The following is a 226,756-nucleotide window of genomic DNA, read 5'->3' as shown; positions in this document are numbered from 1 at the left end:
CCGCGTCAGGCCGTTGATGACGGGCACGGTGGCGTTGGCCGCAAGCTCCAGCAGCGCATCGTGATTGAGGATGCGGATCATGATGGCGTCGACATAGCGCGACAGCACCCGCGCGGTGTCGGCGATGGTCTCGCCGCGTCCGAGCTGCATCTCGGCGCCGGTGAGCATGATCGCCTCGCCGCCGAGCTGGCGCATGCCGACGTCGAACGACACGCGGGTGCGGGTGGAGGGACGCTCGAAGATCATCGCCAGCGTCTTGCCTTCGAGCGGCCTGACCGGCTGCTGCGCCTTCTGCTTCGCCTTCATGGCCGAAGAGGCGGCGAGCATGCTCTTGAGCTCCGAGAGCGGCAGCTCGTTGATGTCCAGGAAGTGCTTTGGAGCTTTGTTGGGCGTCGTGCTCATCAGCTTGCCGCCCGCTTGGTCTGGCTGGAGGAGATCGCAGTGCAGGCGCGCTCGAGCCGGCCGACGCTGTCCTCGATCTCCGCTTCGCTGACGATCAGGGGCGGCAGGAAGCGCACGACATTGTCGCCGGCTCCGACGGTGAGCAGCTTTTCGGCGCGCAGCGCCGCAACGAGATCACCCGAAGGCACCACGGCTTTGATACCGATCAGGAGGCCCTCGCCGCGCACCTCGCTGACGACGTCGGGATGACGATCGATCACGGAGGCAAGCTTCTGCTTGAGCAGCAGCGACATCTTCTGCACGTGGTCGAAGAAGCCGGGCTTGAGCATGACGTCGAGCACGGCGTTGGCGGCCGAGATCGCGAGCGGATTGCCGCCGAAGGTCGAGCCGTGCGAGCCGGGCCCCATACCTGCGGCCGCATCCGCGGTCGCCAGCACGGCGCCGATCGGGAAGCCGCCGCCGAGCGCCTTGGCGAGCGACATCACGTCCGGTGTGACACCGGTGCGCTTGTAGGCAAAGAGCTCGCCGGTGCGGCCCATGCCGGTCTGCACCTCGTCGAAGGCGAGCAACAGGCCGCGCTCGTTGCAGAGTTCACGCAGCGCCTTCAGGAAGGCGTGAGGTGCAGCACGAACGCCACCCTCGCCCTGGATCGGCTCGATGAGAATGCCGGCGGTGTGCGGGCCGATCGCCTTTTTCACGGCGTCGAGGTCGCCATGCGGCACCTGATCGAAGCCGTCCATCGGCGGACCGAAGCCTTCGAGATATTTCGCAGACCCGGTGGCGGCGAGCGTTGCCAGCGTGCGGCCATGGAAGGCACCCTCGAAGGTGATCATGCGATAACGTTCCGGATGCCCCTTCGAGAAATGATGGTGGCGCACAAGCTTGATCACGCCTTCCAGCGCCTCGGCGCCGGAATTGCAGAAGAACACGAAGTCCGCAAAGCTCTCATTGCAAAGGCGGCTTGCGAGCTTCTCGCCATCAGGGCTCTGGAACAGGTTCGACATGTGCCAGAGCTTGGTCGCCTGCTCCTGCAATGCCTTTACCAGCGCGGGATGGACATGGCCGAGCGCATTCACCGCCACGCCCGAGGTGAAATCGAGATAGCGATCGCCGTTCGTCGCGATCAGCCAGCAGCCTTCGCCGCGCTCGAAACCGAGGTCGGCCCTGGCGAAAACGGGGAGCAAATGCGGCGCGGCGCTGTTGGTCATGACGTCACTTGAATGTTGCGGACGGTGTGAGGCACGCATTGCGCGACGCACCATTGACCGGCCCCGGAAAACGAAACGTGCCGCCTTTTAAGGGCGGCACGTGGCACTATCTTATGCTTGGCAAGACGGGTGTCAATGCCGCCCGGAAAGCCTCGCGAAACGCTAAATCCGTAGTCTTGCGGTGCCGTTTTTGCGGGTTTTTCACCACGGAACATGTGGAAGCGAGTCGGCGGACTCTTGCGCGGGAGTCACGCCATATTGTAGCGTTTAGACTGTCAGATACGACATCTCGTGCAGCAGTTCTGATCCCAAAAGTCCTCATGTACCGGCGTAAACGTTCGGGCGTCTTGAGCGCGCCCGGCGAGCCTTAAGGGATTCTGACGGCACGGGTTTTTCAAGGCTTAAGCATTCGCTGCGAAGGCCCCAGGATGGCAGGCGCGCAGCGAGGGAAGGGGTGCAATGACGGTTTTGACCTGGTCCGATGATCGCGTCGAGCAGCTGAAGAAGCTCTGGGAGGCCGGACTTTCGGCCAGCCAGATCGCGGCGGAGCTCGGCAATGTGACCCGCAATGCCGTGATCGGCAAGGTGCACCGGCTCGGCCTGTCCGGCCGCGCCAAGAGCCCTTCATCGGCAGCGCCGCGGCCGCGCAAGGCACGGCCCGCGCAGCACATGATGCGGGTGACCCGCCCCGTCGCACGCGGCAACACCGCGCTGGCGCAGGCCTTCGAGGTCGAGGTGGAAGCCGAGCCGGTTACCTACGACAACGTGGTGCCGATGAGCCAGCGGCTGTCGCTGCTGGAATTGAACGAGGCGACCTGCCACTGGCCGGTCGGCGATCCCTCGAGCCCGGATTTCTTCTTCTGCGGCGGCAAGGCGCTCTCCGGCCTGCCCTACTGTGCCCAGCACTCGCGCGTGGCCTATCAGCCCGCAGCGGACCGCCGGCGCGCGCCGGCGAAGCCAGGCACGCGGTGAGCTTGCGATTTCATTGATTGCCAGGACGGCAGCCGTCACACGATGACGGCTCCAATTATTCGGTGTCATCCCCGCGAAGGCGGGGATCCATAACCATAGGGCGCGGTGATTGCGCGAGATGGTTACTGCGAGCCCCCGCCAAACCACATCCTGTGGTTATGGATCCCGGGCTCGCGCTGCGCGCGCCCCGGGATGACGGCCGAGATTGTTGCCGCGGCTCGCTAGACCAGCTTACGTCTGCTCAGCCTTCGCGAAACGATCGTCCAGCGCGTAGCCGGCGCCGCGGACGGTTCGGATCGGATCCTGCTCGCGGCCGAGATTGAGCAGCTTGCGCAGGCGGCCGATATGGACGTCGACGGTGCGCTCGTCGATGTAGATGTCGCGGCCCCACACGCTGTCGAGCAGCTGCTCGCGCGAGAACACGCGGCCGGGATGCTCCAGGAAGAACTCCAGCAGGCGATATTCGGTCGGGCCGAGATCGATCGGCCGGCCCGATCGCGCCACGCGGCGCTTGTCGCGGTCGAGCTCGATATCGCCATAGGCGAGCACGGTGGCGAGGCGCTCGGGGCTCGCGCGCCTGAGCAGCCCCTTCACACGCGCGAGCAGCTCCGGCACCGAGAACGGCTTGACGATGTAATCATCGGCGCCGGTGGCAAGCCCGCGCACCCGCTCGCTCTCCTCGCCGCGCGCGGTGAGCATGATGATCGGCAGCTGCTTGGTCTCGGGGCGGGTCCGAAGCCGCCGGCACAGCTCGATGCCTGACAGGCCCGGCAGCATCCAGTCGAGCACAATCAGATCGGGAATGTGCTCCTTGAGGCGGGTGTCGGCGTCATCGCCGCGCATCACCGTCTCGACGTCATAGCCGTCGCCTTCGAGGTTGTAGCGGAGTAGCTCGGTGAGAGCTTCCTCGTCCTCAACCACCATAATGCGTGCGCCCATGTGGTCGTAGCTCCTTAAGTCGTCAGGTATTTGGCACCGTCGTGGCCGTGCGCGGCATAGGCGTCCAGCACCGACTTGACCTGCTGCTGCACGAGGTCGGTCATGTGTTCCAGGCCGCGGAACAGCTTGAGCGGATGGAAATCCGTCTCCAGCGCTGCGACGCGCTTGCCCATGTTCTTGGCGAGATCGCCGATGCGCTCGAGATCGGTCGCAACGCGCATCGCGCCGACGATCTCGCGCAGGTCGACGGCCATCGGCTGGCGGCGGGCGATGGTGAGCACCGCGCGCTCCTCGATGCGCTTCTGCAGCGCGTCGAGCTCGCCGTCGGTGGTGACGACGCGCTGGCCGAGCGCGACGTCGCGGCGGATCAGCGCGTCGACGGAATCGACGATCATGCGCTCGGCGATGCCGCCCATCTCGGCGACCAGGCGGGTGAGCTCCTGAAGGTCGCTGTCGAAGGCCTTTACGGTATGTTCAGAACCCATGTTCCGTCTCCTCAGCCGAACCGGCCGGTGATGTAATCCTGCGTGCGCCGATCGCTCGGCGACGTGAAGATCTTGCTGGTATCGTCGAACTCGATCAACTCGCCGAGATACATGAAGGCGGTCTTGTCGGAGACGCGCGCCGCCTGCTGCATGTTGTGGGTGACGATCGCGATCGTGTAGTTCTCGGACAATTCCTGGATCAGCTCCTCGACCTTGGCGGTCGAGATCGGGTCGAGCGCCGAGCAGGGCTCGTCGAACAGGATCACCTCGGGCCGCACCGCGACGGTGCGGGCGATGCAGAGGCGCTGCTGCTGGCCGCCGGAGAGCGACAGGCCGGAGGCATTGAGCTTGTCCTTGACCTCGTTCCACAGCGCGCCGCCGCGCAGCGCCTTCTCGACGCGGTCGTCCATCTCGGACTTCGAGATCTTCTCATAGAGACGAATGCCGAAGGCGATGTTCTCGTAGATCGTCATCGGGAATGGCGTCGGCTTCTGGAACACCATGCCGACGCGGGCGCGCAGCAGGTTGAGGTCCAGCTTGGGGTCGAGGATGTTGGTCTGGTCGAGCAGCAGCTGGCCGGTGGCCCGCTGGCCCGGATAGAGATCGTACATCCGGTTGAAGATGCGCAGCAGGGTCGACTTGCCGCAGCCCGACGGGCCGATGAACGCCGTGACACGATTGGTGCCGAGCGTCAGATTGATGTTCTTCAGCGCGTGGTGCTCACCGTAGTAGAAATTCAGGTTGCGTGCGGTGACCTTGGCCGGCGCCTCGGGCAGCGGCTGCGAGCCGGGATGAACGGTCGGCGCGCTGACGGAAACAGACATTTCACTCATTTTGCAGTCCTCTCGGCGCCAAGGATGCGCGCGCCAATGTTCAGGGCAAGCACGGTCAGGGTGATCAGCAGCGCGCCGCTCCAGGCGAGCTGCTTCCAGTAGGCGTAGGGGCTCTGCACGAAGTTGTTGATCGTGACCGGCAGGTTGGCCATCGTCTTGTTCAGGCTGAGGCTGAAGAATTGGTTCGACAGCGCGGTGAACAGCAGCGGCGCGGTCTCGCCGGCGACACGTGCGGTAGCGAGCAGCACGCCGGTGATGAGGCCGGAGCGCGCGGCACGATAGGCGATCCGCTTGATCACCAGCGAGCGCGGCAAGCCCAGTGCGCTGGCGGCTTCGCGCAGCGGATTCGGCACCAGCAGCAGCATGTCCTCGGTGGTGCGCACGACAACCGGGATCACGATGACGGCGAGCGCGAGGCTGCCCGCGATCGCCGAGAAGCCGCGCATCGGCACCACCACCGCGCCATAGATGAAGAGGCCGATGATGATCGAGGGCGCCGACAGGAGGATGTCGTTGATGAACCGGATCACCGAGGTCAGCTTATCGTTGCGGCCGTACTCGGCGAGATAGGTGCCGGCGAACAGCCCGAGCGGGGCGCCGATGCCGACGCCGAGCACGGTCATGATCAGCGAGCCGACGATGGCGTTGAGCAGGCCGCCCTCGGTCGAGCCGGGCGGCGGCGTGTTCTCGGTGAACACCTGCAGGTTGAGGCCGGACAGGCCGTTGTAGAGCAGCGTGATCAGGATCAGTGCGAGCCAGGTGACGCCGAAGGCGGCGGCGGCAATGCAGAGTCCGCGGATCACGATGTCCTTGCGGCGGCGGCGTGAATAGATCGGATTCATGTCACTTCCCCGCCTTCATTTCCAGACGCAGCAGCATCAGCCGCGCGGCCGCGAGCACGAAGAACGTCAGCACGAACAGCAGGAGGCCGAGCAGGATCAGGCCGGACTGGTGCAGTCCGTCGCTCTCGGCGAACTCGGATGCGATCGCCGCCGAGATCGTCGTGCCCGGCGCGAAGATCGACGAGGAGATCCGGAACGAGTTGCCGATGATGAAGGTCACCGCCATGGTCTCGCCGAGCGCGCGGCCCAGCGCCAGCATGACGCCGCCGATGATGCCGACGCGGGTGTAGGGGATCACGACGCTGCGGACGACCTCCCAGGTGGTGCAGCCGACGCCGTAGGCGGCTTCCTTCAGCACCGGCGGCACCGTCTTGAACACGTCGACCGAGATCGAGGTGATGAAGGGCAGCACCATGATGGCGAGGATCAGGGCGGCGTTGAACAGGCTGAGATAGGACGGGGGGCCTGCGAAGATCGCGCCCAGCACGGGAACGCCGTCGAACACCCTGATCATGAAGGGCTGGAAGGTGTTGGCCAGGAACGGGCCGAGCACGAAGAAGCCCCACATGCCGTAGATGATCGATGGGATTCCGGCGAGCAGCTCGACCGCCATGCCGATCGGGCGGCGCAGCCATTGCGGACAGAGCTCGGTGAGGAAGATCGCAATGCCGAGACCGACGGGAATGGCGATCAGCATCGCGATGAAGGAGGTGACGAGCGTGCCGTACATCGGCCCGAGCGCGCCGAGCACCGGCGGATCGGCGGAGGGCGCCCAGCGCTGCGTCCACAGGAAGGAGATGCCGTATTCCTTGATCGCCGGGAATGCACCCACGACCAGCGAGATGATGATGCCGCCGAGGATCAGCAGCACCGAGATCGCGGACAACCGCGTGATCCAGTAGAAGGTGACGTCGCCGAGCTTGAACGCGCTCAAAGCCTTGGCGCGATCATATGGACCGGCAGCATCAATCACATTGCTCTCGACAGCCATCTCAGCCACGCCGATCCCCTGTACCCGTGCTATTTACGCTTGTTGTTGGTGGCGCGCTCCGGATACGGCAGGAGGCCGATCCGGAGCGGAGATCTTACAGCATCCCGGAACCGCATCCGGGACAGATGGCGCCTTAGCTCTTGATCTCGGCAGCCCAGGTCTTCTCGATCTGCTGGACGACGCTGTCCGGCATCGGGATATAATCGAGCTCCTCAGCCATCTTGCCGCCATTCTTGAAGGCCCAGCGGAAGAACTTGATGGCTTCCTGCGAGGCCGCCTTGTCGGTGGCGGACTTGTGCATGAGGATGAAGGTCGCCGCCGTGATCGGCCAGGACTTGTCGCCGGGCTGATCGGTCAGGATGACGTAGTAGCCGGGCGCCTTTGACCAGTCAGCGTTGGAAGCGGCCGCCTGGAAGGCTTCGACGGTCGGCTGCACCGGCTTGCCGGCCTTGTTGATGAGACCGGTGTGGGTCAGCTTGTTCTGCTTGGCATAGGCATACTCGACATAGCCGATCGAGTTCTTGGTCTGGCTGATGTTGCCGGACACGCCCTCGTTGCCCTTGGCGCCGACGCCGACCGGCCACTCGACCGCGGTGCCCTCGCCGACCTTGCTCTTCCAGTCCGCGCTAGCCTTGGAGAGGTAGTTGGTGAAGTTGAAGGTGGTGCCCGAACCGTCCGAACGACGGACCACGGTGATGGCCTCCGAGGGCAGCTTCGCGTTCGGATTGAGCTTCTTGATCGCGGCATCGTCCCACTTGGTGATCTTACCGAGATAGATGTTGGCGAGGGTCTCGCCGTCGAACACCAGCTCGCCCGGCTTCACGCCCTCGAGGTTGACGACCGGGACGATGGCACCCATCACCATCGGCCACTGGACGAGGCCGTCCTTCTCGAGCTGCTCGGCCTTGAGCGGCGCGTCGCTGGCGCCGAAGGTCACGGTCTTGGCCTGGATCTGCTTGATGCCGCCGCCGGAGCCGATCGACTGATAGTTCAGACCGTTGCCGGTCTCCTTTTTGTAGGCGTCGGCCCACTTCGAATAGATCGGGAACGGGAACGTCGCGCCGGCACCGGTGATGTCGGCCGCAAAGGCTACCGTCGTCGATGCGGCGACCAAGCCGGCAGCGACCATGGTTTTGAGGAAATTCATGCTGGTCTCCATACAGGGGAGCGAAGCGCCATCCGCGCCCGATCGCGCTCCCCGCGCCGCCCCTTTAGGAGCGGTCGGCTGTGCTTTTACGAAGGTTTCATGACAGTTGGATGACGGACTCAGCAATTGAAATTGCTTGTATTTCCGATCAAGCCGGAGTCTTGGTCTGGGGAAAACAGGCGGTGAAGGTGGCACCCTGCCTGGGCACGCTTTCGATCAAAAGGCGGCCGCGATGACGGTTAAGAATATGTTTCACCAGCGATAACCCGAGCCCGGTGCCGCCTTGCGAGCGGCTGTCGCCGACGTCGACCCGGTAGAAGCGTTCGGTCAGCCGCGGCAGGTGCTCCGGCGCGATGCCCGGGCCGAAATCGCGGACCATGACCCGGATTTCCTGAGTTCCGTCAGCGGCAGCGCTCGAGGTCAGCGACACGATGACGCGCCCGCCGGAGGCGCCGTATTTGAGTGCGTTCTCGATCAGGTTCTCGAACAGGCGGAGCAGCTCCTCGCGGTCCCCCGCGATCATCACCGGCGGTTCCGGCAAGTGGATTTCCACCTCGACCTGACGCTCACGCGCCAGCGGCTCGAGCCCATCGGCGACCTGGCGGATGATCGGGACGAGATCGACCAGGGTGTCGGGCCGGACATGGGCCGACAGCTCGACCCGCGACAGCGACAAGAGGTCGTCGATCAGGCGCGCCATGCGGGTCGCCTGGTTGTGCATGATGCCGAGGAAGCGCTCGCGCGCCTTGGGATCGTCCTTGGCCTGGCCCTGGAGCGTATCGATGAAGCCCGACAGCGCCGCCAGCGGCGTGCGCAGCTCGTGGCTGGCATTGGCGACGAAGTCGGCGCGCATCTCCTCGACCCGGCGCAGCGGCGTCTGGTCGTGGAAGGTCATCAGCATGCATTTGTCGGCGCCGCCGAAGCTGGTCGGGACCGGTACCGGCGTGATGATCAGCTCCATCCAGCGATCGACCGGAACATGATCGAGGTAGGTCGCGCGCCGCGGCTCGGTGGTCGCGATGGCCTCGCGCAGCGCGGTGATGATCTCCGGCGAGCGCAGCGCGAACTGGGCGAGCTCGTTCTTGCGCAGCGCCGGCGCGAGCTGGGCGGCCGCGGCGTTGAGGTGGATGACGCGGCCGGCCCGGTCGAGCAGCACCGCCGGATCCGGCATGCCGGCGACCACCGCGGCCACCGCCGCGCTCTCGACCGGGTTGATGCGTCTGACGTCGTCGCGGGAGGTGGCGGGATCGTGCAGCCGCCACGGGATCAAGGCAGCCGCCGCGATGCAGAGGAACACGATTGCGGCGTGCAGCGCCGACAATTCGCCGAGCGAGACCACGACGGACAGCGCCAGCGCCGCGGCGATCAGGATGATGGTCGAGTGCCGCAGCCGGTCGGACCAGGGCTGGGCGGAGGGAGAAGAGGGGGCGTCGATCGCCATCGGGGCGGGCTTCTCCTGGGGACTGTCCTTAAGGACCTGACACCGGTCAGGCGCCGCTGTCGCTGCGCTCTCTCACATAGGCGGCTTCAGGCGCCGGGCCGGGGTCCAGCTTGAGCGCCGCCTGTTGCAAGCGCTTCGATCGGGCGCCGATGATAACTTCTCGAAACGTCAGCAAGATTACAGATAAGACGAAGGGAGACAGATAATAGAGGACGCGGAACAGGAGCATGCCGCCCAGCAGCTCCTCGCGGTCCATCTGCCAGAGGCCGACCAGCATGGCGGCGTCGAACACCCCCAGGCCTCCGGGCGAATGGCTGGCGAAGCCGAGCAGGGTCGCCGAGACGAAGATGACCGCGACCACCACGAAGCCGAGATTGGGCTCGTCGGGGACCAGCACATACATCGCCAGCGCGCAGAAGCCGAGATCGACGATGCCGATCGCGATCTGGAGCAGCGTCAGCGGGCCGCCCGGCAGCACCACGGTCCAGGGGCCGCGGCCGACCACCCGCGGCTGGCTCCAGACCCAGACCACGTAGCCGATCAGGCCTGCGATGATCATCAGCGCCAGCGTCCGGTTCAGCCAGGCCGGCAGCTGGTCGATCGAGGCTGCCGCCTCCGGATGGTAGGCGATGCCGAGGCCGAGCACCGCGGCATTGCCCAGCCAGAAGGTCAGGCCGGCGAGAAAGCAGATCTTTGCAACGTCGATCGCGTTCAGCCCATAGGCCGAATAGATGCGGTAGCGCACCGCCCCGCCGGTGAAGACGGAGGCACCGACATTGTGGCCGATCGAATAGCTGGTGAAGGCCGCGAGCGCGTTGATGCGATAGGGCACATGGGCATGGCCGATCGCGCGCGTGGCGAAGAGGTCGTAGAAGGTCAGCGTGAAATAGCCCGCAGTGACGAACAGCGCCGCCATCGCAATCTGGCTCGGTTCGGTGCTCTTGATCGCTTCGAGGACCTCGTTGAAATCGATGCCGCGCAGCATGTGGTAGAGCACGTAGCAAGCGATGCCGATGACCGCGATGCTGATCACAACGCCAAGCTTATGCAGGACTTGCTTCTGGCGCAGAAACGTCATCGCCCTGCGGATGGCTTCCAGCATCTAGACCTCGAACAACGCTTCAGCGGCCAGGGTGGCCGGCGGACAGGCGGACGCGCAGGCATTCAACGAATCCGCGCCGCCGGCGCCGGAATCGCGCATGCCCCCTGCCCCTCCACTAGCGCGTTTTTGGCCGAAGTGGAATTCGCCAATTCGAACAAAAACACGTGCCTTCAATATTTTAGGCAGGGTTGCGGCTCCCGGTGCAGGGTTTGGCGCTTTCGTCGGCAAGGCTTGGCGCGAATCTCCGGGCGATCCTGCGCAGGGGCCATGAAGTTTTGATGATTTCGGCCGCACAATGTTCCGTCACGCCTTAAGCTGACGTCAATCTATGGGGCCCGCCTGCCTGTTGAAAGAGGGCGACCGGAGCGGCCAGCTCCCGGTTTTCCGATGCGCCGAAAGGCCGCGGGGTCCAGATCGCACTCAAGGCGCGGTCAAATAGCCGCGTCGATAGGCGCCGGCCTGATCCTCGAAGATCGCCATGGCCGTGGTCATCCGCCTGAAGCCCAGGCGTTCGTAAAACCCTTCCTTGCCGGGCACGGCGTAGAGGATGATCTTGCGATGGCTGCGGCAACGCGCAAGCAGACGCTCGATCACGTCGCGACCGAGACCCCGCCCCTGACAGTCCGGGTGCACTGCGACATCACAGAGATAGGCGCAGTCGCGGCCATCGGCCAGCGCGCGTCCCGCCCCCACGATGCGGCCATTTTCCCTGGCGAAAGCCCGAAACATGCTGTTGCCGAATACGAGCGCGAGATCGGCCGGCGCCTTGTTCCCGAGCGGGGCGATACGATAGAGCTCGGACAGCTTGCCAGTCGATGCCGGCGAGATCGTCGGACCAGATAATCGACATCTCGCTCTCCTTCAGGCCGCAAGTTGTGGACGCACCGCTTCGATGCCGGCGATCCAGCCGCCAACGGAACGGCCGATCGCATCCGGATGATCCTCCTGCAGGTAATGTCGGCCGGGCCCGAGGCTGACGAGCGCGCAGTGCTGCAGCGAGGCCGCGAACGTCTCGGCAAATTCGGGGGCGACGACGGCTCCCGGCTCGCCCGCGAACAGCAGCTTCGGATAGGCGGACGCTTTCAGCGACGCATGAGCCGATTGCAGCGCTTGATAGACATCGGCGGGCTCGCCCGCGATCGGCAATTCACGCGGGAATGCAAGAACCGGACGGCGGCTGTCCGGCGTCGGAAAAGGCTCGCGATAAGACGCCATCTCCTCTTCGCTCAAACTGCGCATGATGCCAACAGGCAGCACGCGTTCGACGAAGGCATTCGCCTCCAGGATCATGGCCTCTCCTTCGCCTTCCGTCCTGAATTTCCGGAAAGTTTCGCGCGCAGCTTCCGTTTGGTGGAAATCCTGCCAGGTCGGCATCGGCCGGATGAACTCCATGAAGGCGAGGCCGCGCACGAACGTCGGCCGGCGCGCCGCGAGATGAAATGCCAGGGCCGTGCCCCAATCCTGCGCAACGAGATAGGCCGAATTGATGCCGAGATCTTCGATCAACGCGTCGAGATAGCGGACGTGGTCGAAGAAGCGATAGGCGATATCGGGTTTGCCGGACCGGCCGAAGCCAATGAGATCGGGCGCGATGCAATGCGCCACCGGCGCGACGAGCGGCAGGATGTTTCGCCAGATATGGGACGACGTCGGATTGCCGTGGAGAAAGAGCGCGACCGGCGCATCCTTCGCGCCCGTCTCGCGATAAGCCATCGTGCTTCCCAGCACGGCGGCGCTGCGGATCTGGATCTTGGCTTGCTGGCTCATGTCGGCTCCTTGAAGACAGTCTTGAATGCGATGGTCTTGAATCGCTCGAGCGCCTTGGGCGTGCGATCGACCTTCATGCGCAGGATCGCGCCCTGCCAGGACGCGAGCAGGAAGTCGGCAAGCTCCCCGGGCTCGAATTCGGAATCGATCTCGCCGCTTTCCTGCGCCTCGCGGATGCAGTCCGCGAAGGGCATGCGCCACTCGGCAAAGATTTCGGCGAGGCGCGTGCGCAGCACCTCGCTGCTGCCGGTCGCTTCCAAGCTGAGATCACCGATGAGGCAACCTCTTCCGTAGCCATCGGCTTCGAGCCGGCCGGTGATGATGTCGAGATAGCGTTTGAGCCGCGCCCGCGGTGTCAGTGAAGCGTCTTCAAGCGCCTCCGCGACCAATCCCTTCGTGATCTCGAAATATCGATTGAGCACCTCCGAAGCGAACGCTTCCTTGGAGTGAAAATGATTGGTGAAGGAGCCCTGCGGCGCGCCCGCCGCGGCGGTCACATCGCGCACGCTGGTACCGTGATAGCCGGTCCGGAACATGACCTTGAGGCCGGCGTCGAGGATGGCGTCTTTGAGCGAGTGCTTGGGCATAAACTGAATAATACGTACGTACGTATTATTGTCAAGCGCCTGTCTTTCTCCGACGCTTCATGACCATCGAGTGGAAGTAAGGGGATCGACCGCGGGCTTCAGCCTGCCCGCATGCTGCGCGCGACCACGCGATCGCGCAGCCACGCTCCGATGGTGCAGCCGACGAGGTAGCAGGCGAACATGATCAGGCCGAGGTCGAGCCAGTAGCCGAAGCGACCGGGGACCACATGGGCGAGAGCGATCGCGACCAGGGCGGCGGCAAGCACTGCGAGCCACCGCGCGGTCACCTTCGAGGTGCCGTTGCCGCGCTGGACCACCGAGATCCAGCCCATGCAGAAGCCCAGCAGCAGCGAGCCGATCAGCCAGCCCAGATGGAACGAGACGAGATAGGGCATCGTCACCTCACCAGAAATTCGATGCGGCGGTTCTGCGCCTTGCCTTCATCGGTGTCGTTGCCGGCGACCGGCTGCGTGCTGCCATGGCCGACCGCGGTGAAGCGGCTGGCGGGAAGGCCAGCCTTGATCAGATGGTCGATCACTGCCTGCGCGCGCTTTTCCGAAAGGGCCTGGTTGAAGGAGTCCTCGCCATCGGCGTCGGTATGTCCGGCGACCTCGATATTTGTGGTGGGACAGCGCAGCGCGGTCTCGATGAGGCGATCGAGGATGCCGGCCGAGTCAGGATCGATGTCCGCCCGCTTGTTCGCGAAGCGGATCTTGCCCTTGGTCAGAAGCTCCGAGAACAATTGCTGGCACACGGTGCCGTCGACCGGGCCAGCGGCGGGCTTCACCGTGATCTCCGGCTTGTACTGCCAGTTCTTCGGGAAGTCCTTGCCGAGACCCGCGCGGATCTCGTTCGCGGCGCCCTCGTAGAGCGCATCGCCCGAGAGCTTCACCTCGCGGTCGGAGACGACGAGCGTGCCGGTCGACAGCCGCGACAGCGCGCCGAGCGCGGCGATAACAGCCGTGCTGAAGGAGCCGGGTGCGCCGATGCTGGCCTTGAGATTGTCGACGACCTTTTCGGTGAAGAACTTTCGCGAGGCGCTGGTGGCGATCGCCGCGTGGACGTTGTTGTCCGGAACGTAGCCGGTCAGCGTCACCGTCGCGGCCACCGGATCCTTGTAGGCCTGGAAGATGTATGGCGGCGCCTTGATCTCGTTGGCCGCAATCGAAAAACCCTCAGGCAGGTTCTTCAGCGCAGCCGCGATCGCCTCACGGCCGCCGAGCTCACGCGCCATGCCCGACAGATTCACCTTGGTGTCCGTGATCGTGATCTTGCCGTCCTTCAGCTTGCCGATCTGATCCAGCAGCAGCATCGCGGCGGCTTCGAAGCGAGGTGGCGCCCCGCGCGCCAGCCCCATCTGGTCGGCAACCTCGACGCCGCCGACTTCCTTTCGGGCCGCCTCGGTCAGCCGGGCCTTCATGGACGGCAGCGGCGCGGAGCCCGACAGCGTCACCCGCACCACGTCGCGCTCGGCGTTCCAGACGAAGGGCTTGGCCTCGGGAACGAGGCGGGTCCGGTCATCGACCAGCCGCACGCCGGGGACGGTTTCGACCGCCATCACGGCGTCGCGGCGCCCCTCCTCGGAGAAGGCGTCCGCGGCCAGGCTGACGTCGCGGCCGTCGACCGTGATCCGGGTCTTGTCCAGAACGGTGTCCTTCAGCGCAGCCGAGCTGCGGGCCGACAGATCGGCCTCGACCGGTAAGGTATTATTCCAGGCCGCAAATCCCCACATGACGGCAAGGGGGATCAGCCCCGGCCACCATTTGCTGGCCCACGAGAAAAGCTTCTGCATTCGACGACCCGAACTCTGGAAACGGAGACAAAACAAACCCTTGGCAGGCTGTCAAACCGGAAATGCCCCTGTTCCCAAGGCCCGGGTGGGACAATTGGAATAACTTTTTCTTCAAGGGTTCTTCCGTAAGTTGAGGGTGGAATGCCAAAGTCCCCACCCGGTCATGAAACAACTGCGTAACAACGTCATCCGCGCCGGGCTGGGAGCACTCTATTTCAGCGGGGCCCACCACCTGTTGCGCCCGCTTTTGTCAGGCGTCGGCGCCATTTTCATGCTGCACCACGTGCGGCCGGCGCGCGAGGCCGCGTTCCAGCCGAACCGGCATCTCGAGGTCACCCCCGACTTCCTGCGCGCCACGCTGTGCCATTTGCGCTCGCGCGACATCGACATCGTCAGCATGGACGAGCTGCATGAGCGGCTGGTGCAGGGCCGGTTCGACCGCCGCTTCGCCGCCTTCACCCTCGACGACGGCTACCGCGACAATCTCGATTATGCTCTGCCGGTGCTGCGCGAATTTGACGCGCCGCTGGCGGTCTATGTCGCGAGCGATTTTGCCGACGGCACCGGGCGATTGTGGTGGACGGCGCTGGAGGCCGTGATCGCCAAGACCGAGCAGATCGAGGTGCAGATCGGCAATTCCGCCCTGCGGCTCGATGCGAGCACGCTAGCGGCGAAGCAGGCGGCGTTCGACCGCCTGCACGACTGGCTGCGTGCGCTGCCTGGCGAGCACGATCTTGCGCGCGAGATCGGGGCACTGTGCAGGACTTACGGCGTCGACATGGAAGCTTTGTGCCGCAGCCTCTGCCTGTCCTGGGCCGAGCTCAAGTCCTTTGCCGCCGATCCGCTGGTCACGATCGGCGCACACAGTGTCAGCCATTGCAACCTCGCCAAGCAGGCGGAAGACATCGCCGCGCAGGAGATGGCCGCAAGCCGCGCGCGGATCGAGCAGGCGCTGGAGCGCCCCGTGCTGCACCTCGCCTATCCCTATGGCGACCGCGACGCCGCGGGCGCGCGCGAATTCGCCCTTGCCGCGTCCGCCGGTTTCAAGACCGCGGTGACGACGCGGCCCGGCATGCTGTTCGCGGAGAACGCCGGCCAGATGACGGCGCTGCCCCGCGTCTCGCTCAACGGCAATTATCAGGACGCGCGGATCCTGCCGGTGCTGACCTCGGGCGCCGCGACCGCGATGTGGAACGGTTTCCGCCGCATCGCGGCGGCGTAGCTGCTGCATTCTCCGCAGTCGTCGAGGACAAGCGCGCCTTCCTTGACTCCCCTCCCCGCTCCGACCACAACCAGCGGCAACCAAGGGAGGAACGCATGTTCAACGATCTGTTCTCGCTCAAAGGCCGCGTCGCGCTGGTGACCGGCGGCTCGCGCGGCATCGGCAAGATGATCGCGGCGGGATTTCTCAGCGCCGGCGCGGCAAAGGTCTACATCACCGCGCGCAAGGCCGGACCATGCGAGGAGACCGCCAAGGAGCTCAGCGCGCAATATGACGGCGAATGCATCGCGCTGCCGATCGACATCTCGAGCATCGAAGGCTGCAACAGGCTCGCCGGCGAGATCATCAAGCTGGAGCCCAGGCTCGACATCCTGGTCAACAATGCGGGCGCGGCCTGGGGCGCCGAGTTCGACGAATTCCCGGAGAGCGGCTGGGACAAGGTGATGAACCTCAACGTCAAGGCGCCGTTTTTCCTGACCAAGGCGCTGGCCGGTCCGTTGCGTGCGGCGGCGAGCGCAGAGCGCCCGGCGAAAGTGATCAACATCGCCTCGATCGACGGCATCTTCGTCAATCCGATGGAGACCTATTCCTACGCCGCGAGCAAGGCCGGGCTGATCCATCTGACGAGGCGCATGGCGGTGAAGCTGATCCCCGACCATGTCGTGGTCACCGCGATCGCGCCGGGCCCGTTCAAATCCGACATGAACCGCGCCGCGCGCGACCACGGCGACGAGGTCGCAACGCGCGTGCCCGCGGGCCGCATCGGCACCGACGAGGACATGGCGGGCGCCGCGATCTATCTCGCCTCGCGCGCCGGCGATTACGTGGTCGGCGCGACCATCGCCGTCGATGGCGGCATTGTCTACGCGAATGCGGGGATCAAGGGTAGCGGCTGGGACAGCGATTGATCGGGGGGCCTCGAACGAAAAAGGTCGAAAACAACCCCATGCACAGTAGAAGGCACCTTGATCAATAAGGGATTTTTCGAGCGGCACGGGTGACGACAATTGCGGCCGACATGCGGTTGACACGTCGGGCAAAACACTTGTCGAGCTGGGCGCGCGTGCTCAAAATCCGTCGGCAGCGATGCAGGCACAGCGACGTCCGCTTTCCGCTCGAAAACGTGCATTGGCGGTACAGATGTGCGTGTCCGCTGAGGGCCAGAAGCGGACTTTGCCCCTGACCGATACGAGGAAGTAAACGATACTCGTGGCACGCCGAGCAGATATCAATTCGAGGCGTTTAAGAGATCGTGTAGACTTATGGCCTGCTGATCATTGAGCACAACCCGCGTCGAACCAACATAGGTTAGCTCGAAGCGTCCCCCTTCATTGTCGACGGATCGCACGCCGTCGAGCACCGCCAAAAGCCCGAACAGCGTTTGATGGACTGCTATCGCAATTACGCCATTGACGTTATCGGCGTCTCCCGCTCGCAGGCTTTTGTACCATTCCGAGCGCATGCGCTGTTCGCGTGGCACGTTTCTGCCCGGAGGGTTATTCAGGAGGGCTACTGTATCTTCTATTGCGGCATCCCCCACATAGCGCTTGATGGCTTCAACGAATTCCTGGCTGTTCATGACATCTCTTCATCCGCCGACTGGCTGCTGCTATATATCGGGTTGTGCTGATTGATCAACGCTCGCTCGCGAACACGACGTGGTCTCCTTCGGGGCACAAGCAGCGGTCAGGGCAAGCGCGGCGCAGCTTCCGTTCTGCCGCCGACACCCGACATCGTAACGGGTCAACTTTGCTCGGCTAAGGGCCAATAGCCGACGTTCACTCGCCGTCCGCTCCTCTCAGGGAGGCGTTTGTTCATGCGCCAGGAGGCTTCTGGCCTCCATGACTCACAAGAAACTCAGGAAATCCGAAATTCAGCAGCTCTGGATATGGTTGAAGATGTCCTTCATCTTTGAACCAATACAGTAGGAGAGCAAGCAGCCCGCAGATCGCTTCAAGTGTGTTCTGCTGATTGGCTCGCCAGAAGTTGGTGTCGCGCTCATGCTTGACCTTGTTGTGAGCGGTCCACCAGATGGGCGGTATCGGGTTGGCCGGGTCCCAGCTCAGCCACGGTTGAACTTTTCGCCTGTATCTCGGGATGTCGATCCCAATCTGGTGTAGACCGGCGAACCGCGCCGTGAGGATGGCCTGATAGTGGATGATGTTGCTGGCGTTCTGACCAGCAGCCTCTCGGTTACAGAGCATCTTCGCAATTACGTCGACTTCGCTACCGATCAACAACAGAAGTTTTGCATACTCGTTCGAAAATGCCGTACCGTTATCTGGGTGAAGTTCGACAAAGTCGATGGTGCGCAAAAAGTCCTTTTCAATAGACAGGAAGTAGTACCAACGGTCATCGCTCATTGCGTCACCACCTGCTCCGAACATCTTGCATTTTAGGCATGATGGGACCATGCCGGCAACTGGCCCGTCCACTCCCTCAGGGACACCGCACTGACCGAACGACCGAGTTTTCGCTCTGGGTCACAAGCGGCGGTAGACGCCAAACTGAATCGGCGTCCGGTCTGCCTCTGAGAGCCTACATGACACGTCTTCAAGCGAGCTCGGCTTAGGGCCAGAAGCGGAAGTCTGAGTTGCGCCGGATCAGCTCACATTGCGACTTCGAAACAGAGAAGCCGTGCCGAAACGCGCTCGGAGAAAATACCGCCGATAGCGGGCGCCGTACGAAAACCGCAGCCATCGTTCCCGCTGCTTTGCGATTGCCATTCCGTGACGGAAGTAGAGAGCGATGGTCGCGAGAATAGCGATAACGCCAATGATCCAGTGTCCAGACCAGAATAGCGCAATGCTAAAGAGCCAAACGACGAAACCCGCAGCCAGCCAAAGAAGCCAATAGCCAATATACGAGGGATAATCCGGCATCTTGTTTATCGGCATAATCCCCACCACTCCGTCACTGGACCAAGCTGCAATACCCACTAACTTAGCTCTAGCACGTCAAACGATATGCCCAAGAAATGGGTAGAGTTCCATACGTTGAACCGCGAACCACCTTACCGTTCGAGGTTGCGGCGCCAGCGGACGTTCAGGCCGATATGATGTAACCGCAAAGGAAGACAGACTCGACTTGGCCACGCGCTTTCCAATAGGCTTCTGCTTTCCAATTACAACTAGCGGGGAGCGAAATGACTGAAAGAATCGATGTCGAGGTTACCGGAAAATCGCAGTTTGAAGTCGCCTACGACATGGCGAGATACATTCTCATCAATATGGAAGGTCGTCAGGTGAAAAGCATAAAGCGGCAAGAGCTCTTGCATTTGGTAGCTGACTGCATCGAGACCTTGCGCGGCATCAAGGTCAAGCAGATTATCAGCTAAAGGCTTGCAATCGCGCGGCAACCGTCCACCCGTGGCTGACCTCCGCAGCGTCCTCTACGCCCCACAACGGAAGCCGCCAACGCCCAAGGGACCTTCGGCTCCGGGCCATATCCCGACCCATGCGCGCGCTGGCTTTCCGCTATTTTATGTTGAACCGCAGTACTGTAGCGGCGATCTCGAAACGAGGTTCGCGATGACCTCCAGGTCCTCGATCAGGCGGCTCGGCGCCCCGCTCGTCGCTTTTTTTCTGACCATCTGGCCGGCGGTTGCGCCGGTAGGTGCTGTTGAGGACGCCAGAAAGGTTGGCGTGGTGTCCTTTGGACTGTACGGCGATCAAGGCGTGTTTAGATCCGAGGCGATCGGTGCGGCTCGGGTCGTGGCCAGCCGTTTCGAGACTGGCCCGATTATCGTGGAGTACAATTCCAAGAATGGCGGAAGTGCAACAATCGAAGCTCTGACCAAGTCGTTGCAGACGGCAGCCAACCGCTTGGACGCAGAGAAAGGTGTTCTCTTTTTGATTCTCACCTCGCATGGCTCTCCTGATGGCCTTGCAATCAAGGCGGGGCGGCTCACAGAAACGCTCACGCCATCTCGGCTCCGCGACATGCTCGCGAAGACAGGTGTGCGACACAAGGTGGTGGTCATCTCGGCTTGTTATTCTGGGATTTTTATCCCGCGTCTGGCAAACCCCGATGTGCTGGTCATCACCGCGGCCGATGCCAAGCATCCATCGTTCGGCTGCCAGGACAAGGCCAAGTGGACTTATTTTGGCGACGCTTTTTTCAATCGCGCGCTCCGGAATGCCATTAGCCTGAAGGAGGCGTTTCTCGGTGCGCGCTCACTCGTCCGGAAGCGAGAATTGCGGGGACATTTCGAGCCGTCGAATCCGCTCATGGCGGGCGGCGCAAACGTGCTGCCGTTGCTTGTCGCACGCCCATGAACTACCGGCTGCGAACGCAGAGGCTAGTGCTTGCGGAGGCATCGCCGTTCTGGTCTCCTCCGATAAGCAGGCTGTTTGGCGATCCGCTTAGACTTCGCATTCGGGCCATTAAGCGACATTGCCAAGTCGAGGCTATCAAATTGAACCGCGGGCGTAGGGCGGCGTCGCAGGTCGCGCGGCGCGCTGACATGTGTTAAGCTTTTTCTGGCCGGTTAAGCATCGGGAGAGGATTGTGACGCGACGCGAGTTCATCGCACTCGTCAACAGCGCGGCGGCAAATCCGACCGCTCGGCGCGCGTGCAGAGCGCCCGCCAGAACGTGTCCTCTATTTCACATACTCGGCCGGCTATCGGCACGATGTCATACCACTTTCCGAAGCAATCCTGACGCAGCTTGGAAGGATTTCCGGTGCCTTCGAAGTCATTGCAACGGAAGACTTGTCTGAATTTTCGACCGGAAACCTCGAGCGGTACGCCGCTGTGATGTTCTACACAAGCGGTGAAATTCCGATGAGCGGCGCCCAAAAGATAGCACTTCTCAACTTTGTGCGCTCGGGCCGTGGCTTTCTCGGCGTTCACTCGGCCACGGACACATTCTACACTTGGCCAGACTATCTCGATCTGATCGGCGGCTACTTCAACGGTCATCCCTGGCATCAGAGTGTGACCATCGAGGTGGCTGATGTTGCAGATCCACTGGTGGCGTTTCTGGGGAATTCGTTGCAGTTGAACGATGAAATCTACCAGATCAGCGACTTCGACTATCGTGGATCACGCGTGCTCCTGCGCCTCGACCAGAGTTCGGTGGACCTCAATAAGGCCGGTGTGCATCAACGCTTCTATGGTTGGCCGCTCGCCAAGAAACGATTTTACGGTGGCGGGCGAGTATTCTATTCGGCGCTTGGCCACGAGGCGTCGGTCTGGCAGGATCCGCGCTGCCAGAAAATCCTTACTAACGCTATCCTCTGGTCTACGGGAAGGTCGGCCTAGTGCAACCGGATTGCTATGCCGCTTCTGCCTTTCCTACAGGCAAATATTGTGGCGGCTATCGACAATGCCGCTCGCCTGGATCGAGACTGGCTGTCGCCCGGCATGCCTTATTCTCGGAAGTATCCGACGGTGCAAAGAACTGAAAGGCAAGAACATAGGCCACTGCCCGCTCAATGCTGGTTATCACTTCGGGTTTGGGCCCAAAATCGGCGGTCGACACCGTTGCGAGCCCCTTCCGGTCTACTCTCGACAGCCGCGCTTGGGTGAGCATCAGGCTAGGCAGCCTCGGGCCATTCGCGTCGATGAAGCCGCGGTTCGGCTAGGTCCGGTTTCCCTCTGATGCCCGACCTGCCAACAAATATTTGGAAATAATCGGCAAGGGCCATGGGCCGACGCAGTCCATTTGAGCAACGAGCCTTTATGCCAATAAATAAACTTCGCCTCTGAAGACAATCAGATGAAAGAATGATGCGCGTTGGGACAGTGCGACTGTCGGATTACATCGCTTGCACCAATGGAGGTTTGAGCATTCACTCAACGACGATGTGAAGCTACCGCAAATCGTTTTCGAATATGCCTGAGCTTTCACAGGATGAAGTGATGAACAGCCGCCTCGGCGTGTGGCGTGTGCGATGGTTAGTGAACAGGAGAGGCATGCGCAGTCAGGTCCACCTAACTGATGTGGCATGACCCAAACGCGCAGCCTCATGCGCGCCATCCTGCACTGTCGAAGGTCAACAAGCGGGAGGAGAACAATGAGCACCTGGCTTAGTGAGCGAGAACAGCGTCTTGTCGCGGGCGCGGAGGTGGCATCGGCGGCACTGCCGATTCCAACCCAGATTGTTTCCAACGGCGAGTATCTCCCGCCCCCGCAGAGCGCTACGCAAAAGAAGGTCGAGGCTCGGATCAACGAGCTCGCCGACGTGAACGGCAAACACCTCGGCTTGAGCCGCAGGCAGTTCCTGCACACGAGCTGCGGCATGGCGGCAGCGTTCCTCGCCATGAACGACATCTACGGCAATGTCTTCCAGGTTGCGTCCGCCGAAGCCCGCGAACCAGAGCTGATGCTGGCCCGGGCGCAAAGCCTCGCCGACCAGTTCATCTTCGACGTCCAGACCCATTTCGTGCGCGACGACTTCGACCACAAGGAGCTCTTGGGCCTAGGCGAGTTCGCAAGCCAGCACTGGAACCCGAAGATGAAGGACGAAGGCGTCTCCTCCCTCGCTCGCTACAAGTTCCAGAACTACGTGAAAGAGATCTACTACGATAGCGATACCAACATGGCGCTCCTGAGCGGCGCGCCGTTCGACGACCCGAGCTGGTGGCTCCTGTCCAACGAGCAGATCGTCAAGGCGCGCGAGCTGATCAACGACTTCGCCGGCTCGCGGCGCCTCTTGGCGCACAGCGTCATCACCCCGAAACAACCCGGGTGGATGGACGAGGTCGATAAGGCCATCGCAGTCTATAAGCCCGATTCCTGGAAGTCTTACACGATCGGCGACCCGCTGGCGCCCTCCAAATTCCCATGGCGGCTCGACGACGAACAGCTGATGTATCCGTTCTACGAGAAAGCGGTGAAGGCGGGCATCAACACGCTGTGCGTCCACAAGGGGCTGCTGCCGCCCGACTACGAGAAGTCTTTTGCCGGGGTGTGGGAATACGCAACGGCCTGGGACATCGGAAAAGCCGCCAAGGATTGGCCACAGATGAACTTCGTGATCTACCACTCGGCGCTACGACCTTTCCTTGAGCTGCCGGACAAGGCATGGGCAGAGTTCGAGCAGACGGGCCGCATCCAATGGGCTACCGATCTCGCGGAAATCCCGCAGAAGTTCGGCGTCACCAACGTCTATGCCGAGCTTGGCACTTCTTTTGCCAACTCGGCGGTGGCGCATCCGAAGTTCTGCGCCGCGCTGGTCGGCACGCTGATCAAGGGCATGGGCGTCGACCACGTGATGTGGGGCACCGACTCGGTCTGGTACGGCTCACCGCAGTGGCAGATCGAGGCGCTGCGCCGGCTCGAAATTCCGGAGGACATGCAAAAGAAGTACGCCTTTGCGCCGCTCGGCGACGCCAATAGCGCCACCAAGCAGCAGATCTTCGCCGGCAACGCAACCAGGTTCTACAAGATCAAGCTGAAGGCGGCCGACAACACCGGGATGCCTGCCTATTCCGAGGACCGCCTCGCGGCGCTCAAGAACGAGTACACACAGGCGGCGAAGCAACCCTCGAACTTGCGTTACGGCTACGTGCGCGCCGCGTAAGCGAACGGCACCAGCGGAGCGTCGCCCGCTCCGCTGGTGCCGAGGACGCGCGTCTAGGGGATAACAGAGATACCGATCGGCAAATCCAACTTCGGCTTTGGGTCACAATCCGACGTTCTCGCAGCTTTCGGGTACGTCCGCTCCATTTTCCGAAACCGGACGTCATCCCACTCCGAACCCTCGCCGGACCCCTTCCTGCGGCTATGGCTCCCGGACCTGCGCAAAGGCCTGGCAACGCGATGCGTTGCCAGGCCTTTGCTTGTCCGGAACGACAATGAGTGTGGAGCTGCGTCGTAGCCTTACGATTCGATCTTCACGTATTCGAAATCGCCGGGCTTGTTGTCGATGCCGACCTTGGGCGGCGAGATCCAGGAGGCGAACTGGCCGATCTCGGTGACGGGCTGCATCAGGGAGGTGATGAAGTCGCCGTCGCTGGCCGACGGCAGCCACTCGTCCTTGCGCTTGGCCCAGGTGGCGTCGTCGATCAGGATGCCGTCGGGCGTGGCGTGCACGTCCTTGAACTCGCCGATGTGGCGGTGGAAGGCGACATTGGGCAGCGTCAGCTTGAAGTCGTAGCCCGCGGTCGAGATCACCTTGTTCCAGCGCAGCATGCCCTTGACGCAATCCTGGCTGTAATCGTCGCGCAAGCGCATGTTGAGCGCGGTCAGCGCGGGCTCGTCCACCAGCTTGATCTCGCCGTTGATCAGCTTGAGCACCGGATAGGTCGAGTTCTTGAGCTGGTGATCGTCGTCGATCTGGGTCTCGTGATAGCGGCCCTTGATGCCGGCGTTGAAGGCGTTGGCCGCGTTGGTCGAGACTTCCGAGCCGAACAGATCGAGCGAGAGCGTGTAGTGCAGGTTGAGCTTCTTCTGGATGGTCGGAAGATCGATCACGCCGAGCGCGCGGACTTTCGCGATGTCGGTGGGATCGGTGATGCCGGCCGCCCTCATCGCCTCGCAGGTGCGCTGCACGACGCGGGTGATGCCGGTCTCGCCGACGAACATGTGGTGCGCTTCCTCGGTCAGCATGAAACGGCAGGTGCGCGACAGGGGATCGAAGCCGGACTGCGCGAGCGAGTGCAGCTGCATCTTGCCGTCGCGGTCGGTGAAATAGGTGAACATGAAGAAGGACAGCCAGTCCGGCGTCGCCTCGTTGAAGGCGCCCAGCATGCGCGGCGCGTCGGCGTCGCCGGAGCGGCGGCGCAGCAAATCATCCGCTTCCTCGCGGCCGTCGCGGCCGAAATATTTCTGCAGCAGATAGACCATCGCCCAGAGGTGACGGCCTTCCTCGACATTGACCTGGAACAGATTGCGCATGTCGTAGAGCGAGGGCGCGGTCTTGCCGAGATGGCGCTGCTGCTCGACCGAGGCCGGCTCGGTGTCGCCCTGGATCACGATCAGGCGGCGCAGCATGGCGCGATGCTCGCCCGGGACTTCCTGCCACGCCGGCTCGCCATAATGCTCGCCGAACGGCACGACGCGATTTTCTTCCTGGGGCGCAAGCAGGATGCCCCAGCGATATTCGGGCATGCGGACGTAGTCGAACTTGGCCCAGCCGCGCGGATCGACGGAATAGGCGGTGCGCAAGTAGACCAGCGATTCCTGGAAGCCGTCCGGCCCCATGTCGCTCCACCAGTCCATGTAGCCGGGATGCCAGCCCTCCAGCGCTTTCAGCACCTGGCGATCTTCGGCGAGGTTGACGTTGTTCGGAATCTTGGTCGAGTAGTCGACGTTCATGATGTTCATGTTCATGGCCGTGCTCCTTGTTTCTTGTCCCGGACGCTGCGCAACGCGAAGCGGTGCGCTGCTGAGCCGGGACCCGCTGTCTCGTCCTTCTGGGTCCCGGTTCTGCGTCGCATCACTTCGTGCTGCGCCGCGCCCGGGACACGATCGTCGTTACACCCGCGTCATATCGAATTTCGGTTTCTGGCCGCTGCCGTAGCGGCGCAGCGCGCCTTCCTCGCCGACCGCGTTCGGGCGCTGGAAGATCCAGTTCTGCCAGGCGGTGAGGCGCGCGAAGATCTTCGATTCCATCGTCTCGGGGCCGACGAAGCGCAGGCTCGCTTCCATGCCGGTGAGGCTGTCGGGCGAGAAGCTGGCGCGCTCCTCGAGGAATACGCGGACCTCATCGTCCCAGTCGATGTCGTCGAGCGCGAAGGTGACGAGGCCGAGCTCTTCGGCCTGCTCGGCGTCGAGGCTGGTGCCGAGCGTTGCTTCCGCGCGCTCCAGGTCGGACGGATCGGCCTGGAAGCGCGATTGCAGCCGGGTCAGGCCATGGCTCATCGGATACGGGCCGAAGTTCATGGCGGACAGCTCGATCGACGGCGGCGGGCGATTGTCGCCCTGGCGCGTGCCGATCAGCATGTAGGAGCGATCGGCGGCGAACACGAGCTCGGCGAGCGTGCCGGCAAAGCAGGAGCCGGGCTCGACCAGCGTCACCAGCGTGCGCGAGGTGACGTCGATGCGCTTGAGCACGCGCTTCCAGTAATGCCTGATCTCGTTAACCAGCCAATGCGCCTTGTTGGCTTCGAGGAAAGCATCGCAAGCCAGCACATGGGCGCGGTCGCCATGGCTCTTGAAGACGAGCATCGCGATCTCGAGCTCGTTGATGCGCAGATGCAGGATGGCATCGTCAAGCTCGCGCGCCACTTGCAGCGGCCAGAACGAGGCGCCTTGCGCCATCATGCCGTCGATGTCGGCGGGCGGCGCGGTCTCCGGCGCCTTGATCGAGATGGTGGCGATGCGGGCGGTGCGATCGATGTCGACGGTAACGAAGCCGTAGCGGAGGCTGTTTTGGTCGATCAGACGCCTAAGCGGCGTCAGCGCGATCCCTTTCCCGTTGCCCTTGCGCGTCGAGGCCGCCGCAAACTCCTTGGCGCGCTCGGCGATCCTGGCCTCGAGCTTGGAGTTCGGCGCGATCTCGTCGACGAGGCGCCATTGCACGGCGCGCTTGCCCTTGACACCTTCCTCGATGGTGCAGAAGACATCGGCGTGGTCGCGCCGCACCTTGCGCTTGTCGACGACGCGGGTGAGGCCGCCGGTGCCCGGCAGCACCGCGAGCAGCGGCACTTCGGGCAGCGCCACGGCAGACGAGCCGTCGTCGGCGAGGATGATGTGATCGGTGGCGAGCGCCAGCTCATAGCCGCCGCCGGCGGCGGAGCCGTTCACGACCGTGATGAAGCGCTGGCCGGAATTCTCCGACGAATCTTCCATGCCGTTGCGGGTCTCGTTGGTGAACTTGCAGAAGTTCACCTTGTGGGCATGGGTGGAGCCCGCGAGCATGCGGATGTTGGCGCCGGCGCAGAACACGCGGTTCTTGGCCGAGCGCAGCACCACGACCTTCACTTGCGGATGCTCGAAGCGCAGGCGCTGGATCGCGTCGGCGAGCTCAATGTCGACGCCGAGATCGTAGGAATTGAGCTTGAGCTGGTAGCCCTCAAACAGGCCGCCATTCTCGTCGACGTCCATGGTCAACGTCGCGACGTCGCCGTCGACCGCGAGCTTCCAATGCTTGTAGCGGGACGGTTCGGTCTGGAAATCGATGAATGTCGCGCCGCCTGCGAGGCGCCGATCTTCCCCGGCCATGAGCCACCCTTGAGCTTGCTTATGCGTTTTGGAGCGTTAGATGCACAATAGTGCATCTTATCAGGTAAGTCCAGCCCGAATCTCGGGATTACATGCACTTTGCTTCATCCAGACGCGCAGACGCCTCACGCGGCCTGAAGCCCTGGATCGTCGCGCAAGGCGGCCCTGGCGAACTGCGTGATGGCATCGAGGGTGGGCGACGGGGCCTCGCGATGCGGGGAATGCCCTGCGCCGGCAATGATTTTCAGGTCGACCGGGCAGTAACATTCCTCCTGGGCGATCTCGGCCTGGCGCAGGGTCCCATATTGATCAACGACGCCCTGCACGATCAGGACGGGCACGCGGATGTAGGCGAGGTATTCGGAAATATCCCAATCGCGGAATTTCGGATCGAGCCAGGCGCCGTTCCACCCCGCGAAGGCGTTGTCGACGTCCTTGTGCCAGCGCGCGAGCTTCGCCCTGAGATCCGTGGTCTCGAACGTCGTCTTGATCGCGGCAATCGACTTGATCGAGATGTCCTCGACGATGAAGTGCGGCGCGATCAGGACGAGGCCGTTGAGGCGATGATCCTGATGCGCCCCGGCATAGATGGTGGCGATCGAGGCGCCGTCGGAATGGCCGAGCAGGAGGCCACGCTTGAAGCCGATCATGTCGAGCAGCTTCGGCAGCACCTCCAGCGCCTCGCGATGCATGTAGTCGAGCGGCCGCGGCAGCGCGACCGGGCTGGACTGGCCGTAGCCAGCGCGCGAATAGGCGAAGATGCCCGCGCCGGTGGCCTGCTGCAGCTTCTCAGGGAAGTCGCCCCAGAGCCCGATGCAGCCGAGGCCTTCATGCAGCATGACGATGGTTGGGGCGTCGGCGGAAGGCGGCGCGAGCCATTTGTATTCGAGGCTGGCGCCGCCGATGCTGAGGAAGCCGGTGGGGGTGAGTTGCGTCATGGTCGAATTCCCATTCCTAGCCAATACCGAGATGCCCACCCTCCCCTGGAGGGGGAGGGTGAGCAAGCGAGTCCGCCGCCTGCACCATCAATGCGCCCCCTCCCGAAGCTTGAATCGCTGGATCTTGCCCGTCGCTGTCTTCGGCAGCGAGTCCACCACATCGATCCAGCGCGGATATTTCCAGGGGCCGATCTTCTGCTTGACGTGCTCCTTGAGCATCTCCTGCAAATCCGTCGTCTTGGCGCCCGGGCGCAGCACGACGAAGGCTTTGGGCTTTAGGAGTCCTTCCGGATCGGCCTCGGGCACGACGGCAGCTTCCAGCACCGCCGGATGCGTGATCAGCGCGCTCTCCACTTCGAACGGCGAGACCCAGATGCCGGAGACCTTGAACATGTCGTCGGCGCGACCGCAGAAGGTGTAGCGGCCATCCGCGTCACGGATGTATTTGTCGCCAGTGCGCGTCCATGGCCCCTCGAAGGTGCGGCGGCTCTTGTGGCGCTGGTTCCAGTAGCCCTCGCCGGCCGAGGGCGCATCGACCAGGAGTTCGCCGACCTCGCCGTCGGCGACGTCCTGCCCGGCCTCGTTGACGAGCCGCACCGCGTAACCGGGCACCGGCTTGCCGGACGAGCCGTATTTGATGTCGCCGGGCGCGTTCGAGAGAAAAATGTGCAGCAGCTCGGTCGAACCGACGCCATCGAGAATGTCGACACCGAAGCGTGCCTTCCAGCTGTGGCCGACGGATTCCGGAAGCGCCTCGCCGGCGGAAGTGCAGATGCGCAAGGCCTTGCCGCCGCGCTCGCTCTTCATGGTCTCGTCGTTGAGCATCGCCGCGAACAAGGTCGGCACGCCGTAGAAGATCGAGGGATTGTAGCGGTTCATCAGGTCGAACATGCGCGCCGGCGTCGGCCGCTCGCTGTTGAGGATCACGCTGGCGCCGACCGACATCGGGAAGGTCAGCGCATTGCCGAGGCCATAGGCGAAGAACAATTTCGCCGCGGAGAGACACACATCGCTCTCGCGAATGCCGAGCACCTGCTTGGCGTAGGTGTCGGCGGTCGCCTGCAAATTGGAATGAAGATGGCGCACGCCCTTCGGCATGCCCGTCGACCCCGACGAATAGAGCCAGAACGCCGGCTCGTCCGGATGCGTCGGGGCGGTGCTGAACTGGTCGCTCTCGCCGGCGAGCTCTTCGGCAAGCTGCTTGTGGCCGTTCTGCTTGGCGCCGGAGACCACGACATGCTCGAGATCCGGCATGCGGCCGACGACGTCTTTGATGACAGGATAGAGCGCTTCGGACACGAACAGCACGCGTGCGCGGCAGTCGGCGAGGATGTAGGCGTATTGGTCCGCGGTCAGCAGCGTGTTGAGCGGCACCGGCACGATGCCGGCGCGGATCGCGCCCAGGAACACGATCGGAAAATCGACCGTGTCCAGCATGATCATCGCCACGCGCTCCTCGCGGCGGACGCCGAGCCGGCGCAGCATGTTGGCGGCGCGCCGTGTCCGTTGCTGGAGCTCGCCGTAGGTGAGCCGCGAGACGGTGTCGTCGAAGGCGAGCTTGCCGCCCCTGCCCTCCTCAACATTACGGTCGAGCAGCCAGGTCACCGCGTTGTAGGATCCCTCGCTCACGGACATCTCCCCCGAATTTAGAATTATAATTCATAGAAAGACACCACGGCGGCTTGCTGTCAATGGCAGCAGGCACTATGTTTCATTAAAACGCGCCGCAGGACCCCTGTAAAGAAGGCTCATGACCGAAAGTCCCGACGCCGAATCCCGCTTCCTCGAACAGCTCGGCCAGCGTGTGCGCACCATGCGCGCGCTGCGCGGCATGTCGCGCAAGGTGCTCGCCAAGGTGTCAGGGATTTCGGAGCGCTACATCGCGCAGCTCGAGAGCGGCAAGGGCAATGTCTCGATCGTGCTGCTGCGCCGCGTCTCCGACGCGATGGGCGCCCATCTCGAAGATTTGCTGCCCAGCGCCGATCCGACCCCGGACTGGCAGATGTTCCGCGACCTCTTGCGCAAGGCGACCCCCAGCCAGATTGCGCAAGCAAAAGATCTGCTCACTGGGGGCAGCGCCTCCGCGCCCCGGCGCGCGCCATTCTGCGGCATCGCGCTGATCGGCCTGCGCGGCGCCGGCAAGTCGACACTTGGGCGGATGCTGGCGAAGAAGATCGGCTGGAGTTTTGTCGAGCTCAACAAGGAGGTCGAGCAGCAGAACGGGCTCTCGGTCGCCGAGATCATCGCGCTCTACGGCCAGGAAGGCTTTCGCCGCATGGAGCAGGCGGCGCTGCAACAGCTGCTCGCGCGCAACGAGCTGATGGTGCTGGCGACCGGCGGCGGCATCGTCTCGGAGCCTTTGACCTTCGACCAGGTCCTGAGCTCGTTCTACACGATCTGGCTGAAGGCCGAGCCCGAGGAGCACATGGCGCGCGTGCGCCGCCAGGGCGATCTGCGCCCGATGGCCGATGATCGCTCGGCGATGACGGAGCTGCGCAACATCCTGCTCAGCCGCGAGCCGTTGTATTCGCGCGCAACCGCGGTGGTGGATACCGCCGGGCTGTCGGTCGATGCAGCCGCCGCGCGGCTGATCGATGCCGTACGGCCGGTGCTGCAGAACGAAGCGCGCAGCTTCGGGCTGCGCAGCGTGGCGCTGTAGAGAATGAACGACACCACCACTGCAATCTCCATGTTCGAGCGGATCGGCGGCCGTGCCACGATCGACGCCCTCGTCGAGCGCTTCTACGACCGCATGGACTCGCTGCCGGAAGCGAGGATCATCCGCGCCATGCATGCGGACGACCTCGGCGAGATCAGGGACGTGCTGAAGCGCTATCTCACCGAATGGACCGGCGGCCCGCGGCTCTATACCCCCGAGAAAGGCCATCCGCGGCTGCGCCAGCGCCATTTCGGCTTTTCCATTGGAGATGCCGAGCGAGACGCGTGGATGCTCTGCATGCGCGGCGCGCTGGAGGAGACAGTGGCAGACGCGGCCGCACGCCAGGATCTCGACAAGGCGCTGTCCGGCCTCGCCGACTGGATGCGCAACCGGCCGTGACAGGGCGGTTGCGCTTCGGCGCAATTCGACGGCGTGCCACGCACCGGGTCATTTGAGTTCCGCGGCGATCGCCTGCTAAGCTCCAGGCATGACCGACACGCTCCCTGACACCATTCGCATGGAGCGCGAAGCGACGGAGCGTTAGCGCGTGATGGACGCACCTCCCGATGTCATCCGTCGACCCGCCTCGCCGCGCCTTGCGCGGCTGATCTCGAGTATTTCGTTCTACCGCGAGCGCGGCATCGGCTTGGCCGCCTTCCGCCACGCTGCGCCGCTTACACTGCCTCTGCTGGTGAATTTGGGAACGCCCTTCCGCATTGCGCTCGGACACCAACCGGACACCGCCGATGCGCGGCCGAGTTTCGCGGCGGGTCTCTTTCCTGGGCCGGTCGTGATCGAATCCGACGGGCGCGCCGAATGCATTCAGGTCGATTTCACCCCGCTCGGGGCGTATCGCTTCTTCGGAGGAGCCGTGCCCGATCTCACCGCGCGGATCGTCGGCCTCGACGACATTCTGGGATCACTCGGTAGGGACCTCCGCGCCAGGGTCACTGAGGCGGCCGGCTGGCAGCGACGATTCGAGATCGTGGAAGACTTCGTGCTTCGCCGCGCCGTACACGAGCCCTCCCCTGAGGTCGCTTTCGCGCTGGACACGCTCTGGCAAGGCGCGGGCGCGGTCAGGATCGCCGACATGGCCTCCGAGATCGGCTGGAGCCGCAAGCATCTCACGCGCCGCTTCCACCACGAGATCGGCGTTCCGCCAAAGGTGCTGGCCCAGATGCTGCGCTTTCATCGAGCTTGCGCCCTGGCCCGAACGAATCGCGCAGGCGGCTGGGCGGCCATCGCCGCGGAGGCCGGCTATGCCGACCAGGCACATCTTGCTCGCGATTTCCGGATGTTCAGCGGAGAGACGCCGACCAGATGGGCCGCCCGGCTCGATGCCGTCGATCTACGCCTGACGCGCGACGGCGGAGGCTAGCGCCGAAACAGCGCCAGCCTCGGGCAAGTCCCATTTGTTCAAGCCGGCCGCCGTGATCCGAACTAAGGTCGGCCTCTCAAAAGGACTTACGTTGGACGTCTCGCAACGAGCTTGGAGAGTGCCATGAACCAAAACGTTTACGAAGCGCCCCGCCTCTACCACACCATGCGCTGCAAGGATGCGGAGGCGATGATCGCCTGGCTGAAGAACGTTCTCGGCTTTGCCGAACGGGTGGTGTACCGAAAGGACGGCACGGTCGTTCACGCCGAACTGGCGTTCGGATCGTCGATCCTCATGCTGGGCGCGCATCGCGACGACGCCTACGCCAAACTGATTGGCGACATCGACGCCCGGCGGACGGACGCCGTCTATCTGGCTGTCGATGATCCCGACGCGCTCTATCAAAAGGTGAAAGCCGCCGGTGCGCAGATCGAGATGGAGCCCTACACGACCGATTATGGCAGCCGCGATTTCGCCGCACGCGATCCGGAGGGCGGGCTCTGGAGCTTCGGCACCTATTGGCCCAAGGTCGGCGAGCAGCCGCTCGCCGGATAGCGGGCGCTCGCGTCGGACAACCATCGGCCGCCGCTTGAGCCAGCCGCGTCCGCGCCGAGAATGCGAGCTGGCCGGCCGTTTCCCGGCTAGATCGACCAGTAATGCGGATGCGGGTACGGCCGCGAGCGGTCGCCCCAGTCGAACGCATCGCCATCGAACTCGCACGGGCCGCTGCTGAGCTCCTCCAGCGTCAGCTCGGTCTGGAAGGCCTGGCGCCTTGGATCGTATTTCAGCGCGCTCCACTGCAGCGGATAGTGGTGATGGGTGCCGAGCAGCCCGCCGGTCTTGATGACGGCGTAGGCGACCGTTCCGCTCATCTTGTCGAGCATCAGTCGCTCGATCGTGCCGAGCTTCGTGCCGTCGCGTCCGTAGACGGCGACGTGCTCCACGCGATCACTGGGAACCATGGTGTGGTTCATGGTGTCCTCCCTGTTCTCTTGTGTTCGCGACTATTATAGCACCCATTTCGAGGCGGCGGGAGCAGCTATAGAAGCTGCGAACGCACCGCCTCCGTGCCGTCCCGCAGCAACGGCAGGAAACGGTCGATCAGCTCCTGCGCCGGCACGCGGTCGACATGGGCGCCCATGTTGATGGCGGCGACGATGATGCCGTCGTAGCGGCGAACGGGGACCGAGATCGAGCGGAAATGCGGCTCGGCCTCGCGATCGACCAGGGCATAGCCCTGGGCGCGGTCGGCAGCAATGCGCGCGAGCAGCACCTTCGGGTCAGTCATCGTCTGCGGCGTCAAGGCCTCCCGCTTCATCGTCTTCAGACGCGCGGCGAGATCGGCGTCGTCGAGCTGGCCGAGCATGGCGCGGCCGACCGAGGTGCAGAAGGAAGGCAGGCGGTAGCCGATCTCGAGCCCGCCGGAGAACAGGCGTGTCGGGCTGCTGCGGGCGATGAACACGACCTCGTCGCCGTCGAGCACGGCCAGCGAGGAGATTTCATTCGCCGCCGTCGCAACGCGATCGAGCACCGGTTGCAGCACCGTGACGAGCTGGCTGGATCGCAAATAGGACGCAGCCAGCGTCAGCACGTGCGGCGTCAGCGAGAACAGCTTGCCGTCGCCGCTGACGAAACCGGCACGCTGCAGCGTGAACAGCATGCGCCGCGCCGTCGCACGCGGCAGAGCGGCAGCGCGGGCGAGATCGCTCAGCGTCATCGGGCCGGCATTGGTGCCGAAGCACTGCAGGAGGCGCAGCCCGCGGTCGAGGGCCTCGACGAAATCCGTCGCCCGCTCGTCAGTCTCGTTCCGTTTCAGCTTGGGCATGGGCTCGGATAGTCCTGCAAAATAGTGCTTGCTGCCGGTTAAAGGCATGTCATAATTCGCCCATTCGTTCAATAGGCGAACAAACCGCTTCTCCAGAAAAGGACGCGACCGCCATGATGAGCCAGGAGCAGAACGACCTGATCACCCGCACCGGGCCGAAGGAGCCCTGCGGCAAGCTGATGCGGAGCTACTGGCAGCCAGCGGCGCTGGTGGATGAGCTGGAGGGCGCGCGGCCGATCCGGCCCGTCAAATTGCTGGGCGAGAACCTGGTGCTGTTCCGCGACGAGACCGGGCGCTACGGCCTGATCGACCGCCACTGCGCCCATCGCGGCGCCGACCTCGCCTTCGGGCGGCTCGAGCATGGCGGCCTGCGCTGCGCCTTCCATGGCTGGCTGTTCGACGCCACCGGCCAGTGCATCGAGACGCCGGCCGAGCCGAAGGATTCGAAGCTCTGTCAGAACATCCGCCAGCGCTCCTATCCCGTGGTCGAGAAGAGCGGCATCCTCTGGGCTTATCTAGGCGAAGGCGCCCCGCCCGCATTCGCGGAGATCGACTGCTTTGTTGCACCCGGCACGCACACCTTTGCCTTCAAGGGCCACATGGCCTGCAACTGGCTGCAGGCGCTTGAAGTCGGCATCGATCCCGCCCACGCCTCCTATCTGCACCGCTTCTTCGAGGACGAGGACACCTCGACGGCTTACGGCAAGCAGTTCCGCGGCGCCTCCGCCGGCAGCGATCTGCCGATGACGAAAATCCTGCGTGAATACGATCGCCCGATCATCAATGTCGAGCACACCGAATACGGCCTGCGCCTGATCGCGCTGCGCGAGATCGACCAGGAGCGCACCCATGTGCGCGTCACCAACCAACTCTTTCCGCACGGCTTCGTCATCCCCATGAGCACGGAGATGACGATCACGCAATGGCACGTGCCGGTCGATGACGAGAACTGCTACTGGTATGCGATCTTCACGAGCTATTCGAACCCGGTCGACAAGCAGAAGATGCGCGACCAGCGGCTCGAGCTCTATGAGCTGCCCGACTACATCTCGCGCAAGAACCGCAGCAACGATTACGGCTTTGATCCGCACGAGCAGCAGACCGCGACCTATACCGGCATGGGCAACGACATCAACGTTCACGACCAGTGGGCGGTGGAATCGATGGGCGCGATCCAGGACCGCACCAAGGAGCATCTCGGACAATCAGACAAGGCGATCGTGCAATACCGCCGTCTGCTGCGGCAGGAGATCGAGAAGGTCCAGGGCGGCGAGAAGCCGTTGCTGTTTTTGGACGAAGCCAATGCGCGCAGCATTCAGGGCCCGGCGACGATGGACGGCATCGGACCGACGCGGGGTTGGGAGACCTATTGGATGGAAGTCGACGTCAAGCGCCGCCGCGGCGCGCCGTGGACCGCGCCGGTGCCAAAGGAGATCGCGGACAACGTGCACCGGTTGACGGCAGCGGAGTGAGGATGACGGCCTATCCTCGTCATTGCGAGCGCAGCGAAGCAATCCGGACTGTTACCGCCGATGAATTTCTGGATTGCTTCGTCGCAAGAGCTCCTCGCAATGACGGAGAATGTGGCGCATGCTTCGCGCCTCACGACTGAGGGAGTAGCAAAGTGACTTTCGTCGCGCACCATGCGCTGTGGTCGGATGAGCAGAGGGACGCAGCCCAGCGCATGCGCCGCATCGCCGAGGAGAAGAACCTCGAGGTCATCCGCCTCGCCTTCCCCGACCAGCACGGCATCTTGCGCGGAAAGACCATCGTCTCGTCCGAGGCGATCGCCTCGCTGGAGAGCGGCTGCTCCATCACCACCACCATGCTGGCCAAGGATACCTCGCACCGCACGGTATTCCCGGTGTTCACGGCAGGCGGCGGCTTCGGCATGAAGGAGATGGAGGGCGCGGCCGACGTTCTCATGGTCGCCGATCCCACCACGTTTCGCGTGCTGCCGTGGGCGCCCACCACGGGCTGGGTGCTGTGCGACCTCTATTTCAACGACGGCCGTCCCGTGCCGTTCGCGACGCGCGGGCTATACAAGCGCGTCCTCGACGAGCTCGGCGCGCGCGGCTACGATTTTGTGGCGGGGCTCGAAGTGGAATTCCACATCTTCAGGCTCGACGATCCGCACATGCGCGCGGAAGACGCAGGACAGCCCGGCACGCCGCCCTCGGTCAGCCTGCTCAGCCACGGCTATCAATATCTCACCGAGCAGCGCTTCGATCAGATGGAGCCGGTGCTGGAGATCTTGCGCCGCGACATCATTGCGCTGGGGCTGCCGTTGCGCTCGGTCGAGGTCGAGTTCGGGCCGAGCCAGTGCGAATTCACGTTCCAGCCGAAGAAGGGCCTCGAGCCCGCCGACAACATGGTGCTGTTCCGCAGCGCGGTGAAGCAGATCGCGCGCCGCCATGGCTATCACGCCACCTTCATGTGCCGACCGAAGCTGCCGAACGCGTTCGCGAGCGGCTGGCACCTGCACCAGTCAGTGGTCTCGCGCGCCAGCGGCGACAATTTGTTCATGGCGAAAGACGGCAGCGAACCGCTCAGCGCGTTCGGCAAGTCCTACCTCGCCGGCCTGCTCGATCACGCCCGCGCCTCGACATTGTTCACCACGCCCACCATCAACGGCTACAAGCGCTATCGCTCCTATTCGCTGGCGCCCGATCGCGCGATCTGGGGCCGCGACAATCGCGGCGTGATGATCCGCGTGCTCGGCGGCGCGGGTGATGTCGCCACGCGCCTGGAGAACCGCATTGGCGAGCCCGCGGCCAATCCCTATCTCTACATGGCCTCGCAGATTCTCTCCGGACTCGATGGCGTCAACCGCAAGCTCGATCCCGGCCCCTCAGCCGACGCGCCCTACGAGACCAAGGCGCCGCCATTGCCGAAAAGCTTGCGCGATGCGGTCTCTGCACTGAAGGACGATCCGTTCTTCCGCGAGAAGCTCGGGGCCGAATTCGTCGATTACTACACCCACATCAAAAACGCCGAGATCGATCGCTTCCTGTCGGAAGTGACCGACTGGGAGCATCGCGAATATTTCGAGATGTTTTGAGCAAGTCCGGTTCGACCCGGCACCGGCGCCTCACTTCAGCCGAATCGTGTCCACCCGACGGCACTGGACGCAATGAAAGACGTGCTCCGCAGGCAGCGTGACTATTCCAGGTAGTGTCGCCAGGAACTTCATTGGGCGCCCGCATTTTGAGCAGATGAGGATCGGCGGATCGTCTTCGCGATCGGAACTCATACAATAACCGGGTCTGAAGGCCGCTCGCACGTTACTGCCGCGCTGCGCACGCTTCATCTCGGGACAACTACCGGCCTCTATCGGAATCCGGTCCGGACTCGATCGGCGCGCTGCTTCACGCCCCCGTGAGGCGACTTCTTCCGGACTGTTCCGACGACATCGCGCCAGCCCCGGACGAAGCCATTTCCTCATCCGGCGAAAAACGCCGGAAAGGCAGGCGGCGTATAACGCTCTCCAATGATCAACAAAGGAGTTCGGTCATGTGGGGTCGACTTTTCAGCCTGATCTATCGCCTGTCCTGCCGGACCACCCTGATCGAGATCGGCGTGCACCGCCTCGCGCGTTGAGGCCCATGAAGCCCGCGGGAATTAGGTAAGATCGATTGACCAGATGACGGGGATTGCCATGCGCAAGCTGATCCTGATCGCGGCGATGTCGCTGCTCGCAAGCCAGGCCAATGCCGGAGGCTCGCGGAGCCTCAGCTTGGCGGCCAGCAATGCAAGCCAGCAGGCGGAACAGCCGGCCACCGCGACGCCAGTTCCGGCGCAGACGACTCAAGGCCCGCCAGCAACGAATGTGCCGACGGCGACCGCACCAGCTGCATCGACGGCGCCTGCCTCGACAGCTCCCGCCGCCACGACGTCCGCCCGGCCCGCAACGGCGTCGACGACCGAAACAGCCAAGCCGAAGCGCCGGCAGCCGTCCACCGAGGCGCGCGTGATCCGCGAGCTGCATCGGCATGGAATTTATTGGTGAGAGCTCACCGCTCTCTCCGCGTCATTGCGAGGAGCCCTTGCGACGAAGCAATCCAGACTGTTTCCTCGGAGATGGCCTGGATTGCTTCGCTGCGCTCGCAATGACGCCGACAGAGCGGAGCTCAAATTCCCAGATATTTGTGCTGCAGGTCCGGCGCGGCCATCAGCTCGTCGGAGGTGCCGCTCCACACCGTCTTGCCGCGCTCGATGATGTAATGGCGATCGCAGATGCGGGCGAGATGGTCGACGTTCTTGTCGACGACCAGGATCGACTGTCCGCGGCTCTTGAGCAGCGACAGGCAATTCCAGATCTCCTCGCGGATCAGCGGCGCGAGGCCTTCGGTCGCCTCGTCCAGGATCAGGAGTTTTGGATTCGTCATCAACGCGCGGCCGATTGCGAGCATCTGCTGCTCGCCGCCTGAGAGCTGGTTGCCCATGTTGGACGCACGCTCGGCAAGGCGCGGGAACAGCACGTAGATTGCGGCGAGCGTCCAGGGATTGTCGCTGTTGAAGCGATCGGCCGCGGCTGCGACGAGGTTTTCGCGCACGGTGAGATTCGGGAAGATCTGGCGGCCCTCGGGAACGAGACCGACGCCGAGCTTGGCAATCCTGTAGGAGGGAAGCTGCCGCACCTCCGCGCCCGCGAAGCGAATGGTGCCTGCGCGCGCCGGCGTCAGGCCCATGATGGAGCGGATGGTGGTGGTCTTGCCCATGCCGTTGCGGCCCATCAGCGAGACCATCTCGCCCGGCTTGATTGACAGCGACAGGCCGAACAGCACCTGGGATAGGCCGTAACAGGTCTCGATGCCGTCGACCTCGAGCAGCGTGTCAGCCATGATGCGTCACCACATGCTGATCGCCGAGATAAGCGCGCTTGACGTCCTCGTTGGCGCGGATCGCGGCCGGATCGCCGGAAGCGATGACGCGGCCATAGACCAGCACCGTGATGCGGTCGGCCAGCGCGAACACCGCCGGCATGTCGTGCTCGACCAGCACGATCGAGACCTCTTTCCGCAGCTCCTGAAGCAGTTTCACCATGCGCTGGGATTCGGTGACGCCGAGACCCGCCATCGGCTCGTCGAGCAGCAGCAATTTCGGCTTGCTCGCGAGCGCGACCGCCAGCTCGAGCTCACGACGCTCGCCATGGCTCAGCCTGGACACCACGACATCGGCACGATGCAACAGGCCGACGCGATCGAGCGCGGCGTGGGCGGCATCGCGCAAGCCCTTCTCCTTGCGCGCGTTGGCGAAGAAGCGGAACGAGGTGCCGGCATGCGCCTGCGCCGCCAGCGCGACATTGTCGGCGGCGGTGAAGTCGAGCAGCAGCGAGGTGATCTGGAACGAACGCGCGAGGCCCAGCGCGCAGCGGCGATAGGCCGGCAAGTCGGTGATATCGCGGCCCGCCAGCGAGACGCTGCCGGAATGCGGCGCGAGGTGCCCCGTGAGCTGGCTGATCAGCGTGGTCTTGCCGGCGCCGTTGGGGCCGATGATGGCGTGCAACTCGCCGGATGCGACGTCGAGCGAGACGTTGTCGGTCGCGATGATGCCGCCGAAGCGACGCACCAGCTTTTCGACGCGGAGCAAGGGTTCAGCCACGGCCAGCCCTCCCGAGCACGCCCATGATGCCGCCGCGGCCGAACAGCACGATGAGCAGCAGCAGCGGACCCATGATCAGCGCCCAATATTCGGTGATCTGGGACAGGAGCTCCTCCAGCAGCAGGAACACCACCGCTCCCATGACGGGACCGAACAGCGTGCCCATGCCGCCCAGGATCACCATCACCATGAGGTCGCCGGAACGGGTCCAGTACATCACGGCCGGGCTGACGAAATCGGTGTTGTTGGCGAGCAGCGCGCCGGCGAGGCCGCACATCGTGCCTGATATGACGAAGCAGACCAGCTGGTAGCGTTTGGCCGGAAAGCCGATCGCCTGCATGCGCTGCTCGTTGGAGCGCAGGCCCTGCACCACGAGGCCGAAGCGCGAATTGACGATGCGCCAGATCAGGAAGATGACGCCGAACAGGCAGGCGAGGCAGAGATAATAGAACTGCACGCGATTGCCGAGATTGATGAGGCCGGAGAAGTCGCTGCGATTGTAAATCGTGAGGCCGTCATCGCCGCCGTAACGCGCCAGCCCCGAGGCGACGTAATAGGCCATCTGGGCAAAGGCCAGCGTGATCATGATGAAGTAGACGCCGCGCGTGCGAAGCGAGAGCGCGCCGATCACGAGGGCATAGATCGCGGAGGCCGCGAGCGCGACCGGAAACTGGATGAAGCCGGAACCTATGCCTTCCTGCGCCAGCATGCCGACGGCGTAGCCGCCGATGCCGAGATAGGCGGCATGGCCGAAGCTCATCATGCCGCCGAAGCCCATGATGAGGTTGAGGCTCGCGGCCGCCAGCGCCAGGATAATGATGCGGGTGAACAGCGTCAGGATAAAGATGTTGCCGGACAGCTGCGAATAGAGCGGCAGCAGCACGAGGCCGGCCAGCATCAGGGCCGTGACGGCCTTGCTCACGCTCAGACTCTTCATCGACGATTGGCCGGAAACAGCCCCTCCGGCCGCACCACCAGCACGATCGCCATTAAGAGATAGATCAGCATGGAGGACAGCGCGGGTGCGGCGGTGGATGCGGCGGCGCCGCTCAGCACCTGCCGTAGTAGATTGGGCAGGAAGGCGCGGCCGAGCGTGTCGATCATGCCGACGAAGATCGCGGCGAGGAAAGCGCCGCGGATCGAGCCGATGCCGCCGATCACGATGATGACGAAAGCGAGGATCAGGATGTTCTCGCCCATTCCGATCTGCACGGTGAGGATCGGGGCCTGCATCAGCCCGGCAAGGCCGGCGAGCGCGGCGCCGAGCCCGAAGACCAGCGTGTAGAGCAGCTTGATGTTGATGCCGAGCGCGCCGATCATCTCGCGGTTGGATGCGCCGGCCCGGATCAGCATGCCGATGCGGGTGCGCATCACGCCGAGATAGAGCAGGAGCGCAACGAGCAGGGCCACCACGATGATGGCAAGGCGATAGGCGGGATAGTGAATGCCGGGAAGGATCGGCACCGGCACGGTGAGCCAGGCCGGCAGCGGCAGCGCCAGGCCCGCCGGGCCCCAGATCAGCCGCACGGCTTCATTGAAGAACAGGATCAGGCCGAAGGTCGCGAGCACATGGTCGAGATGGTCGCGGCCATAGAGATGCCGTAGCGCCGTCACCTCCAGCACGATGCCGAGCACGAGCGTGGCCCCGAGCGCCATCAGCGCGCCCAGCACGAAGCTGCCGGTCCAGGCCGCGAAGGTCGCGGCGAAATAGGCGCCCATCATATAGAGCGAGCCGTGCGCGAGGTTGACGAGATCCATGATCCCGAACACCAGCGTCAGGCCCGCCGCGAGGAGGAACAGCAGCAGGCCGAACTGCAACCCATTCAAGAATTGTTCGACGACGAGCAGCATCAAGACTCTTTCAGGCGCGCGCAGCGTCGCGCCGATGTTCGAACATAGTCGCCATCAGTGAAAGAGCTCCCCCTGCCTCTTCAAGGCCGAAAAATGGGTAATGGCAGTATCGTTCCGAGGCAAGAGCGATTCGACACCAGACATGCACTTTGTTGCATCTCGGCACATGCGGCCGAGACGCGCCTCGCAATGCAAAAAGGCTGCCGCGCGGCGTGAGGCAACCTGCCGCACCCAAATAACACCACCCTCTCACCGGCTGGCGGTGAGAGGGTGCGATCGTTCCGGGATCGAGCAGGGCTGCGGCTAAGGCGCGATGCGATCAGGATGAATCGTCATCGCACTTTTCCGGATCATGCTCTAGTGCGACGTCATCGGCCTGGGGAGCTCGTCCGGCTCGGCGAGAACAGAGTTGGCTGTCGAGGCCTCCAGGGCCGCCATCCGAAACAGATAGGCGAGCGTCGTTAGCCCGGTATCGTCGGCCATTTGCGCCAGCTCGAGCGCCATGTCGGACATGTAGCCGAGATTCTCGTCTTTGATTTGCGCCATGATCTGGCTGTCCCGCATCACGTTCGACATCTCAAGCGCTCTTTCGTTGCGCGGCAACATGACCGCAGAGGTTGGCACGGGCGACGGCATCGAGACGAGGGCCGTCCTGCTGCACGACCGAAGCCATGCCGATCCGGCGATGCAGGGCATCGCGCGTCTCCCGACGAATGTCGATGGTCGCCGCCATGGTCCATGCGTTCTCAACCAGAGCTGGCAGGCCAAGCGGCGTCACGACGAAGCCGGCCTCATGGAAGCGCGGCAACCACCAAGTCTCCATGATCGCGCTGACCTGCGCGATTCCCTGATCGAGGCAGAACTCCTGCACCGCGGCCATCAGTTGCAGATTGAGCGCGCCGTCGCGGCGATCGCGCACGACGAAGTAGCGCGACCATTCCCACACCAAGGGATCGGCGGGCCAGCCGCGAACCGCCGCCAGATGCGGAAACACCTCACTCATCATCGAGGGCTTGGTGGTCGGATAGAGCCGATGACCGCCCACGACGCGGCGGCCTTCCAGCGCCAGCAGATAGACGGTGTCCTCGTCGTCGTAGGAATCGATCTCGCGGCCATCCGGCCTGCGCAGCGTCTCCCAGCGCCGCTCCTCGACGAAGATGTCGTGACGCAGCCGGAAATGCTGCTCGATGACGTCTTCATAAAGGTGGCGATTTACCGCGGAAATTGCGTGAATCATGAAAGCCCCCATTCATCCTCAATGGAGGCAGACTCTGCTAAAAGACGCAGCTTCGGTATTGGGAAATTTCCCAGTAAGGCGGCTAAAGAGTGATGATCTTGTTCCGAATTGCCAGCGCGACCGCATGCGTACGGTTGACGGCGCCGAGCTTGCGCGCGGCAGTTGCAAGATGCTCTTCGGCGGTGCGCTGGGTGATGTGAAGGATCTCGCCGATTTCCCAGGCCGACTTCCCCTGCGAAGCCCAGGCGATTACCTCGCGCTCGCGCGGAGTGAGGCGCGTCGACGGATGCGGCATCGGCTCGAGCAGGCGGCGAATGTGGTCGAAGCCATACATCGCCATCAGGTGCAGCGCCGGCTTGCTGCGGGCGTTGAGGTCGAGATGGACACCGCCTAGCGAGACCGCGGCCTCGTAGCCGGTGAGCCCGTGGATTGGCACGATGAAGCCGCGCGACATGCGGAACTCGCTGGCGCGGTTCATCACCTCGGCCGCATTCGGCTCGAGTTCCGCATCATAGGGCGCTTCCGACCACTCGAACGGATTGACCGACTGCCGGCACAACCGCACCACGGGATCGAACCGATCGTAATTGTTCTCGGTGTAGAGGCTGAACCATCCCGCAGGCCAGCGCTTGGCGAGCACCATCTGCGCAAATTGCTGATCGGGATTGGGCAACCCCGTCACGATGATGGTTTCGAAGCCGAAGCGACCGAACGCCGCTTCGAGCGCATTCATGGCCTCTGGCACCTTGCGGTAGGTCTGCAGACCTTCAATGAAGTCGAGCGCCTCCCGGCCATAGTCTACGGCGGACATCGTACGTTTCCTGACCCTCGCCGCTTCCGTATAGCACGTATTCGCAGACCGCCTCAATTCGCTGTGGCCGTAGTTTCCCGGTGCTCTCCGCTCTGAAGATTTAACTACTTGTGGCAGAATTGACGCCACGATACACCTGAGAGCGTCCGAAGCGGGAAACCAACGATGGAAGACGAGGACATCGCCCTCAACAGCGTGCTCGGCCTGGAATTGAACCGCGTGTTTTTTGCTGTCCGTAAAACGGCGAACAAGCAGAAGATCATTGAGTTTGCGCGCGAGGTGCTGCAGAGCGAGCGCGCGGAGCTGGCCGAGAGCGTGTCGCCGGAAGGGCCGGCGAGCTAGAACGCCGTTGCAACAGACGACGCCGAAGCAACAGATCGCGCGACGACGCCATTCCATTTGAACGCGCGGATTTTAGTCGAGACACCCTGAAAGAGAATCTTGGCCTCTTCTCCTCCTGTTCAGAGGGTTGATGAAGCGGCCGCGCACGCGTGCCCCGGACGCAGCGCAGCGTCTCTTCGACGATGCGCTGCAGAGCCGGGGCCCATCCATCCACAACCTCCTCTCTGGCTTTCTGGGTCCCGGCTCTGCGCCGCAACGCCAAAAGCGTTGCAGCGCGTCCGGGACACAGGACTTGCCTCCGCTCACATCGAGCCACTTGGCGCTGGATGACATTGCGGCTCTCGTGAGATGATCGCTGCTACGATCGTTTTCCGGATGCCAGGGACATTTTCAAGGCCATGATGACGCTGCGCCAGGTCGAAGTGATCCGTGCCGTGATGGTGACGGGCACCATCGGCGGTGCGGCGAAGCTGCTCAACGTCTCGGCGCCGGGGATCAGCCGCCTCGTCAAATACACCGAGCGGTCGCTCGGCATCCGCTTCTTCCAGCGCCAGAACGGGCGCTACTTCCCGACGCCGGAAGCCGAGAACATCTTCGAGCAGATCAACGGCGTCTACAAGAAGGTCGACGACCTCTCCGAGATCATTTCCAAGATCGGTCGCGGCGGCCTGTCGGAATTGCGCATCGGCTCGGTGCCGAGCATCTCGCAGGTAATGGTGCCGCGTGCGATCGAGCGCGTCCGCCGCCGCTATCCCGATCTCGGCATCGACATCAACATCCTCAAGCTCGAGGAAGCCATCGACTACCTGATGCTCGGCCGCGGCGAGTGCGTGGCGATGAGCTATCGTCTCGAGCATTCCGGGCTCGACTTCATGCCGCTCGCCTCGGGCGAGCTCTATTGCATCGTGCCGCCCGGCCACGAGCTCTCCGGCCGCAAGCAGGTCTCTGCCGCCGAGATCACGCGCTATCCGCTGATCGGCATCGATCCCAACGACCCTTACGGCCGCATCATGGCCGAGATCTTCGCGCGCCATCGGCTCGACTACAACATCACCATCCGCGCGCGCTTCGGCACCACGGTCTGCGCACTAGTGAAGGCGGGGCTCGGCATCGCCATCATCGACCAGTTCACCGTCGCCCATGGCGGCTATCCCGGCATTGAGCTTTTGAAGATCGCCGAGCCGACGCGGTTCGACACCTACATCGCAGTCAAGCGCGGCACGCCGCTGTCGCTGCATGCCGAGTATTTCATCGAGGCCCTCCGCACCGAGATGCGCGCGGTCGAGCCGTCCCGCGGCAGTGGCAAGACCGCCCCGGCACGTGGGCGGAAGAAATAACATGATGTTAGGTTAGCCGGATAAAAGGGTAATTGTGTTAGGCGGGGGAAAGGCTATCGTCGCAGCTGGAATTGCACGGATGTCCCCGTTAATGGCCGGGGCCGGACGCTCCCTTTGAGACGATAGCGAACCATGTCGAAACGCGGATACGCCGCCAGCAAGAAGCTCCTGACCGGCCTGATCGGCGCGCCGATCGCGCATTCCGCGTCGCCCGCCATGCACGAGCGCGCCGCCGAGGCGCTCGGCCTGCGCGGCCATTACCAGCTCATCGAGGTCGCCGGCGCCGATGCGGCCGGGCTGCGCATGATGCTCGAGGGCGTCCGGCGGCTCGGCTTTGCCGGTGTCAATGTCACCTACCCCTACAAGGAAGCGGTGGTGCCGCTGCTCGACGCACTGGCGCCGGGCGCAGCCAGCATGGGCGCGGTCAACACCGTCGTCGTCAGGGATGGCCGGCTGATCGGCCACAACACCGACACCACGGGTTTCGCGCGGGCGGTGGCGCCGTTGCTGGCGCCCTCCGGCAACGCCGTCGCCGTGATCGGCGCCGGCGGCGTCGGCAAGGCGATCGCGTTTGCGCTGGCGAGCCGAGAGGTGGCCGACATCCGCATTTTCGACAGCGAGCCGGCGCGCGCCGAGAAACTGGCCGCCTTGCTCGCCTCGCGCGGCGCCCGCGTCGCCGCCAGCGTCGAGAACGCGCTCGACGGCGCGACCGGTCTCGTCAACGGCACGCCGGTCGGCATGCTTCCGAACCGTGACACGCCGGTGCCGGTGGGACTGCTCAGGGCGGACCTCTGGGTCGCCGACGCCGTCTATTCGCCGCTGATCACGCCGCTGCTGGCCGCAGCGCGAGAGAAGGGCGCCCGGATCATGACCGGCCGCGAGCTCGCGATCTACCAGGCCGCCGACGCCTTCGAACTGTTCACAGGCCTTGCCCCATCCACCGAGATCATGGGAGAGGCTTTCGACGCCGTGATGGCTGCGCGCGGCGCCGCCTATCAGGCAGCTTGAGGCGAAGCGGCCGGATACAAGGCCGCTTGCAGATTGAAACGGGAGGAGAGGACGATGAAATCAACGCTAGTGGTGGGCGCATTGCTCACGGTCATGACGGCAACGGGCGCCTTTGGCCAGGCGATCAAGCTCGCCAACGTCGCGGAACTCTCGGGCGGCGGCGCCACCGTCGGCACGAACTGGAAGAACGGCATCGACCTCGCGATCGAGGAGATCAACGCCAAGGGCGGCGTGCTCGGCCGCAAGCTCGAGGTCAGCCATGCCGACTCGCAGTCCAACCCCGGCGTGGCGCGCGCCCAGGTGCAGAAGGCGCTCGACGCCGAGCCCTATGTGCTGCTCGGACCCGGCTATTCCGGCTCGGTGAAGGTGACCGCGCCGCTCGCGGCAGAAGCCGGCATCGCGCAGATCATGGGCGGTGAAGCCGCCGAGCTGACGCAAGCCGGAAACAAGTTCCTGTTCCGCACCTCCTTCGGCCAGCAATCCTCGATGCCGAAGGTCGCAAAGTACATCCACGACGAGATGAAGGCGAAGACCGTCGCGGTGGTCTGGGTCAACAACGACTTCGGCCGCGGCGGGCGCGACGTGATGATCAAGGAGCTCGACCGGCTCGGCTCCAAGGTCGTCGCCGATCTCTCCACTGAGGCCGGCCAGGCCGACTTCGCTGCCGACGTCGGCAAGATCAAGGCCGCCAATCCCGATGCCGTGTTCGTCTACCTGAATGAGGAAGAGAGCGCGCGCATCCTGAAAGAGCTGAAGCGCCAGGGCGTCACTGCGCCGCTGATGGGCGAGACCACGCTGATCGGCCAGAAGGTGATCGAGCTCGCCGGCGATGCCGCCAACGGCGCGCGGGGCCATGTCGGCCTCACCACCGACGCACCGGTCGACCTGGTCAAGGCGTTCCGTGAGAAGTTCTCCAAGAAGTACAATTACGTCCCTGACCATAACGGCCTGAAAGGCTACCTCGCCGTCTACATGGTGAAGGCCACCACGGAAAAGATGGGCAAGGTCGATCCGAAGAAGTTCGCCGACACGCTGCACGGCCTCACCATCAAGGCCGCGGACGAGCCGGGCATCCTGATGGACGTCACCTTCAGCGACACCGGCGACATCGACCGCCAAAGCTTCCTGGTCGAGGTGGTCGAAGGCAAGCAGGTGGTGAAGCAGGTGCTGCCGAAAGTGAAGTGAGGCGTGGCCCTTCTCCCTCGCCCCGCTCTTTCCGGGGAGAGATCTTTCGTCTCCCTCTCCCCGCCCTTCGCGGGGAGAGGGCGGGGTGAGGGGCTGCTTCCGCGACGACGGTGACAATCGAGTTCGCGGAGACAGCCCCTCACCCCAACCCTCTCCCCGTAAGAACGGGGAGAGGGGAAGAAAGAGAACGGGGGGAGGGAGACGATGGAGCGGGGATAGGGACACGAGAGGGAACATGTCCAACCTATTCGATCTACTGGTCGCGGGGCTCGCCACCGGCGCCATCTACGCGCTGGTCGCGGTCGGCTTCACGCTGCTGTGGCAGACCTCGCAGACCATCAATTTCGCGCAAGGCGAGTTCGTGATGCTGCCGGCGTTCCTGATGCTGGCCGCGATGCATGTGGGCGCGCCGTTCTGGCTCGCGGTCATCCTCGGCATCCTCCTGTCGATGATCCTGCTCGGCCTCGCCTTCAAGCTGCTGCTGGTTGACCCGATGATGCGCCACGGCGTGCTACCGCTGGCGATCGCGACCATGGCGCTCGCGATCGGCATCAAGGAGGCCGTCAAGCAATTCTTCAGCGCCGAGGCTTCGCCCTTCCCCTCGATCGTGCCGACCGGCGACGTCTCCATCCTCGGTCATGCCGTGTCGCTGCAGAGCATCGGCGTGCTCGCGGTCGCCATCCTCGCCGTTCTCGGCCTGACCACGCTGCTGAACCGTACCTCGCTCGGCCACCAGATGCAGGCGGCGGCGCAGAATCCGACGGTGGCGCGCATCATCGGCGTGCCGGTCGAGCGCATGATCCTCTTGACCTTCCTGATCAACGCGTTCCTGGTGGCGCTGGCCTCGCTGCTGATCACGCCGATCTACCTCGCAAAATTCTCGTCCGGCGAGGTGCTGGGCCAGGCCGCCTTCATTGCCGCGATCGTCGGCGGCTTCAACCAGGTGCGCGGCGCGATCGCCGGCGGCCTGTTGATCGGCGTGCTCGATAATCTCGCGGCCGCCTATGTCTCGACGCAGTATCGCGCCGCCGTGCCGATGATGTTCCTGATCGCCGTCATCCTGTTCCGGCCGCAGGGCTTGCTCGGCCGTGCCGAGGAGCGCACCGTATGAGCGGCTTCGCCAGACCCCTGAAGATCGCGCTCGGCCTTGCCGTGATCGCCGCGCTGATCATCGTCCCCATGAACTTCAACCGCTACGGCCTGTTCATCCTGAGCCAATGGGCCGTGATGAGCATCGCGGCGATGGGGCTCAATCTCACGCTCGGCTATGCCGGCCAGGTCTCGCTGGCCCAAGGCGCCTTCGTCGGCATCGGCGCCTATGCCGCTGCGATCATGACCACACATGGCTGGCCGCTGCCGGCGGCGATCCTGGTAGCGATCGTCTTGAGCTTTGCGATCGGCTGGGTGCTCGGCTATCCCGCGCTGCGCGTGCAGCACCATTATCTCGCTTTCGTCACGCTGGCCTTCTCCACGCTGGCCTTCCTTCTGTTCCGCAACGAGAGCTGGCTGACCGGCGGCATCTACGGCATCTCCAACATTCCGCGTCCCCACATCTTCGGCATCGCGACCAACAAGCCGCTGCCGTTCTACTATGTCTGCCTCGGCTCGCTCGCGATCGTCTCGCTGGCGGTGTGGTGGCTGATCCGTTCGCCGTGGGGCCGTGCCTTCATGGCGTTACGGGAAAATCCGTTGCGCGCGCAATCGCTCGGCATCGATACGCGGCGCTACACGCTGATGGCGTTCGCGATCGGCTCGGCGCTCGGCGGCGTCGCCGGCGCGCTCTACGCGCCGCTGACGCAATATATCGATCCGGTGCCGTTCAACCTATCGCTGTCGCTCGACCTCCTGCTGATGGTGATCGTGGGCGGCGCCGGCTTCTATTTCGGTCCGTTCCTCGGCGCCATGATCGCGGTGCTGCTGCCGGAATGGCTGCGCTTCACGGAAGGCTATTATCTGATGCTCTACGCGGTCGCCGTGATGCTGCTGCTAATCTGGTCGCCGACCGGCATTCTCGGAATCCTCGATCGTTATCTCGCCGAACGCCGCACCAAGGCGGCGTCCGCGCTGCGCGCCGTCGCAAAGTCGCGCCTGGAGACGGTGCAATGAGTGCGGTTCTCGAAGTCACCGACATCAAGAAGAGCTTTGGCGGCATCCACGCTGTCAACGGCGTCTCGTTCGACGTACGCCAGGGCGAGATCCTCGGCCTGATCGGGCCGAACGGCTGCGGCAAGTCCACGCTGTTCAACTGCATCCTCGGCCAGCTCACGCCCACCGACGGCGAGGTCAAGCTCGATGGACAGGTCGTCACGGGCCTGCGCCCCTCCGAGCTCAACAAGCTCGGGGTCAGCCGCACCTTCCAGCTGTTGCAGGTGTTCCCGAAACTCTCGGTGCGCGAGAACCTGATCCTCGCCGGACAGGAGCACCAGGGCAACATGGCCTCGCGCCTGGTCGGCCGCTCCGATGCCGGGCTCACGGAGGCCGCCAACCAGATGATCGGCTTCTTCAAGCTCGACCATCTCGCCGACGAGCCAGCCGGTGGTCTCTCCTACGGTCAGCAGAAACTGCTCGATGCCGCGATGGCGTTCATGGGCGGTCCGCGCCTCGTGCTGCTCGATGAGCCAGCCGGTGGCGTCAACCCGTCGATGCTGGCGGACCTCAAGGAGCGCCTGGTCGCAATCAACCGCGAGAAGAACGCCACCTTCGTCGTGATCGAGCATAACATGGAGTTCGTGATGTCGCTGTGCTCGCGCGTGATGGTGATGGCGGAAGGCAAGGTGCTGGCGATGGGCCGGCCCGACGAGGTCCGCAAGAACCCCGCCGTGATCGAAGCCTATCTCGGACATTAGGAGCGAGCGATGAGCGACCCGATCCTCTCGGTCCACAATCTCGTCGGCGGCTACGGCAAGATGACGATCTTGAACGGCACGACGTTTGCCGTTCCTGCAGCCACGATCACGACGATCATCGGTCCGAACGGCGCCGGCAAGTCGACGGTTTTCAAGGCCATCTTCGGCCTGCTCAAGCTGCGCGAAGGCAAGATCAGCTTCGCGGGCCGCGACGTCACCAATCTGAGCCAGCGCGCGCTGCTCAACGCCGGCATCTGCTACGTGCCGCAGGGTCGCAACATCTTTCCCGAACTGTCGGTGCGCCACAATATCGAGCTCGGCGGCGTTGCTGCCGACAAGGGCCTCGACCTGCCCAAGCGGATCGAGGCGGCGCTCGACCTGTTTCCGGCGTTGCGGCGCAAGTCCGCGCAGCAGGCGTCGACGCTGTCAGGCGGCGAGCAGAAGCAGCTCGAGATCGCCCGCTCGCTGCTACTCGAGCCGAAGCTGGTGCTGGTCGACGAGCCCTCGATCGGCTTGTCACCGCTGATGGTGCAGCAGACCTTCGACATCCTCAAATCGTTGCGCGATCGCGGCGTCACCATCCTGATGATCGAGCAGAACGCGCGCTCGGCGCTGGAGATCTCCGACATCGGCATCGTGCTCGAGCTTGGCCAGACCCGCATGGTCGACGACGCCAGGCGCATCCTGAACGATCCGCGCATCGGGCAGCTCTTCCTCGGTGGCGCCATGGAGGAGAGTGTGGCATGAGCGCGAAGATGCGGATCGCCGTGGCCGGTGCCGGCCTGATCGGGCGTCGCCATATCGAGTTGATCGAGTCCTCCCGGGATTGCGTGCTCGCCGGCATCGCCGACCCTTCGCCCGCCGCGAAGGAATATGCCCTGGCGCACGGCGTGCCCTGCTATGCGGACCATCGTGCCCTGCTGGCAGAAGAGAAGCCCGACGGCCTCATCATTGCCTCGCCCAACACGCTGCATCTGCCGATGGCGCTCGACTGCGCCGAATCCGGCGTGCCGGCTTTGATCGAGAAGCCGGTGACCGAGACGGTTGCGACCGCGCAGCGCCTGTGCGCGGCGGTGAGACGCACCGGCGTGCCGATGCTGGTCGGCCACCACCGGCGGCACAATCCGATCATCAAGTCGGCCCGCGAGACGGTGGCGGGCGGCAAGCTCGGCCAGCTCACGGCCGTGGTCGGGCTGTGGCTCCTCAAGAAGCCCGACGATTATTTCGAGGTCGCCTGGCGGCGCGAAGCAGGCGGCGGGCCGCTGCTCATCAATCTCATCCACGACATCGACAATCTCCGCTTCATCTGCGGCGAGATCGTCGAGGTGCAGGCGCTGACCTCGAACAAGGCGCGCGGCTTCGCGGTCGAGGACACTGCCGCGCTGCTGCTGCGTTTCGCGAGTGGCGCGCTGGGAACGGTGACCGTGTCGGATGCGACGCCGGCGCCGTGGAGCTGGGAGCTCTCCTCGGGCGAGAACCCGGCCTATCCCAAGCAGGACCAGCCCTGCTACATCCTCTCGGGCACCGCGGGTTCGCTCTCCGTGCCCAACATGGAGCTGTGGTCATACGCCCAGCAGCCCGGCTGGTATGCCCCGCTGTCACGGACGACCATCGCGCCGCCCGCGTTCGATCCTCTGGTCGAGCAGCTCCGGCATTTCTGCGCCGTGATCGCCGGCCGCGAACAGCCGCTGATCTCGGTCGAGGACGCGATGGGAACGCTTGCCGTCGTCGAAGCCGTCAGCGAGGCCGCGCGCACGGGGCAAACGATCTCGCCGGGGCAGATCATGGAGCAGGCCGCATGAACCAGCGCTCGATCGCCACCGTCTCCCTCTCCGGCGCCCTTGACGAAAAACTCCGCGCCATTGCCGCCGCGGGATTCGATGCGGTGGAAATCTTCGAGAACGATCTGCTGTCGTTCGGCGCCGGCCCACGCGATATCGCGAAGATGTGCACGGACCTCAATCTCGAGATCTGTGCGTTCCAGCCGTTCCGCGATTTCGAGGGCATGCCGGAGCCGCAGCGCGCGCGCAACTTCGCCCGCGCGGAGCGGAAGTTCGATTTGATGCAGGAGCTCGGCACCGATCTCTTGCTGATCTGCTCCAACGTCTCGCCCGCCTCGCTCGGCGGCATCGACCGCGCTGCCGATGATTTTCGCGAGCTCGGCGAGCGCGCCGCCAAACGCGGCTTGCGCGTCGGCTATGAGGCGCTGGCCTGGGGCCGCCACGTCAACGATTATCGCGACGCCTGGGAGATCGTGCGGCGCGCCGATCATCCCGCGATCGGCGTCATCCTCGACAGCTTCCACGCGCTGGCACCGGGCTTTCCGACCCGCGCCATGGCCTCGATCCCCGGCGACAAGATCTTTCTGGTGCAGCTCGCCGACGCGCCGAGACTCGAGCTGGACATCCTGTCGTGGAGCCGGCACTTCCGCTCCTTCCCCGGCCAGGGCGACCTGCCGGTCGGCGAGTTCATGGCGGCGGTCGCGGCGACCGGCTATGCCGGGCCGCTGTCGCTGGAGATCTTCAACGACCAGTTCCGCGCCGGCTCGGCCGCACAGACTGCGGTCGACGGCCTGCGGTCGCTGATCCTGCTGGAGGACCAGCTCGCACCGGATTGGCCGAATTTCGTCGGTAAGGCGCTGGCCCCGAAGGCGACGAGCCGCGGCGCCGGCTTCATCGAGTTTGCCGTCAACGAGAGCAAGGCCGGCGAGCTTGCCCGTCTGTTCTCACAGATCGGCTTCCGCAAGAGCGGCCAGCACCGCAGCAAGGCGGTGGAGCGCTGGTCGCAGGGCAAGGTCGAGCTCGTCATCAATTGCGAGACCGACGGCTTTGCGCATTCGCACTATGTCACCCACGGGCCCGGCGTCTGCGCCATTGCGCTCGACGTCGACGATGCCGGCCGTGCCATGCGGCGTGCCGAGACGCTGAAGGCGCGCACCTTCTACCAGCCGGTCGGGCCGGGCGAACTCGAGATCCCCGCGATCCACGGCGTCGGCGGCAGCCTGCTCTATTTTCTCGACCAGGCCGGCAAGAACTGGGACACCGATTTCGAGCCTGTTGCAAGCGACGCCAGCGGCGATGCGCTGCTCGCGGTCGATCACATCGCGCAGTCGATGCCCTATGATGAGATGCTGTCCTGGCTCTTGTTCTACACCGGCATTCTCGACCTCAATCGGCTGCCGCAGATGGAGATTGCCGACCCCCGGGGCCTCGTGCAGAGCCAGGCCATCGTCAACGGCGACCAGAGCCTGCGCTTCGTGCTCAACGGCTCCTCCGCCAACCGCACCCTGCCGGCGCGCTTCATCTCCGAGTTCTTCGGCTCGGGCGTGCAGCATGTCGCTTTCGCGTGTCAGGACATTTTTGCGACGGTCGCTGCGATGCGACAGCGCGGCGCGGGCTTCCTGGACATCCCCGACAATTACTACGACGACATCGAAGCCAAATACGATCTTTCGCCCGAACTGATGGCGCAGCTGCGCGCCAACCACATCCTCTACGACCGCGAAGGCGACGGCGAGTTCTTCCAGGTCTACACCCACATCTTCGACGAGCGCTTCTTCTTCGAGATCGTCGAGCGCAGGAATTATCAGGGTTTTGGTGCGGCCAACGCCGGCATCAGGCTCGCAGCGCAAGCGCGCGAGGTGCGCCCCGCAAGCATGCCGCGGGTGTAGGCCCTTCTCCCTCGCGGGCTCTTCGCCTCTCCCCGCCTGCGGGGAGGCCGACGCGCCCCGGGCGATGCGAAGCATCGTCCCGAGCGCGGCGGGTGAGGGGGAGTCTCCGCGAGTCACATATCCGCTGGGACGACGGTCTCTCAACAGGTCATTGCGAGCGCAGCGAAGCAATCCAGAATCCCTCCGCGGAAAGACTCTGGATTGCTTCGCTGCGCTCGCAATGACGGTGTTGGGACTACCGAGGAATTCGAGCAACTCCGTCCTCGGGGAGAGAGCCCCTCACCCCACCCCTCTCCCCGTAAGAACGGGGAGAGGGAGAGGAGAGACCTCACTTCATCTTGCACTTGTCGTGGAAGCGATCCTGGTCGTTCTCGACGATGGTGGCGACGGTCTTCAGGGTGAGCTGGCCTTCGGAATCCTTGACCACGTCCTGCAGGTAGAAGTTCTGGATCGGAATGTGGTTGTTGCCGTACTTGAACGAGCCGCGCACCGATTTGAAGTTCACCTTCTCCATCTCGGCCTTCATCTCGTCCTTCTTGGAGGTGTCGCCCTTCACGGCGACGACGGCGCTGTTGATCAGGTTCGCGGCATCATAGGACTGCGCGCCGTAAAAGGTCGGGCGCAGGCCGGGGTGCTTCTTGCGGTAGTCGGCGACGAAGCGCTTGTTCTGCTCGTTGGGGAGGTCGTTGACCCATTGCTGCGCGCCGGGCACCCCGAGCGCGTTCTCCTTCTGGAGCGGCAGCGAGAGCTCGTCGATGGTGAAGGCGGTGTAGAGCGGCATCGTGCTCTTCAGTCCGGCCTGCGCATATTGGTTCAGGAACTGCACGCCCGCGGCACCCGGGTAGAACACGAAGATCGACTCGGCGCCGGAGGCACGCGCCTTGGAGAGCTCGGCGGAGAAGTCGAGCTGGCTCGGCCACACCGTGTATTCCTCACCCACGACTTGACCCTTGAAGGTGCTCTTGACGCCGGCCAGCATGTCCTTGCCGGCGGCGTAGTTCGGACCGATCAGGAACACCGACTTGACGCCCTTCTGGTTCATATAGGTGCCGACCGCCTGCGGCGTCTGGTCGTTCTGCCACGAGGTCGAGAACACGTAAGGCGAGCACAGCTCGCCCGCGAGCTGCGACGGACCGGCGTTGGCCGAGATCAGGAAGGTTTGCGAGTCCACCGCGGTCTTGAGCGAGGCCAGGAGCACGTTCGACCAGATGTAGCCGACGATGAAATCGACCTTGTCCGACTGCACCAGCTTCTCGGTCTTCTGCTTGCCGACGTCGGGCTTCTGCCCGTCATCCTCGTAGATCACCTCGACCGGCTTGCCAGCCATCTTGCGGCCGAGATGATCGAGCGCGAGCTCGAAGGAATTGCGCATGTCGTTGCCGATCGAGGCGGTCGGGCCACTGAAGGTCGAGACGAAGCCGATCTTGATGGTGTCGCCGGCGAATGCCTGATTTGCCAGCACCAGCGCCGCTGCGCCCGCCAGCCAAAATGCCGTCCTCATAACCACTCCCCTCCTTATTATCGGTCCCCGGAAGCGGGGTGATCGCCGCTCCAGGCCCGTCTCTATTGAACGCAAAATCTGTCGCGCCGCCAATCGCTCAGCGCTCGCCCTGCACCATATTTCGCCTCAATCTGCGATGGCAAGAAATATAATTCTACTCACTTGGACGGAGGCTGCGGCGCTTTTTCGCGCCGGATCGATGCATCCCGTCTATTCGCCCATTGATGACGGCTATTGGACCGCGGCGCCCAATCCGCACTTAAATGAAGGCGAGCAGCAGCGAGATTCGAGGGTTAAATCATGGCCGCAAATCCCCATCGCGTCGTCATCGTCGGTGCCGGCTTCGGCGGGCTGGAGGCGACTTACCGGCTTGCGGGCGCCCCCGTCGAGATCACGCTGATCGACCGCCGCAATCATCATCTGTTCCAGCCGCTGCTCTACCAGGTCGCGACCGCTTCGCTCGCAACCAGCGAGATCGCCTGGCCGATCCGTCATCTCATGCGCGACCGACGCGAGGTGACGACGCTGTTTGCCACCGTGAGCGGCATCGACACGGCTCGTCGCTGCGTGCTGATCGACGACGGCAGCGAAGTGCCCTACGACACGCTGGTGCTGGCCACCGGCGCGCGGCATGCCTATTTCGGCCACGATGAATGGGAGCAGTTCGCGCCCGGCCTGAAGACGCTGGAGGATGCGACCACCTTGCGCCGGCACATCCTCGTGGCGTTCGAGCGCGCCGAGCGCGAGACCGATCCGAAGCGGCGCGCGGCACGGCTGACCTTTGTGATCGTCGGCGCCGGCCCGACCGGCGTCGAGCTCGCCGGCACCATTGCCGAGATGGCGCATCACACCCTGCCCGGCGATTTCCGCAACATCGACACGCACAAGGCCCGCGTCGTGCTGATCGAGGCGGGCCCGCGCGTGCTCGCCGGCTTTCCCGACGAGCTCTCGGCCTACGCCCAGGCCTCGCTGGAAAAGATCGGCGTCGAGGTCGTGCTCGGGCAGGCCGTGACCGAGATCAACCGCGACGGCGTCGTGTTCGGCGGCAAGCTGCTCGAGGCGAAGACACGGATCTGGGCCGCCGGCGTGCGCGCCTCGCCCGCCGCCGAATGGCTGGGCGCAGCGCACGATCGCGCGGGGCGTGTGCTGGTCGAGGCCGACCTCACCATACCAGCCCATCCCGAGATCTTCGCAATCGGCGATACCGTCAGCATCAACGCCTGGGACGGCAAGCCGGTGCCCGGCATCGCGCCGGCCGCCAAGCAGCAGGGCCGCTATGTCGCCGAGACCATAAGAGCGCGCCTGCGCGGTGCTGCGACCGGCCCGTTCCGCTACAAGCACGCCGGCAGCCTTGCCCAGATCGGCAAGCGGCTCGCGGTGATCGATTTCGGCCGCGTCAAGCTGCGCGGCGCCATCGCCTGGTGGATCTGGGGCATCGCCCACATCTACTTCCTGATCGGCCTGCGCCACCGCCTCAGCGTCGCGCTGAGCTGGCTCTGGATCTACGCGCGAGACCAGCGCGCCGCGCGGTTGATCACGCAGGGATCGAGCAAGGTGGTGTAGGAGGCACTGACGCAGCGCGGCCCTCTTACCCTCCCCTGGAGGAAGAGGGTCGGCTCACATGGTGCGCAGCGAAATGTGAGACGGGGTGGGGTGACCAGTCTCTCCTCATCCAACAGTGCCCGAGCGGAGAGATCACCCCACCCCGCTCGCGCTGCGCGCGATCGACCCTCCCCCTCCAGGGGAGGGTGAAGGCAACCGAGCTCGCTGCAACAGCGTTCCCTACTTCACCAGCTCACACCCGCCCTCCGCCAGCGGGCGGAACGCATGGTCGGCCGGAATGGTCGAGACCAGCTTGTAATAGTCGTACGGATATTTCGACTCCTCCGGCTTCTTCACCTCGAACAGATACATCGGATGCACGACGCGACCGTCCTGGCGGATCGCGGTGTCGCCGAACAGCTTGTCCTTGCCCTTGAACTTCTTCATCTCGGGCACGACCTGCTTGGCATTGTCGCTGCCGGTGGCGGCGACGGCGTTGAGATAGGCGAGCGTGGAAGCATAGACGCCGGCCTGGTTGCCGCTCGGCATCTTGCCGTTCATGCCGGGCCGCGCGGCAAAACGCTTGGCGAACGCGCGGGTGTCGTCGTTCATGTCCCAGTAAAAGGCTTCCATGAGCTGGAGGCCCTGCGCGACCTTGATGCCCATGCCGTGGATGTCATTGATGAAGAGCAGGAAGGCGACGAGCTTCTGCCCGCTTTGCTGGATGCCGAACTCGGCGGCCTGCTTCACCGCGTTGATGGTGTCGCCGCCTGCATTGGCAAGTCCAATCACCTGCGCTTTGGAGCTCTGCGCCTGCAGCAGGAAGGAGGCGAAATCGGAGGTGCCGAGCGGATGCTTGGAGGAGCCCAGCACCTTGCCGCCATGTCCCTCGATGTATTTCTGCGCCTCCGCCTCGATGCCCTTGCCGAGCGCGTAATCGACCGTCAGGAAATACCAGTCCTTGCCGCCGCGCGACATCATCGCGGCTGCCGTGGTGTTGCCGGTCGCCCAGGCGTCGTTGACCCATTGGATGGTGTTGGGCGAGCACGCCTTGCCGGTCAGATCCGAGCTCGCCGTCGAGGACGCCAGGAAGGTCATGCGGCTGTCGCGCAGGAGCGCGTTGATCGAGAGCCCGACGGCCGAGTTCGGCACGTCCACGATGGCATCGACACCTTCGACGTCGAGCCATTTGCGCACGATGGCGTTGCCGACATCGGCCTTGTTCTGGTGATCGGCATAGACGATCTCGACCTTGATGCCCTTGCCGCCGCCGTTGAAATCCTCCGCCGCCATGCGCGCGGCTTCGACCGAGCCCATGCCGTTGGTGTCCTGGAAAATGCCGGAGATGTCGTTGAGCACGCGGAGGCGCACGACGTTGTCCGATATTTCCGCGCTCGCCGCGCCGGTCACCAGGCTCGCCGCCAGTGCGAGCGTCCACTTCAGAGCTTTCATGAATTCCCTCCCCTGTTTGGTCGATTGCCGGTCTTTGCCGGCGCGATTGGAAAGTCAGACCTGCCGCTCCGGCAGTCTCAGCACGAGGCCGTCGAGCTCGGGCGTGATCTTGATCTGGCAGGACAGACGGCTGCTCGGCCGCCGCTCGGCGGCGGTGCCATCGAGCAGCGCGTCCTCATCATCCGCCATCTCGGGCAGGCGTGTGAGCCAGCTCTCGTCGACATAGACATGGCAGGTCGCGCACATGGCGTTGCCGCCGCATTCGGCCAAAATGCCGTCGATGCCGTGACGGGTCGCGGCCTGCATGGCGCTCTCGCCGCCTGAAGTCTCGACGCGGTCGGGCCTGCCGTCGGCATGGATAAACATGATGGCGGGCATCGAGACTCCTCGTCAGGCGGGGGTGATGGTGACCGGCAGGCTGTCGAGCCCGCGCAGGGTGTTGTTGAAACGGCGCTTCGGCTCGCCGGTGATCTCGATCTTCGCGATGCGGCGCGCCAGCGCCGTCAGCATCACCTCGCCTTCGAGGCGGGCGACGAGCTGGCCGACGCACATGTGAATGCCGGAGCCGAAGCCGACATGGCCGGAGGTGCGGCGGGTGATGTCGTAGCGGCCGGGCTCGTCCCAGCGCCGCGGATCGCGGTTGGCGGCGGCGAGGAACATCAGCACCTTCTCGCCCTCGCCGATCTTCGCGCCGGACAGCTCGACCTCACGGGTGGTGGTGCGGAAGAAGGTCTGCACCGGGCTTTCGAAACGCACGGCCTCCTCGAAGGCGCCGCGTGCCAGCGTGAGATCCTCGCGCAGGCGCTGCCACTGGTCGGGGAAGCGCGCGAGGCAATAGACCGCAGCACCGATGCCGTTGACGGTGGTATCGAGACCGGCCGACAGCAGCGAGCGCACCAACAGCGGCGCCTCGCTCGCCGTGATGGCGCCTTCGTCGACTTGCGCATGAATGCAGGCGCCGAAGCCGCCGGGCGCGAGGTTCTCGCGCTGGCATTGCTCGGCGACATAGGCCTGGTGCGGCGCCGAGCGCTCGATCGCCTGCTGGCGCAGCTCGTTCGGCGGCCCGAACGCGTTGAACACGACGCTCGCATAGGGAATCAGATGCTCGCGGCCCTCCGGCTTCAGGCCGAGCGCATCGGGGAAAATCGACAGCGGATAAGCCTCGGCAAGGTCGGTGATCGCGTCGAAGCTGCGCTGCTCGAGCAGCGCGTCGACCCGTTCCTCCGCCGCCGCCGCAAAACGGTCGCGCACCTGCTTCATCACCGTCGGCGACAGCACCTTTGACAGAACGGCGCGGGTGCGGGTATGGGCGGGCGGATCGGCCTCCAGGATCAGGCTCGGCGGCCGCCACGGCGTTTCCTTCTTGAAGTCGGAAAGCCCAACGCCGCGGCTGGAGCAGAAGGTGGCGGGATCGTTCAGCACCGCGTGAACCTCGGCATAGCGCGTCACGCCATAGACGTTCCACTTGTCGAGATAGACCACGGGGCCAGCCTCCCGCAGCAGCTCATGCGCAGGATAGGGGTCGGCAAGAAAAGTCATGTCGAAGGGATCGACGTCGAGATGCGGGACGCCCGATCCCGCGGCGCCGGATGCGGTCATGGAAGATCTCCCACATTTTGATCTTGTGAAAGGGTGGCGCATGTCCTTAGGTCTTTGGGCCCGCAGCGAGTCAGAAACCCGATATGCCGCCGTCCTCGACCAGAGCCCGCCAGAAGCCTGCGCCCAATGATGCGGGACCGACGCTCGATCTCGACCGTTACGTCCCGGCGTTCATCACCTTCATCGCCAACAAGCTGTCGAACAGTGCGACCGCGTTCTATCAGCGCGAATTCGGTGTCAACGTCACCGAATGGCGAATCATGTCGCTGCTGGCGATCGAACCCGGCATTCCGGCCTCGCGCATCTGCCACGTCATCGGCTTCGACAAGGGCCCGGTGAGCAGGACCCTTGCTGGCCTGGAAAAGCGTGGGCTGGTGTCGATCCGCACGGACCCGAACGACGGCCGCACCCATTCGATCTCGCTGACCGCCAGGGGCCGCGCCACCCACGACAAGGTGATCGTCGCTGCGTTCGAACGCGAGCGGCGCCTGCTGTCCTGCCTCAGCAAGGACGAGCGCGAGGTGCTGATCGATCTCTTGCGCCGGCTGCACGAAAATCTCGGCGCGGTCACGGACAGCAGCCACAGTTGACCGGCCGCGTCGCGCGCGCATCGCACCGCCGCTGTTGGGCATGCGTCCGCGTTTGCCCGCGGGACCTCTCCTGCCAAGCATTGTTTCCTCCGAGAGCGGACGCGGCAGTTCCTCCACCGTCGTCCTTCTCCGAAACGGTTCGCACAGATTAGTTGCTTAGGCAACAAAATAATCGGCACGATATTGCGACAGTATCGCTGGCGTATCCCACTCGTCATTCCGGAGCGCGCGTAGCGCGAACCCGGAATCCGTCGTGCAACACCCCTACGGTGAAATGGATTCCGGGCTCGCGCCAAGAGGCGCGCCCCGGAATGACAGCGGAATGTGGCGTCGCTGACTCGGCCCTTACAACCCGATCCACTCCCCCGACGCATCATCGTTCAGCCGCGCCACCGCATCGGCGCGGCGCGTCAGCACGGCGCGCTGGTTGATGTAGCCCTTGTCAGTGATCTCGCCGCCGTCGACCGACGGCGGCTCGGCGAGCAGCAAGGCGCGGGTGGCGTGGGCGGAGGAGTTGGCGCTCTGCTGTTTCAGCCTCACCAGCCCCTGTGCGATTGCGCTGCGGACCTTGTCATGCGCCAGCACGTCGTTCACATCGGCCGTCTCGGGCAGCCCCGCGTGAGCGCGGCAGGCTGCGACGTTGGGAAACACGAGGAAACGCACCTCGTCGCCGCCGTGACCGGCGACGACGATGTCCTGCGCCAGCGGCGCCAGCGCGGCGATGCCGGCAACCCGCAATGTGCCGACGCTGACCCAGGTGCCGGAATTGAGCTTGAAGTCTTCGGCAACGCGGCCGTCGAAGAAGAGGCCACGCTCGGGCCGTGCGCTATCAGCAAGCTTCACGGCGTCGCCGATCAGGTAGAAGCCCTCCTCGTCGAACGCCTGCTTCGTCAGCTCCGGCGCCTTCCAATATCCGGGCGTGACGTTGGGGCCGCGCACCCGCACCTCCAGCTTGTCGCCGGAGGTGACGAGCTTCAGCTCGGCGCCGGGAATGGGCACGCCGATATTGCCGGAGCGCTCGGCGAGGAAATGACAGTCGGTGGCGAGCGGTGAGGTTTCCGTCGAGCCCCATGCCGAGACCATCGGCAGCGCGCGGCCGACCGTCTCGAGCGAGAGCTCTCCGAGAGCATCCCAGAGATTCTGCGGCAATGCGGCGCCGGCATAGAACGCGAATTTCACCTCGCCGAAGAAGCGGCGGCGCAATTCCTCGTCGCTTCGCAGTGCCGCGATCAGCATGTCGAAGCCGCGCGGCACGTTGAAATAGACCGTCGGCATCACGCTTCTGAGGTTGGCGAGCGAGGCCGCGAACAGGCCGGGCGCGGGCTTGCCGCCGTCGATGTAGAGCGCGCCGCCGTTGCGCAGCACCAGGTTAAAATTGTGGTTGGCGCCGAAGGTGTGGCTCCAGGGCAGCCAATCGAGAATGACGAGATCGCGGCTCTGTTCGAGGAAGGTCCAGGTCTGTGCCTTGGCCTGCTGGCTCGACGTCAGCATGCGCTGGGTGTTGATGACGGCTTTCGGTGTGCCCGTCGATCCCGAGGTGAACAGGAATTTTGCGATCGTGTCCGGCGTCACCGCGGCGAAGGCCTTTGCGACGTCGGGCGTCTCGGGCGTTGCCGCAATGGCGCGGAACGCGAGCGCGTCGTCATCGGCGTTGCCGCTGATGATCTGTGCGTTGTGCAGCGGCTTGATTGCGGCCAGCGCTGGTGCGAACGGCTGGAGCGCAGAGACGTAGATCGCGCCGGGGTTGAGAAGCGCAATCATGCTCTTGAGCTTGTCGAAGTCCTTCGACATCAGCGAATAGGCCGGCGAGATCGCCGCCGAGGGTACGCCGACATGCTGGGCGGCGAGCGCGAGCAGCGCATGATCGACGCTGTTGTCGGAGAGGATCGCCACGGGGCGATCCGCGCTGAGCCCTTGCGCCAGGATCCAGGACGCGGCGGCGCGCACCTTCCGCAGCGCCTGCGCATAGGTGACAGTGGTCCAGGGCATTTCGACATTGCCTCGCTCGGCGAGGAAGATCGCATCCGGCCTTTGCTGCGCCCATTGCTCCAGCCAATCGCCGGTGCAGCGCGCAAACTCGCCGAGCGGCTCGGGCGAGCGCAGAACGATGCTGCCGTCGGGCCGATGCTCTGCGACGGTCCTCGGCGTTGCGAACAGGCCCGCAACGTCACCATGTGAGGCGACTGTCATGTGTTTCCTCCTCCACCCCGGTTACAGGATCGGCCGCAGCCTCGTTCCGGGCTGCTTTGGCCATAATGTTGGGCGCGGCAATTGTTGTCGTCAACAACAATCTTTCGTTCCGCGGCCTGGGGCGCTAGGATCGCGCGCGACAGGAGACGCAGACGTGACCGCCACAGCCCGGGCCGACAGCCGCCAATCCCCACGCAAGCGCGCCGGCAACGGCGCGGCACCACGCGATGTCGCCGACGACGTCGGCCTCGACGCGTTGGTCGGCCACGCCGGCTATGCGGTGCGGCGCTTCCAGATCTGGATCTTTCAGGACTTCATCAAGACGCTCGGCGAGGTCGATATCAGGCCGACGCAATATTCGGTGCTGACCGTGATCGGCGCCAATCCGGGCCTGTCGCAGATGGCGGTGGCAAAACGCCTCGGCATCGAGCGCGCCCGACTGGTGCACCTGCTCGACAGCCTCGAAAAGCGTAAGCTGGTGAAGCGGATCAAGTCGAAGGAGGACCGGCGCTCGCATGCGCTGCACCTCACCGCGCAGGGCGAGACGGCGCTGACGAAATTCAAGCGGCTCGCAGCCGAGCACGAGCGGCACGTCGAGGCGAAGATCGGCAAGGAGAACCGGGCACACCTGCTCCGGATCCTCTCCGGCTTCACCTGATCTCGGCTGCCCATGATTTAGGCAGATAGGTCGCCGAAGCGACCGGCCGAGCGCCGGCCGAAATATCTCCCAAGCCACTGATCGCACGATAATATCCGGCACGGTCATCCTGCCCGGATTCTGTACACAATGGCACATCGCTTGCTTCACTCTGGGCGAAGACGAATTGCCGGAGTTTTGCCGCCATGGGGGCCGAGCAGCCTGAAACGATCGCCGCGATTGTGGCCGCGCACCGCGCGGGCACACTGACGCCGGCGGAGACGGTCGCGCGAACCTATCGGCGCATCCGCGAATACGACGATCCTGCCGTGTTCATCAGCCTGCGCGACGAGAAGGACGCGATCGCGGAGGCGGAGAAGCTCGCGGCCCGTGTGGATGCGGTAAGCCTGCCGCTTTACGGCGTGCCGGTCGCAGTGAAGGACAATATCGACGCGCTGGGATTTCCCACCAGCGCGGCCTGCCCGGCTTTCTCCTACACGCCCACGCACGACTCGACCGCCGTCGCGCGCCTGCGCGCGGCCGGGGCTATCATCATCGGCAAGACCAATCTCGACCAGTTCGCGACCGGCCTCGTCGGCGTCCGTTCGCCCTACGGCATCCCTAAGAATTCGATTCGCGAGGATCTCATTCCCGGGGGCTCCAGCTCGGGCTCGGCCACCGCGGTCGGCGCCGGCCTCGTACCGCTGTCGCTCGGCACGGACACGGCCGGCTCGGGCCGCGTGCCGGCGATGCTCAACAACATCGTCGGGCTGAAGCCGAGCCTCGGCATGATCTCGACCGCAGGCCTGGTACCGGCCTGCCGCACGCTCGACTGCATCTCGGTGTTCGCACTCACGGTGGACGATGCCGCGCTCGCCCTGTCGGTGGTCGCCGGCCCCGACCAGGCCGATCCATTCTCGCGCGACCGGCCGCTCGGCGCGATCACGCCGATGCCGGCAAACCTGCGCCTCGGCGTGCCGCGCAATGGTCAGCTGATCTTCTTCGGCGACAAGAAAGCGGAAGCCGCCTACAACGATGCGCTGAAGCGCTGGACCGCGCTTGGGGCGACGCTGGTCGAGTTCGACCTCGAGCCGTTCTACGAGACGGCGCGGCTGCTCTATGAGGGTCCCTGGGTCGCCGAGCGTTACCTCGTGATCAAGAACCTGCTGGCGTCCGCGCCTGATGCGATTCACCCTGTGACGCGGGAGATCACCGCGGGAGGTGCGCGGCTCACGGCGGCGGAAACGTTCTCGGCGCTCTATCGCCTGCAGGGCCTGCGCAAGATCGCCGAGCGAACATTCGCCAACATCGACGCGCTGGTGCTGCCGACCGCGCCGACCGTCTACACGACGGAGCAGGTGCTCGCCAACCCGATCGAGCTCAACAGCAGGCTCGGCACCTACACCAACTTCGTCAACCTGCTCGACCTCTGCGGTCTCGCCGTGCCGGCTTCGATGCGCAGCGACGGCATTCCATTCGGCATCACGCTGCTGGCACCCGCAGGGCGCGATGCGATGCTCGCCAGCATCGGCCGGGTGTTCCATGCCGATATCAAACTGACGCTCGGTGCAAAGGGCGTGGCGCAGGCCCCGCTCGCGCCACTGCCCGCAAGCAATGACGATGAAATCCCGCTTGCGGTGGTCGGCGCGCATCTCACTGGCATGGCGCTGAACGGGGAATTGACCGCGCTGAACGCGCGCCTGATCGAAGTCACCAGGACGGCCGCCGACTACAAGCTGTATGCGCTTCAGACCACGCCGCCGAAGCCGGGCATGCTGCGCGTCGAGGCCGGCACGGGCGCTTCGATCGAGCTGGAGATCTGGTCGTTGTCGTCGTCGGCCTTCGGCAAGTTCGTCAACGCGATCCCCGCGCCGATGGCGATCGGCACGATCACGCTCGCGGACGGGCGCAGCGTGAAGGGATTCCTCGTCGAGCCGGAGGTGCTGGCCGAAGCGCGCGATATCACCGCCTATGGCGGCTGGCGCGCGTATATGAAGGAAGCTGCGGCAAAGCAGGCCTCGTAGGGTGGAAGGTGCGCTCTTCGCGTGACGTGCCCACCATCACCATAAGGTGGGCACGCTTCGCTTTGCCCACCCTACAGCACCTAGCGCGTCGCCCTAAACCGACACCGCGTAGATTTCGTACTCCCCGCGCACCAGCTCGATATGCGCGCGCATGGCGGCGGCGGCGCCCTGTTTGTCGCCGCGCATGATGGCGACGACGACGCGGTCGTGTTCGGCCTGCGACTTGGCGAGGCGGCCGAGGTTGCGGAATTGGGCGCGGCGGAACGGCTGCACGCGGACGCGGGTCGCGAGCGTGATCTCGGCGATGTAGCCGTTCTGCGAACCGGCATAGATCGCGTTGTGAAAGCGCTCGTTGACCTCGTGGAAGCGCTCGGGATTGCCGGCATAGCTCAGCACCCGCAGCTCCTCATGGATGGCCTCCAGGCCATGACGCTCTGCCGCCGACATGCGTTCGGCGGCAAGGCCCGCGCACAAGGCCTCGAGCTCCGCCATCGCCTCGAACATGCCTTTCAGTCGCTCGATCGATGGCTGCGCCACCACGGCGCCGCGATGCGGCCGCGCCTCGACGAGGCCGCTCGCCACCAGCTGGCGCAATGCCTCGCGCACCGGCGTGCGCGAGACGTTGAAGCGCCTTGCGATGTCGGTCTCGTCCAGGGGCGAGCCCGGCGCCAGCGTTCCCCGCACGATCTCGTCGGCAAGCTGCAGTCGCAGCTCCTCGGCGCGCGTGACCTTCAGCAGCGACGGCGATGGACGGTCGACGCGCGGCACCACCGGCTCGGCCGGCAATGCGCCCTGCGGAAGATCATCAAGCGTCATACGGTCTCTTTCGGCTCGTCGATGATGCTGACATGAGCGGCGACGACGCGCCAGCCCTCCGGGAAACGTATCCACGTCTGCATCTGCCGGCCGACCTTGCCGGGGGCCGTATCGCGATAGAACAAGGTGGACGCCACCGCCGTGTCGCGGCCGTAAGCCGTGATCACGGTCTTGGCGGTGCGGCGGTTCAGCCCGACCGGCGAGCGCGCGGCGCGGAAGCCGGAGATCGCCTCGTAGCCATAGAGGTTCTCGCCGATGCCGTAGCGCAAGGTGCGCGGATCGTTGCGGAACAGCTCACCGAGCACGGCGACGTCGTTGCTGACGAGGGCCTGCTCGTAGCGCTCGAACGCGGCCTTGACTTCCGCGATCACGTCGGGGAGATCGATCTCCATCTTAGAATCCTCTCGGCGCGGGCGCCGCGACGGCGCCCATCTTCTCCAATGCGTGCGCAACGCGCAGCGCGATGTCCTCGCGCCAGGGCGCGCAAATGATCTGCACGCCGATCGGCAGCGGCTCCAGCGGCACCGGAACCGCGACCACCGGCAGGCCGATGAAGGAAATCGGCTGGGTGTGGATGCCGATATTGGCGCGCACCGGCAGCTCGACGCCGTCGAGATTGAAATTGACCTGGCCGAGCTTCGGCGCGGTGCAGGGCGTCGCTGGCGCCAGCAGCACGTCGACGGATCGAAAGATCTCGGCGAGCTGTGCGCGATACCAGCGGCGGAATTTTTGTGCGCGGTCGACCAGCGGCGCAGGGACCATGGCGCCCGCGATCAGCCGGTCGCGCACGGCCGGGTCGAAATCGCCAGGGCGCTTGCGTAGGCGATCGAGATGGAGCGAGGCGCCCTCCGTGGTGGTGATGACGTAAGCCGCCGCGCGGGCGCGCGATGCTTCGGGAACGTCGACCACCTGCGTTGCGCCCAGCGCCTTGGCGACGCGGCTGACGGCTTCGACCGCTTCCGGAAACACATTCTTCTGGAAGTGCCCGCCGGCAATCGCAACGCGCAGACCGGAAATGGACTCATCGAGCAGCGGCGTGACCGGCTCCAACCCGCGCGTGGTGCAGGCGCCGTCGTCTGCGTCCGGACCCTGCATCGCGTCATAGGCGAGCGCGAGGTCGGCGACGGAGCGCGCGAACGGGCCGAGATGGTCGAGGCTCGCCACGAACGGGAACGAACGCGCGCGTGACAGCCGGCCATAGGTCGGCTTCAGGCCGAAGATGCCGCAGAAGGACGACGGCACGCGGATCGAGCCATTGGTGTCGGAGCCGAGCGCGATCGGCACCAGCGCGCCGCCGACGGCGCTGCCCGAGCCGCCGGAGGAGCCGCCGCTCATCCGCGTGGTGTCGTGCGGATTGCGCGAGGGGCTGTCATGGATGTTCTCGCCCGTGAAATCGTAGGCGTATTCGCCCATGTTGAGCGCGCCGACGAGAACGGCACCGGCCGCTTCCATCCGCTCGATCAGCGTCGCGTCGCGCTTGGCGGGCGCGAGATCGCGGTTGATCTTCGAGCCGGCGCGCGTTGGCAGGCCCGCAACATCGAACAGGTTCTTGACGGCGAAGGGCACGCCGGCGAGCGGACCGACTTTCCTGCCTGCAGCGATGTCGGCATCGATCGCGCGCGCTTTGGCGCGGGCGCGTTCGGCGGTGACGTCGGTGAAGGAATTGAGGATGCGGTCATGCTGCTCGATGCGCGCGAGCACAGCTTCGGTGGCATCGAGCGCGGACATCTTGCGCCCCGCAACCGCACTCGCGATCTCGGAGGCCGTCATCTCTGGTTTGGCCGACATGGTTTCAGGCCGTGAAGATCGGCGCCGGCTCGGTCTCGTCCGGCAGCGCGAATTCGTCGACCATGCGGCCAAGCCGCAGCGAGACTTCGAGATTGGCGCGCACGGCAGGCCGCCAGGCCTCCTCGAGCGGCAGTGCCAGCGCCTTCGATACGGCGTCGATATAGTCGTCCAGGGGTTCGGCCATCACGCTCTCAAGCAATCAGTGCAGTCTTAGTGTGTCGGCAACGGCGGATGCGGGATCGCCGTCAGCAGCTCCTTGGTGTAGTCGTCCTTGGGATCGCCGAGCACCTGCTCGGAAGAACCTTCCTCGACGATCCGTCCCGTCCGCATCACAATGACACGATCGCACAACAAGCGCACCACATTCAAATCATGCGAGACGAACAGATAGCTCATACCTAGCCGCGCCTTGAGATCCTGAAGCAAATTGAGGACGACGGCCTGCACGGAGACGTCCAGCGCCGCGGTCGGCTCGTCCAGGATGACGAGCTTGGGATGCAGCGCGATCGCCCGGGCGATGCCGACGCGGGCCTTCTGGCCGCCGGACAATTGGTGCGGGAAGCGGTCGAGCAGATTGTGCGGCAGGCCGACCATGGTGGCCAGCTCTTCGCAGCGGGCGCGCAGCGCGTCGCGTCCCCTGACGTCGCCCAATTGCATGATCGGATCGGCGATCGCGCGCGCAGCGGTGAAGCGCGGGTTGAGGCTGTCGGTCGGATCCTGGAACACCATCTGGATGCGGCTGCGCTGCGGCAGCCGCGCGAACGCGGCGGGAGCAATGCTGCCGATGTCCTCGCCGTCGAACTGGATCAGGCCGGAGGTCTGGTCGAGGAGGCGCATCACCATCATCGACGTGGTCGACTTGCCGCAGCCGGACTCGCCGACCAGGCCGACGCTCTCGCCATGGCCAATCGCAAAGGAGATGCCGTCGACGGCGCGGAACACGTCCGGCTCCACCGGCGGCTTGCGGCCGAACAGTTTGCCGAGCACGGCGGTCGCACCCTGGCGGGGATATTCCTTGACGAGCTTGTCGACGAGCAGGAGGGGTTTTGATGTTTCGTCACCCCCGGGCTCGACCCGGGGGTCCATCGACCGAGAGAGGTCTTGCGAAGTTTGATGGATGGCCGGGTCAAGCCCGGCCATGACGGCTCTGCTTTCTTCCTCAGGCAGCAGATCGCGCAAGCTCACCCCAAGCCGCGGCGTCGCGCGCATCAGCTTCTTCGTATACGGGTGCTGCGGGTTCGCGAAGATGTCGGCGGCCGTGGCGGTCTCGACGACACGGCCCTTCTCCATCACGACGACGCGGTCGCAATAGGCGGCAGCGAGGCCAAGATCGTGCGTGATCAGGATGGTCGACATCGCGCGGCGTTTCGTCAGCTCGACGATCAGGTCCATCACGGCCTTCTGCGTGGTGACGTCCAATCCCGTCGTCGGCTCGTCGGCGATGAGGAGCTGCGGATTGCAGGCGAGCGCGAGCGCGATGACGACGCGCTGGCACATGCCGCCCGACAGCTCGAACGGATAGGCGTGGTAGCGCTCCCGCGGGCGCGCGATCTTGACCTGCTCCAGCGCCTCGATCGCCTTCTCGCCATGATCGGCAACCTGGGCCTGCTGCACATGGGTGCGCAGCACGTCCTCGATCTGGTCGCCGACTTTCCGGATCGGGTTGAGCGCGGCACGCGGATTCTGGAAGATCATCGAGACTTCGCGGCCGCGCAGATCGCGCATCTGGTCTTCGGTCGCCGCCTTGACGTCGATGCCGGAGAACATCACAGAGCCCTCGGCGATCTTGCCGGCGCGGTCGAGGATGCGCATCACCGCGTAGGATGTCACCGACTTGCCGGAGCCGGACTCGCCGACGATGGCGAGCGTCTCGCCCTTGGCCACGGAGATGTTGACGTGCTGCACAGCCTTGACGATGCCGCGGCGGGTGGTGAATTCGACCGTGAGGTCCTGGACCTCGAGCAGCGGCTGGGCGGTCATGCGGGCCTGCCGATCAAAAAGTGCGAAAACAACCCCATGCACAGTAGAACGAGGTTGGAATCGTTGAGGAATTTCAACCAAAAATTCACCATCACGTCCTCCGTTGCGGATCGACGATGTCGCGGAGGCCGTCGCCGAGGAGGTTGAAGCAGAACACGGCGATCATCAGGGCAAGGCCGGGGAAGAGCGCGATCCACCATTCGCCCGACACCATGAAGCCCGCGCCTTCAGCGACCATGATGCCCCATTCGGCGGTCGGCGGACGGACGCCGAGGCCGATGAAGGAGAGGCCGGCGGCGTTGAGGATGGCGTAGCCCATGGTCAGCGACATCTGCACGATCATGATCGGCATGATGTTGGGCAGGATGTGCACCAGCAGGATGCGGAATTCGCCGTTGCCTGAGAGACGCGCGGCCTGCACGAAGCCGGCATTGCGGCGGACATTGGCTTCGGCGCGCGCGACGCGGGCATAGAGCGGGAAGTTCACGATCGCAGTGGCCAGGATGATGTTCTGCACGGTGTTGCCAAGCGCGGCGACGATGCCCATCGCCAGCACGAACAGCGGAAAGGCCATGATGGTGTCGGCGATGCGGCCGACGACGCGATCGGTCCAGCCGCCGAAATAGCCGGCCGCAATGCCGGCAAGGCCGCCCATCAGGAACACCAGAGCAACCGACGCGATCGCGATGAAGAAGTCGAGGCGCGTGGCGACGATGACGCGGCTGAAGATGTCGCGGCCCAATTGGTCGGTGCCGAACCAGTGCGCCGCCGACGGCGGCTTCAGCGCAGCGGCCGTGTCGGAGGCGAGCGGATCATAGGGCACGACATAGGGGCCGAACAGCGCGGCGAACACGATGATCAGGAGCAGCGCAAAGGCAAAGCCCGTGACCTTGTTCTCGCTGAGGACGTAACGGGTCTGTTCAAGCACCGCGACGAGGCCTGACGTGCGGGCGGGCCCGACAGGTTCAACAGCAGGCGCAACGGAGCTCATTGTGTCACTCCTGAGCGTCATGACGTTGGGTGCCGAGCTGGGAGTTGGCTTCACCTCTCCCGCTTGCGGGAGAGGTCGGCGCGGAGCGCCGAGTGAGGGCTCTCTCCTCTCGGGGGTGCTCGACCGCGGAAAAAGCCCTCTCCCCAACCCTCCCCCGCAAGCGGGGGAGGGAGCGCACCGTTCGCGTGGCTTCGAATGCGATCATCTACCCCTCCAACCTGACGCGCGGATCGATCACACCGTACAAAATGTCGATCACGAGATTGAGCAGCACGTACATCACCGCCATGGTCAGCACGAAGCCCTGCACCGGCGCGAAGTCGGAGGAGATCAGCGCTTCCACCGCGTAGGAGCCGATACCCGGCCAGGCGAACACCTTCTCCACCAGCACGTTGGCGCCGAGCAGGAACGAGAACACCATGCTGAGCGTGGTGATGACAGGCAGCATCGCATTGCGAAACGCGTAAGTGACGATCACGGTCGCCGGCGACAGGCCGCTGGCGCGCGCGGTGCGAACGAATTCGGACGCGAGCACCGCGAGCATGGAGGCGCGGGTCATGCGCGCGATCGGCGCCAGCGAGAAGATCGCGAGCGTCGTTGCCGGGAGAATGAGCTGGCTCAGCGCCGAGCGGAACGCCTCGACATCGCGCGCGATCAGGGTGTCGATCAAATAGAAGCCTGTCACCGTTGGCGGCGCGCTGTAGAACACGTCGAGACGGCCGAGCGGCGCCGGCGACCAGCCCAGCCGGAAGTAGAAGACATAGACCAGCACGAGGCCGGTGAAGAACACCGGCAGCGAGACGCCGGCCGTGGTCGTCACCCGACAGAGATGGTCGATCCATGATCCCGGCCGCGTTGCCGCCAGCACGCCGAGCGGAATGGCGATCGCAATGGACACGAAGAGGCCGAGCAGCGTCAGCTCGGCCGAGGCCGGCAGGCGGTTGCGAATCTCGGTCGCGACCGGCTGGCCCGTCGTCAGCGAGTTGCCGAAATCGCCGTGCGCGAGATCGTTGGCATAGCGGAAGAACTGCTCGATCAACGGCTTGTCGAAGCCGAGCTTTTTCCGGATCTGCTCGACGGCTTCCTTGGTCGCGGCCGGGCCCGCGAAGTAAGCGGCGGGATCGCCCGGCAGCGCGCGCGTCAGCAGGAAGGTGACGATGACGACGCCGATCAGCGAGGGGATCGCGAACATCAGGCGCTTGCCGATCATGGTCAGCATGGGGTGCTCCTGCGCGTGTTGCGCACTCTGCGAGCCGCGCGCTCCGCTGCGTTCCCTGCCCCCTTGTGGGGGAGGGCTAGGGAGAGGGGTGGCCGCCCGAGAGGTCGGAGTTCGTGGCTACCCCCCTCCCTGCCCCTCCCCCACAAGGGGGGAGGGAATGAGAGAGTGGTGCTCACCTCACTCCAGCGCGGAAAGCTGGAAGACGCGGACGTGTTGCTCGCGCCACCCATGGCCCCTCACCCCTTCGCCATCGCGCGATAATCGAGCCTGCGGTGGAACCAGTATTGGTAGCCCGTGACGTTCTTCTGCATCGCGACGTTGACGAAGGGCTGATACAACGGGATGCGCGGGATGTCGGCGAAGGCGAGATCGACGAAGCCCTTCACGTCGGCATCGTAAGCGGCCTTGTCGCCGGTCGCTGCCGCCGTGCGCGCACCGTCGATGAACTTGTCCATCGCCGCCGACTTGTAGCTCATGGTGTTGAAGACGGAATTGTTGCCGTGATAGCACCAGTAGAAGAAATACTCGGGGTAATCGAGCCAGCCCGAGAACACGTTGGTGAAGAGCGGCATCTCCTTCTTGTTGAGTTCGGTGCGCCAGTTGGCGCCGGGCACCTTGTTGATGGTGGTCTTGATGCCGAGCTGGGCGAGGCTCTCCTGCACCAACACGCACAGCGGCTCGTTGACGCCGGCGAAGTTGAGGTCAAACGAGATCGTGGTCTCGAAGCCGCCTGCGTAACCGGCTTCTGTCAGCAGCGCCTTCGCCTTCTCCATGTCGGTGTTGTATTTGTGCGGCTGCGGCCAGGCGACTTCGGTCGCCTTGTCCTTTGCGCCGAACATGGGATTGCCAAGGCCGAACAGCACCGCGTCCATGATCTTCTGATACGGCAGCGCATAGGCGATGGCCTGCCGCACCTTGACGTTGTCGAACGGCGGCTTGGTCACGTTCATGCCGATATACTGGATGCCGTTGGAAAACGGCAGCGACACCACATTGAGCTTGCCGTTCGCCTTCATCTCCTGGAAATCCTTGAACGGCAGCTCATAGGAGATGTCGGCGTCGCCGCGCTCGAGCAGCGCCCGGCGGTTGCCGGCCTGCGGCACCATGCGCCAGATCACGCGCTTGATCTTGGGGAGCGGGCCGCCGACCCAATCCTCGTTCCGCTCCATGATGACTTCGGTGCCCGCGGTCCACTTCGTCACCTTGTAGGCGCCGGAGCCGGCGGTCTGCTGCTTGGTGTATTCGAGACCCCAGGGGTCTTTTTCGCTGGCGTTCTTCTTCACCAGCTCGGAATTGACGATGCAGGGCACGATGACGGCGAGATCGGGGATCGTCAGCTTGTCCTTCTTCAGGAAGTCGACGCGCACGGTGTGATCGTCTACCACGACGAACTGCTCGGCCTTTGTCAGCGAACCCGCGCTCATCTGGAAGGTCGGGAAGCCGCCGACGCTGACGGCGCGGTCGAGCGACCATTTCACGTCTTTCGCCGTGACCGGCGCGCCGTCGTGGAATTTGGCGTTCTTCTTCAGCTTGAAGGTGACCGACATGTCGTCGATCTTCATGTCGTCGGCGAGCTCGCCCTTGAACTTGTCGCGGTCGTAATAGGGCACCCCGCCGGGGCCGCTCTTCATCTCGTGGCTGATCAGGCGGTCGTAGCAATTCCAGGAGACCTCGTAGCCGGGCACGTTGGTGCCGACGCCATGGATGTCGAGATTGTTGGGGCCGCCCTCCGAGACGATCAGCAGCGTCTCCGAGCGGGCGTCGGCCTTGGCCGAGGAGATCACGGATGGCATGGCCGGAAGCGCCGCGCCAGCGGCCAACCCGGAAACGGATTTGAGGAAATCGCGGCGCTTCATGAAATCGCTCCAACATGAAAGTTTTTGGTTGGAACTGGATTCGCAAGGTTTGTGCCAAGGGTTAACGGAAGCTTGAACCGTGCGTAAATTATTGATTTATAATGATATTCACCCGAGTTCGGCTCACTAGGCAGTTCTCAGCGGCCTCTGTCGTTGCATACAAAGATGAGATTTTGATCATAAAATAAGCAGATGAAGCCGGGGGCCCAATTTACCGCCATGGCCGTCGACTCTCTTGCCGCGGGTCGCGGCCCTCGACAGGAGATCGGGTCTCGTGGGCTAAGCTCGTCATTGCGAGGAGCCCTTGCGACGAAGCAATCCAGAGTCTTTCCACGGAGACAATCTGGATTGCTTCGCTTCGCTCGCAATGACGGTGTTGACGGAGCGCTCAGCCGGGCCAGATCAACTCCTGCAGCTCGACCAGATCATCCACCCTCTCCTGCCAGCCCTCGATGCAGATGTGGCTGTTGAGGTCGCTGGCGCGGTGCAGCAGCATCAGGGCCATCAGGCGGCGCTTGATGGTGGCGTCCAGCCTTGCATAGCCAAAACCTTCGAGCAGGCTCGTCACCCGGCCCGGCCGGCCCGCCGCCATGAAGGCGCTAGGGCCGAGCAGATCGTAGTCGCGCCATCCCACGAGCACGTCGCCGAAATCGAACAGGCCTGCGAGCGACCATTGGCCGTCATCGCAGGCGAGCAGAAAATTCTCGGGGATGTATTCGCCGATCAGGATCACCGGCGGCGCGTCCATCGGGATCAGCTTTGCGGCATCGCGCAGGAGGTCGTCGAGGCCGGCGAGGAATTTCGGCGCGAGGCCGAGACGCTCGTGTCGCGCGCGGCAACCCTGCATCTGGGCCCGCATGAACACGTCCCAGCGCGGCTCGATGGACGCGAGCTCCCCTAGCGGAACGCGCTGCACGCAAGCGATGGTCTCGCCGATTTGGCGCAGCAGGCGCTCCTTCTGCGGCTCCGGCAGTGACGGCCAGACCTCCGAGCCGAGCGTGCCGGTAAGACGCGTCATGACGAGATAGAGCCAGCCGTCGCGCATCCCCTCCGCGACGATCTCGGGGATCGGCAGGTGCAGACGGCCGGCGAGCTGCGTCAGCGCGGCGCGCTCCGAGACGAATTGCGCTGCGAGCAGCGGCGGGAAGATTTTCAGGATCAGCTTGTCGCCGAGGCCGACCACGAGATTGGTGCCGGTCGCAAACACCTGCGGTGAGCCGGCATCGAGGCCATGGCCGCGTGCGATGTCGAGGGCGATCGGCAGCCATTGTGAGGGATCGGAGCGGAAGGCGCGGAAGCTTGCGGCGTCGGTGAAGACCGGTAGTTGTTGCGCTCGACCACTCGTCATCCGCGCGCTCTCATCGAAAGGAATTTGGCGAATTCGATGCAAACCACGCAGACGGTGCACCTCTCCCGCTTGCGGGGGAGGTCGGCGCGAAGCGCCGGGTGGGGGCTCTCTCCTCTCGGGGATTGTCCCGTTGTGGAGACACCCTCTCCCCGACCCTCCCCCGCAAGCGGGGGAGGGAGCGCACCACGATTGTGGCTGCAGCGAGATTGAATCGCGACATGCTGCTACCGCTCCGGGCTTGCCCGCTCGAACTGGCGCAGGAGCTTGTTGCCGCGCTCGACGGCGGAATCGAGTGCGGATTGCGCGCTCTTGCGGCCGGCGAAAGCCTGCTCGAGCTCGTCCTCGATCACGCCGCGGATCAGGACGAAGGAGCCGAGCCGGATGCCCTTGGAGTTCTCGGTCGGCGGATTGAGCGTGATCTGCTCGAACGAGATCGCCGAGCCCGGATTGCGCTCGTAGAAGCCTTGCGAGCGCGTCAGCTCGAAGGCGGCGCGGGTCACCGGCAGATAGCCCGTGTTCTGGTGCCAGGCGGCCTGCACGCCGGGCTGGGACAGATAGGCGAAGAACCGCGCCACGCCCTTGTATTCCTCGCGCGGACGGTCGCGCAGCACCCACAGCGTGGCGCCGCCGATGATCGAGTTCTGCGGCGCGCCCTTCACGTCGGGCCAATAGGGCATCATGCCATAGCCGATCTCGAACTTCGAATTGGCCTTGATGTCGGCGCGCGTCGCCGAGGAGCCGATGAAGATGCCGCACTCGCCCTTCTGGAAGCGCGGCTCGGCCGACTGGCCGCGGCCGCTGTAGTCGAACAGCCTGGTCTTCTGCCACTCGCTGAGCGCCGCGACGTGATGCACCAGCGTCGGATTGTTGATGGTCAATTCCGCATCCAGCCCGGCGAAGCCGTTCGCCCGGCTCGCCACCGCGAGGTTATGAAAGGCGGAGAAATTCTCGACATGGATCCAGGACGGCCAGGACGTGGTGAAACCGCAAGGCGCGCCGCGGTCGCGCAGTCGCTTGGCGGCCGCTCCCAGTTCCGGCCAGGTCTTCGGCGGCGCCTCCGGATCGAGGCCGGCGTCGCGGAACATGGTCTTGTTGTAATAGAGGATCGGCGTGGAAGAATTGAATGGGAAGGACAAGAGATTGCCTGATGCATCGGTGTAATAGCCGGAGACCGCGGGCAGATAATCGCTGAGCGAGAACGGCTCGGCCTGATCGCGCATCAGGCTGAACACCGGGTAGATCGCGCCCTTGGCCGCGGTCATGGTGGCGGTGGCGACCTCGTTGACCTGGACGATGGCGGGCTGGCTGCGCGAGCGGAAGGCGAAGATCGCGGCCGTCACCGTCTCGGTGTAATTGCCCTTGTAGACGGGCACGATGCGGTAGCCGGACTGCGAGGCGTTGAAGTCGGCTGCGAGCTTTTCCAGCTGCCTTCCGAGCTCGCCGGACATGGCGTGCCACAACGCGATCTCGGTGGCGGCCCGCGCAGGGGCGGCCAATGAGAGGGCCGCAAAGGCGGCGACGAGCTGCAAAAGGCGCAAGGCTGACCTCACGATGGCTCTTCCCAGAACGCACGGCGAAGGCCGGCCACCTTGCTTAAGGCGCGGCAATCGCGGTTTCAATCGGGAATGAACGCCGGCTGCGCCGCACAATCGGCTCGCCGGTGCGGGATGGCCTTCCGTTCACCATCTGATAGATTGCATTGAACCTTTTCCTTCCGCCATAGACTCCACCACTGAGGGGTTGAGTGTGCCAGTGTTGAGCCGTGCCGAACTCTCGCGGACTGGGGTGGTCTTCGTCGCGCTTCTGCTTGCCGCAGTCTCGTCGAGCATGCGCACGACGAGCGCGGTTGCGCGTGAATTTCGTGCCGCCGACACCCAGACCGAGGATTACCCGACCGTGCAGGCGCTGCGCTATATGGGCGCCCTGATCGCCGAGCGCACCGGCGGCCGGCACGAGATCAAGGTGTTCCACTCTCGCCAGCTCGGGGAGGAAAAGGAGACCATCGAGCAGACCCGGGCCGGTGCGATCGACCTCAACCGGACCAACGTGGCGCTGATCGGCAATTTCGTCCCGGCCATGAACGTGCTGGCGATGCCGTTCCTGTTCCGGTCCATCGAGCACATGCAGAAGGTGCTGGACGGGCCTGTCGGCAGCGAGATCCTCGACAGCTTCGAGCCCTACGGCTTCGTCGGGCTCGCTTTCTACGATTCGGGCGCGCGGTCGATCTACAACGGGGTCCGTCCGGTGAAGACCATCGCGGACCTCAAGGGATTGCGGATCCGGGTGCAGCAGTCGGAGTTGATGAGCCAGATGATGCGCGCACTCGGCGCCGAACCGGTCGAGCTGCCCTATGGGCAGGTGCTCACCGGGCTTGCCAACCATCTGATCGACGGCGCCGAAAACAACTGGCCATCCTTCGTGACCACGAACCATTACCAGCATGCCGGCCATTACACGCTCACCGAGCACACGATGAGCCCGGAGGTGCTGGTGATCTCGCTGAAGGCCTGGAAGAGCCTGTCGGCGGAGGAGCAGACGATCTTCAGGGAGGCCGCGCAGCGCTCCAGCCGGTTCATGCGCGAGAAGTGGCACGACCTCGAGGAACAGTCGCAGCGCAAGGCGCAGGAGGCCGGCGTGACCATCATCAGGGACATCGACCGCAAGCCGTTCGAGGAGGCGATGGCCGCAATCTACGCCAAGGCCGAGCGCGACCCCGCGGCGGCCGCGCTGATCGAACGGATTCGCAAGGTGGAGTGAGGCCTGTTGGCTGCGCTTGGACATAGCGAACACGCGGACAAGCCGCCCGGCCCGATCGGGCAGCTGCGCGCGCGCATCGTCGGCCTGCTGCGGGCGGTGCCGATCCGCTGGCGCATCCTGTCGATCGCCGCGCTGAACTCGGCCGTGGTCGTGGTGCTGGTGGCGATGATCTGGAACGGCGCGAAGGTGCTCGGCTCGGCCTGGGACGACGTGCGCCAGGTGCGCGAGTCCGACCGGATCCTGGCGCTGCTCGAAAGCGAGACCGGACGGCTGCAAAACCTGATCCACCGCTACATCAACCAGCCGAGCCCGGACCTGTTCGCCGAGATCCTGTTGCTGCGCGAGGCGGTGCTGGGCACGCTGACGGGCCGCGCCGCCAAGGACCCGATGCTGTCGGGCTCGGTGGAGGAGCTGGAACGCACCACCGACCGCTTCCTCAACGGCTTCGGCGAGCTGCGCAGCGTGCAGTCCACCATCGCCAGGACCTATGAGGAGCAGGTGCAGGGCCCCGCCAGGGACATGGCGGGCCTCTACTCCATCATCGAGGGCGCCACCGGCCATCGCGACGCGCTGATCTGGCCCTCGCTCGGCAAGTCCCGCGAGGCCTTCACCGCGATGCTGGTCGCGGCCAATTCCTACTATCTGTCGCAGTCGTCGGGCGCCGCCGACGACGCGCGCCGCCACACCGAGACGATCGAGAGGACCATCCCGGTCATGATCGATCTCGCCGACAACGACCTGCAGAAGATGGCCTTGCAGCGGCTCGCGGCCCGCACCGCCGCGCTGCGCGAGGGCTTTGCAAAACTCTCCGAGCAGCTTGCGAGCCGCACCGAGCTCCTGCGCAACACCATCGACGCCAGCCAGGCCGAGGCGATCGGCGCCATCGACGACCTGTCGACCAAGATGCGCCAGCGCGAGCAGAAGGCGCAGGAGACGTTCGACCGCACGCTGGCGGATATCTCACGCCGGGTGCTGTCGATCGCCGTGATCTTCCTCGGCATTATCCTCACCGCGGGCGTCTTGATCGCGCTGTCGATCCGCCTGCCGCTGCAGCAGATCATGACGGCGATGCGTGCGATCACGCTCGGTGACCTCGACCGCGAGGTACAGGGCACGAAAGCGCGGGACGAGGTCGGAGCCATGGCACGCGCGGTGGAGGTGTTCCGCGAGAACGCGATCGCCAAGCGCCGGACCGAGGACGAGCTGCGCGCGTCCAAGGAAAAGGCCGAGAGCGCTTTGCTCGAGCTCAACACCGCGCAGCAGAACCTGATCGACGCCGAGCGGCTGGCCGCGCTCGGCGGCCTCGTTGCCGGCGTCGCGCACGAGGTCAACAACCCGATCGGCATCAGCCTGACGGTTGCATCGAGCTTTGCCCGGCGCACCGAGATCTTCGAAGCCCAGCTCAAGGGCGACGGCGGCCTGCGCCGCTCGCAGCTGGAGGAGTTCGTGCAATCCTCGCGCGACGCCTCGCAGCAGCTCGTCGCCAACCTGACCCGCGCCGGCGAGCTGATCCAGTCGTTCAAGCAGGTCGCGGTCGACCGCTCCCATGCCGAACGGCGGCAGTTCTCCTTGAGCGAAGCCACCGACCAGATCATCGCCAGCCTCAAGCCCGTGCTGAAGCGCTCGCCGATCACGCTGGAGGTCGACGTACCCGAGGGGCTGCTGCTCGACGGCTATCCCGGCTCCTACGGCCAGATCCTGACCAACCTCTTCCTCAACGCCGCCAATCACGCCTTCGCCGACGGCCGCGCCGGCAGGATCGCGATCTCGGCGCGGCCGCGCGGGACCGAGGATATCGAGATCAGCTTCTCCGATGACGGGGCCGGCATGACCCCGGACGTGCAGCGCCAGGCCTTTGACCCTTTCTTTACCACCCGGCGCAATGAAGGCGGCACGGGACTTGGCCTTCATATCGTCTATAACCTCGTCACCCAGCAGCTCGGCGGCCGGATGATGCTGGAATCCAAGCTGGGACAAGGCACTACTTTTCGCATTATCATGCCCCGCGTCGCCAAGGGCGGCGCGCAAAGCACAGAAAGTGACGGATCTTCTCAATGGCCGAACAGGACGATGTCCTCCACCTGATCGACGATACCGGTACCGCGTCGGAGGATAGCAACGCCCGGAAATGGAAGATCGCCGTCATCGATGACGATCCGGCCGTGCATGACGGCACGCGTTTCGCGCTGTCGGACTACAGCCTGAACGGCCAGAGCCTGGAGATCCTGTCGGCCTATTCCGCGGCCGAAGGCCGCAAGCTGATGGCCGAGCATCGCGACATCGCCGCGGTGCTGCTCGACGTCATCATGGAGACCGACGTCGCCGGCCTCGAGCTGGTCGAGTTCATCCGCAACGAGATCCGCAACGAGACCGTGCGCATCATCCTGCGCACCGGGCAGCCCGGCCAGGCGCCGGAGCGGCGCGTGATCGTGCAGTACGACATCAACGACTACAAGGCCAAGACTGAGCTCACCGCCGACAAGCTGTTCACCTCGCTGACCGCGGCGCTGCGCTCGTATCAGCAGCTCGAGCGCATGGTGCAGACGCGGCGCGGGCTCGAGATCATCATCGACGCGGCGTCCACGCTGTACGACTTCAAGTCGATGCAGCGGCTCGCCGAGGGCGTCCTGACCCAGCTCGCTTCGCTCCTCAACGTCGACTGCGCCGGCATCCTGGTGCTGCGCGACAATGGCGGCAACGATCCCGAACTCTCCGTGCTCGCCGGCAGCGGCTGCTACAGCCGCTTCATCGGCACCACCTCGTCGAAGGCGCTCGACCCCGAGCTGCGCGAGATGGTGGAGGCCGCGTTCCAGCGCCGCAAGAACGAGTTCGCCGATCATCGCAGCGTGATCTATTTGCGCACCGGATCGGGCCGCGAGGTCGTGGTGCTGCTCCAGGCCGAGCGCGAGCTGTCGGAGACCGACCGTTCGCTGGTCGAGATCTTCTCCTCCAGGCTCTCGATCGCCTTCGACAACGTCATCCTCTATCAGCAGCTGCAGGACGCCAACACCCAGCTGGAGGACCGCGTCGCCCAGCGCACCCGCGCCCTGATGCAGGCCAACCGCCGCCTCTCGGCGCAATGGCTGCGGCTGCAGCGCGCCAACGGCTTCAAGAACGAGATCCTCGGCACCGTCGCGCACGACCTGAAGAACCCGCTCGGCGTCATTCTCGGCCGCACCGAGATGCTCAAGGAGCTGATCTCGACCGGCGCCTCGGAAAGCGGCGTGGTCGCCCAGGTCGACCACATCCGCGACGCCACCAAGCGCCTGACCACGATGGTCGATCACCTGATCTCGGACGCGATGGCGGATGCCTTCGACATCACCATCCGCCGCGAGCCGGTCGACGTCGCCGCACTGGTCAAGGAGGTCGCCGAGGCCAACCAGCCGCTCGCGGTCAACAAGCAGCAGGCGATCAAAGTCACCGCGCCGCCCAACGTCGTCACCATGTGCGACACCGATCGCATCCGCGAGGCGATCGACAATCTCATCAGCAACGCCATCAAATACTCGCCGATCGGGGGCAAGATCGACGTGGCCGTCGTCCACGAGGGCAGCGACACCATCGTCCGGGTCAGCGACGAGGGCGCCGGCCTGTCGCCGGAGGACCTCGGCCGCCTGTTCGGCCGGTTCCAGCGACTGTCGGCCAAACCGACAGCCGGGGAGAGCTCGACCGGACTTGGTCTCTCCATCGTCAAGCGTATCATCGACATGCACGGCGGCGAGGTGACCGCCGAGAGCGAGGGCCCCGGCAAGGGCTCGACCTTCACCATCACCCTGCCCGCGACTGAAATGCCGTGATGCAAAGCCCGTGATGCAAAGCCCATGACCCAAAGCCAGCACATCATGATCGTCGACGACGAGGCTCCGGCCCGGGAGATGGTCGGCGATTACCTCAAGATGCACGGCTTCACCGTGACGCTGTGCGACGGCGGCAAGTCCTTGCGCGCCGCGATCCAGGGCAGCATGCCCGATCTCGTCGTGCTCGACCTCAACATGCCCGAGGAAGACGGGCTCTCGATCATCCGCGACCTCAAGAGCCGCATCAACGTGCCGGTCATCATGCTGACGGCGACCGCAAGCCCGATCGACCGCGTCGTCGGCCTCGAGCTCGGCGCCGACGATTACGTGGCAAAGCCGTGCGAGCTGCGCGAGCTGATGGCGCGAATCCGCTCGGTGCTGCGGCGGAGCGGGCCGGCAAAGGCAGCGGACGCGCCGGCGGCGAAGTCGGACAAGGAGCAGCTGGTGCGCTTCGGCACCAAATGGCTCGACCTCGAAGCGCAGGCCTTGCGCGACGACGAGGGCAACGAGCATCCGCTGACCGCGTCCGAGTTCGGGCTGCTCAAGGTGTTCGCGGCCAATCCGAAGCGCGTACTGTCGCGCGAGCGCCTGCTCGAGCTTGCGAACGCCCGCGACGCCGAAGCCTTCGACCGCGCCGTCGATCTGCGCATCATGCGCATCCGCCGCAAGATCGAGCCCGACCCGGCCAAGCCCGCGGTGATCCGCACCATCCGCGGCGGCGGCTATCTGTTCTCGCCGCAGGGCGAGAAGGCGTAGCGGCTGCTACTGGCAACCGCCGCTGTCGTCCCGGGGCGCGCGTAGCGCTAGCCCGGGATCCATAACCCCAGGGAGGGGTTACGACGCCGAGCTGGTAACTCCGAATCTTCGCCAAACCGCATCCTGTGGTTATGGGTCCCGGGCTCGCTTCGCGCCCCGGGACGACGGCGGTGGGTGCGGCGCGACCAAACGCAAATCGCCGGGATTCGTTCCGCGGCGCCCCCGTCCGGCCCCGAACCGCCACCCCCGTATTTTCGGCACGTTGAAATTCCTCGGTTTTTTGCTCCGAATGTTTCATCGCGGCCGTTGTCACGAAACAATTTGGCGGCGCACGAAACCATTTTCCGCTTTTCGTGCAGACGTCCCGAAACGTTGGCTCATTAACACTTTGTCCCAAGGAAACGCCGCTCGGTTGCGGCGCTACGGGGAGCCAAGTCCATGCCGAACGTCATTGCCATCAACGCCCAAGCCAGCCAGAGCATCATTGCCGCTCAGGCGACCTCGGACGACATGCTCCTCGAAAGCATCGCGGCCGGCAACCGGACGGCCATGCACATCCTTTACTGCCGGCACAATGTGCGGGTTTACCGCTTCATCCTGCGCATCGTGCGCGACGCCACTACGGCGGAAGACCTGGTCAGCCAGGTGTTTCTGGACGTGTGGCGGACCGCCGGCCAGTTCCAGGGCCGCTCGCAGGTGTCCACCTGGCTGCTCTCGATCGCCCGCTTCAAGGCGCTGACCGCGATGCGCCAGCGCCGCTTCGAGGACATCGACCAGGAGGACGTGCGTCAGATCCCTGATGATTGCGACACGCCGGAGACCTCGCTCGACCGCAGCGACACCAGCGCCATTCTGCGCGCCTGCGTGCAGAAGCTGTCGCCGGCGCACCGCGAGATCATCAACCTCGTCTACTACCACGAGAAGTCGGTGGAGGAGGTCGGCCAGATCATCGGCATCCCCCAGAGCACGGTGAAGACGCGGATGTTCTACGCCCGCAAGCAACTCGCCGATTTGCTTAAGGGCGCCGGCGTCGACCGTTTCGCCGCGTAACCACAATGATTTCAAGGGGATAGGACCTCAATTTCGGCCTTCTCCCTGGACACGGAAGCGTTACCGCCTTTGAAACAATTGAAACAAACGACAACATCAGGCGGAAAAACTTCCCCTCTATAAAGCTCCCATACGGTTTCGTTAAACCTCCCAAGACCTCCAGCGACCCGGACGATGCCCCGTCCGGGTCGCTTCGTATTTAGGCCTGAGCAACCACCCGACCGCGCCGTCACGAAGGCGTGACGCGGCGTAACGACTGCCACAGCCGATCCGAACAGCCCTCGTGACCTCCCACACGAGTGCCTCATGCTCGACCTACTCTTCGCTCTCCTCGCCGGCCTCCTCACCATCGCCGCGCCCTGCACGTTGCCGATGTTGCCGATCCTGCTCGGCGCCTCGATCGGGCGCGCGGGGCATCTGCGGCCCGCGATGATCGCGCTCGGCTTCGTCGTTTCCTTCTCGGTGGTCGCGCTGGCGCTCGGCGCGATCACACGTGCCTTCGATTTCGATCCGAACGTGCTGCGCGAGGCGGCTGCGGTCCTGCTGCTCGGCTTCGGCTTGTTGATGTTGTGGCCGGCGCCGTTCGAATGGCTGTCGATCCGGATCAACGGCTGGCTCGATCTGGGCAACACTGGCGCCATGCAGCGCGACGGCGCGCTCGGTGGGCTGATCCTCGGCACCACCTTGGGACTGGTCTGGACGCCCTGCGCAGGGCCGGTGCTCGGCTCGATCCTGACGCTGGTTGCGACCTCCAGGAATCTCGGCTGGGCCAGCACGCTGCTGGTCGCCTATGCCATTGGTGCTGCGATCCCGATGCTGGCGATCGCCTATGGCGGACAGGCCGCGACGACGCGCGTGCGCAGCCTGGCCCGGATCTCGCCGCGGCTGCAGCAGGGCTTTGGCGTCGTCGTGATCGGCTTCGCGGTCGCCGCCTATTTCCAATACGACACGCTGATCGTGGCGTGGCTCACCGGCTTCTACCCCACCGGCCAGATCGGCCTGTGATCCCACGTCATCTTCACCGGAGGACGCTTTCCATGACTCTCAAACTGCTCGCAATGTCTGCTGCACTGATCGGCATCACCGTTACCGGCGCCGTCATCCCCGGCATCTGCGACGAGGCCGCACGCGCCGCGCCTATCGTCGCCGCCGCCGCGAACCAGCAGGCCGCGCCCGACTTCACCGGCATCACCAACTGGTTCAACTCGAAGCCGCTTCATATCGCCGATCTCCGCGGCAAGGTCGTGCTGGTCGATTTCTGGACCTATGGCTGCGTCAACTGCGTCAACACGCTGCCGCATGTCACCGGCCTCTACGCCAAGTACCGGGATCGGGGCCTCGTCGTGGTCGGCGTGCATACGCCGGAATTCCCGTTCGAGCGCTCGGCCGCCAACGTGCAGGCCGCGCTGAAGCGCCATGGCATCAGCTATCCGGTGGCGCAGGACAATGAGTCCAAGACCTGGAACGCCTATCGCAATCAATATTGGCCGGCGCAATACATCATCGACCAGAGCGGCAAGATCGTGTTCCAGCACGCCGGCGAAGGCAGCTATGACGAGATCGATCGCACCGTGGCCAAGCTGCTGAACGCGAGCAGCTGAGGCCACGCGGCCATCGCGCGGCTGGCTGCAATTGTCAGCCTTGTTGCTTGACTCCACGGAGCCGTCCGTGGAGTTTCGCAACCGACGCAATCAGCCGCCCGCAATGGACGCGACCATCAGCACCGACATCCGCCTTCGTGAAGGTTCCTCGATCGCGCAGCGGCTGGTCGTGGCCGGCTCTGCGGCCGCCGTTGCGCTCTGCTTCACGCCGGGACTGTTCACGCAGGACGTCCTGGAAATCACGATATCGGCGCTAGCGCTGCTGGTGGGAGCCGGGTTCGTCGTCGGCATCATGATGGCGCCGGCGGTGGTGTGGATCATCACGCCGGACGAGATCCTGATCGGCCAGCAGAGGCCGTTCGGAAAACTCCAGACGCGCCTGGTCGGCAAGGACGAGATCACGGCGCTGCAGGTCCCCGGCAGCAAGAGGGTGAAGGCCCGCTTCCAGCTCGTGTTCACGCTGGCCTCGGGCGAGCGCCTGGCCTCGCCGCCGATTCCCGACGTCACCCATGTCAGCGACACCGTGGCGTGGATCGCGGCGAATTTCGACGTTCCCAATGTCGAGGCGCCGAGCAACCCGCTCGATGCCAGCAATCCCGAGATGCATCTCGGCGAGCCGCTCGAGGCGTTTTCCGCACGGGACATCCGAATCGTCGCGCTGATCGCGGTGGCCTTGTCCGCAGCCCCCTATGCCTACAAGCTGTGGCGCGGCCTCTCACCCAGCCATGTCGATATCCTGCTGCTGCCGCTGGGCGCGATCGCCGCATTCGCCATCTATCGCTATGCGAACCTTGCGACCGGCGCGTTCTGGATCATCGGGGCGAACGATATTCGCGTCGAGCGCCTGTGGGGCGACGGTAGCCTGCGGGCCGACCACATCACCGGACCCGACGTGAAAACGATCACGGTCGAGCGGCGCGGCCGCTCCGAGGACGAGCATTGCATCGTGGTGATCCGGCTGCATTCGGGGCGGCGGTTTCGCAGCCCGCGCATCGGCTCGCGGGTCGAGGCCCGCGCCGTGGCGACGGAGATCGTGCGGCGGCTCCGCATCGCGGCGGAGAGCAACAAGATCTAGCTGGCATTCAGTGCCACTTATCGAGGTTGATCTTTCGGCGCACTCGGTCTGAGCCTCTCCCGCAAGCGGGGAGGGAGCGGACTTCCGTCATCAAGCCTCATTTGGCGCGCCTTAATTGATCGGCCCCACCGTGAATGGGCCGATGGCGATGACATGGCAGTCGCTGTCGCGCTTGGCGCAGTCGGCGAGCGCGGAGGTGACGGCGGTCTGCTCGTCAGCGGCCTTGAGACCGAGGCCGGGCCGGCCCGACGTGCCGACGGCGACGGCGTTCCAGCCCATGGGGTCGGTGAGCTTGCGTACGACCTCGCCACGCGCGTCGGCCACGATCGAGGCGTTGGAGGCGGCATTGAAGAAGCCGGTGATCCTGAACAAGGTCGGGATCGGCACGACGAAATTGTCGTCGATCGCGACGACCAGACAGGGCACGCCGGCGATCGCGCCACACGATTCCAATGAGCGCCGCGCGGCATCATCGGCGGACGAGGCTCCCAGCACCATGAAATATTGCCCGCCCGGGCTGAGCGCGACGGAGCGGGCTTTCGCCGCCGGCACGAACATGTTCTCGAGCCGGATCTTTTGCGGTTCGCGGACCAGAGGAAAATCCTTCGAGGCGAACGGCCGCTCGGTCATGGCATCATGGCGCACCCAGGGCTGCGGCGGCATCGGCGGCTTGCCGTGCGTGTAGACGACGTTGTTGCCGACGGCATAGAGCTCGCAGCGCCGCGGCGATTGCGCCGCATCAGCGCGCTTCTGACACTGCTCGACCGCCGTGTTGCGCGCGGCTTCTTCGGTCGGCTGGTTCAATGCCGAGCCGGTGAAGCCGCCGATATTGAGCGCGAAAGCCTTGTAGTCGCCGGCCGCGGAATAGTCGCCAGCCAGGAAGTTGCGGACGCGCTCGTTGATGAAGGGCACGCTGTCGGCAACAAGCTTGCCCGTCATCGGCGCGGCGGAGGGTGACGGCGCGGGCATCGGCGCCATCGCAGCGCCGGCATTCGGCGGAGTCATCGCCGCCTTTGCGGCCGGGGTGGACATTGGGCTCGGCGCCATGGGCGTCGCTGCCGGCATCGGGCTTGCCGCCGCTGCATTCGCAGTCGGCGCGGCGCTCGGGGCCGGGGCCGGCGCCGCGGCACTCGCGGCGTGCTTGAGCTTGGTGTTGTAGAGAAAGCCGGTGACCACGATGGCGACGATCGAGACGACGGCGACCGCCAGCGGCCACATCCACACCGGTGCCGAGGCCATCTTGGAAGCCGCGTTTTTCAGCTTCGGCTTGGCATAGCTGCCGTCCTCGCGCCGCATCGCCACCATGTAGGCGTGCACCGGCGTCGGGATGTTCTTGACCTCCTGCGCGCCGATATCGGCGAACTGCACCGACAGCTTGTTGGCGACCTGCTCATGCACCGCGCGGGAGATGCAGATGCCGCCGACCTCGGCAAGACCCTCCAGGCGCGCGGCGATGTTGACGCCGTCGCCCAGGAGATCGCCGTCGCGCTCGACGACGTCGCCGATGGTGATACCGATGCGAAACGACATCTGCCGGCTCGACGGATAGGCCATGTTGCGGGTCCGCAAGCTTTCCTGGATGTCAATCGCGCAGCGCACCGCATCCACCGCGCTCGGAAACTCCGCGAGCACGGCATCGCCCGCCGTGTTGAAGATGCGCCCACCGGCCTTGGCGATGAAATCGTCGACGACCTCGCGATAGGAGGCCAGACGCCGCAGCGTCTCCTCTTCGTCTTCCGCGACCAGCCTCGAATACCCGGCAATATCGGCTGCGAAAATCGCTGCGATCTTGCGTTTCATCTGCCGGCCCCCGGAACAATCCGCGAGCGCAGAATGCCGCCATCTCCGGCGCGGTGCAACAAAGTTTCAGCGCCCGCCACGGTCGGTGACGAGCGCTGAACCTGTTCAGGAATTCCTTTGCAGGAATGTCTTGTTCGAGCCCCGGAGCGGTGCCCCGGGGCTTAGTGCATAGCCGTGGAGCTGAGCTGGTGCTGGATGCTCTTGAAGTGATCGAGCCGCTCGATGGCCTGATCGAGCTCGGAGCCCTCATGCTCCTTCAGGTTCTCTTCCATCTCCGCGATGGTCTCGGCGAACTGGGCGCGGTCCAGCTCGGCCAGCGAGGTCGCGACGTCGGCGAGCACGGTCAGGCCTCTTTCGGAGACCTCAGCAAGGCCGCCAAGCACGATGATCTTCTCGTGGCGGCCGCCGGTGGTCACGGTGAGGATGCCCGGCCGGATCGCCGCCACGACCGGCGCATGCCCTGCCAGCACGCCGAAGTCACCCTCGACACCGGGAATGTCGACCTGGTCGACCTCGCCCGAGAAGGCGAGCTTTTCCGGTGAGACGAGATCGAAATGGAAGGTGGCCATGGTGTTTCCGCTTGCTTTGCCTGTCACCCGCGGGCTTGACCCGCGGGTCCATCCATCAAACTCTTTCGCGATGGATTGCCGGGTCAAGCCCGGCAATGACACCGAGAATTAGGCGGCTTCCGCCGCCAGCTTCTTGCCCTTCTCGACCGCCTCTTCGATGGTGCCGACCATATAGAAGGCAGCTTCCGGCAGGTGGTCGTACTTGCCTTCGACCAGGCCCTTGAAGCCCTTGATGGTGTCGGCGAGGTCAACGAACTTGCCCGGCGATCCCGTGAAGACTTCGGCGACGTGGAACGGCTGCGACAGGAAGCGCTCGATCTTGCGGGCGCGGGCCACCGTCAGCTTGTCCTCTTCCGACAGCTCGTCCATGCCGAGAATGGCGATGATGTCCTGCAGCGACTTGTAGCGCTGCAGCACCTGCTGGACCTGGCGGGCGACGGCGTAGTGCTCCTCGCCGACGACCAGCGGGGAGAGCATGCGCGAGGTCGAGTCGAGCGGGTCCACCGCCGGGTAGATGCCCTTTTCCGAGATCGCGCGCGACAGCACCGTGGTGGCGTCCAAGTGCGCGAACGAGGTGGCGGGCGCCGGGTCGGTCAAGTCGTCGGCCGGCACGTAGATGGCCTGCACCGAGGTGATCGAACCCTTCTGCGTGGTGGTGATGCGCTCCTGCAGCGCGCCCATGTCGGTGGCGAGCGTCGGCTGATAACCCACGGCCGAAGGAATACGACCCAAGAGCGCCGACACTTCCGAACCCGCTTGCGTGAAGCGGAAGATGTTGTCGACGAAGAACAACACGTCCTGACCCTGATCGCGGAAGTGCTCGGCGACGGTCAGACCGGTCAGGCCGACGCGGGCGCGGGCGCCCGGCGGCTCATTCATCTGGCCGAACACCAGCGCGCATTTCGACTTCACGCTCGGATCCGGATTCTTGGGATCGGCGTTGACCTTGGACTCGATGAACTCGTGATAGAGGTCGTTGCCCTCGCGGGTACGCTCGCCGACGCCGGCGAACACGGAGTAACCGCCGTGCGCCTTGGCAACGTTGTTGATCAGCTCCTGAATCAGCACGGTCTTGCCGACGCCGGCGCCGCCGAACAGGCCGATCTTGCCGCCCTTGGCGTAGGGCGCGAGGAGGTCGACGACCTTGATGCCGGTGACGAGAATTTCGGCTTCGGTCGACTGGTCGGTGTAGGTCGGCGCTTCCTGGTGGATGGCGCGGGTGCCCTCCGACTTGATCGGGCCGGCCTCGTCGATCGGCTCGCCGATGACGTTCATGATGCGGCCGAGCGTACCGTCACCCACGGGAACCGAGATCGGCTGACCGGTGTCGGTCACTTCCTGGCCGCGCACCAGACCTTCGGTGGCGTCCATCGCGATGGTGCGGACGGTCGATTCGCCGAGGTGCTGCGCGACTTCCAGAACCAGGCGGTTGTTGCCGTTCTTGGTCTCCAGCGAGTTGAGAATGGCCGGCAGGTGGCCTTCGAACTGCACGTCGACGACGGCGCCCATGACCTGGGTAACGCGACCGATCTGTGTGGCTGCTGTAGCCATTTACTGTCTCCTTCGATCCGAATTTCGTGTCCGGTCAGACTGCTTCTGCGCCGGAGATGATTTCGATGAGTTCCTTGGTGATCTGAGCCTGACGCGTGCGGTTGTAGACCAGCGTCTGCTTGCGGATCATTTCGCCGGCATTGCGGGTGGCGTTATCCATCGCCGACATCTGCGCGCCGTAGAACGAGGCGTTGTTCTCGAGCAGGGCGCGGAAGATCTGCACCGCGAGATTGCGCGGCAACAGACGCGTGAGGATCTCGTCCTCCTCCGGCTCGTATTCGTAAGAGGTCGCGCTGCCGTTCGCACTGCCTTCCTCGACGACCAGCGGAATGATCTGCTGGGCGGTCGGGACCTGTGCGATCACCGATTTGAATTTCGAGTAGAACAGCGTGCAGACGTCGAACTCGCCGGCGTCGAAACGCGCCAAAACCTTCTTGGCGATGTCCTCGGCGTTGACGAAGCCGAGCTGGCGGACGCTGCGCAGGTCGAGATGCTCGACGATCTGCTTGTCGAACTGGCGCCGGAGCTGCTCGTAACCCTTGCGGCCGACGCAGAAGAACTTCACTTCCTTGCCCTGCGCGATCAGCGCCAAAGCGCGCTCGCGGGCGAGACGCACGATCGAGGAGTTGAAGGCGCCGGAGAGGCCACGCTCGCCGGTGCAGACCAACAGCAGGTGAACCTGGTCGCGGCCCGTGCCGGCCAGCAGCACCGGTGCGCCGGGCGAGCCCGCCGCGGCGCCGGCGATGTTGGAGATCACCGCGCTCATCTTGTCGGCATAGGGACGCGCCGCTTCCGCGGCGGTCTGCGCGCGGCGCAGCTTGGAGGCGGCGACCATCTGCATGGCCTTGGTGATCTTTTGCGTCGCCTTGGTGGAGGCGATGCGGACGCGCATGTCTTTAAGTGACGCCATTCTTCGTCCCCAGCGATCAGCCTGCGGCTCGACCGCGACCCTATCCTTTCGTCATGCCCGGGCTTGTCCCGGGCATCCACGTCTTCACCTTCCACGCAGCAAGGCGTGGATGGCCGGGACTTCAGTTGCGAAGACGCGCTTCGCGCTTCAGCCCGGCCATGACGGCACTCTTAAGCGAAGCTCTTCGCGAAGCCTTCGACCACCGACTTCAGCTTGCCGGCGGTGTCGTCGGAGAGGTCGCGGCTGTCGCGGATCGCGTTGAGGATGTCGGCGTGCTTGCCGCGCAGCAGCGAGAGCAGGCCGTCCTCGAACGCGCGCACCTTGTTGAGCGGCAGCGGATCGAGATAGCCGTTGGTGCCGGCCCAGATCACGCAAACCTGCTCCTCCATCTTCAGCGGCGAGAATTGCGGCTGCTTCAACAGCTCGGTGAGGCGCGAACCGCGGTTGAGCAGGCGCTGGGTCGAGGCATCGAGGTCGGAGCCGAACTGCGCGAACGCCGCCATTTCGCGGTACTGCGCGAGCTCGCCCTTGATCTTGCCGGCGACCTTCTTGGTGGCCTTGGTCTGCGCCGAGGAGCCGACGCGCGACACCGACAGACCGACGTTCACAGCCGGACGGATGCCCTGGAAGAACAGGTCGGTTTCCAGGAAGATCTGGCCGTCGGTGATCGAGATGACGTTGGTCGGGATGTAGGCCGACACGTCGTTGGCCTGGGTTTCGATGACAGGCAGCGCCGTCAGCGAGCCCGAGCCCTGGTCCTTGTTCAGCTTCGCCGCGCGCTCGAGCAGGCGGGAGTGCAGATAGAACACGTCGCCCGGATAGGCTTCGCGGCCCGGCGGGCGGCGCAGCAGCAGCGACATCTGGCGGTAGGCGACGGCCTGCTTGGACAGGTCGTCATAGATGATGACCGCGTGCATGCCGTTGTCGCGGAAGTACTCGCCCATGGTGCAGCCGGTGAAGGGCGCGATGTACTGCATCGGCGCCGGATCGGAGGCGGTGGCGGCAACGACGATCGAATATTCGAGCGCGCCCTGCTCTTCCAGCACCTTCACGAACTGCGCGACGGTCGAACGCTTCTGGCCGACCGCGACGTAGACGCAGTACAGCTTGATGTTCTCGTCCGGCTGCGCGTTGAGCGGCTTCTGGTTCAGGATGGTGTCGAGCGCGATCGCGGTCTTGCCGGTCTGGCGGTCGCCGATGATCAGCTCGCGCTGGCCGCGGCCGATCGGGATCAGGGCGTCGATGGCCTTGAGGCCGGTCGCCATCGGCTCGCTCACCGACTTGCGCGGAATGATGCCAGGCGCCTTGACGTCGACGCGCATGCGCTTGTCGGCCTGGATCGGGCCCTTTCCGTCGATGGGATTGCCGAGCGCGTCGACGACGCGGCCGAGCAGGCCCTTGCCGACCGGCGCGTCCACGATGGCGCGGGTGCGCTTGACGGTCTGGCCTTCCTTGATCTCGCGGTCGGCGCCGAAAATAACGACACCGACGTTGTCGGTCTCGAGGTTCAGCGCCATGCCGCGGGTGCCGTTCTCGAACTCGACCATTTCACCGGCCTGGACGTTGTCCAGACCGTAGACGCGGGCGATACCGTCGCCGACGGACAGCACCTGTCCGACTTCGGAGACTTCAGCTTCCTGGCCGAAATTCTTGATCTGGTCCTTGAGGATCGCGGAAATTTCCGCGGCGCGGATGTCCATCAGCCTGCCTCTTTCATCGCGTGCTTGATCGAATTGAGTTTGGTGCGAAGCGAACCATCCACCATGCGGCTGCCCAGCTTGACGACAAGGCCACCGATGATCGAGGGATCAACCTTCACGTTCAGCGCGACATCCTTGCCGGTCACCGATTTGAGGGCGACCTTGAGGGCATCGAGATTCTTGTCCGAGAGCGCTTCCGCCACGGTGACGTCGGCGGTCGTCTCGCCCTTGAACTTGGCGACGAGCGCGCGGTAGGCGCGGATGACGTCGGCCACCGCGAACAGGCGGCGGTTGGCGGTCAGCACTTTCAGGAAGTTGGCGGCGATGCCGGTGATGCCGGCCTTGTCCAGCACGGCCGAGAGGGCCTTGGACTGGGCGTCGGCCGCGAACACCGGGCTGCGGACGAGGCGCTTCAGATCGGCGCTCTCGTTCAGCAGGGCATCGAATTTGTCGAGATCGGCTTTGACCGCGTCGACCACGTTCTGGTCGCGGGCCAGTTCAAACAAGGCCGTTGCATAACGGCCGGACACACCTGAAACGGACGTATCTTCTGCAGCCACAGACGCGCTCTTTTTGCTGTCAAACTCGCAAGGGAAAAACCGTCGCCACGAAGCGGCGCCTAGCGATCCAAGCCCTTGGAATTCAAGCGGGACTTCGATTTTCGACCAGCACGGGAGGTGCCGGGCTCGTTAAAATCGCGGCTTTGCTAACATAGCGGGCGCGCAGGTGCAACATGACGCCAAATTAAAGGCATGAGGTTCTGTCGCCAGTTCGTCGCAGCCTCGCGACATATCGCGCACGGAGGCGCAGCCGAGGCGGCCACCTGCTACCTCACGGAAATTGGCGCCGGCCCTGCCGCGGCACCCTCCATTGGTTCCTGCCCCCAGCGCATAGCGGCCATGAACACGGATCGCTGACGCGTGAATCCGTTCCCGCCAGTTCCACCCGCCGAATACTTATCGAATTCTAAATGCGCGGGGCGATGACTTCGCTTTACAGTAATCGAAAGTAGTCGTGAGGTTAATAAATCGTTAAAGGCGAAGATTACGGAACATCGGCTGAATATCGCGCGACGGTAACAAGATATTTCATGACGACACATACTGGATTTACTGCCCAATTCACGCCTCATTGGGAATCGAAACGCCAATCCGCTCACAAACTGATGGGGGCTCCACTTGCCACAAATGTGGCAATACTAGCTTAGGGACCATTAAATGCTGTCTTTGAAGACGCTGGGCTTTGTGACCCGGCCGCGTACGGCGATTGCTTTCGTCGCCGCAACTCTCCTCGTCGGTGGAACTGCCACCGAAGCTTCCGCCAAATCCCGGCATCACCGGCATCACCACCGCCACCAGGCCCAGACCGAGGCCAACGCGACCTCCGATTGGCGCAATGCCAATGCGTCGATGACGCCGACCTCCGGCACGGGCCGCAGCTTCTCCGGCATCGCGTCCTTTTACGGCAATGAGTCCGGCAGCAAGACCGCCTCGGGCCAGCGCTTCAACCAGAACGCCATGACCGCGGCGCACCGTTCGCTGCCGTTCGGCACCAAGCTGCGCGTCACCCATGGCGGCCAGAGCGTGGTCGTCACCATCAACGACCGCGGCCCGTTCATTCGCGGGCGTGTGCTCGACCTCTCCACCGGTGCCGCCCGCGCCATTGGCCTCACCAGTCGCGGCGTCGGCCGCGTCACCGCGGAAGTCATCTCCTAAGGCGTTTCGACGCGCCTTCCTTCACACGCGCAGTTTTCATCAGTTTGATGCGCGCGTGAAACGAGCCCGCGGTCTTGGGGGACCGCGGGCTTTTTGTTGTTTGCTGTCGTCATTGCGAGCGCAGCGCGTAGGGTGGGCAAAGCATCCGCCGGCGATCGCAGAGCGACGGCGGATGCGTGCCCACCAATTTCAGTGGTGGGCACGCTTGCGCCTTCGTTCTTCGAACGAAAACGCGCGCTTTGCCCACCCTACGAAATCTACGAAAGCTCGAGGATCACAAAAAGCTCTGCGGATCGACGTCCACTTCCAGCTTCAGGTTGCCTGTCGGCTTCGGACAGACCGCGAGCCAGTTGCGCAGATAGTCCGACAGATCGAAACCGCGCGCCGATTTCACCAGGATGCGAAAGCGGTAGCGGCCCTTGATGACGGCGAGCGGTGCTTCGGCGGGACCGAGCACGACGACGCGCTCGTCGCGCGGCGCTAGCGCGACAAGCTTGCGGCCGAAGCCTTCGGCGCCCGGGCGATCGCCGGCGGAGATGATCAGGCTGGCGAGCCGGCCGAACGGCGGATAGAGCGTCTTCTCGCGCAGCTCGATCTCGCTGTCGTAGAAGGCCTCGCGATCGCAGGCGATCAAGGCCCGCATCACGGGATGATCGGGCTGGTGGGTCTGGAGATAGCCGACGCCGCGGCCCTGCTCGCGGCCGGCGCGGCCGATCACCTGGTTGAGCAATTGCCAGGTGCGCTCGGCCGCGCGCGGGTCGCCGTTGGAAAGGCCGAGATCGGCATCGACCACGCCGACCAGATTGAGCCGCGGAAAGTTGTGACCCTTGGCCACGAGCTGCGTGCCGATGATGATGTCGACGCGGCCCTCCGCGATCTCGGCGAGCTCGCTTCGCATCGTCTCGATCGAGGTGATGAGATCGCTCGACAGCACCATGGTGCGGGCTTGCGGGAACAGCGTGGCCGCCTCCTCCTGCAGGCGCTCGACGCCGGGGCCGACCGCGACCAGCGATTCCTCGGCCGAACAGTTCGGGCAGATGTGCGGGCGCGGCATCGAGAAGCCGCAATGGTGACAGACCAGGCGCTGACGGAAACGATGATCGACCAGCCAGGCATCGCAGATGGTGCAGGCGAAGCGATGGCCGCAGGCACGGCACAGCGTCAGCGGCGCATAGCCGCGGCGATTGAGGAACAACAGCGCCTGCTCGCGCCGCTCGATCGCGGTCCTGATCTGCCCGGCAAGCCGCGGCGAGATGAAGCGGCCGCGCGCGGGCGGCTCGCGGCGCAGGTCGATGGCCTCGATATGCGGCATGTGCTGGCCGCCGAAGCGCGAGGGCAGCGCGATGCGCTGATAGCGGTTCTTGCGCGCATTGACCTCGGATTCCACCGACGGCGTCGCGGAGGCCAGCACGACCGGGATCTTTGCGATATGCCCGCGCACCACCGCCATGTCGCGGGCGTGGTAATGCACGCCGTCGTCCTGCTTGTAGGCCTGGTCGTGCTCTTCATCGACGACGATGAGGCCGAGATTGGCGTAAGGGAGAAACAGCGCCGAGCGCGCGCCGACCACGACCGGCGCTGAACCTTCGGAGATCGCGGCCCAATTGCGCGCGCGGGTGCGCGGGGTCAGCTCCGAATGCCACTCGATCGGCCGTACGCCAAAGCGCTGCGCAAAGCGGTCGAGGAACTGGCCGGTGAGCGCGATCTCCGGCATCAGGATCAGCGCCTGCTTGCCGCGACGGACCACCTCGGCGACGGCCTCGAAATAGACCTCGGTCTTACCCGAGCCGGTGACGCCGTCGAGCAGCGCGACGTGGAAGGTGCCGTTGGCCGCGAGCGCGCGCATGGTGTCGACGGCCGCGCGCTGCAGCGACGTGAAGTCCGGCCGGCCGAATTCCGGATCGGGCGCCGGCGGCGGAGGCGGCGGCGGCATCGGCTCCACCGTGAGCGTGCCTTCATCGACGAGGCCGTCGATCACGCCTGCGGAGACGCCGGCTTCCTTGGCCGCCTCGGACTTGCCGTGCAGCAGCCGGTCCGACAGCACCGCGATCACGCGGCTCCGCGCCGGCGTCAGACGCTTCGGAGGATCGCCGGTCAGGCGCACGCCGGCGCGCGCCCGCTCCGGGCCGAGATTTTCGCCCATGCGGAGGCACATGCGCAGCACCATGCCGCGCGGGCTCAGCGTGTAATTGGCGACCCAGTCCACCACCGAGCGCAGCTCCGGCTTGAGCGGCGGGATGTCGAGCTTCTCGCTGACCTCCTTGAGGCGGTTGTGTAGGCGCGGATCGGGATTGGCATTCTCGCCCCAGACCACGGCCAGCACCTCGCGCGGACCGAGCGGCACACCGACGAGGTCACCCGCCTTCAGCTCCATGCCGCGCGGCACCTTGTAGGAATAGGTCTGGTCGAGTGCGACCGGCACCAGCACGTCGACCATGCGGGTCGCGGTGGCGGGGGCGGTGCTGTTGCGCGGTGATTGGTCCATGAGCTTTGGAATCGGAACCTTGAGGCCTTGAGGCTAGCGCCGCGCGGCGGCCTTAGCGAACGATAAACGAGTGTGATGCGATATACTGTGCGGAATCACCACGTCCAGAGCGCATGAGCAAAGCGGCCGCCCCACAAATCGAGCTCGCCAGCGCCGATCCCTCGATCGCGCAGGAGATGGCGCGCTGGCTGGCGCATCTCGGCGCCGAGCGGCGGCTGTCGCCGAAGACGCTGGAGGCCTATGGCCGCGACTTGCGGCAGTGCCTGGACTTTCTCTGTGCGCATTGGGGCGAGCGCGTCACGCTCGAGCGATTCGCGGCGCTGGAGGCAACCGACGTGCGCGCCTTCATGGCGATGCGCCGCGCCGACGACATCGCCGGCCGCAGCCTGATGCGCGCGCTGGCGGGGCTGCGTTCGTTCGGTCGCTTCCTCGAACGCGAAGGCAAGGGCAAGGTCGGCGCGCTCTCGGCGATCCGCGCGCCCAAAGTTGCAAAGAGCCTGCCGAAGCCGCTGCCGATGGCATCGGCCAAACGTCTTGCCGACGCCGATGAGCGCGCCGGCGAGGAACGCGAGACCTGGATCCTGGCGCGCGATGCCGCGGTGATGGCGCTCTTGTACGGCTCAGGCCTGCGCATCTCCGAAGCCCTCTCCCTGAAGCGCCGCGAGGTGCCGCGGCCCGGCGAAGGCGACGTGCTGGTCGTGACCGGCAAGGGCAACAAGACCCGTATGGTGCCGGTGCTGCAGAACGTGCTCGCATTGATTCAAGAATACGTTGCGATCTGTCCGTATCCGCTGCCGGCGGAGAGGCCGATCTTCGTCGGCGCACGCGGCGGCCCCTTGAGCCCGCGCATCATCCAGCTCGCGATGGAGCGGCTGCGCGGCGCGCTGGGACTCCCCGACAGCGCCACGCCGCACGCGCTCCGGCATTCCTTCGCCACGCATCTGCTCTCGCGCGGCGGCGACTTGCGCGCCATCCAGGAATTGCTCGGCCATTCCTCGCTGTCGACGACGCAGGTCTACACCGGCATCGATTCCGAGCGATTGCTCGAAGTGTATGCGAGCGCGCATCCGCGGCGCTGAATTGCCGCTGAATTCTGACATGAAGCTGTCATAGCGCTCAGGCCTCTTGCGCAGGCCGCGCGGTTCGGTCAATCGTTGCGGAACCGAAGCGGAGGGGAATCATGAGCGCACATGAAAGCATGGAGCATGCCGAGCACGCCGAACACGCGTCCGGCTCGAACAAGAAGATCGCCCTTCTGATCGCCGTGCTGGCGCTGTTCCTTGCGATCTCGGAGACGCTCGGCAAGGGCGCTCAGACCGAATCGATCAGCAAGAACGTCGAAGCCGCCAATCTCTGGGCGTTCTTCCAGGCCAAGAGCATCCGCCGCACGGTGGTGGTGACCGCGGCGGAGCAGGGCAAGCTGACGCTGGCCGCCGCGGACGAGGCGCAGAAACCCGCCGTGCAGAAGCAGATCGAGGACTGGACCAAGACCGCGCAGCGCTACCGCTCCGAGCCTGAGACCGGCGAAGGCACCGAGCAGCTTGCAGAGAAGGCCAAGCACGCCGAGCACGCCCGCGACGAAGCGACCGCGAAGTACCATCATTTCGAGCTGGCCTCGGCCGCCTTCCAAATCGGCATCGTGCTGGCCTCGGCCACCATCATCACCGGCATGCTGGCGCTCGCCTATGTCAGCGGCGTGCTGACGATCGCCGGCCTGATCATGACCGCGCTCGGCCTGTGGTGGCCGCATCTGCTGCATTTGCATTGAGGGGCGGCGCCCAATCGCGTCAACGTCAATCCCGTCATCCTGAGGTGCGAGGCCTGCGATACAACGCATCGCGGGCGGAGCCTCGAAGGATGAACGGCCGAGCTGCAGCCCCGCGCGGATAGAGACGGGCCGTCGGCCTTCGAGGGCCGCTGAAGAAGCGCCACCTCAGGGTGACGGTGTGAGATGATTGTGCTGACGCTCAGCGCGCCTGGTGCACGCTCTTCCTGAAACGCTGGATCAGACGCAGCGTGCGGGAGGACCAGCCTTCGCCATCGCCGGCGATCAGCTCGCGGATGCGGCGCTTGATCGGGTCGACCAGCTCCGCGGCCTTGGCGCGGATTTTCAGCACCAGGGCGTAGATCCGCTCGAACCAGTGCATCTCCAGAAGCTTGGCGCGCGTGACGTCGAACACGAAGGCGGTGACGCCGACGCCGACGAGCTTCGCGAACACGATCGTGAAGACCGCGCTGGTCCAGTATTCGTGCGCGAGCAGCCACAGGCCGACCAGCTTGAGCGGAAACAGCGGGATGACGGGGACCGCGAACACGACCAGCGTCATGGCCGGCGACAGCGCATCGACGCGCTCCGTCAGCCATTGCTTGAAGCGCGCGAGCGGGATGGCCGCGACGACCTTGGCAACGATCGGCTCGAGATGGTCCCACAGCCAGGCTTCGATCAGGAAGACGATCGCAAGCAGGACCCAGACCGGTTGAAGAAGGCGGCGCAGCATGTGTTTCCCGCCCGGTTCGGCGCTGGGCGCTTCGCTACATATGGATGGCGCGCCTGCCGACCGCAAGCGCGGCTTCCTTGACGGCCTCCGAGCGGGTCGGATGGGCGTGGCAGGTGCGCGCGAGATCTTCCGCACTGCCGCCAAATTCCATGAGAACGCACGCTTCATGGATCATTTCGCCGGCTTCGCGGCCGATAATGTGCACGCCAAGCACGCGATCGGTCTTGGAATCAGCGAGAATTTTCACAAACCCGTCAGTGGTCTGGTTGACCTTGGAGCGGCCGTTGGCGGTGAACGGGAACTTTCCAACCGTATAAGCCACGCCCGCCTGCTTGAGTTCCTCCTCGGTCTTGCCGACGGAGGACACTTCCGGCGTGGTATACACGACGCCCGGGATCACGTCGTAATTCACGTGGCCGGCCTGGCCGGCGATGATCTCGGCGACCGCAACACCTTCGTCCTCGGCCTTGTGCGCCAGCATGGGCCCAGCGACGACGTCGCCGATGGCATAGACGCCCTTCAGGCTGGTGGCGAAATGCGGATCGATCTGCACCCGGCCGCGCGAATCCAGCGCGACGCCGGCTTCCTTGAGGCCGAGACCGTCGGTGTAGGGCGTGCGGCCGATGCAGACCAGCACGACGTCGGCCTCGATGGTCTCGGCGGCGCCGCCGGAAGCCGGTTCGATTTTCGCGAGCAATGCCTTGCTGTTCACCTCGACGCCGGTCACCTTCGAACCCAGCTTGAATGCAAATCCCTGCTTTTCAAGAATGCGCTGGAATTGCTTGGCGATCTCGCCGTCCATGCCGGGCAGGATGCGATCGAGGAATTCGACCACCATGACTTCGGATCCGAGCCGGCGCCATACCGAGCCGAGTTCGAGCCCGATCACGCCGGCGCCAATGACCAGCAATCTGCCTGGCACCTTCTCCAGCGACAGCGCGCCGGTCGAAGACACGATGCGCTTCTCGTCGATGTCGATGCCCTTGAGGCGCGCGATGTCGGAGCCGGTGGCGATCACGATGTTCTTGGTCTCGACCACCTGCGACTTGCCGTCGGCGGAGACCTCGACTTTGCCCGTGCCTAAGATCTTGCCGGTGCCCTTGAGCACGTCGATCTTGTTCTTCTTCATCAGGAACTCGACGCCCTTGACGTTGCCGTCGATGCCCTGCTGCTTGAAGTTCATCATCGCGGGCAGATCGAGCTTCGGCGCGGAAACGCTCACGCCCATCTTGGCGAAGGAATGGCCGGCTTCCTCGAACATCTCGGAGGCGTGCAGCAGCGCCTTCGACGGCATGCAGCCGACATTGAGGCAGGTGCCGCCGAGGGTTGCGTTCTTTTCGACCACGGCGACTTTCATGCCGAGCTGGCTCGCGCGCACCGCGCAGACATAACCGCCCGGTCCGGTGCCGATGACGACGAGATCGTAGGTAGCCATGAGAGAAAGTCCCGTAAGGTTAGGCGTGGTGAGGATGTGTCAGCGTCCGCGCGGCGCCTCAGCGTCCGCCGGACACATCGAGAATGGCTGAGGTGACGTAGGAGGCCTCGTCCGAGATCAGCCAGACGATGGCATTGGCGATTTCGTCGGCGGTGCCGACGCGCTTCATCGGCACCAGATGGGCCAGGCGATGGGCGCGGTCGGGCTCGCCGCCGGCGGCGTGGATCTCGGTGTCGATCAAGCCGGGACGGATTGCGGCGACGCGGATGCCCTCGCCCGCGACCTCATGGCCGAGGCCGACGGTGAAGGAATCGACCGCGCCCTTGGACGCGGCGTAGTCGACATAGGTGTTGGGCGCGCCGAGACGCGCTGCGACCGAGGACAGGTTGACGATGACGCCGCCCTTGCCGCCGTGCTTGGTCGACATCCGCTTCACCGCCTCGCGCGCGCAGAGGATCGAGCCGGTGACGTTGACCGCCATCACGCGATGGATGCGCTCGGCCGACATCTCGTCGACGCGCACGCCGCTCTTGCCGACGATGCCGCCATTGTTGACGAGCGCCCCCAGCGTGCCGAACTTGTCGGCTTCCTTGAACAGATTGAGGATGTCGCTTTCCTCGGCGACGTCGCATTTCACCGCGATGGCCTTGCCGTTGCTGGCCGCGATCTGCGCGACGACCTCGTCGGCGGCATCCTTATTGCTGGCATAGCCGACCACGACGCGAAAGCCGCGCGCGGCCGCCGCGAGCGCGGTCGCCCGCCCGATGCCGCGGCTGCCGCCGGTGATGACAACGACTTTATCCGTCACGCGCGCCTCCATGGTTCGACACGCGCCGTCGCGTCAGTCGCGACGGCGCTCGCAAGCATCAGCGATCAGAGATCGAGCACCAGGCGCGCCGGATCTTCCAGACTCTCCTTCACGCGGACCAGGAAGGTGACGGCTTCCTTGCCGTCGATCACGCGGTGATCGTAGGACAGCGCCAGATACATCATCGGTCGGACCTCGATCTTGCCGCCGACGACCATCGGCCGCTCCTGGATCTTGTGCATGCCCAAAATGCCGGACTGCGGCGCGTTCAGGATCGGGGTCGACATCAGCGAGCCGTAGATGCCGCCATTGGTGATGGTGAAGGTGCCGCCCTGCATCTCGTCGATCTTGAGCTGGCCGTCGCGGGCGCGGCGGCCGAAATCGGCGATGCTCTTCTCGATGTCGGAGATCGACTTGTGGTCGCAGTCGCGCACCACCGGCACGACCAGGCCCTTGTCGGTGCCGACGGCGACGCCGATGTGATAATAGTTCTTGTAGATCAGGTCGCTGCCGTCGATCTCGGCGTTGACGGCCGGGATGTCCTTCAGCGCCTGCACGACGGCCTTGGTGAAGAAGCCCATGAAGCCGAGCTTGGCGCCATGCTTCTTCTCGAACGCGTCCTTGTAGTGCGCACGCAGCGCCATGACGTTGGTCATGTCGACCTCGTTGAAGGTCGTCAGCATGGCCGCGGTGTTCTGCACGTCCTTGAGACGGCGCGCGATGGTCTGGCGCAGCCGGGTCATCTTGACGCGCTCTTCGCGGGCGGCGTCATCGGCCGGCGACGGCGCGCGGACCTGAACCGCGGCGGCGGGCTGGTTGACCGGGGTCGGCGCGGAGGCGGCGCGCTCGATCGCGGCCAGCATATCGCCCTTGGTGACGCGGCCGTCCTTGCCGGAGCCCGGAACGGTCGAGGCGTCGATGCCGGTCTCGGCCGAGAGCTTACGCACCGACGGCGCGAGCGGCGCGTCGGCCGGCGGCGCCTTCGCGGCAGCGGGAGCCGGCGCGGGAGCAGCGGCGGCAGCGGCAGGCGCAGCAGCCTTGGCCGGCGCGGCGGGCTTGGCGGCGCCGGCCCCGTCGGTGATCTGACCGAGCAGCGCGCCCACGGCAACGGTCGCACCATCGGCAGCGATGATCTCGCTCAGCGTGCCGGCGGAGGGCGCCGGGACTTCGATGGTGACCTTGTCGGTCTCGAGCTCCACCAAGGGCTCGTCGACGGCGACGGGATCGCCGGCCTTCTTGAACCAGCGGCCGATGGTGGCCTCGGTGACGGATTCGCCGAGCGTCGGCACACGAATTTCAGTCATGGTCTCTTCCTTAAGGGATCGCCAGATGCGGTCATGAATTCAGGTGTCATCGGCCGGCGAAAAGCAGGCCATCCAGCGAGCCGGGGCGTTTGCAATCACGCCGCGGCACCTGGATGCCCCGCTCCGGTGCGCCGGTTGCGCACGAGGCGGGGCATGACGCAGTTCAGAAAGTTCAGCTCAGTGCTTCGTCCAGGAACGCCTTCAGCTGAGCCTGATGCTTGGACATCAGACCCGTTGCGGTCGCGGCGGAAGCGGCGCGGCCGACATAACGCGGACGCCGGCTCGCGCCGTTCACCTGGTTCAGCACCCATTCCAGATAGGGCTCGATGAAGTGCCAGGCACCCATGTTGCGGGGCTCTTCCTGGCACCACACCATCTCGGCCTTCTTGAAGCGCGACAGCTCGGCCACCAGCGCCTTCAGCGGCACCGGATAGAGCTGCTCGACGCGCATCAGATAGATGTCGTCGATGCCGCGCTTCTCGCGCTCCTCGTAAAGATCGTAATAGACCTTGCCGGAGCACAGCACGATGCGGCGGATCTTCTCGTCGGGGACGAGCTTGATCGCCTCGTTCGGCAGCATCTGGGCGTCATCATAGAGGATGCGGTGGAAGGTCGTGCCCTTCGCCAGCTCTTCCAGACGCGACACCGCCCGCTTGTGACGCAGCAGCGACTTCGGCGTCATCATGATCAGCGGCTTGCGGATCTCGCGATGCAGCTGCCGCCGCAGCACGTGGAAGTAGTTCGCCGGCGTGGTCGGATAGACCACCTGCATGTTGTCTTCCGCGCACATCTGCAAGTAACGCTCGAGGCGCGCCGAGGAGTGCTCCGGACCCTGGCCCTCGTAGCCGTGCGGCAACAGGCAGACGAGGCCGGACATGCGCAGCCATTTGCGCTCGCCCGAGGAGATGAACTGGTCGAACACGACCTGCGCGCCGTTGGCGAAGTCGCCGAACTGGGCTTCCCACAGCGTCAGCGTGTTCGGCTCGGCGAGCGAATAGCCGTATTCGAAACCGAGCACGGCTTCTTCAGACAGCAGCGAGTTGATGACCTCGTAATGGCCCTGCTCGTGGCCGAGATGATTGAACGGCGTGTAGCGGCTCTCGTCCTCCTGATCGATCAGGACCGAATGGCGCTGCGAGAAGGTGCCGCGCTCCGAGTCCTGTCCGGACAGGCGGACGTGGTGGTTTTCGTTGAGCAGCGAGCAGAACGCCAGCGCCTCGCCGGTGGCCCAGTCGATGCCGTTGCCGCTCTCGATCGCCTTGGCGCGGTTATCGAGGAAACGCTGAATGGTGCGGTGAACGCGGAAGCCGTCCGGCACCTTGGTGATCTTGCGGCCGATGTCCTTCAGCGTGGCGATGTCGACGCCGGTGACACCGCGCCGCGCATCCTCTTCCTGGTCGGCGATCTTGAAGCCCGCCCACTTGCCGTCGAGCCAGTCGGCCTTGTTCGGCTTGTAGGATGTGCCGGCCTCGAACTCGGCATCGAGCCGGGCGCGCCAGTCCGCCTTCAGCTTGTCGACCTCGCCCTCGGTGACGACGCCTTCCGCGATCAAGCGCTTGGAGTAGAGGGTGAGGGTCGAGGGATGGGCCGCGATCCGCTTGTACATCACCGGCTGGGTGAAGGCCGGCTCATCGCCCTCATTGTGGCCGTAGCGGCGGTAGCACCACATGTCGATGACGACGGGCTTGTGGAACTTCTGCCGGAATTCGGTCGCGACCTTGGCCGCGAACACGACGGCTTCCGGATCGTCGCCGTTCACGTGGAAGATCGGCGCGTCGATCATCTTCGCCACATCCGACGGATACGGAGAGGAGCGCGAGTAACGCGGATAGGTGGTGAAGCCGATCTGGTTGTTGACGATGAAGTGCACGGAGCCGCCGGTGCGGTAGCCCTTCAGGTCGGACAGGCCGAAGCATTCCGCGACCACGCCCTGGCCGGCGAACGCGGCGTCGCCGTGCATCAGAAGCGGCATCACCGAGATGCGCATGTCCGGGGGATCGCCGTGCTGGTCCTGCTTGGCCCGGACCTTGCCGAGCACGACGGGATCGACGATCTCGAGATGCGAGGGGTTGGCGGTCAGCGACAGATGGATGCGGTTGCCGTCGAACTCGCGGTCCGAGGACGCGCCGAGGTGATACTTGACATCGCCGGAGCCTTCGACCGCGTCGGGATTGGCCGAACCGCCCTTGAATTCGTGGAACAGGGCGCGGTGCGCCTTGCCCATCACCTGGGTCAGCACGTTGAGGCGGCCGCGATGCGGCATGCCGAGCACGATCTCCTTCACGCCGAGATTGCCGCCGCGCTTGATGATCTGCTCGAGCGCGGGGATCAGGGATTCGCCGCCGTCGAGGCCGAAGCGCTTGGTGCCGGTGAACTTGGTGTCGCAGAACTTTTCGAAGCCTTCGGCTTCGATCAGCTTCTGCAGGATGGCCCTGCGGCCTTCGCGGGTGAACGAGATCTCCTTGTCGGGTCCCTCGATGCGCTCCTGGATCCAGGCCTTCTGCGCGGCGTTGCTGATGTGCATGAACTCGACGCCGAGCGTCTGGCAGTAGGTGCGCTCGCAGATCGCGGTGATCTCGCGCAGAGTGCCGTATTCGAGGCCGAGCACGTGATCGAGGAAGATCTTGCGGTCGAAATCCGCCTCGCTGAAGCCGTAGGTGCGCGGGTCGAGCTCTTCGCGGTTGCGCTGGGCTTCGATGCCGAGCGGATCGAGCTTGGCATGGAAGTGGCCGCGCATGCGGTAGGAGCGGATCAGCATCAGCGCGCGAACGGAGTCGCGCGTGGCCTGAAGCAGGTCGGCGGAGGAGATGTCGGCGCCTTTGGCCTGCGCCTTGGCGGCGATCTTGCTACCGACCGTCTTCTCGACTTCGGCCCAATTGCCGTCGAGGGCGGAGGTCAGGTCATCTTTCGGGGTCAGCGGCCAGTTGTCGCGCTCCCAGGACGGGCCTTCCGCGTTCTTGCTGATGTCAGCAGGTGCGTCGTTGAGGCTCTTGAAGAACTCCTGCCACTCGGTGTCGACCGAGGACGGGTCCTTCTGGTAGCGGGCGTAGATTTCGTCGATGTAGGTGGCGTTGGTGCCCTGCAAAAAGGATGACAGGGCAAAGGCTGCGTTCGCGTCCTGGCGAGACATACTTGAGTTCCTGGCGATTTCGGTTCGCGCATAACAAACGGCGCTGGCGCCGAGCTCCCCCGACAGGGCTCGACGCGACAGGCACCCTTTACCCTATTTGCTGCGAAACTTCGCCCGGAAAAGCACGAAGAAGTGAATTAACCTTTCAACTTTTCGGCAAGCGTATGGCCGAGGCGCGCGGGCGACGGCGACACTGTAATCCCAGCGGATTTCATCGCCTCAGTCTTGGAACCGGCGTCGCCCTTACCGCCCGAGATGATCGCGCCGGCATGACCCATGCGGCGGCCGGGAGGGGCTGTGACGCCGGCGATGAAGCCGACCATCGGCTTCTTGCGGCCGCGCTTGGCCTCGTCCTTGAGGAACTGAGCGGCGTCCTCCTCGGCGGAACCGCCGATCTCGCCGATCATGATGATCGATTCGGTCTTGGGGTCGGCGAGCAGCATCTCCAGCACGTCGATGAACTCGGTGCCCTTGACCGGATCGCCGCCGATGCCGACCGCGGTGGTCTGGCCGAGGCCTTCCTGGGAGGTCTGGAACACGGCTTCATAGGTCAGCGTGCCCGAGCGGGAGACGATGCCGACAGAGCCGGTCTTGAAGATGTTGGCGGGCATGATGCCGATCTTGCACTCGCCGGCGGTCATGACGCCCGGGCAGTTCGGCCCGATCAGGCGCGACTTGGAGCCGATCAGCGAGCGCTTGACGCGCACCATGTCGATCACAGGAATGCCCTCGGTGATGCAGACGATCAGCGGGATCTCGGCATCAATGGCTTCGCAGATCGCGTCCGCCGCGCCTGGCGGCGGCACGTAGATCACCGACGCATCGGCGCCGGTCTTCTCACGCGCCTCGCGCACGGTGTCGAACACCGGCAGGCCCAGATGCGTCGAGCCGCCTTTGCCCGGCGAGGTGCCGCCGACCATCTTGGTGCCGTAGGCAATCGCGGCCTCGGAATGGAACGTGCCGTTCTTGCCGGTGAAGCCCTGGCAGATGACCTTGGTGTTCTTGTCGATCAGGATGGACATGAGGTCTGCTTTCGCGAAACTAACAGAGTGAGAGGGTCAGTGGATGCGGCGGTAGACGCCGGTGAGCACGTCGGCCCAGCCTTCCGCGTCCGGCGAGAACTGGATCTTCATCGAGTAGGAATTGTCGTCGAGGATCTCGTAGACGTGGCGCGCATTGCCGCGGAGCGAGCCGCGCACCAGTGTCAGGGTCTTGCCGTCCCACCCGCCTGAGGCGGGCGAAGGCGGCGTGTAGCCGAGCGAGTCGTACCAGAACAATTTGTAGGTCCGGTCGTCGCGGTCGAAGGTGAAGATGCCGTGGGTGGCGAAGACCTGCTTGCCCTCGCGCATCTGGACCGAGTCCTGGATCAGATAGAACCCGTTGAGATCCATGCGCGCGACGACGCGCGAGGCGGCCGGCCCGCCCGCTGTCCAGCGCGACGGGAAGACCATCTCCTCACCATCCCATTCGCCGGCGAACGCGGCGAGGCGCGCGTGCTCGGGGAGCGGAGATGATGCGGCGAGATGGTCCTGGGCCATGGCGTCAGCCTCCCTTGACGGCCTTCACGATCTTCTGCGCGGCGTCGTCGAGATTGTCGGCGGGCACCACGTTCAGGCCGGATTCACGGATGATCTTCTTGCCGAGTTCGACGTTGGTGCCTTCGAGGCGGACCACCAGCGGCACGCTGAGGCCGACTTCACGAACCGCAGCCGTGACGCCCTCGGCGATCACGTCGCATTTCATGATGCCGCCGAAGATGTTGACCAGGATGCCCTTCACGTTGGGATCGGCGGTGATGATCTTGAAGGCGGCCGCGACCTTCTCCTTGCTGGCGCTGCCGCCGACGTCGAGGAAGTTCGCCGGCGCCATGCCGTAGAGCTTGATGATGTCCATCGTCGCCATGGCAAGGCCGGCGCCGTTGACCATGCAGCCGATATTGCCGTCGAGCGCGACGTAGTTGAGGTCGTATTTCGACGCCTCGATCTCCTTGGCGTCTTCCTCGGTCTCGTCGCGCAGCGCGAGCACCTCGGGGTGGCGGAACAGCGCGTTGTCGTCGAACGACACCTTGGCATCGAGCACGCGGAGCTGGCCCTGCTTGGTCACGACCAGCGGGTTGATCTCCAGCATCGACATGTCCTTGGCGACGAAGGCGGCGTAGAGCTGCGCGGTGAGCTTCTCGGCCTGCTTGGCAAGATCGCCGGAGAGGTTCAGCGCCTTCGCGACCGTGCGGCCGTGATGGCCCATGACGCCGGTGGCAGGATCGACGGAGAAGGTCACGATTTTCTCGGGCGTGTTGTGGGCGACGTCCTCGATGTTGACGCCGCCCTCCGTCGAGACGACGAAGGAGACGCGCGAGGTCTCGCGGTCGACCAGGATCGAGAGGTAGAATTCCTTGTCGATGTCCGAGCCGTCCTCGATGTAGAGGCGGTTGACCTGCTTGCCGGCGGGGCCGGTCTGCACGGTCACTAGGGTTGCGCCCAGCATCTGCTTGGCAAACTCGGAGACTTCAGCAGCCGACTTGGCTATGCGGACGCCGCCTTTGTCGCCGGCGCTAGCTTCCTTGAACTTGCCCTTGCCGCGCCCGCCGGCATGGATCTGGCTCTTCACCACCCAGACGGGGCCGGGCAGCGCCTTGGCGGCGGCTTCGGCGTCGGCAGCCTTGAGCACCGGGACGCCCTTGGAGATGGGCACGCCGAACTCGTTCAGCAGCGCTTTGGCCTGATATTCATGGATATTCATATGGTCGCTCCCTGAACCCGCGGGCGGTGACCCCATGGGCCCACCTCAGTCTTGTGGCTGGCATACCATATACCACAGGAACTGCAACCCGGATTCTTTGACTTCAGATCTCTGGACTAGGAACCCGCCCCCGGCAGCTGGTCCCGGAAGTGAAACCGCCGAAGACCGGTTTCGATCTTCGGCGGGGGTATTGCGCCTTTAGCGGCCGAGAAGATCGGGTGCGATCTTCTTGCAGGCATCGACCAGGCCCTGCACGGCACCGACCGACTTGTCGAAGGCTTCGCGGTCCTTGCCGGCGAGGTCGATCTCGACCACGCGCTCGACGCCCTTGGCGCCGATCACGACGGGCACGCCGACATACATGTCCTTCACGCTGTACTCGCCGTTGAGATAGGCGGCGCAGGGCAGCACGCGCTTCTTGTCCTTCAGATAGCTCTCGGCCATCGCGATCGCGGAGGCCGCCGGCGCATAGAAGGCCGAGCCGGTCTTGAGCAAATTGACGATCTCGGCGCCGCCGTTGCGGGTGCGGTCGACGATCTCGTCGAGGCGCGCCTGCGAGGTCCAGCCCATCTTGACGAGGTCGGGCAGCGGGATGCCGGCGACGGTGGAGTACTTCACCAGCGGCACCATGGTGTCACCGTGACCGCCGAGCACGAAGGCGGTGACGTCCTCAACGGAAACGTTGAACTCGTCGGCGAGGAAGTAGCGGAAGCGGGCCGAATCGAGCACGCCGGCCATGCCGACGACCTTCTTGTGCGGCAGGCCGGAAGCCTTCTGCAACGCCCAGACCATGGCGTCGAGCGGGTTGGTGATGCAGATGACGAAGGCGTCGGGGGCGTACTTTTTGATGCCGGCACCGACCTGCTCCATGACCTTGAGGTTGATGGAGAGGAGGTCGTCGCGGCTCATGCCGGGCTTGCGCGGCACGCCGGCGGTGACGATGCAGACTTTTGCATTGTCGAGCGCCTCATAGGAGTTCGCGCCGGTGTAATGGGCGTCGAAGCCGTCGACCGGCGAGGACTGCGCGATGTCGAGCGCCTTGCCCTGCGGCACGCCCTCGGCGATGTCGAACATCACGACGTCGCCCAGTTCTTTCAGGCCGATGAGGTGAGCCAGCGTTCCGCCGATCTGACCGGAGCCAATCAAAGCAATCTTGTCGCGCGCCATGTGAACCTGTCCTTTAGACACGTAAGGAGGGGAAAACTGAGAGGGGTGGTTATCCCTTTCGCCTCCCCCGTTCAAGTCGCCCAATGCCCAATTGTCGGGCTTGGCGCGGTAGCAGCCAGCATACCGAAGCCGTCATTCCGGGGCGCGACGAAGTCGCAAGCCCGGAATCCATAACCACCAGGGAGTATGGATTCCGGGCTCGCGCTCCGCGCGCCCCGGAATGACGGGCAAGGATAGGACTTAAGTCTCCACCAGCCCCTTGGTCGAGCCGCTGGCGGTGGAATCCTTTCGGCCGTGAGGCAGCGCCAGATAGGATTCCGAGCTCATTTCGATCAGGCGCGAGGCGGTCCGCTTGAACTCCATGGCCTCAACGCCGTCGGTCGCGAGGTAGAGCGAGATCGGGTTGGCGTCGGCCGAGGCCATCAGCTTTACGGCGTTGTCATAGAGCGTATCGATCAGAGTGATAAAGCGCTTGGCCGCGTTGCGCTGGGAGAGGTCCATCACTGGAATATGGTCGACCAGGATGGTGTGATAGTCGTGCGCCAGTCTGAGGTAATCGGATGCACCGAGCGGCTGCTCGCAGAGGTCGGCGAAGGAGAACCGCGCCACGCCATGGGCCGAGCACGGCACGTGCAGGATGCGGCCCTTGATCGAAATGTCGCGCGAGCGGCACTTGGCGCCGCCCGTCATCCGCTTCCAGGCGCGGTCGAGCGCGGCGTCCGCGTCGCCATCGGCCGGCGTCAGCCACATCGGCACGCCCTGCAGCTTCTCCAGGCGGAAGTCGGTGCGCGCATCGAGCCGCGCGACGTCCATGTGGTCGGTGATCTGCTTGATGAAGGGCAGGAACAGCGAGCGGTTAAGGCCGCCCTTGTAGAGATCGTCGGGCGCAACGTTGGAGGTCGCGACCACGACGGTGCCGAGCTCGAACAATTTTGCGAACAGGCGGCCCAGGATCATCGCGTCGGCGATGTCGGTGACGTGGAATTCGTCGAAGCAGAGCAGCCAGCTCTCCTCGAAGATCGCCGTGGCGGTCAGCGCGATGACGTCGCTATCGGCGATCTCGCCGCGCGCGATGCTCTGACGATAATCGTAGATGCGCTCGTGCACGTCGGCCATGAACTCGTGGAAATGCGCACGGCGCTTGTGCTCGACCGATGCGTGCTGGAAGAACAGATCCATCAGCATGGTCTTGCCGCGACCGACCTCGCCATGGATGTAGAGTCCGCGCGGCGCATCATCCTTGTCGCCAGAGCTGAACAGACGGCTGAGCAGGCCCTGCTTACGCTGCGGCTTGTAGGTCGCGAGCCGCTGGTCGAGCGCGGCATAGGCCTGGGCGACCTCGGCCTGCGCGGCATCGGGCTCGATTGCGCCTGACGCAATCTCGGCCTGATACGCTTCGCTGAAAGGGGAACTGGGGGTCGAGAGCATGGCTCTTTCCGCCAGAGACGGCGGAAAATTGCAAGCCGTGAATTGGGGTCAGAGGTATGCGCTTTCGTGTCCCGGACGCGCTGCAGCGCGCTTGCGCTGCTGCGCAGAGCCGGGACACATTGCTTCGTTCATCGCCAAATTTCGTTCATCGTGGGAAAGCTGGGCCCCGGCTCTGCGGCCGGGGCACGAGTTCCTCAAGCACACAGCTCGTAGGCGTCCTCGACCACGTACGGCCCACCGCCCGTCGATGCGCGTGAGGAGAACAGCACGAAGCGTTCGGCCATGAACGCCTTGCTCGGGAAATAGCCGCGCAGCGAGAGATAGTCGGCGACGTCGCGGTCGGAGGCGTCGTGCAGCCTCGCGAGCGTGACGTGCGGAATGTATTTGCGTCCTTCCGGGTCGAGGCCGATCCGCTGCATCATGCGCTCGAGCTCGGCCTGCAGCTCCATGAGCGGCTTGCTCGGCGCAATCGTGGCGACCACCGCGCGGGGCTTGCGGCCGCCGAAGCTGGTGAGCCCCTGCACCTTCACCTCGAACGGCTTGCGGTCGACGCGAAACAGCATCGATGCGATCTCGTTGGCGGAAGCGCCGTCGATATCGCCGATGAAGCGCAGGGTGACGTGATAATTTTCGGGATCGATCCAGCGGGCGCCGGGGAGGCCACCCCTCAAGTTGGAAAGCGACTGGCCGATCTCGGCCGGAATTTCCAGACCCGTGAACAAACGCGGCATCGTTTCGCACTCCCGATGCTTGGGTACGGTCCTCGAATAGCGAGAACCATATCCGAATTAGAGCCGGCGACGAATCACCGGTACCCCGATTCCTATCGCAGTTGTGTGACTCTGCGAAGCATGCCGCGCCTCACCCCGGTAAAACCCTGGGAATTCGGGCTAGCGTTGCCTGCTTTTCAACGCCGTTGCTCAGCGATCGTGCCAATGAATGCCTCCACCATGGGCATGATCCTGCCGACGATGATGTCGACGCCTGCAGCGGTTGGATGAATGCCGTCGGGCTGGTTGAGCTTGGCGTCGGCCGCGACGCCATCGAGGAAGAACGGATAGAGCGGCACGTCAAATGTCTTCGCCAAATCCGGATAAATCGAATTGAAGCGGGCGGCGTATTCGGCGCCGTAATTCGGCGGCGCCAGCATGCCGCAGAGCATGACTGGAATCTTTCGCGCCTTGAGCCGCTGGACGATGTCGGTCAGCGCGGCGCGCGTCACGTCGGGATCGATGCCGCGCAGCGCGTCGTTGGCGCCGAGCTCGACGATGACGCCGTCGGTTCCATCGGGCACCGACCAGTCGAGCCGGTCGCGGCCGCCCGAGGTGGTGTCGCCGGACACCCCGGCATTGGTCATGTCGACCTCTATGCCCTTGGCCTGCAAGGCTTTTTGAAGCTTTTGGGGGAATGCCTCCTGGGCCGGAAGGCCGAGGCCGGCGCTCAAGGAATCGCCTAGGACGACGAGCTTGACCGGTTTTGTCGCGCCCGCCCAAGCGGGGTCCGCCACCGTCATGACGGCGAGCATCAACACGGCTATGTGCATGAACAATCCGTAACGCCTCTCGACCCCGCGTGCGGACTTGCCATATGACCGGACCATGGACACTCGCATCGACCCCTCTTCGCTCGCCGCTACCGCCGCGGACACCATCGCCATTTCCAACGTCAACCTCTCATTGGGCACGGGCGCGGCACGCGTTCACATCCTCAAGGATATCAGCCTGCGGGTCGGCCGGAGCGAGACGATCGGCCTGATCGGCCCGTCAGGCTCGGGCAAATCCACGCTGCTGATGGTGATGGCGGGGCTGGAGCGTCCTGATAGCGGAGAGGTGGTGGTGAATGGCACGCCTTTCAATGCCCTCGACGAGGACGCGCTGGCGCGCTTCCGCGGCCGCCAGGTCGGCATCGTCTTCCAGTCCTTCCACCTGATCCCGACCATGACGGCGCTGGAGAACGTGGCGGTGCCGCTCGAGCTCGCCGGCAACCCCGATGCCGCCAAGCGCGCGGCAGAGGAGCTGCAATCGGTTGGGCTCGGCGACCGCCTGCATCATTATCCGACGCAGCTCTCCGGCGGCGAGCAGCAGCGCGTCGCGCTCGCCCGCGCGCTGGCGCCCGATCCCGCGATCCTCGTCGCCGACGAGCCGACCGGCAATCTCGACGAGACGACGGGTAAGCAGATCGTCGATCTCCTGTTCAGCAAGCACGCCGAGCGCGGCATGACCTTGGTGCTGGTGACGCACGATTCCTCGCTCGCGCATCGCTGCGACCGCGTCATCCGCCTGCGCTCCGGGCGCATCGACACGCAGTCCGCACCGGCATGAGCGCCGTGGCCGAATCGTTCGCGAAGCCGAACGCCGTCGCGCTGTCGCTGCGCTATGCCTTGCGCGAATTGCGTGGCGGCCTGCGCGGCTTCTACGTCTTCATCGCCTGCATCGCGCTCGGCGTGATGGCGATTGCGGGCGTCGGCTCGGTGTCCGCGAGCCTGAGCGACGGTCTCGCGCGCGAAGGCCGCACGCTGCTCGGCGGCGACGTCTCCTTCGTGCTGTTCCAGCGCGAGGCCAAGCCGGAAGAGGTCGCGTTCCTGCGCTCGCGCGGCACGGTCTCGACCGCCGCGACCTTGCGCGGCATGGCGCGCTCGGCTGACGGCAAGCTGGCGCTGGTCGAGATGAAGGCGGTCGATAACACCTATCCGATGCTGGGACAGCTGACGCTGGCGCCGCCCGTGCCGATGGCCGATTTGCTCGCGATGCGCGACGGCGCGTTCGGTGCCGCCGCCGATCCGACGCTGCTGGCGCGGCTTTCCCTCAAGACCGGCGACCGCGTCACGATCGGGGCCGCGACATTCCAGATCCGCTCCACCGTGGAGGCCGAGCCGGACAAGCTCGCCGGCGGCATCGGCTTCGGGCCGCGCTTTTTGATCAGCGAGGCGGCCTTGCGCGCCACCGGCCTGATCCAGCCCGGCAGCCTGGTGCGCTGGGTCTACCGGGTCAAGCTGCCGGAGGCTGCCAACAACGAGCGCGCCACCGAAGCCTTCATCGCGGATGCGCGGAGCGCCGCGCCGCAGGCCGGCTGGGAGATCCGCAGCCGCTCCAATGCCTCGCCGCAGCTCGAACGCAACATCAACCGCTTCACGCAATTCCTGACGCTGGTCGGGCTTGCTGCGCTACTGGTCGGCGGCGTCGGCGTCGCCAATGCCGTCAAGAGTCACATCGACCGCAAGCTCGAGGTGATCGCCGCCTTCAAGGCCGTCGGCGCCACCGGCCGGGACGTGTTCGGCATCTACCTGGCGCAAGTGGTCCTGCTGGCCGCAATCGGGTCCGTGATCGGCCTGGCGCTCGGCGCCGCGATGCCCTTTGCCATCGTTGGCCTGTTCGGCAAGCTGTTGCCGCTGCCGATGGTTCCGGCCGTGCATGCTGATGAGCTCGCGCTGTCTTTCGTCTACGGCCTCCTCACCGCGCTCGCCTTCGGCCTGCGGCCGCTTGGCCGCGTGCACGACGTGCCGGTGGCAGCCCTGTTCCGCGACACCATCAGCTCCGAATGGCACCGGCCGCGCGCGAGCTATCTCGTGTTCATGGCGATCGTGATCGCTCTTCTCATCGCGGTCGTGATCGGCCTGTCGTTCGACAGGCGCATCGCCGCGGTGTTCGTGGTTTCGTCGGTGGTCGTGTTCGCCTTGCTGCGCGGCATCGCCGCCCTGCTGATGGGAATCGCACGACGGCTGCCGCGGACGCGGCTGCCGATGCTGCGGCTTGCGATCGCCAACATCCACCGGCCGGGCGCGCTCACGCCGTCGGTCGTGCTGTCGCTGGGACTCGGGCTCGCCGTGCTCGTCACGATCACCCAGATCGACGGCAATCTGCGCCGGCAGTTCCTGGCCGCGCTTCCCGACCAGGCGCCGTCGTTCTTCTTCATCGACATTCCGAGCGCGCAGGCCGAGCAGTTCGACGCGTATTTGCGCCAGATCGCCCCTGGCGCCAGAATCGAGGACGTGCCGATGCTGCGCGGACGCATCGTCGCCGCGCGCGGGGTGCGCGCCGAGGAGCTCAAGCCGACCACGGATTCCGAATGGGTGCTGCAGAGCGACCGCGGCCTGACCTATACCGCTGAGCTGCCGAAGGGCTCCAAGGTGGTGGAGGGCGAATGGTGGCGTGCCGATTATTCCGGCCCGCCGCTGGTCTCCATGGAGAAGAAGATCGCCGACGGGCTCGGCCTCAAGCTCGGCGACGAGGTGGTGGTCAACGTGCTCGGCCGCGACATCCCGGCCAAGATCAGCAATTTACGCACGATCGACTGGCAGGGTCTCGGCATCAATTTCGTCCTGGTGTTCTCGCCCAACGCTTTCAAGGGCGCGCCCCATGCCCACATCGCGACACTGACGGAAGCGGGCGGAAAGGCGGCGGGCGACGGCAAGATCATCAAGGAGGTCGCCGACGCCTATCCGATGGTGACGAGCGTACGCGTGCGCGAGGTGATGGAGACGGTCGGCTCCGTGGTGACCAATCTGGCCCTGGCGATCCGCGGCGCCAGCGCCGTGACGCTGATCTCGGCGATTCTGGTGCTGGGCGGGGCGCTCGCCGCCGGCCACCGCCACCGGGTCTATGATGCGGTGATCCTGAAGACCCTGGGCGCGACGCGGCTGCGGCTGCTCGGCGCCTATGCCCTCGAATACCTGCTGATCGGCCTTGCCACCGCGGTGTTCGGGGTGATCGCGGGCAGCATAGCTGCCTGGATGATTGTGACGCGGCTGATGACGCTGAGCTTCGTCTGGCAGGCCGGCAGCGCCGCCGGCGTGGTCGCCGCCGCGCTGGTCGTCACCGTCGGGCTCGGGCTTGCCGGCACGCTGCTGGCATTGAACAAAAGGCCCGCCATGGTGTTGCGAAATTTGTGACAAAATGTAGCGGCGGATCGAGTCGGGCGGAATCACCCGGGTTTCGGCGATTAACCACGCTACCCGTCAGCTTCGCGTCAGGATTGCCGCCGAGGGCGACATTCAGCCGCGCGTGGAAGGTTGCGGCGAATGTGTTAGTTTCCCACATATCGGATGGGTTCGGAGTCCCGATTGTGAGCCAAAATTAAGTCGGCTGGCAGGGGTCTCCGAGATAGAATTTTGACGAACCGGCGGCATGGCGACCCTCATGCCGGACGGACCAACCAACGGGAATTCGACCATGTCGGACCTAGACCGTAACTACGCTTCTCCTTTCGGCAGGGCCGCCGGGCGTGTTGACGCCGCGACGGTCGATGCCGGCCTGCGCGCCTATATGCTGCGCATCTACAACTACATGACCATTGGCCTGGCCATCACCGGCCTGGCCGCGCTCGGCGTCTACATGGCCGCTGTGACCGACGTTCCGACGGCGGACGCCGTCCGCGTCGGCAAGCTGTTCCTGACGCCGTTCGGCTACGCCATGTTCGTCAGCCCCCTGAAGTGGCTGTTCATGCTGGCGCCGCTCGCGATGGTGTTCGTGATCTCGGCGGGTATCAACCGTCTGGCCCCCTCGACCGCCCAGATCCTGTTCTGGGTGTTCTCGGCGCTGATGGGCATCTCGCTGTCATCGATCTTCCTGGTGTTCACGCACACCTCGATCGTGCGGGTGTTCTTCATCACCGCGGCCACCTTCGGTGCGTTGAGCCTCTACGGCTACACCACCAAGCGTGACCTGACCGGGATGGGCTCGTTCCTGTTCATGGGCCTGATTGGCATCATTCTCGCCAGCCTGGTGAACCTGTTCCTGGCCAGCTCGATACTGCAGTTCATCGTGTCGGTGGTCGGCGTGCTGGTGTTCTCGGGCCTCACCGCCTGGGACACCCAGCGGCTGAAGAACGACTACATCTACGGCTATGCCTCGGCCGGCGGTGACATCGCAGAGCGTTCGGCCATCACCGGCGCACTGTCGCTGTACCTGAACTTCATCAACCTGTTCACGCTGCTGCTGCAGCTCCTCGGCCAGCGCGAGTAGGCGACAGGCCCGAGCGAACGACACGGACCCCGGCCGAAAGGCCGGGGTTTTTGTTTGGGGGTACGGCCTCTCCCCCGTCATTGCGAGGTGCCCTTGCGACGAAGCAGTCCAGAGTCCCTCCGCGGATGCATTTCTGGATTGCTTCGCTGCACCCGCAATGACCGGTGTGGAGGCAGCGCAGCCTCTTCCGGCCTCCGAGGGAACGCTCTAATCTTCCCCCATGTCCGAACCCGATATCAGGCCCACCATCGAGGCCGACCTCCCCGCCATCACCGCCATCTACCAGCAGGCCGTCCGCGAGGGCACGGCGACGTTCGAGCTGGAGCCGCCCGACCTTGCGGAAATGACGCGCCGCTATCGCGCGCTGATCGACGGCGGCTACCCCTATTTCCTCGCCATGCTGGACGGGCGCGTGGCCGGCTATGCCTATGCCGGCGCCTACCGGCCGCGGCCAGCCTATCGCTTCACGGTGGAGAACTCGATCTATCTCGATCCCTCTTTCCACCGCCGCGGCGTCGGCTCAAAGCTGCTGGAACGGCTGATCGTCGAATGCGAAGCGCGCGGCTTCCGCCAGATGATCGCGGTGATCGGCGATTCCGCCAATGCCGGATCGATCGGCGTGCACACGAGGTGCGGTTTCAAGATGATCGGCACGCATCCCAATGTCGGGCTGAAATTCGGCCGCTGGCTGGACACCGTGATGATGCAACGCGAGCTCGGCGAGGGCGCAAGCACTGTGCCGGGGAAGTAGCCGTCGTACCGTCATTCCGGGGCGATGCGCGGCATCGAACTCGGAATCTCGAGCCGCATCATACGCTCACAATCTCTGGATTCCGGGTTCGCGCTTAGCGCGCCCCGGAATGACGGCCGAAGGTCGTCACACCACCGCCAATTTCCGATCGATCACCAGCAGCACCCGCTCGAGCTCGTGGCCGCGGCGCAGGATCAGGCCGGTCGCCGAGATCACGCTGTACATGCCCTGTTTGCGCGCGAGGCGCGGGTCCTTCTCGATGCGATAGATCGGCACTTCAGAGGCGCGGCGATAGACCGAGAACACGGCGCGGTCCTTCAGGAAGTCAATGGCATAGTCGCGCCATTCGCCGTCGGCGACCATGCGGCCGTAGAGATTGAGAATCCGGTGCAGCTCAAGCCGGTTGAACGTCACCCGGTTCGGCGGCGCATACGCCGCGGCGGGGCGCGCCGCCGCGCGCTGCTCGCTCGGATCGGCATCCTCCGACGTCAGACTCATGGGAAGCGCCTCCTCATCGCACGGCTATGACCCGCGTCCGCGAAGACCGGAACCGCGTTCATGACAATTGCATGATTGCGCCAACCGTTCCGCATCGCAAGGGGGCTCAACCCATCGAATCGACAGCGCATCAGGGCACACGCCAGAGTGGAACTCTGTCGCGGCAAACCGTCACGGGATCGTTAGCAGGAATCATAGTATCGCCGCTTTTCCGCCAACCGCCTGCCGCCCTGCACTGCGAAAAGGGTGACGTGCGTTGACCCGGTCCTTTCGGTTCCGGATTCCTCAGCCCCCAGCCCCCCGGGGTCGAACAGGATCGGGTCTGTACGCGCGACAAGGAGGGCCAACGCAAGTTGGTCCTTTTTTGTTTGCGTCGGGATGTTTCCGGCGCGACCGACGCTCTCTCCCAAACATCCGCGGAAAGACTGTTTCCCCTCATCCTGAGGAGCGCGCTCTTCGCGCGCGTCTCGAAGGATGAAAGGCCGCCGGTGCGGGCCTTTCATGGTTCGAGACGGCGCTGACGCGCCTCCTCACCATGCGGAGTTAAATCGGGCCTGGAGATGAAGCGAAATTCGAATCAATGCAGCGACGTATACGCCGCACCTAACATCGGGCCTGGTCGCTCGCGGCTGCCGTCCTGGATGTAGACCACCGCGCCGTCGACGCCGTCGCGCGTGAGGTTCTCGATCGGCACCGTCCAGCTCTCCGGACGGCCGGTCCAGTCGCCGACCTTGAGCAGGTTGCGCACCACGTTGTGATAGGTGACCTGCTGTCCGCGGTTCTCGCCGCGGGTGATCGCGATCGGCACCGACTTGGCGATCGAGCAGATCCAGACCTCGCCGCGCGAGACCGTGGGCTCCTTGCTTGCTGCCACCGACACGTTGATCTGCTTGCCCGAGAGCGACATCGTCACCGGCACGCTCATCACGCCCGTGCCCTTGTCGGTCTTGCCGATCGCGTTCTCGATGCCGGCACGATCGCTACCGATGACATGCGTGGAGCCGTTGACCACGACCTGCGGCGTGTAGACCTCGCGGTCGCCGCGCATGCGCGAATAGGCACGCTGCCGTGCAGAGAAGCGCGAGTCCGCCAGCGTGTCCTTCCAGCCGAGATAATCCCAATAATCAATCGGCATGCTCAGCGCGATGACGGAGGGATCTTTGGAGAGATCACCGATGATCTGGTCGGCGGGCGGGCAGGAGGAGCAGCCCTGCGAGGTGAACAATTCGACGACGGCGCGGGGTTCAGCCTGGGCAGGACGAATGACGGCGATGATCGCACATATGCCGAGAGCTCCCGACCAGAGGGCACCGGACCAACGTGGAATCAGATGGGAAGCCGTCATTGTCGTCATGTCGAACGCCGCACACCGTTACTGTTGGAGGGAAATCTTATCGCCGGATGGTCACCGTAGTCTTACGGGGCGCGGTACATTCATCCATCCGGGCAACCGTCCAAAGGGAGGTTTTCCGCCGGGCGGGCCCATCTGAAGCGTACCGCAAACGCGCGAAGGCGGCCTTTGATAGGCCGCCTTCGTTAAGGCTTCTACTCACTTCGCAGTGAGCCATCGTTCACAAATCCGCGCTTACGCCGCGAGCTTGCGCAGCACGTAATGCAGGATGCCGCCGTTGCGGTAGTAGTCGAGTTCGTCCAGCGTATCGATGCGGCAGAGCAGCGAAACGCGCTGCAGCGAACCGTCGCCGGAGACGATCTCCGCGGTCAGCTTCTGGCGCGGCTTGAGGTCGCCGACGAGGCCGCGGATGGTCACCTTCTCGTCACCCTTCAGCCCCAGCGACTGCCAGGAGGTGCCTTCCTCGAAGGTCAGCGGCAGCACGCCCATGCCGACCAGGTTGGAGCGGTGGATGCGCTCGAAGCTCTGGCAGATCACGGCGCGCACGCCGAGCAGGCGCGTGCCCTTGGCGGCCCAGTCGCGCGAGGAGCCGTTGCCGTACTCGGCCCCGGCGAACACCACCAGCGGCACCTTCTCTTCCTGGTACTTCATCGCGGCGTCGTAGATCGACATCTGCTCGCCGTCGGGCCAGTGCTTGGTCAGGCCGCCCTCGGGGATGTTGCCGTCCGCGCCCTTCAGCATGAAGTTCTTGATGCGGATGTTGGCGAAGGTGCCGCGCATCATGACTTCATGGTTGCCGCGGCGCGTGCCGTACTGGTTGAAGTCGGCGGGGCGCACCTGGTGCTCGCTGAGATACTTGCCGGCGGGCGAGGTGAGCTTGATCGAGCCGGCCGGCGAGATGTGGTCGGTGGTGATCTTGTCGCCGAACATGGCGAGGATGCGCGCCTCGACGATGTCGGTGACCGGCTCCGGCTCCTTCTTCATGCCTTCGAAGTAGGGCGGGTTCTGCACATAGGTCGAAGACATGTTCCAGCGATAGGTCTCGCTCTCGACCGTCTTGATCTTGCGCCAGTTGGTGTCGCCCTTGAACACGTCGGCATACTTCTTCTTGAAGATCGACGCGGTCACGAACTTCTTCATGAAGGCGTTGATCTCCTTGGTCGTCGGCCAGATGTCCTTCAGGTACACCGGCTTGCCGTCCTTGCCCTCGCCGAGCGGCTCGGTGGCGAGGTTCTTGGTGACGCTGCCCGCGAGCGCGTAGGCGACGACCAGCGGCGGCGAGGCCAGGTAGTTCGCCTGCACGTCCGGCGAGACGCGGCCTTCGAAGTTGCGGTTGCCGGAGAGCACGGCGGCCGCGACGACGCCGTTGTCGTTGATCGCCTTCGAGATCTCCTCAGGCAGCGGACCGGAATTGCCGATGCAGGTGGTGCAGCCGAAGCCGACAAGGTTGAAGCCGACCTTGTCGAGATCGGGCTGCAGACCGGAATTGGCGAGATATTCCGCGACCACTTGGCTGCCCGGGGCGAGCGAGGTCTTCACCCACGGCTTGGCCTTGAGGCCCTTGGCAGCCGCATTGCGCGCGAGCAGGCCGGCGCCGATGAGAACGCTCGGGTTCGAGGTGTTGGTGCAGGAGGTGATCGCGGCGATCACGACGTCGCCATGGCCGATGTCGAAGTTCTTGCCTTCGACGGGGAAGCGCTTGGCCGGCTCCTCGGCCTTCTTGTATTCGCTGGCGAGCGCGAGCGAGAAACCGTCCGCGACGGTCGGCAGCGCGATGCGGCCTTCGGGACGCTTCGGGCCGGCCATCGACGGCACGACGTCGCCGAGGTCGAGCGTCAGCGTTTCCGTGAACACGGGGTCGGGCGACTTGGCGGTGCGGAACAGGCCCTGGGCCTTGGCATAGGCCTGCACCAGCGCGACGCGCGCCGCGGCGCGGCCGGAGGTCTTGAGATAATCGAGCGCGGCGGCATCGACCGGGAAGAAGCCGCAGGTCGCGCCGTATTCGGGCGCCATGTTGGCGATCGTCGCCTTGTCGGCGACCGAGAGGTGGTCGAGGCCGGGGCCGAAGAACTCGACGAACTTGCCGACGACGCCGAGCTTGCGCAGCATCTGCGTCACGGTCAGCACGAGGTCGGTCGCGGTGACGCCTTCCTTCAGCGCGCCCTTCAGCTTGAAGCCGACGACGTTGGGCAGCAGCATCGACAGCGGCTGGCCGAGCATGCAGGCTTCCGCCTCGATGCCGCCGACGCCCCAGCCGAGCACGGCAAGACCGTTGACCATGGTGGTGTGCGAGTCGGTGCCGACCAGCGAATCGGGATAGGCCACCTCGAAGGTGCCGGTCTTCTTGCCGACCGTCATCTTTTCCTTCTTGGTCCAGACGGTCTGGGCCAGATATTCGAGATTGACCTGGTGGCAGATGCCGGTGCCGGGCGGCACGACGGAGAAGTTCGAGAAGGCCTTCTGGCCCCACTTCAGGAACTCGTAGCGCTCCTGGTTCTGCTTGTATTCTTCGGTGACGTTCTTGCCGAAAGCCTTGTTGTCGCCGAAGAAGTTCACGATCACGGAATGGTCGATGACGAGATCGACGGGCACCAGCGGGTTGATCTTCTCGGGCTCGCCGCCGAGCTTCTGCATCGCGTTGCGCATCGCGGCGAGGTCGACCACTGCGGGCACGCCGGTGAAGTCCTGCATCAACACCCGCGCCGGGCGGAAGGCGATCTCATGCTCCAGCGACTTCTTGCGCAGCCATTTCGACACCGCGACGATGTCTTCCTTCTTGACCGAGCGGCCGTCCTCGTTGCGCAGCAGATTCTCGAGCAGGACCTTCATCGAATAGGGAAGTTTGGAAATTCCCTTCAGACCATTCTTCTCGGCGGTAGGCAGGCTGTAATAGACATAGGTCTTGGCGCCGACCTTGAGGGTCTTTTTGCATTTGAAGCTGTCGAGCGAGGTCATGTAGGAGATCCCAATTGTTAGTTATACCCGGCAGGGTATTTTAACACCGTCAGCGTATCAGGCTGGGCCGCTTGCAGGGGCAGGTTGAGTTGCTGCATCAAGTAGTTCCGGGCTTATAGAAGCTTTCTAACCGCGCCGCCACAGCCTCTGTCGTGCCGCAGCAATTCGCGAGCCAAAAATTCCCATGCGCTACCCCAAGATTTCCTGAGGCCCGGCTGTGAGCGGACTGAACCAAGGCGACATGCGGCTGTCAGGTCACGGGCTGAGATGCGTGCGGGGCGGCCGCGAGGTGTTCGCCGGGCTCGATTTCGCGGCCGGCTCGGGCGAGGCCGTCGCGGTCGTCGGCCGCAATGGATCGGGCAAGACCTCGCTGCTGCGGCTGATCGCAGGCCTGCTCGTTCCCGCCGACGGATCGATCACGCTGGAGGGGGGCCATAGTGAGCTGACCCTGCCGGAGCAGTGCCACTATCTCGGCCATCGCGATGCCCTGAAGCCGGCGCTGAGCGTGGCCGAAAATCTGACGTTTTGGGCTGATTTTCTCGGCGGGGAGCGTTTCGATGCGGCCGAGAGCCTCGCCAAGGTGGGGCTCGACCACGCCATCCATCTGCCCGCCGGATTCCTGTCCGCGGGACAGCGCCGCCGGCTCTCGTTGGCCCGGCTGCTGACCATCCGCCGCCCGGTCTGGCTCCTGGATGAGCCGACCAATGCGCTGGACGTGGCCGGTCAGGACATGTTCGCCGGCCTGATGCGTGAGCATCTGGCCGCCGGCGGCGTGATCGTCGCGGCGACGCATGCCCCACTCGGGATCGAATCGCGGGAGCTGCGGATCGGGGGTGTGGCGTGATTCCGATGCACCCTCAGCTTTCCGAGCGGCTAGGCCCTGCTCTCACCGTTCCCTCCCCCCTTGCGGGGGAGGGTCAGGGAGGGGGGTGCCACACGACGCGGCTTCTCGGCTCTGACGTTCGAGCAGCGGGTGCTCTGTTGCTGGAGGCTCGCGCCCAGCGGGCATCTCGCCCGGGGCTACCCCCCTCCCCTGCCCTCCCCCACAAGGGGGGAGGGAGTGCAGTGTGGCTGTGGCCGGCGGCGACTGTTTTCCCAACCGCTGGAAGCCCTCCATGACCGCCCTCGCCGCCCTCATCCGCCGCGACATTCGCATTGCGCTTCGCGTCGGCGGCGGGGCGCTGATCGGGGTCTTGTTCTTCCTGACCGTGGTGGTGCTGATGCCGTTCGCGGTCGGGCCGGATCTGGCGCTGCTGTCGCGGCTGGGCCCGGCCATTCTCTGGCTCGGCGCCCTGCTGGCGAGCCTGCTGACCCTCGACCGGCTGTTCATGGCTGACCATGAGGACGGCTCGCTCGACCTGATCACGATGAGCCGGACGCCGCTGGAACTCGCCTGCGCCGCCAAGGCGCTGGCGCATTGGCTCGCCGCCGGCCTGCCGCTGATTGTCGCAACCCCCGTGCTCGGACTATTGCTCAACCTCGATATGGTCGCCACGGCCGCGGTGGCGCTGACGCTGCTGGCGGGCACCCCGGCGCTGACCTTCACCGGCATGATCGGCGCGGCGCTGGCGGTGACACTGCATCGCGGCGGGCTGTTGATGGCGGTGCTGGTGCTGCCGCTGTCGATTCCCGTGCTGATTTTCGGCGTTGCGGCCTCGCAGGCGGTGATCGTCGGTCCGATGACCTTCGGCGCGCCATTCTCGATCCTGTGCGCGCTGTCCCTGGTCAGCCTCGTGATCGGCCCGTTCGCGGCCGCAGCGAGCCTGCGCCATGGTCTCGATTGAGACGGACTGGACCCGCCTTGACCCCGATCAACTTTCGCGACGGACTTTCGTGCTGATTGCCTGAGCGGCCCCCGGTGATTATCAGGATACCATGACGCTGATCGACCTCGCCAACCCCACGCGGTTCCTCGCGCTGACAGCGCGGGTGTTGCCGTGGCTGGCGGCCGCGACAATCATCCTGCTCACGATCGGTCTCTATCAAGCTGCGCTCGCGCCCGACGATTATCAGCAGGGCGCGACCGTCAAGATCATGTTCATCCACGTGCCCAATGCCTGGCTGTCGATGTTCGTGTGGGGCGTGATGAGCATCGCATCATTGGGCACACTGGTGTGGCGGCATCCGCTCGCCGACGTCGCCGCCAAGGCCGCAGCGCCGATCGGCGCCGCCTTCACCTTCCTCGCGCTGCTCACGGGCTCGCTCTGGGGGCGGCCGATGTGGGGCACCTATTGGGAATGGGACGCGCGGCTGACCTCGGTGCTGATCCTGTTCCTGATGTATCTCGGCCTGATGGCGCTGTGGCGCGCGGTCGACGATCCCTCGCGTGCGGCGCGCGCTGCCGCAGTGCTGACGCTGGTCGGCGCGATCAACCTGCCGATCATCAAGTTCTCGGTGGATTGGTGGAACACGCTGCACCAGCCCGCCTCGGTGATGCGCATGGGCGGCTCGGCGCTGGACAAGTCATTCCTGATTCCGCTGCTGGTGATGGCGGTCGCATTCACGCTGCTGTTCGTCACGCTGCACCTGGCCGCGATGCGCAACGAGATCTTGCGCCGCCGTGTCCGCTCGCTGCAGATGATGCAGGCCAGTCGCATCGCGTTTTCGAGCGAAGTGGCCGTCGGTTCGCGTGAAGACAACGCGTCAAAAGAAGCTGGGGCTGCATGACGATGTCGCTCGGTCCTTACGCCTCTTTCATCGTGACGTCTTACGCAGCTGCCGCCCTCGTGGTCGCCATCCTGATCGGCTGGGTCATGCTTGATCATCGCAGCCAGACACAGCGCCTGCGCGAGCTGGAGCAGCGCGGCATCACCCGCCGGTCGGGCCGCAGCGCGACGGATCCGCGATGAGCGATCAACCTGCCTCCGCTCCGCCGCAACGCCGCACCTTCCTGATGGTGCTGCCGCTGATCGCCTTCATCGCCCTTGCGCTTCTATTCTGGTTCCGGCTTGGCAGCGGCGATCCTTCGCGGATTCCCTCGGCGCTGATCGGCCGGCCCGCACCGCAGACCGTGCTGCCGCCGCTCCAGGGATTGCAGGACAACGGCACGCAGGTGCCGGGTCTCGATCCCGCCGCCTTCAGCGGCAAGGTCAGCCTCGTCAACGTCTGGGCGTCCTGGTGCGTGCCGTGCCACGACGAGGCGCCGCTCCTGACCGAGCTCGCCAAGGACAAGCGCTTCCAGCTGGTCGGCATCAACTACAAGGACGCCGCCGACAATGCGCGGCGCTTCCTCGGCCGCTACGGCAACCCGTTCGGCCACGTCGGCGTGGACGCCAACGGCCGCGCCTCGATCGAATGGGGCGTCTACGGCGTGCCGGAGACCTTTGTCGTCGGGCGCGAGGGCACCATCGTCTACAAGCTGGTCGGTCCGATCACGCCGCAAAATCTCAAGGCCGTGCTGATGCCGGAGCTGGAGAAGGCGCTGAAGGCAGGAAGCTGACCTGCTGCGCACGAGCCGCGCCACGGAGCGAATTCACGAAGCGCCGTCGCGACGATTGGTCGTGTCGGCGTGACCTGCGAGCAAGCCGGCGACGACATCCCAGCCCTTCCCGAACATATGGCCGACCTTGTGGCCGAAGGAATCGTCCGGGCGCAGCCGCGGCGATTCCAGAATGTGCGTCAAGTGGCGGTGATCGCCGGGAATGCTGCTGATCTCCGCGGCGACGGCGGCCTGGACTTCCGTCATGAGGTCATCCAGGCGCCGCGCCCAGCCCGAGCCTTTGAGCTCGATCTGAGCTCTCAGCGCCTGCTCGATCCGGTAGATCTCGCCAACGATCTCCTTGGCTCGCACCGGACGGTTGTTCCTGAGCGCAAAGAGCAAGAGGTGATGGTTCTCCTCGATCTGATCGAGCACCATCGACACCGCAATCGCAAAGGGGCCCGCCGCGATCCGCGCCGCAGCCCGGTCGTCGGCCGGAGCGATCGCGACGGACAGCAGCTCCCAGGGGATTTCCAGATGCTTTGCCAGGATCGTGAGCGCGAACGGCAGGGCATCGGCACGCTTGGCCCTCAGCGTGCTCAACTGGCCGAGGACCTTGTCGAGGCTGGCGCCCTCGAGCCGGGCGATCTTCGGTGCAAGCGCACGGCCGAAATCGTCGAGCTCCCGCTGCATGTCGAGGTAGCGCAGCATCTTCTTCAGGTCGTCGAACGTCGCATGCGAGCTGGTATAGGCCATCAGCCCATCGCGAATGCGGGCTGCGCCCTCGGCGGACCCCAGCTGGCCGTTGAGCGAGGTCAGGACCTTCTTCTGGAAGGCTTGGGCCATCTGCCGCGCCTCGGCCTGCTTGTCGGCAGAGATGACCTTGGTCGCATTGGCGATGTAGTCGGCAGCCATGCTGCGCAGCAATTGCTCCGTCACGAGGCTCCAGATCGGCGCGAGTGATCCACGGGCGATCTGCCCGCTATTGGCGCGCTCCGGAGCGCTGTCCACCAGGACCGGCTCGAGCGGCTCGAAGAAGTAGCGTGACGGATTTCCGACGCGATAGTGATTTTGGCCGGTGTTGCGAAACTCGGCACGCAGCGCCGCGATCAATGGCTCGGAATGCGGAATGTCCTCGCCGAGGAGATGCAGCCGCTCCAGCTCGGCAAGCAGGCGGCGCCGGACCTGCGGCGCGAGTTGCCGGAGATACTGAATCAGGTGTTCAGCGGTCTGGTCCTGTCTTGCGCTCACCACCGGGCCCTCCGGCGAGCCATCCTCTCTTCACAGGGAAAGGCTATCGTCCTCGACCTTTCAGCAAGGTAAAGCGCTGAATAATCTCAGCTCGCGGTTACGGAGCAATGAAGGAGCCGGTCCGGATTCGGCGCGCGATCCGACCGGCAGCGGCGCGAAGTGCACGTTAGCGTGAATAGGCGATGCCGGCAGATGCCGGCCCGGCACTATCCCTTGCTCACATCCCCCGCCTCGGCCTCGCTTCTCTCCAGCGAGACCGGCGCGAGATGATAGCGCTTGGTCAGCGGCATCTGGGCGATGGCGAAGATCATCGTGATCGGGGTGACGCCGAACACCTTGAAGTTCACCCAGAAATCCGTGCTCTGGGTGCGCCAGACGATCTCGTTCAGCACCGCCATGCCGGCGAAGAACAGCGCCCAGCGCAAGGTGAGGATGCGCCAGCCCTGCGGCGTCAGGTTGAACACCTGGTCGAACATCACGGCGATGAAGGAGCGGCCGAACAACAGGCCGCCACCGAGGATCGCGGCGAACAGGCCGTAGATGATGGTCGGCTTGACCTTGATGAAGGTCTCGTCGTGCAGCACCAGGGTCAGCGTGCCGAACACCAGCACGATCACGCCCGTGACGATCGCCATGATCGGGATGTGGCGCGTCACGATGTAAGAGGCGGCCATCGCGACCGCGATCGCGACCATGAAGGCGCCGGTCGCGGCGAACAGATTGAACTTCGCGTTGACGAAGAAGAACACGAGCAGCGGACCGAGCTCGGTCGCAAGCTTGAACAGCGGATGCGGCTGGGTCTTGTCCATTCTCTCTTCCGTCTCTCCCATCCTTCGAGACGACCGCTTCGCGGTCTCCTCAGGATGAGGACCTCATGTGTGGCACGACCTCATCCTGAGGAGCCGCGCAAGCGGCGTCTCGAAGGATGACGCTATTCGATTCCGGCGATGGCGCGGGCGAAGTCGCGCGCGGTGAAGGGCGCGAGATCGTCGACGCCTTCGCCGACGCCGATGAAGTGCACCGGCAGCTTGAATTTCTCCGCGAGCGCCACCAGGATGCCGCCGCGCGCGGTGCCATCGAGCTTGGTCATCACGAGGCCGGTGACCCCGGCGGTGCGATGGAAGGCCTCGACCTGCGACAGCGCATTCTGGCCAACGGTCGCATCCAACACCAGCAGCACGGCATGCGGCGCGGTGTCATCGACCTTGCGAATCACGCGCACGACCTTCTCGAGCTCGTTCATCAGCTCGGCCTTGTTCTGCAAGCGGCCGGCGGTGTCGATCAGCAGCACGTCGACATTCTGCTCCTTCGCCGCGGTGAGCGCGTTGAAGGCGAGGCTTGCGGAATCCGAGCCCTGCGCGCCTGCGATGACGGGCGTCTTCGTCCGCTCGCCCCAGACCTTGAGCTGCTCGATGGCGGCGGCGCGAAACGTGTCGCCGGCGGCCAGCATCACCTTGCGGCCTTCCGAGGCGAATTTCTGCGACAGCTTGCCGATCGTCGTGGTCTTGCCGGAGCCGTTGACGCCGACGACGAGAATGACGAACGGCTTCTTGGCCGCATCGATCACGAGCGGTTTTGCCACCGGCGACAGCACCTTCTCGACCTCGGTCGCGACGACGTCCTTGACCTCGTCCGCCGAGATCGCCTTGTCGTAACGTCCCGCGCCGACGGCATCGGCAATGCGCACCGCGACGGATGTGCCGAGGTCGGCGCGCAGCAGCACGTCCTCGATGTCGTCGAGCATGGCGCGGTCGAGCTTGCGCTTGGTGACGAGGTCGGCGACCGCGGTCCCAAGCGACGACGAGGTGCGCTTCAACCCGTTGGACAGGCGGCGCCACCAGCTCAGCTTCGGGGGATCTGACGTGGTATCGTTCATGGTGGCGTGTTAGCCGTTCCGGCCCGTAAACGAAAGCCTTGACCGAAAGTCCTGCAATTGCTCGATGTTCCCCAATTGACCGCCGATGAGATCCTGGCCCGCGTGCTCCATCGCGACGGCCTGATGCTGGTCATCGACAAGCCCGCCGGCCTGCCGGTGCATCGCGGCCCCAAGGGCGGCCCCAACCTGGAGGATTCCTTCGACGCGCTGCGTTTCGGCCTGCCGCGCCCGCCGGTGCTGGCCCACCGGCTGGACAAGGACACCTCGGGGTGCCTCGTGCTCGGCCGCCACCGCAAGGCGACGGCATCGCTGGGCCTCCTGTTCAAGCACGGCAAGATCGGCAAGATCTACTGGACCGTGGTCGAAGGCGGCCCTGCCGAAGATGAAGGCACCATCGACATGCCGCTCGGCCGGCTCAATGCCGAGCGCGGCTGGTGGCAGAAGCCCGATCCGGAAGGGCAGAAGGCGATCACGAACTGGAAAGTGTTGGGCCGGGGCGACGGTTTCGCCTGGCTTGCCATGGAACCGGTGACGGGGCGGACCCATCAATTGCGGGTGCACGCGGCCGCGAGCGGCTGGCCGATCTTCGGCGATAACATTTACGGCAACGGCCCGCGCTTTGGCGAGCCGCGCCTGCACCTGCATTCGCGCGAGATCGTGGTGCCGATCTCCCGGAACAAGGAGCCCGTCCGCGTGGTGGCGCCGGCCCCGCCGCATATGCATGAGAAGCTCCGGGCCTGCGGGTGGAATGGGGAGTAGGTGCCGCTGTTGTTCACCTCTCCCGCTTGCGGGAGAGGTCGGATCGCGAAGCGATCCGGGTGAGGGCTCTATCCTCTCGGGGGTCCTCGCTTGCGGAGACAACCCTCTCCCCACCCCTCCCCCGCGAGCGGGGGAGGGAGCACACCGACGCCGCGGCTGCATCTTGCGCAAGCCAGCCGCTCTCAAGCCCCATGGTTTACGAAACCTTCAGCGCTCGCCTCTAATGATATCGGTTGCTTAGAACAAGCTTCCGTAACCGCTCAGGACGAGCCGCGCGTGATGACCAAGGCCGGGCTATCGATCATCGACGAGGTTGAATCCGCACTTCGGATCGGCTCGCCGGAAAAGGGTGTGGCGACGGCCCGGCGCGTCACCGAGCTGTTCCTCTCCTCCGCCGGCAATTTCGACGACGAGCAGATCGCGCTGTTCGACGACGTGCTCGAGCGCCTGATCGGCACCATCGAGCTGCGCGCCATCGCCGATGTGGCAGCGCGCGTGGCGCTGGCCGAGATCAGCGCGCAACTGGCGCCGATCGCGCAGGCGCCGCCGTCGGTGATCCGCCGCCTCGCCAACAATGACGAGATCCGCATCGCCGGTCCCGTGCTGCAGGAATCCGCGCGCCTCGACGACGGCGAACTGGTGAAAATCGCATCGAGCAAGGGCGAGCCGCATCTGCTCGCCGTCGCCGGCCGCTGGTGGCTAAAGGAGATCGTCACGGACGCGCTGCTGGCGCGCCGCTATCCCAGCGTCAGCCGGCGGCTCGCCGCCAATCCGGGCGCGCGCGTCTCCGGTAAGGGATTTGCCATCATCGTCGGCCAGGCCGAAAGCGATCCGGAGCTCGCGGTCAGCGTCGGCGTCCGCGTTGATTTGCCCTCGGAGCTGCGCCGCCAATTGCTGCGCTCGGCGACCGATGCCGTGCGCACCCGCCTGTTGTCGCGCGCCCCGCCGCATCTGTTCGAGGAGATCCAGAGCGCGATCGCCGCCGTCGCCATCGGCGCCGAGCGCGAAATGTCCGGCGTCCGCGATTTCGAAGGTGCCAAGCGCGCCATTGCCGGCCTCAAAGCCACCGGCCAGCTCAACGAGGCGACGTTGCTCGGCTTCGCCAGACAGCGGCGCTATGAGGAGACCGTGGCCGCGCTGGCGGCGTTATCGGGGTCGACGATCGAGGTGATTCGTCCGCTGATGCAGAGCCTTCGCGAGGACGGCCTGCTGGTGCCCTGCAAGGCCGCGCAGCTCAGCTGGGAAACGACCATGGCCGTGCTCGAATGCCGTTTCGCGACAGGCGCGATGAAGCCGGCGGACATCGCGAGGGCACAGGGGCATTTTGCGAGAATGACGGCGGAGAACGCCAAGCGGACGCTGCGGTTCTGGCAGGTAAGGGCGCTGTAGGGCGCTTGCTGCTCATTACACATTCCGCTGTCATTGCCCGCGAAAGCGGGCAATCCAGTATTCCAGAGACGACGGAGATTGAACCGAGAAGCCGCGGCGTACTGGGTCGCCCGGTCGAGCCGGGCGACGACACCAATTATGTGGTCAGACGCTCGCCATCGCTGCCGGCTATCCTCAGCGACACCACGCTCCCGACCCGCTCGCCCGCAATCGCCACCGCCAGATAATGCTCCGTGCGGCCCTGCCCCTCGCTCTCGATCAGCACCTCGCGCGTTGCGCCGGTCTCGGCTTGCAGGCGCTGCCGCAAGGCCGCCTCCCCCGCAGCCCGCAGCCGCTTCGCACGCGCCTTGATCTCAGGCCCCGCCACCTGCGGCATCCGCGCAGCCGGCGTGCCGGGCCGCGGGGAATAGGGGAAGACGTGCAGGAAGGTCAGGCCGCATTGCTCGACGAGGTCGAGCGAGCGCGAGAACATCTCCTCGGTCTCGGTCGGGAAGCCCGCGATGATATCGGCGCCGAAGACGACATCAGGGCGCAGGCGGCGCACCTGCTCGCAGAACGCGATGGCGTCATTTCGCGAATGCCGCCGCTTCATGCGCTTCAGGATCATGTCGTCGCCTGACTGCAGCGACAAATGCAGATGCGGCATCAGCCGCGCATCCTCAGCGATGGCGTCGAGCAGGTCGTCATCCGCCTCGATCGAATCGATCGAGGAGATGCGCAGGCGCCTCAGGTCCGGCACATGCCGCAGGATCTGCTTGGTCAGCATGCCTAGCTTCGGCGCGCCGGGCAGGTCCGCACCATAGCTGGTGAGGTCGACGCCCGTCAGCACGACCTCGGCATGGCCGCGTTCGACCAGGGTGCGCACCTGATCGACCACCGCGCCCATCGGCACCGAGCGCGAATTGCCGCGGCCGAACGGGATGATGCAGAAGGTGCAGCGATGGTCACAGCCGTTCTGCACCTGCACGAACACACGCGGCAGGCCGCTCGCATAGCCATCGACGAGATGCGGCGCCATCTCCTTCACCGCCATGATGTCGCTGACGGCGATCTTCTCGCTGGCGCCGAGATCGAAAGCGTCGCGCGTGTCCCGCCATGCTTCGCCGCGCATCTTGTCGTCATTGCCGACGACGCGATCGACCTCGGCCATGTCGGCGAACATCGCAGCCTGCGTCTGCGCCGCGCAGCCGGTGACGACGATGCGCGCCTCGGGGCGCTCGCGCTTCAGCTTGCGGATCGACTGGCGCGCCTGAGCCACCGCCTCGTTCGTGACGGCGCAGCTGTTGATGACGATTGTGTCGTAAAGCCCCGCGGCTTCCGCCTTGCTGCGAATCACCTCGGCCTCGAAGGCGTTGAGGCGGCAGCCGAAGGTGACGATGTCGACGGCCATCAGGCGACCGGCGCGAACAGCGCCGGATCGAAGGTGCCCTCATATTCGAAGGTCGCCGTGCCCGTCATCAGCACGTGGTCATCGCGCTCGCGCCATTCGATGCCGAGCTTGCCGCCCGGCAACGTGATCTCGACCTTGCGCTCGGCGCGCTTCAGCCGCGCGGCGGCGACGGCCGTGGCGCAGGCCGCCGATCCGCACGCCTTGGTCAGGCCGGCACCGCGCTCCCAGGTGCGGATCGTGATGTGCTCGCGATCGACGATATGGGCCAGCGTGATATTGGCGCGCTCGGGGAAGATCGGATGGTTTTCCAGGAGCGGCCCGAAGCGGCCGAGATCGTAGGCCTCGACGTCCTCGACCCAGAACACCGCGTGCGGATTGCCCATGCTCACCACTGAGGGCGAATGCAGAATGGGATTGTCGATCGGCCCGATCTGCAATTCGATGTAGCGGGTATCGCGAAACTCTTCCGCCAGCGGAATGTCCTGCCAGCCGAATTTTGGCGCGCCCATATCCACTGTGTAGAGGTCGGGCGCTGGCCCCTGCCAGGCATTGAGCAGGCCGGCGGCCGTCTCGAAGGTCGCGGTGGTCTGCCCGGTCTTCTCGAAGATGCGGCGCACGACGCAGCGCATGCCGTTGCCGCAGGCGCCGGCCTCCGAGCCGTCATTATTGTAGATGCTGATGAAGGCTTCGGTGCCGTCGAGCCGCGGCCTCGAGAGCACCATGAGCTGGTCGTAAGCCACGCCGCCGTTCGCGGAGGCCACGGCGCGGGCGTCGTCCGGCGTGACCTTGGCCGTCGAATCGCGCAAGTCGACAACGACGATCTCGTTGCCGATGCCGTTCATCTTGGCAAATGCGTGGTTGGCCAGCGCGCTCATGAAAATTCCCGAATTTCGCCTGCCTTATATGGCGATCCTTGCCGGCTTGGCCAGTGATTTGCCGCCGCGGACCGGGACATGGGCCAAGGTGCCTGCCATGACGCATCTGTCATGGGACGAATTCGGCGCTCGCGTGTTAGAACGGCGCGGGACGCGCGGCCGGGTTAAGGCCTTGGTGGGTAAGGCCTTGATGAATTGAGGCCCTGACGAAGCGGGGGCCTCGGGGAGAATAAAATGAACACTTTTCGTCGTGTTGTGCTGGCCGCGCTGATCCCGGCTGCGGCCTTGTCGCATGGGCTGTCCAGCGCGCTGGCGCAGACGCCGAGCCCGGCGCCGGCGGCCTCCGCGAGCCCTTCGCCCGCGCCATCGACAGCACCCGCCCCGGCCGCAAGCGCCTCGCCGGCCCCCGCGGCGACGCCTTCACCCGCGGCCAGCGCTTCACCATCTCCCGCCCCGCCGGCCCCGCCCCCGGCGGCCGCCGCGACGCCGGCCCCGGTTCAGACCGCCGATCCCTTCGGCCTCGAGACCATTCTCGAGCCGAAGAAGGTCGTGATGGTCAAGGGCACTGCCAATTGGGACGCCGCCTTCGACACGCTGATCGACGCCTTCAAGGCGTTGAACACGTTCTTGGACAAGCAGGGCATCAAGCCGTCGGGCAATTCGATGATCGTCTACACCTCGACCGACGATACCGGCTTCACGTTCCTTGCCGAGATCCCGGTCGATCAGGACCCGAAGAACTTGTCCAAGGACATGAGCATCGGCAAGTCGCCTGAAGGCAAGGCGCTGAAATTCGTCCATCGCGGCTCCTACGACAACATGGACAACACCTATGAGGCGATCACCAACCACCTTGATGACAAGAGGCTGGAAGCCAAGGACACCTTTATCGAGGAGTACCTCACCGATCCCCTGAAGACGGCCGAGGACAAGCTTGTGATCAATGTTTTCGTGCCGCTGAAGTGAGACTGATGAAAAAGCCTGCCCTACTTGCCGCCGTCCTCGCCGCCACGCTGCTCACCGCGCCCGCGCGTGCCGAGGACTTTCCCTCCGCGATCTCGGTGAGCGGCGAAGCCTCGGTCTCCGCGGCGCCCGATCTCGCGCAAATCGATGCCGGCGTCGCCAGCGACGCCAAGACCGCGAAGGAAGCGTCCGATGCCAACAACGCCGCGATGGGCAAGGTGCTGCTGGCGCTGAAGGGCGCAGGGATCGCCGAGAAGGATTACCAGACCTCGCGGCTGTCGCTGCAGCCGCAATACAGCCAGAACAAATCCACCGGCGCCTCGCCCGTAACAGGCTTCCGCGCGAGCAACCGCGTCACCGTGAAGATCCGCGACGTGACCAAGGTGGCCAGCATCATCGACACGCTGGTCAGCGCCGGCGCCAACGACATCGGCAACATCTCGTTCGAGGTGACGCAGGCCTCGAAGCTGCTGGATGATGCGCGCGAGCAGGCCGTTGCCGATGCGCGCCGCAAGGCGGAGATTTATGCGAAGGCCGCCGGCGTGACACTGGGCGCGCCGCTCAGCGTCACCGAGGGCGGCGGCCCGGTGCCGCTGTTCAAGGGCCGCATGGCAGCGCCAATGGCCGCAGCCCCGCAGGCCGCGGTCGCCCCGGGCGAGGAGACGCTGACGGTGACGGTGAATGTGAGCTGGGCGATCAAGCAGGGGCAGTAGCCTCGTTCGTAGGAGGCCCATCGCCTAGGTTGCTGCATCCAATACGTCGCTAAGCGAGGCGACCGATCATGCGTTCGGCGGCAGTGGATCGCATTGTTGCCTGATCAGTCATTCACGCTGATATCTGTAAAAAGGAACCCCGCCGGCGTCTTGGTAAAGACGAAGATGAGCTCGCCACAGAAGATGAAGTAACTGTCGTTCTTATAATCATCGCGATCGTAGACGGCCTTGCCGCGCTGAATACATGCGCGATTTTTTGGCGTGAACGAGGTCCGATAGGTCTTGGCACCAAATTGCGCGGCGTCGCGAATTGCGTTGTCATTCATGAACGGCAATCTTGTCATAGCGGCGACGGCGGCGGAATCGTTTGCCTTCAGCGCCGCGCGAAACTTCTCGATGAAGCCATCGAATTCCTTCTGCAAGGCAGGAGAAGCGACGGCATTCTTCGCCTGGGCGACGGCTGGAGCAAGGTTCACGAGAGCGGTTGCAAGCACAATTCTCAGCAAAAATCGCACAGGTCGGCTCCATCCATCGATCAATCAAGGTCTTCCGACCGAAAGAAATCCATGGTGTTTTGTTGCGTCATGGGCTTTCTGGTTCAACGGCGCAGAGCCGCACGAACTTGTCACTATGGGAGCAAAGCGGACATTGCTTTCGTCGCATCACGCCGCCGGGTTTATGGGCACACGACCTAGATCTCCACCACCTGCCCCGGCATCATCGCCACGAACCGCTCATGCGGTATCTTCGCTGCGTCGAGCGCTTCGACCAGCGCTTTCGCCGGCGCGTCGATCGCTTCGTCCGTCAACTGGAACGTGAAGTGATGATGTCCGAGCGCTTGCTCGGCGCCGCAATCGGCCAGCGCCTTCACTGCGTCTTCCGGATTCATGTGCTGGTCGCGCATGAACCAGCGCGGCTCGTAGGCGCCGATGGGGAGGATGGCGAGGCGCAGCTTGCCGTGCTTCTCGGCGACGCGGCGGAAATGGCGGCCATCGCCGTAGCCGGAATCGCAGACCACGTAGATCTTCCCCGCCGGCGTCTCCAGGACAAAGCTCGCCCACAGCGCCTTGTTGCGGTCGAACAGGCCGCGCGCGGTCCAGTGCCTTGTCGGCACCAGATGCACGGCAACGCCTTCGCCGAGCTCGACGCGGTCGTGCCAGTCGAACGCTTCCACGTTGATCGTGGGATCCCAGCTGCGCATGGTGACGTCGTTGCCGAGCGGAGTGACGACGCGCGGGGCGAAATTCTTGGTGAGCCGCGACAGCGTCGCGATGTCGAGATGGTCGTAGTGGCCGTGCGAGACCAGCACGACATCGATCTTCGGCAGCTTCTCGAAGGCGATGCCTGGGTCGTTGTGCCGCTTCGGCCCGGCCCAGGCGACCGGCGAGACCCGCTCCGACCAGACCGGATCGACCAGGATGTTGAGGCCGCCGGCCTGGATCAGCCAGCTGGCGTGGCCGACGAAGGAGAGCCGCACCTTGTCGCCATCGACACGCGCCGGCGGGGTGTCGGCGTGCGGGCTGGGCGCCCAATCCGGCCAGGTCGCCCGCCGCCGCTTGCCGCTGAACTGCCAGCGCAGCACCTCGCGCAACGATTTCGGCGGCGACCCGTCCGGATCGAAGAAGGTCAGGCCGTCGAAATGGTCGGAGGCGGGACCGTCATAGGTTTTCATGCTGGACATCCAGACGGAGGGAACGCCGACCAGCGTCCCTGCTCCGGCGAAAAGTCCGAAAAGGCGGCGGCGGGTGATCGGCACGGCGGGCTTCTAGGGATGGTCGGAAGGGTAAGACATCACCGCCTATATGGGCGGGGGCTGGCGGAAAAGGAACCCGCGACTAAAAGGATCACCTTTTCAGAACCTTGCCTTACAGAGGGCGGGCCGACACCCTAACTTTCCTTGACTTTTGAGCGGGAGCGGCGTTTAACCCCGCCACTTTCTCGGAAAGGCTTTCTTTTCGACCCGCCGACCGGCCTCGAGGCCGGAGGTCAACGCCCGACAGCGCTGTGCGCCCTCGGGCGCAAAGGTGTTTGGACTTACTTCTCCCTCGCCCCGCTCTTGCGGGGAGAGGGTCGGGGTGAGGGGCTCTCTCCGCGCACGGTGCGCGTAGACGGTTCCGTACCCCCTCACCCGCCGCCCAAGAGGGCGGCGACCTCTCCCCGCAGGCGGGGAGAGGTAAACGAGGACAACGGCATTGTTCGACAATCTGTCGGAACGGCTTGGTGGCATTCTCGATCGTCTGACGGGGCGCGGCGCGCTGACCGAAAAGGACGTCGACGCCGCGATGCGCGAGGTGCGCCGCGCGCTGCTGGAGGCCGACGTCGCGCTCGAAGTGGTCCGCAGCTTCACCGAGCGCGTGCGCGAGCAGGCGATCGGGGCCACCGTCGTCAAGTCGGTCACCCCCGGCCAGATGGTGGTCAAGATCGTCCACGACGAGCTGGTCAACACGCTCGGCAGCGAAGGCCAGACCATCGACGTCAATGCCGTGCCGCCGGTGCCGATCATGATGGTCGGTCTGCAGGGCTCCGGTAAGACCACCACCACCGCCAAGCTCGCCCGCCGCCTGGTCCAGCGCGACAAGCGCAAGGTCTTGATGGCCTCGCTCGACGTTTATCGTCCGGCGGCGATGGAGCAGCTGGCCGTGCTCGGCCGCGACCTCGACATTCCGACGCTGCCGATCGTGGCGGGCCAGCAGCCGCCGCAGATCGCCAAGCGCGCGCTGGAAGCCGGCAAGCTCGGCGGCTACGACATCGTGCTGCTCGATACCGCCGGCCGCACCACGCTCGACGAAGAGATGATGGCGGAGGCGGCTGCGATCAAAGCCGCGGCCAATCCGCATGAAGTGCTGCTGGTTGCGGACTCGCTCACCGGCCAGGACGCGGTGAATCTGGCGCGCTCGTTCGATCAGCGCGTCGGCCTCACCGGCATCGTGCTCACACGCGTTGACGGCGACGGCCGCGGTGGCGCCGCGCTGTCGATGCGCGCCGTCACCGGCAAGCCGATCAAGCTGATCGGCACCGGCGAAAAGACCGATGCGCTGGAGGATTTCCACCCCGACCGTATCGCCGGCCGCATCCTCGGCATGGGCGACGTGGTTTCGCTGGTCGAGCGCGCCGCCGCCAATATCGATGCGGAGAAGGCCGCGCGCACCGCCGAGCGCATGCGCAAGGGTCAATTCGACCTCAACGACATGCGCGAGCAGTTGCTGCAGATGGCCAATATGGGCGGCATCAGCGGGCTGATGGGCATGATGCCCGGCATCTCCAAGATGAAGAACCAGATCGCCGCGGCCGGCATCGACGACAAGATCCTGAAGCGTCAGGTCGCGATCATCGATTCCATGACGCGCGAGGAGCGCCGTCATCCGGACCTCTTGAAAGCCAGCCGCAAGAAGCGCATCGCGGCCGGCAGCGGCCAGAGCGTCGAGCACGTCAACAAGCTCTTGAAGATGCACCGGAACATGGCCGACATGATGAAGGCCATGGGCTCGGGCAAGCGCGGCCCGTTCGCCGGCATCGCGCAGGCGATGGGCTTCGGTGGCGGCATGAAGATGCCCTCGCCGGAAGAGATGAAGGCGCTGCAGGAGAAGATGCAGAGCGGCGGCGGCCAAGGCCTGCCGAATCTGCCCAAGGATCTGCCGCCCGGTCTCCGCCAGGGCCTGCCGAACCTTCCGGGGCTCACCGGCCTCAGTGGAAAGCCGAACCTCCCAGGGCTCGGCGGCTTCCCCGGACTGGGGAAGAAAAAGTGAGTTCACTCGTCATTGCGAGCGAAGCGAAGCAATCCAGAGATGCTTCCGCAGAAGCAGTCTGGATTGCTTCGTCGCTTCGCTCCTCGCAATGACGAAAACAAATCAACCTTTGAATTAACAACTACTCAGGAGACCAACATGTCCGTCGTTATCCGCCTCGCCCGTGCAGGCACCAAGAAGCGTCCCGTCTATCACGTCGTCGTCGCCGACTCGCGCTTTCCGCGCGACGGCCGCTTCATCGAGCGTCTCGGCCATTTCAATCCGCTGCTGCCGAAGGACAACGAGACCCGTCTCAAGCTCGACATGGACAAGGTGAAGGCCTGGCTCGCCAAGGGCGCGCAGCCGTCCGACCGCGTCGCGCGTTTCCTCGATGCTGCCGGCGTCAAGAAGCGCGAAGCCCGCAACAATCCGCAGAAGGCCGTGCCGCGCAAGGAGCGCAAGGCGCAGGCCGAAGCCGCCGCCAAGGCGTAAGGCTGGATCATGTCGGCGCTGGTCTGCGTCGCGCGGATCGGCGCCGCGCATGGTGTGCGCGGTGCGGTCAAGCTGTGGACCTTCACCGAGGACCCCTTCGCCGTCCGCCGCTACGGGCCGCTGTCGACCAAGGACGGCAGGCGCCAGTTCGAGATCGCGCAAGTGCGCGAGGCTAGGGATCATCTGGTCGCGACATTCAAGGGTGTTGCGACCCGTGATGAGGCCGAGCGCCTCAACGGCATCGAGCTCTACGTCCCGCGCGACAAACTGCCCGCGACGGACGAGGACGAATATTACCACACCGATCTGATCGGGCTCGCCGCCGTCACAACGGACGGCGCTGCGCTCGGCCGCGTCGTCGCGATCCATAATTTCGGCGCCGGTGACATCATCGAGATCGCACCGCCCAAGGGTCCGACCATGCTGCTGCCGTTCTCCAACGCGGTGGTGCCGGAGGTCGATCTCAAAGGCGGCCGCGTCGTGATCGCGCCGCCGCAGGAGATCGAGGGCGAGGACGAGGCGTCATCGTGACGGCACGATAACAGCTCGCCAACCATCTCTGACCAGGGGGCTTGCGTTTGGCATCCGGCTGGTTCACGCTCCGGTTGCGCGCTCCCACCTGATGATCCCCTGACAACCGGAGATACCATGCTGCGCTGCTGTGTTCTGGCAACGATCAGCCTGCTCGTGTCCACGAGCGTCCTCCACGCGCAGACGCCGCCGAGCCCTCCGCCCGCAGCCGAGGCACCACCGGTCGAAGCTATGGAAGAGCCGCAGGTCGGCGACCACTGGACCTACGAGGTGCGCGACGAGATCACGGGCGATCTCAAATCGACGATGACCCATACCATCACCGACGTCTCGGCGACCGAGATCAGCATCAGGTTCGAGACCCTTGGCAAGCCCGGTTTCGGCTATCAGACCTACGACCGGTCCTGGAACGTCATCAATAACGGCGCGTGGCGCTTCACGCCAAACGACGGCACGGGTATCCGCATGCCGCTGGCGGTCGGCAAGTCCTGGACGTTCAAGTCCAGCGACTCCAGCACGGCCGGTGTCAGCCTGAAGCGCTCGGGCACCTCGAAGGTCACGGCCAGGGAGAACATCACCACCCGCGCCGGCACTTTCGAGGCCTACAAGATCGAGACGTCGATCGAGATGCGAAATACCAACGATGCCACCAGGAAATCCCGGGCTGAGCTGCAGGCCTGGTACGTGCCCGAAATCAACCATTGGGTGAAGCGCACGTATGTCAGTAGGTCGGATGGCAGGGTTCGCGAGCGGAGCGCGCTCGAAATGATCGAATACGGTCGCCGCTAACCTCGGACGCCAAGGCGCCGTGAACAACCGAAACTGCTGGGGAAAACGCTGATGTCTCGTTACGCGGCCGCGATGATCGCTTGTCTGCTTGCCGGCAACACCGTGGCATGGGCGGCAAACGATCCGCCGCCGGCCGCGGCTGCGGATACAAAGCCGGTCATGGCCATGGAGCAGCCGCTGCAAGGTGATTTCTGGACGTACGAGGTGCGGGACGAAATCAGCGGCAAGGTCAGCTCGATCCGCACGCATATGGTCACCGAGGTCGCGCCGAGCGAGATCAGCATCCGCACCACCATCGAAGGCAAGGATACCGAGATCCTGAGCGTCTACGATCGATCTTGGAATCTGAAGGACAACGGCGAGTGGAAGTATCAGCCGGGCGATGGCTCGGGCATTCATTCGCCGCTGAAGACCGGCGATAGCTGGAATATCTCCGCCGACGACGTCAACACCAGCAAGGGCTTCATCTGGAAACGCTCGGGCCGCTCGAGGGTCGTCGGCCAGGAGGCCATCACCACCCGCGCCGGCACGTTCGAGACGTACAGGATCGAAACGGCCCTCTCGAGACGCCCGACCAACGACCGGAGCCGCAAGCAGGACATCACGATCGTGACCTGGTACGCCCCTGCCATTGACCATTGGGTGAAGAAGACCTTTGTGTCGCGAGAGAACGGCCACCTGCGGATCAATAATGTTCTCGAAGTCGTGGCGTACGGCCGCAAAGGCTAGACTAGGCCCACGGGGCCTCGACCTGCCGGTCGCAATGGCCTAACCAGCGGTCATGACACCCCCCTCACCCTGGCGCGCGACGGTGCTGACGCTGTTCCCGGAGATGTTTCCCGGGCCGCTCGGCGTGAGCCTCGCCGGCCGGGCGCTCGCATCCGGGCTCTGGCAACTCGAGGCGCGGGACATCCGGGCCTCCGCCACTGACCGCCACCGCAGCGTCGACGACACGCCGGCCGGCGGCGGGCCGGGCATGGTGCTGCGGGCCGATGTTCTGGCCGCGGCCATCGATGCAACCGGGATCGGGCCTGAGCGGCCGCGCCTCCTGATGAGCCCCCGGGGTCGGCCATTGACCCAGACGCGCGTCACCGAGCTCGCCCGGGGGCCCGGCCCCCTGATCGTCTGCGGACGGTTCGAGGGGGTGGACCAGCGGGTGATCGACGGACGCGGCCTGGAGGAGGTCTCGATCGGCGATTACGTGCTGTCCGGGGGCGAAATCGCAGCCCTCGCCCTGATCGACGCCTGCGTCCGGCTGCTGCCGGGGGTGATGGGCAAGGAGGCCTCGGGAACCGAGGAGAGTTTTTCGGACGGCCTGCTGGAGTATCCCCAATACACCCGCCCGCAGCTGTTCGAGGGGGTTCCGATCCCGGCCATCCTCACCTCCGGCGACCACGCCAAGGTGGCGGCCTGGCGCCGGGCCGAATCCGAGGCCCTGACGGCCGCCCGTCGCCCGGATTTGTGGGAAAAGGCCGCGAATCGGGGGAGCGGCCAAAAAACGCCAAAAAACAAGACAGACGGGTGACAAACGCTCCGGCTTGCCTTATAGGAGCGGCCAAATCCGCAATGGCTGGATAGACGAATTCACGCAGCCCCCGTTTCTTAAAGGCTGGGCGCGCCGATGGAGATTTACCCATGAACCTGATCAAGCAGCTCGAGCAGGAGCAATTCGACAAGCTGTCCGCCGGCAAGGACATCCCGGAATTCGCCCCCGGCGACACCGTGATCGTCAACGTGAAGGTGGTCGAAGGCGACCGCACGCGCGTGCAGGCCTATGAGGGCGTCTGCATCGGCCGTTCCGGCGGTGGCCTCAACGAGAGCTTCACCGTGCGCAAGATCTCCTATGGCGAGGGCGTCGAGCGCGTGTTCCCGCTGCTCTCCCCGATGATCGACTCGATCAAGGTGGTGCGCCGCGGCAAGGTGCGTCGCGCCAAGCTGTATTACCTCCGCAACCTGCGCGGCAAGTCGGCCCGCATCGTCGAGAAGCAGGACCGCGCTGCTGCCGTCGGCGAGTAAGTTTTCGCCACCAGGCAAGTCTTTCGAAAGCGCGGGGCTCGGCTCCGCGCTTTTTTGTTTGGCCCTGCTGTCATTGCGAGGAGCCCTTGCGACGAAGCAATCCAGACTGTCTCCGCGGATGCATTCCTGGATTGCTTCGCTGCGCTCGCAATGACGGTACCGCTAGGCTCTCGCGCTTTAGCTTCCGCGTGCTATATAGCTCCTAGAATGTTTCCAGATCTGACCAGCTTCGCCCGCATCCAGCGCATCGTGATCGACGATCGCTCGCGGCTGCCTGGCCGGTTCTTCGGACGCTTCGCGACCTCGGCAACGTCAGAGCTTAGCCGCGCAGCCTGAAAGCTGCGCTGACGATTTTGTTGCCCGCGCGGCCTGCCGCGCTCATCGCTGACACACATTCTCCGGAGCTCAAGCTCATGTCCAAGCCGACCACCCTGTACGACAAGATCTGGAACGACCATCTGGTGCACGAAGCCGAGGACGGCACCTGCCTGATCTACATCGATCGCCACCTGGTGCACGAGGTGACCTCGCCGCAGGCGTTCGAAGGCCTGCGCGCCACGGGGCGCAAGGTCCACGCGCCCGAGAAGACGCTCGCCGTCGTCGATCACAACGTACCGACCACCGACCGCACCAAGCCGAATCCCGATCCTGAAAGCATCGAGCAGATCAAGGCGCTGGCCGAGAACGCCAGGGAATTCGGCATCGAATATTACAACGAGTTCGACAAGCGTCAGGGCATCGTCCATGTCATCGGCCCCGAGCAGGGTTTTACGCTGCCCGGCACCACCATCGTCTGCGGTGACAGCCACACCTCGACGCATGGCGCGTTCGGCGCGCTCGCCCACGGCATCGGCACCAGCGAGGTCGAGCACGTGCTGGCGACGCAGACGCTGATCCAGAAGAAGGCCAAGAACATGCGCGTCACCGTCGACGGCAAATTGCCCGACGGCGTGACGGGCAAGGACATCATCCTGGCCATCATCGGCGAGATCGGCACCGCGGGCGGCACCGGCTACGTGCTGGAATATGCGGGCGAAGCGATCCGCGCGCTCTCGATGGAAGGCCGTATGACGGTCTGCAACATGTCGATCGAAGGCGGCGCGCGCGCCGGCCTGGTTGCGCCCGACCAGAAGGCGTTCGACTTCCTGCGCGATCGTCCGAAAGCGCCGAAGGGCGCGGCCTGGGATGCGGCGATGCGCTACTGGGAGAAGCTGCGTTCCGACGAGGGCGCGCATTTCGACCACGAGCTGCGCCTCGATGCTGCAAAGCTGCCGCCGATCGTGACCTGGGGCACCTCGCCTGAAGACGTAATCTCGGTGACCGGTATCGTGCCCGACCCCGACAAGATCGAGGACGAGGCCAAGCGCATCTCCAAGCATCGCGCGCTGAAATATATGGGCCTGACCGCGGGGACCAAGATCACCGACATCAAGCTCGACCGCGTCTTCATCGGCTCCTGCACCAACGGCCGCATCGAGGATTTGCGCGCGGCAGCGAAGATCGCGGAAGGCAAAACCGTGTCGGCGAACGTCAACGCCATGGTCGTGCCGGGCTCCGGCATCGTGAAGGAGCAGGCGGAAGCCGAGGGCCTGGACAAGATCTTCATCAAGGCCGGTTTCGAATGGCGCGAGCCGGGCTGCTCGATGTGCCTTGCCATGAACCCGGACAAGCTGAAGCCGGAAGAGCGCTGCGCCTCGACCTCGAACCGCAATTTCGAGGGCCGCCAGGGCTTCAAGGGCCGTACCCATCTGGTGTCGCCGGCGATGGCGGCAGCGGCGGCGATCGCGGGTCACTTCGTCGACGTCAGGGACTGGCGCTAGGCCGGTTCCTGCAATTGTAGCGATCGCGGCAAAGCGTCGTTAATCGGCGGCGCCGACGATGTCCTCGCGACGGTTTCGCGAGGACACGTCATGGCCAACAAGCCGGAATATGTCGATCTCATCAGCGAGGCCACGCGCCAGCATCGGCGGCGCGCGCCGCCATTGCGCATCGTCGCCAAGCCGGAGGTCGAGGAGACCTCCAAGCTCAGCCGCTGGCCACCGGCGATGTTTCGGCAGTGGAAGCTCGAGAATCTGATGCGGTGGAAGGCTTCATCGTGGAAGCTGAAGGATTGGCTCTAACCAGTCTCGCCGTCATGCCCGGGCTCGTCCCGGGCATCCACGAATTCTCTGCGCAAGCCCCAAGGACGTGGATGGCCGGGACAAGCCCGGCCATGACGAATGCAGAGCCAGCAATTCACCCACATCACCAATAGTACCGGTACGGATAGTGCCAGCGGGGCCAGCGGCAGACGCGGCGCGGGCCGTCATAGGTCCAGATGATCCGGCAGCGGCGCGGATAGTGATAGTAGGGATAATAGCCGCCGACATAATAGCGACGGTGGAAGTGACGATAGCCGTAATGGGGGCGATAGCCCCAGTGGTGGTGATGGCCGCCGTAGTGACGGAAGCCGCCGTAGCGAAAGCCACCGCCGTGAAAGCCGCCGATATGCCCGCCGCCACTGCGGAAACCGCCGCCGTGAAAATGCCCGCCGCCACCATGTCCGCCGTGCCCGCCATGGCGAACCTGCGTGACGAGATCGTCGGTCGCGGCCTTCGTCACCGGCGACGCCGCCGGATTAATCAAGGTGAGCGCTTCAGCGCGACGCGCGCTGCCGGCAGACAGCATCAGCGCCGCGGCGGCCGCAAGCCCGAGCAGGCGCACCGGGCCAGCCCGACGATCCAATATCCTCAGCATGGAATCCTCCCTGAATCCGGACGGCAGAGCCGCGACGTCTCGGCCGCGCCATTGCCGTTCAATTGCGGTCGCTCCCGGGATTAAGTTGCGGACAGCGATGTGAACGCGCCATGAATGAACGACACGCGGCGCCGCGATGCGACGCCGTGCCACGACGAAAGGAATTTTTGCAGATGACTGTCTACGCCATTGCGCAATTGAAGATGACGGACCGCGCCGCCTATGACCGCTATCAGGCGCGGTTCTTCGACGTGTTCAGGAAGTTCAATGGCCGTCTGCTCGCCGCCGACGAACAGCCGCGCGTGCTCGAAGGCGCCTGGCCGCATGACAAGCTTGTCATGATGTCGTTCCCCGACGAGGCCGCATTCCTCGCCTTCTCGACCTCGCCCGATTACCAAGAGATCTCGCGCGATCGCAAGGCGGGTGCGCAGGCGACGGTGCTGCTGGTGAAGGGATTTACGCCAGCGGTCTAAGGCGGCGCCTTACCAGAAGGGCCCGTAGCTGAAGACGAAGGGTGCGGGCACGCCGTAGGGATAGGGACGGTAATGGACGGGCCGCGCGTAGTAGCGCGGATCACGGCGTACGGCAGGCCGCGCGATGTCATAGCGCGCGTGTCGTCGCACATCGAACACTGCGATCCCCGCCGACGCCTCTGGGATCGTCGCCCTTGGCGCGGCGGACGCGCGAGGCAGTCCGGCAGCAAGCGCGACGGCAATGGCTAATGCGATCCATCTCGCCATCACGACCCTACCGCGGAGCTCGCTGGCGCGGGCATCGACGGCGTCAGCCCCGCCGCCAGTAGCAGCTCACGCGCGGCACGATCACCGTGCCGCTCGGCCGGTACTCCTGCACATAGGTGGCGTTGCAGACGCGGACCGCGTCCGGGCCGGGATTGTAGCGGGGATAGACGCCGTCCGGGCTGTAATAGGGCGTGACGCGCAGGCGCGGCCGCTTGCGCGGCGGGGGGATATCGTCCGGCGAGACCAGTTGGGCCATCCGGATTCCGGAACTGGCGGTCTGCGCCTCGGCACCGACGCAAAACTGCGAAAACAACCCCATGCACAGTAGAGTCAGCGCTGTTTTCGCTCGCATTTTCCGCCCACCTGAGACGTCCCATTGACGGCCCCACGCTCCCCGTTTTGGCGGCGCCCGTCAACCTCGCCGCGTTTATAATGCGGGATGCATCGCCGCGGAACCCGCGGTATGAGGGTCTCATGTGGACGGAATTGAAAGCGCCCTCGCTCGCCGAGATGGAAGCGATGGCTCACGACGTGTTCGAGCGCCTGCCGGGGGAATTTCGCAAGCTTTGCGAGGGCGTCATCGTCCGCGTCGAGGACTTCCCGCCCGAGGAGGTCCTGGACGAGATGGACTGCGAGAGCGAGTTCGACCTGCTCGGCCTGTTCCAGGGCGTCGGCCTGCCCCAGCAGAGCTTTGGCGACGTGGCACGGCTGCCCAACATGGTCTGGCTCTACCGCCGCCCGATCCTGGACTATTGGGCCGAGCACGACGAAAGCCTCGGCCACATCGTCCGCCACGTCCTGATCCACGAGATCGGCCACCATTTTGGTCTTTCGGACGAGGATATGGCCGCGATCGAGGCTAAGGCGGAGTAATGGGCGCCGAGCGGGAGGTGCGCTCCCTCCCCCGCTTGCGGGGGAGGGTTGGGGAGAGGGTGTCTCCCCGATGGGACAATCCCCCAGAGGAAAGAGCCCTCACCCGCGCCTTCGGCGCGACCTCTCCCGCACGCGGGAGAGGTAAGGGCAGCCCTGCCCATTTCGGCCTAGGATTTCGGGCCCGATCGCGATAAATACGCCTTCCCTGAACCAGAAAGCGCAACCATGGACAAGTTCACCACGCTGGAAGGCGTCGCGGCGCCGCTGAAGATCATCAATGTCGACACCGACATGATCATTCCGAAGCAGTACCTCAAGACCATCAAGCGCACCGGCCTTGGCAAGGGGCTCTTCTCCGAGCAGCGCTACAAGGACGACGGCAGCGAGAATCCGGACTTCGTGCTCAACCAGCCCGCCTATCGCAATGCGAAGGTGCTTGTGGCCGGCGACAATTTCGGCTGCGGCTCGAGCCGCGAGCACGCGCCCTGGGCGCTGCTCGACTTCGGTATCCGCTGCGTGATCTCGACCTCGTTCGGCGACATCTTCTACAACAATTGCTTCAAGAACGGCATTCTGCCGATCCGCGTGTCGCAGGAAGACCTCGACAAGCTGTTCGACGACGCCGAGCGCGGCGCCAATGCGACGCTGACGATCGATCTGCCGAACCAGGAGATCCGCGGCCCCGACGGCGGCAAGGTCAAGTTTGAGATCGACCCGTTCCGCAAGCACTGCCTGATCAACGGCCTCGACGACATCGGCCTCACCATGGAGAAGAAGGCCTCGATCGACTCTTACGAGGACAAGCTCAAGCGCGAACGCGCCTGGGCCTGATCGCAAGTTTTGTTTGAGCCCCGGTGCCGCAAGCGCCGGGGCTTTTTCTTTGCCTCCCGTATAGCTGCACACATGCTGCCCGAGATCGTCACCTTCTGGCATGGCCCGATGGATACGCTGCGCCAGACCTGTCTGCGCTCGCAGCTGGCTGCCGGGCACAAGGTCACGGTCTACAGCTTTGATCCCATTCCCGGGCTGCCGGCCGGCGTCGCGAATGCCGAGGCCGAGGCGATCCTGCCGCATGCGTTCTCCGAACGCTTGCGCCCGCCGCAGCCGGACGGCAGCTGGCGCGACTGGACCATTCTGCAGTTCAGCGATTTCTTCCGCATGAAGCTGATGGCGAAGAATCTCGGCCTTTGGCTCGACGCCGACGTGCTGCTGCTCAAGCCCGTCGAGATCGATCCGGCAAAGCCATATTTCGCCTGGGAGCGGCCGCGCCAGCTCGGCAATTCCGTGCTCTATCTGCCGCCCGAGCACGGCATCGTGCGCGCGTTCGAAGAGCTGATGGAGCAGGAGGAGCTGACGCCGAACTGGCTGTCCGTGCGCCATCGCATTACTTTCATGATGCGGCGCCTGCGCGGCGGCTCGAACCGGCTCTCGGATATTCGCGTCGCGATCTACGGGCCCGCGGCACTCACTGCACTGGCGCGGCGCACCGGGGAGCTGCAGAACGCGTTGCCGAAGCAATCATTCTATGCGGTGCATGCCGAGCCAAAACTGTTCTTCGATCCCTCGAGCTATCTCGGCCTCGTCACCAACCCCGAGATCATCGGCCTGCACATCTCGCCCAAGGGACGTGGCGGCGAGAAGCCGATCCCCGGCAGCCTGTATGCGTGGGCGGCGGAGCGGTTTAGGTAGCTCTCCTTTACCTTGAACAATCACATAGCAGCGCAAGAGGTCGTCATGCCCGGGCTTGTCCCGGGCATCCACGTTCTTTGCACTGCGCAGCAAGGCGTGGATGGCCGGGTCAAGCCCGGCCATGACGACGTGGAAGGACTTGCGCTCTCCCTGCGATCAAATCGTGCCCGTCCCGGACACGCTGCAGCGCGTCCGGGACACGAGAGCCATGTCCTTACCGCTCTTCCTGTTTGATCCAGCGCAACGCACCCCTGCATCATTGTGCTTATCTCGCTCCAATTCCGCTCGTCCGAATGGAGCTTTCCATGAGCACCGCAACCAGGCCCTATCCCATTGTCCAGGATCTCATCGAGTTCTTCGCGAACTGGGTGAAGCACCGCCGCGAGATCAACGAGATGCGGCAGCTCGACCGCGCCGATTTCGACCGGATCGCCAATGATCTCAGGATCGCGCCCGACGATCTGGAGGAGCTGGTTCGTCACGGCCGCCACGCCGCCGACGAGCTGCCGAAGATGCTCGAGCAGCTCGGCATCAGCGCCGATGCGCTCGGCCGCGCGCAGCCGCTGCTGCTGCGCGACCTCGAGCGGGTCTGCTCGCTCTGCAATCACAAGGTACAGTGCGACCGCGACCTCGCTGACGGCACCGCCGCGGAGAACTATCACGGCTATTGCGCCAACGCCTCGACGCTGGAGACGCTCGAGCGTGCCGAACACGCGACGCGGTGAGGCGGCGCGGAAGATTTCGCCCACGGCGCTGCCTTGGATCTGGGCATGGTCTGCTGTACGGCTGATAGCGGCGATAGCAGATGTCTTCAGAGGTCAGCGCCGGGCCAAGGGCAGACGCACGCGTTGCCGCTACGATCATTGGTCGATCACTTCGCGGGCACTTCGCGAGCGGCAAAGATCTCGAATAGTATGATGTATGCAAGACCTGTTTGCGCGACGACAGGTCTCCGCAATTGTCCGCGCTTGATCTCGACGAGTGGCTCTGTTTGGATGGTTGTCCTTTCGGCAATTCGTATTTCGGATAATCATGGCAAATGAAATAGCTCGATACCGTCGTTCATTGGGTGTTCGTTCACAAGTAAGCATCGGGACCGTTCACCGCGCGGGAATCGGGAATCGGCTACTGGCAGCGTTGCCGCCGGCGGATCTCGCCTTGCTCACGCCCCACTTCCAAACGGTCTCGTTCGAACCCGATGCCGTCCTGGTGCGATCGGGCGATGAGCTCGACCCGGTCTATTTTCCCCACAGGGGCGCAATCGCCTTCATGCTCGATATGCCGGACGGGCAAACGGTCGCGACCACCTTGATGGGACGGGAAGGCGCTTTGGCCTCGTTCTCCGTGCTCGGCCCATCGCCTTCATCCGTGACCGCCATTGCCCGCATAGCCGGAACTGCATCGGTGATTTCCGCCGCCAAATTTCGCGCTGCCCATGCGCAAAGCGCAGCCATCAGGAACGTCGTGCAGGTCCACGCCCGCGCGGTGTTATTGCAGCTCCAGCACGTAGCCGCTTGCAACGCGCTGCACCGGGTGGATGGCCGCATGGCGCGATGGCTCCTGCAGCTTCACGACCGCGTGCCCGATGACCGGCTTCCGGTGACGCAGGAGGCGCTTGCGCAACTGCTTGGGGTGCGACGGACGACAGTAACTCTGACGATGAGCAAGCTACGCGAGGTCGGCGCGGTCCCGGCCGACCGGCGCGGGTTTCTAGAGATCGATCGGACGCGGCTCGAGAAGGTCGCATGCGATTGTTATGCGCTCATGCAGCGCACGATCGATCGTATGTATTGCGAGGAATTGGCCACAGCGTCCCCGGCTCCTGGCGAACAGAAGATTGCCGTTTGTCGCGGAAAAGCGGATATCGCTTTTTCGAGTTGACGCCTCAGCCCTTCCCCATCGCCGCGATCGCGTCCGCAATCGCGATGGTGCGCCGGGCCATGTCGGCGTGCAGGCGCTCCACCATCGCACCGTCCAGGCGGATCGCGCCGCGCGAGACGTTCTCCGGCAGTTCGAACGCGGCGATGATTTTTCGCGCGCGGGCGACTTCCTCTTCCGGCGGGGTGAAGATGGCGTTGCAGGCGTCGATCTGGGAAGGGTGGATCAGCGTCTTGCCGTCGAAGCCGAGGTCGCGGCCCTGCGCGCATTCGGTGGCGAATCCGTCGGAATTGGCGATGTCGCTGTAGGGGCCGTCGAGGATCTCGAGGCCGTGGGCGCGGCTCGCCAGGATGCAATGGGTGATCATCGGGATCATCGCGGCGCGGCCCGGTAGCATCCTGATCCGCGTCTCGCGCGAGATGTCGTTCGGGCCGAACACGAAGCCCGAGAGGCGGCGCGAGGGATCGCGCCCCGCCGCGGCCAGTTCCTCGGCGTGCAGCACGGCGCGCGCGGTCTCGATCATGGCCCAGACCTTCACGGTCGGCGCGGCGCCGAGCTCGGCCAGCTTGCGGCCGATGGCGTCGAGATCCTCGACGCTCGAGACTTTTGGAACCAGGATGCCGTCCGGTGAGGCCTTGGCGGCCATGGCGACGTCATCTGGCCACCAGGGCGTGTCGAGGCCGTTGGTCCGGATCAGGACCTCGCGCCTGCCAAAACCCTTTTCGGCGATCGCCGCCGCAATGCCGTCCCGCGCCGCCGCCTTGGCCTCAGGAGCAACGGAATCCTCGAGGTCGAGGATCAGGCCGTCGGCGGCGAGATTGCGCGCTTTTTCCAGCGCGCGCGGGTTGGACCCGGGCATGAACAGATGGCTGCGGCGCGGGCGGGTCATGCTGGCGTTCCTTCCTGGTCTATCGTCCCCCAGCCGATAGCATTTGGCCTGCCCATTCGAAAGGCTTGTCGGCTTTGGCGGTATGTGATTAGGCATGGGCCATGACGACATTCCCGAAGCACTTGCTGGAAGGCTACAAGGCCTTCGCCACCCAGCGGCTGCCGACCGAGCAGAACCGCTACCGCGAGCTCTCGGTCAAAGGGCAGTCGCCTGAGACTATGGTGATCGGCTGCTGCGACTCCCGGGTCTCCCCCGAGGTGATCTTCGACGCGGGGCCGGGCGAGCTCTTCGTCGTCCGCAACATCGCCAATCTGGTGCCGACTTATCAGCCTGACGAAGGCGCGCACGGCGTCTCGGCAGCGCTGGAGTTTGCGGTGACGGTGCTGAAGGTGAAGCACATCGTAGTGCTCGGCCACGCCCAATGCGGCGGCATCCGCGCCTTCATCGACAAGATCGAGCCGCTCACGCCCGGCGACTTCATCGGCCGCTGGATGCAGATGTTCATCAAGCCGGGCGAGGTGGTCGAGCAGCGCGAGCACGAGACCATGGCGCAATTCGTCGAGCGCATCGAGAAGGCCGCCGTGTTCCGCAGCCTGGAAAACCTGATGACCTTCCCGTTCGTCCGCAAAGCCGTGGAGAGCGGCCAGATGCAGACCCACGGCGCCTATTTCGGCGTGGCGGAGGGATCGCTGTTCGTGCTGGACAAGGCGGCCAAGGAATTCAGGAACGCGCGCGAGGGATAGCCCGCGGGCCGGTCGGCAGCGCGGCTTGTCCGCAAGGCGCGCGCGCTTGCTCACCTGACGAAATAGGGCATATCGGGGGACTGCAAATCGTGCGTGACGAATGGCGGACAGGCGCCTGGTTCGCTAGAGTGCCGTCCATTCGCCACTCGCCCTTTGCTGTTTCATGCTGATTCTTGCCATCGATACTGCGCTCGAAGCCTGCGCGGCCGCCGTTCTCGACACCGATGCCGGCGAGCTGCTCGCGCGGGAATCGCAGCTGATGAAGCGCGGCCATGCCGAGGCGCTGATGCCGATGATCGCGCGCGTGATGCAATCGGCCAGCCTCGCCTTCACCTCGCTCGATCGCATCGCCGTCACCGTCGGGCCCGGCAGCTTCACCGGCCTACGCGTCGGCATCTCGGCGGCGCGCGGCCTTGCGCTGGCGGCGAAACGGCCGGCGGTCGGGCTGACGACGCTGTCGGCCTATGCCGCTGGCGTCGTCGGCCAGAGCAGAACGGCGCCGGTGCTCTCCGCGATCGATGCGCGGCACGACCACGTCTATTTCCAGATCGTCGCCGGCGACGGCAGCCAGCTGGTGCGCCCCTGTGTCGCCTCCATCGATGCGGCGATCGCGGCCTCGCAATTCGGTGCGCCGCATCTGGTCGGCAATGCCGCCGGGATCCTCGCCGATCGCTGGCCGAAGGACGGACCGCAACCTGTCGCGGTCGACGCGCAGCCCGCGCCCGACATCAGTTGGGTCGCCTGGCTCGGCGCGGCGGCCAATCCCGACACTAATCCGGCGCGGCCGTTCTATCTGAAAGCGCCCGACGCCAAGCCGGCGGCCCAGACGCCGCTCGCAGCACAAGCCGCGACCTCATGATGGGATGGCTGTCGGAGTGGTGGCGCGGCGGCACCGCCGCCGTCGAGCCCGCGACCATGCGCGATGCCGCGCGCCTCGCGCAGCTGCACGGCGCCTCCTTCGCGCACGGCTGGGGCGAAAGCGAGTTCGAGCGCATGATGAGCGAGCGCAACACGCTGGTGCATCGCTTGCGGCTCGGCCGCAAGACGATCGGCTTTGCGGTGTCGCGAATCGGCGCGGACGAAGCGGAAATTCTCTCGATTGCGGTGGACGGGGCTTATCGTGGCCGCGGCCTCTCCCGCACGCTGCTGATGACCCATCTCGGCCACCTCGCCGGGCGCGGCGTGCGCACCATATTTCTGGAAGTGGAGGAGAACAACGAGCCGGCGCGGCGGCTTTACGATCGAGCCGGATTCGTGGTGGTCGGGCGCCGCGATCGCTACTATAAGCAGGCCAGCGGGGAACAATTGAACGCCCTTCTGATGCGACGTGACTTGTCGTAACATCGGTGGCAGAAAGCGCCCGCCAGGCAGACAACGCTATGACCATACTGAAACATTCTTCTGCATCCAAGGCGTCCGATATCGAGGCGCGCTGCGCCGCAACGGGCATGCGCATGACCGAGCAGCGCCGCGTCATCGCCCGCGTGCTGGCGGAAGCGATCGATCATCCCGACGTCGAGGAACTGTACCGGCGCTGCGTTGCGGTCGATGACAAGATCTCGATCTCGACGGTCTATCGCACCGTGAAACTGTTCGAGGACGCCGGCATCATCGAGCGCCACGATTTCCGCGAAGGCCGCGCGCGCTACGAACAGATGCGCGACAGCCACCACGACCACCTGATCAATCTGCGCGACGGCAAGGTGATCGAGTTCACCTCCGAGGAGATCGAGAAGCTGCAGGCCGAGATCGCCCGCAAGCTCGGCTATCGCCTGGTCGACCACCGGCTCGAGCTCTATTGCGTCCCGCTCGACGACGACAAGCCGACGAATTGAGGAACCTATCTTTCGTCGCCCTCTCTTCACCTCTCCCCGTTGGGGAGAGGTCGATTTGCTCCCGGCGATGCGAAGCATCGTCCGGTGCAAATCGGGTGAAGGGCCTCGGGTCCCACGAGAGAGCAGATCCCCTCACCCGGCGCTTCGCCATAGCCGAAGCTTTGCTTCGGCGTTTTTCAGAACGGCCGCCAAAGGCGGCCTACGCCTCTCCCTCCGGGAGAAGTGATACCGCCCGCATCGCGCCAGATCGTCTCAACCTCACCACACACTGAAATGCCCATCGACCTCATCATCTTCGATTGCGACGGCGTGCTCGTGGACAGCGAGGTGATCTCCTGTCGCGCGCATGCCGATGTGCTGACGCGGCACGGCTATCCGATCACCTCGGAGCAGGTGTTCGCGCGCTTCCTTGGCCGCTCGACAAAGCAGGCCAATCTGGAGATCGAGACCGAGCTCGGCCGCAAGCTGCCGGAGGCCTATCACGGCGATCTCCAGGACGATCTGTTTCGTTCGTTCGAAGCCGACCTCGAAGCGATCCGCGGCATCCACGATGTGCTCGATGTCGTCACGCAAGCCGTCTGCGTCGCCTCGAGCGGCTCGCATCAGCGCATGCGCGTGAGCCTCGGGCGCACCGGGCTGTACGAGCGCCTCGCGCCGAACATCTTCTCGGCCTCGCAGGTGAAGAACGGCAAGCCGGCGCCGGATCTGTTTCTGTTCGCGGCGAGCCAAATGGGCGTGCCGCCCGAGCACTGCGTCGTGATCGAGGACAGCCTGGCCGGCATCGCCGGCGCCCGGGCTGCCGGCATGACCGTATTCGGCTTTTACGGGGGCAGCCATTGCCGGGACGGCTATGCCGAGACGCTGCGCCAGGCCGGCGCCGACCTGCTCTTTGCCGACATGCATCAGCTGCCGGCGCTGGTCCGGCGGGTCGAGGCGGACGCCGTGGCGGGCTGATTGTTGCCCCGGACCGTCATTCCGGGGCACGCGCGACGCGCGTGAAGGGCGGAATCTCGCAGTAAAACCTCTGGATTCCGGGGTTCGAGACTGTGTCGCGCCCCGGAATGACAGGCGGAAATGGCTCCATTCGCTGGATTTTCGGCCCTCCAGCCTATATCTGAGGGCCGTCCTCCATCTCCATTTCGGGTTCCATGACGCCGCCGCGCAAGCTGCACATCAAATCATATGGCTGCCAGATGAACGTCTACGATGCCCAGCGCATGGTGGACACGCTGGCCCCGGAAGGATTCGTGGAGACGGCGAGCGCGGAGGATGCCGACCTCGTCATCCTCAACACCTGCCATATCCGCGAGAAGGCCTCGGAGAAGGTCTATTCCGAGCTCGGCCGCCTGCGCGTCGCCAAGGACGAGGCTGCGCGTGCAGGCCGCGCGATGAAAATCGCGGTGGCTGGCTGCGTGGCACAGGCCGAGGGCGAGGAGATCGTGCGCCGGGCACCTGTCGTCGACGTCGTGGTGGGCCCGCAGAGCTATCATCACCTGCCGGAGCTGTTGAAGCGCGCCGACGACCAAGGCCGCGCGATCGAGACCGAGTTTCCCGCCGCCGACAAGTTCGGCTTCCTGGCTCAGCCGAAGCCGGACGCGATCCGCGCGCGCGGCATTTCCGCCTTCGTCACGGTGCAGGAAGGCTGCGACAAGTTCTGCACCTTCTGCGTCGTGCCCTATACGCGCGGCGCCGAAGTCTCGCGCCCGGTGGCGAAGATCGTCGAGGACGTGAAGCGTCTCGCCGAGAACGGCGTGCGCGAGCTCACGCTGATCGGGCAGAACGTCAACGCCTATCATGGCGAGGGGCCGGACGGAAAAACCTGGCCGCTCGGCCGGCTGCTCGAACATCTGGCGACGATTCCGGGTATCGCGCGGCTGCGCTATTCGACCAGCCATCCGCGCGACGTCGACGAAAGCCTGATCGCGGCCCATCGCGATCTCGGTGCCCTGATGCCGTTCGTGCACCTGCCGGTGCAGTCGGGCTCGGACCGCATTTTGGCGGCCATGAACCGCAAACATACCGCCGATGATTACCGGCGGGTCATCGACCGTTTTCGTACCGCACGCCAAGACATTGCTTTTTCATCGGATTTCATCGTCGGCTTCCCCGGCGAGAGCGAGCAAGATTTTCTCGCCACCCTCGCGCTTGTCACGCAAATCGGCTACGCTGCGGCCTATTCGTTCAAATACTCCGCCCGGCCGGGAACGCCGGCTGCGGACATGCAGGAGACGGTGTCCCCCGCCGAGATGGACCAGCGATTGGAGCGGCTCCAGGAACTGATCGACAGCCAGCAATCGGCCTTCAACAAGGCCGCGATTGGCTCAACGGTCGACGTGCTGTTCGAGCGTCCGGCGCGCAAGGAGGGCCAGATCGTGGGCCGCACCGCCTACCTCCAGCCCGCCCATGTGATGGCCCCGCCCGACATCATCGGACGCATCCTGCCTGTTAGAATCGACAGCCTCGAGCGCTACAGTTTTCTCGGCGAGCTCGTGACGCAGCGCAAGACGCGCGAGCCCGCTTTATCGCAAGCCAGTGGAGCCTGAACCCTTGCCCAAAAGCGCATCGGATTCGTCTTCGTTCGCTCCCAGCCGCAAATTTGACCGCGACATGCAAGTTCCGCCCGAGACCCAGGTCGTCATCGACTTCGACGACAATCGCGCCGCTTCCGCGCTGGTCGGCCCGTACGGCCAGCACCTGGCGCAGATCGAGCGGCGGCTGGGGGTGGTGGTCGATTCCAAGGGCAACCACATCACGATCGGCGGCACCCGCGACGGCTGCGACGCCGCGCGCCGGGTGCTGGAGATGCTCTACACGCAGGCCGTCAAGGGGCAGGATCTCGACCAGGGCGAGGTGGAGGGCGCGATCCGCGCCGTGATCGCCCAGGGCTCGCTGTTCGAGTTCGACGCCAAATCGGCCAAGTCGACCTTCGACAGCATCAACCTGCGCAAGCGCCCGGTGCGGGCGCGCACCGCCGCGCAGGATTCCTACATCCGCGCGCTGAAGCGGCACGAGCTGGTGTTCGGCATCGGCCCGGCCGGCACCGGCAAGACCTGGCTCGCGGTCGCCCATGCGGCGCAGCTATTCGAGCGCAAGGAGGTCGACCGCATCATCCTGTCGCGTCCGGCGGTGGAAGCCGGCGAGCGGCTCGGCTTTTTGCCCGGCGATCTCCGCGAAAAGGTCGATCCTTATCTGCGGCCGATCTATGATGCGCTCTACGACCTCATGGATGCACGCATCGTGGAGCGCGCGCTGCAGACCGGCGAGATCGAGATCGCGCCGCTCGCCTTCATGCGCGGCCGCACGCTCACCAACGCCGCCATCATCCTGGACGAGGCCCAGAACACCACGTCGATGCAGATGAAGATGTTCCTGACGCGTCTCGGCGAGAACAGCCGCATGATCGTGACGGGCGATCCCTCGCAGATCGACCTGCCGAACGGCCAGACCTCGGGCCTGGCCGAGGCGACCCGCCTCCTGAACGGCGTCGAGGGCATCGCCCAGGTTCATTTCAAGGCGGAGGACGTGATCCGCCACGAGCTCGTGGCGCGGATCGTCGCTGCCTACGAAGGGCCGCCGCAGCGGCCGGCTACCGGTCAATCCTGACGAGGCAACACCGGACCAAGGAGGGCGCGAGCGCGGCGCCCCTCGTCCGAGACAACACAATGTCCCATTCCAACCGTCCCATGACCGAGGTCCTCGTCGTCGCCGATTGCTGGCAGCGCGAGCCCGATTCCGAAGCCGTGATCCAGCGCGCACTGGCGGCTGCCGCCGAGAACGTCGAGGAAGACGTTGCCGACGCGGAAGTGGCCGTGATGCTGACCGATGATGCCGGCATCCGCACGCTCAACAGCAACTGGCGCGGCATCGACAAGCCGACCAACGTGCTGTCGTTCCCCGCGCTCCAGCCGGAGGGCGCGTGGAAGGTAGGCGATGCGCCACGCATGCTCGGCGACATCGCGATCGCTTACGAGACCATGCGGCGCGAGGCGGACGAAGAACACAAGCCGTTCGACCATCATCTGAGCCACCTCGCCGTGCACGGCTTCCTGCACCTGATCGGCTACGACCACGAGAACGACGACGACGCCGAGGAGATGGAAGCGCTCGAAACGGAGATCCTCGCCCATCTCGGCATCCCCGATCCCTATGCCGACCGCCCGGGGACGCACTGAGATGCCGGATTCCGAGCCTATCCACGACAATCCCCGCACCACGGCCAATCTGCCGGCCGTGGTGACGCCGGGCGAGGTGCTGCGCCCGAGCGCGGAAAGCTGGCTGCTGCGCGCCATCCGCACGCTGTTCGGCTGGAAGGCAGGGTCGGTGCGCGACGACCTCCAGGTCGTGCTCGACGCCTCGACGCCCGACGACACCGGCTTCTCCGCGGTCGAGCGCACCATGCTGCGCAACATCCTCGGCTTGCACGAGCGCCGCATCGCCGACGTCATGGTGCATCGCGCCGACATCGTCGCGGTGAAGCGCGACATCCCGCTCGGGGAATTGATGGACCGCTTCGAGAGCGCCGGCCATTCCCGCCTCGTGGTCTTCAACGAAACGCTCGACGATCCCGTCGGCATCGTCCACATCCGCGACCTGCTCGCCTTCATGACCGCGCGCGCCCGCGTGTCGGAAGCCACCAAGACCAAGCGCAAGAAGCCGCTGCCGGCCGGGCTCGATTTGCGCGCGGTGGATCTCGCGCTGCCGCTTCACGAGGCGCACATCATCCGCAAGCTGCTCTACGTGCCGCCGTCGATGCGGGCGATCGACCTGCTCGCGCAGATGCAGGCCTCGCGCATCCATCTGGCGCTGGTGGTCGACGAATATGGCGGCAGCGACGGGCTGGTCTCGATCGAGGACATCGTCGAGCAGATCGTCGGCGAGATCGACGACGAGCACGACAGCGACGAGCCGCCCTCGATCGTGCGCCTGCCCGACAACGCCTTCATCGCCGACGCCCGCGCCAGCCTCGACGACGTCCGTTCGGTGATCGGCGAGGATTTCGTCACCGGCGAGGCCGGCGAGGAGGTGGAGACGCTGGGCGGCTATCTCGTCAGCTTCGTCGGGCGCCTGCCGGTGCGCGGCGAGGTGATCTCTGGCCCCGGCAATTACGAGGTCGAAGTGCTCGATGCCGATCCGCGCCGCGTCAAGCGGCTGCGTATCGCAACGCGGAAGGAACGCCCGGCGCCCCGCACCCAGCGCGAGAGCCGGCGGCGTGAAGCCACGCCGGAGAGCGGACAAGCGCCGGCCAGCGACACGCCGACATCGCCACCGCGCGACGGGGCCGCCTCGCAGTGAGCCCATCGCAGCGCCTTCGGCAAATTGCGCTTGCCATCATCCTCACCTGGGGATGGCAGCGCGCAATCGTCGCCATGGCCGCCGGAGCGCTGTCGGTGTTGGCGCTGGCGCCGTTCAACCTCTTTCCGGTGCTGTTCGTCACCTTCCCGGTGCTGGTCTGGCTGATCGACGGCGCCGGGGCCGGCCGCTACGGCGGCGTGCCCGGCGCCGCCTTGACCGGCTACTGGTTCGGGCTCGGCTATTTCGTGCCCGGCCTCTACTGGATCGGCTACGCCTTCTTCGTCGAGGCCGACACATTCGCCTGGCTGACGCCGTTCGCGGTGCTGGGCCTGCCGGCCTATCTCGCGATCTTCACGGCAATCGGCTTTGCGCTGGCGCGCCTGCTCTGGAGCAAGAACGCCACGCGTGTCCTGGCGCTCGCAGCGAGCCTCACCATTAGCGAATGGCTGCGCGGCCATGCGCTGACCGGCTTTCCCTGGAACACGTTCGGCTATGCGCTGTCCGAGCCATTGCCGCTGGCGCAGACGGCCTCGCTGGTCGGCCTGTGGGGCATGACGTTCCTGACCATTGCGATCTTCGCGAGCCCGGCGACGCTGATCGACCCCACGCCAGATCGGCGCCTGAAATGGCGGGTGCCGGCCGCGGCCGTCGCGGCCCTGCTTGTCATGAGCATCTTCGGCGCAATCCGCCTGTCGCTGCACCCGACCACGACCCTATCCGGCGCCAAGCTGCGCCTGATGCAGCCCAACCTGCAGCAGGACGCGAAATTCAACTACGCCGCCAAGCCGGAGGTAATGAAGAAGTACCTCGCGCTGTCGGACCGCGCCTCCGGTCCGCAATCGACCGGCGTGCGCGATGCCACCATCCTGATCTGGCCGGAATCCGCCTTCCCGTTCTTCCTGACCCGCGAAGCCGACGCGATGGCGCAAATCGCTGATCTCTTGCCGAAGGGCACGGTGCTGATCACGGGATCGGTCCGCGCGCCCGATGTGCCGCGGGGCACGCCGATCACGCGGGCCTACAACTCGATCTACGTGATCGATCACGACGGTAGCGTGCTCGCCGTGTACGACAAGCTGCATCTGGTCCCGTTCGGAGAATTTCTTCCCTATCAGTCGTTGATGGAGAAGCTCGGCTTCGAGCAACTGACGCGTGTGCGCGGCGGCTTCATTCCAGGCACCGTGCGGCATGCGCTGCCGGTCGCCGGCGCGCCGCCCGCACTGCCGCTGATCTGCTACGAGGCGATCTTTCCGGGCGAAGTGGCCGGACGCAACGAACGTCCGGGCTGGATCGTGAACCTCACCAATGACGGCTGGTTCGGCATCTCGACCGGTCCCTACCAGCACCTGGAGCAGTCGCGGATGCGCGCGGTCGAGCTCGGATTGCCGCTGGTCCGCTCGGCCAATACCGGCATCTCCGCAGTGATCGATCCGGTCGGCCGCACCACTGCGAGCCTCGGTCTCGGCCTCGAAGGCATTTTGGACGCGCGCCTGCCGGCCGCGATCCCACCGACCGTTTATGCACGGTTGGGTGATGCGCCCGCAGCCATGCTCGTCGCGGTGGCCGTGCTGTTGGCGGTCCGCCGACGAACAGGCAAACGCAAGCCCTGATCGCACCGCCGCCGCAGCGGCCGGGAATCCTTTGACAACCGTAGTCCCACGGTTGACAGACTGCACGCGGGCTCCCCATTCTGCATCGGCTGCAAAAGACAGTGGTACATTGCTAAATTTCTCCGCAATGTTTCCCAATAAGAGGGTTTGATTTTGACGATGCTGCACCCGAGGCATGCTGATCATTGCGCCGAAGGTGGTGTTTGGAGGGCTGAGGAAATGTCGAAAGCGCCCAACCCTGTTGACAAATATGTCGGCAGTCGCGTGCGCATGCGCCGCATCATGTTGGGCATGAGCCAGGAAAAGCTCGGCGAAGCTTTGGGCCTGACTTTCCAGCAGATTCAGAAGTACGAGAAGGGCACCAACCGGGTCGGCGCGAGCCGCATCCAGCAGATCGCGGAGATTCTGCAGGTGCCGGTATCCTTCCTGTTCGAGGGCGGCCCGAGCGGCGTGCCGGGACCGGAAGGCTTCAGCGAAGGCGCCTCGCCCTCTTACGTCTCGGACTTTCTCGCCACCTCCGAAGGGCTCGCTTTGACCAAGGCGTTCACGCGAATCACTGATTCGAAGATGCGCCGCTCGATCGTTGATCTCGTCGAGCAGATTGCGGCCCGCGAAGGTCCCGACAAGCGCTGAAGCTCATGTCCACCGCGATTTGAGACTGCATCAAATCTGGCCTATGTCGTCATTGACGACCGCGCTTTGATGCGCGTCCGCTTTGATGATGCGATTTAAAGGCACAGATGCGTCCATGACCGGCTCCAATTGGTTCGATTCGCAAACTATTCTCGATGGCATCCGCCGCTGGGTGGAGATCGAGACGCCGACGGAAGCACCTGAACAGGTCAACAAGCTGGTCTCCGTCGTCGCGGAGCAATACCGCGACCTGCCGGTCACGCTGGAACGCATCGCGGGCACGGACGGCTGCGGCGATCATCTCGTGGTGCGCACGAATTGGGGGCAGGATCAGCCGGGCATCCTGGTGCTGAGCCATCTCGATACCGTCCATCCCATCGGCTTCATCGAGCGCCTGCCGTTCAAGGTCGAAGGCGACGTCGCGTTCGGTCCGGGCATCTACGACATGAAGGGCGGCGCCTACATTGCCCACCACGCCTTCCGCGCGCTTTGCGCGACGGGCGATCGCTCCCCGCTCGGCATCACCCATCTGTTCACGTCCGACGAGGAGATCGGTAGCCCGACCTCGCGTGCGCTGATCGAGCAGGAAGGGCGCAGAGCCAAATATGTGCTGGTGACCGAGCCGGCGCGCGACGGCGGCAAGATCGTCACCGCACGCAAGGGCGTCGGACGCTTCCGGGTGTTCATCAAGGGCGTGCCCGCGCATGCCGGCTCGCGGCCCGAAGACGGCCGCAGCGCCGTCCGCGAACTCGGCAACGTCATCCTGGCGCTGGAAGGGATGAACGATCTGACGCGCGGCGTGACCGTCAATGTCGGCGTGGTGCGCGGCGGCACGCGCCCCAACGTCACGCCCGAGGATGCTTATGCGGAAGTCGATCTGCGCGTCGTGAGCCTCAAGGACGCAGACGAGTTCGTCGGCAAGATCCTCGGGCTGAGATCGAAGACGGACGGCGTCACCGTCGCTGTCACCGGCGAGCTCAACCGGCCGCCTTACGAGAAGAGCAATGCAGGCGCCTCGCTGTACGAGCATGCCAGGGCGCTCGCCAGCGAGATCGGCTTCGAGCTGATCGACACCCACACCGGCGGCGGCTCGGACGGCAATTTCACCGCCCCGCACACCGCGACCCTGGATGGGCTCGGCGTCGACGGCAAGGGTGCACACACCCATTATGAGCAGCTCTATGTCTCCTCGCTGGCGCCGCGCGCGCGGCTGCTCCATCGGCTTTATCAGACGCTGCGATGAGCGAACGTAAGTCGACCCCCGACCGCAACGACAGCGAGCGCGCCTTCTTCGGGCGCCGCAAGGGCCACAAGCTGAGGCAACACCAGGCCGGCTTGATCGAGCAGCTGCTGCCGCATCTTGCCCTCGACATCGACCGCGAGGCGCCGGCGGACGCCCGCGACATCTTCGATCCCGCAAGCAACGACGTCAGGCTCGAGATCGGCTTCGGCGGCGGCGAGCATCTTGCGGCCGAGGCGCAGAACTTTCCCGCCACCGGCTTCATCGGCTGCGAGCCTTATGTCAACGGGATGGCCAAGATCCTCGCGCAGATCGAGGCGGCCAACATCAGCAACATCCGCCTGTTCGCGGGCGATGCCGCCGAGCTGCTCGCTTGGCTGCCCAGGGAGTCGCTGTCGCGGATCGACCTGATCCATCCCGATCCCTGGCCGAAGCGGCGCCACTGGAAGCGGCGCTTTGTCCAGGACCGGACCATCGCGGCGATGGCGCGCGTGCTCAAGCCGAACGGCGAATTCCGCTTCGTCTGCGACATCGACGATTACTGCGCCTGGACCTTGTCGCATCTTGCGCGCTCGCCCGATTTCGTCTGGCTCGCCGAACGCGCCGACGATTTCCGGCAGCCATGGCCGGGCTACACCATGACGCGCTACGGCCGAAAGGCCGCGCGCGAAGGGCGCAAGGCGGCTTATCTGCGGTTTAGGCGGGTGTAGCTTTTTCGCACAATCCATCCGCATTCGTCATGCCCGGGCTTGTCCCGGGCATCCACGCACTTTCTTCCCGTGGCACGAAGAACGTGGATGGCCGGGACAAGCCCAGCCATGACGATGAGACCTGAACTTTGATTAGATCGTCTGCCGGTTGCGCCAGAAATTCACGACGCGTTCGGCGGTCGTCGGCATCAGGCGCGTGAAGTTGATGCGGGCGGTCTCGATGTCGGCATCGGCCGGCGTGCGGTTCGAGCCGTACCAGAGCAGGATCAGCGCGCGCACCGTGGGCCAGCCGAGGTTCAGCACGTGGCCGAGGATCAGCAGCGGATCGTAGCGGTCGCCGGCGATCAGGCGGTCGAGGACCTGGAGGCGAACGCCCGACATCGCCGAGAGCGCGGCGACCGATTCCTCGTATTTGTGCGCCTTGGCGAAACCGAGCAGCGCGCTCTCGCCGAGATGGCCCTCGCGATTCAAGGTCAGCACTGTGCGCTGTGCCGCGGAGAAATCGCGGCGCGGGCCCGGGGGCAGCGCAGCCTCCTCGATCGCCGCCATCGCGCGCTTGATCTCGGCCTGGCGTGCGGGATTGACCACGGTGGAGAGGCGGCGGCGGATGACGTCCAGCGTCCCGTCCAGCAGCTGCTTCAAGTGCTCGCCGGAAAGGTCGTTGCGCTGGCCGATCTTCAGCGTCAGCACGCCGTCCTGCGCCGCGCGCTTGATCATCTCGGAATAGCTGGCTGGCGAGAACATCGCACCGGCATTGGCGGCGGCACGGCGCACCACGTCGCGATCGCCGCGCTCGACCAACACGTCGGTAACGGCGGGAGACAAAGCGGGACGCTCCGTCATCGCCAGAAGATGGCCCTGGCCCTTTAGGCGCGCGATCTCGACCAGCGCCGCGTCGTCGAGCACGGGCGAGCGGCGCAGCACCGGGCCGGCCACCATGATCTCGTTCTCGCGCGCGAGCTGATTGACGAGGTGTGGCGGCGCATTATCGAGACGCGAGAAGCGCTCGGCCAGATCGACGCGCGATGCGAGCTCGGCATGCGGCACGAGATCGATCAGGAGATTGTCGAACAGATCGATCAACTCGGGGCGGAGCTTGTCCGCATCCCGGAAGAACAATTGGGAGATGGCACGCGCGATCTCGCCGCGGCGGCGCGGATCGCCGCGCTTGACGATATCGTCCAGTCCAGGAATGAGCGACGTGGCAACGGTCATGAAAACGCAACTCGAACGGGGCACGCCGCGGGTGCGCCCTTGGTCCAAGCCGCCCCACAATCGGGGAATCTAGGCCTGCTTGATGAAGGAAGCGTTGCGCAGGGTCCGCAGGACGCGCGCAAAAAGGCCCCGTTCCCGCTGCAATGGGCCTTGTCCAGGGGGTGGGAAAGCGCTATATCAGCGCCAATTCATCTTCTCATACGATCCGCGTAGTGAGAGTGGGCCCGCAAGGACCCGCTCTTTTTTATTACCTGAACGCGGCTTGGCGGGAGATGCCCCCGACGCGTCGTCGGGAAAGTTCCGAAGCGGGCGTTGAAATCGCAACCAAGCCTTAACCATCGAGCGCTCTGACCCTGGATATGACCGAACCGAACCCTGGTTCCACGGATGCCGAATTGCTGGCCGAGCCGCGGCTCGTGGTCGAGCCCGGCGTCGCGGCACGGGTGTCGGCGGTGGCCACTCCCGTGCTGCAGGGTATGGGCTACCGGCTGGTCCGGATCCGCATTTCCGGCGAAGCCGGCTGCACCGTGCAGATCATGGCCGAGCGGCCGGACGGCTCGATGCAGATCGAGGATTGCGAGGCGATCTCGCGGGCCCTGTCGCCCGTGCTCGACGTCGCCGATCCCATCGACCGCGCCTATCGCCTCGAGATCTCCTCGCCGGGAATTGACCGCCCGCTGGTCCGCCGCTCCGATTTCGAGCGCTATTCCGGGCATCTGGTGAAGATCGAGATGGCGGTCGCGCATGAGGGGCGGAAGCGCTTCCGCGGCACGCTCGGTGCGGTCGAGGGCGATCGCGTGCATCTGCATCGCGACGATGCCAAGGCTGGCGACGATGCCGACGTTCTCCTGACGATGGAGGATATCGGCGAGGCCCGGCTGGTTCTGACCGACGAGCTGATCGCCGAATCCATGCGCCGCGGCAAGGCCGAGGCGCGCGAGATGCGGCGCAATCTCGGTCTGGAGCCGCCGCAGGCACCGCACGCCAGGATCAGCGAGAAGACCACCAAGAACACCAAGCCGAAGAAGAAGCCGGCCCCGACCAACACGAAGAAACATCGCCTTGCCGCCGAACGCGCGCGGCGCGGCGAGATCGAGCCTGACCAAGGAGACTAGCCATGGCAGTCAGCGCCAACCGACTTGAATTGCTTCAGATCGCCGACGCCGTCGCACGCGAAAAGTCGATCGACCGCGGCATCGTCATCGCGGCGATGGAGGACGCCATCGCCAAGGCGGCGCGCGCCCGTTACGGCAGCGAGACTGACGTTCATGCCGAGATCGACCCGAAGAAGGGCGAGCTGCGGCTGTCGCGCCACATGCTGGTGGTCGACAAGGTCGAGAATCACTCCAACCAGATCTCGCTGGTGGACGCGCAGCGCGCCAATCCCGGCGCCCAGGTCGGTGACACCATCGCCGACACCCTGCCGCCGCTGGAATATGGCCGCATCGCCGCGCAATCGGCCAAGCAGGTGATCGTGCAGAAGGTGCGCGAGGCCGAACGCGACCGGCAGTACCAGGAATTCAAGGACCGCATCGGCGACATCGTCAACGGCGTCGTCAAGCGCGTCGAATATGGCAGCGTGATCGTCGATCTCGGCCGCGGCGAAGCCATCATCCGCCGCGACGAGATGCTGCCGCGCGAGGTGTTCCGCAACGGTGACCGCGTCCGCGCCTATATCTTCGACGTCCGCCGCGAAACGAGAGGCCCGCAGATCTTCCTCTCCCGCACCCATCCGCAGTTCATGGCGAAGCTGTTCGCGCAGGAAGTGCCGGAGATCTATGACGGCATCGTCGAGATCAAGGCGGTGGCCCGCGATCCGGGCTCGCGCGCGAAAATCGGCGTGATTTCCCGCGATTCCTCGGTCGATCCGGTCGGTGCTTGCGTCGGCATGCGCGGCTCGCGCGTGCAGGCCGTGGTGAACGAGCTGCAGGGCGAGAAGATCGACATCATTCCCTGGTCGCCTGACATCGCGACTTTCGTGGTCAACGCGCTGGCGCCGGCGGAAGTCTCCAAGGTCGTCATCGACGAGGACCGCGAGCGCATCGAGGTCGTGGTGCCCGACACCAACAACCAGCTCTCGCTGGCGATCGGCCGCCGCGGTCAGAACGTGCGCCTGGCCTCGCAGCTCACCGGCTGGGACATCGACATCCTGACCGAGCAGGAGGAATCGGAGCGCCGCCAGGCCGACTTCGAGAACTCCACCCGCGTCTTCATGGAATCGCTCAACGTCGATGAGGTGGTCGGTCAGCTCCTGGCGTCCGAAGGCTTCACCTCGGTCGAGGAGCTCGCGATGGTGGACGTCAAGGAGCTCGCCGGCATCGAGGGCTTCGACGAGGAGACCGCGCAGGAGCTGCAGAACCGCGCCCGCGAATATCTGGAGCAGCAGGAAGCCGAGCTCGAGGCGAGGCGCAAGGAGCTCGGCGTCGAGGACGCGCTCAAGGACGTGCCCGGCGTGACCTCGAAGATGCTGGTGAAGTTCGGCGAGAACGACATCAAGAGCGTCGAGGACCTCGCCGGCTGCGCCACCGACGATCTGGTCGGCTGGACCGAGCGCAAGGAAGGCAGCGAGCCGACCAAGCACGCCGGTGCGCTGGACGGCATCGACATCTCCCGTGACGACGCCGAAGCGATGATCATGCAGGCCCGCGTCAAGGCCGGCTGGATCACCGAGGCCGATCTCGCCAAGCCCGCCGAAGAGGCCGAGGCGACCGAAGATCAGCCGGCTTAAGGGCAAAGGAGAATGTCGCCCGGATGCTCGCAGATTCCGACCTCGAACTTGACCATGGGCCGCGGACCGAAAGGTCCGCGACCATGCGCATGTGCGCGGTCAGCCGCGAGGTCCGGCCGATCGACGAGCTGATCCGCTTCGTCGCATCGCCTGACGGACAAATAGTTCCCGATCTCAAGCGCAAGCTACCCGGACGCGGGATGTGGCTCACCGCCTCACGCAAGATGGTTGCGGAAGCGGTGCGGCGTCACCAATTTAGCAAAGCCTTCAAGCGCGAGCTGCGCATCCCTAAGACGCTTCCCACCGACATCGAGGCGCTCCTGGTCCGGAGCGTGACCGAAGCCCTTGGGATCGCCGCCAAGGCGGGCCAGGTCGTGGCCGGTTTCGGCAAGGTCGAGAGCGCCCTTCGGGAAGGAACGGTCGAGGTCCTGATCCATGCCAGCGACGGGGCCGCGGACGGAATCCGCAAATTGGACATGCTGGCGCGTCAGAATGCCGGGAATCGCGGTGCTAAGGCGCAGATTCCCGTCGTCACCGCTCTGAAATCGGTAGAATTGGATTTGGCACTGACCCGGTCAAATGTGATACATGCTGCCCTGCTCGCGGGCCCGGCGAGCAAGTCATTCCTGTCACGTAGCCAGATCCTGGTCCGATACCGGATGGCGGACGACAAGACTGTCGAAAAACCCGGCCAGGATTTCTGAGAGACACGACGACCCAATTGGATGGTGCGGCAACGCACAACACTGATAAATCAGGATTAGGACTGCTGAATGGTTGATACCAAGACCCCTGGCGACAAGAAGCTGAGCGTTCCGAGCAAGACGCTATCGCTCAAGCCGCGCGTCGAAACGGGCACCGTGCGCCAGAGCTTCAGCCATGGCCGCAGCAAGCAGGTCGTGGTCGAGAAGCGCGGCAAGCGCCGCATTGGCGACGGACCCGAGCCGCACGCGCCCGAGGTGACGGCAAAGCCCGCGCCGGCCGCACCCGCCGCGCCTTCGCGCCCGGCTCCGCCCCCGCCGCGCAACGCCGGTTCCGGCGTGGTGCTTCGTACCCTCACCGAGGACGAACGTTCGGCCCGCGCCAGTGCGCTGGCCGATGCCAAGCTGCGCGAAGTCGAGGAGCGTCGCCAGGCCGAGGAAGAGGCCCAGCGCCGCGCCGCCCGTGAGGCCGCCGAGCGCGCCGAGCGCGAAGCCGCCGAAGCGCGCCGCAAGGCCGAGGAAGAGCGGCATCGCCACGAGGACGAAGCCAAGCGCAAGGCCGAGACCGAGGCCAAGAAGCGTTTTGGCGAAGGCGAGCAGCCGGCCGCGCCGCGTCCCGCCGCCGCGGCACCGGCCGTGCCTGCGCCGCGCCAGGGCACCACGACGGCACGCCCGGGAACCACGACGGCGCGTCCTGCAACCACGACCGCGCAGCGTCCGGGTGGACCGGCTGGCCGCGGCCCCGCCGTTGCGGCCGAGCCTGACGACGACGAGGCGCCGCGCCAGATCCGTCGCGGACCCGGCGGCGCTGCGCGTCCTGCGGCAGCCCCAAAGACCACGCACAAGCCCGGCCCGCAGAAGGAGCGCGGCCGACTGACCGTCGTTACTGCGCTCAATGCCGACGAGGTGCGCGAGCGCTCGATCGCCTCGTTCCGTCGCCGCACCCAGCGCCTGAAGGGCCACGCCTCGAACGAGCCGAAGGAAAAGCTGGTCCGCGAGGTGACCATTCCGGAGGCGATCACCATCCAGGAACTCGCCAATCGCATGTCCGAGCGCGCGGTCGACGTCATCCGCATGCTGATGAAGCAGGGCGCGATGCACAAGATCACCGACGTGATCGACGCCGACACCGCGCAGCTGATCGCCGAAGAGCTCGGACACACGGTCAAGCGCGTCGCCGCGTCCGACGTCGAGGAAGGCCTGTTCGACACGGTCGACGATTCCACCGACACCGAGACGCGCTCGCCGGTCGTGACCGTGATGGGCCACGTCGACCACGGCAAGACCTCGCTGCTCGACGCGCTCCGTCATGCCAACGTGGTCTCCGGCGAAGCCGGCGGCATCACCCAGCACATCGGCGCCTATCAGGTGGTCTCGCCGGAAAGCGGCAAGAAGATCACCTTCATCGACACGCCCGGCCACGCCGCGTTCACCGCGATGCGCGCCCGCGGCGCCAAGGTCACCGACATCGTCGTGCTGGTGGTCGCGGCCGACGACGGCGTGATGCCGCAGACGGTCGAAGCCATCAACCACGCCAAGGCGGCGCGGGTGCCGATCATCGTTGCCATCAACAAGATCGACAAGCCCGACGCCAAGCCCGAGCGCGTGCGCACCGAGCTGCTCCAGCACGAGGTGCAGGTGGAGTCGTTCGGCGGCGACGTCGTCGACGTCGAGGTATCCGCCAAGAACAAGACCAATCTCGACAAGCTGCTCGAGATGATCGCGCTGCAGGCCGAAATCCTCGACCTGAAGACCAATTCGCAGCGTCCGGCCGAAGGCACGGTGATCGAGGCCAAGCTCGATCGCGGCCGTGGTCCGGTCGCGACCGTGCTGGTGCAGCGCGGCACGCTTCGCGTCGGCGACATCATCGTTGCCGGTGCCGAAATGGGCCGCGTCCGCGCGCTGATCTCCGATCAGGGCGAGACCGTGCAGGAGGCCGGCCCCTCGGTGCCGGTCGAAGTGCTCGGCTTCAACGGCCCGCCGGAGGCCGGCGATCGTCTCGCGGTGGTCGAGAACGAAGCCCGCGCCCGCCAGGTCACAAGCTATCGCGCGCACCAGAAGCGCGAGAACGCGGCAGCCTCGATCTCCGGCATGCGCGGCTCGCTCGAGCAGATGATGTCGCAATTGAAGACGGCGGGCCGCAAGGAATTTCCGCTGATCGTCAAGGCCGACGTGCAGGGTTCGCTCGAAGCCATCCTCGGCTCGCTGGAGAAGCTCGGCACCGACGAGGTCGCCGCCCGCATCCTGCATGCCGGCGTCGGCGGCATCTCGGAATCCGACGTGACGCTGGCCGAAGGCTTCAACGCCGCGATCATCGGCTTCTCGGTTCGCGCCAACAAGGAGGCCGCTGCGGCCGCCAAGCGCAACGGCATCGAGATCCGCTACTACAACATCATCTATGACCTCGTGGACGACGTGAAGAAGGCGATGAGCGGTCTGCTCGCGCCGACCTTGCGCGAAACCATGCTGGGCAATGCCGAGATCCTGGAGATCTTCAACATCTCCAAGGTCGGCAAGGTCGCCGGCTGCCGCGTCACCGACGGCACCGTGGAACGCGGCGCCAATGTGCGCCTGATCCGCGACAACGTCGTCGTGCACGAAGGCAAGCTGTCGACGCTGAAGCGCTTCAAGGACGAAGTGAAGGAAGTCCAGTCCGGCCAGGAATGCGGCATGGCCTTCGAGAACTACCACGACATGCGTGCCGGTGACGTGATCGAGTGTTATCGCGTGGAGACGATCCAGCGCTCCCTGTAAGTCCAAATCTTACCGAAGCGTTCGGATCTTTTTGAACTGAGATTGCGGGAGTGCGATGGCCGGATTTTTCCGGCCATCCACCCCTCTTCGTTTCAACAGGACAAATGACAATGCCCGTGTCGCAGGATGCGGGCATGACGAGGTGATTTTCGAAAATGCCACGGCATCATCAGAAGAAGAGTTCCGCGCCCGGCGGCTCGCAGCGTCAGCTGCGCGTCGGCGAGCAGGTTCGCCACGCGATGGCCGATATTCTGGCGCAAGGCAATGTGCATGATGCCGACCTCGAAGGTCACATCATCACCGTGCCGGAGGTGCGGATGTCGCCCGACCTGAAGCTCGCGACGGTCTACGTGATGCCGCTCGGTGGCCGCGACACCGAGATCGTGATCACCGCGCTCGAGCGCAACAAGAAGTTCTTGCGCGGCGAGGTCGCGCGGCGCGTTAACCTGAAATTTGCACCTGACATTCGCTTCCGCGTCGACGAACGATTCGACGAAGCGGAACGGATCGAGAAGCTTTTGCGAACACCTGCGGTGCAGAAGGACCTCGCACAGGACCTGGAACAGGATCCGCATTCGGATCGGGAAGAAGAGCAATGAATATGGACCCGGCTCACGGCACGATCGACGGCAACGACACCGATCAGCGCGACGTGCAGAACAACAATTTCGCGGAGAAGGGCGGCAATTCGCCGCCGCATCAGGAGCCGCGCCGCGTCAACAACGATCCGCGCGCCAAGCAGCAGAAGGGCAACCAGCCTCGCCGCGACCGCCGCGACGTCCATGGCTGGGTCGTGCTCGACAAGCCGATCGGCATGACCTCGACGCAGGCGGTCGCCGTGCTCAAGCGGCTGTTCAATGCCAAGCGCGCCGGACACGCCGGCACGCTGGATCCGCTCGCCTCCGGGGGCTTGCCGATCGCGCTCGGGGAAGCCACCAAGACCGTCCCCTTCGTGATGGACGGCCGCAAGCGCTACCGCTTCACGGTCTGCTGGGGCGAGGAGCGCGACACCGACGACATCGAGGGCCGGGTGACCGCGACCTCGGACCAGCGCCCGAGCCGGGAGGCGATCCTGGCCCTACTGCCCCGCTTCACCGGGGTGATCGAGCAGATCCCGCCGCGCTATTCGGCGATCAAGGTCCAGGGCGAGCGCGCCTATGACCTCGCCCGCGACGGGGAGGTCGTGGAACTGGCGCCCCGCCCGGTCGAGATCCACCATTTAACCCTTGTAGATCAACCAGATAACGACCGGGCCGTGTTCGAGGCCGAATGCGGCAAGGGCACCTATGTCCGGGCGCTCGCCCGCGATATGGGCCGGATTCTCGGCACTTACGGCCATATCTGCGCGCTGCGGCGGACCCTGGTCGGCCCATTTGGCGAAAACGACATGATTCCGCTGGATCAGTTGGAGGCTTTGTGCGATAGAGCCGCGTCCGGCGAGGGCAGCCTCGCCGACGCGCTTTTGCCCGTTGAGACCGCGCTGGACGACATCCCGGCACTGGCCGTCACTCGGGCTGATGCGGCAAGGCTCCATCGGGGCCAGGCCGTTTTGTTGCGCGGACGGGATGCGCCCACTTGTAGCGGCACAGTCTATGTCACGGTGGCAGGCCGTCTTTTGGCGCTTGCCGAAGTTGGCAATGGCGAAATCATCCCCAAGCGTGTGTTCAACCTGACCGGCCTGACTGCCAGCCCCGGTCGCAACGAGAGAAATTGACGATGTCGATTGCCGCAGAACGCAAAGCGGAAGTCATCAAGACGAATGCCACCAAGGCCGGCGACACCGGCTCGCCCGAGGTTCAGGTCGCGATCCTGTCGGAACGCATCAACAACCTCACCAACCATTTCAAGACCCACGTGAAGGACAACCATTCGCGTCGCGGCCTCTTGAAGCTGGTCTCGACCCGCCGCTCGCTCCTCGACTATCTCAAGAAGAAGGACGAGGCACGGTACAAGGCGCTGCTCGAGAAGCACAATATTCGTCGTTAAGCTCCTGCGCGCGCCACCGGCGCGCGTTTTCGCACGTGGTTTCGAACGAAAGCGCTTTCTTTAAAGGTTTTTGCTCGAGGCTGCGTGCGCGTCGGGTGTGAGTCGTTGAGGATTCGCATCCGGGCATGAAGAGCGAAGACCACGGTTCGGTGTTCGCATTCGTGCCGACTGACAGTCCAGCAGCAATCCGGCGGCTGGGCACAACGGGCAAGGCGCCCGTATGACCCGAAAGGATGGACGCCATCCGATATCCAAAAACCATGGCAGGATCGCAGGACGCTGATCATCCGCTCCGATCAGCGCCCCGCAATCTTGCGCATGGTTTTTGTTTTTGGAAGCGTCCCTTCTTTCGAGAACCCATGAAAGAAGACCTCTATGTTCAATAAGCATTCAGTCGAGATCGACTGGGGCGGACGCCCACTCAAGCTCGAAACCGGCAAGATCGCCCGCCAGGCCGACGGCGCCGTCGTCGCCACCTATGGCGAGACCGTGGTGCTCGCCACCGTCGTCGCGGCGAAGGCGCCGCGCGAAGGCGTCGACTTCCTGCCGCTGACCGTCGACTACCAGGAAAAGGCCTACGCTGCGGGCCGCATTCCCGGCGGCTATTTCAAGCGCGAGGGCCGTCCGACCGAGAAGGAGACGCTGGTCTCGCGCCTGATCGACCGTCCGATCCGCCCGCTGTTCGTCGACGGCTGGCGCAACGAGACCCAGGTGATCGTCACCGTGCTGTCGCACGACATGGAGAACGATCCCGACGTCGTGGCGATGGTCGCGGCCTCCGCCGCGCTGACGCTGTCCGGCGTGCCGTTCAAGGGCCCGATCGGCGCCGCCCGCGTCGGCTTTGCCAATGACGAGTTCATTCTCAACCCGACGCTGGACGAGATGGTCGACACCCAGCTCGATCTCGTCGTCGCCGGCACGGCCGACGCCGTGCTGATGGTGGAATCGGAAGCCAAGGAACTGAACGAAGACATCATGCTCGGCGCGGTGATGTTCGGTCACCGCCACTTCCAGCCTGTGATCAACGCGATCATCGAGCTCGCCGAGAAGGCCGCCAAGGAGCCGCGCGAAGTCACCGTGATCGACAATTCGGCGCTCGAGAAGGAAATGCTCGGCCTGATCGAGCAGGAGCTGCGCGCCGCCTACGCGATTCCGATCAAGCAGGAGCGTTATGCCGCCGTCGGCGCCGCCAAGGAAAAGGTGATGGCCCACTACTTCCCGGAGGGCCAGGAGCCGAAATACGACAAGCTCCGTGTCGCCGGCGTGTTCAAGGAGCTCGAGGCCAAGATCGTCCGCTGGAACATCCTCGACACCGGCAAGCGCATCGACGGCCGCGACAGCAAGACGGTGCGCAACATCGTCGCCGAAGTCGGCGTGCTGCCCCGCGCCCATGGCTCGGCGCTGTTCACCCGCGGCGAGACCCAGGCGATGGTCGTGACCACGCTCGGCACCGGCGAGGACGAGCAGTACATCGACGCGCTGTCGGGAACGTACAAGGAGACGTTCCTGCTGCACTACAACTTCCCGCCCTTCTCGGTCGGCGAGACCGGCCGCCTCGGCGGCACCAAGCGCCGCGAGATCGGCCATGGCAAGCTGGCCTGGCGCGCGATCCATCCGGTGCTGCCGCCGCACCATGAATTCCCCTACACCACGCGCGTGGTGTCGGAGATCACCGAGTCGAACGGCTCGTCCTCGATGGCTTCGGTTTGCGGCGCATCGCTGGCGCTGATGGATGCGGGCGTGCCGCTGAAGCGGCCGACCGCGGGCATCGCGATGGGCCTGATCCTCGAGGACAAGCGCTTCGCGGTTCTCTCCGACATCCTCGGTGACGAGGACCATCTCGGCGACATGGACTTCAAGGTCGCCGGTACCGAGCAGGGCATCACCTCGCTGCAGATGGATATCAAGATCGAGGGCATCACCGAAGAGATCATGCGCGTCGCCCTTGGCCAGGCCAAGGAAGGCCGCATCCACATCCTCGGCGAGATGGCCAAGGCCCTCACCGCCGCGCGCGCCGAGCTCGGCGAATACGCGCCGCGCATCGAGACCTTCAAGATCGCCACCGACAAGATCCGCGAAGTGATCGGCACCGGCGGCAAGGTGATCCGCGAGATCGTCGAGAAGACCGGCGCCAAGGTCAACATCGAGGACGACGGCACCGTGAAGGTCGCCTCCAGCGACGGCGAGGCAATGAAGGCGGCGATCAAGTGGATCAAGTCGATCGCGTCCGATCCGGAAGTCGGCCAGATCTATGACGGCACCGTCGTCAAGGTGATGGAGTTCGGCGCCTTCGTGAACTTCTTCGGCTCCAAGGACGGCCTCGTCCACATCAGCCAGCTTGCGGCGAACCGCGTGCAGAAGACCTCCGACGTCGTCAAGGAAGGCGACAAGGTCAAGGTCAAGCTGCTCGGCTTCGACGATCGCGGCAAGACCCGCCTGTCGATGAAGGTGGTCGACCAGACCACCGGCGAGGACCTCGAGGGCAAGGACAAGGCCGAGGGCGAGAAGGCGCCGCGCGAAGCGGCCGGCGAGTAAGGTCTCGCGATCAGCTAGAAATACGAAGGGCGGCCGAAAGGCCGCCCTTTTTGTTTGTGTCCGCTCCGGGGAGTGCTGCGCCCCCTCTCCCGCAAGCGGGAGAGGTGTCACGCTCACGCCGCGATATCGTAGCGGTCGAGGTTCATCACCTTGGTCCAGGCTTTGGCGAAGTCCTTGACGAACTTCTCCTTGGCGTCCGAGGTGGCGTAGACCTCGGCAAAGGCGCGGAGCTGCGAGTGCGCACCGAAGATGAGATCGGCGCGGGTGCCGGTCCACTTCACCGCATTGGTCTTGCGGTCGCGCCCTTCGTAGCTGCCGTCGGCCGCGGCCGTCCACTGCGTGCTCATGTCGAGCAGGTTGACGAAGAAGTCGTTGCTTAGCGTTCCCACCTTTGTGGTGAACACGCCGTGCTTCGAACCGTTCGCGTTGGCACCGAGCACACGCAGGCCGCCGACCAGCACCGTCATCTCGGGGCCGGTGAGCCTTAGCAGCTGCGCGCGATCGACCAGAGCTTCCTCCTGCTGCATGAACTGATGCCGCTTGCCGATGTAGTTGCGGAAGCCATCGGCGCGCGGCTCCAGCGGTGCGAAGGAGGCCGCGTCCGTCTGCTCCTGCGAAGCATCCATGCGGCCCGGCGTGAAGCCAACCTTGACCTCGACGCCGGCATCCTTGGCGGCCTTCTCGACCGCGGCGGTGCCGCCGAGCACGATGAGGTCCGCAAGCGAGACCTTCTTCGCGCCGGATGAGGCGTTGAAGTCCTTCTGGATCGCTTCGAGCTTGCCGAGCACCTTGGAGAGCTGGGCCGGCTCGTTCACTTCCCAGTCCTTCTGGGGGCTGAGGCGGATGCGCGCACCGTTGGCGCCGCCGCGCTTGTCGGAGCCGCGGAACGTCGAGGCCGACGCCCAGGCGGTCGAGACCAGCTCGGACACCGAGAGGCCCGAGGCCAGGATCTTGGTCTTCAGTGCAGCGATGTCCTGCTCGCCGACCAGCTCGTGATCCACGGCCGGAATCGGGTCCTGCCAGATCAGCGTCTCCTTCGGCACTAGCGGGCCGAGATAGCGCTGGATCGGGCCCATGTCGCGATGGGTGAGCTTGAACCAGGCGCGGGCGAAGGCGTCCGCGAACTGATCCGGATGCTCCAGGAAGCGTCGCGAGATCTTCTCGTAGGCGGGATCGAAGCGCAGCGACAGGTCCGTCGTCAGCATAGTCGGCCGGTGCTTCTTCGACTTATCGAAGGCATCAGGAATGATCGCCTCCGCGCCCTTCGCCACCCACTGGTTGGCGCCGCCCGGGCTCTTCGTCAGCTCCCATTCGTACTTGAACAGGTTCTCGAAGAAGTTGTTGCTCCACTTCGTCGGGGTCTGCGTCCACGTCACCTCGAGACCGCTGGTGATGGAATCACCTGCGAGGCCCGAAGCGTGCTTGCTCTTCCAGCCGAGGCCCTGATCTTCCAGCGCACCGGCTTCCGGCTCCGGGCCGACCAGCGACGGATCACCCGCGCCATGGGTCTTGCCGAAGGTGTGGCCGCCGGCGATCAGCGCGACGGTTTCCTCGTCGTTCATCGCCATGCGGAAGAAGGTCTCGCGGATGTCCTTGGCCGCGGCGACCGGGTCCGGCTTGCCGTTCGGGCCTTCCGGATTGACGTAGATGAGGCCCATCTGCACGGCGCCGAGCGGCTCGGCGAGCTGGCGTTCGCCGCTGTAGCGCTCATCGCCGAGCCAGGTGCCTTCCGGGCCCCAATAGAGCTCTTCCGGCTCCCAGACGTCGGCGCGGCCGCCGGCAAAGCCGAAGGTCTTGAAGCCCATCGATTCCAGCGCGACGTTGCCGGCGAGCACCATCAGATCGGCCCAGGAAATCTTGCGGCCGTATTTCTGCTTGATCGGCCACAGCAGACGGCGGGCCTTGTCGAGGTTGGCGTTGTCGGGCCAGGAGTTGAGCGGGGCGAAACGCTGCTGACCGGCGCCGGCGCCACCGCGGCCGTCGGTGATGCGGTAGGTGCCCGCGCTGTGCCAGGCCATGCGGATCATGAGGCCGCCGTAGTGACCGAAGTCGGCGGGCCACCATTCCTGCGAATCCGTCATCAGGGCCGTGAGGTCCTTGATGACCGCGTTCAGGTCGAGCGACTTGAACTCCTTGGCATAGTCGAATTCCTTGCCCATCGGATCGGACAGATCGGAATTCTTGTGCAGCACCTCGATGTTGAGCTGCGTCGGCCACCAGTCGCGGTTTGTGCGCGTGGGTTTTCCGCCCGAAAACGGGCACTTCGAAGTGTCGTCCATGAATACCTCCTCTGGCGGCGTCGAACTCGCCCTTGACCAGGTAGAACCACTCTAAGCGCCGCGTCCTATCAGGGGAAGTTGACTTTAGTGATCGCTGCGATAGGATTTTCTGATGATCAATCTGACGCTGCGCCAGCTCCGGTATTTCGACGCGCTGGCCCGTCACGGCCATTTCGGCCGCGCGGCCGAGTCCTGCTCGATCTCGCAGCCGGCCTTGTCGATGCAGATCAAGGAGCTGGAGGAGGCGCTGGGCGGCCTGCTGCTGGAACGCAGCGCGCGGCAGGTCGCGCTGACCCGGTTCGGCGAAGAGCTGGCGCAACGGGTCCGCGACATCCTGCGCTCGGTCGACGAGCTCGGCGATTTTGCGCGCGCGTCGCAGGACCGCTTCGCCGGCCGTCTGCGCATCGGCATGATCCCGACCATCGCGCCCTACCTGCTGCCTAAGATCACCAAGAACCTCACGCGCATGCATCCGGAGCTCGACATTCGCGTGCGCGAGACCATGACGCCGCGGCTGATTCAGGAGCTGGTGGAGGGACGGCTCGACACCGCCATCGTGGCGCTGCCGGTGTCCGAGCCCTCGCTCACCGAGGTCGCGCTGTTCGAGGAGAAGTTTCTGCTGGTACGGCCGGGCGCGGATGAAGGCACACCGGTGCCGTCACGCGAGATGATGCGCGAGATGCGGCTTCTGCTGCTCGAGGAGGGGCACTGCTTCCGCGACCAGGCGCTCTCCTTCTGCAACATGCAATCGGCACCGCCGCGCGAGATGCTGGATGCGAACTCGCTGTCAACACTGGTGCAGATGGTCAGCGCCGGCATCGGCGTCACCCTGATCCCGGAGATGGCGGTGCCGGTGGAGACGCGCTCTGCCACGGTCTCGCTGGCGCGCTTCCGCGACCCCGAGCCGTCGCGCACCATCGGCATGGTCTGGCGCAAGACCAGCCCGCTGGCGCGGCAGCTGCTGCAGATTTCCGAGGTGGTGTGCCTGTCGGCCGGCAAGGTGCGCGCGCGGCAATCCGTGCGCCAGAAGGCTTGACCGGCGGATGCCGCATCCGATCATCCGCCCCGCCCGCTCCGACGAGTACGACGAGATCGGCCGGGTCTGGATGGAGAGCTGGGTCTCGACCGGGCTCGCCGAAGCCAGCGACTTCCTGCTGGCGAACTTGCGTGCGCGCATCAGGCGCGAGATCGAGAACGGCTGGAGCCTGTTCGTCGCCGACGATCGCGGAACGATCGCCGCGATGCTGGCGCTGCATCTGCCAAAGCTCTATCTCGACATGCTGTTCGTCGCGCCCGCCTATCAGGGCCGATCGCTCGGCCGGCAATTGCTCGCCTTCACGCGCACGCAAATGCCCGACGAGATGTATCTGCGCTGCGTGCGCGAGAACGAAAAGGCTTGGCGCTGGTACGAGCGCGAAGGCTTTGTGTTCGAGAAGGAACAAATCGAGCCGTCGAACGGGTTCGTGATGAAGTGTTACAGGTGGAAGCGGAGGACCATCGACGCGTAGTGCGCCGAGACGCTCACCTTGCGGTTGTCATCGGCTCGCTCTAAGACTTATCTCAACTCCTCATCGAACATCTTCCAAGCTCGTGATCGCCGCCGATTCCATGTTTCGCATCTGTTTGACCGTGATCTCTCTGTTTGGCCTCATCAGTGTCGCCGCGGCGCAGCCTGCACCGCCATCGGCTACGCCAACGTCGCGCCCAGCCAAGGGCGCAACTCCGAAAGGCACACCGAATCCCAAGCAGGCGGGCGCTGCAGACGCTGGCCCATGCGAGATCGGTCTCCTGGCCGCGCCGGCCAATCGTTTCGGCGTTCAGCAGGTCGGCTTCACCATGTTCGGCAACGAGTACACACCTGTCCCGATCGAGAGTTGGGGACTGGACGATCTCATCCTGTCGCGGCTTCGCGCGGCCGCAGCCGGAAAGTCGGTGAGGCGAATTGCGTATTCGCCCGCTGCTTTCGCGCGTGCCGTGGAATCGGGATCGCCGATGCTGCGTCGGAACCCGGAACGACAGGAGTTCGTTCAGCAGAGCGCCGCCACCACCAGATGTCAACGCTATGTCCTGGTCGAGCGATACCAGAACCGCTTCAGCAATACCAACCAGTCCGTCGAAGGCTTTGGCATCGTCAAATGGGGAAACCCCATCAAGCGTCGCACGTTCCTGTTCGCGTTGACCTACATCACCGTGTATGACGGGCAATCATTCGAGGCCATCAACAAGGGCGCCGCAAGCCTGGATGACGAGCCGATGATGTCCCGCCTGATCGGGATCAACCCCATCAGTGGTCCGAACAAGGAATTGGACGAGGCGGTCTTTCCATCGGCTCCCACCGAGGTGGCGGCTAACGCAAAGCTGCGCGACGGTGTCCGTGCATTATTGACGACAAGCCTCGACCGGACATTACCACGACTGCTCCAGCAATAAGGCCCTCACCATGATCAAGCTCTATTGGTCGCCCCGTTCGCGCTCGTTCACGACGCTTTGGCTGATGGAAGAGAGCGGCCTGCCCTATGAGCGCGTGCTGACCGACATCTCGACCGGCGCGCAGAAGGCGACGGACTATCTGAAGATCAACCCGATGGGCAAGGTGCCGGCGCTGACCGACGGCGAGGCCGCGCTCGGCGAAGCCGCCGCGATCTGCGCCTACATCGCCGATCGTTATCCCGAGACTAGGCTCGCGCCCGCCGTGACCGACCCGCGCCGGGCGCGCTATCTGCAATGGCTATTCTTCTCGCCGGGCTGCATTGAGCCCGCCATCATCCAGATCTTCACCAAGATCGAGGTCCCGACCTCGACCGCGGCCTGGGGCAGCGCGACGCAGGTGTTCGACGTGCTGGAAGCCGCACTCGAAAAGGGTCCGTGGATTCTCGGCGAGGACTTTTCCGCCGCCGATATCGTGATCGGCGCCGGCCTGAATTTCGCGGTGCGCCTGTTCAAGATGGTGCCGTCGCGCCCGGCGTTCGATGCTTACCTCGCGCGCTGCACGGCGCGGCCGGCGTTCCAGCGCGCGGAGAAGATTGCGGCGGGATAAGCAGGCTCTCGTAGGGTGGGCAAAGCGAAGCGTGCCCACCGTTTGGTCGCGATTATCGAGAGATCGTGGGCACGTCGCTTGCGCGCCTTTGCCCACCCTACGGAGTCCTATTCCGACGCCTTCAAATCGTCCGGCCGCGGCATCAGGATGACGTTGTAGCCGGAATCCACATAATGGATCTCGCCGGTCACGCCGCCGGAGAGATCGGACAGCAGATACAGCGCCGAGCCGCCGAGTTCGTCGAGCGTGACGCCGCGGCGAAGCGGCGAATGCTTCTGCATGAAGGCAAACATCGCGCGCGCCTCGCCGATGCCGGAGCCGGCCAGCGTGCGGATGGGGCCGGCGGAGATCGCATTGACGCGGATGCCGCGCGGTCCGAAATCGGCGGCGAGATAGCGCACGGAGGCTTCCAGCGCCGCCTTGGCCACGCCCATAACGTTGTAGTTCGGCATCGCGCGCTCCGATGCGCCGAAGGTCAGCGTGACCATGCTGCCGCCTTCCGTCATCAGCTCGGCGGCGCGCTTTGCGACCTCCGTGAACGAGAAGCAGGAGATCACCATGGTGCGCGAAAAGTTCTCGCGGCTGGTGTCGGCATAGCGGCCCTTGAGCTCGTTCTTGTCGGCGAAGCCGATCGCGTGGATGACGAAGTCGAGCTTGCCCCACTTTTCGCGGAGCCCCGCGAAGGTGGCATCGACGCTGGCGATGTCCTCGACGTCGCAAGGCAGCACGAGATCGACGCCGAGCTGCTCCGCCAGCGGCTTGACGCGCTTGCCGAGCGCCTCGCCCTGGAAGGTGAAGGCAAGCTCGGCGCCGTGGGCATGAAGCGTCCGCGCCATGCCCCAGGCGATGGAATGATCATTGGCGATGCCCATGATCAGACCGCGCTTGCCTTTCATCAAGTCCTGCATCGTGGCTCCCACAATTCCCCTGTCATCGCCCGCCTTGTGCGCACTGCGCATTGGGCCGGCGATTCAGCATTCCAGAGACGGTCGAGTTAGATCGAACGGCCGCGGCGTACTGGATGCCCCGCTTTCGCAGGGCACGACCGCGGCAGCAAGATCACGCATCCAGCCGGCTGAACACCAGCGTGGCGTTGGTGCCGCCGAAGCCGAAGGAGTTCGACAGCACGGTGCCGATCTTGGCGTTGTCGATACGCTTGCGCACGATCGGCATGTCGGCGAACACGGGGTCGAGCTCCTGGATATGCGCGCTCTCGCAGATGAAGCCGTTGTTCATCATCAGCAGCGAATAGATCGCTTCCTGCACGCCGGTGGCGCCGAGCGAGTGGCCGGTCAGCGCCTTGGTCGCCGAGATCGGCGGGCACTTCTCGCCGACGCCGAACACCTTTCGGATCGCCTCGATCTCCGGCGGATCGCCGGCCGGCGTCGAGGTCGCGTGGGGGTTGATGTAGTCGACCTTGGTCTTCACCGTCGACATCGCCATGCGCATGCAGCGCTCGGCGCCTTCGCCCGACGGCGCCACCATGTCGTGGCCGTCCGAGGTCGCGCCATAGCCGACGACCTCGCCATAGATGCGCGCGCCACGCGCCTTGGCATGCTCGAGCTCTTCCAGCACCAGCACGCCGGCGCCGCCGGCGATGACGAAGCCGTCGCGATTGAGATCGTAGGGACGCGAGGCCGTGGCCGGCGTGTCGTTGTACTTCGAGGACATCGCGCCCATGGCGTCGAACAGCACCGACAGCGACCAGTCCAGTTCCTCGCAGCCGCCGGCGAAGATGACGTCCTGCTTGCCGATCTGGATGGTCTCATAGGCATTGCCGACGCAATGGTTCGAGGTCGCGCAGGCCGAGGAGATCGAATAGTTCACGCCCTTGATCTTGAACCAGGTCGCGAGCGTCGCGGACGCCGTCGAGGACATCGCCTTCGGCACCGCGAACGGGCCGACGCGCTTCGGGCCCTTGGAGCGGGTGATGTCGGCGGCTTCGACGATGGTGCGCGCCGACGGACCGCCGGAGCCCATGATGATGCCGGTGCGGATGTTGGAGACTTCGTCGGGCGACAGGCCGGAATCCTGGATCGCCTGCTCCATCGCGATGTGATTCCACGCCGCGCCCTGGCCGAGGAAGCGCATCGCGCGGCGGTCGACCACCGTCGACGGATCGAGCGACGGCTCGCCTTGCACCTGCGAACGGAAGCCGAGCTCGGCATATTTCTCAGCCCGCGAAATGCCCGACTTCGCCTCGTGAAGGCTCGCAAGCACTTCCTGGGTGTTGTTTCCGATCGACGAGACGATGCCCATCCCGGTGACCACAACCCGCCTCATGACAGCCTCGCCTCAATCGTTGTCTTCTGGTGATGCGCTCAGCCCAGGCTCGTGCCCTGCTTGAACAGGCCGACCTTCAGATCCTTGGCGCGATAAATAATCTGGTCATCGACCGAAAGCCACCCGTCGGCGATGCCGAGCACCAGCTTCGAACGCATCACGCGCTTGATATCGACGTTGTACACAACCTTGCGCGCTTCCGGCAGCACCTGGCCGCTGAACTTGAGCTCGCTCAGGCCAAGAGCCCGGCCGCGGCCTTCGCCCCCGGTCCAGCCGAGGTAAAAGCCGACCATCTGCCACAGCGCATCGAGGCCGAGGCAGCCGGGCATGACGGGATCGTTCTTGAAGTGGCAGCCGAAGAACCAGAGGTCGGGCTTCACGTCGAGCTCGGCGCGCACCAGGCCCTTGCCGAACTCACCGCCATTGTCGTTGATGTCGGTGATGCGGTCGAACATCAGCATCGGCGGCAGCGGCAGCTGGGCATTGCCTGGGCCGAACATCTCGCCGCGGGCACAGGCCAGCAGATCTTCGTAGTCGTAACCGTTGCGCCTGTTCAGCATTCACGAGCCTCTGTTCAAATCCCGATTGAGCGGCGTTCCTGGCAAAAATGGGCCCCGTCTCGATCGGACAGCAACGCCAATTGCCACCGCCGGCCGCGACTTGCGCAAGCTTCGCATGGACTGCCGACCGGGCCTCCATGCCCGGCTGCGCCAAAATCGGCTAAGCGGAACCGCGCGCTCTCTAACACAGGCCATTTCGGGTGGCAAAGCGCAGAGATGAAGGTAAAATGACGCGCTCCCCAGCCGGTTCCAAGTCTGATTAGAACCTCTCTAGTTGCGAGAAACTTGCATCTGCATCTTTCTGTTCTTATATTGCAAAGAGATATTGTTCACGCGTGCCCGAAATCTTGGAAATGAACGAGAATATCGCGTCCCAACACGACGACGACCATGCCGCGGCCCTCCTGTCCGGCCGCCAGCCGGCCCTGACCGGGTGTCCCTGGCACGACGTCAACGAGATGCTGCAGTCCGCAGGGTTGCGGCCGACGCGCCAGCGCATGGCGCTGGGCTGGCTGCTGTTCGGCAAGGGCGCACGCCACCTCACGGCTGAAATGCTCTACGAGGAGGCCACCCTCGCCAAGGTCCCGGTGTCGTTGGCCACCGTCTACAACACGCTGAACCAGCTCACCGATGCCGGCCTGCTGCGCCAGGTCAGCGTCGACGGCACCAAGACCTATTTCGACACCAACGTGACCACCCACCACCATTACTATCTCGAGAACAGCCACGAGCTGGTCGACATCGAGGATCCGCATCTGGCGCTGTCCAAGATGCCGGAGGTGCCCGAGGGCTACGAGATCTCCCGCATCGACATGGTCGTGCGCCTGCGCAAGAAGCGCTGACCATCAGTGTAGAACTGCTGAATTCGTCATCATGGCCGGGCTTGTCCCGGCCATTCTAGTTTGCACCGTCATTCCGGGCTGGTCCGAAGGACCAGACCCGGAAATCTCGAGATCCCGGGCTCGATGCTGCGCATCGCTTCGGGATGACGCGTATCGGCGTCAGTTGACCTGCTCGTCGGCGTAGACGCCCCAGAGGCGCTCCTGCTGGATCCAGCCGTCGAAGCCATTGCCGATGACGCGGCACCAGCCTGCCGTGCATTTCTTGACCTGGGTGACGACGCCGGCCTGGAGCTTGGCCGCAACCGCACTGTCGGGATCGGGCCGGTCATAGATCGGGGCGAGGTCGTCCTTGTGCTTCATGGTGACGACCGCAGTGCGGCGGCCCGACAGCAGCGAGTGATAGACCCAGCCCTCGGCGCCTTCGGAATCGCGCACCCGGCGCCAGTTCTCGAACTCGGCGGTAATTTCGACCGGCAGGCCGGCGCGGGTGTAGACCCAGGCGACGTCATTGTCCTTGGTCGGGCCGGCGCGGACGTTCACGTGATCCGATTTGAGGCTGACATAGCGCGGCACCGGCAGGCCGCTGGTGGTCTGCGGGGTGTTGTCCTTCGCCGCATGCGCGGGGCCGACCGAGGCGCTCAACCAGGTGCAAACGAGCGCCATCACCGAACAAAAACGCCCCAACGCCATCAACCCGTCTCCTTCGAAGACCCGGCAGACCGGGCCCTCACCCCAAATTCCAAAACCCTGCCGCGCCTGCCCCTTCTGCCCGCCCCACGCGGGTTCCAAGCCTTAAGCCGTGGTTCTTGTCTTGGCCCGGCCTTCTGCTAGAGAGAACGGGCACTTGAGCAACCAATTGGCCCCGATTTTCCGGCCGGAAATGTCGGGTGAGCTTGGAGGAAACGCCGGGGACGGACACGGCAAGGGCAGTGTCGAACAACCGGGTTAATGAGGCCTCAACGACCGGCCTTTGGCGACAGAGGCGGCCTGCGACGCCTCATGAGAGCAGGACATGTCGGTGAAGAAAAAGCCCCTCGTCGTGGTGACGCGCAAGCTGCCGGATTCGATCGAGACGCGGATGCGCGAATTGTTCGATGCGCGGATCAATCTCGACGACACGCCGATGTCGCCCGAGCAGATCGCGGAAGCCGCCCGCACCGCCGACGTGCTGGTTCCGACCGTGACCGATCACATCAGCGCCGAGGTGGTGAACCAGCCCGACTGCAAGCTCCGCCTGATCGCAAATTTCGGCAATGGCGTCGACAATATCGATGTCGCAGCCGCCCATGCCCGCGGCATCACCGTCACCAACACGCCGAAGGTCCTGACCGAAGACACCGCCGACATGACCATGGCGCTGATCCTGGCGGTGCCGCGGCGGATGATCGAAGGCGCCTCGATCCTGACCGAAGGCAAGCCCTGGGCCGGCTGGTCGCCGACCTGGATGCTCGGCCACCGTATCGGGGGAAAACGTCTCGGCATCATCGGCATGGGCCGCATCGGCCAGGCGGTGGCGCGCCGCGCCCGCGCCTTCGGCCTGCAGATCCACTATCACAACCGCCGTCCCGTCGCCCCCGTGATCGCCGAGGAGCTAGGGGCGACTTATTGGGAAAGCCTCGACCAGATGCTGGCGCGGATGGACATCATCTCAGTGAATTGTCCGCACACGCCGGCGACCTATCACCTGCTCTCGGCGCGGCGGCTGAAGCTGATCCGCAGGGACGCCTATATCGTCAACACCGCGCGCGGCGAGGTCACCGACGAGGACACGCTGATCAAGCTGATCGAAGGCGGCGAGATCGGCGGCGCCGGCCTCGACGTCTACGAGCACGAGCCCGCGGTCAATCCGAAGCTGGTGCGGCTCGCCAGGGCCGGCAAGGTCACGCTGCTGCCACATATGGGCTCGGCCACGATCGAAGGCCGCGTCGAGATGGGCGAGAAGGTGATCATCAACATCCGCACCTTCCTCGATGCCCACAAGCCGCCGGATCGCGTGCTGCCTAGCATGCTGTAAGGCGCCGCTCGCCGAGGCTTTGTAGATTGAGCGGAGCGGCCGCAGCGTACGACGACCGCTCCGAGCCAGTCAGTGCTTCGCCAACGCGGCCAGGATCGGGCCGGCTTCGGCGTCTTCAACGCACGGAGTCACGGTGATCTCCATCACGTTGGCCCATTGGGCATACCATTGATACATGGCCTTCGGGTCGTTGCTCTCCGAAATGGCAAAGCCCGTCCCGTTCATTCCGTGCCAGCGGCCGAGCATCTTCACGCCTTCCGGTGGCACCCCCCCGGTCTTCAGAAACTTTTCGATGGCGGAGTCGATCAAATTCGGCGGTAATTTCCAGCTTGAGATGTACTTCATAGCAATCTCCAATCTGAAATTTCCATTCGCCTTGCGGCGAGGCGAATTCAATCACGAACGGAGACGCTTACAAGTGTCTATTTTCGTGCCCCGCGCCTACGCGCGATGGACGCTGAGATCCTCGAACACGGGCCCGTCGCCGTTGAGCGGATTGGCGGGATCGCGCGCATAGCGCAGCGTCTCGAAGCGCATCGCACGCGCATCGATCATCAGGAGGCGGCCGACGAGGCCGTCGCCGAAGCCGACGATCTCGCGGATCGCCTCCAGCGCCATCATCGAGCCGAGCACGCCCGCCAATGCGCCCATCACCCCGGCTTCCGCACAGGCCGGCACGGTGCCGGGCGGCGGCGCTTCCGGAAACAGGCAGCGATAGGTCGGATTGAACTCGCCCTGCTCGTTGGTCTCATGCGCCCGGATGGTGGTGAGCGAGCCGTCGAAGGTGCCGAGCGCCGCGGTGATCAGCGGCCGCTTGGCGAAGAAGCAGGCGTCGGAGACGAGATAACGCGTTGAGAAATTGTCGGAGCCGTCGAGCACGAGGTCGTAATCGCCGATCAGGCCGAGCGCATTGTCGGCGTTGAGCCAGGTGGCATGGCCGACGAAGCGGACATGCGGGTTGAGCGCCGCGATCCGCTCGGCCGCACTCTCGACCTTGTGCCGGCCGATGTCGGGCGTCGTATGGATCACCTGGCGCTGCAGGTTGCTCAGCGACACCACGTCGTCGTCGACCACGCCGAGCGTGCCGACGCCGGCGGCCGCCAGATACATCAGCGCGGGCGCGCCGAGCCCGCCGGCGCCGATCACCAGCACCGAGGCCCGCTTCAGCGCGGCCTGGCCGGGACCGCCGACGTCGCGCAGGACGATGTGGCGGGCATAGCGTTCGAGTTCGTCCGGGCTCAGCATCGTCTTTCGTTCCTCTCACCCCTCATGGTGAGGAGCGCGGTACGCGCGTCTCGAACCATGAAGGCCCCGATATCGCCTGCGGCCATCCTTCGAGACGCGGCCTCAGGGCCGCTCCTCAGGATGAGGACCCAAGGTCGCGGCCTCTACGCCACCTGAACCACCCCTACGTTGTTCGCGACCAACGAGATGTGCTTCAATGGCACGCTTTTCAATGTCTTGACGTTCAATGGGCTGGCTGGATTTGTCATGAGATCGATGCTTGCGGCAACCTTGGTGTTTGCAGCCGCCACGGGCGCGAACGCCCAGATGACGACGTCGCAAGTCGCCGGCACCAAGCCGAAAACGGTGCAGACCGTCCCGGTCCAGCCTCCCGCAATGCAGACGCCGTCGGCGACCGCCGATGCCATGGCCAAAGCGGAGCGGCTGGCGCTGCAGTCCGACCTCGCCTGGGCCGGCCAGTACAACGGCGCCATCACCGGCGACGTCAGCGATCGCATGGTCAACGCCATCAAGGAATACCAGAAGGCCAAGGGCGGCAAGCCGACCGGCGTGCTCAATCCGCAGGAGCGCGCCGGGCTCGCCGAGACGGCGCGAAAGAAGCAGGAGAGCGTCGGCTGGAAGATCGTGACGGAGCCGACCAGCGGCGCCCGGCTCGGCATTCCCGGCAAGCTGGTGCCGCAGCAGGCCAGCGATGCCAACGGCTCGAAATGGACCTCGCCGACCGGGACGGTGCAGGTGATTCTCAGCCGCCGCAAGGAGACGAATCCGACCTCGGCAAAGCTCGCCGAGCTCGAGAAGGAGCCGTCCGGACGCAAGGTCGATTACACCGTGGTGAAGCCCGACTTCTTCGTGCTGTCGGGCTTGCAGGGCCTGAAGAAGTTCTACGTCCGCGGCACCTTCAAGGGCGACGAGGTCCGCACCATGACGATCCTCTACGACCAGGCAACAGAGAACATCGTCGAGCCGGTCGTGATCGCGATGTCGAGCGCGTTCAACGCGTTTCCGTCGGGACCGCTGGCCGGGCCGCCGCCACGCAAGACCGTGGAATACGGCACCGGCCTCGTCGTCAGCGAGGACGGCGCGATCGTCACGGACCGTCTCGTCACCGATGGCTGCCTCGCGATCACGATCGCCGGCCATGGCAGCGCCGACCGTCTCGCCGAGGACAAGGAGCACGATCTCGCGCTGCTGCACGTCTACGGCGCGCGCGGCCTGAAGCCGCTCAGCCTCGCCGGCGGGACCGCGAAGACCAATGTCGATGTCGTCGGCATCGCCGATCCGCAAAGCCAGGGCGGCGCGGCCGCCGTGTCGAGCCTCAAGGCCGCGCTGGCACCGGTGACGAGCAGCAATTCCGCACTCTCGCCGCCGCCGGCGGTCGGCTTCTCCGGCAGCCCGACCGTGGACGCCGACGGCAAGTTCGCCGGCATCGCGCTGCTGAAGCCGGCCATGGTCGCAGGACCTGCGACATCGGTACCGGCGTCACAGGCTTTGATGGTCTCGGCAGAGGCGGTGCGCGGATTCCTGAAGGCGAACGGTGTCGCCGCGAATGGCACGTCGACCGATGCAAAGGCCGCGGTCGTGCGCGTGATCTGCGTGCGGAAATAAGTCTCGTGTCCCGGACGCGCTGCAACGCCTCAGCGTTGCTGTGCAGAGCCGGGGCGCGGTTGCACATGCGTACGACTACGGAGTCGGTAATGGTACGGATTCGCTGGCATTCGCTATTCCGCCATCATCGTTACCGTTGGACCTCCGCGATCCCCTTTGGATCGGGCCGGCACGTCCTGAGCGAGAAGCGCTCAGCATCCAGAAGCGATGCACGTTCGCGTGGCGTATTCCTGACCCAGCACTCCAAAGGATTGATCTTCAATGCACACGATCGTACTGGCCACCCAAAAGGGCGGCAGCGGCAAGAGCACGCTTGCCATCGGCCTCGCCCTGGCCGCCAAGCAGGCCGGCTTCACCGTCCGCCTGATCGAGACCGACCCGCAGGGCACTCTCTCCAACTGGCAGCGGCGCCGCTTGACCGACGATCTCGTCGTCGAGCCGATCTATCACGCAGCCGATATCGCGCCGCGGCTGAAGATGCTGGCCGATAGCGGCCTCCAGCTCGCGATCGTCGACACCGCAGCCGGCCTTTCCGCCGCCACCACCGCCGCGATCCGCCATTCCGATCTCTGCCTGATCCCGGCCCGTCCCAGCGTCGCCGACATCGAGGCGACCGTCTCGACGCTCAGCGTCGCCCGCGCCTGGAAGCGGCCTTACAGCTTCGTGCTCAACCAGACGCCGATCCGCGGTCAGCGCATCGACAACGCCGCGACCGCGCTCGCCGAGGAAGCCGCGCTCGATCTTGCCGACGTGCTCGCGCGTCCGCTGATCGTGATGCGCAACGATCACCAGGACGCACTCGCCAGCGGCCTTGCCGTGAGCGAATTCGCGCCGAACGGCAAGTCGGCGGACGAGATCCGCAGCCTCTGGCGCTGGATCGCGACCCGGCTCGAGCTCGAAGCCACCACCAATGCCCTGATCGATCAGGTCATCGCGGCTGCACACGGCATGCTGCAGATCGCCGCAGAGCAGGCGGCAGACGAGACCACGACACTGGCGTCCTGAGCGGGGCGATCGCTCGGGCGACAGTCGGGCTGTTCGTCATCCGGTGAACGAGCCCAAGCGACGAAGCAGTCCGGCCCCCAGCCCGGCCGGATTGCTTCGTCTCGCGCGTTGTAGCGAGGGCTCTATCCTCCCGTCATTGCGAGGAGCCCTTGCGACGAAGCAATCCAGACTGCTGCTGCGGAGGGATTCTGGATTGCTTCGCTGCGCTCGCAAGGACGGGTGGTGGGACCGTCGCCGTGGAGAAACTCATCTCTTTGCTGCTACCGCGCTACGTCATTTCTGACATTTCGGGCACCAGAAGGTCGAGCGGCCGTTCTGCGTGAACCGCTTGATCGTGCCGCCGCAGCGCGGCGTCGTGCATTTTTCGCCTTCGCGGTCATAGACCTTGAACGAGTGCTGGAAATAGCCGAGCTCGCCGGTGGTCTGGCGGTGATCGCGCAAGCTGGAGCCGCCGGCCTTGATAGCGTCATTGAGCACGGCGTGGATCGCACCGACCAGCCTCTTGGCATGATCGGTCGGCTCGCCCCCGGCAACGCCCTTGCGTTGTCCGGCCTTCGTCGACAATGTCGCAGCAATGCGCCGCGGCGACAGATGCGAGCGGTGCAGCGCCTCGCAGACATAGATGTTGCCGAGCCCGGCCACCACGCGCTGGTCGAGCAGCGCGGCCTTCAGGCTCGTGGTCTTGCCCTGGCAGGAGCGCGCCAGCATCGCGGCATCGAATTCGTTGCCGAGCGGCTCGGGGCCGAGTCCGCGCAGCAGCGGCTCGTCTTCGAGCGCGTTGCGCGCGATCACCTTCATGTATCCGAAGCGGCGAGGATCGTTGAAGACGATGTCGGCGCCGGAGGACATCCGAAACAGCACGTGGTCGTGCGCGGAGTCCTTGGCCTTCGGATAGTGAAACTCGCCGGGCTGAGCCTCGTTGTCCGGCTTGATGACGCGGAACGAGCCCGACATGCCCAAATGCATCAAGAGCACGTCGCCGGAGGCGAGATCGGCCATGAGATATTTTGCACGGCGCCCGAGGCCCGTGACGACCTGCCCCTTGAGCCGGGCCACGAAGTCGGGCTGGAACGGAAAGCGCAAATCCGGCCGGCGGGCCTCCGCATCGAGGATTTTCGCGCCCTCCATCACGGGCTGAAGGCCGCGGCGGACGGTCTCGACTTCGGGCAATTCAGGCATGGTCGGGCATTCACCTTATGAGGGCGGTGTGATAGCGCCATTGCGGCGGGCAGGCTATGGTCCGCCGAGTGGAGCAGAGTAATGGATCGGCCGGGCGAAACCACGCATTTTGGCTTCAGGGACGTACCCCTCGGGGACAAGCAGACGCTGGTGAACGATGTGTTTCACAGCGTGGCGTCGCGCTATGATCTGATGAACGACCTGATGTCCGGTGGCCTGCATCGGGTCTGGAAGGACATCATGATCACCGCGCTGGATCCGCCGAGGAGCGACCGGCGGTTCGCGCTGCTCGATGTCGCCGGCGGCACCGGCGACATCTCGTTCCGGGCCGCCAAGGCAGCCGGCCCCGGCTTCCACGCCACGGTGTGCGACATCAATTCGGATATGCTGGCCGTCGGGCGCGAGCGCGCCGCCAAGCGCCATCTGGACACCCAGGTCGATTTCGTCGAAGGCAATGCCGAATCGCTCGGCTTCGCCGATCGCAGCTTCGATGCCTATACGATCGCGTTCGGCATCCGCAACGTGCCGCGGATCGATCTTGCGCTGCGCGAGGCCTATCGCGTGCTGAGACCCGGCAGCCGCTTCCTGTGCCTGGAATTCTCCACCGTCGAGATGCCGGGACTGGACAAGTTCTATGATCTGTTCTCGTTCAAGGTGATCCCGCCGCTCGGGCGCATGGTCACGGGCGACGCCGAATCGTACCAATATCTCGTCGAGTCCATCCGCAAATTTCCAAAGCCCGCCGCCTTCGCCGACATGATCCGCGAGGCCGGCTTTGCCCGCGTCAGCTGGCAGACACTCTCCGGCGGCATCGTCGCACTGCATTCGGGCTGGCGTTTGTGATCTCTGCCGTCACCCACATTGCGCGCCTGATCCGCGCCGCGTTCGTGTTTGCGCGCGAAGGCGTGTTCGGCGCGGTCGATCCGAGCCTGGTGCCGCCGCCGGGGCAACTCGCGCTGAAGCTGGCGCGCATCATCGAGCGCCGCGGCGCCAAATACGGTCCGCGGATCTCGCGCGCGCTGACGCGGATGGGTCCGGCCTATCTCAAGCTCGGCCAGTTCCTGGCCACGCGCCCCGACGTGGTCGGCGTCATCATGGCGCGCGACCTCGAAAGCCTGCAGGACCGGCTGCCGCCGTTTCCGCAGGCCGAAGCCGAGGCGACGATCGCGGCCTCGCTGGAACGGCCGCTGAAGGACGTCTTCGTCAGCTTCGGCCCGCCGGTCGCGGCGGCCTCGATCGCGCAGGTGCATCGCGGCGAGGTGCTGCGCGACGGCATCCGCAAGCCGGTGGCGATCAAGGTGCTGAGGCCCAATGTCGCCGCACGCTTCCGCCGCGATCTCTCGGATTTCTTCTTCGTCGCGCACAAGGCCGAGGCCTATTCGGCCGAGGCGCGGCGCCTGCGCCTGATCGAGGTCATCAACACGATGTCGCGCTCGGTCGCGATGGAGATGGACCTGCGGTTAGAGGCCGCCGCGCTGTCGGAGATGGCGGAGAACACGCGCGACGATCCCGATTTCCGCGTGCCCGCCGTTGATTGGGACCGCACCACGCACAACGTGCTGACGATGGAATGGATCGACGGCATCGCGCTGAACGATCACAAGCGCCTCGCAGAGGCGCACGTCGACCTGCCTGATCTCGGCCGCAAGGTGATCCAGAGCTTTTTGCGGCACGCGCTGCGCGACGGCTTCTTCCACGCCGACATGCATCCGGGCAATCTGTTCCTGGATGATACCGGCCGTCTCGTCGCAGTCGATTTCGGCATCATGGGCCGGCTCGGGATGAAGGAGCGGCGCTTCCTCGCCGAGATCCTGCTCGGCTTCATCACCCGCGATTATCGCCGCGTCGCCGAGGTGCATTTCGAGGCCGGCTATGTGCCCGCGCATCATTCGGTCGAGAATTTCGCGCAAGCCATTCGCGCCATCGGCGAGCCGATCCACAATCGCACGGCGGAAGAGATCTCGATGGCGCGGCTCTTGACGCTGCTGCTCGAGGTCACCGGCCTGTTCGACATGAGGACGCGGCCCGAGCTGATCCTGCTGCAGAAAACCATGGTGGTGGTCGAAGGCGTTGCGCGCGGCTTCGATCCCAAGCTCGATATCTGGCGGATCGCCGACCCCGTGGTGCGGGAATGGATCGAGCGCAATCTCGGACCCATCGGCCGCATCGAGGGCGGGCTCGCCGGCACCGGGGACATCGCACGGGTGTTGATGCGCCTGCCGGAGATCGCCGAGCGGTCGGTGAAGGTGCTGGAGCAGCTCGAGACCATGACGCGGGAGGGCATCAGGCTGTCGCCGGAGAGCATCGCGGCGATGGGACGCAGCGAGGGCCGCAAGAATCGTTGGCGCACCGTGGCGCTCTGGATCATTGCCGCGACCTTCATCGGGATTCTGATCGCCGTCCGGAATCTATGATTGCATTGCAATCACGCGAGTGATAGCATCGCTATCATTCTCCGCCGGAGGGCGTCATGGCAAGCCTGACCATCCGCAAGCTCGACGACGCCGTCAAAACCTATTTGCGGCTGCGCTCGGCCAAGAACCACAGGTCGGTCGAGGAGGAGGTCCGGGTCATCCTGCGGGAGCTGATCGAGGGCCGCGAGGAGCCGCTGACGCCGTTTTCCGCGCCGCCGGCACCATCCACCACCCCGGCGCCGCAGCGCACCGGCGCAGTCCCCGAGGCCAGCGTCACCCTGATCATTGGGGGCGGGATCGCAGCCTATAAGTCGCTCGACCTGATCCGCAGGCTGAAGGAGCGCCGCATCGAGGTCCGCTGCGTGCTCACGAAGGCAGCCCAGCAATTCGTGACGCCGCTGGCCGTGAGCGCCCTCTCGCATGAGCGCGTCTACACGGACTTGTTCGACCCGCAGAGCGAGTTCGACGCCGGCCATATACGCCTCGCGCGCGACTGCGACCTGATCGTGGTCGCGCCGGCCACCGCCGACCTGATGGCGAAGATGGCGAACGGTCATGCCGACGATCTCGCCAGCGCCATCCTGCTTGCGACCAACCGCAAGGTGCTGCTGGCACCGGCGATGAATCCGCTGATGTGGAGCAACGCGGCGACGCGCCGCAACGTCGCGCAGCTCCAGCGCGACGGCGTGGTGCTGATCGGCCCGAACGCGGGCGAGATGGCCGAAGCCGGCGAAGCCGGAACGGGCCGCATGTCGGAAGCCATCGAGATCGCCAATGCCGCCGAGCGGCTGCTGCGGCCGCCGATGCCGAAGCCGCTCGCCGGCAAGCGCGTGCTGATCACCGCCGGTCCCACCCACGAGGCGATCGACCCGGTGCGCTATATCGCCAACCGTTCCTCCGGCAAGCAGGGCTTTGCCATTGCCGCCGCTGCGCAGGCCGCGGGCGCCGAGGTCACTCTGGTGAGCGGTCCGGTCGACCTCGACGATCCCCCGGGCGTGACGGTGAAGCACGTCGAATCGGCGCGGCAGATGCTGGAGCAGGTCAAGGCCGCACTCCCTGCCGACGTCGCGATCTTCGCCGCCGCGGTCGCCGACTGGCGCGTCGCCAACGAAGGCGAGCAGAAGCTGAAGAAGACTTCTGCCGGCATGCCGCCGCTTCAGCTGGTCGAAAACCCCGACATCCTCGCCACCATCTCCAAGCTCACCGACAAGCGCCCGAGGCTCGTGATCGGCTTTGCCGCCGAGACCGAGCACCTCATCGACAACGCCAAAGCAAAATTCGCGCGCAAGGGCTGCGACTGGATCGTCGCCAACGACGTCTCGCCCGCCACCGGCGTGATGGGTGGCGACCGCAACACGGTCCACCTGCTCAGCCGCAAGAACGGTGCGCAGGACGGCGAGATTACAGTTGATTCCTGGCCGGCGATGACCAAGGAACAGGTCGCCACCGAACTGGTCGCGCAGATCGCGAAGAGCGTGACCGGCAAATCCCTGGAGTCCGCATCTTGAGCACGAAGGTTACCGTCGAGCTGCAACGTTTCGCCCACGCTGACGGCCTGCCGCTGCCGGCCTATCAGACCAGCGAGGCCGCTGGCCTGGATTTGATGGCCGCGGTGCCCGACAACGAGCCCATGACGCTCGCACCGGGCCAATACGCGCTGGTGCCGACCGGCCTTGCCATCGCCTTGCCGCCCGGGCACGAGGCGCAGGTGCGGCCGCGTTCGGGGCTTGCGGCCAAGCACGGCCTCACCGTGCTGAATTCGCCGGGCACGATCGATGCGGACTACCGCGGCGAGATCAAGGTGATCCTGATCAATCACGGCACCGCGCCGTTCGTGATCAAGCGCGGCGAGCGCATCGCCCAGATGGTGATCGCGCCGGTGCTGCAGGCCGCGCTGCTTCCCGTCGCCACCTTGTCGGCGACCGATCGCGGCGCCGGCGGCTTCGGCTCGACGGGGCGGTAGCTTTCTTACCTCTCCCGCTTGCGGGAGAGGCGGCCGCGCTCGCAGAGCACGGCGGGTGAGGGTTTTCTCCTCTAGGGGATTGTCCCATCGCGGAGACACCCTCTCCCCAGCCCTCCCCCGCAAGCGGGGGAAGGAGCGCACCAGCATCGTGGCGAGCAATCCGCCTCACACGCTAACGCGCGGCAATCCCACCCGAATCACCCGAAGAATTACGTGCACCGGGAACCGCGCGCGGGGCACTTTTTTGGGACCCGCCTTTGCGTTCACGATCTGGACTCTTACCGGCGGAGTCGCGGTGAGGGTATTGTCTTTTGATTCGCGCGCGACGGGGGTCGCCGCGCGTCAATTCGTGCGGTCTTGAATTTCCGCGTCTTGGGGCAACTATGTCAGGCGTGATCGTGTCGATGCGTCGGACGCTGCTGTCGTGCACATCGCTGGCGCGCAACGGCTTGGTGGGAGGCGCTCTCGCAGCGCTGCTGCCGGCTGCGCCGGCCAAGGCCGCCGACCTCGTCGACACCCTCTCCCTGGTTATGGATTTCAACCGGCAGGAACTCGCGGTGCTCGCCACCGCCTTGGCGCTGCTCGGCTTCTCGGTCGTGGCCGCGATCCTGTTGATGCGCACGCGGGTGCGCACGGCGAAGAACGAGGCGCGGCTGCGCGCGCGGATCGGGGAACTGCAGCTCCAGGCCGACCGCTTCGGCGCCCTGCTGTTCGCCGAGCCGCAGATCCTGATCTCGTGGCCGGCCGGCGACAACCGCGCGCAGATTTCCGGCGACATCGCGCTGGTGCTGCCGCGCGATTCCTCGCCGCAGCGTGTGCTGGCGTTCGGAACCTGGCTGCCGCCGGAACCGGCGCTGCTGATGGACCACGCGGTCGACGCGCTGCGCGAGCGCGGCGACGGGTTCCAGCTGACGCTGACCACCGCGCACGGCCATATGCTGGAAGCGATCGGACGCGCCATCGGCGGCCAGGCCATCGTCCGCATTCGCGAGCTCTCGGGCCTCCGCCGCGAACTGGCCGAGACCAATCTGCGCTACAAGGCGCTCTCCGACGAGACCGAGATGCTTCGTGGCTTTGCCGCGGCGGCACCGTGGCCGATCTGGGCAAAGGGGGAGAACGGCACCCTGACCTACGCCAACCCGGCTTATGTGCGCGCCACCGAGGCGACCAGCGCCATCGATGCCCAGGAGCGCAAGCTCGAGCTGCTCGACAGCGACGACCGCAATGCGATGGAGCGGGGGCTGAAGGACGCCGCCAATTTCACCTCGCGGCTGCCGATCGTGGTCGGCGGCGAACGGCGCATCTACGACGTGCGCGCCGTCAATGTCGGTAGCGGCAGCGTCGGCGTCGCCATCGATGCCAGCGAGGCGGATGCGCTGAGCTCGGCCCTGGTGCGCATGGCGGAGGCGCACCGCCGCACGCTCGACCAGCTCTCCTCGGGCGTTGCCGTGTTCGACGGCCAGCGGCGCCTTGCCTTCTACAACGATTCCTATCGCCGGCTATGGGATCTCGATCGCAACTTCCTCGACGCCCATCCGGACGATTCCAGCGTGCTCGACCAGCTCCGCGCCGCGCGCAAGCTGCCCGAGCAGCCGGATTTCCGCGCCTGGAAAGCCAAGCTGCACGAGGCCTATCGCGCGGTCGAGACTGCCAAGGACACCTGGTTCCTGCCCGACGGCCGCGCGCTCTCGGTCGTCACCACGCCGAACCCGGAAGGAGGCGTCACCTATCTGTTCGACGACGTCACCGAAAGCCTCGACCTCGCCCGCCGTTTCGACGGCCTGATCCGCGTCCAGCGCGAGACGCTGGACAGCCTCGCCGAGGGCGTCGCGGTGTTCGGCAGCAATGGCAAGGCGCAGCTGTTCAATCCGGCCTTCGTGCGGATGTGGAAGCTGTCGAGCGATGCCATGCGCGACGAGCCGCATATCCAGACCGTCGAAGGCTGGTGCCATCAGCTGTTCGACGATCCCGTGGTCTGGCGCCAGATCCGCGAAGCCATCACCTCGATCGAGAACCGCGCCGACGTGCCGCTGAAGCTGGAGCGCAAGGACGGCAGCGTGCTCGACGGCATGATCCGGCCGCTGCCTGACGGCGCCACCATGCTGACCTTCCAGGACATCACCGACACCGAGAATGTCGAGCGCGCGCTGCGCGAGCGCAACGAGGCGCTGGAGGCGGCCGACCAGATGAAGGTGGATTTCGTCCACCACGTCTCCTACGAGCTGCGCTCGCCGCTCACCACCATCATCGGCTTTGCGCATTTCCTCAGCGATCCCTCGACCGGACCGCTGACGCCGAAGCAGGCCGAATATCTCGACTACGTCACCAAGTCGACCAACGCGCTGCTCGCGCTCACCAACAACATCCTGGATCTCGCCACCATCGACGCCGGCGCCATGAAGCTGGAACTCGGGCAGGTCGACGTCGCCAAGGCCATCGAGCTAGCCGCCGAGGGCATCCAGGACCGGCTCGCCACCGACCGTATCCGCCTCAAGGTCGAGATCGCGCCCGATGTCGGCAGCTTCGTCGGCGACGAGAAGCGCGTGGTGCAGGTGCTCTATAACCTCCTCGCCAATGCCGTCGGGTTTTCTCCACAGGATTCCACCGTCGGCATCAGCGCGCGGCGCACCGAACGCAGCGTGGTCTTCACCGTGACAGATTCGGGCCCTGGAATACCTGCCGACATGAAGGACAAGGTGTTCAACTGGTTCGAAAGCCGCTCGCAGGGCTCGCGTCATCGCGGCGCCGGGCTCGGCCTGTCGCTGGTGCGCTCCTTCGTCGAGCTGCATGGCGGCAAGGTGCGGGTGGATTCGATCGTCGGCCGGGGCACGGTCGTGATTTGTGATTTCCCGACCGACCAGGCGGCGCACCGCGACGCCGCCGAATGACTGATACAACCACATTCTCCGTCGCGCTTCACAACGAGACGGCCACGGCGCGGCTGATGGCCGACCTCGCCCTGCTGGTCGGCCCCGGCGACGTCATCACCCTCACCGGCGATCTCGGCGCCGGCAAGACCGCAGCCGCCCGCAGCCTGATCCGCTATCTCGCCGGCGACGAGGCGCTGGAAGTGCCGAGCCCGACCTTCACGCTGGTGCAGGGCTACGAGCTGCCGCCGTTCCCGGTGCTGCATGCCGATCTCTACCGTGTCGAGGACGAGAGCGAGCTCGAGGAGATCGGGCTGTCGCCGCTGCCCGATGCCACGCTGGTGCTGATCGAATGGCCGGAGCGCGCGCCGTCGGCGATGCCCGCGGATCGCATCGACATCACACTGACGCATCGGCCGGCGCTGGGGTCGAATGCGCGCGCCGCCGACATCACCGGCTATGGTAAGTGCGCTGCGCAAGTGGCGCGGCTGAAGGCGCTGCGCGAATTCCTCGATGAATCCGGCTATATCGACGCGACGCGGCGGCGCATGAATGGCGACGCCTCGACGCGCTCCTATGCGCGGCTCGTGCGCGATGACGAGATCGTCATTCTCATGAACTTCCCGCAGCGGCCCGATGGTACGGCCCTCTACAACGGCAAGTCCTACAGCGCTGCGGTGCATCTGGCCGAAAATGTAAGACCGTTCGTCGCCATCGACGAAGGCCTCCGCGCGCAAGGAATCTCCGCGCCCGCGATCCATCATTCCGATCTCGACCACGGTTTCCTGATCACCGAAGACTTCGGCAGCGAGGGCGTGATCGAGGGCGATCCGCCGCGACCGATTCTCGAGCGCTACGAAGCCGCGACCGACGTGCTGGCGATGCTGCACGGAAAGACGCTGCCGGAGACGCTGCCGCTGGACGGGCAGACCTACGCGATCCCCGTCTTCGACGTCGAAGCGCTGCTGATCGAGATCGGGTTGATGCCGGAATGGTATCTGCCCGATCGCAACGCACCGCTGAGCGATGAGGCGCGCGCAGAATTTTTCGCGATGTGGCGCGAATTGCTGAAGAGGCCGCTGGCGGCGCCGAAGACGTGGATCATCCGCGACTATCATTCGCCCAATCTGATCTGGCTCAGCAAGCGCAGCGGCATCGCACGCGTCGGCGTGATCGATTTCCAGGACACCGTGCTGGGGCCACAATCCTACGACGTGGTGTCGCTGCTGCAGGACGCACGCATCAATGTCCCCGAGACCATCGAGCTGACGCTGCTGTCGCGCTACATCAAGGCGCGGCGGGCGCAGGACACCAGCTTCGACGCCGCCGGCTTCGCCGAGCTCTACGCCATCATGTCGGCGCAGCGGAACACGCGCCTGCTCGGCACCTTCGCCCGGCTCAACCGCCGCGACGGCAAGCCGCATTATCTGCGCCATCAGCCGCGGATCTGGACCTATCTCCAGCGCTCGCTGGCGCATCCGGCGCTCGCCGATCTGCGCGACTGGTATCTCGCCAACGTCCCGCCGCCCCAAGGACCGTCTCAAGGACCGTCTCAAGACCCATTGCAAGGGGCGCCTCAAGCCTGATTTGAGGCCGATTTACCGCCTGTTAGCCAAGACCTCGGTATTCTCGCCGCGAGGCAGCCGGGTCATTCGGGGCTGGAGCGGGGTAGATGGCGGTAAATGCGGACCAGCGCGGCAACAGCCGGGTTACTTTCGAGCGCGGGTTTCCGGCCCAGATGATGGGAATCGACGGCACCTGGCGGCGCGACTGCACCATGGAAGACGTCTCCGAGAGCGGCGCCAAGCTGACGATCGACGGTTCGGTCGAAGGCCTGCATTTGAAGGAATTCTTTCTCCTGCTGTCGTCCACCGGGCTCGCCTACCGGCGCTGCGAACTGGCCTGGGTCAATGGCGACCAGATCGGTGTCAATTTCCTGAAAGTGGGCGACAAGAAGAAGAAGGTGCGTTCCACAGCCGTTGGGGCGTGACGGCAACACCCGTCGTACAACCGTCACGGCGGGTGGTTAAGGCGGTCGAGATGCGGTGCGGCAGATCGAGCCTCGTGTTAGGATTGCTGCGAACGCGAAAGGTCTGAGAAACGAAGGATGTCCGTCAAACCGACCAAAGCCATGGTGCTCGCCGCAGGGTTTGGCCTGCGCATGCGCCCCCTGACGGACAAGATGCCGAAGCCGATGGTGCCGGTCGCGGGCCAGCCGCTGCTTGACCACGTGCTCGACAAGCTCGGCCACGCCGGCGTGAGCGAGGCGGTGGTCAACGTGCACTACCTGCCGGACCAGATCATCGACCACGTCGCATCACGCCAGCTTCCGCGCGTGACCATCTCGGACGAGCGCGACCAGGTGCTCGGCACCGGCGGCGGCGTCGTCAAGGCGTTGCCGCTGCTCGGCGATGCACCGTTTTTCCATGTCAATTCCGACACGCTGTGGATCGACGGCGTGCGCTCGAACCTGACGCGGCTCGCCGAAAACTTCGATCCCGCACGAATGGACATCCTGCTGCTGATGGCACCGACCGCGACGAGCATCGGCTATGGCGGCCGCGGCGATTACGGCATGCTGCCCGACGGCGCCTTGCGCAAGCGCAAGGAGAAGGAGGTCGTTCCGTTCGTCTATGCCGGCGCAGCGATCATGTCGCCCGCGATCTTTGCGGACGCGCCCCGGGGTGAATTCTCGCTGACGAAGATGTTCGACCGCGCCGAGGAGCAGGAGCGGCTGTTCGGCCTGCGCCTCGACGGCGTCTGGATGCATGTCGGCACGCCCGATGCCGTGCACGCCGCGGAAGAGGCGTTTTTGGAGAGTGTGGCGTAGGGCTGTTCCGTGTCCCGGACGCGGTGCGGCACAAAGTGCCGCTCCGCAGAGCCGGGACCCAGAAAGCGACATGGCAGGACGCGACGAGATGGGCCCCGGCTCTGCGGCGCACCGCTGAAGGAGCGCTGCGCCGCGTCCGCACGAGAGGCGAACAGCGGGGATGACTCACCCGCACCCATGACCATTTGAGTCCACCTCCCTATATTGCCTGATCCTTCGAATCAGGCGGCCCATGCGCGTTTTCAGCGTTCCCATCTCAGTTCCGTTCCTGCGCACGGTCGTCACGGCGCTGCTCGATGGGCGGCTGGTCGAGGGCTTCGAGGCGCGCAAGGAACCGGCGCGGCTGGCGGACGCTACGCTGTATCTGCCGACGCGGCGCGCCATGCGGGTGGTGCGCGAGATCTTCCTCGACGAGATGAAGACGGATGCCGTCGTGCTGCCGCGCATCGTCGCGCTCGGCGATATCGACGAGGACGAGCTCGCTTTCGCGGGCGAGAGCGAACAGTTTTCCGGGACCGCGCCGCTCGACATTCCGCCGCGCCTGGGCGAGCTCGAACGGCGCCTGACGCTGGCGCAGCTCGTCGCCGCCTGGGCCAAGGGGCCGGTGCTGGCGCCGCTGGTGGTCGGCGGCCCCGCCTCGACGCTGGCGCTTGCTTCCGATCTCGCGCGGCTGATCGACGACATGGTGACGCGCGGCGTCGACTGGAGCGCGCTCGACGGCCTGGTGCCTGACAACCTCGACCGCTACTGGCAGCACTCGCTCGAATTCCTGCGCATCGCCCGCATCGCCTGGCCCAATCATCTCGCTGAGATCAACCGGATCGAGCCAGCCGCGCGGCGCGATCTTCTGATTGCCGCGGAAGCGAGGCGCTTGACCGCGCATCCAAATGGACCTGTGGTCGCGGCGGGCTCGACCGGCTCGATGCCGGCCACCGCAAAATTTCTCCATGCGGTCGCATTGCTGCCGCATGGCGCCGTGGTGCTGCCGGGACTCGACACCGATCTCGATGAGGAGGCCTGGCGGAGCATCGGCGGCAGCAGGGACCTGCTGGGCATCATCGAGAATCCCACCTCGAACCATCCGCAATATGCCATGCACGCGCTGCTGGATCGCTTCGGCATCAAGCGCAGCGATGTCGAGATTTTGCAGCCTCCAGCGGAAGGCGGCCGCGACCTGCTTGCGTCGGAATCGATGCGGCCGTCCGCCAAGACCGAGGTCTGGCACGACCGGCTGAAGCAGCCCGATGTCGCCGCGAAGATCGCGGGCGGCATGAACAACCTCGCGGTGGTCGAAGCGCCCAATCCCGAGATGGAAGCGCTCGCCATCGCCATCGCGATGCGCGAGGCGCGCCATCTCGACAAGTCGGCCGCCCTGGTAACGCCCGACCGCGCGCTGGCGCGGCGGGTGATGGCGGCGCTGACGCGATGGGATCTCGCCTTCGACGATTCCGGCGGCGACGTCTTGATGGAAACCTCCGCCGGCACGTTTGCGCGCCTCGCGGCAGAGGCGGCGACCAAGGGCCTGGAGCCGCCGACTTTGCTGGCGATGCTGAAGCATCCGCTGTGCCGGCTCGGCCGCGCGCCGGGCGCGTGGAAGATGGCAATCGAGGGCCTGGAGCTTGCGGTGCTGCGCGGCACGCGCCCACCGGCAGGCTCGGCGGGCCTCCTGCGCGAGTTCAACCGCTTCCGCGAGGAGCTGGCAAAGCTGTGGCGCGGCGAGGTCTCCGCGCTGCATCGCGCCGAGCCGCGGGCGCGCCTCAAGGCCGAGGATCTCGATCGCATCCAGGCGCTGATCGATGCCCTGCAAAAGGCATTGGCGCCGATCGAGCGCCTGCCGCCGTCGAAACCTTATGATTTCGCCGAGCTCGCGCATCGGCATCGCGAGATCATGATCGATCTGTCGCGCGACGAGCAGGGCAAATCGCTCGCCTTCGAGGATCGCGATGGTCTCGCGCTCGCGGGCGCGTTCGACGACCTCTTGCGCGGCGGCACGACCAGCGGATTGCTGGTGACGCTGCCGGATTATTCGGACGTCTTCCAGACCGCGTTCAGCGATCGCGCAGTGCGGCGGCGCGACCGGCCGGGCGCGCGGCTGCAAATCTACGGCCCGCTGGAGTCGCGCCTGATGCAGGCCGACCGCATCATCATCGGCGGCCTGATCGAAGGCGTCTGGCCGCCGGCGCCGCGCATCGATCCCTGGCTCAGCCGCCCGATGCGGCACGAGCTCGGGCTCGATCTGCCGGAGCGCCGCATCGGCCTGTCCGCCCATGACTTCGCGCAATTGCTCGGGGGCGACGAGGTGATCCTCACCCACTCCGCCAAGGCCGGCGGCGCGCCGGCGGTGGCCTCACGCTTCCTGCATCGGCTGGAGGCGGTGGCAGGCGATGAACTCTGGCAGGCGGCCGTTCGCGCTGGCGAGACATACGTGCAGTTCGCCGCGGCGCTCGACCAGCCCGACGAGGTCAAGCCGATCAAGCAGCCGGAGCCGCGGCCGCCGCGCGCGACACGGCCGCTCAAGATGTCCGTCACCGAGATCGAAGACTGGCTGCGCGATCCCTACACGATCTACGCCAAACGAATCTTGCGACTCGATGTGCTCGACCCTGTCGACATGCCGCTCTCGGCCGCCGATCGCGGTTCGGCGATTCACGATGCCATCGGCGAATTCACGGAAAGCTATGCGGCGCGTCTGCCGGACGATCCCGCGCGGGTGCTGCGCGCGATCGGCGAGAAGCATTTTGCGCCGCTGATGGAGCGACCCGAGGCGCGGGCGCTGTGGTGGCCGCGCTTCCAGCGCATCGCGCGCTGGTTCGGCGAATGGGAGACGGCGCGGCGCGATGCTATCGAGGCGATCGTCGCGGAGACCCGTGGCGAGATCTCGATTACGCTGGATGCTCAGCGCAGTTTCCGCCTTTCCGCCCGCGCCGACCGCATCGAGCGGCGCAAGGGTGGCCGCTACGCCATCCTCGACTACAAGACTGGGCAGCCGCCGACCGGCAAGCAGGTCCGCATGGGTCTGTCGCCGCAGCTGACGCTGGAAGCCGCGATCCTGCGCGAGGGCGGCTTTCCCGATATCGATGCCGGCGCCTCCGTGAGCCAGCTCGTCTATGTCCGTCTCAGCGGCAACAACCCGCCGGGCGAGGAGCGCATCCTCGAGCTCAAGTTCAAGCCGGGAGACGAGCCGCAGCCCCCGGACACCGCGGCGGCCGAGGCAAGAGCCAAGCTGGAAGCGCTGATCCGCGCCTTCGAGGACGAGAACCAGGCCTATACCTCGCTGAACCTGCCGATGTGGGCGAACCGCTACGGCACCTATGACGACCTTGCCCGGATCAAGGAATGGTCCGCGGCCGGCGGATTGGGGATCGAGGAATGGTGAAGGCGCCGCGTCCCATCCCCGACGAGGTGCGCGCGCGGCAGGCGCGCGCCTCCGATCCGACTGCATCCGCCTTCGTCTCGGCCAATGCGGGCTCGGGCAAGACACATGTGCTGGTGCAGCGCGTGATCCGTCTCTTGCTGTCCGGCGTGCCGCCGGAGAAGATCCTCTGCATCACCTTCACCAAGGCTGCCGCCGCCAACATGGCCGAGCGCGTGTTCACCACGCTCGGTCATTGGGTGACGCTGGACGATGATGCGCTGGACGCGGCGATCCGCGCGATCGGCATCCCGCATCCCGGCGCGAAACTACGTCGCGACGCGAGAAAGCTGTTCGCCTGCGCGCTGGAGACGCCGGGCGGGCTGAAGGTGCAGACCATCCACGCGCTATGCACCCGCCTGCTCCAGCAATTTCCGTTCGAGGCCAACGTTCCCGCGCGCTTTGCCGTGATCGACGAGCGCGACCAGAACGACATGATGGAACGCGCCAATCTGAAGGTGCTTCTGGAAGCCGCGCGCGATTCCGAAAGCGTCACCGGCCGCGCGCTGCTGATGGCGATGGCGAGCGCCGCGGATGTCACCTTCAAGGAGGTCGTGCGCGAGGCGTGCCTCAGCCGCGATCATTTCATGGCCTGGACCGACGAGGCCGGCAACGCGGAAGCCGCTGCGGCGCAGATGGCTTCCGTGCTGGGCGTCGAGGCGAGCGACCGAATCGAGGCCGTCGAGACGGAGATTCTCGATGGCCCATTCCTGCCACGCGCGCGCTGGGACGACATCGCCTTCGCGCTGGAAGACGGCAGCAAATCCGACAATGACCAGGCGGGGCGGCTGCGCGCGGCAAAGGCGTTTTCCGGCAGCGATCAGGTCGATGCCTATCTGTCCGTGTTCCTCACCGACGACAAGCTGCCGCGCAAGGCGGTGCTGACCAAGAAGTTCTGCGATCACAATCCGTCTGTGGCCCGCCTGTTCGAGGCCGAGGCGCAGCGCCTTGCAGGGCTGGTCGAGAAGCGCCGCGCCGTGACCATTCGGGACCGCACCGCGGCCCTGCTGCATATCGCCACCGCCGCCGCCGCGAATTACCGGCGCGAGAAGCAGGAGCGCGGCCTGCTCGACTACGATGACCTCATCGACAAGACGCTGGCGATGCTGGACCGCATCGCCTCGGGCTGGGTGCATTACAAGCTCGACCGCGGCGTCGATCACGTGCTGATCGACGAGGCGCAGGATACCAGCCCGCGGCAATGGGACATCATCGCGCACATCATCTCCGAGTTCACCGCCGGCGAAGGCGCGCGCGAGGGGCTGAACCGCACCATCTTCGCCGTGGGCGACGAGAAGCAGTCGATCTTCTCGTTTCAGGGCGCGGCGCCTCACGAGTTCGACGCGCGCAGGCGCGAACTGCACCGCAAGTTCACCGCCGCCGGGCTGAAATTCGATCCGGTCGCCTTCACCTATTCGTTCCGCTCGGGCGCGACGATCCTGCATTCGGTCGACCACGTCTTCCGCGATCCCGCGATCTACAAGAGCATCCATTCGGTCGAGATCGGCCATCCCCTGCACAACGCGCTCAGCGATGCCGGCCCGAGCGTGATCGAGCTGTGGGATCTCGCGGAGGCCGACGATCGGCAGGACATCGAGGGCTGGCGCGCGCCGTTCGACGGCGTCGCCGTGACCAGCCCCGAGGTCAAGCTTGCCCGGCGCATCCAGGCCGAGATCAAGCGGCTGGTCGAGAGCGGCACGTTGACCGGGCACGAGGGCGAGCGTCGTCCCCTACGCTATGGCGACATGTTGATCCTGGTGCGCCGGCGCGGCAACGCATTCGATGCCGTGATCCAGGCGCTGAAGCACGCCGGCATTCCGGTGGCCGGCGCCGATCGCCTCAAGCTCACCGAGCACATCGCCATCATCGACCTGATGAATCTTGCCGACGCGCTGCTGCTGCCACAGGACGATCTCGCGCTCGCCGTGGCGCTGAAGAGCCCGTTGTTCGGGCTCGGTGACGACGACCTGTTCACGCTTGCCCATGACCGCAAGAGCTCGCTACGCCGCGCGCTCGGCGAGCACGCGGCCACAAGCGAGAAATTCGCCACGGCGTTGCGGCGCCTGGAAGCCTGCGAGACCCGCGCCCGCGAGGAGACGCCGTTCGCCTTTTACGCCTGGCTGCTGGGCGGCGATGGCGGGCGGGCGCGCATCCTGCGCCGGCTCGGCCACGAGGCCAATGACGCCCTCGACGAATTCCTGGAGCTCGCGCTGAACTACGAGCGCAAGGCTCCGGCCTCGCTACAGGGCTTCATGGCCTGGCTGCGTTCGGCCGACACCGAGGTGAAGCGCGACATGGAGATCTCGCGCGACGAGGTGCGGGTGATGACCGTGCACGGCGCCAAGGGCCTCGAGGCCTCGGTCGTGTTCATGGTCGACACCACGTCCTCGCCCGCGGACTCGCAGCGGCTGCGGCTGATCCATGTGCCGCGCGGCAATGGCGGCGAGGTCGTGGTCTGGGCCGGCCGCAAGGCCGACGATCCCAAGGCCGTTGCCGAGGCGCGCAAGGCGATGCTTGAGGAGACCGAGGACGAATATCGCCGCCTGCTCTATGTCGCGATGACGCGCGCGGCCGACCGGCTGATCGTCGGCGGCTGCATGCCGGGCAACATGAAGACGGTACGCAAGCTGAGCTGGTACGACCTCGTCGACACCGGCCTTTCCGGCTCGGGCCTCGACAAGCAGGTGATCGAGACGCCGCTCGGCAAGGTGACGCGGTTCGCCCGTCCCGAGGACGTGGTGGCGCTGGGCGCGCCGGCGGCCTCTGTGCACCAGACCATCGCGCTGCCGGACTGGCTGCGGACACCGGCACCGCGTGAGGCCATCGACGAGGATCCGGTGCGTCCCTCGGGCCAGTCTGCCGAGGAGGGCCGCAGCGTCCGATCGAGCGAATCGGTGCAGTCGCGCGCGCTGGCGCTGCAACGCGGCACACTGGTGCACCGGCTGTTGCAATCGCTGCCCGAGATCGCCGGCGAGCGCCGGCGCGAGGCCGCGCTCGGCTTCATGGCGCGCAACGCCGCGGACTGGGCGGAGGCCGACCGCATTGCGCTGGCCGACAAGGTGCTCGCCCTGATCACGGACCCGCGTTTCGCCCCTGTCTTTGCCGCCGGCAGCCGGGCGGAGGTCGCCATCGCCGGACGGCTGGAGCGGCCGGGCCGCACGCCGGCCTTGGTATCGGGGCAGATCGACCGGCTGGTCGTGCGCCCCGAGGAGGTCCTGATCGTCGACTTCAAGACCAACCAGGCAGCGCCCAAGAGCGCGGCCGAGGCGCCGGCGACCTATATCCGCCAGCTTGCGCTGTACCGGGCGGTGCTGGCGCGGCTTTATCCCCAAAAGCCGGTCAGGGCCGTCCTGCTCTGGACCGAGGCCCTTGAATATATGGAGATTTCGGCCCCCGCGCTGGACGCGGCGCTGGCATCCCTTCATCTCGGTGTGAGCGTCCTTGACCCGGCAAGGGGCCGTTCATAGGTTGACCGCATGATCCCGGGCGCGATTCCAGGTCGCGCCGATTCGCTTTCAACCGAGTGAGGTACTCCCAATGGCCGTTAGCAAGGTTTCCGACGCCGATTTCGAAGCCGAAGTGCTCAAGGCGAACGGCCCCGTGGTCGTCGACTTCTGGGCCGAATGGTGCGGCCCCTGCCGCATGATCGCCCCCGCCCTCGACGAGATCGCCGGCGCGATGGGCGACAAGGTCAAGATCGTGAAGCTCAATGTCGACGAGAGCCCGAAGACCGCCTCGAAGTATGGCGTGATGTCGATCCCGACCCTGATGATCTTCAAGGGCGGCGAGATGGCCTCGCGCCAGGTCGGCGCTGCGCCGAAGGCGAAGCTGCAGCAATGGATCACCTCCGCGGTCTGATCCACCTCGCGCAAGATTATTGGCGCAAGATTATTTTCGACAACGGCCGGCGAAAGCCGGCCGTTTTGCGTTGATGGGGCGTGTTCGGCGTATGACGAGTCCCGCCCTTGCCTGCTCCTCCCCGAAAGCGCGACCGCAAGCCCACCGCTCTCGCCGCAATGGAGGCGCGTTCAGTCGACGAAATCCCGCGCGGCAGCGAATGGCAATATGAACCCAAGTGGGACGGCTTCCGCTGCCTGCTGTCGCGCAACGGCAGCAAGGTCGATCTGCGCTCCAAATCCGGCGAGGACCTCGCGCGCTACTTCCCGGAAGTCGTCGCCGCTGCCTTGGAGCTCAAGGCCGACCGCTTCACGCTCGACGGCGAGATCGTCGTGCCGCAAGGCAAGAGCTTTTCCTTCGATGCGCTGCTGCAACGGATCCATCCGGCGGCAAGCCGCGTGAAGAAGCTCTCGGTGGAGACACCGGCGCTCTACCTCGTCTTCGATCTGCTCGCGACATCCGGGCAGAAGGGCCTGGCTGAGAAGACGCTGCGCGAACGGCGGCCGGCGCTGGAGGCCTTCGCGAAAGCCAACCTCAAGAACAGCCTCTTCCGCCTGTCACCGGTGACGACGAGCTACGCCACAGCCAAAAAGTGGCTGGCGCAATCCGGTGGCGGCTCGGACGGCGTCATCGCCAAGCGTATCGACCTGCCCTACCAAGCGGGAAATCGCGACGGCATGCAGAAGATCAAGAAATTCCGTAGCGCCGATTGCGTGGTCGGCGGCTTCCGCTACGCCACCAACAAGATCGCCGGCCGGAACGTCGTCGGCTCGCTGCTGCTCGGGCTCTACGACGATGACGGCCTGCTGCACCATGTCGGCTTCACCTCGGCGATCAAGGCGGAGGCGAAGCCGGCTCTGACCGACCGGCTCGAAGCGCTGATCGGCGAGCCCGGCTTCACCGGCAATGCGCCGGGCGGGCCGAGCCGCTGGTCGACCGAGCGTTCCGCAAAGTGGTGTCCGCTCAAGCCGAAGCTGGTGGTCGAGGTCTGCTACGACCATTTCAGCGGCGAGCGGTTTCGCCACGGCACCTCGATCCTGCGCTGGCGTCCCGACAAGGCGCCGCGGCAATGCACCTTCGAGCAGCTGAAGCAGAAGGCGGCCGATCCGATGAAGCTGTTGAAGTGACGCTCTCGTGCCCCGGACGCAGCGCAACACGCAATGGTGCGCTGCTGAGCCAGGGTGCATGGTGCGGCATTCTGGGTCCCGGCTCTGCGGAGCAGCGCTTCGCGCTGCACCGCGTCCGGGACACGAGAGATTCTACTTGATCCACCCTGTCGCCAGCGCGTTCGCCAGCTCCGGCTGACCATTGCGCCGCGCCAGCGCAGCCATGGCCTCGTGATCGTATGCGACGTGGCGGAACGTCACCTGCCAGGCAGCATCGACGCGTTCCAGAATCGCATAACGCGCGTGCGGCGTGCCGGCCTCCACCACATGCGGGAATGGATGCTTGTCGCGAAAGCCGGGACTGCCGACGCTGCCGGGATTGACGATCAGCCGGCCGTCGCGCAGGCGCACGGCGCGGGCGAGATGGGTGTGGGCGCAGAGGATAAGGGATTGCGTGATGCCTTCCGCGAGCTGCTCGATCCGGTCCAGCGGCGACAGCGCCACCGCGCCGTCGGGATGGACGGAGTCGAGCCAGTACACCTCATCGCTGCCGGGCGTCGCATGGCACAGGAACACCTGCTCGCGGAAGACACGTGTCTTCGGCTGCGCCCGCAGCCAGTCGAGGTGGGCGGTATCGAGCTGTTCGTAGGCGGGGCGATCCCACGAACCCATCTTCTCCGGCGGACGATCGAGCAAATAGCGATCGTGATTGCCGAGCACATGCACGGCGTCGAGCGGCATCAGGATTTCGATGGTACGGCGCGCATCGAGCGGCCCACTCAGCATGTCGCCGAGATTGACGATGTCGGCCATGCCGAGCGCGCGGATGTCGGCGAGCACGGCCTCCAGCGCGAGATAGTTTCCGTGAATGTCGGCAATCGCGACGAAGCGCATTGTTGGCATCTCTCCTCTCGTGCCCCGGACGCAGCGCAGCACGCAGTGGTGCGCTGCAGAGCCGGGGCCCATGTCGCGGCATTCTGGGTCCCGGCTCTGCGGCTCATCGCTTGCACGATGCGCCTTGTCCGGGACACCAAACCTCTATGCAGGCGGCGTGCCGTTGATGGCCAGCACGTGGCCAGCGAGATACAGCGAGCCGGTGATCAGGATGCGCGGCGGCAACTCATAGGCGAGCTGCGCCAGCGCGCGCAGGGCGGCCTCGATGCCGGGGGCGGGCTCGACGCGCATGCCGAGGCTGCGCGCGGCATCGGCAAGACGGTCGACCGGCATCGCACTCTCGGTGTCGGGAATCGGCACGGCGATGATGTGACGGGTGAGGCCGGCGAAATTGGCGAGGAAGCCCGGCGCGTCCTTGTTGGCCATCATGCCCGCGATGATCACCAGCGGCCGCGACACCCGCTCCTCGAGATCGCCGAGCGCTGCCGCCGCAACGCGACCGCCCTCGGCATTGTGGCCGCCGTCGAGCCAGATCTCCGAACCCTGCGGACCCCAGGACAGCAGCTCACCCGAGGTGATGCGCTGCATCCGCGCCGGCCAGTCGGCACTGAGGATGCCGGCCTCGAACGCGGCGTGGCTGACCTTGATCGTGGGCAGCGCGCGCAGCGTCGCGATCGCGAGCCCGGCATTGGCGAACTGGTGCCTTCCGAACAGACGCGGCGCCGGCAGATCCATCAAGCCGCGATCGTCGGAATAGACCAGGCGCCCGCGCTCGACATTGACGTGCCAGCTCTCGTTAGCGGCAAACAGCGGCGCATGCATGCGCCTCGCCTGCGCTTCGATCACGGCCATCGCCTCCGGCATCTGCTCGGCGCAAATCACGGGCACGCCGCGCTTGATGATCGCGGCCTTCTCACCGGCAATCGATGCCAGCGTATCGCCGAGGAAATCCATGTGATCCATGCTGACGGGCGTGATCACGCAGGCCGCCGGCGCATCGACCACGTTGGTCGAATCGAGTCGCCCGCCGAGGCCGACTTCGAGCAGCACGATGTCGGCCGGGTTCCGCGCGAACAGCAGGAAGGCGGCGGCGGTCTTCAGCTCAAATAATGTCGCGGCCTCGCCGCCATTGACGCGCTCGACCTCTTCCAGCGCCGCGCGCAGCTCGTCGTCGCCGACGAGCACGCCGCCACTGAGGCGGCCGAGCCGGAAGCATTCGTTGATGCGGACGAGATAGGGGGACGTGTAGGCGTGGACGCGCAGGCCTGAAGCCTCCAGCGTGGCGCGCAGGTAAGCGAGGGTCGAGCCCTTGCCGTTGGTGCCAGCGATGTGGATCACCGGCGGCAGCTTGCGCTCGGGGTGGCCGAGCCGCTCGAGCAGGCGGTGCATCCGCTCCAACCCGAGATCGATGCGCTTCTGATGCAGGGCCGACAGCCGCCCGATCACTTCGCCGAGCGGTGTCTTTGCACTGTCAGGGGAGACGTTCACGCGTGCGGCGCGGCCGGCGCCGTCTCGGCGGCCGATACGATCTGCGCCGGGCTCGTCACCGGCTGCGCCGGCTTCGATGCACCTTCCTGCGCCGGCGCCTTGGTCAAGAGGCGGCAGAGCCGCGCCAGGGTCGGACGCAGCTCGTGACGGTGCACGACCATGTCGACCATGCCGTGCTCCTTGAGATACTCGGCGCGCTGGAAACCTTCAGGCAGCTTCTCGCGGATGGTCTGCTCGATCACGCGCGCGCCGGCAAAGCCGATCAGCGCGCCGGGCTCGGCGATATGCACGTCGCCGAGCATCGCATAGGACGCGGTGACGCCGCCGGTGGTCGGATTGGTCAGCACGACGATGTAGGGCAGCTTTGCCTCGCGCAGCATCTGCACCGCAACGGTGGTGCGCGGCATCTGCATCAAGGACAAAATGCCTTCTTGCATGCGTGCGCCGCCGCTCGCGGCGAACACGATGAACGGCGAATTCTTCTCGACCGCGAGCTCCATGCCGCGCACGATCGCCTCGCCCGCGGCCATGCCGAGCGAACCACCCATGAAGTCGAAATCCTGCACGGCGACGACGACGGCGGCGCCTTCGAGCTTGCCGTAGCCGACCTTGACCGCATCGTTCAGATTGGTCCGCGCCCGCGCATCCTTGATACGGTCGGCATATTTCTTCTCGTCGCGGAACTTGAGCGGGTCAGGCGTGACCTCCGGCAGCGCGACGTCGAACCAGGTCTCGTTGTCGAAGATCGACTTGAGACGCGCCACCGCGCCCATGCGCATGTGGTAGTTCGAGCCGGGGATGACGAACTGGTTGGCCTCGACGTCCTTGTAGAACACGAGCTGTCCGGAATCCGGGCACTTGATCCACAGGTTCTCCGGCGTCTCCCGCCGCAGCATGTTGCGGATCTTCGGCCGGACCACATTGGTAAGCCAGTTCATGGTTTGCTCCGATGTGCGATCCCGCTGGGAATCGCCTGAAAGGATATATGGCGGCCGGACATCTGCCCGGCAAGCCGCGGTGTCGCCCGTCCCAAAAGCGGAATTATGGCCTATTCTGCCGCCTGCTGCGCGCCCTTGACGCCCTGGGCCAGGGCGGCCGTCAATTCGGCGACGGCGTTAACGGTTTTGGCGGTCGCCCGTCCCTCGGCATCGAGGCTGTTCTTGAGCGCATCGACAAGCGCGGTGCCGACCACCGACCCATCGGCCTTCTCGGCAATGGCGCGCGCCGCCTCCGGCGTGCGGATGCCAAAACCGACGCAGATCGGCAGCCTGGTATGCCGCTTGATGCGCGCGACAGCTTCGCCGACGGCACTTGCGTCCGCCGCCGCTGCACCGGTGATGCCGGCGATCGAGACGTAATAGACAAAGCCTGATGTGTTCGCGAGCACCGCCGGCAGGCGCTTGTCGTCGGTGGTCGGGGTCGCCAAGCGAATGAAGTTCAGCCCCGCCTTCAGCGCGGGAATGCAGAGCTCGTCGTCCTCCTCCGGCGGCAAATCGACGATGATCAGGCCGTCGACGCCGGCCGTCTTGGCATCAGCCAAGAACTTGTCGACGCCGTAGATGTAGATCGGATTGTAATAGCCCATCAGCACCAGCGGCGTGACATTGTCGTCCTTGCGGAAGTCGCGCACCAGCTCCAGCGTCTTCTTCAAGGTCATGCCGATCTTGAGCGCACGCAGGCCTGCAGCCTGAATCGAAGGACCATCCGCCATCGGGTCGGTGAAGGGAATGCCGAGTTCGATGACGTCGGCGCCGGATTTCGGCAGCGCCTTGACGATCTCGAGCGAGGTCGCGGGATCGGGATCGCCGGCCATCACATAGGTGACAAAGGCCGCGCGGCCTTGGCTTTTCAGCTCGGCAAAACGGGTATCGATACGCGTGGTCACTTCTTGCCCCTCAGGATGTCGCCAACCTGCGGGACGTCCTTGTCGCCGCGGCCGGAGAGATTGACGACCATCAGGTGATCCCTCGGCCGCTTCGGCGCGAGCTCCATCACCTTGGCAATGGCATGCGCGGGCTCGAGCGCGGGGATGATGCCCTCTAACTTTGACAGCAGCTGGAACGCGGCGAGCGCCTCGTCATCGGTTGCGGAGAGATAATTCACACGGCCGACCTCGTGCAGCCAGGAATGCTCGGGGCCGATGCCGGGATAATCGAGACCGGCCGAGATCGAATGCGCGTCCTGGATTTGGCCGTCGGCGTCCATCAAGAGATAGGTGCGGTTGCCGTGGAGCACGCCGGGACGGCCGCCCGCGATCGAGGCGGCATGCAGCTGTGTGAGACCATGGCCGGCGGCTTCGACGCCGAAGATCTCGACGGAGGGATCGTCGAGGAACGGATGGAACAGGCCCATGGCGTTGGAGCCGCCGCCGATGCAGGCGACCAGCGAATCCGGCAGGCGGCCTTCGATCTCGTGCATCTGCGCCCTGGTCTCGTTGCCGATGACCGACTGGAAATCGCGCACCAGCGTCGGATAAGGATGCGGACCCGCCACCGTGCCGATGCAATAGAAGGTGTTGTGCACGTTGGTGACCCAGTCGCGCAGCGCCTCGTTCATGGCGTCCTTCAGCGTCCGCGTGCCCGACTGCACCGGCATCACCTTCGCGCCCAGCATCTCCATGCGGATGACGTTGGGCTGCTGCCGCTCGACGTCGACGGCGCCCATATAGACCACGCATTCGAGGCCGAAACGCGCGCATAGCGTCGCGGTGGCGACGCCGTGCTGGCCCGCGCCGGTCTCGGCGATGATGCGCTTCTTGCCCATGCGCCGTGCCAGCATGATCTGGCCGAGCACGTTGTTCACCTTGTGCGAGCCGGTGTGATTGAGCTCTTCACGCTTGAGGTAGATCTTCGCGCCGCCGAGATGTGAGGTGAGGCGCTCGGCGAAATAGAGCGGCGAGGGCCGGCCGACATAGTTCTTGAGATAGCCGTTCATCTCGGCCTGGAACGCCGGATCGGCCTTGGCTGCGGTGTAGGCCTGCTCCAGGTCGAGGATCAGCGGCATCAAGGTTTCGGCGACGAAGCGTCCGCCGAATATGCCGAAATGGCCGCGCTCGTCAGGGCCGCTGCGATAGGAGTTTGGCTTGGCGATGTTCATCTGACGCTCAACTCTTGACTTGCATCTTTGCTTGCGCGCGCGGCGCGGATGAAGGCCTTGATCATGTCAGCGTCCTTGACACCCGGCGCGCGCTCGACGCCGGAGGACACGTCGACGCCGCCGGCGCGGGTGACGCGAAGGGCTTCGGCCAGATTGTCCGCGTGCAGCCCGCCCGAGACCATGTAGGGCAGTTTCAGATCGAGGTTTTCGAGCAGGTGCCAGTCGAACGGTTCCCCGAGACCGCCGGGCCGCGTCGCCTCCTTCGGCGCGCGCGCATCGAACAGGATGCGGTCGGCGACCGCGGCGTAGCCGGGCAGCACCGCGAGGTCGGCTGCCGTCGCGACCGGCACCGCCTTCATCACGGGGCGGCCGAAGCGTTGCTTGATGTCGCGCAGCCGCGCGACGCTCTCCCTGCCGTGAAGCTGGAAAATGTCCGGCGACAGCGCGTCCATGATGTTGTCGAGCGTTGCGTCATCGGCATCGACCGTGAGCGCCACCTTGAGCGCGCGCCGGTTGACCTGACGGCCGAGATCACGGCCGAGCTCCAGGGAGAGGTGCCGGGGCGAGGGGGGAAAGAACACGAACCCGACCATGTCGGCGCCGGCCTCGAGCGCCGTTTCGAGCGTCTCGCGCGTGGACAGGCCGCAGATCTTGACGAGCAGGGACATGGTCTCAAAGCGGGTAAAGGTCGCGGGGTCCGCGGCCAGAAAATGGGGCTTTTCGGTCGGGGCCGCTTCTACAACGTCGCGCGCTGCTTGTCTCGCCCGATGGGCCCGTACAGGCCCATCCCGGAGGGAACGGGAAGGCGCTGGGGCTCCGGTTTGGCTGCGGTCGCCTGGGCCCGCAGATCGGCCAGTTCTGCCCGGGCGGCCCGGGCCTCCGCATCATTCCGGCGCGCCGCGCGCCGCCAGCGCCGCTGGCCGAACCAGACGGCGGAGCCGCCCGCGACCACGCCGAGCGCCGCCACCAGGATCAGCAGCAGGAACAGCGGCAGGGTGATCGACAGCGAGGGGTCGTCGGAAATGAAGGGGTCGAAGGAGACCGTGACGAAATGCCGGTTGGCGACGGCGAACGCCACCAGGATCAGGCCCAGCGGAAGCACGATCAGCGCGGTCAGGAACTTTCGCATCTGGCTTCGCTCGCCTTGAATCAAGCTTGCGGCCGCATCCTGTGCGACCGCGAAAAACCTAAAGCGCGGTCACATCGCGCTTCAGTCTGCGCCGCCGGGATCCGGATGGTCGCGGTTCAGCCGCTCGCGCATTTCCTTGCCGGTCTTGAAGAACGGAACGCTCTTCTGATCGACGGGCACATGGGCGCCGGTGCGTGGATTGCGCCCTGCGCGCGCAGGGCGGTGCTTGACCGAGAAGGCACCGAAGCCGCGCAGCTCGACGCGGTCACCGCGTGCAAGCGCCGCTACGATCTCTTCGAGAATCGCATTCACAATGTTCTCGACATCCCGCTGGTACAGATGCGGGTTGTGCTCGGCGATACGCTGAACAAGTTCGGATTTGATCATCGAGAGATAGGACCCGGAAGCGTGCGGATGACCATTTCCGTGAAAATACCGTGATCTGTCAAGACGCTAAATCATAGATGGGCGTCGTGAAAATGCGTGACAAATGCCGAAAAAGCAGGCTGCGCCAGCACGCGTCAGACGGGAAAAGGCTCTGGAACTCGCCTACCGACGGTCAGTTGGACGCAGCCGGCTGCCACAAGGCCAGCATTCCATCCATTCCGAGCCGATCCACCGCCTGCGCAACCCCGGTTTGCCCGATCTGGTGCGCGATCGAGCCCAAACCGAGCGCTTCCAGCGTCAATGCGGCCGCCGTCTTCAGGAACGGCAGATCGCCGAAGCGCGGCTGGAGCTTGTAATCGCGCACGGGAAGGCCCTTCTTGACGCCTTTCTGCTCGACCAGCCAGGTCACGGCCGTCTTCTCGTCGCCGATCTGGTCGATCAGCTTGAGATCGATCGCCTGGCGCCCGGTGAAGACGCGGCCGTCGGCGACTTTTTCGAGCTGCGTGTCATCCATGCCACGCCGCTCCTTCACCATCCCCTTGAACCAGGCATAGGAATCCTTCACCAGCGCATCGAGCGCGGCGCGCGCCTCGGGACTTGTCGGCTCAAAACCGTTGGGCGCGGCCTTCAACGGCGAGGACTTCACCTCCTCGACCTTGACGCCGATGGTCTTCAGAAGCTCGGTGAGATTGGGGTACTGGAACAGCACGCCGATGGAGCCGACCAGCGAGCTTTGCTGGGCGACGATATGGTCGCTCGCGATCGCCGTGATGTAGCCCCCGGAGGCAGCCAGGCCCTCCACCACCACTACCAGCGGCTTTTTCGCCTTGAGGCGAACCAGCGAGTCATAGAGCTGCTCGGAGCCGGCAGTGGTGCCGCCCGGCGAGTTGATGTGAACGATGACGGCGGCGGCTTGCGAATTCTCGAGCCGCTCCAGCGCCTGCGTGCGATCGGAATCGCTGCGGATCAATCCCTCGATGTGGACGCGCGCGATCGAGCCGGCGGATGCGAATGTGCCGCGTGCACCGGGTGTCGCAATCAGTGCGAAGCTTGCAATTGCCGCGATCGCGATCAGCGCCGCCATCACCCGCCAGAACGTCAGCTTGCGGCGGATCCTGCGGCGATCGACGATGATGTCAGAATCGAGCGACATCGGAATATCTCCAAATGAAAGATCAGGCGCGTTGTGACGTCACAGCGTCACCATTGGCTTATCTCGATACATCAATTGCGGGCCAATTTGAAGAAATGAAGGCTTGGCTTGGTGGAGGCCGAGCCCCTGTCACACACTCCTCGTCATCCCGGACAAGCGCAGCGAAGCGGAGCGCTGATCCGGGATCCATAACCAAAGGACTGCGTTTGGCGAAGACCTGGGGTTGCCAGCTCGCGCCAAACCACTCCCTGTGGCTATGGGTCCCGGATCTACGCGCGCTGAGGGCGCGCTTGTCCGGGACGACAGTTGTGTATGCGGCCACAACAAAAAAAGCCCCGGCTTGCGCCGGGGCCTTGATGCAGCAAAACGGACGTTTCGCTTACTTGCTGTCGCGGTTCTTCAGCGCGGTGCCGAGGATGTCGCCGAGCGTCGCACCCGAATCCGAGGAGCCGTACTGCGCGATGGCTTCCTTCTCTTCGGCGACTTCGAGCGCCTTGATCGACACCTGGACCTTGCGGGCCTTCTTGTCGAACTGGATCACGCGGGCATCGACCTTCTCGCCGACGGCGAAGCGTTCGGCGCGCTGGTCGTTACGGTCACGGGCAAGCTCCGAGCGCTTGATAAAGGTGGTGAAGTCGGTACCGGCGATCTTCACCTCGATACCGCTCTCCTTCACTTCGAGCACTTCGCAGGTCACGACCGCGCCCTTCTTGACATCGCCCGGCTCGGCGAAGGGGTCGCCTTCGAGCTGCTTGATGCCGAGCGAGATGCGCTCCTTCTCGACGTCCACATCGAGCACCACGGCCTTCACCATGTCGCCCTTCTTGTAGTTGTCGATCACCTGCTCGCCCGGAAGCTTCCAGTCGAGATCGGAGAGGTGGACCATGCCGTCGACGTCGCCCTCGAGGCCCAGGAACAGACCGAACTCGGTCTTGTTCTTGACCTCGCCCTCGACCACCGAACCGGTCGGGTGCTTCTCGACGAAGACCTCCCAGGGGTTGCGCATGGTCTGCTTGAGGCCGAGCGAGATGCGGCGCTTGACGGAATCGACTTCCAGCACCTGCACGTCAACTTCCTGCGAAGTCGACACGATCTTGCCGGGGTGCATGTTCTTCTTGGTCCACGACATCTCGGAGACGTGGATCAGGCCTTCGATGCCCGGCTCGAGCTCGACGAACGCACCGTAGTCGGTGATGTTGGTGACGCGGCCGGTGAAGCGGGCACCCAGCGGGTACTTGGCTTCGATGCCCTGCCACGGATCGTCCAGCAGCTGCTTCATGCCCAGCGAGATGCGGTGCGTCTCGTGGTTGATCTTGATGATCTTGACCTTCACGGTCTGGCCGATCGAGAGGACCTCGGTCGGATGGTTGACGCGGCGCCAGGCGATGTCGGTGACGTGCAAGAGACCGTCGATGCCGCCGAGGTCAACGAACGCACCGTAATCGGTGATGTTCTTGACCACGCCGTCGATGACCTGACCCTCTTCGAGGTTCTGCACCAGCTCCTGGCGCTGCTCGGCGCGGGTCTCTTCCAGCACCGTGCGGCGAGACACGACGATGTTGCCGCGGCGGCGGTCCATCTTCAGGATCTGGAACGGCTGCGAGTTGTTCATCAGCGGCGCAACGTCGCGGATCGGGCGGATGTCGACCTGCGAGCGCGGCAGGAAGGCCACGGCACCGTCGAGGTCGACGGTGAAGCCGCCCTTGACCTGGTTGAAGATGACGCCGTTGACCTTCTCGTTGTTCTGGAACGCCTTCTCCAGCTTGCCCCAGCTCTCTTCGCGGCGCGCCTTGTCGCGCGACAGCACGGCTTCGCCGAGGGCGTTCTCGATGCGATCGAGGAACACTTCCACCTCGTCGCCGACCTTGAGGTCGCTCTCACGGCCGGGGCCGGAAAATTCGCGCAGCGCGACGCGGCCCTCGGTCTTCAGGCCGACGTCGATGACGGCCATGTCCTTTTCAATTGCAACCACCTTGCCCTTGACGACGGAGCTTTCCTGCAGGTTGCCGCCTGCGAAGGACTCGTCGAGCATCGCGGCGAAATCGTCGCGCGACGGGCTATAGGTATCAGCAGAAGTCGAAGCCATTTGTTCTCCAGTTGCGGATGTCTTGCCGGCCGTTGGGTTCATGGGCGCATCGCGCGCGCAGTGTCGGAAGGTCCGCAAGACCTTCGAGCGACCGCTCGTTGCCCCGGCCTTAAGACCAGAACAGCGGATGCGGGCCGGCTGAGGCCCGCGCGTTCGATACGTGGAAAGCTTTGTCCGGAACCTGGATCGCACCGGTCCCGAAACCGGGACGGAGCGTATCGACCTCAAAGAGCGGGAGCGGGCACTTCCTCCAATGACGGCGGCGGCTTAACCCCGCGACCGGCCCGCTCGGACAGCCTCGATAATGTCGATGGCGGCCCGGACGCCGCCTTCTATATCCAGTTGGGAGTTATCTAGCAAGTAAGCATCCGGGGCCGGTTTCAAAGGCGCAATCGGTCGATTCTTGTCGCGTTCGTCGCGCTGGAGAATGTCGGCGAGCACGGCCGCCTCGTCTGCATCCTCGCCCCGCGCCCTGGCCTCCATGGTGCGGCGGCGGGCGCGGACCTTGGGGTCGGCGACCACGAAGATCTTCACGTCGGCATGGGGGCAGATCACGGTTCCAATATCCCGGCCGTCGAGCACGGCGCCGGGCGGATCGGCGGCAAACTGGCGCTGGAAATTGACCAGAACCTCGCGAACCCGAGGGATTGCCGAGACGATCGAGGCGCCCTCGCCGGCCTTCTGGGTCTTCAGCGCAGGATTGCCGAACTTTTCGGGATCGAGCTCCAACGCGGCCTGCACCGCAGCCGCCTCGTCGTTGAGATCGTGCCCTGACTGCATCAAGGCATAGGCCACAGCGCGATAGATCACGCCGGTATCGAGATGACGATAGCCGTAATGGTGGGCGAGACGCTTGCCGAGCGTCCCCTTGCCCGAAGCCGCGGGCCCGTCGATGGCGATGATCATGAGAAATCGGCCCCTAGCGAACGCATCATCGGAATGAAATCCGGAAAACTGGTGGCGATGAAGGCGGTGTCGTCGACGGTCACGGGCTGATCGGAGGCGCAGCCCATCACCAGCGCGGACATCGCGATGCGATGGTCCATGTGGGTCGCGACAGTGCCGCCGCCCGGGACGTGGCCGCGGCCCTCGACGATCAGATCGTCGCCGGAGACCTCGACCGTGACGCCGTTGACGCGCAGCATGGCGGCGGTGGCTTCAAGCCGGTCGGATTCCTTGACGCGCAGCTCCTGCAGGCCGCGCATGATCGTGGTGCCTTCGGCGAACGACGCCGCCACCGCCAGCACCAGATATTCGTCGATCATCGACGGCGCGCGCTCCGGCGGCACCTCGACGCCGCGCAGCTTCGACGCACGCACGCGCAAGCGCGCCATCGGCTCGCCGGCGTCGCCCCGCACTTCGCTCTCCTCGATGGAGGCGCCCATTTCGCGCAGCGTGGTGAACAGGCCGGTGCGCAGCGGATTGGTCATGACGTCGGACAGCACGACGTCGGAGCCCTCGACGATCAGCGTCGCGACGATCGGAAAGGCCGCCGACGAGGGATCGGCAGGCACCACGACATTGGCGCCATGCAGCTCGGGCTGGCCGACAAGCGTGATGCGGCGGCCGTGGCGGCCTTCCTGGACCGAGGTGATGTCGGCGCCGAAATGCCTCAGCATCAGCTCGGTGTGGTCGCGGCTGGCCTCGGCCTCGATGACCGTGGTGGTGCCGGGTGCTGCGAGGCCCGCCAGCAGCACGGCCGATTTGATCTGGGCCGACGCGACCGGGGTCTTGTAGGTGATAGGCAGGGGATCGCGCGCGCCCTGGAGGGTCAGCGGCAGGCGCCCGCCTTCGCCGCCGGCGGTGACCCTGGCACCCATCTTTTCCAAGGGATCGAGGATCCGGCGCATCGGGCGGCTGCGCAGCGAGGCGTCGCCGTCGAACACCGCCGCAATCGGACAGCCGGCGACGGCACCCATCACCAGCCGGCAGCCGGTGCCGGAATTGCCGAAATCCAGCGGTGCCTTGGGCTGGGCGAAGCCCCCGACCCCGACGCCGTTGACGGTCCAGGCGAAATCGCCGGTGCGCTGGACCTTGGCGCCCAACGCCTGCATCGATTTGGCGGTGTTGAGGACGTCCTCGCCCTCGAGCAGGCCCGAAATCCTGGTTTCGCCGACCGCGAGCGCGCCCAGGATCAGGGCGCGGTGGGAGATCGACTTGTCGCCGGGCACCCGTACTTTCCCGGTCAGGGGACCGCTGGCGCGAGACTGGAGCGGCCTCGGTTGGTCGGAATGGGTCAAGATTGTGTCCTTGAATAGGCCCGGTGGGCTGGCGCGCAGGTATCACATGGTCTGCGCCCCGTCACGGGCATGTCGTTCTCCCGTAATGCGCTATTGACAGCGGGCCGCCAACTAGCCAAGTGAAGCACCGCTTTTCAGACATTCCCAGGATTCCTGCCGTGGCCAAGTCCGAACTCGGAACCAAACGTATTTGCCCGACCACGGGCAAGAAGTTCTATGACCTCAACAAGAATCCGGTGATCTCGCCCTATACCGGCGAAGTGGTGCCGATCGCCCCGGTCGCTCCCGCCCGCGGCCCCCGTGGGGCCGAGGCCCGCAACATGGCCCAGGACAACACGCCGGAGCCAGCGGAGGCCGAAGAATTGGTCTCGCTCGAGGAGGCCGATGCCGAGGAGAACACCGGCAAGGTCAAGGCCATCGTGCCCGAATCGGAGGACGATATCGAGGTCGACGAGACCCTCGACGACGATGATGACGACGATTCGACCTTCATTGCCGACGAGGAAGAGGGCGATGAGGACGTGACCGACATCATTGGTGATGTCGGCGGTGATGAAGAGACTTGAGATCAGCCCTGATCTGTGAAAAAGGGTGCACCGCGCGAGTCGAAAGGCTCGCCGATCCGGGGTGATCGACCAGGTTCACCCCGTTCAGGGTTAAGGGGCCATAGCTCAGCTGGGAGAGCGCTTGCATGGCATGCAAGAGGTCGGCGGTTCGATCCCGCCTGGCTCCACCACGCTTCGCCCTTCGGGCTACGCGTGGCGCAGCCACGTCGGAGCCCGAAGGGCGAAGCGTGGTGTCCGGCGAAGCCCAAAGGGCGAAGACGGACTGCCCCACATTCTCATTGCCCTACTACTCATTCGGCTGCCGAGGCGCGACACATCGATGTGGTACGTCTACATCATTCGCAGCATCGAGTTCCCCGACCAGGAGTACATTGGCGCCACGGAGGACCTGAAGCGGCGGCTCCCGGAGCACAATGCCGCCAAGTCTGCTCACACCGCCAAGTTCAAGCCGTGGAAGCTGGTCTGGTACTGCGCCTTCCCGGATAAGCTGAAAGCCTTGGCATTCGAGAAGTATCTGAAGTCGCACTCGGGCCGCGCATTCTCGAAAAAGCGCTTCTGCTAACCTCCCCTACTCCCCGATCACCGCATTCAGCCGATCCCTCAGCGCGACGATCTCGTCTTTCATCGCGACCAGTTCCGACACCGAGCAGTCCGATGCCGCCAGGATCGATTGCGGCACGCTGCGCGCCTTCTCCTTCAGCGCATGGCCCTGCGGCGTCAGGGCGATCAGGACCTGACGCTCGTCCTCGCGCGAGCGGGTGCGCCTGACGAGATGGGCGGCCTCGAGCCGCTTCAGCAGCGGCGTCAGCGTGCCCGAATCCAGGAACAGCTTCTCGCCGATCTCCTTGACCGGCACGTCATCACGTTCCCACAGCACCAGCATGACCAGATATTGCGGATAGGTCAGGCCGAGCCGATCGAGCAGCGGCTTGTAGACGCGGTTGAAGGCGTGCGTGGCGGAATAGACCGCGAAACAAATCTGGTTGTCCAGGCGAAGCGGGTCGACCGCCGTTGATTTCCGGGCCATGACGAATCTCGCGCGTTTCTCTCATTCTGGGCCCGGCCGGCGGCACATTCAATTGCGAACAATTAAATGTGAGACCCGTCAAATTAGATTGCGCACAATCTAATTGTCTGCAATAAAGCTGCACCCCAACCCGGAAAGACCCGAGGAGACGAAAATGTCCGTGAACGTCCTCTACAAGACCAGCGCCAAGGCTACCGGCGGCCGCGACGGCCATGCTGCGACGCTCGACGGCGCGCTCGACGTCAAGCTCACCAGGCCGAAGGAGCTCGGCGGCGGAGGCGGCGCCGGCAACAATCCCGAGCAGCTGTTCGCGGCGGGCTATGCCGCCTGCTTCATCGGCGCGATGAAGTTCGTGGCCTCGCAGGGCGGCCCGAAGGTGCCCGCGGACGCCTCCGTCACCTCCACCGTCGGCATCGGCCCGCGCTCCGAGGGCGGCTTCGGCCTCGACATCGACCTTGCGGTCTCGCTGCCGGGCCTCGCCCGCGCGGACGCCGAGGCGCTGGTCGCGAAGGCCCACCAGGTGTGCCCGTACTCCAATGCCACGCGCGGCAATGTCGACGTTCGCCTGACGGTCGTCTGATCGGCAGCGCGGATTGGCCGGCCCGGGATCCCCCTCGGGCCGGCCGCTTACGACCGAATTTGCCACCTCGCGGCATGGCTGCACGGCGGCGCATACGGCTCCACGCTCGGCGCCATTGCTGGCGCAAACAAACCTCGCTAGGCCTGTGATCAAACGACCGACACAGGGAAGCGAAGGTATGAGTTCTGAAGCGGCCACAGGTGCCATGACCGGACTGCGCGTCATCGATCTCACGCGCGTGCTCGGCGGTCCCTACTGCACCCAGATCCTCGCCGACCACGGCGCCGACGTGATCAAGGTCGAACCGCCCGCGGGCGACGAGGTGCGCGAATGGGGCCCTCCGTTCCACGAGGAGGATGCGGCCTATTTCGTCGGCATCAACCGCAACAAGCGCTCGATCGGCCTCGACCTCGCCTCCGAAGGCGGCCGCGTCGTGCTGCTCAAGATGCTGGAGACCGCCGACGTCCTGATCGAGAATTTCAAGCCGGGCACGCTGGAGAAATGGGGCATCGGCAACGAGGTGTTGCGCGAGAAATTCCCGCGCCTCGTGCATTGCCGGATCTGCGGCTTCGGCGCCGACGGCCCGCGCGGCGGCAATCCCGGCTACGATGCCATCATCCAGGCCATGACCGGCATGATCGCGGCGACCGGCTCGCCCGAGAGCGGGCCGATGCGGATCGGCGTGCCCTTGGTCGACATCACCACCGGACTTTATGCAGCGATCGGCATCCTGATGGCGCTCTCCGAGCGGCAGCGGTCAGGCAAGGGCCAGTTCCTGGAGACGACGCTGTACGAGACCGGCCTTGCCATCATGCATCCCCATACCGCGAACTATTTCATGCACGGCAAGCCGCCGAGCCTCACCGGCAACGAGCATCCGAACCTCGTGCCTTACGCGATCTTCCCGACCAAGACCGACAACATCTTCATCGGCGTCGGCAATGACGGCACCTTCCGCAAGCTCGCCAAGGAGATCGGCAAGCCCGAGCTCGGCACCGATCCGCGCTTTGCCCGCAACAAGGACCGTATCGCCAATCGCGAGGCGCTGCGCGCCGAGCTTGCCGCCGTGTTCAGCCAGCACGAGGCCGAGCCGCTGTGCAACCGCCTGCTCGCGGCGGGCCTGCCTGCGGGGCCGGTGCAGAAGATCGACCAGGCGTTGACCAACCCGCACACGATCTACCGCGGCGATATTATCGAGAAGGACTGGTACAAGGGCGTGGCCTCGCCGATCCGGCTCGATCGCAGCAAGCCCAGCCTGCGCCGCGTGCCGCCGAAGTTTAGCCAGCACGCGGCCGAGGTGCTCGGCGAGTTCGGCTACTCCAAGGCTGAGATCGACGCGATGGTCGAAAACGGCACCGTCTGCGGTCCCGAGCGGAAACGCTGAAACGCAATCGGACGTAATCGAGCGGCAGCGCAGGTGCGCTCCCTCCCCCGCTTGCGGGTAGGGGAATCGCATATGGCGTTGGTAGTGTATTGCAAAGCGATTTGAACTGGATTCTTTGGGTTTCTCTCGATTGTCGAGGGAGACCCAAATGCGCAAACTCAGGCGCCTGCTCCGACCTCTCAAGGATCCACGCGCCGATAACTCGCGGCACGCGCTGGCTGATATCGTCATCATCGCTTTGGCGGCAACGCTGGCTGGCGCCAAGAGCTGTACCGAGTTCGAATTCTTCGGGAGGGGCCGAGAGGAACTGTTGCGGGAGTTTCTGGAGCTCAAACACGGCATTCCCAGCCACG

At 65.1% G+C, this 226,756-nt stretch carries 212 protein-coding genes, 1 tRNA gene and 1 pseudogene (1 of these 214 cut by a window edge); 115 read left to right on the top strand and 99 right to left on the bottom strand.

Annotated elements, in window-relative coordinates:
* Positions 1-402 carry the 5' end (the start) of an ornithine carbamoyltransferase gene (argF, locus tag HZZ16_RS14725; protein ID WP_036042744.1) on the bottom strand. The gene continues 534 nt to the left of window position 1, outside the view, so 402 of the gene's 936 nt are visible here — the first part of the coding sequence; the start codon lies at positions 400-402; its stop codon lies off the left edge, out of view.
* Positions 402-1,610, bottom strand: a complete 1,209-nt coding sequence (locus tag HZZ16_RS14720) for an aspartate aminotransferase family protein (RefSeq protein ID WP_197949156.1) — start codon at positions 1,608-1,610, stop codon at positions 402-404. The genes argF and HZZ16_RS14720 overlap by 1 nt, the downstream gene beginning before the upstream one ends.
* 459 nt (positions 1,611-2,069) lie before the next feature.
* On the opposite strand from HZZ16_RS14720, the gene HZZ16_RS14715 reads away from it, so the two are divergent.
* On the top strand, positions 2,070-2,582 hold the full coding sequence (locus HZZ16_RS14715; RefSeq protein ID WP_024337097.1) for a GcrA family cell cycle regulator: 513 nt from the start codon (positions 2,070-2,072) through the stop codon (positions 2,580-2,582).
* Between the two features lie 231 nt (positions 2,583-2,813).
* Here HZZ16_RS14715 and phoB read toward each other — a convergent pair whose 3' ends face one another.
* The 13 genes and pseudogenes from phoB to HZZ16_RS14650 form a co-directional block, all read right to left on the bottom strand.
* Positions 2,814-3,521: a phosphate regulon transcriptional regulator PhoB gene (gene phoB / locus HZZ16_RS14710; protein ID WP_008143479.1), complete on the bottom strand. Its 708-nt coding sequence runs from the start codon at positions 3,519-3,521 to the stop codon at positions 2,814-2,816.
* Between the two features lie 47 nt (positions 3,522-3,568).
* Positions 3,569-4,006: pseudogene (locus HZZ16_RS14705) on the bottom strand (phosphate signaling complex PhoU family protein); the annotation flags it as partial.
* A gap of 11 nt (positions 4,007-4,017) precedes the next feature.
* On the bottom strand, positions 4,018-4,839 hold the full coding sequence (gene pstB, locus HZZ16_RS14700) for a phosphate ABC transporter ATP-binding protein PstB (RefSeq protein WP_197949155.1): 822 nt from the start codon (positions 4,837-4,839) through the stop codon (positions 4,018-4,020).
* Entirely contained in the window at positions 4,836-5,681 is an 846-nt protein-coding gene (gene pstA, locus HZZ16_RS14695) for a phosphate ABC transporter permease PstA (protein WP_197949154.1), read from the bottom strand. The genes pstB and pstA overlap by 4 nt, the downstream gene beginning before the upstream one ends.
* 1 nt (position 5,682) lies before the next feature.
* Complete coding sequence (gene pstC / locus HZZ16_RS14690; protein WP_197949280.1) at positions 5,683-6,672, bottom strand: phosphate ABC transporter permease subunit PstC; 990 nt, start codon at positions 6,670-6,672, stop codon at positions 5,683-5,685.
* A gap of 133 nt (positions 6,673-6,805) precedes the next feature.
* Positions 6,806-7,819 (bottom strand): phosphate ABC transporter substrate-binding protein PstS, encoded by a 1,014-nt coding sequence (pstS, locus tag HZZ16_RS14685; protein WP_197949153.1) that lies wholly within the window; start codon positions 7,817-7,819, stop codon positions 6,806-6,808.
* A 148-nt stretch (positions 7,820-7,967) separates the two neighbouring features.
* Positions 7,968-9,260, bottom strand: a complete 1,293-nt coding sequence (locus HZZ16_RS14680; protein WP_197949152.1) for an ATP-binding protein — start codon at positions 9,258-9,260, stop codon at positions 7,968-7,970.
* Between the two features lie 46 nt (positions 9,261-9,306).
* Positions 9,307-10,362, bottom strand: a complete 1,056-nt coding sequence (locus tag HZZ16_RS14675; protein ID WP_197949151.1) for a lysylphosphatidylglycerol synthase domain-containing protein — start codon at positions 10,360-10,362, stop codon at positions 9,307-9,309.
* Positions 10,363-10,782: 420 nt separating this feature from the next.
* A complete protein-coding gene (locus tag HZZ16_RS14670; protein WP_246510126.1) occupies positions 10,783-11,091 on the bottom strand; it encodes a GNAT family N-acetyltransferase in 309 nt (102 codons plus the stop codon).
* Between the two features lie 132 nt (positions 11,092-11,223).
* A complete protein-coding gene (locus HZZ16_RS14665; RefSeq protein WP_197949150.1) occupies positions 11,224-12,129 on the bottom strand; it encodes a haloalkane dehalogenase in 906 nt (301 codons plus the stop codon).
* Complete coding sequence (locus HZZ16_RS14660; protein ID WP_197949149.1) at positions 12,126-12,716, bottom strand: TetR/AcrR family transcriptional regulator; 591 nt, start codon at positions 12,714-12,716, stop codon at positions 12,126-12,128. The genes HZZ16_RS14665 and HZZ16_RS14660 overlap by 4 nt, the downstream gene beginning before the upstream one ends.
* A gap of 98 nt (positions 12,717-12,814) precedes the next feature.
* Entirely contained in the window at positions 12,815-13,111 is a 297-nt protein-coding gene (locus HZZ16_RS14655; RefSeq protein WP_197949148.1) for a hypothetical protein, read from the bottom strand.
* 2 nt (positions 13,112-13,113) lie between these two features.
* Complete coding sequence (locus tag HZZ16_RS14650; protein WP_197949147.1) at positions 13,114-14,508, bottom strand: OmpA family protein; 1,395 nt, start codon at positions 14,506-14,508, stop codon at positions 13,114-13,116.
* Positions 14,509-14,671: 163 nt separating this feature from the next.
* Here HZZ16_RS14650 and HZZ16_RS14645 point away from each other — a divergent pair, with 163 nt between their 5' ends.
* Together HZZ16_RS14645 and HZZ16_RS14640 are read left to right on the top strand one after the other, a co-directional pair.
* Positions 14,672-15,730: a polysaccharide deacetylase family protein gene (locus HZZ16_RS14645; RefSeq protein ID WP_197949146.1), complete on the top strand. Its 1,059-nt coding sequence runs from the start codon at positions 14,672-14,674 to the stop codon at positions 15,728-15,730.
* 95 nt (positions 15,731-15,825) lie between these two features.
* Complete coding sequence (locus HZZ16_RS14640) at positions 15,826-16,638, top strand: SDR family oxidoreductase (protein WP_197949145.1); 813 nt, start codon at positions 15,826-15,828, stop codon at positions 16,636-16,638.
* 320 nt (positions 16,639-16,958) lie between these two features.
* Here the strand turns inward: HZZ16_RS14640 and HZZ16_RS14635 are convergent, their stop codons facing one another.
* Complete coding sequence (locus tag HZZ16_RS14635; RefSeq protein WP_197949144.1) at positions 16,959-17,309, bottom strand: hypothetical protein; 351 nt, start codon at positions 17,307-17,309, stop codon at positions 16,959-16,961.
* A 235-nt stretch (positions 17,310-17,544) separates the two neighbouring features.
* Positions 17,545-18,093: a hypothetical protein gene (locus HZZ16_RS14630; protein ID WP_197949143.1), complete on the bottom strand. Its 549-nt coding sequence runs from the start codon at positions 18,091-18,093 to the stop codon at positions 17,545-17,547.
* A 782-nt stretch (positions 18,094-18,875) separates the two neighbouring features.
* Between HZZ16_RS14630 and HZZ16_RS14625 the strand changes: the two genes are divergently transcribed.
* The 4 genes from HZZ16_RS14625 (at position 18,876) to HZZ16_RS14610 (ending at position 23,260) form a co-directional block, all read left to right on the top strand.
* A complete protein-coding gene (locus HZZ16_RS14625) occupies positions 18,876-19,067 on the top strand; it encodes a hypothetical protein (RefSeq protein ID WP_197949142.1) in 192 nt (63 codons plus the stop codon).
* A 193-nt stretch (positions 19,068-19,260) separates the two neighbouring features.
* A complete protein-coding gene (locus tag HZZ16_RS14620) occupies positions 19,261-20,007 on the top strand; it encodes a C13 family peptidase (RefSeq protein WP_197949141.1) in 747 nt (248 codons plus the stop codon).
* A 278-nt stretch (positions 20,008-20,285) separates the two neighbouring features.
* Positions 20,286-20,996, top strand: a complete 711-nt coding sequence (locus HZZ16_RS14615) for a ThuA domain-containing protein (protein ID WP_311974139.1) — start codon at positions 20,286-20,288, stop codon at positions 20,994-20,996.
* A 755-nt stretch (positions 20,997-21,751) separates the two neighbouring features.
* Complete coding sequence (locus tag HZZ16_RS14610; RefSeq protein ID WP_197949140.1) at positions 21,752-23,260, top strand: amidohydrolase family protein; 1,509 nt, start codon at positions 21,752-21,754, stop codon at positions 23,258-23,260.
* A 299-nt stretch (positions 23,261-23,559) separates the two neighbouring features.
* Here the strand turns inward: HZZ16_RS14610 and boxB are convergent, their stop codons facing one another.
* The 4 genes from boxB to HZZ16_RS14590 form a co-directional block, all read right to left on the bottom strand.
* Positions 23,560-25,011 (bottom strand): benzoyl-CoA 2,3-epoxidase subunit BoxB, encoded by a 1,452-nt coding sequence (gene boxB, locus HZZ16_RS14605; protein WP_197949139.1) that lies wholly within the window; start codon positions 25,009-25,011, stop codon positions 23,560-23,562.
* A 144-nt stretch (positions 25,012-25,155) separates the two neighbouring features.
* Positions 25,156-26,844, bottom strand: a complete 1,689-nt coding sequence (boxC, locus tag HZZ16_RS14600) for a 2,3-epoxybenzoyl-CoA dihydrolase (protein ID WP_197949138.1) — start codon at positions 26,842-26,844, stop codon at positions 25,156-25,158.
* 125 nt (positions 26,845-26,969) lie between these two features.
* Positions 26,970-27,782 carry an alpha/beta fold hydrolase gene (locus HZZ16_RS14595; protein ID WP_197949137.1) on the bottom strand — a complete coding sequence of 271 codons (813 nt, stop codon included), beginning with the start codon at positions 27,780-27,782 and terminating at the stop codon, positions 26,970-26,972.
* An 87-nt stretch (positions 27,783-27,869) separates the two neighbouring features.
* The gene (locus HZZ16_RS14590) at positions 27,870-29,411 is read right to left on the bottom strand and encodes a benzoate-CoA ligase family protein (RefSeq protein ID WP_197949136.1); all 1,542 of its coding nucleotides are present in this window, start codon (positions 29,409-29,411) and stop codon (positions 27,870-27,872) included.
* 121 nt (positions 29,412-29,532) lie between these two features.
* On the opposite strand from HZZ16_RS14590, the gene HZZ16_RS14585 reads away from it, so the two are divergent.
* The 4 genes from HZZ16_RS14585 to HZZ16_RS14570 all read left to right on the top strand — a co-directional run bounded on the left by HZZ16_RS14585 (position 29,533) and on the right by HZZ16_RS14570 (position 32,374).
* Positions 29,533-30,441 carry a helix-turn-helix transcriptional regulator gene (locus HZZ16_RS14585; protein WP_197949135.1) on the top strand — a complete coding sequence of 303 codons (909 nt, stop codon included), beginning with the start codon at positions 29,533-29,535 and terminating at the stop codon, positions 30,439-30,441.
* 3 nt (positions 30,442-30,444) lie between these two features.
* Positions 30,445-30,840 (top strand): group II truncated hemoglobin, encoded by a 396-nt coding sequence (locus HZZ16_RS14580; RefSeq protein ID WP_197949134.1) that lies wholly within the window; start codon positions 30,445-30,447, stop codon positions 30,838-30,840.
* Between the two features lie 151 nt (positions 30,841-30,991).
* The gene (locus HZZ16_RS14575) at positions 30,992-31,819 is read left to right on the top strand and encodes a helix-turn-helix domain-containing protein (protein WP_197949279.1); all 828 of its coding nucleotides are present in this window, start codon (positions 30,992-30,994) and stop codon (positions 31,817-31,819) included.
* Positions 31,820-31,942: 123 nt separating this feature from the next.
* On the top strand, positions 31,943-32,374 hold the full coding sequence (locus tag HZZ16_RS14570; RefSeq protein WP_197949133.1) for a VOC family protein: 432 nt from the start codon (positions 31,943-31,945) through the stop codon (positions 32,372-32,374).
* Between the two features lie 86 nt (positions 32,375-32,460).
* Here HZZ16_RS14570 and HZZ16_RS14565 read toward each other — a convergent pair whose 3' ends face one another.
* Positions 32,461-32,793, bottom strand: a complete 333-nt coding sequence (locus HZZ16_RS14565; RefSeq protein WP_197949132.1) for a PRC-barrel domain-containing protein — start codon at positions 32,791-32,793, stop codon at positions 32,461-32,463.
* A 65-nt stretch (positions 32,794-32,858) separates the two neighbouring features.
* Positions 32,859-33,644 carry an IclR family transcriptional regulator domain-containing protein gene (locus tag HZZ16_RS14560; protein WP_197949131.1) on the bottom strand — a complete coding sequence of 262 codons (786 nt, stop codon included), beginning with the start codon at positions 33,642-33,644 and terminating at the stop codon, positions 32,859-32,861.
* A 113-nt stretch (positions 33,645-33,757) separates the two neighbouring features.
* On the opposite strand from HZZ16_RS14560, the gene HZZ16_RS14555 reads away from it, so the two are divergent.
* From HZZ16_RS14555 to HZZ16_RS14545, 3 genes are all read left to right on the top strand, one after another.
* On the top strand, positions 33,758-35,116 hold the full coding sequence (locus HZZ16_RS14555) for an aromatic ring-hydroxylating dioxygenase subunit alpha (RefSeq protein WP_197949130.1): 1,359 nt from the start codon (positions 33,758-33,760) through the stop codon (positions 35,114-35,116).
* A 152-nt stretch (positions 35,117-35,268) separates the two neighbouring features.
* Positions 35,269-36,705 carry a glutamine synthetase family protein gene (locus HZZ16_RS14550; protein WP_197949129.1) on the top strand — a complete coding sequence of 479 codons (1,437 nt, stop codon included), beginning with the start codon at positions 35,269-35,271 and terminating at the stop codon, positions 36,703-36,705.
* A 597-nt stretch (positions 36,706-37,302) separates the two neighbouring features.
* Entirely contained in the window at positions 37,303-37,653 is a 351-nt protein-coding gene (locus tag HZZ16_RS14545) for a hypothetical protein (RefSeq protein WP_197949128.1), read from the top strand.
* A 121-nt stretch (positions 37,654-37,774) separates the two neighbouring features.
* Here the strand turns inward: HZZ16_RS14545 and HZZ16_RS14540 are convergent, their stop codons facing one another.
* From HZZ16_RS14540 to HZZ16_RS14510, 7 genes are all read right to left on the bottom strand, one after another.
* The gene (locus HZZ16_RS14540) at positions 37,775-38,488 is read right to left on the bottom strand and encodes an ABC transporter ATP-binding protein (protein ID WP_197949127.1); all 714 of its coding nucleotides are present in this window, start codon (positions 38,486-38,488) and stop codon (positions 37,775-37,777) included.
* Positions 38,481-39,248, bottom strand: coding sequence for an ABC transporter ATP-binding protein (locus tag HZZ16_RS14535; protein ID WP_197949126.1), 768 nt, complete (start codon positions 39,246-39,248; stop codon positions 38,481-38,483). The genes HZZ16_RS14540 and HZZ16_RS14535 overlap by 8 nt, the downstream gene beginning before the upstream one ends.
* Complete coding sequence (locus HZZ16_RS14530) at positions 39,241-40,185, bottom strand: branched-chain amino acid ABC transporter permease (protein WP_197949125.1); 945 nt, start codon at positions 40,183-40,185, stop codon at positions 39,241-39,243. The genes HZZ16_RS14535 and HZZ16_RS14530 overlap by 8 nt, the downstream gene beginning before the upstream one ends.
* The gene (locus tag HZZ16_RS14525; protein ID WP_197949124.1) at positions 40,182-41,099 is read right to left on the bottom strand and encodes a branched-chain amino acid ABC transporter permease; all 918 of its coding nucleotides are present in this window, start codon (positions 41,097-41,099) and stop codon (positions 40,182-40,184) included. The genes HZZ16_RS14530 and HZZ16_RS14525 overlap by 4 nt, the downstream gene beginning before the upstream one ends.
* Before the next feature lie 357 nt (positions 41,100-41,456).
* Positions 41,457-41,675, bottom strand: coding sequence for a hypothetical protein (locus HZZ16_RS14520; protein ID WP_197949123.1), 219 nt, complete (start codon positions 41,673-41,675; stop codon positions 41,457-41,459).
* Between the two features lies 1 nt (position 41,676).
* A complete protein-coding gene (locus tag HZZ16_RS14515; protein WP_197949122.1) occupies positions 41,677-42,336 on the bottom strand; it encodes an acyl-homoserine-lactone synthase in 660 nt (219 codons plus the stop codon).
* An 82-nt stretch (positions 42,337-42,418) separates the two neighbouring features.
* Complete coding sequence (locus HZZ16_RS14510) at positions 42,419-43,147, bottom strand: helix-turn-helix transcriptional regulator (RefSeq protein WP_197949121.1); 729 nt, start codon at positions 43,145-43,147, stop codon at positions 42,419-42,421.
* 165 nt (positions 43,148-43,312) lie between these two features.
* Here HZZ16_RS14510 and HZZ16_RS14505 point away from each other — a divergent pair, with 165 nt between their 5' ends.
* From HZZ16_RS14505 to HZZ16_RS14460, 10 genes are all read left to right on the top strand, one after another.
* Positions 43,313-43,489 (top strand): hypothetical protein, encoded by a 177-nt coding sequence (locus HZZ16_RS14505; RefSeq protein WP_197949120.1) that lies wholly within the window; start codon positions 43,313-43,315, stop codon positions 43,487-43,489.
* A gap of 398 nt (positions 43,490-43,887) precedes the next feature.
* Positions 43,888-44,826 (top strand): LysR family transcriptional regulator, encoded by a 939-nt coding sequence (locus HZZ16_RS14500; protein WP_197949119.1) that lies wholly within the window; start codon positions 43,888-43,890, stop codon positions 44,824-44,826.
* A gap of 132 nt (positions 44,827-44,958) precedes the next feature.
* The gene (locus tag HZZ16_RS14495) at positions 44,959-45,834 is read left to right on the top strand and encodes a shikimate dehydrogenase (protein ID WP_197949118.1); all 876 of its coding nucleotides are present in this window, start codon (positions 44,959-44,961) and stop codon (positions 45,832-45,834) included.
* 54 nt (positions 45,835-45,888) lie between these two features.
* Complete coding sequence (locus HZZ16_RS14490) at positions 45,889-47,019, top strand: ABC transporter substrate-binding protein (protein ID WP_197949117.1); 1,131 nt, start codon at positions 45,889-45,891, stop codon at positions 47,017-47,019.
* Between the two features lie 235 nt (positions 47,020-47,254).
* The gene (locus tag HZZ16_RS14485; protein WP_197949116.1) at positions 47,255-48,130 is read left to right on the top strand and encodes a branched-chain amino acid ABC transporter permease; all 876 of its coding nucleotides are present in this window, start codon (positions 47,255-47,257) and stop codon (positions 48,128-48,130) included.
* Complete coding sequence (locus tag HZZ16_RS14480) at positions 48,127-49,125, top strand: branched-chain amino acid ABC transporter permease (RefSeq protein WP_197949115.1); 999 nt, start codon at positions 48,127-48,129, stop codon at positions 49,123-49,125. The genes HZZ16_RS14485 and HZZ16_RS14480 overlap by 4 nt, the downstream gene beginning before the upstream one ends.
* Positions 49,122-49,865, top strand: a complete 744-nt coding sequence (locus HZZ16_RS14475) for an ABC transporter ATP-binding protein (RefSeq protein WP_197949114.1) — start codon at positions 49,122-49,124, stop codon at positions 49,863-49,865. Before HZZ16_RS14480 ends, HZZ16_RS14475 begins: the two co-directional genes overlap by 4 nt.
* Before the next feature lie 9 nt (positions 49,866-49,874).
* On the top strand, positions 49,875-50,612 hold the full coding sequence (locus HZZ16_RS14470; RefSeq protein WP_197949113.1) for an ABC transporter ATP-binding protein: 738 nt from the start codon (positions 49,875-49,877) through the stop codon (positions 50,610-50,612).
* Positions 50,609-51,667, top strand: coding sequence for a Gfo/Idh/MocA family protein (locus HZZ16_RS14465; RefSeq protein WP_197949112.1), 1,059 nt, complete (start codon positions 50,609-50,611; stop codon positions 51,665-51,667). The genes HZZ16_RS14470 and HZZ16_RS14465 overlap by 4 nt, the downstream gene beginning before the upstream one ends.
* A complete protein-coding gene (locus HZZ16_RS14460; protein WP_197949111.1) occupies positions 51,664-53,535 on the top strand; it encodes a bifunctional sugar phosphate isomerase/epimerase/4-hydroxyphenylpyruvate dioxygenase family protein in 1,872 nt (623 codons plus the stop codon). The genes HZZ16_RS14465 and HZZ16_RS14460 overlap by 4 nt, the downstream gene beginning before the upstream one ends.
* A 328-nt stretch (positions 53,536-53,863) precedes the next feature.
* Here the strand turns inward: HZZ16_RS14460 and HZZ16_RS14455 are convergent, their stop codons facing one another.
* Complete coding sequence (locus HZZ16_RS14455; RefSeq protein ID WP_197949110.1) at positions 53,864-55,036, bottom strand: ABC transporter substrate-binding protein; 1,173 nt, start codon at positions 55,034-55,036, stop codon at positions 53,864-53,866.
* A gap of 300 nt (positions 55,037-55,336) precedes the next feature.
* Between HZZ16_RS14455 and HZZ16_RS14450 the strand changes: the two genes are divergently transcribed.
* Complete coding sequence (locus tag HZZ16_RS14450; RefSeq protein ID WP_197949109.1) at positions 55,337-56,599, top strand: NAD(P)/FAD-dependent oxidoreductase; 1,263 nt, start codon at positions 55,337-55,339, stop codon at positions 56,597-56,599.
* 219 nt (positions 56,600-56,818) lie between these two features.
* Here HZZ16_RS14450 and HZZ16_RS14445 read toward each other — a convergent pair whose 3' ends face one another.
* From HZZ16_RS14445 to HZZ16_RS14435, 3 genes are read right to left on the bottom strand one after another with little or no spacing between them, the layout of a single operon-like run.
* Positions 56,819-58,030: an ABC transporter substrate-binding protein gene (locus tag HZZ16_RS14445; protein WP_197949108.1), complete on the bottom strand. Its 1,212-nt coding sequence runs from the start codon at positions 58,028-58,030 to the stop codon at positions 56,819-56,821.
* Positions 58,031-58,084: 54 nt separating this feature from the next.
* The gene (locus HZZ16_RS14440; RefSeq protein WP_197949107.1) at positions 58,085-58,408 is read right to left on the bottom strand and encodes a 2Fe-2S iron-sulfur cluster-binding protein; all 324 of its coding nucleotides are present in this window, start codon (positions 58,406-58,408) and stop codon (positions 58,085-58,087) included.
* A 12-nt stretch (positions 58,409-58,420) separates the two neighbouring features.
* Positions 58,421-59,629, bottom strand: coding sequence for a cytochrome P450 (locus tag HZZ16_RS14435; RefSeq protein WP_197949106.1), 1,209 nt, complete (start codon positions 59,627-59,629; stop codon positions 58,421-58,423).
* 83 nt (positions 59,630-59,712) lie between these two features.
* Here HZZ16_RS14435 and HZZ16_RS14430 point away from each other — a divergent pair, with 83 nt between their 5' ends.
* On the top strand, positions 59,713-60,219 hold the full coding sequence (locus HZZ16_RS14430; protein WP_197949105.1) for a MarR family winged helix-turn-helix transcriptional regulator: 507 nt from the start codon (positions 59,713-59,715) through the stop codon (positions 60,217-60,219).
* Between the two features lie 345 nt (positions 60,220-60,564).
* On the opposite strand, the gene HZZ16_RS14425 is transcribed toward HZZ16_RS14430, so the two are convergent.
* Complete coding sequence (locus tag HZZ16_RS14425) at positions 60,565-62,409, bottom strand: feruloyl-CoA synthase (RefSeq protein WP_197949104.1); 1,845 nt, start codon at positions 62,407-62,409, stop codon at positions 60,565-60,567.
* A 154-nt stretch (positions 62,410-62,563) separates the two neighbouring features.
* Here HZZ16_RS14425 and HZZ16_RS14420 point away from each other — a divergent pair, with 154 nt between their 5' ends.
* Both HZZ16_RS14420 and atzF read left to right on the top strand, forming a co-directional pair.
* Positions 62,564-63,067 carry a MarR family winged helix-turn-helix transcriptional regulator gene (locus HZZ16_RS14420; protein ID WP_197949103.1) on the top strand — a complete coding sequence of 168 codons (504 nt, stop codon included), beginning with the start codon at positions 62,564-62,566 and terminating at the stop codon, positions 63,065-63,067.
* Positions 63,068-63,252: 185 nt separating this feature from the next.
* A complete protein-coding gene (atzF, locus tag HZZ16_RS14415; RefSeq protein ID WP_197949102.1) occupies positions 63,253-65,070 on the top strand; it encodes an allophanate hydrolase in 1,818 nt (605 codons plus the stop codon).
* 93 nt (positions 65,071-65,163) lie between these two features.
* Here the strand turns inward: atzF and HZZ16_RS14410 are convergent, their stop codons facing one another.
* From HZZ16_RS14410 to ugpB, 10 genes are all read right to left on the bottom strand, one after another.
* Positions 65,164-65,886, bottom strand: a complete 723-nt coding sequence (locus HZZ16_RS14410; protein WP_197949101.1) for a GntR family transcriptional regulator — start codon at positions 65,884-65,886, stop codon at positions 65,164-65,166.
* Positions 65,883-66,278 carry an oxalurate catabolism protein HpxZ gene (gene hpxZ / locus HZZ16_RS14405; protein ID WP_197949100.1) on the bottom strand — a complete coding sequence of 132 codons (396 nt, stop codon included), beginning with the start codon at positions 66,276-66,278 and terminating at the stop codon, positions 65,883-65,885. The genes HZZ16_RS14410 and hpxZ overlap by 4 nt, the downstream gene beginning before the upstream one ends.
* Before the next feature lies 1 nt (position 66,279).
* Complete coding sequence (locus HZZ16_RS14400) at positions 66,280-67,674, bottom strand: AtzE family amidohydrolase (protein ID WP_197949099.1); 1,395 nt, start codon at positions 67,672-67,674, stop codon at positions 66,280-66,282.
* Positions 67,675-67,678: 4 nt separating this feature from the next.
* The gene (locus tag HZZ16_RS14395) at positions 67,679-67,858 is read right to left on the bottom strand and encodes a DUF4089 domain-containing protein (RefSeq protein WP_197949098.1); all 180 of its coding nucleotides are present in this window, start codon (positions 67,856-67,858) and stop codon (positions 67,679-67,681) included.
* Positions 67,859-67,884: 26 nt separating this feature from the next.
* On the bottom strand, positions 67,885-69,654 hold the full coding sequence (locus HZZ16_RS14390; protein WP_197949097.1) for a dipeptide ABC transporter ATP-binding protein: 1,770 nt from the start codon (positions 69,652-69,654) through the stop codon (positions 67,885-67,887).
* A gap of 91 nt (positions 69,655-69,745) precedes the next feature.
* Positions 69,746-70,645 (bottom strand): ABC transporter permease, encoded by a 900-nt coding sequence (locus tag HZZ16_RS14385; protein WP_197949096.1) that lies wholly within the window; start codon positions 70,643-70,645, stop codon positions 69,746-69,748.
* Positions 70,646-70,850: 205 nt separating this feature from the next.
* Entirely contained in the window at positions 70,851-71,864 is a 1,014-nt protein-coding gene (locus tag HZZ16_RS14380; protein ID WP_197949095.1) for an ABC transporter permease, read from the bottom strand.
* A 236-nt stretch (positions 71,865-72,100) separates the two neighbouring features.
* On the bottom strand, positions 72,101-73,720 hold the full coding sequence (locus HZZ16_RS14375; protein WP_197949094.1) for an ABC transporter substrate-binding protein: 1,620 nt from the start codon (positions 73,718-73,720) through the stop codon (positions 72,101-72,103).
* Between the two features lie 388 nt (positions 73,721-74,108).
* Positions 74,109-75,068, bottom strand: coding sequence for an aminoglycoside phosphotransferase family protein (locus HZZ16_RS14370; protein ID WP_197949093.1), 960 nt, complete (start codon positions 75,066-75,068; stop codon positions 74,109-74,111).
* A 224-nt stretch (positions 75,069-75,292) separates the two neighbouring features.
* Positions 75,293-76,633, bottom strand: coding sequence for a sn-glycerol-3-phosphate ABC transporter substrate-binding protein UgpB (gene ugpB, locus HZZ16_RS14365; protein ID WP_197949278.1), 1,341 nt, complete (start codon positions 76,631-76,633; stop codon positions 75,293-75,295).
* 181 nt (positions 76,634-76,814) lie between these two features.
* Here ugpB and HZZ16_RS14360 point away from each other — a divergent pair, with 181 nt between their 5' ends.
* The 8 genes from HZZ16_RS14360 to HZZ16_RS14325 all read left to right on the top strand — a co-directional run bounded on the left by HZZ16_RS14360 (position 76,815) and on the right by HZZ16_RS14325 (position 86,107).
* Complete coding sequence (locus HZZ16_RS14360; protein ID WP_197949092.1) at positions 76,815-77,825, top strand: TRAP transporter substrate-binding protein; 1,011 nt, start codon at positions 76,815-76,817, stop codon at positions 77,823-77,825.
* A gap of 54 nt (positions 77,826-77,879) precedes the next feature.
* Positions 77,880-79,910, top strand: coding sequence for a sensor histidine kinase (locus HZZ16_RS14355; RefSeq protein WP_197949277.1), 2,031 nt, complete (start codon positions 77,880-77,882; stop codon positions 79,908-79,910).
* Positions 79,880-81,625, top strand: a complete 1,746-nt coding sequence (locus HZZ16_RS14350; RefSeq protein ID WP_197949091.1) for an ATP-binding response regulator — start codon at positions 79,880-79,882, stop codon at positions 81,623-81,625. The genes HZZ16_RS14355 and HZZ16_RS14350 overlap by 31 nt, the downstream gene beginning before the upstream one ends.
* Positions 81,626-81,649: 24 nt before the next feature.
* Positions 81,650-82,381 carry a response regulator gene (locus HZZ16_RS14345; protein WP_036020286.1) on the top strand — a complete coding sequence of 244 codons (732 nt, stop codon included), beginning with the start codon at positions 81,650-81,652 and terminating at the stop codon, positions 82,379-82,381.
* A 438-nt stretch (positions 82,382-82,819) separates the two neighbouring features.
* Positions 82,820-83,431, top strand: coding sequence for a sigma-70 family RNA polymerase sigma factor (locus HZZ16_RS14340; protein ID WP_197949090.1), 612 nt, complete (start codon positions 82,820-82,822; stop codon positions 83,429-83,431).
* Positions 83,432-83,737: 306 nt separating this feature from the next.
* Entirely contained in the window at positions 83,738-84,436 is a 699-nt protein-coding gene (locus HZZ16_RS14335; protein ID WP_197949089.1) for a cytochrome c biogenesis CcdA family protein, read from the top strand.
* Between the two features lie 32 nt (positions 84,437-84,468).
* Positions 84,469-85,032, top strand: coding sequence for a thioredoxin family protein (locus tag HZZ16_RS14330; RefSeq protein ID WP_197949088.1), 564 nt, complete (start codon positions 84,469-84,471; stop codon positions 85,030-85,032).
* A gap of 103 nt (positions 85,033-85,135) precedes the next feature.
* Positions 85,136-86,107 carry a hypothetical protein gene (locus HZZ16_RS14325; protein WP_197949276.1) on the top strand — a complete coding sequence of 324 codons (972 nt, stop codon included), beginning with the start codon at positions 85,136-85,138 and terminating at the stop codon, positions 86,105-86,107.
* 111 nt (positions 86,108-86,218) lie between these two features.
* Here HZZ16_RS14325 and HZZ16_RS14320 read toward each other — a convergent pair whose 3' ends face one another.
* From HZZ16_RS14320 to HZZ16_RS14295, 6 genes are all read right to left on the bottom strand, one after another.
* Positions 86,219-87,907: an adenylate/guanylate cyclase domain-containing protein gene (locus tag HZZ16_RS14320; protein WP_197949087.1), complete on the bottom strand. Its 1,689-nt coding sequence runs from the start codon at positions 87,905-87,907 to the stop codon at positions 86,219-86,221.
* 161 nt (positions 87,908-88,068) lie between these two features.
* Positions 88,069-88,476, bottom strand: coding sequence for a F0F1 ATP synthase subunit epsilon (locus HZZ16_RS14315; RefSeq protein ID WP_197949086.1), 408 nt, complete (start codon positions 88,474-88,476; stop codon positions 88,069-88,071).
* 108 nt (positions 88,477-88,584) lie between these two features.
* Positions 88,585-90,027 carry a F0F1 ATP synthase subunit beta gene (gene atpD / locus HZZ16_RS14310; protein ID WP_197949085.1) on the bottom strand — a complete coding sequence of 481 codons (1,443 nt, stop codon included), beginning with the start codon at positions 90,025-90,027 and terminating at the stop codon, positions 88,585-88,587.
* A 34-nt stretch (positions 90,028-90,061) separates the two neighbouring features.
* Positions 90,062-90,937 (bottom strand): F0F1 ATP synthase subunit gamma, encoded by an 876-nt coding sequence (locus HZZ16_RS14305; RefSeq protein WP_197949084.1) that lies wholly within the window; start codon positions 90,935-90,937, stop codon positions 90,062-90,064.
* Positions 90,938-91,107: 170 nt separating this feature from the next.
* Positions 91,108-92,637 (bottom strand): F0F1 ATP synthase subunit alpha, encoded by a 1,530-nt coding sequence (gene atpA, locus HZZ16_RS14300; RefSeq protein WP_197949083.1) that lies wholly within the window; start codon positions 92,635-92,637, stop codon positions 91,108-91,110.
* Positions 92,637-93,197, bottom strand: a complete 561-nt coding sequence (locus tag HZZ16_RS14295) for a F0F1 ATP synthase subunit delta (RefSeq protein ID WP_197949082.1) — start codon at positions 93,195-93,197, stop codon at positions 92,637-92,639. Before HZZ16_RS14295 ends, atpA begins: the two co-directional genes overlap by 1 nt.
* Positions 93,198-93,854: 657 nt before the next feature.
* Between HZZ16_RS14295 and HZZ16_RS14290 the strand changes: the two genes are divergently transcribed.
* A complete protein-coding gene (locus HZZ16_RS14290) occupies positions 93,855-94,352 on the top strand; it encodes a septal ring lytic transglycosylase RlpA family protein (protein ID WP_197949081.1) in 498 nt (165 codons plus the stop codon).
* A 274-nt stretch (positions 94,353-94,626) separates the two neighbouring features.
* Here the strand turns inward: HZZ16_RS14290 and HZZ16_RS14285 are convergent, their stop codons facing one another.
* On the bottom strand, positions 94,627-96,837 hold the full coding sequence (locus HZZ16_RS14285) for a primosomal protein N' (RefSeq protein ID WP_197949080.1): 2,211 nt from the start codon (positions 96,835-96,837) through the stop codon (positions 94,627-94,629).
* Between the two features lie 113 nt (positions 96,838-96,950).
* Between HZZ16_RS14285 and HZZ16_RS14280 the strand changes: the two genes are divergently transcribed.
* The gene (locus tag HZZ16_RS14280) at positions 96,951-97,916 is read left to right on the top strand and encodes a tyrosine recombinase XerC (protein WP_197949079.1); all 966 of its coding nucleotides are present in this window, start codon (positions 96,951-96,953) and stop codon (positions 97,914-97,916) included.
* A 101-nt stretch (positions 97,917-98,017) separates the two neighbouring features.
* Positions 98,018-98,605 carry a DUF4337 domain-containing protein gene (locus HZZ16_RS14275; protein WP_197949078.1) on the top strand — a complete coding sequence of 196 codons (588 nt, stop codon included), beginning with the start codon at positions 98,018-98,020 and terminating at the stop codon, positions 98,603-98,605.
* A 199-nt stretch (positions 98,606-98,804) separates the two neighbouring features.
* Here HZZ16_RS14275 and HZZ16_RS14270 read toward each other — a convergent pair whose 3' ends face one another.
* The 12 genes from HZZ16_RS14270 to HZZ16_RS14215 form a co-directional block, all read right to left on the bottom strand.
* Entirely contained in the window at positions 98,805-99,335 is a 531-nt protein-coding gene (locus tag HZZ16_RS14270) for a hypothetical protein (RefSeq protein WP_197949077.1), read from the bottom strand.
* Between the two features lie 34 nt (positions 99,336-99,369).
* Positions 99,370-100,770 (bottom strand): dihydrolipoyl dehydrogenase, encoded by a 1,401-nt coding sequence (lpdA, locus tag HZZ16_RS14265; protein ID WP_197949076.1) that lies wholly within the window; start codon positions 100,768-100,770, stop codon positions 99,370-99,372.
* 58 nt (positions 100,771-100,828) lie between these two features.
* The gene (locus HZZ16_RS14260; protein ID WP_197949075.1) at positions 100,829-101,590 is read right to left on the bottom strand and encodes an SDR family oxidoreductase; all 762 of its coding nucleotides are present in this window, start codon (positions 101,588-101,590) and stop codon (positions 100,829-100,831) included.
* Positions 101,591-101,643: 53 nt separating this feature from the next.
* On the bottom strand, positions 101,644-102,882 hold the full coding sequence (odhB, locus tag HZZ16_RS14255; RefSeq protein WP_197949074.1) for a 2-oxoglutarate dehydrogenase complex dihydrolipoyllysine-residue succinyltransferase: 1,239 nt from the start codon (positions 102,880-102,882) through the stop codon (positions 101,644-101,646).
* Positions 102,883-103,054: 172 nt separating this feature from the next.
* Positions 103,055-106,012 carry a 2-oxoglutarate dehydrogenase E1 component gene (locus HZZ16_RS14250; protein ID WP_197949073.1) on the bottom strand — a complete coding sequence of 986 codons (2,958 nt, stop codon included), beginning with the start codon at positions 106,010-106,012 and terminating at the stop codon, positions 103,055-103,057.
* A gap of 137 nt (positions 106,013-106,149) precedes the next feature.
* Positions 106,150-107,034, bottom strand: a complete 885-nt coding sequence (gene sucD / locus HZZ16_RS14245; protein WP_122400407.1) for a succinate--CoA ligase subunit alpha — start codon at positions 107,032-107,034, stop codon at positions 106,150-106,152.
* A gap of 36 nt (positions 107,035-107,070) precedes the next feature.
* Complete coding sequence (locus HZZ16_RS14240; protein WP_197949072.1) at positions 107,071-107,550, bottom strand: DUF1579 family protein; 480 nt, start codon at positions 107,548-107,550, stop codon at positions 107,071-107,073.
* Between the two features lie 4 nt (positions 107,551-107,554).
* A complete protein-coding gene (gene sucC / locus HZZ16_RS14235; RefSeq protein WP_197949071.1) occupies positions 107,555-108,751 on the bottom strand; it encodes an ADP-forming succinate--CoA ligase subunit beta in 1,197 nt (398 codons plus the stop codon).
* A 198-nt stretch (positions 108,752-108,949) separates the two neighbouring features.
* Positions 108,950-109,918 (bottom strand): malate dehydrogenase, encoded by a 969-nt coding sequence (gene mdh, locus HZZ16_RS14230; RefSeq protein WP_197949070.1) that lies wholly within the window; start codon positions 109,916-109,918, stop codon positions 108,950-108,952.
* Between the two features lie 240 nt (positions 109,919-110,158).
* A complete protein-coding gene (zapE, locus tag HZZ16_RS14225; protein WP_197949069.1) occupies positions 110,159-111,346 on the bottom strand; it encodes a cell division protein ZapE in 1,188 nt (395 codons plus the stop codon).
* Positions 111,347-111,540: 194 nt separating this feature from the next.
* Positions 111,541-112,077: an RNA 2',3'-cyclic phosphodiesterase gene (gene thpR / locus HZZ16_RS14220; protein ID WP_197949068.1), complete on the bottom strand. Its 537-nt coding sequence runs from the start codon at positions 112,075-112,077 to the stop codon at positions 111,541-111,543.
* 176 nt (positions 112,078-112,253) lie between these two features.
* A complete protein-coding gene (locus HZZ16_RS14215; RefSeq protein ID WP_197949275.1) occupies positions 112,254-112,889 on the bottom strand; it encodes an arylesterase in 636 nt (211 codons plus the stop codon).
* Between the two features lie 55 nt (positions 112,890-112,944).
* On the opposite strand from HZZ16_RS14215, the gene HZZ16_RS14210 reads away from it, so the two are divergent.
* From HZZ16_RS14210 to HZZ16_RS14195, 4 genes are all read left to right on the top strand, one after another.
* Positions 112,945-113,667, top strand: coding sequence for an ABC transporter ATP-binding protein (locus HZZ16_RS14210; protein WP_197949067.1), 723 nt, complete (start codon positions 112,945-112,947; stop codon positions 113,665-113,667).
* The gene (locus HZZ16_RS14205) at positions 113,664-116,234 is read left to right on the top strand and encodes an ABC transporter permease (RefSeq protein WP_197949066.1); all 2,571 of its coding nucleotides are present in this window, start codon (positions 113,664-113,666) and stop codon (positions 116,232-116,234) included. The genes HZZ16_RS14210 and HZZ16_RS14205 overlap by 4 nt, the downstream gene beginning before the upstream one ends.
* A gap of 280 nt (positions 116,235-116,514) precedes the next feature.
* The gene (locus HZZ16_RS14200) at positions 116,515-117,306 is read left to right on the top strand and encodes a Bax inhibitor-1/YccA family protein (RefSeq protein WP_197949065.1); all 792 of its coding nucleotides are present in this window, start codon (positions 116,515-116,517) and stop codon (positions 117,304-117,306) included.
* A gap of 220 nt (positions 117,307-117,526) precedes the next feature.
* Positions 117,527-118,057, top strand: a complete 531-nt coding sequence (locus HZZ16_RS14195) for a GNAT family N-acetyltransferase (protein WP_197949064.1) — start codon at positions 117,527-117,529, stop codon at positions 118,055-118,057.
* 126 nt (positions 118,058-118,183) lie between these two features.
* Here the strand turns inward: HZZ16_RS14195 and HZZ16_RS14190 are convergent, their stop codons facing one another.
* From HZZ16_RS14190 to acnA, 3 genes are all read right to left on the bottom strand, one after another.
* Complete coding sequence (locus tag HZZ16_RS14190; protein ID WP_197949063.1) at positions 118,184-118,555, bottom strand: DUF2794 domain-containing protein; 372 nt, start codon at positions 118,553-118,555, stop codon at positions 118,184-118,186.
* Between the two features lie 577 nt (positions 118,556-119,132).
* Positions 119,133-119,909, bottom strand: coding sequence for a DUF1223 domain-containing protein (locus tag HZZ16_RS14185; RefSeq protein WP_197949062.1), 777 nt, complete (start codon positions 119,907-119,909; stop codon positions 119,133-119,135).
* A gap of 231 nt (positions 119,910-120,140) precedes the next feature.
* A complete protein-coding gene (gene acnA / locus HZZ16_RS14180) occupies positions 120,141-122,861 on the bottom strand; it encodes an aconitate hydratase AcnA (protein WP_197949061.1) in 2,721 nt (906 codons plus the stop codon).
* Positions 122,862-123,102: 241 nt separating this feature from the next.
* On the opposite strand from acnA, the gene ccmA reads away from it, so the two are divergent.
* The 5 genes from ccmA to HZZ16_RS14155 all read left to right on the top strand — a co-directional run bounded on the left by ccmA (position 123,103) and on the right by HZZ16_RS14155 (position 126,300).
* Complete coding sequence (gene ccmA, locus HZZ16_RS14175) at positions 123,103-123,705, top strand: heme ABC exporter ATP-binding protein CcmA (RefSeq protein WP_197949274.1); 603 nt, start codon at positions 123,103-123,105, stop codon at positions 123,703-123,705.
* Between the two features lie 271 nt (positions 123,706-123,976).
* A complete protein-coding gene (ccmB, locus tag HZZ16_RS14170) occupies positions 123,977-124,645 on the top strand; it encodes a heme exporter protein CcmB (protein ID WP_172789706.1) in 669 nt (222 codons plus the stop codon).
* A gap of 91 nt (positions 124,646-124,736) precedes the next feature.
* Positions 124,737-125,528: a heme ABC transporter permease gene (locus HZZ16_RS14165; RefSeq protein ID WP_197949060.1), complete on the top strand. Its 792-nt coding sequence runs from the start codon at positions 124,737-124,739 to the stop codon at positions 125,526-125,528.
* Entirely contained in the window at positions 125,525-125,710 is a 186-nt protein-coding gene (gene ccmD / locus HZZ16_RS14160; RefSeq protein WP_197949059.1) for a heme exporter protein CcmD, read from the top strand. Before HZZ16_RS14165 ends, ccmD begins: the two co-directional genes overlap by 4 nt.
* A complete protein-coding gene (locus tag HZZ16_RS14155) occupies positions 125,707-126,300 on the top strand; it encodes a DsbE family thiol:disulfide interchange protein (protein ID WP_197949058.1) in 594 nt (197 codons plus the stop codon). Before ccmD ends, HZZ16_RS14155 begins: the two co-directional genes overlap by 4 nt.
* A gap of 33 nt (positions 126,301-126,333) precedes the next feature.
* On the opposite strand, the gene HZZ16_RS14150 is transcribed toward HZZ16_RS14155, so the two are convergent.
* The 3 genes from HZZ16_RS14150 to ftsY form a co-directional block, all read right to left on the bottom strand.
* Entirely contained in the window at positions 126,334-127,530 is a 1,197-nt protein-coding gene (locus HZZ16_RS14150; protein WP_197949057.1) for a hypothetical protein, read from the bottom strand.
* 206 nt (positions 127,531-127,736) lie between these two features.
* Positions 127,737-128,339, bottom strand: coding sequence for a septation protein A (locus HZZ16_RS14145; protein WP_036008846.1), 603 nt, complete (start codon positions 128,337-128,339; stop codon positions 127,737-127,739).
* A gap of 122 nt (positions 128,340-128,461) precedes the next feature.
* Positions 128,462-129,406 (bottom strand): signal recognition particle-docking protein FtsY, encoded by a 945-nt coding sequence (gene ftsY, locus HZZ16_RS14140; RefSeq protein ID WP_197949056.1) that lies wholly within the window; start codon positions 129,404-129,406, stop codon positions 128,462-128,464.
* A 57-nt stretch (positions 129,407-129,463) separates the two neighbouring features.
* Here ftsY and HZZ16_RS14135 point away from each other — a divergent pair, with 57 nt between their 5' ends.
* Entirely contained in the window at positions 129,464-130,165 is a 702-nt protein-coding gene (locus HZZ16_RS14135; protein WP_197949055.1) for an RluA family pseudouridine synthase, read from the top strand.
* Between the two features lie 279 nt (positions 130,166-130,444).
* Positions 130,445-131,554: a DUF2336 domain-containing protein gene (locus HZZ16_RS14130; protein ID WP_197949273.1), complete on the top strand. Its 1,110-nt coding sequence runs from the start codon at positions 130,445-130,447 to the stop codon at positions 131,552-131,554.
* A 136-nt stretch (positions 131,555-131,690) separates the two neighbouring features.
* Here the strand turns inward: HZZ16_RS14130 and mtaB are convergent, their stop codons facing one another.
* Together mtaB and dapF are read right to left on the bottom strand one after the other, a co-directional pair.
* Positions 131,691-132,944 carry a tRNA (N(6)-L-threonylcarbamoyladenosine(37)-C(2))-methylthiotransferase MtaB gene (gene mtaB, locus HZZ16_RS14125; protein WP_197949054.1) on the bottom strand — a complete coding sequence of 418 codons (1,254 nt, stop codon included), beginning with the start codon at positions 132,942-132,944 and terminating at the stop codon, positions 131,691-131,693.
* The gene (dapF, locus tag HZZ16_RS14120) at positions 132,944-133,819 is read right to left on the bottom strand and encodes a diaminopimelate epimerase (protein WP_197949053.1); all 876 of its coding nucleotides are present in this window, start codon (positions 133,817-133,819) and stop codon (positions 132,944-132,946) included. Before dapF ends, mtaB begins: the two co-directional genes overlap by 1 nt.
* Between dapF and HZZ16_RS14115 the strand changes: the two genes are divergently transcribed.
* Genes HZZ16_RS14115 through HZZ16_RS14105 form a run of 3 tightly spaced genes read left to right on the top strand, consistent with a single transcriptional unit; the run spans position 133,818 to position 135,495 of the window.
* On the top strand, positions 133,818-134,018 hold the full coding sequence (locus HZZ16_RS14115; RefSeq protein WP_197949052.1) for a hypothetical protein: 201 nt from the start codon (positions 133,818-133,820) through the stop codon (positions 134,016-134,018). The two genes, dapF and HZZ16_RS14115, sit on opposite strands and share 2 nt — an antisense overlap.
* A 35-nt stretch (positions 134,019-134,053) precedes the next feature.
* Positions 134,054-134,785, top strand: a complete 732-nt coding sequence (locus HZZ16_RS14110; RefSeq protein ID WP_197949051.1) for a GyrI-like domain-containing protein — start codon at positions 134,054-134,056, stop codon at positions 134,783-134,785.
* A 5-nt stretch (positions 134,786-134,790) separates the two neighbouring features.
* Complete coding sequence (locus HZZ16_RS14105; RefSeq protein WP_197949050.1) at positions 134,791-135,495, top strand: SIMPL domain-containing protein; 705 nt, start codon at positions 134,791-134,793, stop codon at positions 135,493-135,495.
* 104 nt (positions 135,496-135,599) lie between these two features.
* Here the strand turns inward: HZZ16_RS14105 and HZZ16_RS14100 are convergent, their stop codons facing one another.
* On the bottom strand, positions 135,600-136,010 hold the full coding sequence (locus tag HZZ16_RS14100; protein WP_311974136.1) for a hypothetical protein: 411 nt from the start codon (positions 136,008-136,010) through the stop codon (positions 135,600-135,602).
* A gap of 176 nt (positions 136,011-136,186) precedes the next feature.
* A complete protein-coding gene (locus tag HZZ16_RS14095; RefSeq protein ID WP_197949049.1) occupies positions 136,187-137,251 on the bottom strand; it encodes an MBL fold metallo-hydrolase in 1,065 nt (354 codons plus the stop codon).
* Between the two features lie 436 nt (positions 137,252-137,687).
* Here HZZ16_RS14095 and ffh point away from each other — a divergent pair, with 436 nt between their 5' ends.
* The 9 genes from ffh to HZZ16_RS14050 all read left to right on the top strand — a co-directional run bounded on the left by ffh (position 137,688) and on the right by HZZ16_RS14050 (position 145,168).
* A complete protein-coding gene (ffh, locus tag HZZ16_RS14090) occupies positions 137,688-139,241 on the top strand; it encodes a signal recognition particle protein (protein WP_197949048.1) in 1,554 nt (517 codons plus the stop codon).
* A gap of 138 nt (positions 139,242-139,379) precedes the next feature.
* Positions 139,380-139,712, top strand: a complete 333-nt coding sequence (rpsP, locus tag HZZ16_RS14085) for a 30S ribosomal protein S16 (protein ID WP_197949047.1) — start codon at positions 139,380-139,382, stop codon at positions 139,710-139,712.
* A 9-nt stretch (positions 139,713-139,721) separates the two neighbouring features.
* Positions 139,722-140,243 (top strand): ribosome maturation factor RimM, encoded by a 522-nt coding sequence (gene rimM, locus HZZ16_RS14080; RefSeq protein WP_197949046.1) that lies wholly within the window; start codon positions 139,722-139,724, stop codon positions 140,241-140,243.
* A 117-nt stretch (positions 140,244-140,360) separates the two neighbouring features.
* Positions 140,361-141,032 carry a TapB family protein gene (locus HZZ16_RS14075; protein ID WP_197949045.1) on the top strand — a complete coding sequence of 224 codons (672 nt, stop codon included), beginning with the start codon at positions 140,361-140,363 and terminating at the stop codon, positions 141,030-141,032.
* A 51-nt stretch (positions 141,033-141,083) separates the two neighbouring features.
* Positions 141,084-141,761: a hypothetical protein gene (locus HZZ16_RS14070; protein ID WP_197949044.1), complete on the top strand. Its 678-nt coding sequence runs from the start codon at positions 141,084-141,086 to the stop codon at positions 141,759-141,761.
* A gap of 52 nt (positions 141,762-141,813) precedes the next feature.
* A complete protein-coding gene (trmD, locus tag HZZ16_RS14065; RefSeq protein ID WP_197949043.1) occupies positions 141,814-142,557 on the top strand; it encodes a tRNA (guanosine(37)-N1)-methyltransferase TrmD in 744 nt (247 codons plus the stop codon).
* A gap of 110 nt (positions 142,558-142,667) precedes the next feature.
* Positions 142,668-143,048: a 50S ribosomal protein L19 gene (gene rplS, locus HZZ16_RS14060; protein ID WP_036008895.1), complete on the top strand. Its 381-nt coding sequence runs from the start codon at positions 142,668-142,670 to the stop codon at positions 143,046-143,048.
* Between the two features lie 413 nt (positions 143,049-143,461).
* A complete protein-coding gene (gene leuC, locus HZZ16_RS14055) occupies positions 143,462-144,868 on the top strand; it encodes a 3-isopropylmalate dehydratase large subunit (protein ID WP_197949042.1) in 1,407 nt (468 codons plus the stop codon).
* Positions 144,869-144,958: 90 nt separating this feature from the next.
* Positions 144,959-145,168, top strand: a complete 210-nt coding sequence (locus HZZ16_RS14050) for a hypothetical protein (protein WP_197949041.1) — start codon at positions 144,959-144,961, stop codon at positions 145,166-145,168.
* A 124-nt stretch (positions 145,169-145,292) separates the two neighbouring features.
* Here HZZ16_RS14050 and HZZ16_RS14045 read toward each other — a convergent pair whose 3' ends face one another.
* Positions 145,293-145,784, bottom strand: coding sequence for a hypothetical protein (locus tag HZZ16_RS14045; RefSeq protein ID WP_197949040.1), 492 nt, complete (start codon positions 145,782-145,784; stop codon positions 145,293-145,295).
* A gap of 173 nt (positions 145,785-145,957) precedes the next feature.
* On the opposite strand from HZZ16_RS14045, the gene HZZ16_RS14040 reads away from it, so the two are divergent.
* On the top strand, positions 145,958-146,257 hold the full coding sequence (locus HZZ16_RS14040) for a DUF1330 domain-containing protein (RefSeq protein ID WP_197949039.1): 300 nt from the start codon (positions 145,958-145,960) through the stop codon (positions 146,255-146,257).
* Between the two features lie 310 nt (positions 146,258-146,567).
* Here the strand turns inward: HZZ16_RS14040 and HZZ16_RS14035 are convergent, their stop codons facing one another.
* Positions 146,568-146,843, bottom strand: a complete 276-nt coding sequence (locus HZZ16_RS14035) for a hypothetical protein (protein ID WP_197949271.1) — start codon at positions 146,841-146,843, stop codon at positions 146,568-146,570.
* Positions 146,844-146,998: 155 nt separating this feature from the next.
* Here HZZ16_RS14035 and HZZ16_RS14030 point away from each other — a divergent pair, with 155 nt between their 5' ends.
* The 5 genes from HZZ16_RS14030 to HZZ16_RS14010 all read left to right on the top strand — a co-directional run bounded on the left by HZZ16_RS14030 (position 146,999) and on the right by HZZ16_RS14010 (position 150,967).
* Positions 146,999-147,397 carry a metallopeptidase family protein gene (locus HZZ16_RS14030; RefSeq protein ID WP_197949038.1) on the top strand — a complete coding sequence of 133 codons (399 nt, stop codon included), beginning with the start codon at positions 146,999-147,001 and terminating at the stop codon, positions 147,395-147,397.
* Between the two features lie 225 nt (positions 147,398-147,622).
* On the top strand, positions 147,623-148,228 hold the full coding sequence (leuD, locus tag HZZ16_RS14025) for a 3-isopropylmalate dehydratase small subunit (RefSeq protein ID WP_027573022.1): 606 nt from the start codon (positions 147,623-147,625) through the stop codon (positions 148,226-148,228).
* Positions 148,229-148,300: 72 nt separating this feature from the next.
* Positions 148,301-149,086 (top strand): glycosyltransferase family 32 protein, encoded by a 786-nt coding sequence (locus tag HZZ16_RS14020; RefSeq protein WP_197949037.1) that lies wholly within the window; start codon positions 148,301-148,303, stop codon positions 149,084-149,086.
* A gap of 305 nt (positions 149,087-149,391) precedes the next feature.
* On the top strand, positions 149,392-149,811 hold the full coding sequence (locus tag HZZ16_RS14015; protein ID WP_197949036.1) for a hypothetical protein: 420 nt from the start codon (positions 149,392-149,394) through the stop codon (positions 149,809-149,811).
* A 307-nt stretch (positions 149,812-150,118) separates the two neighbouring features.
* Positions 150,119-150,967 carry a Crp/Fnr family transcriptional regulator gene (locus tag HZZ16_RS14010; RefSeq protein WP_376707569.1) on the top strand — a complete coding sequence of 283 codons (849 nt, stop codon included), beginning with the start codon at positions 150,119-150,121 and terminating at the stop codon, positions 150,965-150,967.
* A 4-nt stretch (positions 150,968-150,971) separates the two neighbouring features.
* Here HZZ16_RS14010 and HZZ16_RS14005 read toward each other — a convergent pair whose 3' ends face one another.
* Positions 150,972-151,853, bottom strand: coding sequence for an HpcH/HpaI aldolase/citrate lyase family protein (locus HZZ16_RS14005; RefSeq protein WP_197949035.1), 882 nt, complete (start codon positions 151,851-151,853; stop codon positions 150,972-150,974).
* A gap of 101 nt (positions 151,854-151,954) precedes the next feature.
* On the opposite strand from HZZ16_RS14005, the gene HZZ16_RS14000 reads away from it, so the two are divergent.
* The 13 genes from HZZ16_RS14000 (at position 151,955) to trmB (ending at position 163,916) form a co-directional block, all read left to right on the top strand.
* On the top strand, positions 151,955-152,596 hold the full coding sequence (locus HZZ16_RS14000) for a carbonic anhydrase (protein WP_197949034.1): 642 nt from the start codon (positions 151,955-151,957) through the stop codon (positions 152,594-152,596).
* A 163-nt stretch (positions 152,597-152,759) separates the two neighbouring features.
* Positions 152,760-153,455, top strand: a complete 696-nt coding sequence (gene tsaB / locus HZZ16_RS13995; protein ID WP_197949033.1) for a tRNA (adenosine(37)-N6)-threonylcarbamoyltransferase complex dimerization subunit type 1 TsaB — start codon at positions 152,760-152,762, stop codon at positions 153,453-153,455.
* Positions 153,452-153,937 carry a ribosomal protein S18-alanine N-acetyltransferase gene (gene rimI / locus HZZ16_RS13990; protein ID WP_197949032.1) on the top strand — a complete coding sequence of 162 codons (486 nt, stop codon included), beginning with the start codon at positions 153,452-153,454 and terminating at the stop codon, positions 153,935-153,937. The genes tsaB and rimI overlap by 4 nt, the downstream gene beginning before the upstream one ends.
* 38 nt (positions 153,938-153,975) lie before the next feature.
* Positions 153,976-154,431, top strand: coding sequence for a Fur family transcriptional regulator (locus HZZ16_RS13985; protein WP_197949031.1), 456 nt, complete (start codon positions 153,976-153,978; stop codon positions 154,429-154,431).
* Positions 154,432-154,704: 273 nt separating this feature from the next.
* Complete coding sequence (locus HZZ16_RS13980; protein ID WP_197949030.1) at positions 154,705-155,385, top strand: HAD family hydrolase; 681 nt, start codon at positions 154,705-154,707, stop codon at positions 155,383-155,385.
* A 194-nt stretch (positions 155,386-155,579) separates the two neighbouring features.
* Positions 155,580-156,974, top strand: a complete 1,395-nt coding sequence (gene miaB / locus HZZ16_RS13975) for a tRNA (N6-isopentenyl adenosine(37)-C2)-methylthiotransferase MiaB (RefSeq protein WP_197949029.1) — start codon at positions 155,580-155,582, stop codon at positions 156,972-156,974.
* A gap of 64 nt (positions 156,975-157,038) precedes the next feature.
* Positions 157,039-158,034, top strand: coding sequence for a PhoH family protein (locus tag HZZ16_RS13970; protein ID WP_197949028.1), 996 nt, complete (start codon positions 157,039-157,041; stop codon positions 158,032-158,034).
* A 59-nt stretch (positions 158,035-158,093) separates the two neighbouring features.
* Complete coding sequence (ybeY, locus tag HZZ16_RS13965; RefSeq protein WP_197949027.1) at positions 158,094-158,603, top strand: rRNA maturation RNase YbeY; 510 nt, start codon at positions 158,094-158,096, stop codon at positions 158,601-158,603.
* 1 nt (position 158,604) lies between these two features.
* On the top strand, positions 158,605-159,723 hold the full coding sequence (locus tag HZZ16_RS13960; RefSeq protein WP_246510119.1) for a hemolysin family protein: 1,119 nt from the start codon (positions 158,605-158,607) through the stop codon (positions 159,721-159,723).
* Positions 159,720-161,333 carry an apolipoprotein N-acyltransferase gene (lnt, locus tag HZZ16_RS13955; RefSeq protein WP_197949025.1) on the top strand — a complete coding sequence of 538 codons (1,614 nt, stop codon included), beginning with the start codon at positions 159,720-159,722 and terminating at the stop codon, positions 161,331-161,333. The genes HZZ16_RS13960 and lnt overlap by 4 nt, the downstream gene beginning before the upstream one ends.
* A 219-nt stretch (positions 161,334-161,552) precedes the next feature.
* Positions 161,553-161,966 (top strand): helix-turn-helix domain-containing protein, encoded by a 414-nt coding sequence (locus tag HZZ16_RS13950; RefSeq protein ID WP_024338547.1) that lies wholly within the window; start codon positions 161,553-161,555, stop codon positions 161,964-161,966.
* An 85-nt stretch (positions 161,967-162,051) separates the two neighbouring features.
* The gene (locus HZZ16_RS13945) at positions 162,052-163,209 is read left to right on the top strand and encodes a M20 family metallopeptidase (RefSeq protein ID WP_197949024.1); all 1,158 of its coding nucleotides are present in this window, start codon (positions 162,052-162,054) and stop codon (positions 163,207-163,209) included.
* Positions 163,206-163,916, top strand: a complete 711-nt coding sequence (gene trmB, locus HZZ16_RS13940; protein ID WP_197949023.1) for a tRNA (guanosine(46)-N7)-methyltransferase TrmB — start codon at positions 163,206-163,208, stop codon at positions 163,914-163,916. The genes HZZ16_RS13945 and trmB overlap by 4 nt, the downstream gene beginning before the upstream one ends.
* Before the next feature lie 132 nt (positions 163,917-164,048).
* Here the strand turns inward: trmB and HZZ16_RS13935 are convergent, their stop codons facing one another.
* Positions 164,049-165,131 (bottom strand): DUF2336 domain-containing protein, encoded by a 1,083-nt coding sequence (locus HZZ16_RS13935; RefSeq protein WP_197949022.1) that lies wholly within the window; start codon positions 165,129-165,131, stop codon positions 164,049-164,051.
* A gap of 359 nt (positions 165,132-165,490) precedes the next feature.
* Between HZZ16_RS13935 and rimP the strand changes: the two genes are divergently transcribed.
* The 8 genes from rimP to pnp all read left to right on the top strand — a co-directional run bounded on the left by rimP (position 165,491) and on the right by pnp (position 175,835).
* Positions 165,491-166,246, top strand: coding sequence for a ribosome maturation factor RimP (rimP, locus tag HZZ16_RS13930; protein WP_197949021.1), 756 nt, complete (start codon positions 165,491-165,493; stop codon positions 166,244-166,246).
* Between the two features lie 2 nt (positions 166,247-166,248).
* Positions 166,249-167,859: a transcription termination factor NusA gene (gene nusA / locus HZZ16_RS13925; RefSeq protein ID WP_197949020.1), complete on the top strand. Its 1,611-nt coding sequence runs from the start codon at positions 166,249-166,251 to the stop codon at positions 167,857-167,859.
* 23 nt (positions 167,860-167,882) lie between these two features.
* Positions 167,883-168,563, top strand: coding sequence for an RNA-binding protein (locus HZZ16_RS13920; protein ID WP_197949019.1), 681 nt, complete (start codon positions 167,883-167,885; stop codon positions 168,561-168,563).
* A gap of 69 nt (positions 168,564-168,632) precedes the next feature.
* On the top strand, positions 168,633-171,314 hold the full coding sequence (infB, locus tag HZZ16_RS13915) for a translation initiation factor IF-2 (RefSeq protein WP_197949018.1): 2,682 nt from the start codon (positions 168,633-168,635) through the stop codon (positions 171,312-171,314).
* A 155-nt stretch (positions 171,315-171,469) separates the two neighbouring features.
* Positions 171,470-171,913, top strand: a complete 444-nt coding sequence (gene rbfA, locus HZZ16_RS13910; RefSeq protein WP_197949017.1) for a 30S ribosome-binding factor RbfA — start codon at positions 171,470-171,472, stop codon at positions 171,911-171,913.
* Entirely contained in the window at positions 171,910-173,028 is a 1,119-nt protein-coding gene (gene truB, locus HZZ16_RS13905) for a tRNA pseudouridine(55) synthase TruB (RefSeq protein WP_197949016.1), read from the top strand. The genes rbfA and truB overlap by 4 nt, the downstream gene beginning before the upstream one ends.
* Positions 173,029-173,030: 2 nt before the next feature.
* Positions 173,031-173,300 carry a 30S ribosomal protein S15 gene (gene rpsO, locus HZZ16_RS13900; RefSeq protein WP_008540131.1) on the top strand — a complete coding sequence of 90 codons (270 nt, stop codon included), beginning with the start codon at positions 173,031-173,033 and terminating at the stop codon, positions 173,298-173,300.
* A gap of 375 nt (positions 173,301-173,675) precedes the next feature.
* Positions 173,676-175,835 (top strand): polyribonucleotide nucleotidyltransferase, encoded by a 2,160-nt coding sequence (pnp, locus tag HZZ16_RS13895; protein ID WP_197949015.1) that lies wholly within the window; start codon positions 173,676-173,678, stop codon positions 175,833-175,835.
* A gap of 113 nt (positions 175,836-175,948) precedes the next feature.
* On the opposite strand, the gene katG is transcribed toward pnp, so the two are convergent.
* Positions 175,949-178,114, bottom strand: a complete 2,166-nt coding sequence (katG, locus tag HZZ16_RS13890; RefSeq protein ID WP_197949014.1) for a catalase/peroxidase HPI — start codon at positions 178,112-178,114, stop codon at positions 175,949-175,951.
* Positions 178,115-178,226: 112 nt separating this feature from the next.
* Between katG and HZZ16_RS13885 the strand changes: the two genes are divergently transcribed.
* The 4 genes from HZZ16_RS13885 (at position 178,227) to HZZ16_RS13870 (ending at position 181,151) form a co-directional block, all read left to right on the top strand.
* On the top strand, positions 178,227-179,150 hold the full coding sequence (locus tag HZZ16_RS13885; protein ID WP_197949013.1) for a hydrogen peroxide-inducible genes activator: 924 nt from the start codon (positions 178,227-178,229) through the stop codon (positions 179,148-179,150).
* Between the two features lie 7 nt (positions 179,151-179,157).
* Positions 179,158-179,622: a GNAT family N-acetyltransferase gene (locus tag HZZ16_RS13880; RefSeq protein ID WP_197949012.1), complete on the top strand. Its 465-nt coding sequence runs from the start codon at positions 179,158-179,160 to the stop codon at positions 179,620-179,622.
* A gap of 82 nt (positions 179,623-179,704) precedes the next feature.
* Positions 179,705-180,544, top strand: a complete 840-nt coding sequence (locus HZZ16_RS13875) for a hypothetical protein (protein ID WP_197949011.1) — start codon at positions 179,705-179,707, stop codon at positions 180,542-180,544.
* 10 nt (positions 180,545-180,554) lie between these two features.
* A complete protein-coding gene (locus tag HZZ16_RS13870) occupies positions 180,555-181,151 on the top strand; it encodes a glutathione S-transferase family protein (protein ID WP_197949010.1) in 597 nt (198 codons plus the stop codon).
* 107 nt (positions 181,152-181,258) lie between these two features.
* Here HZZ16_RS13870 and fabI read toward each other — a convergent pair whose 3' ends face one another.
* The 3 genes from fabI to fabA form a co-directional block, all read right to left on the bottom strand.
* Entirely contained in the window at positions 181,259-182,059 is an 801-nt protein-coding gene (gene fabI, locus HZZ16_RS13865; protein WP_197949009.1) for an enoyl-ACP reductase FabI, read from the bottom strand.
* A gap of 151 nt (positions 182,060-182,210) precedes the next feature.
* Complete coding sequence (gene fabB, locus HZZ16_RS13860; protein WP_036024480.1) at positions 182,211-183,434, bottom strand: beta-ketoacyl-ACP synthase I; 1,224 nt, start codon at positions 183,432-183,434, stop codon at positions 182,211-182,213.
* Between the two features lie 38 nt (positions 183,435-183,472).
* Complete coding sequence (gene fabA / locus HZZ16_RS13855) at positions 183,473-183,994, bottom strand: bifunctional 3-hydroxydecanoyl-ACP dehydratase/trans-2-decenoyl-ACP isomerase (protein WP_197949008.1); 522 nt, start codon at positions 183,992-183,994, stop codon at positions 183,473-183,475.
* A 353-nt stretch (positions 183,995-184,347) separates the two neighbouring features.
* Between fabA and irrA the strand changes: the two genes are divergently transcribed.
* Complete coding sequence (irrA, locus tag HZZ16_RS13850) at positions 184,348-184,836, top strand: iron response transcriptional regulator IrrA (protein ID WP_197949007.1); 489 nt, start codon at positions 184,348-184,350, stop codon at positions 184,834-184,836.
* A gap of 159 nt (positions 184,837-184,995) precedes the next feature.
* Here irrA and HZZ16_RS13845 read toward each other — a convergent pair whose 3' ends face one another.
* Complete coding sequence (locus HZZ16_RS13845) at positions 184,996-185,526, bottom strand: SH3 domain-containing protein (protein ID WP_197949006.1); 531 nt, start codon at positions 185,524-185,526, stop codon at positions 184,996-184,998.
* Positions 185,527-185,848: 322 nt separating this feature from the next.
* Here HZZ16_RS13845 and HZZ16_RS13840 point away from each other — a divergent pair, with 322 nt between their 5' ends.
* Entirely contained in the window at positions 185,849-186,850 is a 1,002-nt protein-coding gene (locus tag HZZ16_RS13840) for a 2-hydroxyacid dehydrogenase (RefSeq protein WP_197949005.1), read from the top strand.
* A 69-nt stretch (positions 186,851-186,919) separates the two neighbouring features.
* Here HZZ16_RS13840 and HZZ16_RS13835 read toward each other — a convergent pair whose 3' ends face one another.
* Positions 186,920-187,195, bottom strand: coding sequence for a DUF3303 domain-containing protein (locus tag HZZ16_RS13835; RefSeq protein WP_197949004.1), 276 nt, complete (start codon positions 187,193-187,195; stop codon positions 186,920-186,922).
* 96 nt (positions 187,196-187,291) lie between these two features.
* Positions 187,292-188,095, bottom strand: a complete 804-nt coding sequence (locus tag HZZ16_RS13830) for a HesA/MoeB/ThiF family protein (protein ID WP_197949003.1) — start codon at positions 188,093-188,095, stop codon at positions 187,292-187,294.
* 246 nt (positions 188,096-188,341) lie between these two features.
* Between HZZ16_RS13830 and HZZ16_RS13825 the strand changes: the two genes are divergently transcribed.
* Both HZZ16_RS13825 and HZZ16_RS13820 read left to right on the top strand, forming a co-directional pair.
* A complete protein-coding gene (locus tag HZZ16_RS13825; RefSeq protein ID WP_197949002.1) occupies positions 188,342-189,700 on the top strand; it encodes a serine protease in 1,359 nt (452 codons plus the stop codon).
* A 261-nt stretch (positions 189,701-189,961) separates the two neighbouring features.
* Positions 189,962-190,705, top strand: coding sequence for a nucleotide-binding protein (locus tag HZZ16_RS13820; RefSeq protein WP_197949001.1), 744 nt, complete (start codon positions 189,962-189,964; stop codon positions 190,703-190,705).
* Between the two features lie 273 nt (positions 190,706-190,978).
* On the opposite strand, the gene mutM is transcribed toward HZZ16_RS13820, so the two are convergent.
* Positions 190,979-191,884: a bifunctional DNA-formamidopyrimidine glycosylase/DNA-(apurinic or apyrimidinic site) lyase gene (gene mutM, locus HZZ16_RS13815; RefSeq protein WP_197949000.1), complete on the bottom strand. Its 906-nt coding sequence runs from the start codon at positions 191,882-191,884 to the stop codon at positions 190,979-190,981.
* An 81-nt stretch (positions 191,885-191,965) separates the two neighbouring features.
* On the opposite strand from mutM, the gene ubiE reads away from it, so the two are divergent.
* The 12 genes from ubiE (at position 191,966) to HZZ16_RS13755 (ending at position 210,394) form a co-directional block, all read left to right on the top strand.
* Positions 191,966-192,727 carry a bifunctional demethylmenaquinone methyltransferase/2-methoxy-6-polyprenyl-1,4-benzoquinol methylase UbiE gene (ubiE, locus tag HZZ16_RS13810; RefSeq protein WP_197948999.1) on the top strand — a complete coding sequence of 254 codons (762 nt, stop codon included), beginning with the start codon at positions 191,966-191,968 and terminating at the stop codon, positions 192,725-192,727.
* On the top strand, positions 192,724-194,298 hold the full coding sequence (ubiB, locus tag HZZ16_RS13805; RefSeq protein ID WP_197948998.1) for a 2-polyprenylphenol 6-hydroxylase: 1,575 nt from the start codon (positions 192,724-192,726) through the stop codon (positions 194,296-194,298). The genes ubiE and ubiB overlap by 4 nt, the downstream gene beginning before the upstream one ends.
* A gap of 56 nt (positions 194,299-194,354) precedes the next feature.
* Positions 194,355-195,806, top strand: coding sequence for a bifunctional phosphopantothenoylcysteine decarboxylase/phosphopantothenate--cysteine ligase CoaBC (coaBC, locus tag HZZ16_RS13800; protein ID WP_197948997.1), 1,452 nt, complete (start codon positions 194,355-194,357; stop codon positions 195,804-195,806).
* Positions 195,803-196,261 carry a dUTP diphosphatase gene (gene dut, locus HZZ16_RS13795; protein WP_197948996.1) on the top strand — a complete coding sequence of 153 codons (459 nt, stop codon included), beginning with the start codon at positions 195,803-195,805 and terminating at the stop codon, positions 196,259-196,261. Before coaBC ends, dut begins: the two co-directional genes overlap by 4 nt.
* 383 nt (positions 196,262-196,644) lie before the next feature.
* Entirely contained in the window at positions 196,645-199,149 is a 2,505-nt protein-coding gene (locus HZZ16_RS13790) for a sensor histidine kinase (RefSeq protein ID WP_197948995.1), read from the top strand.
* Entirely contained in the window at positions 199,146-200,714 is a 1,569-nt protein-coding gene (gene tsaE / locus HZZ16_RS13785) for a tRNA (adenosine(37)-N6)-threonylcarbamoyltransferase complex ATPase subunit type 1 TsaE (protein WP_197948994.1), read from the top strand. Before HZZ16_RS13790 ends, tsaE begins: the two co-directional genes overlap by 4 nt.
* A gap of 86 nt (positions 200,715-200,800) precedes the next feature.
* Positions 200,801-201,118, top strand: a complete 318-nt coding sequence (locus HZZ16_RS13780; protein ID WP_197948993.1) for a PilZ domain-containing protein — start codon at positions 200,801-200,803, stop codon at positions 201,116-201,118.
* Between the two features lie 117 nt (positions 201,119-201,235).
* Complete coding sequence (locus HZZ16_RS13775; RefSeq protein ID WP_197948992.1) at positions 201,236-201,958, top strand: nucleotidyltransferase family protein; 723 nt, start codon at positions 201,236-201,238, stop codon at positions 201,956-201,958.
* A 232-nt stretch (positions 201,959-202,190) separates the two neighbouring features.
* Positions 202,191-205,334: a double-strand break repair protein AddB gene (gene addB, locus HZZ16_RS13770; protein WP_197948991.1), complete on the top strand. Its 3,144-nt coding sequence runs from the start codon at positions 202,191-202,193 to the stop codon at positions 205,332-205,334.
* A complete protein-coding gene (gene addA / locus HZZ16_RS13765) occupies positions 205,328-208,837 on the top strand; it encodes a double-strand break repair helicase AddA (protein ID WP_197948990.1) in 3,510 nt (1,169 codons plus the stop codon). The genes addB and addA overlap by 7 nt, the downstream gene beginning before the upstream one ends.
* A 70-nt stretch (positions 208,838-208,907) precedes the next feature.
* Positions 208,908-209,228: a thioredoxin gene (trxA, locus tag HZZ16_RS13760; protein WP_008540017.1), complete on the top strand. Its 321-nt coding sequence runs from the start codon at positions 208,908-208,910 to the stop codon at positions 209,226-209,228.
* Positions 209,229-209,386: 158 nt separating this feature from the next.
* On the top strand, positions 209,387-210,394 hold the full coding sequence (locus HZZ16_RS13755; RefSeq protein WP_197949269.1) for an ATP-dependent DNA ligase: 1,008 nt from the start codon (positions 209,387-209,389) through the stop codon (positions 210,392-210,394).
* 132 nt (positions 210,395-210,526) lie between these two features.
* Here HZZ16_RS13755 and HZZ16_RS13750 read toward each other — a convergent pair whose 3' ends face one another.
* The 12 genes from HZZ16_RS13750 to aroA all read right to left on the bottom strand — a co-directional run bounded on the left by HZZ16_RS13750 (position 210,527) and on the right by aroA (position 222,846).
* Positions 210,527-211,267 (bottom strand): metallophosphoesterase family protein, encoded by a 741-nt coding sequence (locus HZZ16_RS13750; protein WP_197949268.1) that lies wholly within the window; start codon positions 211,265-211,267, stop codon positions 210,527-210,529.
* A 144-nt stretch (positions 211,268-211,411) separates the two neighbouring features.
* The gene (locus tag HZZ16_RS13745) at positions 211,412-212,755 is read right to left on the bottom strand and encodes a bifunctional folylpolyglutamate synthase/dihydrofolate synthase (RefSeq protein ID WP_197948989.1); all 1,344 of its coding nucleotides are present in this window, start codon (positions 212,753-212,755) and stop codon (positions 211,412-211,414) included.
* Complete coding sequence (gene accD / locus HZZ16_RS13740; protein ID WP_197948988.1) at positions 212,752-213,693, bottom strand: acetyl-CoA carboxylase, carboxyltransferase subunit beta; 942 nt, start codon at positions 213,691-213,693, stop codon at positions 212,752-212,754. The genes HZZ16_RS13745 and accD overlap by 4 nt, the downstream gene beginning before the upstream one ends.
* 110 nt (positions 213,694-213,803) lie before the next feature.
* Positions 213,804-214,640: a tryptophan synthase subunit alpha gene (gene trpA / locus HZZ16_RS13735; protein WP_197948987.1), complete on the bottom strand. Its 837-nt coding sequence runs from the start codon at positions 214,638-214,640 to the stop codon at positions 213,804-213,806.
* Positions 214,637-215,851 (bottom strand): tryptophan synthase subunit beta, encoded by a 1,215-nt coding sequence (trpB, locus tag HZZ16_RS13730; protein WP_197948986.1) that lies wholly within the window; start codon positions 215,849-215,851, stop codon positions 214,637-214,639. Before trpB ends, trpA begins: the two co-directional genes overlap by 4 nt.
* Positions 215,848-216,519, bottom strand: coding sequence for a phosphoribosylanthranilate isomerase (locus HZZ16_RS13725; RefSeq protein WP_197948985.1), 672 nt, complete (start codon positions 216,517-216,519; stop codon positions 215,848-215,850). The genes trpB and HZZ16_RS13725 overlap by 4 nt, the downstream gene beginning before the upstream one ends.
* Before the next feature lie 68 nt (positions 216,520-216,587).
* Entirely contained in the window at positions 216,588-216,980 is a 393-nt protein-coding gene (locus HZZ16_RS13720) for a lipopolysaccharide assembly protein LapA domain-containing protein (RefSeq protein ID WP_197948984.1), read from the bottom strand.
* 81 nt (positions 216,981-217,061) lie between these two features.
* A complete protein-coding gene (locus tag HZZ16_RS13715; RefSeq protein ID WP_124162406.1) occupies positions 217,062-217,367 on the bottom strand; it encodes an integration host factor subunit beta in 306 nt (101 codons plus the stop codon).
* A gap of 172 nt (positions 217,368-217,539) precedes the next feature.
* Positions 217,540-218,520, bottom strand: a complete 981-nt coding sequence (gene sppA, locus HZZ16_RS13710; protein WP_197948983.1) for a signal peptide peptidase SppA — start codon at positions 218,518-218,520, stop codon at positions 217,540-217,542.
* 379 nt (positions 218,521-218,899) lie between these two features.
* Positions 218,900-220,606: a 30S ribosomal protein S1 gene (rpsA, locus tag HZZ16_RS13705; RefSeq protein ID WP_036009120.1), complete on the bottom strand. Its 1,707-nt coding sequence runs from the start codon at positions 220,604-220,606 to the stop codon at positions 218,900-218,902.
* A gap of 267 nt (positions 220,607-220,873) precedes the next feature.
* Positions 220,874-221,512, bottom strand: coding sequence for a (d)CMP kinase (gene cmk, locus HZZ16_RS13700; protein WP_172788604.1), 639 nt, complete (start codon positions 221,510-221,512; stop codon positions 220,874-220,876).
* On the bottom strand, positions 221,509-222,846 hold the full coding sequence (aroA, locus tag HZZ16_RS13695; protein WP_197948982.1) for a 3-phosphoshikimate 1-carboxyvinyltransferase: 1,338 nt from the start codon (positions 222,844-222,846) through the stop codon (positions 221,509-221,511). Before aroA ends, cmk begins: the two co-directional genes overlap by 4 nt.
* Before the next feature lie 158 nt (positions 222,847-223,004).
* On the opposite strand from aroA, the gene HZZ16_RS13690 reads away from it, so the two are divergent.
* From HZZ16_RS13690 to HZZ16_RS13680, 3 genes are all read left to right on the top strand, one after another.
* On the top strand, positions 223,005-223,412 hold the full coding sequence (locus HZZ16_RS13690) for a TIGR02300 family protein (protein WP_197948981.1): 408 nt from the start codon (positions 223,005-223,007) through the stop codon (positions 223,410-223,412).
* A gap of 94 nt (positions 223,413-223,506) precedes the next feature.
* Positions 223,507-223,582: transfer RNA gene (locus tag HZZ16_RS13685), tRNA-Ala, on the top strand.
* A 149-nt stretch (positions 223,583-223,731) separates the two neighbouring features.
* Complete coding sequence (locus HZZ16_RS13680; protein ID WP_197948980.1) at positions 223,732-223,974, top strand: GIY-YIG nuclease family protein; 243 nt, start codon at positions 223,732-223,734, stop codon at positions 223,972-223,974.
* A 6-nt stretch (positions 223,975-223,980) separates the two neighbouring features.
* On the opposite strand, the gene HZZ16_RS13675 is transcribed toward HZZ16_RS13680, so the two are convergent.
* Positions 223,981-224,439 carry a MarR family winged helix-turn-helix transcriptional regulator gene (locus HZZ16_RS13675; RefSeq protein WP_074447577.1) on the bottom strand — a complete coding sequence of 153 codons (459 nt, stop codon included), beginning with the start codon at positions 224,437-224,439 and terminating at the stop codon, positions 223,981-223,983.
* Between the two features lie 154 nt (positions 224,440-224,593).
* On the opposite strand from HZZ16_RS13675, the gene HZZ16_RS13670 reads away from it, so the two are divergent.
* The 3 genes from HZZ16_RS13670 to HZZ16_RS13660 all read left to right on the top strand — a co-directional run.
* Entirely contained in the window at positions 224,594-225,019 is a 426-nt protein-coding gene (locus HZZ16_RS13670; protein WP_197948979.1) for an organic hydroperoxide resistance protein, read from the top strand.
* A 178-nt stretch (positions 225,020-225,197) separates the two neighbouring features.
* The gene (locus HZZ16_RS13665; protein WP_246510116.1) at positions 225,198-226,403 is read left to right on the top strand and encodes a CaiB/BaiF CoA transferase family protein; all 1,206 of its coding nucleotides are present in this window, start codon (positions 225,198-225,200) and stop codon (positions 226,401-226,403) included.
* Between the two features lie 148 nt (positions 226,404-226,551).
* The coding region (locus HZZ16_RS13660) for a transposase family protein (RefSeq protein ID WP_197948051.1) at positions 226,552-226,756 on the top strand (205 nt) is incomplete at its 3' end.

Origin of the sequence: Bradyrhizobium glycinis (assembly GCF_016031655.1) — a bacterium.
GTDB classification, from domain to species: Bacteria; Pseudomonadota; Alphaproteobacteria; order Rhizobiales; family Xanthobacteraceae; genus Bradyrhizobium; species Bradyrhizobium glycinis.
This window is presented reverse-complemented; position numbering and strand designations above follow the sequence as displayed.

Excerpts from the sequence above, each read along its gene's own strand:
- HZZ16_RS14000 (WP_197949034.1), top strand. The coding sequence starts at position 151,955 with ATGACGACATTCCCGAAGCACTTGCTGGAAGGCTACAAGGCCTTCGCC.
- HZZ16_RS14330 (WP_197949088.1), top strand. The coding sequence starts at position 84,469 with ATGACTCTCAAACTGCTCGCAATGTCTGCTGCACTGATCGGCATCACC.
- HZZ16_RS14650 (WP_197949147.1), bottom strand. The coding sequence starts at position 14,508 with ATGCAGAAGCTTTTCTCGTGGGCCAGCAAATGGTGGCCGGGGCTGATC.
- HZZ16_RS13750 (WP_197949268.1), bottom strand. The coding sequence starts at position 211,267 with ATGCGCTTCGTCGCGATTGCCGACATTCACGGAAACTATCTCGCGCTG.
- HZZ16_RS13715 (WP_124162406.1), bottom strand. The coding sequence starts at position 217,367 with ATGATCAAATCCGAACTTGTTCAGCGTATCGCCGAGCACAACCCGCAT.
- HZZ16_RS14445 (WP_197949108.1), bottom strand. The coding sequence starts at position 58,030 with ATGAAAGCTCTGAAGTGGACGCTCGCACTGGCGGCGAGCCTGGTGACC.
- HZZ16_RS14490 (WP_197949117.1), top strand. The coding sequence starts at position 45,889 with ATGAAATCAACGCTAGTGGTGGGCGCATTGCTCACGGTCATGACGGCA.
- HZZ16_RS14570 (WP_197949133.1), top strand. The coding sequence starts at position 31,943 with ATGAACCAAAACGTTTACGAAGCGCCCCGCCTCTACCACACCATGCGC.
- fabA (WP_197949008.1), bottom strand. The coding sequence starts at position 183,994 with ATGCTGAACAGGCGCAACGGTTACGACTACGAAGATCTGCTGGCCTGT.
- rimP (WP_197949021.1), top strand. The coding sequence starts at position 165,491 with ATGACCGAACCGAACCCTGGTTCCACGGATGCCGAATTGCTGGCCGAG.
- HZZ16_RS14010 (WP_376707569.1), top strand. The coding sequence starts at position 150,119 with ATGGCAAATGAAATAGCTCGATACCGTCGTTCATTGGGTGTTCGTTCA.
- ccmB (WP_172789706.1), top strand. The coding sequence starts at position 123,977 with ATGACCGCCCTCGCCGCCCTCATCCGCCGCGACATTCGCATTGCGCTT.
- HZZ16_RS14410 (WP_197949101.1), bottom strand. The coding sequence starts at position 65,886 with ATGACGCTTGATGATCTTCCGCAGGGCGCATTGCCGGCCGAGCCGGTG.
- HZZ16_RS13665 (WP_246510116.1), top strand. The coding sequence starts at position 225,198 with ATGAGTTCTGAAGCGGCCACAGGTGCCATGACCGGACTGCGCGTCATC.
- HZZ16_RS14520 (WP_197949123.1), bottom strand. The coding sequence starts at position 41,675 with ATGTCGAACGTGATGCGGGACAGCCAGATCATGGCGCAAATCAAAGAC.
- miaB (WP_197949029.1), top strand. The coding sequence starts at position 155,580 with ATGACGCCGCCGCGCAAGCTGCACATCAAATCATATGGCTGCCAGATG.
- rpsP (WP_197949047.1), top strand. The coding sequence starts at position 139,380 with ATGTCCGTCGTTATCCGCCTCGCCCGTGCAGGCACCAAGAAGCGTCCC.
- pstA (WP_197949154.1), bottom strand. The coding sequence starts at position 5,681 with ATGAATCCGATCTATTCACGCCGCCGCCGCAAGGACATCGTGATCCGC.
- HZZ16_RS14200 (WP_197949065.1), top strand. The coding sequence starts at position 116,515 with ATGTCGGACCTAGACCGTAACTACGCTTCTCCTTTCGGCAGGGCCGCC.
- HZZ16_RS14595 (WP_197949137.1), bottom strand. The coding sequence starts at position 27,782 with ATGACGCAACTCACCCCCACCGGCTTCCTCAGCATCGGCGGCGCCAGC.
- HZZ16_RS13960 (WP_246510119.1), top strand. The coding sequence starts at position 158,605 with ATGCCGGATTCCGAGCCTATCCACGACAATCCCCGCACCACGGCCAAT.
- HZZ16_RS14525 (WP_197949124.1), bottom strand. The coding sequence starts at position 41,099 with ATGCTGCTCGTCGTCGAACAATTCTTGAATGGGTTGCAGTTCGGCCTG.
- HZZ16_RS14070 (WP_197949044.1), top strand. The coding sequence starts at position 141,084 with ATGTCTCGTTACGCGGCCGCGATGATCGCTTGTCTGCTTGCCGGCAAC.
- irrA (WP_197949007.1), top strand. The coding sequence starts at position 184,348 with ATGAACGAGAATATCGCGTCCCAACACGACGACGACCATGCCGCGGCC.
- HZZ16_RS14380 (WP_197949095.1), bottom strand. The coding sequence starts at position 71,864 with ATGCTGACCATGATCGGCAAGCGCCTGATGTTCGCGATCCCCTCGCTG.
- HZZ16_RS14345 (WP_036020286.1), top strand. The coding sequence starts at position 81,650 with ATGACCCAAAGCCAGCACATCATGATCGTCGACGACGAGGCTCCGGCC.
- coaBC (WP_197948997.1), top strand. The coding sequence starts at position 194,355 with ATGGCAAGCCTGACCATCCGCAAGCTCGACGACGCCGTCAAAACCTAT.
- HZZ16_RS14515 (WP_197949122.1), bottom strand. The coding sequence starts at position 42,336 with ATGATTCACGCAATTTCCGCGGTAAATCGCCACCTTTATGAAGACGTC.
- HZZ16_RS14350 (WP_197949091.1), top strand. The coding sequence starts at position 79,880 with ATGGCCGAACAGGACGATGTCCTCCACCTGATCGACGATACCGGTACC.
- rbfA (WP_197949017.1), top strand. The coding sequence starts at position 171,470 with ATGCCACGGCATCATCAGAAGAAGAGTTCCGCGCCCGGCGGCTCGCAG.
- HZZ16_RS14640 (WP_197949145.1), top strand. The coding sequence starts at position 15,826 with ATGTTCAACGATCTGTTCTCGCTCAAAGGCCGCGTCGCGCTGGTGACC.
- HZZ16_RS13920 (WP_197949019.1), top strand. The coding sequence starts at position 167,883 with ATGCTCGCAGATTCCGACCTCGAACTTGACCATGGGCCGCGGACCGAA.
- HZZ16_RS14240 (WP_197949072.1), bottom strand. The coding sequence starts at position 107,550 with ATGGCCCAGGACCATCTCGCCGCATCATCTCCGCTCCCCGAGCACGCG.
- HZZ16_RS14190 (WP_197949063.1), bottom strand. The coding sequence starts at position 118,555 with ATGAGTCTGACGTCGGAGGATGCCGATCCGAGCGAGCAGCGCGCGGCG.
- HZZ16_RS14215 (WP_197949275.1), bottom strand. The coding sequence starts at position 112,889 with ATGCACATAGCCGTGTTGATGCTCGCCGTCATGACGGTGGCGGACCCC.
- rplS (WP_036008895.1), top strand. The coding sequence starts at position 142,668 with ATGAACCTGATCAAGCAGCTCGAGCAGGAGCAATTCGACAAGCTGTCC.
- HZZ16_RS14320 (WP_197949087.1), bottom strand. The coding sequence starts at position 87,907 with ATGAAACGCAAGATCGCAGCGATTTTCGCAGCCGATATTGCCGGGTAT.
- HZZ16_RS14375 (WP_197949094.1), bottom strand. The coding sequence starts at position 73,720 with ATGAAGCGCCGCGATTTCCTCAAATCCGTTTCCGGGTTGGCCGCTGGC.
- HZZ16_RS13885 (WP_197949013.1), top strand. The coding sequence starts at position 178,227 with ATGATCAATCTGACGCTGCGCCAGCTCCGGTATTTCGACGCGCTGGCC.
- phoB (WP_008143479.1), bottom strand. The coding sequence starts at position 3,521 with ATGGGCGCACGCATTATGGTGGTTGAGGACGAGGAAGCTCTCACCGAG.
- atzF (WP_197949102.1), top strand. The coding sequence starts at position 63,253 with ATGGGGGCCGAGCAGCCTGAAACGATCGCCGCGATTGTGGCCGCGCAC.
- HZZ16_RS14470 (WP_197949113.1), top strand. The coding sequence starts at position 49,875 with ATGAGCGACCCGATCCTCTCGGTCCACAATCTCGTCGGCGGCTACGGC.
- sucD (WP_122400407.1), bottom strand. The coding sequence starts at position 107,034 with ATGTCCATCCTGATCGACAAGAACACCAAGGTCATCTGCCAGGGCTTC.
- HZZ16_RS14720 (WP_197949156.1), bottom strand. The coding sequence starts at position 1,610 with ATGACCAACAGCGCCGCGCCGCATTTGCTCCCCGTTTTCGCCAGGGCC.
- HZZ16_RS14185 (WP_197949062.1), bottom strand. The coding sequence starts at position 119,909 with ATGACGACAATGACGGCTTCCCATCTGATTCCACGTTGGTCCGGTGCC.
- HZZ16_RS13970 (WP_197949028.1), top strand. The coding sequence starts at position 157,039 with ATGCAAGTTCCGCCCGAGACCCAGGTCGTCATCGACTTCGACGACAAT.
- HZZ16_RS14275 (WP_197949078.1), top strand. The coding sequence starts at position 98,018 with ATGAGCGCACATGAAAGCATGGAGCATGCCGAGCACGCCGAACACGCG.
- fabB (WP_036024480.1), bottom strand. The coding sequence starts at position 183,434 with ATGAGGCGGGTTGTGGTCACCGGGATGGGCATCGTCTCGTCGATCGGA.
- tsaE (WP_197948994.1), top strand. The coding sequence starts at position 199,146 with ATGACTGATACAACCACATTCTCCGTCGCGCTTCACAACGAGACGGCC.
- HZZ16_RS14675 (WP_197949151.1), bottom strand. The coding sequence starts at position 10,362 with ATGCTGGAAGCCATCCGCAGGGCGATGACGTTTCTGCGCCAGAAGCAA.
- HZZ16_RS14545 (WP_197949128.1), top strand. The coding sequence starts at position 37,303 with ATGCGCAAGCTGATCCTGATCGCGGCGATGTCGCTGCTCGCAAGCCAG.
- rimI (WP_197949032.1), top strand. The coding sequence starts at position 153,452 with ATGATGGGATGGCTGTCGGAGTGGTGGCGCGGCGGCACCGCCGCCGTC.
- HZZ16_RS13835 (WP_197949004.1), bottom strand. The coding sequence starts at position 187,195 with ATGAAGTACATCTCAAGCTGGAAATTACCGCCGAATTTGATCGACTCC.
- HZZ16_RS14050 (WP_197949041.1), top strand. The coding sequence starts at position 144,959 with ATGGCCAACAAGCCGGAATATGTCGATCTCATCAGCGAGGCCACGCGC.
- mutM (WP_197949000.1), bottom strand. The coding sequence starts at position 191,884 with ATGCCTGAATTGCCCGAAGTCGAGACCGTCCGCCGCGGCCTTCAGCCC.
- HZZ16_RS14580 (WP_197949134.1), top strand. The coding sequence starts at position 30,445 with ATGAACGACACCACCACTGCAATCTCCATGTTCGAGCGGATCGGCGGC.
- HZZ16_RS14455 (WP_197949110.1), bottom strand. The coding sequence starts at position 55,036 with ATGAGGACGGCATTTTGGCTGGCGGGCGCAGCGGCGCTGGTGCTGGCA.
- HZZ16_RS13840 (WP_197949005.1), top strand. The coding sequence starts at position 185,849 with ATGTCGGTGAAGAAAAAGCCCCTCGTCGTGGTGACGCGCAAGCTGCCG.
- addB (WP_197948991.1), top strand. The coding sequence starts at position 202,191 with ATGCGCGTTTTCAGCGTTCCCATCTCAGTTCCGTTCCTGCGCACGGTC.
- HZZ16_RS13880 (WP_197949012.1), top strand. The coding sequence starts at position 179,158 with ATGCCGCATCCGATCATCCGCCCCGCCCGCTCCGACGAGTACGACGAG.
- HZZ16_RS13720 (WP_197948984.1), bottom strand. The coding sequence starts at position 216,980 with ATGCGAAAGTTCCTGACCGCGCTGATCGTGCTTCCGCTGGGCCTGATC.
- HZZ16_RS14165 (WP_197949060.1), top strand. The coding sequence starts at position 124,737 with ATGACGCTGATCGACCTCGCCAACCCCACGCGGTTCCTCGCGCTGACA.
- HZZ16_RS14665 (WP_197949150.1), bottom strand. The coding sequence starts at position 12,129 with ATGAGCCAGCAAGCCAAGATCCAGATCCGCAGCGCCGCCGTGCTGGGA.
- HZZ16_RS14145 (WP_036008846.1), bottom strand. The coding sequence starts at position 128,339 with ATGGACAAGACCCAGCCGCATCCGCTGTTCAAGCTTGCGACCGAGCTC.
- HZZ16_RS14465 (WP_197949112.1), top strand. The coding sequence starts at position 50,609 with ATGAGCGCGAAGATGCGGATCGCCGTGGCCGGTGCCGGCCTGATCGGG.
- truB (WP_197949016.1), top strand. The coding sequence starts at position 171,910 with ATGAATATGGACCCGGCTCACGGCACGATCGACGGCAACGACACCGAT.
- dapF (WP_197949053.1), bottom strand. The coding sequence starts at position 133,819 with ATGAGCGCGCTGGCCAACCACGCATTTGCCAAGATGAACGGCATCGGC.
- thpR (WP_197949068.1), bottom strand. The coding sequence starts at position 112,077 with ATGCCGCGTTTGTTCACGGGTCTGGAAATTCCGGCCGAGATCGGCCAG.
- HZZ16_RS14480 (WP_197949115.1), top strand. The coding sequence starts at position 48,127 with ATGAGCGGCTTCGCCAGACCCCTGAAGATCGCGCTCGGCCTTGCCGTG.
- HZZ16_RS14715 (WP_024337097.1), top strand. The coding sequence starts at position 2,070 with ATGACGGTTTTGACCTGGTCCGATGATCGCGTCGAGCAGCTGAAGAAG.
- HZZ16_RS14625 (WP_197949142.1), top strand. The coding sequence starts at position 18,876 with ATGACTGAAAGAATCGATGTCGAGGTTACCGGAAAATCGCAGTTTGAA.
- HZZ16_RS13980 (WP_197949030.1), top strand. The coding sequence starts at position 154,705 with ATGCCCATCGACCTCATCATCTTCGATTGCGACGGCGTGCTCGTGGAC.
- HZZ16_RS13680 (WP_197948980.1), top strand. The coding sequence starts at position 223,732 with ATGTGGTACGTCTACATCATTCGCAGCATCGAGTTCCCCGACCAGGAG.
- HZZ16_RS13775 (WP_197948992.1), top strand. The coding sequence starts at position 201,236 with ATGTCCGTCAAACCGACCAAAGCCATGGTGCTCGCCGCAGGGTTTGGC.
- HZZ16_RS14655 (WP_197949148.1), bottom strand. The coding sequence starts at position 13,111 with ATGCCCTATCTCGTCTCGTTCCATCTGGGCTGGCTGATCGGCTCGCTG.
- leuC (WP_197949042.1), top strand. The coding sequence starts at position 143,462 with ATGTCCAAGCCGACCACCCTGTACGACAAGATCTGGAACGACCATCTG.
- HZZ16_RS13780 (WP_197948993.1), top strand. The coding sequence starts at position 200,801 with ATGGCGGTAAATGCGGACCAGCGCGGCAACAGCCGGGTTACTTTCGAG.
- HZZ16_RS14105 (WP_197949050.1), top strand. The coding sequence starts at position 134,791 with ATGAAAAAGCCTGCCCTACTTGCCGCCGTCCTCGCCGCCACGCTGCTC.
- HZZ16_RS13830 (WP_197949003.1), bottom strand. The coding sequence starts at position 188,095 with ATGCTGAGCCCGGACGAACTCGAACGCTATGCCCGCCACATCGTCCTG.
- HZZ16_RS14660 (WP_197949149.1), bottom strand. The coding sequence starts at position 12,716 with ATGCCCAAGCACTCGCTCAAAGACGCCATCCTCGACGCCGGCCTCAAG.
- mdh (WP_197949070.1), bottom strand. The coding sequence starts at position 109,918 with ATGGCGCGCGACAAGATTGCTTTGATTGGCTCCGGTCAGATCGGCGGA.
- HZZ16_RS13670 (WP_197948979.1), top strand. The coding sequence starts at position 224,594 with ATGTCCGTGAACGTCCTCTACAAGACCAGCGCCAAGGCTACCGGCGGC.
- hpxZ (WP_197949100.1), bottom strand. The coding sequence starts at position 66,278 with ATGGAGATCGATCTCCCCGACGTGATCGCGGAAGTCAAGGCCGCGTTC.
- HZZ16_RS14560 (WP_197949131.1), bottom strand. The coding sequence starts at position 33,644 with ATGCCCAAGCTGAAACGGAACGAGACTGACGAGCGGGCGACGGATTTC.
- HZZ16_RS14035 (WP_197949271.1), bottom strand. The coding sequence starts at position 146,843 with ATGGGGTTGTTTTCGCAGTTTTGCGTCGGTGCCGAGGCGCAGACCGCC.
- pstC (WP_197949280.1), bottom strand. The coding sequence starts at position 6,672 with ATGGCTGTCGAGAGCAATGTGATTGATGCTGCCGGTCCATATGATCGC.
- katG (WP_197949014.1), bottom strand. The coding sequence starts at position 178,114 with ATGGACGACACTTCGAAGTGCCCGTTTTCGGGCGGAAAACCCACGCGC.
- HZZ16_RS13755 (WP_197949269.1), top strand. The coding sequence starts at position 209,387 with ATGGAGGCGCGTTCAGTCGACGAAATCCCGCGCGGCAGCGAATGGCAA.
- HZZ16_RS14030 (WP_197949038.1), top strand. The coding sequence starts at position 146,999 with ATGTGGACGGAATTGAAAGCGCCCTCGCTCGCCGAGATGGAAGCGATG.
- HZZ16_RS14390 (WP_197949097.1), bottom strand. The coding sequence starts at position 69,654 with ATGACCGCCCAGCCGCTGCTCGAGGTCCAGGACCTCACGGTCGAATTC.
- ybeY (WP_197949027.1), top strand. The coding sequence starts at position 158,094 with ATGTCCCATTCCAACCGTCCCATGACCGAGGTCCTCGTCGTCGCCGAT.
- HZZ16_RS13725 (WP_197948985.1), bottom strand. The coding sequence starts at position 216,519 with ATGTCCCTGCTCGTCAAGATCTGCGGCCTGTCCACGCGCGAGACGCTC.
- HZZ16_RS14645 (WP_197949146.1), top strand. The coding sequence starts at position 14,672 with ATGAAACAACTGCGTAACAACGTCATCCGCGCCGGGCTGGGAGCACTC.
- HZZ16_RS14440 (WP_197949107.1), bottom strand. The coding sequence starts at position 58,408 with ATGCCCGCCATCATGTTTATCCATGCCGACGGCAGGCCCGACCGCGTC.
- cmk (WP_172788604.1), bottom strand. The coding sequence starts at position 221,512 with ATGATCATCGCCATCGACGGGCCCGCGGCTTCGGGCAAGGGGACGCTC.
- rpsA (WP_036009120.1), bottom strand. The coding sequence starts at position 220,606 with ATGGCTTCGACTTCTGCTGATACCTATAGCCCGTCGCGCGACGATTTC.
- HZZ16_RS14670 (WP_246510126.1), bottom strand. The coding sequence starts at position 11,091 with ATGTTTCGGGCTTTCGCCAGGGAAAATGGCCGCATCGTGGGGGCGGGA.
- HZZ16_RS14285 (WP_197949080.1), bottom strand. The coding sequence starts at position 96,837 with ATGGACCAATCACCGCGCAACAGCACCGCCCCCGCCACCGCGACCCGC.
- HZZ16_RS14460 (WP_197949111.1), top strand. The coding sequence starts at position 51,664 with ATGAACCAGCGCTCGATCGCCACCGTCTCCCTCTCCGGCGCCCTTGAC.
- HZZ16_RS14015 (WP_197949036.1), top strand. The coding sequence starts at position 149,392 with ATGAGCACCGCAACCAGGCCCTATCCCATTGTCCAGGATCTCATCGAG.
- HZZ16_RS14280 (WP_197949079.1), top strand. The coding sequence starts at position 96,951 with ATGAGCAAAGCGGCCGCCCCACAAATCGAGCTCGCCAGCGCCGATCCC.
- ccmD (WP_197949059.1), top strand. The coding sequence starts at position 125,525 with ATGACGATGTCGCTCGGTCCTTACGCCTCTTTCATCGTGACGTCTTAC.
- HZZ16_RS14500 (WP_197949119.1), top strand. The coding sequence starts at position 43,888 with ATGATGACGCTGCGCCAGGTCGAAGTGATCCGTGCCGTGATGGTGACG.
- HZZ16_RS13845 (WP_197949006.1), bottom strand. The coding sequence starts at position 185,526 with ATGGCGTTGGGGCGTTTTTGTTCGGTGATGGCGCTCGTTTGCACCTGG.
- HZZ16_RS14565 (WP_197949132.1), bottom strand. The coding sequence starts at position 32,793 with ATGAACCACACCATGGTTCCCAGTGATCGCGTGGAGCACGTCGCCGTC.
- HZZ16_RS13820 (WP_197949001.1), top strand. The coding sequence starts at position 189,962 with ATGCACACGATCGTACTGGCCACCCAAAAGGGCGGCAGCGGCAAGAGC.
- atpA (WP_197949083.1), bottom strand. The coding sequence starts at position 92,637 with ATGGACATCCGCGCCGCGGAAATTTCCGCGATCCTCAAGGACCAGATC.
- boxB (WP_197949139.1), bottom strand. The coding sequence starts at position 25,011 with ATGAACATGAACATCATGAACGTCGACTACTCGACCAAGATTCCGAAC.
- HZZ16_RS14505 (WP_197949120.1), top strand. The coding sequence starts at position 43,313 with ATGGAAGACGAGGACATCGCCCTCAACAGCGTGCTCGGCCTGGAATTG.
- HZZ16_RS13870 (WP_197949010.1), top strand. The coding sequence starts at position 180,555 with ATGATCAAGCTCTATTGGTCGCCCCGTTCGCGCTCGTTCACGACGCTT.
- HZZ16_RS14400 (WP_197949099.1), bottom strand. The coding sequence starts at position 67,674 with ATGTCGGCCAAACCAGAGATGACGGCCTCCGAGATCGCGAGTGCGGTT.
- HZZ16_RS14045 (WP_197949040.1), bottom strand. The coding sequence starts at position 145,784 with ATGCTGAGGATATTGGATCGTCGGGCTGGCCCGGTGCGCCTGCTCGGG.
- HZZ16_RS14075 (WP_197949045.1), top strand. The coding sequence starts at position 140,361 with ATGCTGCGCTGCTGTGTTCTGGCAACGATCAGCCTGCTCGTGTCCACG.
- ubiE (WP_197948999.1), top strand. The coding sequence starts at position 191,966 with ATGGATCGGCCGGGCGAAACCACGCATTTTGGCTTCAGGGACGTACCC.
- HZZ16_RS14155 (WP_197949058.1), top strand. The coding sequence starts at position 125,707 with ATGAGCGATCAACCTGCCTCCGCTCCGCCGCAACGCCGCACCTTCCTG.
- HZZ16_RS14510 (WP_197949121.1), bottom strand. The coding sequence starts at position 43,147 with ATGTCCGCCGTAGACTATGGCCGGGAGGCGCTCGACTTCATTGAAGGT.
- HZZ16_RS13790 (WP_197948995.1), top strand. The coding sequence starts at position 196,645 with ATGTCAGGCGTGATCGTGTCGATGCGTCGGACGCTGCTGTCGTGCACA.
- lpdA (WP_197949076.1), bottom strand. The coding sequence starts at position 100,770 with ATGGCTACCTACGATCTCGTCGTCATCGGCACCGGACCGGGCGGTTAT.
- HZZ16_RS14395 (WP_197949098.1), bottom strand. The coding sequence starts at position 67,858 with ATGGCCGAACCCCTGGACGACTATATCGACGCCGTATCGAAGGCGCTG.
- HZZ16_RS14270 (WP_197949077.1), bottom strand. The coding sequence starts at position 99,335 with ATGCTGCGCCGCCTTCTTCAACCGGTCTGGGTCCTGCTTGCGATCGTC.
- zapE (WP_197949069.1), bottom strand. The coding sequence starts at position 111,346 with ATGCTCTCGACCCCCAGTTCCCCTTTCAGCGAAGCGTATCAGGCCGAG.
- HZZ16_RS14475 (WP_197949114.1), top strand. The coding sequence starts at position 49,122 with ATGAGTGCGGTTCTCGAAGTCACCGACATCAAGAAGAGCTTTGGCGGC.
- odhB (WP_197949074.1), bottom strand. The coding sequence starts at position 102,882 with ATGACTGAAATTCGTGTGCCGACGCTCGGCGAATCCGTCACCGAGGCC.
- HZZ16_RS14370 (WP_197949093.1), bottom strand. The coding sequence starts at position 75,068 with ATGACGAGTGGTCGAGCGCAACAACTACCGGTCTTCACCGACGCCGCA.
- atpD (WP_197949085.1), bottom strand. The coding sequence starts at position 90,027 with ATGGCTACAGCAGCCACACAGATCGGTCGCGTTACCCAGGTCATGGGC.
- HZZ16_RS14195 (WP_197949064.1), top strand. The coding sequence starts at position 117,527 with ATGTCCGAACCCGATATCAGGCCCACCATCGAGGCCGACCTCCCCGCC.
- HZZ16_RS14115 (WP_197949052.1), top strand. The coding sequence starts at position 133,818 with ATGAAAATTCCCGAATTTCGCCTGCCTTATATGGCGATCCTTGCCGGC.
- HZZ16_RS14620 (WP_197949141.1), top strand. The coding sequence starts at position 19,261 with ATGACCTCCAGGTCCTCGATCAGGCGGCTCGGCGCCCCGCTCGTCGCT.
- HZZ16_RS14305 (WP_197949084.1), bottom strand. The coding sequence starts at position 90,937 with ATGGCGTCACTTAAAGACATGCGCGTCCGCATCGCCTCCACCAAGGCG.
- rpsO (WP_008540131.1), top strand. The coding sequence starts at position 173,031 with ATGTCGATTGCCGCAGAACGCAAAGCGGAAGTCATCAAGACGAATGCC.
- HZZ16_RS14530 (WP_197949125.1), bottom strand. The coding sequence starts at position 40,185 with ATGAAGAGTCTGAGCGTGAGCAAGGCCGTCACGGCCCTGATGCTGGCC.
- boxC (WP_197949138.1), bottom strand. The coding sequence starts at position 26,844 with ATGGCCGGGGAAGATCGGCGCCTCGCAGGCGGCGCGACATTCATCGAT.
- acnA (WP_197949061.1), bottom strand. The coding sequence starts at position 122,861 with ATGACCTCGCTCGACAGCTTCAAATGCAAAAAGACCCTCAAGGTCGGC.
- pstS (WP_197949153.1), bottom strand. The coding sequence starts at position 7,819 with ATGAATTTCCTCAAAACCATGGTCGCTGCCGGCTTGGTCGCCGCATCG.
- HZZ16_RS14430 (WP_197949105.1), top strand. The coding sequence starts at position 59,713 with ATGCCGCCGTCCTCGACCAGAGCCCGCCAGAAGCCTGCGCCCAATGAT.
- trpB (WP_197948986.1), bottom strand. The coding sequence starts at position 215,851 with ATGAACATCGCCAAGCCAAACTCCTATCGCAGCGGCCCTGACGAGCGC.
- HZZ16_RS14340 (WP_197949090.1), top strand. The coding sequence starts at position 82,820 with ATGCCGAACGTCATTGCCATCAACGCCCAAGCCAGCCAGAGCATCATT.
- mtaB (WP_197949054.1), bottom strand. The coding sequence starts at position 132,944 with ATGGCCGTCGACATCGTCACCTTCGGCTGCCGCCTCAACGCCTTCGAG.
- HZZ16_RS14450 (WP_197949109.1), top strand. The coding sequence starts at position 55,337 with ATGGCCGCAAATCCCCATCGCGTCGTCATCGTCGGTGCCGGCTTCGGC.
- HZZ16_RS14040 (WP_197949039.1), top strand. The coding sequence starts at position 145,958 with ATGACTGTCTACGCCATTGCGCAATTGAAGATGACGGACCGCGCCGCC.
- HZZ16_RS14680 (WP_197949152.1), bottom strand. The coding sequence starts at position 9,260 with ATGGCGATCGACGCCCCCTCTTCTCCCTCCGCCCAGCCCTGGTCCGAC.
- HZZ16_RS14250 (WP_197949073.1), bottom strand. The coding sequence starts at position 106,012 with ATGTCTCGCCAGGACGCGAACGCAGCCTTTGCCCTGTCATCCTTTTTG.
- accD (WP_197948988.1), bottom strand. The coding sequence starts at position 213,693 with ATGAACTGGCTTACCAATGTGGTCCGGCCGAAGATCCGCAACATGCTG.
- HZZ16_RS13950 (WP_024338547.1), top strand. The coding sequence starts at position 161,553 with ATGTCGAAAGCGCCCAACCCTGTTGACAAATATGTCGGCAGTCGCGTG.
- HZZ16_RS14335 (WP_197949089.1), top strand. The coding sequence starts at position 83,738 with ATGCTCGACCTACTCTTCGCTCTCCTCGCCGGCCTCCTCACCATCGCC.
- sucC (WP_197949071.1), bottom strand. The coding sequence starts at position 108,751 with ATGAATATCCATGAATATCAGGCCAAAGCGCTGCTGAACGAGTTCGGC.
- HZZ16_RS14210 (WP_197949067.1), top strand. The coding sequence starts at position 112,945 with ATGGACACTCGCATCGACCCCTCTTCGCTCGCCGCTACCGCCGCGGAC.
- HZZ16_RS14020 (WP_197949037.1), top strand. The coding sequence starts at position 148,301 with ATGCTGCCCGAGATCGTCACCTTCTGGCATGGCCCGATGGATACGCTG.
- HZZ16_RS14260 (WP_197949075.1), bottom strand. The coding sequence starts at position 101,590 with ATGGAGGCGCGCGTGACGGATAAAGTCGTTGTCATCACCGGCGGCAGC.
- HZZ16_RS13935 (WP_197949022.1), bottom strand. The coding sequence starts at position 165,131 with ATGACCGTTGCCACGTCGCTCATTCCTGGACTGGACGATATCGTCAAG.
- HZZ16_RS13985 (WP_197949031.1), top strand. The coding sequence starts at position 153,976 with ATGACCATACTGAAACATTCTTCTGCATCCAAGGCGTCCGATATCGAG.
- sppA (WP_197948983.1), bottom strand. The coding sequence starts at position 218,520 with ATGTCGCTCGATTCTGACATCATCGTCGATCGCCGCAGGATCCGCCGC.
- pstB (WP_197949155.1), bottom strand. The coding sequence starts at position 4,839 with ATGAGTGAAATGTCTGTTTCCGTCAGCGCGCCGACCGTTCATCCCGGC.
- tsaB (WP_197949033.1), top strand. The coding sequence starts at position 152,760 with ATGCTGATTCTTGCCATCGATACTGCGCTCGAAGCCTGCGCGGCCGCC.
- ftsY (WP_197949056.1), bottom strand. The coding sequence starts at position 129,406 with ATGAACGATACCACGTCAGATCCCCCGAAGCTGAGCTGGTGGCGCCGC.
- fabI (WP_197949009.1), bottom strand. The coding sequence starts at position 182,059 with ATGCAGGACTTGATGAAAGGCAAGCGCGGTCTGATCATGGGCATCGCC.
- HZZ16_RS14130 (WP_197949273.1), top strand. The coding sequence starts at position 130,445 with ATGACCAAGGCCGGGCTATCGATCATCGACGAGGTTGAATCCGCACTT.
- HZZ16_RS14610 (WP_197949140.1), top strand. The coding sequence starts at position 21,752 with ATGAGCACCTGGCTTAGTGAGCGAGAACAGCGTCTTGTCGCGGGCGCG.
- HZZ16_RS14635 (WP_197949144.1), bottom strand. The coding sequence starts at position 17,309 with ATGAACAGCCAGGAATTCGTTGAAGCCATCAAGCGCTATGTGGGGGAT.
- addA (WP_197948990.1), top strand. The coding sequence starts at position 205,328 with ATGGTGAAGGCGCCGCGTCCCATCCCCGACGAGGTGCGCGCGCGGCAG.
- HZZ16_RS13675 (WP_074447577.1), bottom strand. The coding sequence starts at position 224,439 with ATGGCCCGGAAATCAACGGCGGTCGACCCGCTTCGCCTGGACAACCAG.
- HZZ16_RS14485 (WP_197949116.1), top strand. The coding sequence starts at position 47,255 with ATGTCCAACCTATTCGATCTACTGGTCGCGGGGCTCGCCACCGGCGCC.
- HZZ16_RS14495 (WP_197949118.1), top strand. The coding sequence starts at position 44,959 with ATGTCGAAACGCGGATACGCCGCCAGCAAGAAGCTCCTGACCGGCCTG.
- nusA (WP_197949020.1), top strand. The coding sequence starts at position 166,249 with ATGGCAGTCAGCGCCAACCGACTTGAATTGCTTCAGATCGCCGACGCC.
- leuD (WP_027573022.1), top strand. The coding sequence starts at position 147,623 with ATGGACAAGTTCACCACGCTGGAAGGCGTCGCGGCGCCGCTGAAGATC.
- HZZ16_RS14315 (WP_197949086.1), bottom strand. The coding sequence starts at position 88,476 with ATGGCCACCTTCCATTTCGATCTCGTCTCACCGGAAAAGCTCGCCTTC.
- ccmA (WP_197949274.1), top strand. The coding sequence starts at position 123,103 with ATGCGGCTGTCAGGTCACGGGCTGAGATGCGTGCGGGGCGGCCGCGAG.
- HZZ16_RS14385 (WP_197949096.1), bottom strand. The coding sequence starts at position 70,645 with ATGAGCTCCGTTGCGCCTGCTGTTGAACCTGTCGGGCCCGCCCGCACG.
- HZZ16_RS14290 (WP_197949081.1), top strand. The coding sequence starts at position 93,855 with ATGCTGTCTTTGAAGACGCTGGGCTTTGTGACCCGGCCGCGTACGGCG.
- HZZ16_RS14005 (WP_197949035.1), bottom strand. The coding sequence starts at position 151,853 with ATGACCCGCCCGCGCCGCAGCCATCTGTTCATGCCCGGGTCCAACCCG.
- HZZ16_RS14435 (WP_197949106.1), bottom strand. The coding sequence starts at position 59,629 with ATGACCGCATCCGGCGCCGCGGGATCGGGCGTCCCGCATCTCGACGTC.
- HZZ16_RS14425 (WP_197949104.1), bottom strand. The coding sequence starts at position 62,409 with ATGACAGTCGCCTCACATGGTGACGTTGCGGGCCTGTTCGCAACGCCG.
- infB (WP_197949018.1), top strand. The coding sequence starts at position 168,633 with ATGGTTGATACCAAGACCCCTGGCGACAAGAAGCTGAGCGTTCCGAGC.
- HZZ16_RS14585 (WP_197949135.1), top strand. The coding sequence starts at position 29,533 with ATGACCGAAAGTCCCGACGCCGAATCCCGCTTCCTCGAACAGCTCGGC.
- HZZ16_RS14110 (WP_197949051.1), top strand. The coding sequence starts at position 134,054 with ATGAACACTTTTCGTCGTGTTGTGCTGGCCGCGCTGATCCCGGCTGCG.
- rimM (WP_197949046.1), top strand. The coding sequence starts at position 139,722 with ATGTCGGCGCTGGTCTGCGTCGCGCGGATCGGCGCCGCGCATGGTGTG.
- HZZ16_RS14325 (WP_197949276.1), top strand. The coding sequence starts at position 85,136 with ATGGACGCGACCATCAGCACCGACATCCGCCTTCGTGAAGGTTCCTCG.
- trxA (WP_008540017.1), top strand. The coding sequence starts at position 208,908 with ATGGCCGTTAGCAAGGTTTCCGACGCCGATTTCGAAGCCGAAGTGCTC.
- HZZ16_RS13945 (WP_197949024.1), top strand. The coding sequence starts at position 162,052 with ATGATGCGATTTAAAGGCACAGATGCGTCCATGACCGGCTCCAATTGG.
- HZZ16_RS14630 (WP_197949143.1), bottom strand. The coding sequence starts at position 18,093 with ATGAGCGATGACCGTTGGTACTACTTCCTGTCTATTGAAAAGGACTTT.
- HZZ16_RS14205 (WP_197949066.1), top strand. The coding sequence starts at position 113,664 with ATGAGCGCCGTGGCCGAATCGTTCGCGAAGCCGAACGCCGTCGCGCTG.
- HZZ16_RS13825 (WP_197949002.1), top strand. The coding sequence starts at position 188,342 with ATGAGATCGATGCTTGCGGCAACCTTGGTGTTTGCAGCCGCCACGGGC.
- pnp (WP_197949015.1), top strand. The coding sequence starts at position 173,676 with ATGTTCAATAAGCATTCAGTCGAGATCGACTGGGGCGGACGCCCACTC.
- HZZ16_RS14540 (WP_197949127.1), bottom strand. The coding sequence starts at position 38,488 with ATGGCTGACACGCTGCTCGAGGTCGACGGCATCGAGACCTGTTACGGC.
- HZZ16_RS14575 (WP_197949279.1), top strand. The coding sequence starts at position 30,992 with ATGGACGCACCTCCCGATGTCATCCGTCGACCCGCCTCGCCGCGCCTT.
- HZZ16_RS14555 (WP_197949130.1), top strand. The coding sequence starts at position 33,758 with ATGATGAGCCAGGAGCAGAACGACCTGATCACCCGCACCGGGCCGAAG.
- trmB (WP_197949023.1), top strand. The coding sequence starts at position 163,206 with ATGAGCGAACGTAAGTCGACCCCCGACCGCAACGACAGCGAGCGCGCC.
- trmD (WP_197949043.1), top strand. The coding sequence starts at position 141,814 with ATGACACCCCCCTCACCCTGGCGCGCGACGGTGCTGACGCTGTTCCCG.